General features: G+C 40.0%; 198 protein-coding genes, 20 tRNA genes, 1 pseudogene, 2 riboswitches and 5 other annotated features (1 of these 226 running past the window's edge). Of the genes and pseudogenes, 46 read left to right on the forward strand and 173 right to left on the reverse strand.

The window, feature by feature from the left end; all coding sequences use genetic code 11:
• From BMX30_RS04070 to BMX30_RS04110, 9 genes are all read right to left on the reverse strand, one after another.
• On the reverse strand, positions 1-274 hold the 5' portion of the coding sequence (locus BMX30_RS04070; RefSeq protein WP_090741450.1) for a hypothetical protein. The gene continues 38 nt to the left of window position 1, outside the view; only the first 274 of its 312 coding nucleotides appear in the window; it begins with the start codon at positions 272-274; its stop codon lies off the left edge, out of view.
• Positions 275-436: 162 nt separating this feature from the next.
• The gene (locus BMX30_RS04075) at positions 437-721 is read right to left on the reverse strand and encodes a hypothetical protein (protein WP_090741452.1); all 285 of its coding nucleotides are present in this window, start codon (positions 719-721) and stop codon (positions 437-439) included.
• Positions 722-1,073: 352 nt separating this feature from the next.
• A complete protein-coding gene (locus BMX30_RS04080; protein ID WP_090741454.1) occupies positions 1,074-1,763 on the reverse strand; it encodes an HNH endonuclease in 690 nt (229 codons plus the stop codon).
• A gap of 139 nt (positions 1,764-1,902) precedes the next feature.
• The gene (locus tag BMX30_RS04085) at positions 1,903-2,058 is read right to left on the reverse strand and encodes a helix-turn-helix domain-containing protein (RefSeq protein WP_090741456.1); all 156 of its coding nucleotides are present in this window, start codon (positions 2,056-2,058) and stop codon (positions 1,903-1,905) included.
• Between the two features lie 136 nt (positions 2,059-2,194).
• On the reverse strand, positions 2,195-2,662 hold the full coding sequence (locus BMX30_RS04090) for an acyl-CoA thioesterase (RefSeq protein ID WP_090741458.1): 468 nt from the start codon (positions 2,660-2,662) through the stop codon (positions 2,195-2,197).
• Between the two features lie 151 nt (positions 2,663-2,813).
• The gene (locus BMX30_RS04095; RefSeq protein WP_090741844.1) at positions 2,814-3,335 is read right to left on the reverse strand and encodes a class D sortase; all 522 of its coding nucleotides are present in this window, start codon (positions 3,333-3,335) and stop codon (positions 2,814-2,816) included.
• A gap of 348 nt (positions 3,336-3,683) precedes the next feature.
• A complete protein-coding gene (gene sdhB / locus BMX30_RS04100; protein ID WP_090741460.1) occupies positions 3,684-4,445 on the reverse strand; it encodes a succinate dehydrogenase iron-sulfur subunit in 762 nt (253 codons plus the stop codon).
• 6 nt (positions 4,446-4,451) lie between these two features.
• On the reverse strand, positions 4,452-6,212 hold the full coding sequence (gene sdhA, locus BMX30_RS04105) for a succinate dehydrogenase flavoprotein subunit (protein ID WP_090741462.1): 1,761 nt from the start codon (positions 6,210-6,212) through the stop codon (positions 4,452-4,454).
• Between the two features lie 61 nt (positions 6,213-6,273).
• A complete protein-coding gene (locus BMX30_RS04110) occupies positions 6,274-6,882 on the reverse strand; it encodes a succinate dehydrogenase cytochrome b558 subunit (RefSeq protein WP_090741464.1) in 609 nt (202 codons plus the stop codon).
• A 448-nt stretch (positions 6,883-7,330) separates the two neighbouring features.
• On the opposite strand from BMX30_RS04110, the gene BMX30_RS04115 reads away from it, so the two are divergent.
• Entirely contained in the window at positions 7,331-7,795 is a 465-nt protein-coding gene (locus BMX30_RS04115) for a YslB family protein (RefSeq protein WP_090741466.1), read from the forward strand.
• Positions 7,796-7,867: 72 nt separating this feature from the next.
• Here BMX30_RS04115 and BMX30_RS04120 read toward each other — a convergent pair whose 3' ends face one another.
• The 14 genes from BMX30_RS04120 to zapA form a co-directional block, all read right to left on the reverse strand.
• Positions 7,868-9,097: an aspartate kinase gene (locus BMX30_RS04120; RefSeq protein WP_090741467.1), complete on the reverse strand. Its 1,230-nt coding sequence runs from the start codon at positions 9,095-9,097 to the stop codon at positions 7,868-7,870.
• A 135-nt stretch (positions 9,098-9,232) separates the two neighbouring features.
• Positions 9,233-9,411: riboswitch (Lysine riboswitch) on the reverse strand.
• A 67-nt stretch (positions 9,412-9,478) separates the two neighbouring features.
• Positions 9,479-11,251, reverse strand: coding sequence for an excinuclease ABC subunit UvrC (gene uvrC / locus BMX30_RS04125; protein ID WP_090741469.1), 1,773 nt, complete (start codon positions 11,249-11,251; stop codon positions 9,479-9,481).
• Positions 11,248-11,517, reverse strand: coding sequence for a hypothetical protein (locus BMX30_RS24220; protein WP_090741470.1), 270 nt, complete (start codon positions 11,515-11,517; stop codon positions 11,248-11,250). The genes uvrC and BMX30_RS24220 overlap by 4 nt, the downstream gene beginning before the upstream one ends.
• Positions 11,518-11,719: 202 nt before the next feature.
• The gene (trxA, locus tag BMX30_RS04135; RefSeq protein WP_090741472.1) at positions 11,720-12,034 is read right to left on the reverse strand and encodes a thioredoxin; all 315 of its coding nucleotides are present in this window, start codon (positions 12,032-12,034) and stop codon (positions 11,720-11,722) included.
• 166 nt (positions 12,035-12,200) lie between these two features.
• Positions 12,201-13,178: an electron transfer flavoprotein subunit alpha/FixB family protein gene (locus BMX30_RS04140; RefSeq protein ID WP_090741473.1), complete on the reverse strand. Its 978-nt coding sequence runs from the start codon at positions 13,176-13,178 to the stop codon at positions 12,201-12,203.
• A gap of 61 nt (positions 13,179-13,239) precedes the next feature.
• Positions 13,240-14,013, reverse strand: a complete 774-nt coding sequence (locus BMX30_RS04145; RefSeq protein WP_090741475.1) for an electron transfer flavoprotein subunit beta/FixA family protein — start codon at positions 14,011-14,013, stop codon at positions 13,240-13,242.
• Between the two features lie 97 nt (positions 14,014-14,110).
• Complete coding sequence (locus BMX30_RS04150; RefSeq protein WP_090741477.1) at positions 14,111-14,881, reverse strand: enoyl-CoA hydratase; 771 nt, start codon at positions 14,879-14,881, stop codon at positions 14,111-14,113.
• Positions 14,882-14,945: 64 nt separating this feature from the next.
• Positions 14,946-15,542 (reverse strand): fatty acid metabolism transcriptional regulator FadR, encoded by a 597-nt coding sequence (locus BMX30_RS04155; protein WP_090741479.1) that lies wholly within the window; start codon positions 15,540-15,542, stop codon positions 14,946-14,948.
• Positions 15,543-15,748: 206 nt separating this feature from the next.
• Entirely contained in the window at positions 15,749-17,449 is a 1,701-nt protein-coding gene (locus BMX30_RS04160) for an AMP-binding protein (RefSeq protein ID WP_090741481.1), read from the reverse strand.
• Between the two features lie 343 nt (positions 17,450-17,792).
• Positions 17,793-18,197: a DUF350 domain-containing protein gene (locus tag BMX30_RS04165; protein WP_090741483.1), complete on the reverse strand. Its 405-nt coding sequence runs from the start codon at positions 18,195-18,197 to the stop codon at positions 17,793-17,795.
• 15 nt (positions 18,198-18,212) lie between these two features.
• Positions 18,213-20,564, reverse strand: a complete 2,352-nt coding sequence (locus tag BMX30_RS04170) for an endonuclease MutS2 (RefSeq protein WP_090741485.1) — start codon at positions 20,562-20,564, stop codon at positions 18,213-18,215.
• Positions 20,565-20,736: 172 nt separating this feature from the next.
• Positions 20,737-22,458, reverse strand: coding sequence for a DNA polymerase/3'-5' exonuclease PolX (gene polX / locus BMX30_RS04175; protein WP_090741487.1), 1,722 nt, complete (start codon positions 22,456-22,458; stop codon positions 20,737-20,739).
• Between the two features lie 126 nt (positions 22,459-22,584).
• The gene (locus BMX30_RS04180; protein ID WP_090741488.1) at positions 22,585-23,118 is read right to left on the reverse strand and encodes a CvpA family protein; all 534 of its coding nucleotides are present in this window, start codon (positions 23,116-23,118) and stop codon (positions 22,585-22,587) included.
• Positions 23,119-23,125: 7 nt separating this feature from the next.
• Positions 23,126-23,386 (reverse strand): cell division protein ZapA, encoded by a 261-nt coding sequence (zapA, locus tag BMX30_RS04185; protein WP_090741845.1) that lies wholly within the window; start codon positions 23,384-23,386, stop codon positions 23,126-23,128.
• Between the two features lie 153 nt (positions 23,387-23,539).
• Here zapA and rnhC point away from each other — a divergent pair, with 153 nt between their 5' ends.
• Positions 23,540-24,469, forward strand: a complete 930-nt coding sequence (gene rnhC, locus BMX30_RS04190) for a ribonuclease HIII (protein ID WP_090741489.1) — start codon at positions 23,540-23,542, stop codon at positions 24,467-24,469.
• A gap of 477 nt (positions 24,470-24,946) precedes the next feature.
• Here rnhC and pheT read toward each other — a convergent pair whose 3' ends face one another.
• The 3 genes from pheT to BMX30_RS04205 form a co-directional block, all read right to left on the reverse strand.
• Positions 24,947-27,361, reverse strand: a complete 2,415-nt coding sequence (gene pheT, locus BMX30_RS04195; RefSeq protein ID WP_090741490.1) for a phenylalanine--tRNA ligase subunit beta — start codon at positions 27,359-27,361, stop codon at positions 24,947-24,949.
• An 18-nt stretch (positions 27,362-27,379) separates the two neighbouring features.
• Positions 27,380-28,417, reverse strand: a complete 1,038-nt coding sequence (gene pheS / locus BMX30_RS04200) for a phenylalanine--tRNA ligase subunit alpha (protein WP_090741492.1) — start codon at positions 28,415-28,417, stop codon at positions 27,380-27,382.
• Positions 28,418-28,466: 49 nt separating this feature from the next.
• Positions 28,467-28,714 (reverse strand) — a binding site (T-box leader).
• A gap of 63 nt (positions 28,715-28,777) precedes the next feature.
• Positions 28,778-29,539: a TrmH family RNA methyltransferase gene (locus tag BMX30_RS04205; protein ID WP_090741494.1), complete on the reverse strand. Its 762-nt coding sequence runs from the start codon at positions 29,537-29,539 to the stop codon at positions 28,778-28,780.
• A 116-nt stretch (positions 29,540-29,655) separates the two neighbouring features.
• Here BMX30_RS04205 and sspI point away from each other — a divergent pair, with 116 nt between their 5' ends.
• Entirely contained in the window at positions 29,656-29,865 is a 210-nt protein-coding gene (gene sspI / locus BMX30_RS04210) for a small acid-soluble spore protein SspI (RefSeq protein WP_090741496.1), read from the forward strand.
• Positions 29,866-30,096: 231 nt separating this feature from the next.
• On the opposite strand, the gene BMX30_RS04215 is transcribed toward sspI, so the two are convergent.
• Both BMX30_RS04215 and BMX30_RS04220 read right to left on the reverse strand, forming a co-directional pair.
• Positions 30,097-31,176 carry a M42 family metallopeptidase gene (locus BMX30_RS04215; protein ID WP_090741498.1) on the reverse strand — a complete coding sequence of 360 codons (1,080 nt, stop codon included), beginning with the start codon at positions 31,174-31,176 and terminating at the stop codon, positions 30,097-30,099.
• Positions 31,177-31,250: 74 nt separating this feature from the next.
• Positions 31,251-31,742 (reverse strand): dUTP diphosphatase, encoded by a 492-nt coding sequence (locus tag BMX30_RS04220; RefSeq protein ID WP_090741499.1) that lies wholly within the window; start codon positions 31,740-31,742, stop codon positions 31,251-31,253.
• A 189-nt stretch (positions 31,743-31,931) separates the two neighbouring features.
• On the opposite strand from BMX30_RS04220, the gene BMX30_RS04225 reads away from it, so the two are divergent.
• Positions 31,932-32,327 (forward strand): sigma-w pathway protein ysdB, encoded by a 396-nt coding sequence (locus BMX30_RS04225; RefSeq protein WP_090741501.1) that lies wholly within the window; start codon positions 31,932-31,934, stop codon positions 32,325-32,327.
• Between the two features lie 48 nt (positions 32,328-32,375).
• Here the strand turns inward: BMX30_RS04225 and BMX30_RS04230 are convergent, their stop codons facing one another.
• The 23 genes and pseudogenes from BMX30_RS04230 to BMX30_RS04345 all read right to left on the reverse strand — a co-directional run bounded on the left by BMX30_RS04230 (position 32,376) and on the right by BMX30_RS04345 (position 57,475).
• Entirely contained in the window at positions 32,376-32,642 is a 267-nt protein-coding gene (locus tag BMX30_RS04230; RefSeq protein WP_090741503.1) for a DUF1294 domain-containing protein, read from the reverse strand.
• 68 nt (positions 32,643-32,710) lie between these two features.
• The gene (rplT, locus tag BMX30_RS04235) at positions 32,711-33,070 is read right to left on the reverse strand and encodes a 50S ribosomal protein L20 (protein WP_090741505.1); all 360 of its coding nucleotides are present in this window, start codon (positions 33,068-33,070) and stop codon (positions 32,711-32,713) included.
• A gap of 38 nt (positions 33,071-33,108) precedes the next feature.
• A complete protein-coding gene (rpmI, locus tag BMX30_RS04240) occupies positions 33,109-33,309 on the reverse strand; it encodes a 50S ribosomal protein L35 (protein ID WP_090741507.1) in 201 nt (66 codons plus the stop codon).
• A gap of 17 nt (positions 33,310-33,326) precedes the next feature.
• Positions 33,327-33,830 carry a translation initiation factor IF-3 gene (infC, locus tag BMX30_RS04245; protein ID WP_139195378.1) on the reverse strand — a complete coding sequence of 168 codons (504 nt, stop codon included), beginning with the start codon at positions 33,828-33,830 and terminating at the stop codon, positions 33,327-33,329.
• A 108-nt stretch (positions 33,831-33,938) separates the two neighbouring features.
• Positions 33,939-34,071 (reverse strand) — a sequence feature (ribosomal protein L20 leader region).
• Positions 34,072-34,197: 126 nt separating this feature from the next.
• Entirely contained in the window at positions 34,198-36,132 is a 1,935-nt protein-coding gene (gene thrS, locus BMX30_RS04250; protein ID WP_090741508.1) for a threonine--tRNA ligase, read from the reverse strand.
• Positions 36,133-36,183: 51 nt separating this feature from the next.
• Positions 36,184-36,420, reverse strand: a binding site (T-box leader).
• A gap of 55 nt (positions 36,421-36,475) precedes the next feature.
• The gene (ytxC, locus tag BMX30_RS04255; protein WP_090741510.1) at positions 36,476-37,342 is read right to left on the reverse strand and encodes a putative sporulation protein YtxC; all 867 of its coding nucleotides are present in this window, start codon (positions 37,340-37,342) and stop codon (positions 36,476-36,478) included.
• 406 nt (positions 37,343-37,748) lie between these two features.
• On the reverse strand, positions 37,749-38,681 hold the full coding sequence (gene dnaI / locus BMX30_RS04260; RefSeq protein WP_090741512.1) for a primosomal protein DnaI: 933 nt from the start codon (positions 38,679-38,681) through the stop codon (positions 37,749-37,751).
• 14 nt (positions 38,682-38,695) lie between these two features.
• Positions 38,696-40,096 carry a replication initiation and membrane attachment family protein gene (locus tag BMX30_RS04265; protein WP_090741514.1) on the reverse strand — a complete coding sequence of 467 codons (1,401 nt, stop codon included), beginning with the start codon at positions 40,094-40,096 and terminating at the stop codon, positions 38,696-38,698.
• Positions 40,097-40,606: 510 nt separating this feature from the next.
• Positions 40,607-41,069: pseudogene (gene nrdR, locus BMX30_RS04270) on the reverse strand (transcriptional regulator NrdR).
• Between the two features lie 174 nt (positions 41,070-41,243).
• Positions 41,244-42,275, reverse strand: a complete 1,032-nt coding sequence (locus BMX30_RS04275) for a glyceraldehyde-3-phosphate dehydrogenase (RefSeq protein ID WP_090741517.1) — start codon at positions 42,273-42,275, stop codon at positions 41,244-41,246.
• 168 nt (positions 42,276-42,443) lie between these two features.
• Positions 42,444-43,040: a dephospho-CoA kinase gene (gene coaE / locus BMX30_RS04280; protein WP_090741519.1), complete on the reverse strand. Its 597-nt coding sequence runs from the start codon at positions 43,038-43,040 to the stop codon at positions 42,444-42,446.
• 19 nt (positions 43,041-43,059) lie between these two features.
• Positions 43,060-43,695 (reverse strand): sporulation membrane protein YtaF, encoded by a 636-nt coding sequence (gene ytaF / locus BMX30_RS04285; RefSeq protein WP_090741521.1) that lies wholly within the window; start codon positions 43,693-43,695, stop codon positions 43,060-43,062.
• Positions 43,696-43,803: 108 nt separating this feature from the next.
• Positions 43,804-44,634 (reverse strand): DNA-formamidopyrimidine glycosylase, encoded by an 831-nt coding sequence (mutM, locus tag BMX30_RS04290; RefSeq protein ID WP_090741523.1) that lies wholly within the window; start codon positions 44,632-44,634, stop codon positions 43,804-43,806.
• Between the two features lie 17 nt (positions 44,635-44,651).
• A complete protein-coding gene (gene polA / locus BMX30_RS04295; RefSeq protein WP_090741525.1) occupies positions 44,652-47,282 on the reverse strand; it encodes a DNA polymerase I in 2,631 nt (876 codons plus the stop codon).
• Positions 47,283-47,644: 362 nt separating this feature from the next.
• Positions 47,645-48,583 carry a protease modulator HflC gene (gene hflC, locus BMX30_RS04305; RefSeq protein ID WP_090741530.1) on the reverse strand — a complete coding sequence of 313 codons (939 nt, stop codon included), beginning with the start codon at positions 48,581-48,583 and terminating at the stop codon, positions 47,645-47,647.
• Complete coding sequence (gene hflK, locus BMX30_RS04310) at positions 48,576-49,541, reverse strand: FtsH protease activity modulator HflK (RefSeq protein ID WP_090741532.1); 966 nt, start codon at positions 49,539-49,541, stop codon at positions 48,576-48,578. The genes hflC and hflK overlap by 8 nt, the downstream gene beginning before the upstream one ends.
• Before the next feature lie 72 nt (positions 49,542-49,613).
• Complete coding sequence (gene pnpS / locus BMX30_RS04315) at positions 49,614-51,380, reverse strand: two-component system histidine kinase PnpS (RefSeq protein ID WP_090741534.1); 1,767 nt, start codon at positions 51,378-51,380, stop codon at positions 49,614-49,616.
• The gene (locus BMX30_RS04320) at positions 51,377-52,087 is read right to left on the reverse strand and encodes a response regulator transcription factor (protein WP_090741536.1); all 711 of its coding nucleotides are present in this window, start codon (positions 52,085-52,087) and stop codon (positions 51,377-51,379) included. The genes pnpS and BMX30_RS04320 overlap by 4 nt, the downstream gene beginning before the upstream one ends.
• Positions 52,088-52,416: 329 nt before the next feature.
• Positions 52,417-52,893: a MaoC/PaaZ C-terminal domain-containing protein gene (locus tag BMX30_RS04325; RefSeq protein WP_090741538.1), complete on the reverse strand. Its 477-nt coding sequence runs from the start codon at positions 52,891-52,893 to the stop codon at positions 52,417-52,419.
• A 93-nt stretch (positions 52,894-52,986) separates the two neighbouring features.
• On the reverse strand, positions 52,987-53,925 hold the full coding sequence (gene mdh, locus BMX30_RS04330) for a malate dehydrogenase (protein ID WP_090741540.1): 939 nt from the start codon (positions 53,923-53,925) through the stop codon (positions 52,987-52,989).
• A gap of 162 nt (positions 53,926-54,087) precedes the next feature.
• Positions 54,088-55,359 carry an NADP-dependent isocitrate dehydrogenase gene (gene icd, locus BMX30_RS04335; RefSeq protein ID WP_090741542.1) on the reverse strand — a complete coding sequence of 424 codons (1,272 nt, stop codon included), beginning with the start codon at positions 55,357-55,359 and terminating at the stop codon, positions 54,088-54,090.
• 183 nt (positions 55,360-55,542) lie between these two features.
• The gene (gene citZ / locus BMX30_RS04340; protein ID WP_090741544.1) at positions 55,543-56,661 is read right to left on the reverse strand and encodes a citrate synthase; all 1,119 of its coding nucleotides are present in this window, start codon (positions 56,659-56,661) and stop codon (positions 55,543-55,545) included.
• Between the two features lie 355 nt (positions 56,662-57,016).
• Positions 57,017-57,475: a DUF441 domain-containing protein gene (locus tag BMX30_RS04345; RefSeq protein WP_090741546.1), complete on the reverse strand. Its 459-nt coding sequence runs from the start codon at positions 57,473-57,475 to the stop codon at positions 57,017-57,019.
• Positions 57,476-57,761: 286 nt separating this feature from the next.
• Here BMX30_RS04345 and ytvI point away from each other — a divergent pair, with 286 nt between their 5' ends.
• Positions 57,762-58,892 (forward strand): sporulation integral membrane protein YtvI, encoded by a 1,131-nt coding sequence (gene ytvI / locus BMX30_RS04350; protein WP_090741548.1) that lies wholly within the window; start codon positions 57,762-57,764, stop codon positions 58,890-58,892.
• A 162-nt stretch (positions 58,893-59,054) separates the two neighbouring features.
• On the opposite strand, the gene BMX30_RS04355 is transcribed toward ytvI, so the two are convergent.
• The 8 genes from BMX30_RS04355 to dnaE form a co-directional block, all read right to left on the reverse strand.
• Complete coding sequence (locus BMX30_RS04355) at positions 59,055-59,441, reverse strand: FxsA family protein (RefSeq protein WP_090741550.1); 387 nt, start codon at positions 59,439-59,441, stop codon at positions 59,055-59,057.
• A 615-nt stretch (positions 59,442-60,056) separates the two neighbouring features.
• The gene (pyk, locus tag BMX30_RS04360; RefSeq protein WP_090741552.1) at positions 60,057-61,817 is read right to left on the reverse strand and encodes a pyruvate kinase; all 1,761 of its coding nucleotides are present in this window, start codon (positions 61,815-61,817) and stop codon (positions 60,057-60,059) included.
• 32 nt (positions 61,818-61,849) lie between these two features.
• The gene (pfkA, locus tag BMX30_RS04365) at positions 61,850-62,809 is read right to left on the reverse strand and encodes a 6-phosphofructokinase (protein WP_090741554.1); all 960 of its coding nucleotides are present in this window, start codon (positions 62,807-62,809) and stop codon (positions 61,850-61,852) included.
• Positions 62,810-63,097: 288 nt separating this feature from the next.
• Positions 63,098-64,075 carry an acetyl-CoA carboxylase carboxyl transferase subunit alpha gene (accA, locus tag BMX30_RS04370; RefSeq protein WP_090741555.1) on the reverse strand — a complete coding sequence of 326 codons (978 nt, stop codon included), beginning with the start codon at positions 64,073-64,075 and terminating at the stop codon, positions 63,098-63,100.
• Positions 64,060-64,938 carry an acetyl-CoA carboxylase, carboxyltransferase subunit beta gene (gene accD / locus BMX30_RS04375; protein ID WP_090741557.1) on the reverse strand — a complete coding sequence of 293 codons (879 nt, stop codon included), beginning with the start codon at positions 64,936-64,938 and terminating at the stop codon, positions 64,060-64,062. Before accD ends, accA begins: the two co-directional genes overlap by 16 nt.
• Positions 64,939-65,285: 347 nt before the next feature.
• Positions 65,286-65,915, reverse strand: a complete 630-nt coding sequence (locus BMX30_RS04380; RefSeq protein ID WP_090741559.1) for a FadR/GntR family transcriptional regulator — start codon at positions 65,913-65,915, stop codon at positions 65,286-65,288.
• Between the two features lie 10 nt (positions 65,916-65,925).
• Positions 65,926-67,164, reverse strand: coding sequence for an NADP-dependent malic enzyme (ystJ, locus tag BMX30_RS04385; RefSeq protein ID WP_090741562.1), 1,239 nt, complete (start codon positions 67,162-67,164; stop codon positions 65,926-65,928).
• A gap of 116 nt (positions 67,165-67,280) precedes the next feature.
• A complete protein-coding gene (gene dnaE, locus BMX30_RS04390; RefSeq protein WP_090741564.1) occupies positions 67,281-70,631 on the reverse strand; it encodes a DNA polymerase III subunit alpha in 3,351 nt (1,116 codons plus the stop codon).
• A 154-nt stretch (positions 70,632-70,785) separates the two neighbouring features.
• Here dnaE and ytrH point away from each other — a divergent pair, with 154 nt between their 5' ends.
• Both ytrH and ytrI read left to right on the forward strand, forming a co-directional pair.
• Entirely contained in the window at positions 70,786-71,115 is a 330-nt protein-coding gene (gene ytrH, locus BMX30_RS04395; protein WP_090741566.1) for a sporulation membrane protein YtrH, read from the forward strand.
• The gene (gene ytrI / locus BMX30_RS04400; protein ID WP_090741568.1) at positions 71,116-71,619 is read left to right on the forward strand and encodes a sporulation membrane protein YtrI; all 504 of its coding nucleotides are present in this window, start codon (positions 71,116-71,118) and stop codon (positions 71,617-71,619) included. It begins immediately after the preceding gene.
• A 27-nt stretch (positions 71,620-71,646) separates the two neighbouring features.
• Here the strand turns inward: ytrI and BMX30_RS04405 are convergent, their stop codons facing one another.
• Positions 71,647-72,579 carry a DHH family phosphoesterase gene (locus tag BMX30_RS04405; protein WP_090741570.1) on the reverse strand — a complete coding sequence of 311 codons (933 nt, stop codon included), beginning with the start codon at positions 72,577-72,579 and terminating at the stop codon, positions 71,647-71,649.
• Positions 72,580-72,722: 143 nt separating this feature from the next.
• Between BMX30_RS04405 and BMX30_RS04410 the strand changes: the two genes are divergently transcribed.
• Complete coding sequence (locus BMX30_RS04410; RefSeq protein WP_090741572.1) at positions 72,723-73,028, forward strand: YtpI family protein; 306 nt, start codon at positions 72,723-72,725, stop codon at positions 73,026-73,028.
• Positions 73,029-73,081: 53 nt separating this feature from the next.
• On the opposite strand, the gene BMX30_RS04415 is transcribed toward BMX30_RS04410, so the two are convergent.
• The 3 genes from BMX30_RS04415 to BMX30_RS04425 all read right to left on the reverse strand — a co-directional run bounded on the left by BMX30_RS04415 (position 73,082) and on the right by BMX30_RS04425 (position 75,564).
• The gene (locus BMX30_RS04415) at positions 73,082-74,401 is read right to left on the reverse strand and encodes a DRTGG domain-containing protein (protein WP_090741574.1); all 1,320 of its coding nucleotides are present in this window, start codon (positions 74,399-74,401) and stop codon (positions 73,082-73,084) included.
• A 125-nt stretch (positions 74,402-74,526) separates the two neighbouring features.
• Positions 74,527-74,769 (reverse strand): hypothetical protein, encoded by a 243-nt coding sequence (locus tag BMX30_RS04420; protein WP_090741576.1) that lies wholly within the window; start codon positions 74,767-74,769, stop codon positions 74,527-74,529.
• Positions 74,770-74,883: 114 nt separating this feature from the next.
• Entirely contained in the window at positions 74,884-75,564 is a 681-nt protein-coding gene (locus BMX30_RS04425) for a metal-dependent hydrolase (RefSeq protein WP_090741578.1), read from the reverse strand.
• 161 nt (positions 75,565-75,725) lie between these two features.
• Here BMX30_RS04425 and BMX30_RS04430 point away from each other — a divergent pair, with 161 nt between their 5' ends.
• From BMX30_RS04430 to BMX30_RS04445, 4 genes are all read left to right on the forward strand, one after another.
• The gene (locus tag BMX30_RS04430; protein WP_090741580.1) at positions 75,726-76,823 is read left to right on the forward strand and encodes a M24 family metallopeptidase; all 1,098 of its coding nucleotides are present in this window, start codon (positions 75,726-75,728) and stop codon (positions 76,821-76,823) included.
• Between the two features lie 383 nt (positions 76,824-77,206).
• Complete coding sequence (gene deoC, locus BMX30_RS04435; protein WP_090741582.1) at positions 77,207-77,881, forward strand: deoxyribose-phosphate aldolase; 675 nt, start codon at positions 77,207-77,209, stop codon at positions 77,879-77,881.
• 190 nt (positions 77,882-78,071) lie between these two features.
• Complete coding sequence (locus BMX30_RS04440; RefSeq protein WP_090741584.1) at positions 78,072-78,755, forward strand: DsbA family protein; 684 nt, start codon at positions 78,072-78,074, stop codon at positions 78,753-78,755.
• Positions 78,752-79,174: a disulfide oxidoreductase gene (locus BMX30_RS04445; protein WP_090741585.1), complete on the forward strand. Its 423-nt coding sequence runs from the start codon at positions 78,752-78,754 to the stop codon at positions 79,172-79,174. The genes BMX30_RS04440 and BMX30_RS04445 overlap by 4 nt, the downstream gene beginning before the upstream one ends.
• A gap of 77 nt (positions 79,175-79,251) precedes the next feature.
• Here the strand turns inward: BMX30_RS04445 and BMX30_RS04450 are convergent, their stop codons facing one another.
• The 3 genes from BMX30_RS04450 to BMX30_RS23415 form a co-directional block, all read right to left on the reverse strand.
• Positions 79,252-80,187 carry a manganese-dependent inorganic pyrophosphatase gene (locus BMX30_RS04450; RefSeq protein ID WP_090741587.1) on the reverse strand — a complete coding sequence of 312 codons (936 nt, stop codon included), beginning with the start codon at positions 80,185-80,187 and terminating at the stop codon, positions 79,252-79,254.
• A gap of 169 nt (positions 80,188-80,356) precedes the next feature.
• Positions 80,357-81,478, reverse strand: a complete 1,122-nt coding sequence (ald, locus tag BMX30_RS04455; RefSeq protein WP_090741589.1) for an alanine dehydrogenase — start codon at positions 81,476-81,478, stop codon at positions 80,357-80,359.
• 211 nt (positions 81,479-81,689) lie between these two features.
• On the reverse strand, positions 81,690-81,848 hold the full coding sequence (locus tag BMX30_RS23415) for a hypothetical protein (protein ID WP_170843791.1): 159 nt from the start codon (positions 81,846-81,848) through the stop codon (positions 81,690-81,692).
• A gap of 98 nt (positions 81,849-81,946) precedes the next feature.
• Here BMX30_RS23415 and BMX30_RS04460 point away from each other — a divergent pair, with 98 nt between their 5' ends.
• Positions 81,947-82,402 carry a universal stress protein gene (locus BMX30_RS04460; protein ID WP_090741590.1) on the forward strand — a complete coding sequence of 152 codons (456 nt, stop codon included), beginning with the start codon at positions 81,947-81,949 and terminating at the stop codon, positions 82,400-82,402.
• Positions 82,403-82,471: 69 nt separating this feature from the next.
• Here the strand turns inward: BMX30_RS04460 and argH are convergent, their stop codons facing one another.
• Positions 82,472-83,851 (reverse strand): argininosuccinate lyase, encoded by a 1,380-nt coding sequence (gene argH / locus BMX30_RS04465; RefSeq protein ID WP_090741592.1) that lies wholly within the window; start codon positions 83,849-83,851, stop codon positions 82,472-82,474.
• Positions 83,848-85,056 carry an argininosuccinate synthase gene (locus BMX30_RS04470; protein ID WP_090741594.1) on the reverse strand — a complete coding sequence of 403 codons (1,209 nt, stop codon included), beginning with the start codon at positions 85,054-85,056 and terminating at the stop codon, positions 83,848-83,850. Before BMX30_RS04470 ends, argH begins: the two co-directional genes overlap by 4 nt.
• Before the next feature lie 220 nt (positions 85,057-85,276).
• On the opposite strand from BMX30_RS04470, the gene BMX30_RS04475 reads away from it, so the two are divergent.
• On the forward strand, positions 85,277-85,591 hold the full coding sequence (locus BMX30_RS04475; protein ID WP_090741596.1) for a hypothetical protein: 315 nt from the start codon (positions 85,277-85,279) through the stop codon (positions 85,589-85,591).
• A gap of 68 nt (positions 85,592-85,659) precedes the next feature.
• Here BMX30_RS04475 and BMX30_RS04480 read toward each other — a convergent pair whose 3' ends face one another.
• The 9 genes from BMX30_RS04480 to sppA form a co-directional block, all read right to left on the reverse strand.
• A complete protein-coding gene (locus BMX30_RS04480) occupies positions 85,660-86,172 on the reverse strand; it encodes a MogA/MoaB family molybdenum cofactor biosynthesis protein (protein WP_090741598.1) in 513 nt (170 codons plus the stop codon).
• A gap of 4 nt (positions 86,173-86,176) precedes the next feature.
• Positions 86,177-87,016 (reverse strand): EcsC family protein, encoded by an 840-nt coding sequence (locus BMX30_RS04485; RefSeq protein ID WP_090741600.1) that lies wholly within the window; start codon positions 87,014-87,016, stop codon positions 86,177-86,179.
• 575 nt (positions 87,017-87,591) lie between these two features.
• Positions 87,592-88,779 carry an acetate kinase gene (locus tag BMX30_RS04490; RefSeq protein WP_090741602.1) on the reverse strand — a complete coding sequence of 396 codons (1,188 nt, stop codon included), beginning with the start codon at positions 88,777-88,779 and terminating at the stop codon, positions 87,592-87,594.
• Positions 88,780-89,060: 281 nt separating this feature from the next.
• Entirely contained in the window at positions 89,061-90,047 is a 987-nt protein-coding gene (locus tag BMX30_RS04495) for a class I SAM-dependent methyltransferase (protein ID WP_090741604.1), read from the reverse strand.
• Between the two features lie 452 nt (positions 90,048-90,499).
• Positions 90,500-90,997, reverse strand: coding sequence for a thiol peroxidase (gene tpx / locus BMX30_RS04500; RefSeq protein ID WP_090741605.1), 498 nt, complete (start codon positions 90,995-90,997; stop codon positions 90,500-90,502).
• Between the two features lie 172 nt (positions 90,998-91,169).
• Positions 91,170-91,652, reverse strand: coding sequence for a GerW family sporulation protein (gene ytfJ, locus BMX30_RS04505; RefSeq protein WP_090741606.1), 483 nt, complete (start codon positions 91,650-91,652; stop codon positions 91,170-91,172).
• A gap of 17 nt (positions 91,653-91,669) precedes the next feature.
• Positions 91,670-92,197, reverse strand: coding sequence for a DUF2953 domain-containing protein (locus BMX30_RS04510; RefSeq protein WP_244532500.1), 528 nt, complete (start codon positions 92,195-92,197; stop codon positions 91,670-91,672).
• Between the two features lie 240 nt (positions 92,198-92,437).
• The gene (locus BMX30_RS04515; protein WP_090741611.1) at positions 92,438-92,956 is read right to left on the reverse strand and encodes an RDD family protein; all 519 of its coding nucleotides are present in this window, start codon (positions 92,954-92,956) and stop codon (positions 92,438-92,440) included.
• 18 nt (positions 92,957-92,974) lie between these two features.
• Entirely contained in the window at positions 92,975-93,982 is a 1,008-nt protein-coding gene (gene sppA, locus BMX30_RS04520) for a signal peptide peptidase SppA (RefSeq protein ID WP_090741613.1), read from the reverse strand.
• Between the two features lie 143 nt (positions 93,983-94,125).
• Here sppA and BMX30_RS04525 point away from each other — a divergent pair, with 143 nt between their 5' ends.
• Positions 94,126-94,926: an NAD kinase gene (locus BMX30_RS04525; RefSeq protein ID WP_090741615.1), complete on the forward strand. Its 801-nt coding sequence runs from the start codon at positions 94,126-94,128 to the stop codon at positions 94,924-94,926.
• 320 nt (positions 94,927-95,246) lie between these two features.
• Here the strand turns inward: BMX30_RS04525 and rarD are convergent, their stop codons facing one another.
• The 6 genes from rarD to ezrA all read right to left on the reverse strand — a co-directional run bounded on the left by rarD (position 95,247) and on the right by ezrA (position 102,671).
• Positions 95,247-96,179: an EamA family transporter RarD gene (gene rarD / locus BMX30_RS04535; RefSeq protein ID WP_090741619.1), complete on the reverse strand. Its 933-nt coding sequence runs from the start codon at positions 96,177-96,179 to the stop codon at positions 95,247-95,249.
• Between the two features lie 136 nt (positions 96,180-96,315).
• The gene (mbcS, locus tag BMX30_RS04540) at positions 96,316-97,887 is read right to left on the reverse strand and encodes an acyl-CoA synthetase MbcS (RefSeq protein ID WP_090741621.1); all 1,572 of its coding nucleotides are present in this window, start codon (positions 97,885-97,887) and stop codon (positions 96,316-96,318) included.
• Positions 97,888-98,098: 211 nt separating this feature from the next.
• Positions 98,099-98,308 (reverse strand): alpha/beta-type small acid-soluble spore protein, encoded by a 210-nt coding sequence (locus BMX30_RS04545; protein WP_090741623.1) that lies wholly within the window; start codon positions 98,306-98,308, stop codon positions 98,099-98,101.
• Positions 98,309-98,483: 175 nt separating this feature from the next.
• Positions 98,484-99,686 (reverse strand): tRNA uracil 4-sulfurtransferase ThiI, encoded by a 1,203-nt coding sequence (gene thiI / locus BMX30_RS04550; protein ID WP_090741625.1) that lies wholly within the window; start codon positions 99,684-99,686, stop codon positions 98,484-98,486.
• The gene (locus BMX30_RS04555) at positions 99,687-100,829 is read right to left on the reverse strand and encodes a cysteine desulfurase family protein (protein ID WP_090741627.1); all 1,143 of its coding nucleotides are present in this window, start codon (positions 100,827-100,829) and stop codon (positions 99,687-99,689) included.
• 147 nt (positions 100,830-100,976) lie between these two features.
• A complete protein-coding gene (gene ezrA, locus BMX30_RS04560) occupies positions 100,977-102,671 on the reverse strand; it encodes a septation ring formation regulator EzrA (RefSeq protein ID WP_090741629.1) in 1,695 nt (564 codons plus the stop codon).
• A gap of 192 nt (positions 102,672-102,863) precedes the next feature.
• Between ezrA and hisJ the strand changes: the two genes are divergently transcribed.
• Positions 102,864-103,661, forward strand: a complete 798-nt coding sequence (gene hisJ, locus BMX30_RS04565) for a histidinol-phosphatase HisJ (RefSeq protein WP_090741631.1) — start codon at positions 102,864-102,866, stop codon at positions 103,659-103,661.
• 337 nt (positions 103,662-103,998) lie between these two features.
• Here the strand turns inward: hisJ and refZ are convergent, their stop codons facing one another.
• Positions 103,999-104,637: a forespore capture DNA-binding protein RefZ gene (refZ, locus tag BMX30_RS04570; protein WP_090741633.1), complete on the reverse strand. Its 639-nt coding sequence runs from the start codon at positions 104,635-104,637 to the stop codon at positions 103,999-104,001.
• A 195-nt stretch (positions 104,638-104,832) separates the two neighbouring features.
• Here refZ and BMX30_RS04575 point away from each other — a divergent pair, with 195 nt between their 5' ends.
• On the forward strand, positions 104,833-105,318 hold the full coding sequence (locus BMX30_RS04575; protein ID WP_090741635.1) for a GAF domain-containing protein: 486 nt from the start codon (positions 104,833-104,835) through the stop codon (positions 105,316-105,318).
• A 40-nt stretch (positions 105,319-105,358) separates the two neighbouring features.
• Here the strand turns inward: BMX30_RS04575 and megL are convergent, their stop codons facing one another.
• Positions 105,359-106,522: a methionine gamma-lyase gene (gene megL, locus BMX30_RS04580; protein WP_090741637.1), complete on the reverse strand. Its 1,164-nt coding sequence runs from the start codon at positions 106,520-106,522 to the stop codon at positions 105,359-105,361.
• A gap of 304 nt (positions 106,523-106,826) precedes the next feature.
• Between megL and rpsD the strand changes: the two genes are divergently transcribed.
• On the forward strand, positions 106,827-107,429 hold the full coding sequence (gene rpsD / locus BMX30_RS04585) for a 30S ribosomal protein S4 (RefSeq protein WP_090741639.1): 603 nt from the start codon (positions 106,827-106,829) through the stop codon (positions 107,427-107,429).
• A gap of 542 nt (positions 107,430-107,971) precedes the next feature.
• Here the strand turns inward: rpsD and tyrS are convergent.
• A complete protein-coding gene (tyrS, locus tag BMX30_RS04590) occupies positions 107,972-109,231 on the reverse strand; it encodes a tyrosine--tRNA ligase (protein WP_090741641.1) in 1,260 nt (419 codons plus the stop codon).
• A 59-nt stretch (positions 109,232-109,290) separates the two neighbouring features.
• Positions 109,291-109,505, reverse strand: a binding site (T-box leader).
• A 141-nt stretch (positions 109,506-109,646) separates the two neighbouring features.
• Here tyrS and BMX30_RS04595 point away from each other — a divergent pair.
• Entirely contained in the window at positions 109,647-112,502 is a 2,856-nt protein-coding gene (locus BMX30_RS04595) for a transglycosylase domain-containing protein (RefSeq protein ID WP_090741643.1), read from the forward strand.
• Positions 112,503-112,578: 76 nt separating this feature from the next.
• Here the strand turns inward: BMX30_RS04595 and acsA are convergent, their stop codons facing one another.
• Positions 112,579-114,297: an acetate--CoA ligase gene (acsA, locus tag BMX30_RS04600; RefSeq protein ID WP_090741645.1), complete on the reverse strand. Its 1,719-nt coding sequence runs from the start codon at positions 114,295-114,297 to the stop codon at positions 112,579-112,581.
• 212 nt (positions 114,298-114,509) lie between these two features.
• Here acsA and BMX30_RS04605 point away from each other — a divergent pair, with 212 nt between their 5' ends.
• From BMX30_RS04605 to BMX30_RS04615, 3 genes are read left to right on the forward strand one after another with little or no spacing between them, the layout of a single operon-like run.
• Positions 114,510-115,142: a GNAT family N-acetyltransferase gene (locus BMX30_RS04605; RefSeq protein WP_090741647.1), complete on the forward strand. Its 633-nt coding sequence runs from the start codon at positions 114,510-114,512 to the stop codon at positions 115,140-115,142.
• 35 nt (positions 115,143-115,177) lie between these two features.
• On the forward strand, positions 115,178-115,825 hold the full coding sequence (locus BMX30_RS04610; RefSeq protein WP_090741649.1) for an acetoin utilization AcuB family protein: 648 nt from the start codon (positions 115,178-115,180) through the stop codon (positions 115,823-115,825).
• The gene (locus BMX30_RS04615) at positions 115,822-117,006 is read left to right on the forward strand and encodes an acetoin utilization protein AcuC (protein WP_090741651.1); all 1,185 of its coding nucleotides are present in this window, start codon (positions 115,822-115,824) and stop codon (positions 117,004-117,006) included. Before BMX30_RS04610 ends, BMX30_RS04615 begins: the two co-directional genes overlap by 4 nt.
• Positions 117,007-117,676: 670 nt before the next feature.
• Here the strand turns inward: BMX30_RS04615 and ccpA are convergent.
• From ccpA to BMX30_RS04640, 5 genes are all read right to left on the reverse strand, one after another.
• Positions 117,677-118,678 carry a catabolite control protein A gene (gene ccpA / locus BMX30_RS04620; RefSeq protein ID WP_090741653.1) on the reverse strand — a complete coding sequence of 334 codons (1,002 nt, stop codon included), beginning with the start codon at positions 118,676-118,678 and terminating at the stop codon, positions 117,677-117,679.
• Between the two features lie 460 nt (positions 118,679-119,138).
• Positions 119,139-120,215 carry a bifunctional 3-deoxy-7-phosphoheptulonate synthase/chorismate mutase gene (locus BMX30_RS04625; RefSeq protein ID WP_090741655.1) on the reverse strand — a complete coding sequence of 359 codons (1,077 nt, stop codon included), beginning with the start codon at positions 120,213-120,215 and terminating at the stop codon, positions 119,139-119,141.
• Positions 120,216-120,495: 280 nt separating this feature from the next.
• Positions 120,496-120,822: a bacillithiol system redox-active protein YtxJ gene (gene ytxJ / locus BMX30_RS04630; RefSeq protein ID WP_090741657.1), complete on the reverse strand. Its 327-nt coding sequence runs from the start codon at positions 120,820-120,822 to the stop codon at positions 120,496-120,498.
• An 89-nt stretch (positions 120,823-120,911) separates the two neighbouring features.
• The gene (locus BMX30_RS04635; RefSeq protein WP_170843792.1) at positions 120,912-121,367 is read right to left on the reverse strand and encodes a YtxH domain-containing protein; all 456 of its coding nucleotides are present in this window, start codon (positions 121,365-121,367) and stop codon (positions 120,912-120,914) included.
• 113 nt (positions 121,368-121,480) lie between these two features.
• Positions 121,481-121,960, reverse strand: a complete 480-nt coding sequence (locus tag BMX30_RS04640; protein ID WP_090741662.1) for a DUF948 domain-containing protein — start codon at positions 121,958-121,960, stop codon at positions 121,481-121,483.
• A 176-nt stretch (positions 121,961-122,136) separates the two neighbouring features.
• Here BMX30_RS04640 and BMX30_RS04645 point away from each other — a divergent pair, with 176 nt between their 5' ends.
• The gene (locus tag BMX30_RS04645; RefSeq protein WP_090741664.1) at positions 122,137-123,252 is read left to right on the forward strand and encodes an aminopeptidase; all 1,116 of its coding nucleotides are present in this window, start codon (positions 122,137-122,139) and stop codon (positions 123,250-123,252) included.
• A 55-nt stretch (positions 123,253-123,307) separates the two neighbouring features.
• Here BMX30_RS04645 and murC read toward each other — a convergent pair whose 3' ends face one another.
• From murC to BMX30_RS04685, 7 genes are all read right to left on the reverse strand, one after another.
• The gene (murC, locus tag BMX30_RS04650; protein WP_090741666.1) at positions 123,308-124,606 is read right to left on the reverse strand and encodes a UDP-N-acetylmuramate--L-alanine ligase; all 1,299 of its coding nucleotides are present in this window, start codon (positions 124,604-124,606) and stop codon (positions 123,308-123,310) included.
• A gap of 191 nt (positions 124,607-124,797) precedes the next feature.
• A complete protein-coding gene (locus BMX30_RS04655) occupies positions 124,798-127,593 on the reverse strand; it encodes a DNA translocase FtsK (RefSeq protein ID WP_280139936.1) in 2,796 nt (931 codons plus the stop codon).
• Positions 127,594-127,999: 406 nt separating this feature from the next.
• Positions 128,000-128,794: a DUF1444 domain-containing protein gene (locus BMX30_RS04665; protein WP_090741670.1), complete on the reverse strand. Its 795-nt coding sequence runs from the start codon at positions 128,792-128,794 to the stop codon at positions 128,000-128,002.
• Between the two features lies 1 nt (position 128,795).
• Positions 128,796-129,113, reverse strand: coding sequence for a thioredoxin family protein (locus tag BMX30_RS04670; RefSeq protein ID WP_090741672.1), 318 nt, complete (start codon positions 129,111-129,113; stop codon positions 128,796-128,798).
• A 206-nt stretch (positions 129,114-129,319) separates the two neighbouring features.
• The gene (locus tag BMX30_RS04675) at positions 129,320-129,823 is read right to left on the reverse strand and encodes a hypothetical protein (RefSeq protein WP_090741674.1); all 504 of its coding nucleotides are present in this window, start codon (positions 129,821-129,823) and stop codon (positions 129,320-129,322) included.
• 122 nt (positions 129,824-129,945) lie between these two features.
• Entirely contained in the window at positions 129,946-130,476 is a 531-nt protein-coding gene (locus BMX30_RS04680) for a DUF84 family protein (protein ID WP_090741675.1), read from the reverse strand.
• Positions 130,477-130,538: 62 nt separating this feature from the next.
• Entirely contained in the window at positions 130,539-131,612 is a 1,074-nt protein-coding gene (locus BMX30_RS04685; protein WP_090741677.1) for a M42 family metallopeptidase, read from the reverse strand.
• 193 nt (positions 131,613-131,805) lie between these two features.
• On the opposite strand from BMX30_RS04685, the gene BMX30_RS04690 reads away from it, so the two are divergent.
• On the forward strand, positions 131,806-132,120 hold the full coding sequence (locus BMX30_RS04690; protein WP_090741679.1) for a PepSY domain-containing protein: 315 nt from the start codon (positions 131,806-131,808) through the stop codon (positions 132,118-132,120).
• A gap of 29 nt (positions 132,121-132,149) precedes the next feature.
• On the opposite strand, the gene BMX30_RS04695 is transcribed toward BMX30_RS04690, so the two are convergent.
• Both BMX30_RS04695 and trmB read right to left on the reverse strand, forming a co-directional pair.
• Positions 132,150-132,989, reverse strand: coding sequence for a YtnP family quorum-quenching lactonase (locus BMX30_RS04695; RefSeq protein ID WP_090741681.1), 840 nt, complete (start codon positions 132,987-132,989; stop codon positions 132,150-132,152).
• Positions 132,990-133,094: 105 nt separating this feature from the next.
• Positions 133,095-133,736: a tRNA (guanosine(46)-N7)-methyltransferase TrmB gene (gene trmB, locus BMX30_RS04700; RefSeq protein ID WP_090741682.1), complete on the reverse strand. Its 642-nt coding sequence runs from the start codon at positions 133,734-133,736 to the stop codon at positions 133,095-133,097.
• Between the two features lie 167 nt (positions 133,737-133,903).
• On the opposite strand from trmB, the gene BMX30_RS04705 reads away from it, so the two are divergent.
• Positions 133,904-134,182, forward strand: coding sequence for a YtzH-like family protein (locus BMX30_RS04705; RefSeq protein ID WP_090741684.1), 279 nt, complete (start codon positions 133,904-133,906; stop codon positions 134,180-134,182).
• Here the strand turns inward: BMX30_RS04705 and BMX30_RS04710 are convergent, their stop codons facing one another.
• From BMX30_RS04710 to pepV, 6 genes are all read right to left on the reverse strand, one after another.
• The gene (locus BMX30_RS04710) at positions 134,183-134,956 is read right to left on the reverse strand and encodes a phosphotransferase family protein (protein ID WP_090741686.1); all 774 of its coding nucleotides are present in this window, start codon (positions 134,954-134,956) and stop codon (positions 134,183-134,185) included.
• Between the two features lie 206 nt (positions 134,957-135,162).
• Positions 135,163-137,304: a type I pullulanase gene (pulA, locus tag BMX30_RS04715; protein ID WP_090741688.1), complete on the reverse strand. Its 2,142-nt coding sequence runs from the start codon at positions 137,302-137,304 to the stop codon at positions 135,163-135,165.
• A 29-nt stretch (positions 137,305-137,333) separates the two neighbouring features.
• The gene (locus BMX30_RS04720; protein WP_090741690.1) at positions 137,334-138,251 is read right to left on the reverse strand and encodes a diacylglycerol/lipid kinase family protein; all 918 of its coding nucleotides are present in this window, start codon (positions 138,249-138,251) and stop codon (positions 137,334-137,336) included.
• Between the two features lie 231 nt (positions 138,252-138,482).
• Positions 138,483-139,055: an RNA 2',3'-cyclic phosphodiesterase gene (gene thpR, locus BMX30_RS04725; protein ID WP_090741692.1), complete on the reverse strand. Its 573-nt coding sequence runs from the start codon at positions 139,053-139,055 to the stop codon at positions 138,483-138,485.
• A 263-nt stretch (positions 139,056-139,318) separates the two neighbouring features.
• The gene (gene dat / locus BMX30_RS04730; protein WP_090741694.1) at positions 139,319-140,173 is read right to left on the reverse strand and encodes a D-amino-acid transaminase; all 855 of its coding nucleotides are present in this window, start codon (positions 140,171-140,173) and stop codon (positions 139,319-139,321) included.
• Between the two features lie 11 nt (positions 140,174-140,184).
• Positions 140,185-141,609: a dipeptidase PepV gene (gene pepV / locus BMX30_RS04735; RefSeq protein ID WP_090741852.1), complete on the reverse strand. Its 1,425-nt coding sequence runs from the start codon at positions 141,607-141,609 to the stop codon at positions 140,185-140,187.
• A 578-nt stretch (positions 141,610-142,187) separates the two neighbouring features.
• On the opposite strand from pepV, the gene BMX30_RS04740 reads away from it, so the two are divergent.
• A complete protein-coding gene (locus BMX30_RS04740) occupies positions 142,188-142,409 on the forward strand; it encodes a DeoR family transcriptional regulator (protein ID WP_090741696.1) in 222 nt (73 codons plus the stop codon).
• Positions 142,410-142,472: 63 nt separating this feature from the next.
• Here the strand turns inward: BMX30_RS04740 and BMX30_RS04745 are convergent, their stop codons facing one another.
• The gene (locus tag BMX30_RS04745) at positions 142,473-143,195 is read right to left on the reverse strand and encodes a pseudouridine synthase (protein ID WP_090741698.1); all 723 of its coding nucleotides are present in this window, start codon (positions 143,193-143,195) and stop codon (positions 142,473-142,475) included.
• A 102-nt stretch (positions 143,196-143,297) separates the two neighbouring features.
• Between BMX30_RS04745 and BMX30_RS23420 the strand changes: the two genes are divergently transcribed.
• Positions 143,298-143,564, forward strand: a complete 267-nt coding sequence (locus BMX30_RS23420; protein WP_170843793.1) for a hypothetical protein — start codon at positions 143,298-143,300, stop codon at positions 143,562-143,564.
• Between the two features lie 112 nt (positions 143,565-143,676).
• Here BMX30_RS23420 and BMX30_RS04755 read toward each other — a convergent pair whose 3' ends face one another.
• The gene (locus BMX30_RS04755; protein WP_090741700.1) at positions 143,677-145,299 is read right to left on the reverse strand and encodes a putative polysaccharide biosynthesis protein; all 1,623 of its coding nucleotides are present in this window, start codon (positions 145,297-145,299) and stop codon (positions 143,677-143,679) included.
• 262 nt (positions 145,300-145,561) lie between these two features.
• Between BMX30_RS04755 and BMX30_RS04760 the strand changes: the two genes are divergently transcribed.
• Positions 145,562-146,845 carry a BaiN/RdsA family NAD(P)/FAD-dependent oxidoreductase gene (locus tag BMX30_RS04760; RefSeq protein WP_090741702.1) on the forward strand — a complete coding sequence of 428 codons (1,284 nt, stop codon included), beginning with the start codon at positions 145,562-145,564 and terminating at the stop codon, positions 146,843-146,845.
• A 22-nt stretch (positions 146,846-146,867) separates the two neighbouring features.
• Here BMX30_RS04760 and BMX30_RS04765 read toward each other — a convergent pair whose 3' ends face one another.
• Positions 146,868-147,056 carry a sporulation protein Cse60 gene (locus BMX30_RS04765; RefSeq protein WP_090741704.1) on the reverse strand — a complete coding sequence of 63 codons (189 nt, stop codon included), beginning with the start codon at positions 147,054-147,056 and terminating at the stop codon, positions 146,868-146,870.
• A gap of 123 nt (positions 147,057-147,179) precedes the next feature.
• Here BMX30_RS04765 and BMX30_RS04770 point away from each other — a divergent pair, with 123 nt between their 5' ends.
• Positions 147,180-148,085 carry a nuclease-related domain-containing protein gene (locus tag BMX30_RS04770; protein WP_090741706.1) on the forward strand — a complete coding sequence of 302 codons (906 nt, stop codon included), beginning with the start codon at positions 147,180-147,182 and terminating at the stop codon, positions 148,083-148,085.
• A 475-nt stretch (positions 148,086-148,560) separates the two neighbouring features.
• Here the strand turns inward: BMX30_RS04770 and BMX30_RS04775 are convergent, their stop codons facing one another.
• Positions 148,561-149,259, reverse strand: coding sequence for a 3-oxoacid CoA-transferase subunit B (locus BMX30_RS04775; protein ID WP_090741708.1), 699 nt, complete (start codon positions 149,257-149,259; stop codon positions 148,561-148,563).
• Complete coding sequence (locus BMX30_RS04780) at positions 149,259-149,948, reverse strand: CoA transferase subunit A (protein WP_244532501.1); 690 nt, start codon at positions 149,946-149,948, stop codon at positions 149,259-149,261. Before BMX30_RS04780 ends, BMX30_RS04775 begins: the two co-directional genes overlap by 1 nt.
• A 462-nt stretch (positions 149,949-150,410) precedes the next feature.
• On the opposite strand from BMX30_RS04780, the gene BMX30_RS04785 reads away from it, so the two are divergent.
• On the forward strand, positions 150,411-151,187 hold the full coding sequence (locus BMX30_RS04785; protein WP_090741712.1) for an acetoacetate decarboxylase: 777 nt from the start codon (positions 150,411-150,413) through the stop codon (positions 151,185-151,187).
• Positions 151,188-151,286: 99 nt separating this feature from the next.
• Here BMX30_RS04785 and BMX30_RS04790 read toward each other — a convergent pair whose 3' ends face one another.
• Both BMX30_RS04790 and leuS read right to left on the reverse strand, forming a co-directional pair.
• On the reverse strand, positions 151,287-151,595 hold the full coding sequence (locus BMX30_RS04790) for a rhodanese-like domain-containing protein (protein WP_090741714.1): 309 nt from the start codon (positions 151,593-151,595) through the stop codon (positions 151,287-151,289).
• 188 nt (positions 151,596-151,783) lie between these two features.
• Entirely contained in the window at positions 151,784-154,201 is a 2,418-nt protein-coding gene (leuS, locus tag BMX30_RS04795) for a leucine--tRNA ligase (RefSeq protein WP_090741716.1), read from the reverse strand.
• 127 nt (positions 154,202-154,328) lie between these two features.
• Positions 154,329-154,554 (reverse strand) — a binding site (T-box leader).
• Between the two features lie 348 nt (positions 154,555-154,902).
• On the opposite strand from leuS, the gene BMX30_RS04800 reads away from it, so the two are divergent.
• Genes BMX30_RS04800 through BMX30_RS04810 form a run of 3 tightly spaced genes read left to right on the forward strand, consistent with a single transcriptional unit; the run spans position 154,903 to position 157,826 of the window.
• Positions 154,903-155,619, forward strand: coding sequence for a (Fe-S)-binding protein (locus BMX30_RS04800; RefSeq protein WP_090741718.1), 717 nt, complete (start codon positions 154,903-154,905; stop codon positions 155,617-155,619).
• Positions 155,620-155,679: 60 nt separating this feature from the next.
• On the forward strand, positions 155,680-157,110 hold the full coding sequence (locus BMX30_RS04805) for a LutB/LldF family L-lactate oxidation iron-sulfur protein (RefSeq protein ID WP_090741720.1): 1,431 nt from the start codon (positions 155,680-155,682) through the stop codon (positions 157,108-157,110).
• Positions 157,107-157,826, forward strand: a complete 720-nt coding sequence (locus BMX30_RS04810) for a LutC/YkgG family protein (protein WP_090741722.1) — start codon at positions 157,107-157,109, stop codon at positions 157,824-157,826. Before BMX30_RS04805 ends, BMX30_RS04810 begins: the two co-directional genes overlap by 4 nt.
• 128 nt (positions 157,827-157,954) lie before the next feature.
• Here BMX30_RS04810 and BMX30_RS04815 read toward each other — a convergent pair whose 3' ends face one another.
• The 16 genes from BMX30_RS04815 to BMX30_RS04890 all read right to left on the reverse strand — a co-directional run bounded on the left by BMX30_RS04815 (position 157,955) and on the right by BMX30_RS04890 (position 169,995).
• Positions 157,955-159,148 (reverse strand): MDR family MFS transporter, encoded by a 1,194-nt coding sequence (locus BMX30_RS04815; RefSeq protein ID WP_090741724.1) that lies wholly within the window; start codon positions 159,146-159,148, stop codon positions 157,955-157,957.
• A gap of 267 nt (positions 159,149-159,415) precedes the next feature.
• Positions 159,416-160,837 (reverse strand): ammonia-forming cytochrome c nitrite reductase subunit c552, encoded by a 1,422-nt coding sequence (locus BMX30_RS04820; RefSeq protein WP_090741726.1) that lies wholly within the window; start codon positions 160,835-160,837, stop codon positions 159,416-159,418.
• The gene (locus BMX30_RS04825) at positions 160,830-161,366 is read right to left on the reverse strand and encodes a cytochrome c3 family protein (RefSeq protein WP_244532502.1); all 537 of its coding nucleotides are present in this window, start codon (positions 161,364-161,366) and stop codon (positions 160,830-160,832) included. Before BMX30_RS04825 ends, BMX30_RS04820 begins: the two co-directional genes overlap by 8 nt.
• Before the next feature lie 63 nt (positions 161,367-161,429).
• Positions 161,430-161,936, reverse strand: a complete 507-nt coding sequence (locus BMX30_RS04830; protein WP_090741728.1) for a TlpA family protein disulfide reductase — start codon at positions 161,934-161,936, stop codon at positions 161,430-161,432.
• A 16-nt stretch (positions 161,937-161,952) separates the two neighbouring features.
• Positions 161,953-162,084 carry a CcmD family protein gene (locus tag BMX30_RS04835; protein ID WP_090741729.1) on the reverse strand — a complete coding sequence of 44 codons (132 nt, stop codon included), beginning with the start codon at positions 162,082-162,084 and terminating at the stop codon, positions 161,953-161,955.
• 295 nt (positions 162,085-162,379) lie between these two features.
• Positions 162,380-163,096 carry a cytochrome c biogenesis protein gene (locus BMX30_RS04840; protein WP_090741731.1) on the reverse strand — a complete coding sequence of 239 codons (717 nt, stop codon included), beginning with the start codon at positions 163,094-163,096 and terminating at the stop codon, positions 162,380-162,382.
• A complete protein-coding gene (locus tag BMX30_RS04845; protein WP_090741733.1) occupies positions 163,096-163,779 on the reverse strand; it encodes a heme exporter protein CcmB in 684 nt (227 codons plus the stop codon). The genes BMX30_RS04840 and BMX30_RS04845 overlap by 1 nt, the downstream gene beginning before the upstream one ends.
• On the reverse strand, positions 163,776-164,480 hold the full coding sequence (ccmA, locus tag BMX30_RS04850; RefSeq protein WP_170843794.1) for a heme ABC exporter ATP-binding protein CcmA: 705 nt from the start codon (positions 164,478-164,480) through the stop codon (positions 163,776-163,778). Before ccmA ends, BMX30_RS04845 begins: the two co-directional genes overlap by 4 nt.
• Before the next feature lie 14 nt (positions 164,481-164,494).
• Entirely contained in the window at positions 164,495-164,842 is a 348-nt protein-coding gene (locus tag BMX30_RS04855) for a hypothetical protein (protein ID WP_090741737.1), read from the reverse strand.
• Entirely contained in the window at positions 164,842-165,207 is a 366-nt protein-coding gene (locus tag BMX30_RS04860; RefSeq protein WP_090741738.1) for a hypothetical protein, read from the reverse strand. The genes BMX30_RS04855 and BMX30_RS04860 overlap by 1 nt, the downstream gene beginning before the upstream one ends.
• A gap of 49 nt (positions 165,208-165,256) precedes the next feature.
• A complete protein-coding gene (locus BMX30_RS04865) occupies positions 165,257-165,730 on the reverse strand; it encodes a cytochrome c-type biogenesis protein CcmH (RefSeq protein ID WP_090741740.1) in 474 nt (157 codons plus the stop codon).
• A 6-nt stretch (positions 165,731-165,736) separates the two neighbouring features.
• Positions 165,737-167,710, reverse strand: a complete 1,974-nt coding sequence (locus BMX30_RS04870; RefSeq protein ID WP_090741742.1) for a heme lyase CcmF/NrfE family subunit — start codon at positions 167,708-167,710, stop codon at positions 165,737-165,739.
• A 21-nt stretch (positions 167,711-167,731) separates the two neighbouring features.
• The gene (locus BMX30_RS04875) at positions 167,732-168,181 is read right to left on the reverse strand and encodes a cytochrome c maturation protein CcmE (RefSeq protein WP_090741745.1); all 450 of its coding nucleotides are present in this window, start codon (positions 168,179-168,181) and stop codon (positions 167,732-167,734) included.
• Positions 168,182-169,156, reverse strand: coding sequence for a hypothetical protein (locus BMX30_RS04880; RefSeq protein WP_090741746.1), 975 nt, complete (start codon positions 169,154-169,156; stop codon positions 168,182-168,184).
• Positions 169,157-169,538: 382 nt separating this feature from the next.
• Positions 169,539-169,718: a glycogen biosynthesis protein GlgD gene (locus BMX30_RS04885; RefSeq protein WP_090741748.1), complete on the reverse strand. Its 180-nt coding sequence runs from the start codon at positions 169,716-169,718 to the stop codon at positions 169,539-169,541.
• A 13-nt stretch (positions 169,719-169,731) separates the two neighbouring features.
• Complete coding sequence (locus tag BMX30_RS04890) at positions 169,732-169,995, reverse strand: YtzC family protein (protein WP_090741750.1); 264 nt, start codon at positions 169,993-169,995, stop codon at positions 169,732-169,734.
• Between the two features lie 253 nt (positions 169,996-170,248).
• Between BMX30_RS04890 and mnmL the strand changes: the two genes are divergently transcribed.
• Complete coding sequence (gene mnmL / locus BMX30_RS04895) at positions 170,249-171,217, forward strand: tRNA modification radical SAM protein MnmL/YtqA (protein WP_090741752.1); 969 nt, start codon at positions 170,249-170,251, stop codon at positions 171,215-171,217.
• Entirely contained in the window at positions 171,214-171,786 is a 573-nt protein-coding gene (gene mnmM / locus BMX30_RS04900) for a tRNA 5-(aminomethyl)-2-thiouridylate-methyltransferase MnmM (RefSeq protein WP_090741755.1), read from the forward strand. The genes mnmL and mnmM overlap by 4 nt, the downstream gene beginning before the upstream one ends.
• Positions 171,787-172,338: 552 nt before the next feature.
• Here mnmM and BMX30_RS04905 read toward each other — a convergent pair.
• Positions 172,339-173,445, reverse strand: a complete 1,107-nt coding sequence (locus BMX30_RS04905) for a tetraprenyl-beta-curcumene synthase family protein (RefSeq protein WP_244532503.1) — start codon at positions 173,443-173,445, stop codon at positions 172,339-172,341.
• A gap of 14 nt (positions 173,446-173,459) precedes the next feature.
• On the reverse strand, positions 173,460-174,251 hold the full coding sequence (locus tag BMX30_RS04910) for an alpha/beta fold hydrolase (protein ID WP_090741756.1): 792 nt from the start codon (positions 174,249-174,251) through the stop codon (positions 173,460-173,462).
• A gap of 132 nt (positions 174,252-174,383) precedes the next feature.
• Here BMX30_RS04910 and BMX30_RS04915 point away from each other — a divergent pair, with 132 nt between their 5' ends.
• A complete protein-coding gene (locus BMX30_RS04915) occupies positions 174,384-174,914 on the forward strand; it encodes a gamma carbonic anhydrase (RefSeq protein ID WP_090741758.1) in 531 nt (176 codons plus the stop codon).
• Between the two features lie 85 nt (positions 174,915-174,999).
• On the opposite strand, the gene asnB is transcribed toward BMX30_RS04915, so the two are convergent.
• Entirely contained in the window at positions 175,000-176,898 is a 1,899-nt protein-coding gene (asnB, locus tag BMX30_RS04920; protein WP_090741859.1) for an asparagine synthase (glutamine-hydrolyzing), read from the reverse strand.
• A 514-nt stretch (positions 176,899-177,412) separates the two neighbouring features.
• Positions 177,413-178,612, reverse strand: coding sequence for a methionine adenosyltransferase (metK, locus tag BMX30_RS04925; RefSeq protein ID WP_090741760.1), 1,200 nt, complete (start codon positions 178,610-178,612; stop codon positions 177,413-177,415).
• A gap of 180 nt (positions 178,613-178,792) precedes the next feature.
• A riboswitch (SAM riboswitch) is annotated at positions 178,793-178,920 on the reverse strand.
• 218 nt (positions 178,921-179,138) lie between these two features.
• On the opposite strand from metK, the gene pckA reads away from it, so the two are divergent.
• Complete coding sequence (pckA, locus tag BMX30_RS04930) at positions 179,139-180,725, forward strand: phosphoenolpyruvate carboxykinase (ATP) (RefSeq protein WP_090741762.1); 1,587 nt, start codon at positions 179,139-179,141, stop codon at positions 180,723-180,725.
• 641 nt (positions 180,726-181,366) lie between these two features.
• On the opposite strand, the gene BMX30_RS04935 is transcribed toward pckA, so the two are convergent.
• Both BMX30_RS04935 and BMX30_RS04940 read right to left on the reverse strand, forming a co-directional pair.
• Entirely contained in the window at positions 181,367-181,609 is a 243-nt protein-coding gene (locus BMX30_RS04935) for a DUF2584 domain-containing protein (RefSeq protein WP_090741763.1), read from the reverse strand.
• A 39-nt stretch (positions 181,610-181,648) separates the two neighbouring features.
• Positions 181,649-182,434, reverse strand: coding sequence for an alpha/beta hydrolase family protein (locus BMX30_RS04940; RefSeq protein ID WP_090741765.1), 786 nt, complete (start codon positions 182,432-182,434; stop codon positions 181,649-181,651).
• A 132-nt stretch (positions 182,435-182,566) separates the two neighbouring features.
• Here BMX30_RS04940 and BMX30_RS04945 point away from each other — a divergent pair, with 132 nt between their 5' ends.
• From BMX30_RS04945 to BMX30_RS04955, 3 genes are read left to right on the forward strand one after another with little or no spacing between them, the layout of a single operon-like run.
• Entirely contained in the window at positions 182,567-183,562 is a 996-nt protein-coding gene (locus BMX30_RS04945; protein WP_090741767.1) for an ABC transporter substrate-binding protein, read from the forward strand.
• Between the two features lie 16 nt (positions 183,563-183,578).
• The gene (locus BMX30_RS04950) at positions 183,579-184,349 is read left to right on the forward strand and encodes an ABC transporter ATP-binding protein (protein WP_090741769.1); all 771 of its coding nucleotides are present in this window, start codon (positions 183,579-183,581) and stop codon (positions 184,347-184,349) included.
• Complete coding sequence (locus BMX30_RS04955) at positions 184,336-185,136, forward strand: ABC transporter permease (RefSeq protein WP_090741771.1); 801 nt, start codon at positions 184,336-184,338, stop codon at positions 185,134-185,136. Before BMX30_RS04950 ends, BMX30_RS04955 begins: the two co-directional genes overlap by 14 nt.
• 15 nt (positions 185,137-185,151) lie before the next feature.
• Here the strand turns inward: BMX30_RS04955 and ytkD are convergent, their stop codons facing one another.
• Both ytkD and BMX30_RS04965 read right to left on the reverse strand, forming a co-directional pair.
• The gene (gene ytkD, locus BMX30_RS04960; RefSeq protein ID WP_090741773.1) at positions 185,152-185,622 is read right to left on the reverse strand and encodes an RNA deprotection pyrophosphohydrolase; all 471 of its coding nucleotides are present in this window, start codon (positions 185,620-185,622) and stop codon (positions 185,152-185,154) included.
• A 76-nt stretch (positions 185,623-185,698) separates the two neighbouring features.
• Positions 185,699-186,016 (reverse strand): hydrolase, encoded by a 318-nt coding sequence (locus BMX30_RS04965; protein WP_090741775.1) that lies wholly within the window; start codon positions 186,014-186,016, stop codon positions 185,699-185,701.
• A gap of 399 nt (positions 186,017-186,415) precedes the next feature.
• Between BMX30_RS04965 and BMX30_RS04970 the strand changes: the two genes are divergently transcribed.
• On the forward strand, positions 186,416-186,673 hold the full coding sequence (locus BMX30_RS04970) for a DUF6154 family protein (RefSeq protein ID WP_090741776.1): 258 nt from the start codon (positions 186,416-186,418) through the stop codon (positions 186,671-186,673).
• Positions 186,674-186,809: 136 nt separating this feature from the next.
• On the opposite strand, the gene BMX30_RS04975 is transcribed toward BMX30_RS04970, so the two are convergent.
• A complete protein-coding gene (locus BMX30_RS04975) occupies positions 186,810-187,247 on the reverse strand; it encodes a Dps family protein (protein ID WP_090741778.1) in 438 nt (145 codons plus the stop codon).
• Positions 187,248-187,370: 123 nt separating this feature from the next.
• Here BMX30_RS04975 and ytzI point away from each other — a divergent pair, with 123 nt between their 5' ends.
• Positions 187,371-187,526: a YtzI protein gene (ytzI, locus tag BMX30_RS04980; RefSeq protein ID WP_090741780.1), complete on the forward strand. Its 156-nt coding sequence runs from the start codon at positions 187,371-187,373 to the stop codon at positions 187,524-187,526.
• Positions 187,527-187,556: 30 nt separating this feature from the next.
• Here ytzI and BMX30_RS04985 read toward each other — a convergent pair whose 3' ends face one another.
• Entirely contained in the window at positions 187,557-188,030 is a 474-nt protein-coding gene (locus tag BMX30_RS04985; RefSeq protein WP_090741782.1) for an S-ribosylhomocysteine lyase, read from the reverse strand.
• Positions 188,031-188,358: 328 nt separating this feature from the next.
• Here BMX30_RS04985 and yidD point away from each other — a divergent pair, with 328 nt between their 5' ends.
• A complete protein-coding gene (gene yidD, locus BMX30_RS04990; protein WP_090741783.1) occupies positions 188,359-188,613 on the forward strand; it encodes a membrane protein insertion efficiency factor YidD in 255 nt (84 codons plus the stop codon).
• On the opposite strand, the gene BMX30_RS04995 is transcribed toward yidD, so the two are convergent.
• Complete coding sequence (locus tag BMX30_RS04995) at positions 188,594-189,157, reverse strand: beta-class carbonic anhydrase (RefSeq protein WP_090741785.1); 564 nt, start codon at positions 189,155-189,157, stop codon at positions 188,594-188,596. The genes yidD and BMX30_RS04995 overlap by 20 nt on opposite strands.
• Positions 189,158-189,338: 181 nt before the next feature.
• Here BMX30_RS04995 and BMX30_RS05000 point away from each other — a divergent pair, with 181 nt between their 5' ends.
• Both BMX30_RS05000 and BMX30_RS05005 read left to right on the forward strand, forming a co-directional pair.
• Positions 189,339-190,643: a metal ABC transporter solute-binding protein, Zn/Mn family gene (locus BMX30_RS05000; RefSeq protein ID WP_090741786.1), complete on the forward strand. Its 1,305-nt coding sequence runs from the start codon at positions 189,339-189,341 to the stop codon at positions 190,641-190,643.
• A 117-nt stretch (positions 190,644-190,760) separates the two neighbouring features.
• On the forward strand, positions 190,761-190,928 hold the full coding sequence (locus BMX30_RS05005; protein ID WP_090741788.1) for a DUF1540 domain-containing protein: 168 nt from the start codon (positions 190,761-190,763) through the stop codon (positions 190,926-190,928).
• Positions 190,929-191,148: 220 nt separating this feature from the next.
• Here the strand turns inward: BMX30_RS05005 and menC are convergent, their stop codons facing one another.
• The 6 genes from menC to BMX30_RS05035 all read right to left on the reverse strand — a co-directional run bounded on the left by menC (position 191,149) and on the right by BMX30_RS05035 (position 198,743).
• Entirely contained in the window at positions 191,149-192,255 is a 1,107-nt protein-coding gene (gene menC / locus BMX30_RS05010; protein WP_090741790.1) for an o-succinylbenzoate synthase, read from the reverse strand.
• Between the two features lie 2 nt (positions 192,256-192,257).
• Positions 192,258-193,745, reverse strand: a complete 1,488-nt coding sequence (locus BMX30_RS05015) for an o-succinylbenzoate--CoA ligase (RefSeq protein WP_090741794.1) — start codon at positions 193,743-193,745, stop codon at positions 192,258-192,260.
• Positions 193,746-193,908: 163 nt separating this feature from the next.
• Positions 193,909-194,727, reverse strand: coding sequence for a 1,4-dihydroxy-2-naphthoyl-CoA synthase (gene menB / locus BMX30_RS05020; RefSeq protein ID WP_090741797.1), 819 nt, complete (start codon positions 194,725-194,727; stop codon positions 193,909-193,911).
• 59 nt (positions 194,728-194,786) lie between these two features.
• Positions 194,787-195,593 (reverse strand): 2-succinyl-6-hydroxy-2,4-cyclohexadiene-1-carboxylate synthase, encoded by an 807-nt coding sequence (gene menH, locus BMX30_RS05025; protein WP_090741799.1) that lies wholly within the window; start codon positions 195,591-195,593, stop codon positions 194,787-194,789.
• Positions 195,583-197,340 (reverse strand): 2-succinyl-5-enolpyruvyl-6-hydroxy-3-cyclohexene-1-carboxylic-acid synthase, encoded by a 1,758-nt coding sequence (gene menD / locus BMX30_RS05030; RefSeq protein ID WP_090741801.1) that lies wholly within the window; start codon positions 197,338-197,340, stop codon positions 195,583-195,585. The genes menH and menD overlap by 11 nt, the downstream gene beginning before the upstream one ends.
• Complete coding sequence (locus tag BMX30_RS05035) at positions 197,337-198,743, reverse strand: isochorismate synthase (protein ID WP_090741802.1); 1,407 nt, start codon at positions 198,741-198,743, stop codon at positions 197,337-197,339. Before BMX30_RS05035 ends, menD begins: the two co-directional genes overlap by 4 nt.
• 347 nt (positions 198,744-199,090) lie before the next feature.
• On the opposite strand from BMX30_RS05035, the gene BMX30_RS05040 reads away from it, so the two are divergent.
• Entirely contained in the window at positions 199,091-200,020 is a 930-nt protein-coding gene (locus tag BMX30_RS05040; RefSeq protein WP_090741804.1) for a 1,4-dihydroxy-2-naphthoate polyprenyltransferase, read from the forward strand.
• A 362-nt stretch (positions 200,021-200,382) separates the two neighbouring features.
• Here the strand turns inward: BMX30_RS05040 and speD are convergent, their stop codons facing one another.
• The 26 genes from speD to BMX30_RS05170 form a co-directional block, all read right to left on the reverse strand.
• Positions 200,383-201,192 (reverse strand): adenosylmethionine decarboxylase, encoded by an 810-nt coding sequence (gene speD / locus BMX30_RS05045; protein ID WP_090741806.1) that lies wholly within the window; start codon positions 201,190-201,192, stop codon positions 200,383-200,385.
• Between the two features lie 142 nt (positions 201,193-201,334).
• Entirely contained in the window at positions 201,335-203,740 is a 2,406-nt protein-coding gene (locus BMX30_RS05050; protein WP_090741808.1) for a glycogen/starch/alpha-glucan phosphorylase, read from the reverse strand.
• Positions 203,715-205,178, reverse strand: coding sequence for a glycogen synthase GlgA (glgA, locus tag BMX30_RS05055; RefSeq protein WP_090741810.1), 1,464 nt, complete (start codon positions 205,176-205,178; stop codon positions 203,715-203,717). Before glgA ends, BMX30_RS05050 begins: the two co-directional genes overlap by 26 nt.
• Entirely contained in the window at positions 205,175-206,206 is a 1,032-nt protein-coding gene (locus tag BMX30_RS05060) for a GlgC family sugar phosphate nucleotidyltransferase (RefSeq protein WP_090741812.1), read from the reverse strand. The genes glgA and BMX30_RS05060 overlap by 4 nt, the downstream gene beginning before the upstream one ends.
• An 18-nt stretch (positions 206,207-206,224) precedes the next feature.
• On the reverse strand, positions 206,225-207,370 hold the full coding sequence (locus BMX30_RS05065; protein ID WP_090741814.1) for a glucose-1-phosphate adenylyltransferase: 1,146 nt from the start codon (positions 207,368-207,370) through the stop codon (positions 206,225-206,227).
• Positions 207,312-209,246 (reverse strand): 1,4-alpha-glucan branching protein GlgB, encoded by a 1,935-nt coding sequence (glgB, locus tag BMX30_RS05070; RefSeq protein ID WP_090741816.1) that lies wholly within the window; start codon positions 209,244-209,246, stop codon positions 207,312-207,314. Before glgB ends, BMX30_RS05065 begins: the two co-directional genes overlap by 59 nt.
• 851 nt (positions 209,247-210,097) lie before the next feature.
• Positions 210,098-210,169: transfer RNA gene (locus BMX30_RS05075), tRNA-Glu, on the reverse strand.
• Between the two features lie 3 nt (positions 210,170-210,172).
• A tRNA-Ser gene (locus BMX30_RS05080) sits at positions 210,173-210,263 on the reverse strand.
• 4 nt (positions 210,264-210,267) lie between these two features.
• Positions 210,268-210,342 (reverse strand) — tRNA-Asn (locus tag BMX30_RS05085).
• A 164-nt stretch (positions 210,343-210,506) separates the two neighbouring features.
• Positions 210,507-210,580 (reverse strand) — tRNA-Ile (locus BMX30_RS05090).
• 7 nt (positions 210,581-210,587) lie between these two features.
• A tRNA-Gly gene (locus BMX30_RS05095) sits at positions 210,588-210,661 on the reverse strand.
• Positions 210,662-210,674: 13 nt separating this feature from the next.
• Positions 210,675-210,750 (reverse strand) — tRNA-His (locus BMX30_RS05100).
• A gap of 36 nt (positions 210,751-210,786) precedes the next feature.
• Positions 210,787-210,862: transfer RNA gene (locus BMX30_RS05105), tRNA-Phe, on the reverse strand.
• A 159-nt stretch (positions 210,863-211,021) separates the two neighbouring features.
• A tRNA-Asp gene (locus BMX30_RS05110) sits at positions 211,022-211,098 on the reverse strand.
• A gap of 24 nt (positions 211,099-211,122) precedes the next feature.
• Positions 211,123-211,199: transfer RNA gene (locus BMX30_RS05115), tRNA-Met, on the reverse strand.
• A 162-nt stretch (positions 211,200-211,361) separates the two neighbouring features.
• A tRNA-Ser gene (locus BMX30_RS05120) sits at positions 211,362-211,454 on the reverse strand.
• A gap of 11 nt (positions 211,455-211,465) precedes the next feature.
• Positions 211,466-211,542, reverse strand: a tRNA-Ile gene (locus BMX30_RS05125).
• Positions 211,543-211,723: 181 nt separating this feature from the next.
• A tRNA-Met gene (locus tag BMX30_RS05130) sits at positions 211,724-211,800 on the reverse strand.
• Between the two features lie 21 nt (positions 211,801-211,821).
• Positions 211,822-211,897, reverse strand: a tRNA-Ala gene (locus tag BMX30_RS05135).
• A 9-nt stretch (positions 211,898-211,906) separates the two neighbouring features.
• A tRNA-Pro gene (locus BMX30_RS05140) sits at positions 211,907-211,983 on the reverse strand.
• Positions 211,984-211,992: 9 nt separating this feature from the next.
• Positions 211,993-212,069 (reverse strand) — tRNA-Arg (locus tag BMX30_RS05145).
• A gap of 64 nt (positions 212,070-212,133) precedes the next feature.
• Positions 212,134-212,222, reverse strand: a tRNA-Leu gene (locus tag BMX30_RS05150).
• A 12-nt stretch (positions 212,223-212,234) separates the two neighbouring features.
• Positions 212,235-212,309, reverse strand: a tRNA-Gly gene (locus BMX30_RS05155).
• Between the two features lie 33 nt (positions 212,310-212,342).
• Positions 212,343-212,427 (reverse strand) — tRNA-Leu (locus BMX30_RS05160).
• Between the two features lie 63 nt (positions 212,428-212,490).
• A tRNA-Lys gene (locus BMX30_RS05165) sits at positions 212,491-212,566 on the reverse strand.
• Between the two features lie 157 nt (positions 212,567-212,723).
• A tRNA-Thr gene (locus BMX30_RS05170) sits at positions 212,724-212,799 on the reverse strand.
• Position 212,800 lies beyond the last annotated feature (1 nt).

The following is a 212,800-nucleotide window of genomic DNA, read 5'->3' on the forward strand; positions in this document are numbered from 1 at the left end:
TGCTTGGACACGAGTATTTATTATAGATAGTAGATTCGAAGTAAGAGGCTGCCTCAGCATTCTCAGCACTCACATCTCTAAAGGTTTCATTATCTGATTCAATAATGGACACACAATGATTATAATCATAAACAACTAAAAACCCCTTATTCGGGCTTTCAACTACGCCTACTATTGCTTCATCAAATACTTGGTCTAAAAAGTAATCAGATTCTTCCCCATCTGTATGTTCCTTTATAAACTGCCTTGTGTACGTAGGATCAATTTTATCCAATTGTCTTCCCCCTTTACCTTCCTTCTTTTCAATAAAACTATCCACATATAAAAATATGCAGTGATTTTAAATTTCATCCTTGTCCTTAAAAGAATATAAGAACTTTTAAACGATGACAATTATTTTCTATGCCGCCGTCTAAAATGGTGGAATTAGTGAGGTTCAAACCTTTCCCTTTTTTTCTAGTTCAGCAGAGTATGCCTCTTTTGCAGGTCCTGATAACTGAGCCTCTGTAATTGCCTTTGTGTGGATGGCATCTTCAACATAAAATTTGATTTCAAATTCGTTTAATCCTTCTTCTCTCCACTCTGTTTTTAATGTTTCTAACATTTGCTGGAATTCAGGATCATTTTTATAAAACTCAACCAGTTTTAAACTTTTTTCATTATGGAGCTTCTTTTTACGAAGCAAACTTCTTTGTTCTGATTCTAAATTGATATCGGACACGATTCACCCTCCTAAAAACTTCTTTACTATATTTCAACAAACAAAGAAAAAAGTCCTGCTTATGAGGACTTTTGGATTATATAAACCGTTTATCACGGGAACAAAGAAAAAGGAGGGCTTACAAGAAACCCTCAAAACAACAACAAAAGAAAGGATGTTACTCTTTCGACCAAATCATAAATTCATTGGTCTGAGTATTCCACACATACATATCCCCAAAATCGTCTACAAAGCTGTCGTATAAAGGTAATAACTTTGGTTGCTCCTTATGCCATTCTCTTTTTCCTACCTACAATCACCCCTCTGATAATATTTTATGCTTGTTCGATTAGTGGTATGAATAAATAATTGGTTAGTGATTAATTTTATTTAATTTTGCTTTATCTCCTAATAATTCAATCGCTTTTTGATTATAAGCACGTGTTGCTGCTTCTTCATTTTTATATTTTCCTAGTCTATATGTAATTCCATCTACTACTAGGATCGAACGCCATTTTTTAGCTTCCTTTTCCCATGAAACTCCTCTGTATTTAGACGTTTTTTCCTTTTTGATTTTTGGTACAAATTCAGATTCATCCACATCATTCAGGTAAGCAAATTCACCATAGTGTATTTTTGCCCAATAGTTATACGCTTTAGCTGCTTCAATTTCTGAATCATATTGACCTAGAAAATATGTCTGTTTATTTTTATTTATATACGAATACCACTTCTGGTTACTGTTATTATAACAGACCCCCTTATATCCTATATTAGGTTGACGATTATAATTGTTTTGTAAATGAGTTGCATATCTTAAATTTTCTCTTCGATTATCTAATCTATTTCCATTAATATGATCTACAAATTTCCCACTTGGTGAATCTAATATGTATCTATGCATTCTCTTATTTTTATTTAATCCTTTTATGTATCCCCTTGCATACCCATTGTGATAATGCCAATTATGTTTCATTAACTCCTCAAAATCTTCAGGACTTACTTTAACAAAAAGACCTTCTCCTCTTTTCCCTTTTAGTGGGATTAACTTATAATTTTCCAAATTTATCACCTCCTAAAACTTTTCAAATCATAATCAACATATCCTTTTTGTCAATTAAATGTTTTGGAGGTTTAAAAAATAAGCACCTCCTAGAAGATGCTCATTAAAATACAGTACATATGTTTTTTATACCTTCTAATCATATTTCCTTAGAAATATGGTTTCTAACTGTTTTTTCACTAATAAACAGTTCGCCCGCTATTTCTCTTGTCGTTTTATCCTGTACTAACAGTTCGAACACTTCTCTTTCTCGTTTGGTGAGTAATGGCTTGTGAGTAAATTCATTCTCCTTCAAGTATATTAACCCTCCTTGCCTTCGACAGCTGTGAACTGCGGGGTGGGTATATTTTAGTCACCATATCTTATGTAAAGGAAAGAGACAGAGTGACTACAATTCCTAAAAGGAGTGTTATTTTAATAAATATGGGCTTTTATTTAAAAGCCAGCCTTTTATCTTCCAGAAATTGTGATCTTATATCATCAGTCCACGCTACACCTTTACCAGTTATCTTTGAAATTTGCACGATTGTACCCCTGCCAGCTATACAGATCTCTTCATTTGCCTTTTTCACCATGTAATGAAGGTCTACTGAAGAACTCCCAACTGAATTGGCTTTTACATAAATCTTTAACTCTTCATCAAAAAAGACTTGTTTTAGAAAATCACACTGCAAATCAGCAACAACCGGAATCAATTCACTTTCCGGACGGAGCCATTTTTGCATCAGTCCTTTGGTTTTTAAATATTCAACCCTTGCTAGTTCGTAGTAAACGAATGGGACGGTATTATTCAAATGACCAAACATATCAGTCTCAGAAAACCGCACCTTTACCGCATAATTAAAATCAAACTCTTCTTCCCATCGTACTATATCGTCAATATACTCTAATTTCCCCATGGGTGTTCCTCCTTTTTAACCAAAGCCACTTACCTATGTATCCTCGCAAGTGAATGAGTATTCATTCAATACCTCTTATTATAGTTATATTTGAAAAATTTTTCACCCAAAAGCATTAAAAAAACTAGGTGGACTAAATTCCACCCAGTTCTTATGAATCTATTCTTTTTGCGTAAATGATATATCGATCTGGAGCATCACCAATATAACTAAAAGGGTAACAGGTGGTTAGTATCAATTCCTCTTCCTTGTCTTGAAGTGTAATAATGCTCGTATCGTCTGCATCGACAATCTTTGTATGTGTGATTTCATATTGGTAATTTCCGTAAGGCATTTGAACCTCTAAAATATCGGAGAGTTTCAATTCACCTAGCTTTCTAAAGACGGTGTCGCGATGTCCAGATAAAACAATTTGGCCGTTTTCATCCGGGTAAAAGGAATCTTTGTAGTGCCCAACTCCTTTTTCTAGATCATCAGGATCGGTTCCTTCGACAATTGCTAGCTCCGCACTAATCTTAGGAATAACAAGCAATCCGGTCGTGTCCCCTTGTCCTGGTAGTAGACGTCCAGCCGGTTTTGCAATAGGTTCTTTTTCTGAATGGACGATGGCTTTCGCCTCAGTGAGGGATTGATTCGTTTGCACTTTCGTTTCAATAAATTGCTTCAGCCCCATGCCAATAAAAACAACACCGATTGCAATAATTATAATGGGAAGCACGTTTTTTTTCTTCAAAAGAAATCAACTCCGCTAGATTCAATTACAATATCTAGTATATCAGATAGGAGGTCTATAAAGAAGAAACTCCTAGCCTAAATTGGCAGGGAGTTTCTTCTGGTTTGCCAACTAGCTATCGGCTTCAATTCACTTTAGCTATGGAGCTCAACACTTAATATCTATGAATCTCAAAACAAGTGCAGCTGCTTATGTCTAGTGGCTTCCTAGGTTTTGGTTTTACCTTCCTAAACCCACCTTACCAATAAAAAGCCTCTTTCCCTTGTGAGAAAGAGGCCATACTATTTATTAGATTTGGTCACTTCCGAAGAAGTTCTTAAATGCTTGGAAACTTGTATCGCGGTTTAATGCTGCAATCGAAGTTGTCAATGGAATCCCTTTAGGACAAGACTGAACACAGTTTTGTGAGTTCCCGCAGTTGGAAAGACCTCCGTCTCCCATGATCGCTTCAAGACGTTCAGCTTTGTTCATTTCACCAGTTGGGTGAGCATTGAAAAGACGCACTTGTGAAAGTGGTGCAGGGCCAATGAATTCGGATTTGCTGTTTACATTTGGACATGCTTCTAGACAAACTCCACAAGTCATACATTTTGATAGTTCATATGCCCATTGACGCTTTCTTTCTGGCATTCTTGGTCCAGGTCCAAGGTCATACGTACCATCAATAGGAATCCATGCCTTTACACGCTTTAATGAATCAAACATTCTGCTTCTATCCACTTGAAGGTCACGAATCACTGGGAACGTCTTCATTGGTTCCAATCTGATCGGCTGTTCAAGCTTATCAACAAGCGCTGTACAAGACTGGCGCGGCTTTCCATTAATCACCATTGAACATGCTCCACAAACTTCTTCTAGACAGTTCATATCCCATGAAATTGGTGTTGTATTTTCCCCTTTAACATTTACCGGATTTCGGCGAATTTCCATTAAAGCTGAAATCACGTTCATTCCCGGACGATAGTCTAAGACAAATTCCTCATCATAAGGGGCTGATTCAGGTGTATCCTGACGGGCGATGATAAAACGAACTGTTTTGTTTTCAGCCATCCCTTCTTACTCCCCTTTCTTCTTCTTAGAATAGTCACGCTTACGAGGTTCGATTAAACCTGTATCAACCTCTTCATAATGGAAAGCTGGTGCAGAGTTTGCATCCACAAACTTCGCCATTGTTGTTTTTAGGAATTCCTCGTCATTACGCTCAGGGAATTCAGGCTTATAATGAGCACCACGGCTTTCATTACGGTTGTAAGCACCAATAGTAATAACACGTGCAAGCTGAAGCATGTTTTGAAGCTGACGAGTAAATGTCGCTCCTTGGTTGCTCCACTTAGCGGTATCATTGATATTGATATTTTTATAACGCTCAAGTAACTCAACAATCTTTTCATCTGTTTGTAGAAGCTTTTCATTGTAACGAACAACCGTTACATTGTCAGTCATCCACTCACCAAGCTCTTTATGAAGGACGTATGCATTTTCTTTTCCATCCATAGACATGATGCTGTTCCACTTCTCTTCTTCCTGTTGAACATGTCGTTCAAATACAGAAGAAGAAATAGCGTCTGCACTCTTTTCAAGTCCATCGATATAACGGACAGCGTTTGGTCCAGCAACCATCCCGCCATAGATAGCAGAAAGCAAGGAGTTCGCACCAAGACGGTTAGCTCCGTGCTGAGAATAATCACACTCACCAGCAGCGAATAATCCTGGAATATTGGTCATTTGATCATAATCCACCCATAATCCACCCATTGAATAGTGAACTGCAGGGAAAATCTTCATTGGGACTTTACGAGGGTCATCCCCAACAAATTTTTCATAAATTTCTATGATTCCACCAAGCTTAATATCTAGTTCTTTTGGATCCTTATGTGAAAGATCAAGGAATACCATGTTTTCGCCATTGATTCCAAGTTTCTGTGAAACGCACACATCAAAAATTTCACGAGTCGCAATATCACGTGGAACAAGGTTTCCATATGCCGGATATTTCTCTTCAAGGAAGTACCAAGGCTTTCCATCTTTATATGTCCAAACACGTCCACCTTCACCACGCGCTGATTCACTCATCAAGCGAAGTTTGTCATCTCCTGGGATTGCCGTTGGGTGAATTTGGATAAACTCACCATTTGAATAATAAGCTCCCTGTTGATAAACAATTGAAGCAGCCGATCCAGTGTTAATAATTGAGTTTGTTGATTTTCCGAAAATAATCCCAGGTCCACCGGTTGCCATGATTACGGCATCACCAGCGAAGGACTTAATTTCCATCGTCTTCAAGTCTTGGGCAACAACTCCGCGACAAACACCATCGTCATCGATAATTGTTCCTAGGAATTCCCAACCTTCATACTTCGTTACAAGCCCAGCTACCTCATGACGGCGAACCTGCTCGTCCAAAGCGTAAAGTAACTGCTGACCGGTTGTAGCACCGGCGAATGCAGTACGGTGATGCTGTGTTCCACCAAAGCGGCGGAAATCTAGTAAACCTTCAGGTGTACGATTAAACATAACACCCATACGGTCAAGAAGGTGAATAATTCCTGGTGCAGCATCAGCCATCGCCTTAACTGGCGGTTGGTTTGCGAGGAAATCTCCTCCGTAAACCGTGTCATCAAAGTGCTCCCAAGGAGAGTCCCCTTCACCTTTTGTATTTACTGCTCCATTGATGCCCCCCTGAGCACAAACGGAGTGGGAACGTTTTACTGGTACAAGTGAAAACAAATCCACCTGTTTTCCTGCTTCAGCAACCTTGATGGCTGCCATTAAGCCAGCCAGGCCGCCGCCTACTATGATAATTTTACCATTACTCATCGTGGCTCACTCCCTCAATCCTAAGTCGACTTCTAGTTCTGTAAGTAATAGATTCATATAATTAGATAAATGCTAAAATTGAACGCACACCGATAATTGAAAGGACAACAAATACACCAATTGTAAAATAAGTTGCAATCAACTGTGAACGAGGTGAAACTGTGAATCCCCAGCTAACAAGGAAAGACCATAATCCATTAGCAAAGTGGAAGATTGAAGAGATCACACCTACTAGATAGAATACTAACATGAATGGTGACGCTAAAATACTCTCCATCATTTGGAAGTTTACTTCAGCCCCAAATGCAGCGGCAACGCGGGTTTCCCAAACATGCCATGCAATGAACACCAAAGTGATCACACCCGTCCATCGCTGCAGTTTAAACATCCAGTTACGGAAATATCCGTATCTACTAGTATTGTTTTTCGCTGTAAAAGCAATGTAAATACCGTAAATTGCATGGAATAAAATAGGTAAAAAGATAATGAATGTTTCTAAAAAGATCCTGAACGGGAGACTCTCCATAAAATGTGCTGCATTATTAAATGCTTCTTCTCCCTGTGTGGCGAAATGATTGATAACTAAGTGCTGGATTAAGAAAACCCCAATTGGTATTACCCCTAGCAATGAATGAAGTCTTCGCCAGTAAAACTCTCGATTTTGTGCCATTATGTATACCCCCCTTTGATAATTAAAAGTGATGTCTAGGCTGAAAATCATAAAGTATATGGTTTTTAACCTCTCCATCGTGGAAAAATAAATAAACATTTCTTACAAAATTGTGACAAGTCCATTTTACTCTCATAAGATTGGACCGTCAAGAAAACGGATACAGAAATAATCCTTATATAAGAAAAATTATTTTCAAAATTTGATAATTATTACTATTGACATCAAAGGTGTTCCTTTCCAAAATCCGGTATCTCGGGATAATAATAACTTAACTGGAACGAATCTGTCTCTTTTAAATAAGAAAATCGGAATACGAAAACTGCCTGAAAGCTCATAATAAATCAAGCTCGAATATCCTAAAAAAGTTGAAAAAAATCAAAGAGAAACCATTCTTGAATACATATAAGTTCGTATATAATAGAAATATAGAAAGAGGGGAAAATACTTGAGTGAATTATTCGTTTCAAACAAATACACTACCGACCCACGTCCTTCTGTCTCTCTATTTGGATACGAATTAATTAGGGATGTTCTCCTTACAGAACTACTTGGCAAAGATGCTCCGGAAATCCTTTATTGGGCAGGTAAAAAACTGGCACGTAGATTTCCCCTATACAATATGGATGAAGTCATCGCTTTCTTCCACGAGGCTGATTGGGGCCTTCTAGTCGTCAAGGAGGAAAAGCGTAAAGAAGTCGGCCTTGAGCTTAGTGGAGAGTGGATTACCCATCGCTTGGAAAAAGATGTCCACTCCACTTTTCAACTAGAGGCAGGGTTCCTAGCCCAACAATTAGAGATGCAGAAAAAAGTCGTTGCTGAAGCCTTCGAACATCCACGAAAACGTTCAGGCAAAATTCTATTCACAATCAAGTGGGATATAAAAGATCCCATTAATGGAGAGCACAAATAAGGTCTAGACAAAAAGCTTTCAAGGGACCCCTTCGAAAGCTTTTGTCATTGTCATTATCTGTTTCCGTTCGTTTTAAGATTCGATGGCAACTTTTGCAAGATCAAATGAATCATGTAGTGCTTCAACTGCTTTTACCATCAGTTGCTCGGCAACGACGGTAGAAACTTTAATTTCTGAAGTACTAACCATTTTCACTTGAACACCTTCACTTGCAAGTACCTCAAACATTTTCGCGGCCACCCCAGGGTTCGAAATCATGCCGGCGCCAACAATTGATACTTTTGCTAACCCTGTTTCAGATTCAATTTCTTGATAATTCAATAGCTGTTTATTGCTTTCAAGAACTTCGAGTGTTTCTTTTAAATCGCTGCTTTTGATTGAAAAAGAAATATTGGCTTTGTCTGTTCCAGTACCGCTCTGAATAATAATATCCACATTGATGTGATGTTTAGCAAGGGTTGTAAAAATCGTCGGCAGACTACCAATTGAATTATCAAGCCCAATGACAGACACTCTCGTTATTTGATCTTCAAACGCAATTCCACGTACAACTAAGTTTTGTTCCATATCCATTTCCTCCTCAATAACCGTCCCACGTTCTTTTTCCATACTTGAACGTACTTCAAGTGTCACTCCAAAATTTTTAGCAAATTCTACTGCACGAGGGTGTAGAACACCAGCCCCTAAATTTGCAAGTTCCAACATCTCATCATAGGAAATACCTAGCAGCTTCCTAGCTCCTTTTACATAACGTGGATCCGTTGTATAAACTCCTGTTACATCGGTGTATATATCACATTTATCAGCACCGAGTGCAGCCGCAAGTGCCACAGCTGTTGTGTCAGACCCCCCACGACCTAATGTGGTAATTTCGCCGTCTTCGGTTATCCCTTGGAAGCCAGCAACGACGACAACTCTTCCTGCTGCAAGATCTGTTTTTATTTTATCGGTATCAATATCCATAATTCTTGCATTCCCATGGACTGGCTCTGTTAAAATCCCGGCCTGCCAGCCTGTGTAAGAAACAGCGTCAAGTCCCTTTTCCTTGAGGGCTATTGTAAGCAAAGAAATCGTAATTTGTTCCCCTGTTGTGAGCAGCATATCCATTTCACGTTTGCTAGGGGCAGCTGATAAGTCTTTTGCCATCTCGACAAGTTTATCAGTGGTTTTCCCCATAGCGGATACGACAACAACTACGTCGTTTCCGTTTGCTTTTTCTTCTGCCGCGCGGTTAGCAACATTTTGGATTTTTTCCACATCTGCTACCGATGTACCTCCGAATTTTTGCACAATCAGTCCCATAATAATCTCCTCTTCCTGTTGAATAATGGCTGTCATGCGTCTTTTTATGTAACATTCGCTTTTTCCCGGAAAACAGAAAAAAGCAATGAGATTATCTCATTGCTGTGATTACGTAAGTGAATTTATACGCTCGCACAGTGAGATAGCCCTCCAAGACACAAACATCTTGACAATCCTGCATTTATTCAATGCAAAACCAGCAAGGAAAGCTATGAGTCTTTCCTCACTTCGGCGGACAACCCTTTCAAAGCCCTTCAAAGAATCCCATTATTCTCCAGGCTCTTACTCTTGAGGTCCGCACCTCTATCTTCACTTTAACGCTTAAAAGTGAATTTATTGAATTTTTTCTATTGTAGCATATGCTTTTCAAAGCTGACAACACTATTCTTTAAACTTTTTGTGCAAATCCTCAGCAACCTTTGACGGAAGACCCGCAGACATAAGCTCTTCTAAGCTTGCTTCGCGCATCTTTTTTACCGACCCAAAATGTTTTAGAAGCATTTTTTTCCGTTTTTCTCCAATGCCAGGAATTTCATCTAGCAGTGATTGAAAAGCATTTTTCCCTCTTAGCTGGCGGTGGAATGTTATCGCGAAACGGTGGACCTCATCCTGAATGCGTTGCAATAAGTAGAACTCCTGACTATTGCGCGGAAGGTTAATAATTTCAAGTGGGTTTCCATAAAGTAACTGGCTAGTCCGATGTTTCTCGTCCTTTGCTAAACCAGCTATCGGGACGTCAAGTCCTAGTTCGTTTTCAAGCACATCTCTCGCTGCTTCAATATGACCTTTTCCACCATCGATGATAATCAAGTCGGCAAGTGGGAGACCTTCTTTAAGTACTCTTGTATACCGCCTTCTAACAACCTCTCGCATGGATTCGTAATCATCTGGCCCTTTCACCGTTTTGATTTTGTATTTGCGATATTCCCTTTTTTCTGGTTTACCGTCAATAAACACAATCATTGCGGAAACAGGGTCAGTTCCTTGAATATTCGAATTATCGTAGGCCTCAATCCGGTGGGGAGTGTAGATCCCCATATGGCTTCCAAGACTTTCAACCGCTTTAATCGAACGTTCTTCATCCCGCTCTATTAGAGAAAACTTTTCTTTCAATGCAATGCTTGCATTTTTGCCAGCGAGTTTTACGAGTTCCTTTTTTTGTCCGCGCTGTGGCTTTAACACTTTTACCTGTAATAATTGCTCCAGCATTTCGGCATCCACGGAATCGGGGATAAGAATTTCCTTAGGTTTAAAGTGTTCAGCAATCGAGTAGAATTGCCCTAAAAATGTAAGGATTTCTTCTTCCGGTTCGTTATAGATAGGGAACATTGAGACTTCGCGTTCAATTAGTTTCCCTTGCCGGATGAAAAATACTTGTACACACATCCAGCCCTTATCAACGGAGTAGCCGAATACATCACGATCCGTAAAATCGGTTGTCGTCATCTTCTGTTTCTCCATTGTTGCTTCAATATGAGCGATTTTATCACGAAATTCTTTGGCCCTTTCAAAATCGAGCTCCTCAGCAGCAACAGCCATTTTTTCAGCTAACTCTTTCTTTATCTCTTTAAAACCGCCATTTAAAAATCGCGAAATTTCATCTGTCATTTTTTTATATTCTGGTTCCTCTACTTCATTTACACAAGGCGCGAGACACTGGCCCAAATGATAATAGAGGCAAACTCGATCAGGTAGGGTAGCGCATTTGCGTAGAGGATAAATTCGGTCGAGGAGCTTTTTTGTTTCATTAGCAGCTTGTACATTTGGGTATGGACCAAAATATTTTCCACTGTCTTTTTTCACCTTACGAGTAATGATTAAACGCGGGTGGCGTTCAGATGTTAGCTTAATAAACGGATAACTTTTATCATCCTTAAGCATGACATTATACTTTGGGTTGTATTTCTTAATTAGATTGATTTCAAGGAGTAAGGCTTCCATGTTTGAGGAAGTTACAATGTATTCAAAGTCTTCAATTTCATTAACAAGTCGAAGCGTTTTCCCATCATGGGATCCGGTGAAATAGGACCTCACTCTGTTTTTTAGAATCTTTGCCTTCCCAACATAAATAATCGTTCCCTGCCTGTCCTTCATCAAATAGCATCCAGGCTGATCAGGCAACAAAGCTAGTTTATTCTTGATTGTTTGATTCATGGTTTGTCACCTCCGATAGAAAAGCAGATGCACCAGATAAAGGTGTAGCTGCCAGGTTTAAGTTCTTTGTACATAATGGTAATGTTTAAAATTTTTTTGTTATGCAGTGTTCGCAAACTTTGTTGCATTATAACAAGTAGGGGTTGATTTGCGCTCCATGCGCTTGCTTTCCGCGGGGCGTGCGGTGAGCCTCCTCGTCGCTTACGCTCCTGCGGGGTCTCACCTGTCCCGCTGCTCCCGCAGGAGTCAAGCGCCTTCCGCTCCAATCAACCGGTTTCGCACACAGTTTTCTTTCAAATAGACAATAGTAAACAGAAATCTCTTAGAAACATCCATTTTTATAATCGTTTTATGAGTTAGCTTTGATTGGAAGTACACTTGATTATCCCTCCAAATCACAAACCTATATTTAAAAACCGGCGGGATTCCTCCCACCGGCCTGTGTGTTACTCTTTATAACTAGACTTCTTAGACATGCTTAGTTAGAAGTTCTTCTAGTGCTTCTTTAGGCTGGTAACCAACCACTTTGTCGACTACTTCTCCTTCTTTTAAAACAAGAAGGGTTGGAATGCTCATGATTCCAAATTTAGCAGCTGTTTCTTGGTTTTCATCAACGTCAACCTTAACAATCTTAACTTTATCGCCCATATCTGAATCTAGCTCTTCAAGAACAGGTGCAATCATTTTGCAAGGTCCACACCAAGTCGCCCAAAAGTCAACTAAAACTGTGCCCGCTTCTGTCTCGGAAGTGAAATTTTGGTCTGTAGCATGTGTAATTGCCATATTAAATTCCTCCTAATACGATACTAACGTCAGTATATCACCGTTTCCAAAGTGATGCTATTTTTTTGTTTCCTTGCGTATTTTACCCTTTTCTCAAAGAATATAACCGTTTAAACAAAGGAAAGAGCGGGCCAAATAAATGACCCACTCTTTATGTGCTTAACTATTAAGCATTTACTTTTAATTTCTTGAACTCTTCAGTAAGCATTGGAACAACTTCAAATAAGTCTCCAACGATTCCGTAATCGGCTACTTTGAAAATATTTGCCTCTGGATCTTTGTTGATTGCTACGATAATTTTGGAGTTAGACATCCCAGCAAGGTGCTGGATAGCCCCAGAAATTCCGCATGCGATATAAAGGTCAGGAGTAACAACTTTTCCTGTTTGACCAATCTGTAAGGAATAGTCACAATACTCAGCGTCACACGCACCACGTGATGCACCGACTGCCCCACCAAGTACGTCCGCTAGTTCTTTTAATGGCTCGAAACCTTCTTCACTCTTAACACCACGTCCACCAGCGATGACGACTTTGGCTTCAGAAAGATCCACACCTTCAGTTGCCTTACGAACAACCTCTTTAATAACTGTACGAAGGTCTTTCACATCGACAGCTAGTGTAGAGACATCTCCTGAACGGCTTCCATCTTTTTCAAGTGGAGCAATATTATTTGGACGGACTGTTGCAAAAACGATTCCGTCTGTAACAACTTTCTTTTCGAATGCTTTACCGGAGTAGATTGGGCGTGTGAACACAAGGTTCCCGCCTGCTTCTTCAACTGAAGTTGCATCAGAAATTAATCCTGAACCTAGTTTACTTGCAATTTTAGGAGCCAGATCCTTACCAAGTGCTGTATGTCCCAAAATAAGTCCTTCAGGATTTTCCTGGCCAATTACAGCCATTAACGCTTGAGAATATCCATCTGTTGTATATTGTGCAAGTTTATCGCTATCAACAGCAACCACTCTGTCTGCACCATAGGCAACAAGTTCAGATCCAAGTGAACTAACGTTCTCGCCAAGTAATACTCCTACTACTTCTCCGCCTTCTGCTACCGTTTTAGCTGCAGCTACTGCTTCGAAAGATACATTTCTAAGTGAACCATCACGGACTTCGCCTAATACTAATACTTTTCTACCCATTTGATTTACCTCCTGCGTATATTCTCGTTAATCCATCGTTTATCCTGTCGTTTAGCCGAAATTAGACAACTTTGGCTTCAGAATGAAGCAGATTTACTAGTTCTTTTACTTGATCAGCTAGTTCGCCTTCAAGTACTCTTCCAGCTTCCTTCTGAGGCGGAAGGTAAATTTCAATTGTTTTTGTTTTTGCTTCAACATCATCTTCCTCAAGATCTAAATCATCAAGCTCAAGCTCCTCAAGGGGCTTTTTCTTCGCCTTCATGATTCCTGGAAGAGAAGGATAGCGTGGTTCGTTTAAACCTTGCTGAGCTGTTACTAGAAGTGGAAGGCTTGTTTCAATAACTTCAGAATCTCCTTCTACATCACGTGTAACAGTAGCCGTGCTACCATTGATTTCAAGGTTCGTAATCGTTGTTACATACGCCATGTCAAGAGCATCAGCAACACGTGGACCAACCTGTCCAGAACCACCGTCAATTGCAACGTTACCAGCAAGGATTAAATCAGCTTCCTTGTCTTTTAAGTATTCAGCAAGAATTTTTGCTGTTGTATATTGATCGCCATCTTCAACGTCGTCTTCAATATTGATTAGGACCGCTTTATCAGCACCCATAGCAAGTGCAGTACGAAGTTGCTTTTCGCCTTCTTCGTTTCCAACAGATATAACTGTCACTTCGCCGCCATTTGCATCACGGACTTGGATTGCTTCTTCAATCGCATATTCATCATAAGGGTTGATGATAAACTCAGCACCCTCTTCATTGATCTTTCCACCGGAAATAGCAATTTTTTCCTCAGTGTCAAATGTTCTTTTCATTAAAACGTAGATGTTCATTATTTCCCCTCCTAAGAATTCTAACATTCGTTTAGTTCTAAAGATTGAAAAAAATCAAGGTAAATTTTTTATATTATCTAAAAAAATCAACTCAACTTTACTTCCCCTTAAAGTCCGGTTTGCGCTTTTCTAGGAAAGCGGTAATCCCTTCCTTAGCGTCTTCAGAGACAAATACTTCTCCAAATAGCTGAGCTTCTTTTTTTACACCCTCGTAAAATTGCCCAGTTTTCGCATAGTTTAATAGATTCAGTGTCGCTTTTACAGAAACAGGGCTTTTATTGGCCATTTTCTTCGCCAGTATGTAGGCGTTTTCAAGAAGCTGTTCTTCAGGGTAAGCGTGATTTGCGAGACCACACTGTACAGCTTCAAGACCTGTAATCGGTTCACTTGTAATCATCATCTCAGCAGCTCTTGCCGTGCCCACATATCGTGGCAACCTTTGAGTTCCAGCGAAGCCGGGAATCAACCCTAATTGAAGTTCTGGTAAACCAAGCTTTGCGTTTTCAGTAACTAGACGGATGTGGCAAGCCATCGCAAGTTCAAGTCCTCCACCCAACGCTGCACCATGAATGGCTGCAATAATTGGCTTAGGAAATGATTCCATGCGCTCAAAGACATTTTGACCATTTTCGGATAGGTTTGTAAAACCTTCTCCTTTAATCGTCGTAAATTCTTTAATATCAGCTCCCGCTGAGAAGAACTTACCTTCGCCATGAATCAAGATTACTCTCACTTCATCATTTGTTTCAACTTGATCTAACACAGATGCAAGTTCCGAAATCAAACCTGATGAAAGAGCATTTGCAGGAGGACGGGTAATCGTGACTGTCGCTACCCTTCCTTCAGTAGACCATTTGAGATTCTCCATATTTCCCCTCCTTTTCGCAAGTCGCTTCCCTGCTTACTATAACATAAAAACAGAAGAAACGGTGTTACTCAACTGACGTTCGATAGCCGCATCCATTTACCAACATTTGATGCAACGGTTCTGATAGAGCGAGGAGATTGTACTTTGCGTCACTCATGACCCATGTCGTTACCGTTTCATCAATGGTACCGAAAATCATTTGCCTTGCAAGGCGCACGTCAAGATTACTTCGGAACTCGTTTCTCTCAATACCTTCTATAACAATCTTATCGATTAATTTCAGATATCCTTTGAGAACTTCATTGATCTTAAGTCTAAGTTCTTTATTTGACTGTCTTAACTCAAGCTGAGTTACGATTGCAAGATGACTATCCTCGGCGACCCATTCTAAATGTGCTTCTACCAACATTAATAACTTCTCTACCGCAGTTGATTTTCCTGCTATCTTACCTTCAATAATTTCAATAAAGTTCCCCATTTTTTCCTGGAAGAGAGAGATTAAGATATCTTCTTTATTCCTAAAATAAAGATATATGGTTCCATCAGCCACACCAGCCTGCTTTGCAATTTTTGAAACCTGTGCTTGATGATAGCCATTTTCAGCTATAACAATCACAGCCGCATCAATAATTTGTCGATATTTAGGCTTGTTCTTTTTCATATTCTCACCCCTCTCCTACCAGGAAAACTTAATTTCAGGCGGATATTATTTGGTCCGCTGAATGTTTTAGTTTTAGACAATAAATGAATGAATCATCATTCATATTTTTATAATATTATCAACAATTCATTCTGTCAAGATAATAATCTGACTTTCGCTAGGCTTATCCAAGTTTTTAATTCGAAAAGCCTTAAATGGCTTTTCTATTAGGCATGTTTCTCTTCATCATTATTCAATTTCGCCTTTTCTTCATCCACTAAAGATCTTCTTAATATTTTTCCTACCGCTGTTTTTGGTAGTTCTTCCCTGAAGTCATAATACCGTGGAACTTTGTAAGCAGCAAGATGTTTACGGCAAAATTCGTTCAACTCAGCTTCAGTTACATTAGACCCTTCCTTAACAACAATATACGCTTTTACAGTTTCTCCCCTGTAAGGATCAGGAATCCCGGCCACAGCAGCTTCTAGTATTGCCGGGTGCTCATATAATACCTCTTCCACTTCACGTGGATAAATATTAAAGCCACCTGCGATAATCATATCCTTTTTCCGATCGACTATATAAAAGTATCCTTTTTCATCCATATATCCGATATCGCCAGTCAACAACCATCCATCCCGAAGCACTTGCTCTGTTTCTTCTGGTCGATTCCAATACCCCTTCATTATCTGAGGTCCAATAACCGCTAGTTCTCCAATTTCCCCTGCTGGCAATGGCTCACTATTTTCTAAAGATAGGATGGCTGCGTCTGTTTCAGGATAAGGAACACCGATACTTCCAGAGACACTTTGTTTATCCCATAGGAAATTAGAATGTGTAACAGGAGAAGCTTCTGTTAACCCAAATCCCTCAACAAGCTTTCCACCAGTCACTTTTTCAAACTTTTGTTGGACCTCGACAGGAAGTGGTGCCGAACCGCTTATACAAGCCTCTATCGATGAAAGATCGTACTTTCCTAAATCAGGATGATTTAGTATTCCAATATACATTGTCGGTGCACCTGGAAAAAGTGTTGGGCGCTGTTTATCAATCGTCTTTAAAATTGTATCAACATCAAATTTTGGAATGAGCACCATCTTCTGGGCCTGCAGAACAGATAGAATCATTACCGTTGTCATTCCGTATACATGGAAAAACGGAAGTACTCCTAGTACCACTTCTTGCCCTGGTTTTGATTTATAAAGCCAGGCTACACACATGGTCGCATTTGATACAAGGTTTCGATGAGTAATCATAACCCCTTTTGGAAGTCCAGTCGTACCTCCGGTATATTGGAGCAAAGCGAGGTCTTCATTAAAATCGTATTCGTATTCCACTAATTTTTTCTGTGGTTGCTTTAAAATTTCTGGAAGTAAATGATTGCTAGCATCAGGTTTGACAGTAACAACGATTCCAGTCTGTTTCTTTTGTATAAAAGGATAAAGTAAATTTTTGGGAAACGGAAGGAAGTCTTTGATAGCGGTTACAATAATATGCTCTAAATTCGTTTTGGATTTAACTTTAGAAACTCGTGGGTACAAAATATCTAATGCAAGAATGGCCTTGGCCCCGGAGTCTTTCATTTGATGTTCTAGCTCTCGCTCTGTATAAAGTGGATTCGTCTGAACCACAACTCCTCCAGCCATTAACACACCAAAATACCCGATCACTGCAGACGGCATATTGGGGAGCATAATTGCAACGCGATCTCCCTTTACTATCCCAATTGACTGTAAATAAGCAGCAAATTTGATAGAAGATTCATACAAATGACGGTAGTTCATTTCTTTTCCCATAAAATGAATAGCTACTTTTTCGGGAAACTCCTCTGCTGTCCTCTTCAAATATTCTTGTACCGGTATTTCTTCAATCTCAAGTGTCTTTGGTATTTCTGCTGGATACTGATCTAACCAAGGCCTCTCTAACATGACAATCCCCCTTTTTAAACTTTTAGAATATTAACATATTTCTTTTTTTATTATAATATATAGGTATCATGTCCTACAATTGAAAATAATGAATTTTCCGATTATATCTTAAATAAAAAACAAGGCCAACCCATTAGGCGGCCTTGTTTTGTTAAACAAACATGTTGATTTACGTACCATTCAACGTAAAGGAAAATCAAAAACGTTCTTTACAGAGCTAATATTAAAATAGTTGTCTAGAATTTAAACGAAAAAAAGTAAATAAATGATACCCACTAGAATAAATACTCCTGATAACACCATTAAAACTTTTGCCAATCTCTCCAAAATATTCTCTCCTTAATTAAATACCTGCTCCAATGACATAACTTAATCCAACCGAAATAATCAGTGAGATGAGCCCAACTGCTCGATTATCTTCTCGAATTTCTTTATCTATATTAAACTTGGGAGTCATAAATTCAAAGATGAAATAGCCAATGATTAGCAGGATAAAGCCAAACACTCCCCAACTAATCATATTTAACAGGGAATCATGCTGGGCAATGGAGTGGCGAAAGATGTTTGCTACTCCAAAGATTTTCCCACCTGTTGCCATTGCCACTGATAAATTCCCTTTTTTGATTTCTTCCCAGTTACGATATCTTGTCACAAGTTCAAATAACGCTAGAAAGACAATGGTACAAAGAATGACGACACTATAATAGCCTGCCGTAACCACAAAATCATTTTCCCAAAATTGATCCATTGAACTCCCCGCCTATCATTTAAATTCGACGATGGTTACTCCTGTACCACCTTCACCTGCTTCACCAAAGCGGCTTTTCTTCACTGAGCGATGATTTTTCAAATACTCTTGAACGCCACGCATCAATGCTCCAGTACCTTTACCATGGATGATAGAAACCCTTGGATAACCAGCAAGCAAGGCATCGTCAATATACTTCTCTACTCTCATCAAGGCCGCTTCATAACGCTCTCCACGCAAATCGAGTTCAAGGCCAACTTGGGTATCTCTACCTTTAACCATTGCCACCTGTCGAACTTCTTTTTGTTTTGGAGTTTCGATGTATTCCATGTCGCTTTCTTTTACTTTCATTTTCAAAATACCAATTTGTACTTCCCATTCTTGATCCGAAGCCTGTCTAATTAAATGACCTTTTTGACCAAAGGTGGTTACCTTCACTTCATCACCTGGCTGGAAGTCATGCTTAGGCGCTTTCGCCTTAGTTGCTTTTTTGACAGTTCTTTCCGGAGCTGCTTCTGAGAGACGCTTTCTGGCATCAATCAGCTCATGTTCCTTGACTTCCGCACTCTTTTCAAGTCTCAACTTTCTTAAATCGCTAATAACCTCTTCAGCTTCTGATCGGGCTTTCTCAACGATTTCAGCCGCTTTTTCTTTTGCCTTTTCCACTAATTCATCTTTTCGATCATAGTAAGCAACCATCTGCTTTTGCAGATCCTTATGCAGTTTATCAGCCGCTTTTAAAAGTTCATTCGCTTCCTCAGCTTCTCGTTCAGCAATTCGCTTACTTGTTTCAAGTGATGCAATCATCGTCTCTACTTGATTACTATCCGCACTAATATATCCTTTGGCAGTGTCAATTACACTATCGCTTAGCCCTAAGCGTTTTGAGATTTCAAAGGCGTTGCTTCGTCCTGGCACCCCAATTAATAATTTATAGGTAGGGCTAAGTGACTCTACATCGAACTCAACGCTCGCATTAACGACTCCTTCTCGGTTGTAGCCGTATGCTTTTAATTCTGGATAATGAGTGGTTGCTATTACTCTTGCTCCACGCTTATATACCTCATCAAGAATCGAAATCGCAAGGGCTGCTCCCTCCTGAGGATCCGTGCCTGCTCCCAACTCATCAAATAAAACTAAGCTATTAAAATCTACTCGTTTAAGAATATCAACAATATTCACCATATGTGATGAAAAAGTACTTAAGCTTTGCTCAATGGATTGTTCATCTCCGATATCGGCATATACTGCATCAAATACCGCTATTTCTGAACCATCCAGCGCTGGAATTTGCAGGCCAGATTGGGCCATAAGCGTACACAACCCCAGTGTTTTAAGTGTAACCGTCTTCCCACCTGTATTCGGACCGGTTATCACAATTGTTGTGTAATCTTCTCCAAGCGTAATCGTATTTGGTACGACTTCCTCTTTTGCAATTAGTGGATGACGTGCCTGGGACAGTTTTACAATCCCATTGTTGTTCACGCTAGGTTTTGAAGCTTTTATTTTATGGGCATAACGAGCCTTAGCAAACATAAAATCAAGATCAGCGAGGATGCCCACGATGGTTAGTAGATCTTCTGAATTCTCGCCAACAATAAGTGAAAGCTCAAGTAAAATTCGTTCAATTTCCTGCTGTTCTTTAATACGGATTTCTTGAAGTTCATTATTCAGTTGTACGACGGTTTGCGGTTCAATAAATAACGTCTGCCCCGACGAGCTTTGGTCATGAATAATCCCGCCGTAATGGCCGCGGTACTCTTGTTTAACTGGAATAACGAAACGGTCATTCCGAATCGTAATAATGGCATCAGATAGCATCTTCTGGGCATTTGAAGAACGAATCATGCTTTCAAGGCGCTCTCTTACTCGCGCTTCTCGAGAACGTAGTTGATTCCGTAGTGTTCGAAGTGTGTCGCTCGCACTATCAAGTACCTCGCCTCCTTCATCAATTGCATGCTTTATTCCTTCTTCTAACTCAGCTAAAACAACGATTTCTTCCGCAAAACCAGACAATATTGGCAGTTCCGTTTCTTCTGCCATATCGGTGATAAATCGCTTCATCTGTCTGCTCGCATGAACGGTATTAGCCGTTTGAATTAGCTCTTGAGGACTCAACATACCGCCAATCACAGCTCGCTTAACATGTGGACGGATATCGTAAATCCCCCCAAGCGGGACATTCCCTTTCAAGCGTAGCACTTTTGCCGCTTCATCTGTTTCTTCCTGTAGCCTTAAGACTTCCTCAAAGTCAGTTGAGGGGAACAGGTTTCTGGCTTTTTCTTTCCCTAATGAAGACGAGACATGGTCGAGCAACTGGTCTCTAATTTTATCAAATTCAAGAGTTTTCAACACTCTTTGCTGCAATGGTATAGCCTCCTTTAAAAAGGCTCTTTTCTCAAACTTTGTTGCTTTCGAAACTTGCTTTTAGTTTTATGAGAAAAGAGCTTGCCAACTAGTTTAACCGCGCTAAATAGCTTTCTCTGCGTTAAAATCGGCTTTTGGTTATTATCAACAATCTTAACGAAAGGGCTTGGCCTTAATCGTTCCGGTGATGAAGAAAATCGAGTAATTCATTGATGTCCATTGCATTTAAAACGGAACTTTCCTTAATCCACCCTTTTCTTGCTGCCGAGACCCCTATTTCCATATGTTCAAGCGTTTCCATTTTATGGGCGTCTGTATTTATAACGATTTTCACACCCACTTCTTGCGCTTTGCGTAGATACTCAGAGGCAAGATCCAGACGATGTGGATTTGCATTCAATTCCAGTGCTGTGTTAGTTTCTTTTGCTAACTGAATGAGCATGTCGATATCTACATCATAGCCTTCTCGTCTTCCAATCAATCTTCCCGTTGGATGGGCAATGATATCCACATGAGCATTTGTTAATGCATTTTTCAACCGTTCCATAATTTTTTCTCTAGGTTGTGAGAAAGATGAATGAATTGAAGCAATGACTATATCTAATTCAGCTAAAAGCTCATCGTCAAAATCTAAGCTAGCATCTGGTAGGATGTCCATTTCTATCCCGGTCAAGATGGTAAAATCATCGTATTTAGCATTTAATTTTCGTACTTCGTCTATTTGTTTACGAATTCTTTCTGGATTTAGTCCGTTTGCGACCCTTAAGTACTGAGAGTGATCTGTCATCGCCATATATCGATATCCACGTGCTCGACAAGCTTCGGCCATTTCCTCGATGGAATGAGCACCATCGCTCCAAGCGGAGTGCATATGCAAATCCCCTTTTATTGCAGGTAGGGTGATTAACTTTAATTCCTCTTGATAATGGTCAACTTCACTGCCATCCTCACGTAACTCGGGTGGGATGAACGGGAGCTTAAAGTGGTGGTAGAACTCTTCCTCTGAGTCAAAGGTGAGCATTTCCCCTGTTTCCACATTCTCAACTCCATACTCACTAATCTTTTCTCCCTTTTCCTTTGCCAATTGTCTCATACGGACATTATGATCCTTTGAACCAGTAAAGTGATGAAGGGCAGTCGTAAACTCTTCTGGTTGGACTAGTCGGAAGTCTACGTTTACATCATAGTCTAGTTCAAACGTTAGCGAAACTTTTGTATCTCCAGCTGCAATGATTTCTTTCACCTTTGGAAGAGCCTCTAACTGTTTTTTCACAGCGCCAGCATCCGAAACCGCAATGATAAAATCAAGATCCTTTATCGTTTCCCGTTGCCGTCTGAGGCTACCCGCTCGAGAATACTTTACGATTCCTGTCATCTGCTTCAGGTGCGCTTCAATCTGCTCGGCAACCGGGAGCATATAAGCTAGCGGGAGCCGCTCCGGCCTTGTACCAACATTTTCGAGAGCAGCAAGTATCTTTTCCTCTGACTTTTTACCAAAGCCGGCAAGTTCACGGATTTTCCCATCATGACAGGCTTGCTTTAATCCCTCTGCGTCTTCAATCGCTAGTTCTTTATGAAGCTTGGCTATTTTCTTTCCTCCTAATCCAGGAACCTGAAGCAAAGCCACTAGACCCTGTGGTACCTCTTGCTGAAGTTCTTTTAAAACGGAAGAGCTTCCTTCCGTGATGTATTCCTCAATGACGGCAGCTGTACCCTTACCTATTCCTGACAAGGCGGTCAACTCACCCATTTCCGCTAAACTTCGGTCATCTATTTCCAAAGCAGCCGCGGCCTTCCTGAAAGCTGACACCTTGAAAGGATTTTCTCCTTTCAATTCCATATAGACTGCAATTGTTTCGAGCAGTCTTACTACGTCTTTTTTGTTAGCTGACATAGATTCGCACCTGCCTATATTAATGTTTTAGTTGTATCCGCTTATATTTTATAGAAATTTACCGATAAAAGAAATTCAAAGGCTCTTTTCTCAATTCAAAAGAAAAACTCCTCCGGATAAGAGAAGTTAAATTGAATCGAACCACCACTGTTTTATTTGATCAGAAAAGATTGGAGTGTGTTGGATGATCCCGTTGGCTAGGAATGAATCGCCGAGTAGAGACTGAATTCCCCCAATTGGCAATAATGCGGCGATGTATAATAGAATAAATAGAATAAGGTATACTTCCACGAATCCCAGGATTCCACCAGCCCAAACATTTAAACTCTTTAAAACTGGTAAATTGGCAACAAAATCAAACATCGACCCGATAATCTGGAGCAAAATTCTCACAGCAAAAAAAATCGCGACAAAGGCAATGGCGCGGTAGTAGGCATCCTCAATATTTGGGCTGTCAAATAACAGTTTGAGTTCTCCACCACCAAAAGTAGGGTATGGAATCCATAGGGTCAGTTTCGGGGCGATTTGGTCATAATAAATATAAGCAATGATGAAAGCAATAATAAAACCTGTCATATGAATGGTTTGAAGGATAAAGCCTCTTTTTAACCCGACGAAAAAACCTATAATTAAAATAAATAAAATAAAAAGATCTAGCATGATAGTTTCATTCCTTTAAACGTTGAATTTCTGATTCAAGTCGCTCGATGCGATCTTTCACCTTTAGATAATCATTAACTGCATTTACAGCTGTTAGCACAGCTAGTTTATTTGTATCAAGATTAGGATTCAACGAACTTATTTCCCGCATTTTATCATCGACTAAAGAGGCGACCAGCCTTACATGACTAGCGCTTTCTGGTCCAACTATCGTGTATTGCTGTCCATATATATCAACAGTTGTACGAGTTTTTTTTATGTCTGACAACATTCACGCCTCCATTCATAAGAATCCTAATCTATACTATAACACGAAGGAAATAACCAGGAAAGTCGGAAACTGTCATTTTAAGTTAAGATTTTTGTTATTATTTCATTATTGGTGGAAAATCTATTCTTTGCCTAAAGGAGTGCTCATACAATGGGGAATACCGTTATCAAAACTAGCTCTAGTGAAATGAATAAAATGAAAGAACATTACCGCCGCTATTTAAGTGAGAAGGTTCCACCAGGTGGCGTGTTTGCTGCGAAAACACCTTCCTGTTCCATTACTGCCTATAATTCAGGAAAGGTATTATTTCAAGGGAAAGACGGAGAAACAGAAGCGGCTAAATGGGGACAGCCGGCTGAGACTGGGAAAGCTGTTAAGAAAGCTAGTGCTCCTGCCAATTTGCCAGCAAATATTGGCTCGATGTCGGTTATCGGGTCCGATGAGGTTGGGACTGGTGATTTTTTCGGCCCGATTACCGTGGTAGCCGCTTATGTGAAAAAAGAGGATTTAGAGCTTCTTAAGGAGCTTGGCGTTCAGGATTCGAAGAATTTGAAAGACGATAAGATTATTGAAATCGCCAAACAACTAGTTAAATTTGTCCCCTACAGTTTACTAACCTTACATAACCCAAAATACAATAAAATGCAGGGCTCAGGCATGTCTCAAGGGAAATTAAAGGCATTGCTTCATAACCAGGCGATTCAACATGTGTTAGATAAAATCGCTCCCGAAAAGCCTGAGGCCATCCTTATTGACCAATTTGCAAAGGAAGAAGTCTATTATAATTATTTAAAAGGACAACGGGCGGTAGTACGCGACAAGGTCTTCTTTAGTACAAAGGGGGAGAGTGTCCATTTAGCCGTTGCAGCAGCTTCAATGATTGCTCGCTACGCTTTCGTTCAACATATGGATAAATTAGGTGGAAAAGCTGGATTTGTGTTACCAAAAGGAGCAGGAGCTCAAGTAGATGTTGCAGCAGCCCGGTTAATTAAGAGTAAGGGGGCAGAGTGTTTACCAGAGTTTGTGAAAATGCATTTTGCCAATACGGATAAGGCGATGAAGATTGCGAAGAAAGGATAGGATATACTTTTGGATAGGGAAGTTTGCGGACGCTGGGTAATGATGTCTGCTAACTTCTCTTTTTTGCGGGCATCTCTTTCGGGTAGCATTACTTGGCGTGACCATAAGAGTCACTATTGGTGACCTTTCTCCTCTCGGGCAACCCCACTTAGGGCACCAAGAGGCCTTATTGGTGACCTTTCTCCCCTCGGGCGACCCCACTTAGGGCACCAAGAGACCTTATTGGTGACCTTTCTTCTCTCGGGCGACCCACTTAGGGCACCAAGAGACCTATTGGTGACCTTTCTTCTCTTGGGCGACCCCACTTAAGGCACCAAAAAACCTTATTGGTGACATTTCTCCTCTCGGGCGATTCTACTTAGGGCATCAACAAGAAGGGAACTTATTGAAGAAATACCTATTCCCCTAACAATAATAAAAAAGAGGGAAACCCATGACAGCATCAAAACGACACTATCTAGGTTCCCCTCTACTCTATTACCCCCTCAAAACTGCTCCAGCTTGTTCTTCAACAGCTTTTAACACTTTATCATGAGTCTTTGTTACATCTTCATCTGTTAGTGTTCTTTCAGGATCAAAATACTTTAGTGAGAAGGCAATCGATTTCTTCCCTTCTTCCATACGATCTCCTTCATATAAATCAAACACGTAAACATCTTTCAACAGCTTACCGCCTGCTTCTACAATGATTCCTCGTAGCTCACCAGCTGTTTTACTTTTATCTACAACAAGAGCAATATCCCTTGTGATGGACGGGAATCGCGGAATTGCCGTGTATTGTAATGGTTCAGTACCCGCTTCTAAAACTGCCTTTAAGTTAAGCTCAAATACATAAGTTTCTTTTAAATCTAACTCTTTTTGTACGGTAGGGTGAACTTGGCCGATAAAGCCAATCACCTTTCCATCAAGGTAAACATGAGCCGTTCGTCCAGGGTGCAAACCATCTAGCTCAGCTGCTTTAACCGCAAACAATGAATCGAGCCCAAGCTTTGCAAATAAGCCCTCTAAAATCCCTTTCAGCACATAAAAATCAACCGGCTTCTTCTCGCCTTGCCATTGATGATTTTCCCAAAGCCCTGTGATGGCTGCAGCTAAATGCTCTTCCTCTTCAGGAAGCTCGGCAGCTTCATTTTTCAAGAACACTGCACCCGTTTCATAGACAGCAAGGCTATCAGCTTGACGAGCAAGATTGTATTTCAACACTTCAAGTAATTGAGGGACAATGCTTAGGCGTAGCAAACTTCTATCTTCACTCATTGGCATAGCTAACTCAACAGGATCACGGTTTTCCAATGCATATTGAGTAGCTTTGTCCTTGCTTGTTAAAGAGTAAGTAATCGCCTGATAAAGGCCTGCTCCCTCAAGATAACGACGAACAAGGCGGCGCTTAAGTTGATAATCTGTCAGATGCCCTGGAGTCGAAGCTCCCTTTGGCAAGGTCATTGGCACATTATCGTAACCATAAAGACGGGCTACTTCTTCAATCAGATCTTCTTCAATCGTAATATCTCCACGACGAGTCGGTACAGTAACTGTAATCTTGTCGTTATCAACAGCTGTTTCGAACTGCAAGCGACTAAAAATCGACTGTACTTCTTGCATGTTTAAGTCAGCACCGATGACGCGATTAATTTTTTCTAGCGTAACGGATACTACCGCAGGCTCCATTTCCAAGCTATCAGCTGTTGAAGAACCATCAAGAACCTCTCCACCCGCATATAAAGCCATTAATTCTGCTGCTCTCTCAGCTGCAGGACGTACGCGCGCAGGGTCAACACCTTTTTCGTAACGAGAGCTTGCTTCACTACGTAAGCCATGGTCCTTCGAAGCTTTACGAATGACTGGTCCAGTAAAATAGGCTGATTCAAGGAGAACCGTCGTTGTGTCAGCATTCACCTCTGAATTGGCTCCACCCATGACACCAGCCAGTGCAACTGGTTCAGTGCCATTTGTAATCACAAGATGGTCTTCTGTTAAAGTGCGCTCAGCATCATCAAGAGTTGTAATTTTTTCCCCTTGCTTAGCACGGCGAACAAGAATTTCTTTTGAACCAAGAAGGTCATAGTCAAAAGCATGAAGCGGCTGCCCATATTCAAGTAAGATATAGTTCGTAATATCAACAACATTATTATGTGGGCGAATGCCTGCTGCCATTAAGCGTGTTTGCATCCATAACGGTGATGGTCCAACCTTTACGTTCTTAATCACTTTTGCAACATAAAGAGGGTTGTCATCTTTCGCTTCCACATTAACCTTGATATAGTCCGTTGCTTTTTCAGATGCAGATGCCGTTTTTGGCTCAGGTAGTTTTACTTCCTTACCAAGAATAGCGGCAACCTCATAACCAACCCCCAACATACTCAAGCAGTCTGCACGGTTCGGTGTTAAGCCTAGCTCAAGGATTTGGTCATCTCTACCAAGTAAAGCTAAAGCATCTTGGCCAACTTCGGTGTCTTCAGGGAAATTGAAAATCCCTTCGGCAAATTCTTTTGCAACAAGCTTGCCTTCGATCCCTAATTCCTGCAGCGAACAGATCATTCCGTTGGATACTTCGCCGCGAAGCTTAGCCTTTTTGATTTTAAAATTGCCAGGAAGGATAGCTCCGACTGTTGCAACCGCTACTTTTTGTCCTTTTCCGACATTCGGTGCACCACAAATAATTTGAACGGGTTCTTCTGCCCCAATATCTACAAGGGTTTTGTTTAATTTCTCAGCATCTGGGTGCTTTTCACATTCTAGTACATGCCCAACGACAATCCCCTTTAGTCCTTCGTTTAACGTCTCGACGCCTTCAACTTCAATCCCACTCTTGGTGATTCTCTCTCCTAATTCCTCTGCGGAGACACCTGTTAAATCAACATAATCCTGTAACCATTTATATGAAACAAGCATTGTTATTCCTCCTAATCCCTATTCAGTCACTGAGAATTGCTTTAAGAAACGGATATCATTTGTGTAGAAGTGGCGAATGTCATCGACGCCGTATTTTAGCATCGCAATTCGTTCTGGTCCCATACCGAAAGCAAATCCTGTGTATTTTTTTGAATCGTAACCGGCCATTTCCAGTACATTTGGATGAACCATTCCCGCTCCAAGTATCTCTATCCAACCTGTTCCTTTACACGTACTACATCCTTTTCCACCACACATCTTACAAGAGATGTCCATTTCAACGGATGGCTCTGTGAATGGGAAGAAGCTAGGGCGAAGGCGAATTTCTCTGTCTTCTCCAAACATTTTTTTCGCAAACACATCAAGTGTCCCTTTAAGGTCACTTAAGCGAATGTTTTCATCGACAACGAGTCCTTCAATTTGTGTAAACTGATGGGAGTGCGTTGCATCATCATTATCGCGGCGATACACTTTCCCAGGGCAAATAATTTTAACAGGCCCTTTCCCATTGCGCGCTTCCATTGTTCTAGCCTGTACAGGTGAAGTATGAGTACGAAGCAAAATCTCTTCCGTGATATAGAACGAGTCCTGCATATCACGAGCCGGATGACCTTTTGGAAGATTAAGCGCTTCGAAGTTGTAGTAATCTTTCTCTACTTCTGGACCTTCTGCAACCGTATAGCCCATTCCGATAAAAAGATCTTCAATTTCTTCAACAATTCTTGTTAGTGCATGATGATTGCCTTCTCTAACAGGTCTTCCTGGTAAGGTCACATCAATGGTTTCAGCAGCAAGTTTTGCCTCAACAGCTGCTTTCTCAAGCTCATTCTGCTTTGCTTCTATTTGACCAGAGATCAAGTCCCGAACTTCGTTTGCTAGTGCGCCCATTTTTGGTCGTTCTTCAGCAGATAACTTTCCCATTCCTTTTAAAACTTCGGTAATCGGGCCTTTTTTCCCAAGATAGGAAACGCGAATATCGTTCAGTTCTTTCAAATCGGCAGCTTGTGCTACTTTTTCAAGTGCTTCTGCCTGCAATTCTTTTAAACGCTCCTGCATGTTTAAATCCTCCTCATTTTTTAAGCAAAATAAAAAGACTCCATCCCAATAAAGGGACGAAGTCTGGTTTCGCGGTACCACCCTTTTTAACAGGCAATACAGTTATGTATGGTCTGTTCGCTTCATTCGGATAACGGCTTATGCCGATGCAACTTTACATTCCTTTATGAGGAATGGTCCCGCTGCCAGCTCTGGAGGTGAATTCACTTGCCTGTTCCATAAAAATGCTTTCAGTCTAATGGCATTTTCTCCCTGAATGGTCATCTGACAGCTACTCTTCTCCGTCAACGCTTTTAGTCATTTTTGCGTTTATTATAGTATATTCTTTCCATTGTGGCAAACCCATTTACTAAAATCACTTTATTTTAACGTTTTTAAGTAATAAAGCAGGATTCCCGTCGCTACAGCCACATTCAATGATTCGCTTTTCCCGAGAATGGGGATGTACAGGTTCTGAGTGGTTTTCGCCAATAAGTCTGGGTTCACCCCACTGCCTTCATTCCCAACAAGAAGGGCAAACTGCTGCGCGCCTGTAGTCGTAAGTTCGTTATAAACCGTCGCATCTTCAAGGGCGGTTCCGTATACAGGAATGCTTCGTGTTGATAAGTTATCCATCCATTCATGAAGGTCACTGCTGACAACAGGAAGATGGAAATGGCTCCCTTGTGCTGAACGGAGAACTTTGGGATTGTAAATATCAACGCTTCCTTTTCCAACAATAACTGCATCGATTCCTGCTGCATCTGCTGTACGGATCATCGTTCCAAGATTCCCTGGGTCTTGAGCTGAGTCAATCAGCAAGTAAGTATTCCCTTCCTGACTTATTGCTGATGGCTGGTGGCAGACAGCGAATACACCTTGGGTTGTTTCGGTATCCGCTAGGGATTGAGCGATATCCTTGCTTACTTCAACAACGGGAACGTCACCATAATCTAAACTTGGCGGAAGATCGATTCCCTCACTCAAGATGATTGTTTCAATTTCGATATTACTTTTCAACGCCTCTTCAACGAGATGGAATCCCTCTATAATAAAAGTCTTCGTTTTATCTCGTTCCTTTTTAGTCAACAGTTTTTTCCACTGTTTAACCTGAGGATTTGTTGCAGATTGGATATATTTCAACCAAGACACTCCTCTTCTTCATTCAATTTTTTAATTATAGCGCAATTTTTTTACATAATAAAATCAAATTTGTCCATCCTATGTTTAGATTAAGGATTTGAAAGGGGTTTTTATACATGAACTTAAATCTACGCCATGCGATTATTCAAAATGTGACTGGTAATACACAAGATGAACTAAAAGATACAATTGTTGACGCGATTTCAAATGGTGAGGAAAAGATGTTACCTGGCCTTGGAGTGCTATTTGAAGTCATCTGGCAGAATGCTTCGCAGGAAGATCAGCAGGAAATGCTGGAAATGCTGGAAAGCGGTTTGAAAGGATAATGAGTTTCCTCCGGAATTGCTTCCGGAGGATTTTTTATTTAAACATGCTTGATAGGTGTTTTTACATTATTTGTCTTTCGGCAAGTAAATCGTACAAATTGGCAAGTAAACACAACAAACCGGCTAGTAAATAGTCAAAACCGGCTAAGTAAATCCACTCCCCGTAGATTTTCACCTTCAAAAGGCACCAAATATGTAAAAGGGAGCCCTCAAAAAGGCTCCCTTCCTCACTTATCCGAATGTAATTTTATCTACAGTTTCTTGATCGAGTCGTTTAATGACTTCAACAATCAATTTAACGGCATTTTCGTAGTCGTCACGATGCAACATCGCTGCATGTGAGTGAATGTAGCGAGTGGCGATGGTGATGGACAAGGACGGAACGCCTCTGTGAGTTGTGTGAATAGCCCCAGAATCAGTTCCCCCACCTGGAATCGCATCAAATTGATAAGGAATATTCAATTCATCTGCTACGTTTGTAACAAAATCACGCAAGCCCTTATGGGAGACCATGCTTGCATCATAAAGAATGATTTGTGGGCCCTCTCCCATTTTACTAGCTGCTTCTTTCTCAGAGATTCCTGGTGTGTCGCCAGCAATACCTACATCAACCCCAAAAGCGATATCTGGTTGAATCGCTTGTGCAGATGTACGTGCACCACGTAGACCAACTTCTTCTTGAATCGTTCCAACCCCATAAACGGTGTTTTGAACGTTTTCATCCTTCAACTGCTTCATCACATCGATTGCAATGGCACAGCCAATACGGTTATCCCATGCTTTGGCTAAAAGCATTTTTTCATTGTTCATGACAGTAAATTCAAAGTAAGGAACAACCATATCACCAGGCTTTACTCCCCACTCTTCTGCTTCTTCACGACTAGATGCGCCGATATCAATAAACATGTCTTTAATTTCTACTGGCTTTTTACGAGCTTCAGGAGGAAGAATATGCGGCGGCTTCGAGCCAATCACTCCTGTTACGTCTCCTTTGTTTGTCACGATGGTCACGCGTTGAGCAAGCATTACTTGAGACCACCATCCCCCTACCGTTTGGAAACGGAGGAAGCCTTTATCATCAATTTGAGTAATCATGAAGCCAACTTCATCAAGATGGCCAGCTACCATGATTTTAGGACCAATCTGACCCTTTTTAGCAATCAGGCTGCCCAGCCCGTCAACGGTCAATTCATCGGAATATGGAGCTATGTATTTAGACATGACCTCACGAACTTCGCGCTCGTTGCCGGGAATACCTCTGGCATCAGTTAACTCTTTCAGCATCGTTAATGTTTCATCTAATTTAGCCATTATTTCGACTCCCTTAATATGTAGTTTCAGATTTTATTATACAGAAACAGAAAGACAAAGTACAAAACAAGCCATCAATAACCTTTTTGCTGCCTATCATAATTTACTTCATTTTTTTGAATATATGCCTGCTCGATTTCTTTTTCGGTAAAACCTAACATTACCGCTAAATCTAAATAATCCCTGAACATCCTCGTGTAGACTGACATCGTCTTTGTCGAGCGAAATTCGTTAATGGACCCATAGACCTTTAGAAACTGTTCCGAAACCGAGTTAGCAGAGGCTTGTTCGACCATCTCCTCCTCTTTAAACTCAAATCCACACTCAATCCCGACAGATAAAATAAAATGGATTCCATCTACAAACTCTTCTAAAATAACCTTAGAGTCCGAAGCTGGCTTAACGCTCCAAAACTTAAAACATCTTGTCTCATTAGCCAATTCACCGAGTTCGACCAAAAGTGCGAGGATCTTCCGGTCAAATAAATCCTCTTCCACTAATCCATGTTTTTGCTCAATATGTTGATCAAGACCAAATTGCATTTTATAAAGTTTTTCAAGATTCATGCAAAACCTCCTCCTTTTAAATAATGATTACGTTAACCGCGGCTGTTGATTTTTTTCTCCAATCAACAATATGTAAATCTAACAATGTACTACGTCACAGCCAAAATTATAAAGGAAATTTATAATTAAATGAAACTATTCGGTAGGTAGATTCGTAAATAAGGAAAATAAGCAGTGGAGGAAACAGTGATGCTATGGATTTTTCGACTTCTACTTTTTGCCTCAATCATTTTCATTTTATATACGACCGTAAAATATCTCGTGAGCCCCAAAAGAAAATTAGAGCTTGCTCATGAGAAAAGACAGTTTTATTTCTTAGACGATCAGGAAAACGTGCGAAAAAACTTCCACCTAACCTATAAAGGGGTATTATTTGAGGGAGAGAAATATTTAGGGACAACAGAGTATGCCTTTGAGGTTGTTTCAATCTTTCTTTGGCCAAAAAATACGGCCGCGCTAAAGGGTTTAGCTTATGAAGATTTTATTTATATCGAGGACCAAATTCACGAGGTCTATCCTGGTGCAGCGATTAGTTGGAAAAGCCCCGTCAAAGAGTTTATGGAAAAAAAGCCTGATTTTGAATAGAATACTAGCATAAAACCCGTCTGGAATCCTCCAGACGGGTTTTTTAGATTACAAGCGAAAGTAAATGAACACAGCTATATGTAGCAGCACAACAAGGGGCAAGCCATATTTAAACTGTGCATGTTTTGTCTTATGCCGAAAAGAGTTCATTCCTACTGTCATTCCACTCGCTCCCCCTAAAAAGGCTATTGCCCAAAGGGTCCGTTCACTAATGCGGTACTTCTTCTCTTTTGCACGTCTTTTATCAGCACCCATTAGATAAAATCCTAATACATTCATAAATAAAAGATAAAAAACTACTAGTTCGGGATTCATGTAGGTATTCTTCCTCTCCAAAAGAAAAAACCATCCCCTAAATAGGAATGGCTTTACTTAACAATAACTTACTTTGCGTAAGCAGATTTTGCAACATCAGCTAATTGAGCAAATGCTTTTTCATCAGAAATAGCAAGCTCAGCTAACATTTTACGGTTAACTTCAACACCTGCAAGTTTCAAACCGTGCATTAAACGGCTGTAAGAAAGACCGTTCATGCGAGCTGCTGCGTTGATACGAGTGATCCAAAGTTTACGGAAGTCGCGCTTCTTCTGGCGACGATCGCGGTAAGCATATTGTAATGATTTCATTACCTGCTGATTAGCAACTTTGTATAATGTATGTTTTGAACCGTAATAACCTTTTGCTAATTTAATTACTTTTTTACGACGCTGACGCGTAACTGAACCGCCTTTAACACGTGGCATGTAATTTCCCTCCTATATAAATCGAGATGTTCCCGAGTTTACTTAATGTTGTCTAGTAGATGGCGAATACGTTTGAAATCACCTTTTGAAACAATTGCACCCTTGCGAAGCTTACGCTTTTGCTTTTGGGATTTGTTTGCGAACATATGGCTAGTAAAAGCGTGTGAACGCTTGAGTTTGCCTGATCCAGTTTTCTTGAAACGCTTTGCAGCGCCGCGGTGAGTTTTCATTTTTGGCATTAGGAACTTCCTCCTTGTTACTTTTCGTTTTTAGGGGCTAAAACCAGAAACATGCTGCGTCCGTCCATCTTTGGATGGGACTCGACTGTAGCAACATCCTTGCATGCTTGAGAGAAACGATCTAAAACACGCTGACCAATTTCTTTGTGAGTAATTGCACGACCTTTAAATCGAATCGAAGCTTTTACTTTATCGCCTTTTTCCAAGAATTTAATGGCATTACGTAACTTTGTGTTAAAGTCATGCTCATCAATCGTTGGGCTCAGACGCACTTCTTTAGTTGTAATGATTTTTTGATTTTTACGTGCTTCTTTCTCTTTCTTTTGTTGCTCGAATTTAAATTTACCATAGTCCATGATCCGGGCTACAGGTGGTTTCGCATTCGGTGCCACAAGGACAACATCAAGATTTACACGAGAAGCAATTTCAAGCGCTTCAATTTTTGTTTTAATTCCTAGCTGATCGCCATTTTGGTCAATAAGACGAAGTTCACGGGCACGGATACCCTCATTCAACAGCATATCTTTGCTAATAGTTAGCCACCTCCAGGTTTTATCAGAATACAGTGTTTGGGTAAAGAATATATCGCAGAAGCTTTTCTCAGTCGCCAACCGCTGATCGACTTTTTGCAAAATAAAAAAGTGCGGGCGAAACACCCACACTTTTACGAAATCACACGAAATGAACAGTCGTTAACGTAAATACCTGTCAACTGCTCTAATGCGTCGATCAGGTGAGAAGCGGGTGCTTCTTCTTTCCACAAACCGTATTCAATTTTACCTTTGTAACTATATCACAACGTTGATACTCTGTCAACGAATCGCTAGTTATTACTGCAACGATTTGTATTGTATCAAATTCTAAAGAAGTAAGCAATCTTTTTTTATACTAGAATTTTTTTGCTTCTTTACGGAACCCTTCAAGGAATGTTTCAAAACCAATTGTCTCAGACTTCTGTTCCCCGTATTTGCGGACATTCACGGCGTTTTCTTCGATTTCCTTGTCTCCTACAACTAACATATATGGAATTTTTTGCATTTGAGCTTCACGAATTTTATAACCGATTTTCTCTTCACGACTATCCAATTCCACACGGAAACCTTCTGACTTTAATTTTTCCTGTACCTGTTTCGCATAATCAAAGTGAACGTCAGGAGAAACAGGAATCACTTGTGCTTGAATCGGCGCAAGCCATGTCGGGAATGCCCCTTTGTATTCTTCAATTAAGAAGGCAACAAAGCGCTCCATTGTGGAGACAACGCCACGGTGAATAACAACTGGACGGTGGTGCTTGCCGTCTTCGCCGATATAAGTTAGGTCAAAGCGTTCTGGAAGTAAGAAATCTAGCTGGACAGTTGAAAGAGTCTCCTCTTTTCCAAGTGCTGTTTTTACCTGAACATCAAGCTTTGGACCGTAGAATGCAGCTTCACCTTCAGCTTCATAATAGTCATGACCCATCTCGTCCATTGCTTCTTTCAGCATGCTCTGTGCTTTTTCCCACATCTCATCATCATTGAAATATTTCTCTGTATCTTGTGGGTCACGGTAAGATAATCTGAAAGAATAGTCTTTAAGATCGAAATCTTTATAAACCGCAAGAATTAATTCCACAACGCGTTTGAACTCTTCCTTTATTTGGTCAGGACGGACAAATACATGGGCGTCATTTAATGTCATACCACGAACACGCTGTAGACCTGATAGCGCGCCTGACATTTCATAACGGTGCATTGTTCCTAACTCAGCAATTCGAATTGGCAATTCACGATAGCTGTGCATGCTGTTTTTATAAACCATCATATGGTGTGGACAGTTCATTGGTCTAAGAACCAATTGTTCATTATCCATATCCATTGTTGGGAACATATCCTCATGGTAGTGATCCCAGTGTCCAGAAGTTTTATATAATTCAACGTTTGCCATAATTGGTGTATACACATGGTCATAGCCAAGGCTTACTTCTTTATCGACAATATAACGTTCGATAATGCGGCGAATCGTTGCTCCTTTTGGAAGCCAAAGAGGTAGTCCTTGACCAACCTTTTGCGAGTTAGTAAAGAGACCAAGCTCTTTCCCAAGTTTACGATGATCACGTTCTTTTGCTTCTTCTAGCAAGCGTAAGTGCTCAGCTAAGTCTTCCTTCTTGAAGAAGGCTGTACCATAAATACGCTGAAGCATTTTATTATCGCTATCTCCACGCCAATAAGCGCCTGCAATGCTAAGAAGTTTGAATTCTTTCAGCTTACCAGTTGACGGAACATGCACGCCACGGCAAAGGTCAAAGAAATCACCCTGCTCATAAATAGTAACTGTTTCGTCTGCCGGAATAGCCTCAATCAACTCAAGCTTATATTCATCGCCAATTTCTGTGTAGCGCTGGATGGCTTCGTCGCGGCTAACCTCAGTGCGAACAATTTCAATGTTCTCATTGATGATTTTCTTCATTTCTTTTTCGATTAGTGGTAGGTCTTCAGGAGTCAGAGACTGCTCCATATCCATATCATAATAGAATCCGCCTTCAATCACAGGTCCTACTCCGAGCTTTACATTTTTATATAAACGCTTGATTGCTTGCGCCATTAAATGTGCTGTACTGTGGCGAAGTACTTCAAGTGCTTCTGGGCGGTCTGTTGTAATGATCTCAATTGCTCCGTCTGCTTCAATTGGACGACGCAAATCATACATCTCTCCATCAACTTTACCAGCAAGTGCTTTTTTCTTTAGTCCCGGACTAATGGAAGCTGCAACGTCTTCGATCGTCGTACCGGCAGAAAATTCCTTTACTGCTCCATCTGGAAATGTCAACTTAATCATGTCTGCCATAATGTATTTCCTCCAATTTCTTATAAAAATAAAAAAACTCGTCCCTATAAAAATAGGGACGAGTTTGATTTCGTGGTTCCACCCAGTTTCCCGTTATAAGCATAAATGCCCAAATAACGGCTTTGGCTTTAGATAACGGCTATAACCGTCAGCTACTACTTACCGAAGTGTTCGCAACTGAAGTTCAGAGGTGGTATGCCAAATCTCTCGTGTTAGGAAGGTTTCAGCCTTGCCTTCCCTCTCTGCAAACCGTAAAAGAATAGCCCTTGTCCTCATCAGTACTGTTTCTTGATTCATATTATGTAGGTAATTATAGTTTGTAAACTTTTGAAAATCAAGGGGACTATTGGACTTTTTCATTCGATAATTGTTTATTTTCATAAAATGACTTTACCGGAGCCGTTTTTACCCGCTCTTCAAAGATATTGCCAATTGTTCTGACTAACGGCTGTTCGGGCTGATTCGTATATAGGTAAATGGTCGACGGAGCCATCGATAGTAAGGGTGCAATTGTGACCGAATCTACGTAAATTGGATGATTCCCTAATAGCTTCCGATCAATCCCTTTCACCAGCTCACTCCGTTTCATTTCTCTATAATTCTCGTCATAAAAGATTGTTTCTTCATCAAGAATCAGATGGATACATTCATGCAGTGCAGGTCTCCCCGATAAGAAATCTCTTAAAGTCTGCACAAACATTTGATACTCCTGTTCAAGTTTGTATTCGTCGATTGCCACTTCAACATAGTTTCGCAACTTATTAAAAAATGGCTTTAAGCGGAACACCACGAAAGAATCGAAGGAAAAACTAATGTTTCCTTTAAAGAGCTCATCAATCGCATGAAAAACATACTTCTTTTCGTCCGAGCCATTTAAAAAAGGGGTTAGATCCTCCCTATTTCCTTCAACAACCGAATAAATAATTTCAAGAATCTGCTCTTGTTCATGTGGATCATTGTAAAAAAAACGTTCAGATAGAATCTCTCTGAACCAATCATCCCGCTTCTTTAAAACGATAAATTCATAGACGCTTTCCCTTATCGTATGAAAGGCCGCATTGGGCAAATTTTTTAAACATATTTTAATTTTATTTCGGGCTTCATCTAGTTGTATGGTACCATTCTCCAGTTGAACAGCAGAGAGCTGCCCAGCTATATGCCCAAACATATTATGGGCATCACGATCTTTTTGGAAGATGATTTCGATCAACCATATCCCCCCTTTTGTGTTAAAATCTCCTGATTTAATATATGGGGGACATGTTCATTTTAGAAGTACCTATCTTCACTGTTTGGATATTTCATTGGTTTCATTAGAATTAACGGACATCTAATTTAGTTTAAGCATGGAATCAAGGGGGACCTCTTTTTGTGCGCCATGAAGCTTTCATGGAGCATGAAATCATGGGATGGACCTCTTTTTGTGCGCCATGAAGATTTCATGAAGCACGAAATCAAGGGATGACCTCTTTTTGCGCGCCATGAAGCTTTCATGAGGCACGAATACATGAGTCGCACTTTTTTTGTGCACCGTTGCGACCGCACTGCTTTTAACGGCATGTTCCAGCTGCACAAAAAAAAGAAACCACAAAAAATATGGTTTCTCCCAAAAAACTCTATTCACGACGATTTTGCCCTTCCACTCTTACTGGTGCGGAAAGGTACCTAATTCTCTCGAGAATTCTTGCTGCCTTAAGTTGTTCTTCTTCTCCACGTTGACTATAGGTTAAATGATGGCCAAGACCATTAATATCAAAGTTTGAGGTAAAGAAAGTCGGCAAGTTTTCCACCATTCTAAATTGGAGGATAGGACCTAGTATTTCATCCCGGGCCCAACTGCTCATCGTCTCTGCCCCAATATCATCTAACATCAGAATAGGCGCTTTCTTAATAACATCTAGTTTTTCACTTACAGAATTATTGCCAATAGCATTTTTCATTTCTCGAAACAACTCTGGTACATAAACAAGCATAGAACTTATCTGACGTTTGGCCAGTTCGTTCGCGATTGCTCCAAGCAAATAGGATTTCCCCGTTCCAAAAGGACCGTGGAGATATAAGCCTTTTTGCTTTTCACCAGGAGTGTAATTTTTAATAAAATCTTTAGCCATTTTAATCGCCATTAGCCGCCCAGAATCATTCAGGTCAATATCGCCCAAAGAGGCTTTGAGGATTTCTCTAGGCACATAAAGGCTGCCAATTAGCTTTTCATTCTTTTGTTTCTCATCGTGCATAATTTTTTTCGAACAGCGGTCATATTTAACATCTATAAATTTCCCATTAAAAGCAAGGATAGGCTCGTACCCTTGCAGCATATTTTTACAGTTAGCAAGGCTGCTACACTCACTGCATCCTTTGCTCTGATTAATATATTCATGAAGCTTCATTAAACTTTTGTCAACCATATCTCTCGTGATTTCACCACGATGCTGATTTAAAAAGTCCGTTACTTGTGGGTCACTAAGCACTTCATCACGAAGGGCCTCGTATCGTTGTTGGAAGCTTTGATTGTTATTTAACTTCCTCAAGGCATCATTAATATTTTTCACCCTGTACACCTCCCCTATTTAAATTCCTTTAATTCTTCTTCAAGTAGCCTTTTTTCTTTTTCAAAGTCAAAGTCTTCTTGTTTTTGGTCTTGTTTCCCACTTATTTTACTATCCTTATTTTCACCAAACCAGTCTGGAAGAATTTCTTTACGAATTGTTTTCTTCTGTTGGGCTGGACGAGATTTTTTCTCTTCTGCCCATTCCATATATTGACGATGCTCTTTTTTCGCAAGATCCATCGCTTCCTTGACCGTCTTGATTTGCTTTCGCGCCCAATGTCCGGCAATTTTTTCGACATAACTTTTGTGTAGCTTCATATCCGTTCTGAGCATAACATATTCAATTAAAACATTCACAACTCCAGGCTGAAGCTTTTGGTTAAACATTATGTCTTCAATAATTTGTAAATCGGCCTTAGATGGAGAAGCCCCTTGAGAAAGTTGAATGAGCAGTTCTCTTGGAGAAGCCCTGTCCAAATAATGCATCAGTTTATCTTCTTGCGAAGTAGGGTTCGTTACAGTGGATTGATATTGAACGGGCTGTGTACGCTCGAGTAGCGCTGGCAGCTGATCTTGATGCTCAAACTGGTACCAATCTCTAGCTGCTTTACGTAGCTCATCAATATCTATTTCACTATCAGGGTTAAGGGCACTTAAGATAATGTTTTTCATTTGAATGGAATCAATTCCATAAAGAAAAGCCAGATTGCTAATTGCTTCTTTTACCCGTTTCGTTAATGCTTCCTTTGGAACAAGCGATTCATTTAACCCTGCGGATAAAAGATCAAAATCAAATGTCTCTGCGTCGACTTGAATTCCTGCTGGGTCCGTACGTCCGATAAAGGTCTGACCTTCTTCTGGTTCAAACTCCCCCACTGAATCACTATGATACCGTAGAGTGTCAGGTGAAGCGGAAACAAAGACCTCCTGGAATGCTCTTGTTACCTCCGCATACTTCTCCTGCTGACCTACCGTTTTATCGGTAAAGAAACGTTTTAATCTAAAAAACTGATTTTTACCCACTTTACGATATAAATAAATATTTAGCATCCCATCAAGAAAGAATTGCTCTGGAGTTAATGGTGGCTGTAACTCATAAATGAATGAACGTTCTTCATCATCGTTCTTCACGTAGGTCTTTAGCAATCCCATTCCTTCAAGTTTAAGGCGTGCTTGATAGATCTCTTTCAAGTTTAGGTCAAGAAGAGTCATTAAACTATGATGTGTAGTAGATTCAGACCATAGACGGCTTTCCTCAAGTTCTGTCCAAAGAGTCATATATAAACTGAGACAGACTGGTCCAATTAAAGGCTGATATAAGAATGTCAGCACTTTCCGGTCATATTCGTGTAACAGCCCATTTGATGCAACGACATATTGATCAATCGGCAATAATTCCTGCCAGTGCTGCGCCATATCTTTCCCCCCTTTAATAAAAATTCTTTTTTGTTAAAGACTGTTGTTAAAATCCCAAGGCCGTTTTTTACGTGCGAAGAACTATTTGGACGATAAAAAAATATAAGTTCGTTTAATTTAAAAAATCTCTTTTATATAAGGTAGGGTTTGCCATATCGAATATAATCTTAGACTTGTTGTATCAATTTATTTAAAAAAGAAGGCAAGCCCTTAATTTGAGTAACCAGCTATAGAAAATAAGGGGAAATTTTCCCGTTAAATGCAGATTAGAGCTCGTTTTCGGGTAAATAGAGGGATTTTTTCCCTCTATACAAAGCAAAATTACCCATTTTCAGGCTTCTCGATTCAAATAAGGGGAATCTCTCCCTCTATTTTAGCTAATTTCAGTGCCATTCACTAAATAAGGGGAATTTATTCCCTTATTTATCAGATCAAAGTGCTAACTTAAACAACAATGATTGAGCACAGGGCTTGATAAAAAAAGAGCCAAGGATTCCCCTTCAGCTCGGCTTATGATTGTTCCTTTTTAATGAGTTCCTTCAATTCATCTATAAAAACGTTTATATCTTTAAATTGTCGATAAACAGAAGCAAACCTGACATATGCGACCTCATCAACCTTCGCTAGCCTGTCCATGATCATTTCACCAATTGATTCACTTTTCACCTCTGAAATACCATTGTTTCGAAGTTCCTTTTCAACTTCTGAGACAATGTCTTCGAGTTGCTTTAAGGCCACAGGACGCTTTTCACAGGCTTTTATTAAACCCCTTAATAGTTTTTCCCTGTTAAACTCTTCCCTAGTTCCTTCTTTTTTTAACTACAATTAAAGGAATATCCTCTACCTTTTCAAAAGTAGTGAAGCGATAGGAACAAGCTTCACATTCCCTTCTTCGCCGAATCGATTTTCCCTCATCAACTGGACGGGAATCAAGCACACGGGTCGAACTATTGTGACAGGATGGACATTTCATGTATATCTCAACTCCGGAATTTCGATTATGTAACCTGTTATAAACTCATCACAACTGATTATCTAATTATATCTTATAAAAAAGTCAAAGTCTCTACAACTGTTTATCCTAACATATAAATAAATAAGCTTGCCATTCGTTCTGGCAAGCTTACAAATATTGAGTATTTTACCTTTAACGCACTTTAATCTTTGAGCACTGATGCAATTCTTTTGCCACGTATTTGGCAAGATCAACTACTCTGCAAGAGTAGCCCCATTCGTTATCGTACCAAGCAAGTACCTTCACTTTATTAGCACCAATTACCATGGTTGAAAGACCATCGATGATTGCTGAGTGATCATTTGTATTAAAATCAATAGATACGAGCGGTTCATCTGTAAAATCAAGGATCCCTTTTAAAGAGCCATTTGATGCCGTAACAAAAGCCTCGTTAATCTCATCCATTGTAACCTCTCGCTTCAAATCAACCACTAGGTCAACGAGTGATACATTTGGTGTTGGTACCCTTAAGGCCATCCCATGTAGCTTTCCCTTCAACTGCGGCAAAACGAGCGAGAGTGCTTTCGCGGCCCCAGTTGAGGTTGGAATGATGGATTGACCACATGAGCGTGCACGCCGTAAATCTTTATGAGGGTTATCAATATTTTTTTGATCATTTGTGTATGAGTGAATGGTAGTCATCAACCCATTTTCAATTCCAAACTGTTCATCTAAAACTTTAGCAACTGGAGCAAGGCAATTCGTTGTGCAGGATGCATTTGAAATGACATCATGCTTTTCAAGATTTAACTCGCTTTCATTAACACCCATCACAATGGTGATGTCTTCATTTTTTCCAGGTGCGGTTAAGATGACCTTCTTCGCTCCTGCATCTAGATGCAAACTCGCTTTATCCCGAGAATTGAATTTACCGGTTGCCTCTATGACAATATCAATCTCTAACTCTTTCCAAGGCAGTGATTCTGGGTTGCGATTATTTAGAATCCTAACTCGCTTCCCATTAACAATCAAAGCCTCTTCTTCAGCTCTTACATCTGCCTCGAATTTCCCATGGTTAGAATCATATTTGATTAAGTGTGCTAATGTTTCAGCTGGATAGCTGGCATTGATTGCCACAATTTCAAGATTATGATCAAGAATGGCTTTCCTAAAAACCATCCTTCCAATTCTTCCAAACCCATTAATTGCAATTTTAGCCTTCATGCTACGGCTCCTTCCACATTAATGTTATACTTTTGTTCCACTTATTTGCTAATAGTATAACATATTAATTTCTATTTGTGATAAATAAACGCATACATTTTAAAATATCAACAAAATTACAAAATTATGTTTCATTAAGCATAAAAAAAGGAAACCTATTAGGTTTCCTTAAATGCCCCAGCGCATTAAAATCTGCTTTAATTGCTGCTCAGTTTCCTCAATTGTGCCATTATTATCAATCACTTCATCAGCATATTCTACCTTATCCTTTAGAGGCATTTGCGAATTGATCCTTGCTTGTGCTTCTTTTTCACTTAAGGAATTCCGCTGCATTAATCTCTTAAGCTGTGTTTCTTCGTCAACAAACACTAGTAAGATTTTATCTGCCATATATTGTAGTTTACTCTCGATTAAAAGAGGGATATCTAAAATAATCGCCTTTTCCCCGCTTTGTTCAGCTTTTTCTTTTTTAGCATGCATTCTTCCTCGAACAGCCGGGTGGACGAAAGAATTTAAAGCCATTCGTTTGGCTTCATCATGAAAAACGATAGCCCCAAGCTTTTCTCGGTTAAGAGATCCATCCTCGTCAAGAACCTCTACCCCAAAATATCCAACTATGTCATTATAGGCTTTTTCTCCTTTTTCAACTGCAAGTCTTGCCTCAATATCTGCATCAATGACGGTCATTCCCATCTCGGTCAGCATCTTAGATACCGTGCTTTTTCCGCTTGCAATACCGCCAGTTAGTCCGATTGTTAACGACATATTTATAGTTCCTTTCTGCTTAGAGCTTGAAAATTCCAACAATAATCAACAGAAGTCCAGGAAGAAAACTAATCTTCTGAACCCAGCTATAGCCTGATAAAAAGATTCCCGCTTTCATTCCCGCGAATACAAATGTCGAGCTCATAATTGCTGCTGCTGCAGCAAGAGAAAGAGGGGAAAAACCTAACATTGCTGCCCCAATTCCGGCTCCAAACGCATCGAGTGAAAGAGCCATCCCGAGCATAAGCGCTTCAATACCGGTAATTGTTCCCGAACGGTCAAAGTCTGCTGACATTGGCTTTCTCAATATATTAATGACGATACCTAGCGATTGAATTTCAAAATTAATTAACGTCTTCTCGTCATGTTTTGCTGGCTCAGCATGATCTGGGCGAAAAAATTGATATAATATCCAAGCTCCCATTAGAATCAAAATCAAGCCTCCCAGTTTACCTGCCAAATATGCTGGAAGAACTTTCTCGAGAAATTCGCCAAGTGTCATTGCAACCATTAAGACCCCGGCTGAACAAATGGCAATGGTGAAAATTGACTTAAAAGGAATCTTTACATTTCTTAATCCATAAGTAAATCCTACACTAAAACTGTCAAGACTGACAGCGAAAGCAAGCAAAAGTAATGAGACAATCTGAACCATGGAAAAGCCTCCTCCTGTCAATCGCTACAATAGTATATGGAGTAAGCCTATCCATGGTTAAACGAAAACGTTAATGATGATCATATTGATCAAACTCTTACCTTTGTTCTACTCTTTTCGCTGACATTTTGGACAGAAGTGGGTCCCTCGTCCCCCGACCACTGTTTTTTCCATTTCGGTGCCACAATTCTTACAGGGTTCACCTTGGCGCCCATATGCATACAGTTGAAGTTGAAACATCCCAATCTGCCCTTGTGAATTGATATAAGAACGAATCGTGCTCCCGCCTAATTTAACAGCCTCCGACAGTGTATTCACAATTTCTTGATGTAAGAGTTCGATTTCTTCGTCCGTTAGTGTTGAGGCAATCCGTTCCGGGTGAATCTTTGAACGAAACAGTGCTTCATCAACATAAATGTTGCCTAAACCCACTAAAACCTTCTGGTCGAGCAGAGCGGGCTTTACCTTTCTACTCGTCTTCCTGAGATTTACTTTGAGCCCTTCAAGCGTAAATTCATCGGAAAATGGCTCAGGTCCAAGCCCAACAAGCGGAGCCTGCTTGAACTCTTCACCTTTTTTATATAAATGAAAAGTACCAAATTTACGAACATCCTTATAGCGCATTTCACTTCCATCGGTAAACTTGAAGATGGCATGTGTATGCTTGTCTACCGGCTCATCAGCTGAAAACACACCATATTTCCCTTCCATTCTTAAATGGGAAATCAGCGCATAATCTTCCGTATAAAAAATGAGGAACTTCCCTCTTCTACCGATATCTAAAATACGCTGACCTCGAAGTGCATCAGTAAATTGCTCAAGTTCCCCGGGATGCTTTACCATTTTGGGCCAATGAACAGCAACATCTTGAATTTCTTTTCCAATGACTAGTGCTTCTAATGTTTTTCTAACTGTCTCTACCTCTGGAAGTTCCGGCAAGTTATTTCCCTCCGTGATTACTTTGCATCAAACCAGGTCGGACCATATGCATAATCCACTTTTATTGGAACCTTTAAATCAACTGCATTTTCCATTACATCTGGTACGATGTGTTTAAGTTTCTCGATTTCCTCTTCAGGTGCTTCAAAAATTAGTTCATCGTGCACCTGCAATAAGAGCCTAGATTTGAGTTTTTCTTGTTTCATTCTCTCTGCCATATCTAGCATAGCCTTTTTAATGATATCCGCAGCACTCCCTTGAATAGGAGTGTTCATAGCGGTCCTCTCAGCAAAGCTTCTAATATTAAAATTCCGGCTTGTAATTTCAGGTAAATATCTCCTACGCTGAAGCAATGTTGAAACATACCCCTTTTCCTTAGCATCACGGACGATTTCATCCATATATTCCTTAACACCAGGATAGCTCTTTAAATAGCGATCGATAAACTGGGAAGCTTCCTTACGTGTAATATTTAAACTTTGTGACAACCCATAATCGCTTATCCCATAAACGATCCCAAAGTTAACTGCTTTAGCATGTCGTCGCATATTGTCGGTCACTTCGTCCGCTTCAACATGAAAAACCTCCATTGCGGTTCTCGTATGAATATCTAGTCCTTCTTGGAAAGCTTCTATCAGCTTTTCATCACCAGCAATATGAGCGAGTACCCTTAATTCGATTTGAGAGTAGTCAGCAGCAAATATCACCCAACCTTCTTCAGAAGGGACAAACGCTTGGCGAATTTTCCTCCCTTCCTCTAATCGAATTGGGATGTTTTGCAGATTTGGATCTGTCGAGCTTAATCGTCCAGTTTGTGTTAGAGCTTGGTTAAACCTTGTATGAACCTTGTCCGTATCAGGATTAACAACCTTTTGAAGCCCCTCTATATAGGTTGATTGCAACTTTCCAAGCTGACGATAGTGAAGTATTTCCTGAATCACCTCATGCTTAGAAGCCAATTGCTCTAAGACATCCGCACTTGTTGAATACCCCGTCTTTGTCTTTTTTATTGGTGGAAGTCCAAGCTTTTCAAACAGGATCACACCAAGCTGTTTCGGGGAGTTGATATTGAAAGCCTCTCCAGCATGTTGAAACACTTGTTTTTCGATACGGTCTAGCTGGGCACCAATTTCCATCTCCATCTTTCTAAGTCGTTCCGTATCCAGTTTAACCCCTTGATACTCCATATCAGCTAGAACGAGGGAAAGTGGCATTTCCAGTTCACTGAATAACTCATATTGCTCGTTTTTATGTAGCTCTTTGGCAAGCTGACCTTGTAATTCATAAATCGCGGCGGCTTTTCGGGATAAGTGTTCCGCCAGCTCGCTTTCTTCTGGAATCCCTCGTTTAGCTCCTTTACCATAGACACTCATATCGGGTTGAACATGCGGGTATCCGTGGAGTTTCGCAACAGCTGCAAAATCCTCTGGAGATTCTGATGGATTGAGAATATAAGAAGCTAGGAAGACATCAAAGTCTACTCCTACCAAATGAATGCCATGATGACGCAATGCAACCTCCGAGCGTTTTGCATCATATACATATTTCTTGCTACGCTCATCTTCCGACCACCGTTTGAAAACATCCGATTCAATCGCTTTTTTTGCAGGTAAATAAAAATTGCCCTTCTCATTCGCAATTGAAAACCCTACGATAGGAGCATAATGATAATTATCCTCTAGGATTTCAACATAAAATCCATTTTCCGCCGCAAATAGATCTTCCGTTATCTCGTCAGGGGTGGTATATTCAATTTCTTTAAGTTCGATGCTTTCACTAAGTTCGTCAGCGCCTATCTTTTCCAGTAAAGAATTAAATCCAAGTTCTTTGAAAAACTTCGCTAGTTCTTCTCGTTGATACCCTTCATATTCAAGCTCGGACAACTCAATCTGTACCGGAGCTTCTTTTGTGATCGTTGCTAATTGCTTACTCATCATTGCCTGGTCTTTAAACTCTTCAAGCTTTTCTTGGAGTTTTTTCCCACTCACCTTTTCAATTGATGAAAGTAAGTTTTCAACTGTCGAGAATTCTTTTAAAAGTTTGATGGCCGTCTTTTCACCGACTCCAGGAACACCTGGAATATTGTCTGATGGATCCCCCATCAATCCTTTCATATCCCTTATTTGGTCGGCTGAAAGCCCATATTTTTCTTTTATGTGATCAGGTGTATAATTCTCGATTTCAGTAATACCCTTTTTCGTAATACTAACGGTTGTCTTATCTGTGCTAAGCTGTGTAAGGTCCTTATCTCCTGAGATGATCTTCACTTCGAATCCATCCCGTTCTGCAACAGTAGACAATGTCCCAATTATGTCATCTGCCTCATAATTCTCAAGCTCGTATTGGGAAATCCCGTAAGCCTTTAGAAGCTCGCGGACAAAAGGAAATTGCTCAGATAATTCCGGTGGAGTCTTTTGCCTACCACCTTTATATTCTGTAAACGTGGCATGTCTAAACGTTGTTTTCCCCGCATCAAAGGCCACTAAAATATGAGATGGCTTCTCGTCCTCAAGAATTCTCATCAACATCATCGTGAAGCCATAAACTGCATTCGTATGTATACCTTTTTCATTATTTAGCAATGGAAGCGCAAAAAACGCTCGATAAGCAATACTGTTTCCATCAATTAGCACTAACTTTTTTTCCATTATTCTCCTCCTATTTTCTACATGAAAAAGCCGTTATTTTCTTTCTTTATTCTATCATGAGCTAGAATAGAAAGAAAAATAACGGCATTTTTCGTTACGCTAATTTTACGCCAATCGACTATTAACGGTTAACTTTAATTAATATGGCTCAGTTAAAGGACGATGTTTATTTTGCCAGTTGATTGTAGCGGAAGGTGCTTGACTCCTGCGGGAGCAGCGGGACAGGTGAGACCCCGCAGGAGCGAAGCGACGAGGAGGCTCACCGCACGCCCCGCGGAAAGCAAGCACCTGGAGCGGAAATCAACATACTTTTTAAAAGAACCATAAATGGAAACAACAATTTTTCAGAAAATAATACAGTTTTAATCTGTATACCCCGTTAAAATACGAGCATATGGTGAATCGGATGGCAGGATGATTACTGTATCATCACCGATGGTCTTCTTGTATGATTCTAATGTCCGATAAAGGGAATAGAACTCTGGGTCTTTTGAAAAGGCAGTATTATAAACTTTGGCTGCTTCTGCCTCTCCCTCACTTCGAATTTCCTCTGCATCGGCTTTTGCTGTCGCAAGCATTTCATTTACTTCCTTATCTGTCTCAGCCTCAATCCGATTTTTTCTGGCATCACCTTGTGACAAATAATCTTGAGCAGTTGAGTGACGCTCAGAGATCATCCGCGTAAATACAGACAGTTCATTCTCTTCAGGAAGGTCAGTACGCTTCATTCTGACATCTGTTACGCTTATTCCATAGTTGTCATTAGAAAGCAATTCATTTACTTTTTCCGTAATTCGGTCATTCAAGGAACCCCTTGATGACTTTTCGTCGTTAATAATCTCATCGTAGTCTAATTGTCCCAATTCCGTTCTGGTGACCGAGTAAATAAATTCTTCCATACGAGATTCTGCCGCCTGAACCGTCCGTGCATTGGCAATCATTTTTTTCGGGTCCTCAATTCTCCAGACCGCATAGTTATCAATCAAAATACGCTTTTTATCCATTGTGTTAATTTCAGCTTGAGAGACATCATACGTCATCTGATATTTGGGTAAAGTTGTTACACTTTGAATAAAAGGGATCTTATAGGATAATCCTGGTTCACTGTCAATTCTGACGACCTCACCAAACTGACGGATAACCTTATATTCTCCTTCTTTAACAACAAAAAGATTACTAAATATAAAGCCTAATAATACTAACAAAAGTAAAATAAACAACCCAAATTTTGTATACTTATTCCAACCAAAACTCATCTTATTTGCACGTTCATTCATATCGATAATGTTATCATCAGCCATTAGTATCATCGCTCCCTTCTACATTGGGCTTTGGCTGTTCTTTTTCAAGTGGCCGGATCGGGAAATACTTCATGGTATTCCCATCATCATTCATTATATAAATCTCAGCTCCAGGAAGAACCTGCTCAAGCGTCTCGATAACTAGTCGCTCACGAGTAATTTCTGGATTTCCTTTATACTCACCATATAAAGCGTTGAAAACGGCAACGTCCCCGCGGGCACGTTCAATCCTAGCAGCCTTTTCCCCTTGAGCCCTTGAGATGAGAGCATCCTTTTCGCCTTCCGCTTCATTGACTTTTTGGTTGCGATACTTATTAGCCTCATTTATTTTTGTATTCATTGTTTCCCGAGCATCTGTTACATCGGTAAATGCTTTTCGAACATCATCATTAGGTAATTCCACATCCTGAAGCTTTACCGCAAGAATGGAAACACCTATATCATATTTTTCTATTAGACTAGTCAGAAGATCACGAACTTCTGCTTCAATCTCTGCTTTTCCAGATGTAAGAGCATCGTCTATTTTAGAATTCCCAATGATACTTCTAACTGATGCAGACGTAGCATCATATAAGACTTCTTCAGGAGAATCGGAGTTAAATAAATATTTCTCTGGATCCGTGATTTTCCACTGAACGACTAGATCGGCCAGAACAATGTTTTCATCCCCAGTTATCATTTTCGTTTCGTCTGGAAAATCTTGAATTTCCCCATCTTTTTCCTCATAGCCAAATTGTAAGCTGAAGGTTTCCTTAGATAAGGTTTCAACTGATTGTATTGGCCAAGGCAATTTAAAGTGAAGTCCTGGTTCACTTATACCTTCTTCAACTTCCCCAAATGTTAAAATAACTGCCTGCTCTGATTCATCTACCGTGTACCAACTTGTTAATGCAACGAGCACTAACAAAGCTGCTAGTATGACAGCACCGGAGACTACATATAATTTCCTCAAGCTCACCCATCTCTCCCCCTTCTATTTATCTATTTGTAATACGGTTTGAACGCCTAATAAGTTTCAAAATTTTCTATCCTATTTTGTTGGTAAATTCTTTGAAAAAGTTAGAATAAAGGTTGTCCCAACACCAATTTCACTCTTTACATCAATTGTCCCTTTATGAACTTCCATAATATGTTTAACAATTGCAAGCCCCAGACCTGTCCCCCCGGAGTCCCTGCTTCTTGCCCGATCAATTCGATAAAAGCGTTCAAAAATTCTTGGGATTTCACTTTTTTTCATCCCAATCCCTGTATCTTTTATTTTGACGGTAACTGTCTCTTTTTGGTTTTCAACCTCTAAAGAAACAAGCCCACCACTAGGAGTATAGGTAATCGCATTCGTAATTAAATTTATGAACACTTGCTTTAATCGGTCCGGATCGCCTGTTATCAAACTGTTAGGTGTATTGGTTTTTAGAGTCAAATTTACATTTTTTTCAGTCGCCGCACCTTTCAGAATCTTTATTACATCGGAAACTTGTCCATTAATATCAACTTCCTCAAGGTTTAATGCGAAACCATGTTGTTCAATTCGAGTCAACTCGAGTAAGTCGTGAATAAGGGATTGGAGACGATTGCTTTCTTTTAAAATAATCGTTAGAAAGTCTTCTAATGCCTGTTTGTCATTCATAGCCCCATCAAGCAATGTCTCAGAAAAACCTTTAATCGAAGTGATTGGTGTTTTTAACTCATGCGAAACATTTGCCACAAAGTCTTTTCGGACCTGTTCTAATTTCTTTAACTCTGTTATGTCATGAAAAACTAATAATACCCCTTTCCAGACATTGTTAGAGCTAATAATTGGAACGCCATAAACCTCGAAATATCGCCTTTCTATCACTAACGGAAGAACCACTTGTTTCTTTAGCTTTTGTTCGGTCATGAAAATTTCTTCAATTAACGAACTAACTTCTTTATCCTTAATGACCTCATGATATAACTTGTACAGGTATTCACCAGGGTTGACATTAAATATTTCTTTATATGTTTTATTAATAAGATTAATATAGCCTCGGTTGTCAATTAGAATGAGGCCACTTCCCATGTTTTCAATCAGGGTTCTAAGCCTATCCTGTTGAATCTCTTGAGACTTCATCGCATCCTGTAAGTTTCGAGCAAGGATATTAATAGATGCACTTAACATACCGGTTTCATCAATATGATCTTCATAAGTCCTTGCCCGGTAGTTCCCTTTAGCTAATTCAATCGCTACATTTGTTGCTGATTCAATTGGCTTTGTATATCTTGAAGTGATTTTAGAGCCAAGCATAATAATTACCAGCAGTGCCATACCAAGACTTACACTTAGAATCCACCATAATTGACGATAGGCTTGTTTCAGTTCATCTACCTTTGTTGCAAGTAAGAGATATCCTTCAGTTTGTTGATTATGTTGAAGGGATTGCCAGTAATATTGCAATTGATTTCCATCCGAATATCTCCCTACTATATCCCCTTCACCCTTTTCAGCTAGTACTTTGCTGATTAGCTCCTCGTTCTTTGGGTTATTAGCTAAACCTGATTCGGTATCATACAAAATTTCACCTTCTGCTGCAACGATTGTGATGCTCGTATTCAGGATTTCGCTAAATTCATCCAATTCCTGCCTATTTAAAGAAGACAACCCGCCGCTTTTTGCAATGATTGCTGAAATCATTTGAGTTTCATTTTCCAAACGTTCATTGAAGTTTGTTAGATAATAATTTTTAAAAAGCTGCCCTAGCACAATTCCCAATCCGAGCAATACGGCAATAATCAAAGTTATTAAAGCAAACAGTAAACGTGTTCGGTATTTTGTCATTCTTTCTTCGGTTCCTCTAGCTTGTAACCTAGCCCGCGGATTGTTTTTATATAAACAGGTTTTTTTGAATTCTGTTCGATTTTATCTCGGAGGTGACTAATATGTACGTCCACTATCCGCGAATCTCCAGCAAAATCATACTTCCAAACCTTACTTAACAGTTGATCCCTAGTTAAAACGCGCCCCTTATTTTTTGCTAGGTAAACAAGAAGTTCAAATTCTTTTGGTGTAAGTTCAAGCAATTTCTCCAAAAAGTACGCTTCGTAATTGTCGGGTAGAATTTTCAAGTCACCAATGCGAATTTCTTCTGATTCTTCCTGCCCTTTTTCCACTTCAGGCGTAAACTGAGCACGACGAAGAATCGCCTTTACTCTTGCTACCACCTCCCGGGGACTAAAGGGTTTCGTCATATAGTCATCTGCACCTAGTTCCAGTCCGAGAATTTTATCGAATTCATCATCCTTTGCTGTCAACATAAGAATCGGTGTCATGACTTTTTGTTGGCGAAGACGTTTACAGACTTCAATGCCGTCTAGTTTCGGTAACATTAAATCAAGAATAACTAAATCAGGTTTTTCTACTAATGCCATCTGTTCTCCTAATTCACCATCCATTGCTGTAACTACTTCATAGCCCGACTGTTCAAGATTGTATTTCAACAAAGTTAAGATTGATTGTTCATCATCCACTACCAATACCTTGACCATTAATATCCTCCAATTTCAATATATATAACTTGGTTTTACTTTCCCTTCAATTATAAACCTTAAAGAAGATTCTCATAAAGTAAAACAACCAGATTATTGTTTTAATAAAGGCAGTTTATACGGCGGGGTAAATATAAAACTGGTAGGAAGCTGAGCCTCCTCAATCTCCCGCAGGACACTGAATGGCTTCCTCGAGTTTACCCACGCACGAGAAAATGTGCAGTTCATTTTCGAAGAGTCTTCGTGCCTTCCGCTCCAATCACCTGTTGAAACTCAATATTACCATTTAACCACAGCCTACATAAAAAAAAGATGCAGCTCTGCATCTTTTAAAAATTCTCCAGTGCATGCCCGTCATCCTTTTGGGGCAAGTAAGGTGGACAGACTAGTAATTTGCCTATTAATACATCCTCATCCTCTTCATTACTTGCACTGACAGTAATCTCAACTGAATGAGTGTCACGATGAACCTGTGTCACCTCAAATAAAAATTGAATAGTACCATAATGGTACACCGGTGTTAAAAATTCGATTTCTTGTTTTAAGATATAACTACCTGGTCCAGGTAGATATTTAGAGATGGCGGAAGTTATAATTCCAGTTAACATAATACTAGGTACAACTGGTCTTTTATGAGGGGTCTGAGAGGCGTAATCATGTTGAATATAAAGAGGATTTGAATCGTTTGTTAAACCTAGAAACAGCAAAAGATCCTTGTCTTCAATCTTTTCTGTCAAGGTTAGTTTCTCTCCTAATGAAATATCTTCAATCGTTCTCCCAAGCTTTCGTTTTTTCCCTAGTAACATAGCATGTCCTCCCCCAGAATAAAAAATGCCTTTCTACTATTATTTGCAAAAAAATCGGGGAACATTCCCCGATTTTTTAATATGCTAGAAATATTAAACTAAAACAGCCATTACATTGCGTACAGATTCAGCTGACTTGTCAAGTTCAGCCTTTTCATCAGCAGTTAGCTCAAGCTCAATGATTTGTTCAATTCCATTGGCACCAAGAATCGTTGGCACACCAAGATAAATACCGTCATAACCATATTCTCCCTCAAGAAAAGCAATGGAAGGAAGAACGCGACGCTGATCTTTTACAATCGCCTCAACCATTTCAACAAGCGATGCTGCAGGTGCGTAATAAGCGCTACCGTTACCTAGTAAATTAACGATTTCGCCACCACCTTTACGGGTACGCTCAACGATTGCATCCAAACGTTCCTTTGGAATTAACTTCTCAAGTGGAATTCCGCCAGCATAGGAGTAACGTACAAGTGGAACCATGTCATCGCCATGTCCACCTAAAACGAAACCTGTAATATCTTTAACAGAAAGGTTCAATTCTTGGGCAACGAATGTACGGAAACGTGCACTATCCAGAACTCCCGATTGACCGATTACGCGGTTCTTCGGGAACCCAGACTCTTTGAACACAGTGTAAGTCATTGCATCAACTGGATTCGTTAATACTACGATATGACAGTTCGGAGAGTATTTAACTATTTCCTTTGTTACACTCTTCATTACCTTTTGATTTGTTTGCACCAAGTCATCACGGCTCATACCAGGCTTACGTGCGATACCAGCAGTAATTACAACTACATCAGAATCCTTCGTATCTTCGTAATTAGATGTTCCGATAATATTCGCATCAAATCCTTGTACTGGACCCGCTTCAAGCATATCAAGAGCTTTCCCCTTGGTTGGATTTTCCGCTTGTGGGATATCGACTAAAACAACATCACTTAGTTCCTTTTGAGCAAGAATAAATGCTGTCGTCGCACCAGTAAAACCTGCTCCAATGACTGAAACCTTTTTTCGTTTTAAAGACATAAAACATCCTCCTAGAATGACTATTTCAAATCTTAAAACTTTCTACTCGGTTACTATTGGCTGTTTTCAAATTGATTGTAGTTAATTCCATGGAAGTCCGAGAAAAGCGCCTTATTTAATAAAGGGGGGCTCTCCATTAATGAAAGCCCCTCCACGTTCTCTTTATTCCATATTCTTGATTAGCTCGTCACCGAACTCAGAACATTTAACCTCAGTTGCTCCGTCCATTAGACGTGCAAAATCATAAGTAACAACTTTAGAAGCGATTGTGTTCTCCATTGATTTTAGGATCATGTTTGCCGCTTCTGTCCATCCTAAATGTTCAAGAAGCAATACTCCAGAAAGAATAACAGATGAAGGGTTAACCTTATCTAACCCAGCATACTTAGGAGCCGTACCATGTGTTGCTTCAAAGATTGCATGTCCTGTTTCATAGTTGATGTTCGCTCCAGGAGCAATACCAATTCCACCTACTTGAGCAGCAAGTGCATCGGAAATGTAGTCTCCATTAAGGTTCATCGTTGCAACTACATCAAATTCTTTTGGACGAGTAAGGATTTGTTGTAAGAAGATATCAGCAATCGCATCTTTAACAATAATCTTTCCAGCAGCTTCTGCATCAGATTGAGCCTTGTTCGCTGCATCTAAGCCTTGTTCATCTTTAATGCGATCATACTCTGACCAAGTGAATACCTTCTCTCCGTATTCTCTTTCAGCAAGCTCATAACCCCAGTTCTTAAATGCACCTTCAGTGTATTTCATGATATTTCCTTTATGTACCAATGTTACCGATTTACGACCTTCTTTAATTGCGTAATCGATAGCAGCACGGACTAAACGGCTTGTACCTTCCTCAGATACTGGCTTAATTCCTAGACCAGACGTTTCTGGGAAACGGATTTTGTTTACACCTAGTTCAGTTTGAAGGAATGAAATTAATTTCTTTACTTCATCAGAACCTTTTTGATATTCAATACCAGCATAAATATCTTCAGTGTTTTCACGGAAAATAACCATGTCTGTATCTTGCGGACGTTTAACTGGTGATGGTACCCCTTCGAACCAGCGAACCGGACGTAAACATACAAATAGATCTAATTCTTGACGTAATGCTACGTTTAAAGAACGAATTCCCCCACCAATTGGAGTAGTTAGTGGTCCTTTAATAGCAATTAGGTATTCGTTGATTGCTTCAAGAGTTTCAGCTGGTAGCCACTCTCCAGTTTGATTGAACGCTTTTTCCCCTGCAAGGACTTCTTTCCAAACAAGTTTGCGCTCACCTTTATAAGCCTTTTCAACAGCCGCATCTAATACTCTGCTTGATGCTGCCCAGATATCAGCACCTGTTCCATCGCCCTCAATAAAAGGAACAATTGGATTATTTGGTACGTTTAGTACTCCGTCTTTTGTTGTAATTTTTTCACCTTGTGTCATGTTATATCTCCCTCCATTATTCGCTAGAATAGAAGGTTAGGAAACCTAGCCCTCTATTCTATTTTAAGATTAAGCAACCTTTATAAAGCTAATATTTCTTAGAGCTTAGTATGAGTTGCTATCTTTCTCTACTTTATCTATTAGAACAATTTTTAGCAAATAAGTAAATGATTTACACCCAGATTATCCTCTAAGTTCAACCCCAACATACTTTTGCATTCCTGGACCAGTATATTCAGCACGTGGGCGAATTAAGCGGTTGTTTGAGAACTGTTCAAGAATATGTGCAAGCCAACCAGATACACGGCTTACAGCAAAAATCGGCGTGAATAAATCATGGTCAATTCCAAGACTATGATATACAGAAGCAGAATAGAAATCCACGTTTGGTGGTAATTTCTTCTCACCCGTAACAATCTCTTCAATCTTTGTCGACATTTGATACCAATGCGGCTCGCCAGTTAAGTCAGTAAGCTTTGCAGACATTGTACGGAGATGCTTTGCACGAGGATCTCCCTGTTGATATACACGGTGTCCAAAGCCCATGATTTTTTCCTTGTTTGCTAGTTTACCTCGAATATAAGGTTCAACATTTTCTAATGTACCGACTTCTTTCAACATTTTCATAACTGCTTCGTTTGCTCCACCGTGAAGTGGGCCTTTTAAAGCTCCAATGGCCGCAGTCACACCTGAATATACATCTGATAAAGTGGCGACACAAACACGTGCCGTGAAAGTCGATGCATTTAATTCATGGTCAGCATGTAATACTAACGCCTTATTAAAAGCCTCAACAGCAATTGGTTCTGGTTCTTTTCCAGTAAGCATATACAAGAAGTTTGCCGCAAAGTTCAAGTCATTACGAGGTGCGATAGGTTCTAGCCCTTTACGGATACGAGCGAATGCAGTGACAATCGCAGGCATTTTTGCCTGCAGGCGGATTGCCTTACGGTAATTGGCTTCCTCTTCCATCACGTCTGCCTCTTCATCATGCAAACCTAAAAGTGAAACGGCAGTTCTTAACGCAGCCATCGGATGAATCTTATCAATTGGGTACAATTTAAAGTGTTCTAATACCTCTTCAGGTAATGCCATATTTTGTGCCAACTGATTTTTCAATTCTTCTAGTTCGGAACGAACCGGAAGTCTTCCATGCCATAACAAGTAAATGACTTCCTCGAAGCTTGCATTCTCAGCAAGATCATCAATGTTATAGCCTACGTAAGTTAGCGTGTCATCAATGATTGAACTGATAGAAGATGTTGTTGCCACTACCCCTTCAAGACCACGTGTTACTGTCATACTGAATCTCTCCTTCTCTTGGAAAATTTTCCCCATTTCGTATTTGTCTCTAAAATTACCTACTGGAGTTATAGAAATACAGCTTTCAGAAACAAGAAATTTCTGACTCTTAAAAATCGCACAAGCCTTCCTTCCCTTCCATTTCTCCAGTATCCCTATAGACCGAGCGCTTGCTCAGAAATAGACCAAAAAAGAAAATGCTTACATTTCTATTTTAAAGAAAAACCCGGATTACGGGTTATAGAACTTATGAAAGGAAGAGCAAGTATAATTACAAGTCCTATTATAAACAATTCTCTGACTTTTGTGAACGAAAAGTACTTAAATCGTAAAAAAATTGTTATTGCAAAAAATACTATTTAAATACTTCAAAGAATTTCATCGCCGCATAGGCAATCCCTGCGCCGATTAAAGGTCCTACCGCAACCCCTTTGAATAGGGACACAGCAAGGATTGTTCCTAAAACAAGTGCGGTGGTAATATGCGGATCAGCGGCGAGCAAAATGACTCCCCCTTTTGCTAAAAGCGCAACAAGGATCCCAGATATTAGTGCAATCCAAGCATAGGGTGTTTTAAAAGCACCAGTTAAATCCTTAAAACCAATCTCGCCACTTGCAATAGGCGCAAGAACAGCAATCGTAATAATCGTTACTCCCCAATTAATTCCTTTTCCTTGGATATAGGAAAATGCTTTGGAATCGAAACCCAAAAGTTTTATTACTAAAAGCACTCCAACCGCAATAAGCAACGATTGGTTTTTGGCAACCAGGCCAATGGCTAGTAATAAGCCCAAAAAGAGAAATGGTTCAAACACTGAAGTTTTTCACCCTCTCTAGGTTGATACTATTGTAACATAGTTTATTTCGTTTTTTCAAAATATTCATGTGCACGCCTCCACCTCTAACTATTGGTGCGTTTTAACTAAGCTCTTTAAAGCTCTTTTCTCATAAACTAAATTTTTTTACATGGCTATAAAGTTCTATTTATAATCCGAAAGCAACAATGTTTGAGAAAAGAGCCTTAAAAAAGGAAGGGATTTCTGATGAATTGGCGAATCCTTTTTTTACAATCTTTTATCTTGTTCCAAGGGGGAACAGCAGTTGAATCCAATCTATGTAAATAGAACCTTAAGATTTGTATTTGTTGCTTTAATTATCATTGTTTCACTAGTGTCTTTTTATTATTTATCAAAAATTACATACCCCTTTCTCATTGGGTTGGTTATTGCCTTTTTTATAAATCCACTGGTTAATTTTCTTGAAAAAAAAACAAAGATTCCCCGAGGAATCGCTGTTTTAATATCACTGTTGCTCCTATTCTCTTTGTTTGCCGGTCTTATCACCCTATTGGTAGTAGAGATTGTTGCAGGAGCTGAGTATTTATCCGAAGTGGTCCCAGGACATATAGAAACACTGATTAGTTATATTGAACTTGTCTTCGCAGCCCAAGTAATTCCCCTTTATAACCAGTTATCAGGTTTATTTATGAATCTTGAGACGGGGCAACAGGATACCATTCTCGAAAATATTCAAAGTGTCGGTACTCAGGTTGGTACAACCATCGGTAATTTCATCCAAGCCTTCTTTGAGAAAATCCCTAATATTCTCGCTTGGTTTCCTAGTGCTGCAACAGTAGTCATTTTTTCATTATTAGGGACCTTTTTCATTAGCAAGGATTGGTATAGGTTATCAGCACTAGGGGGCCGCTTTTTGCCCGGAAAGGCAATGTCAAGTGGGAGAACCGTCTTCGCCGATTTAAAAAAAGCATTATTAGGTTTTATTACGGCTCAGGCTACGCTAGTCTCCATTACAACAATTACCATCCTAATTGGTTTATTAATTTTAAAAGTTGATTATGCAATTACAATCGCCCTCGTCACTGGATTGGTCGATATTATTCCTTATTTAGGCACTGGCGCTGTGTTCGTTCCCTGGATCATCTTTGAGGCAATAGCCGGTGAAATGCACATAGCTATTGGCTTAGGGGTTTTATACATCATTGTTTTGGTTCAAAGACAGTTAATCGAACCGAAAATTCTTTCGTCCAACATTGGTCTCGATCCACTAGCCACGATTGTATCGCTGTTTATCGGCTATAAACTAATCGGCTTTCTAGGTTTAATTGTCGGACCAGTTGTTCTTGTTATCATCAACACACTTCATCGAGCAAATGTATTCAGAGACCTATGGGACTTTATTAAGGGCAAGGATAGTACAGACATTAAAAGCTAATTGACTATTTCAAAGGCTCTTTTCTCGACTTTCTTGCGTTTTGAAATGAATTAAGCTTTGTTCATGCCGAAATCAGTATTTGAGAAAAGAGCCTGCAAACTTACTCTGGCGTAGTAAATAACTAATATAATTTAGAATCGGCTTTAGAATTTTAACAACAACCTACCGAATAATGGTGATTGTACCTCTATCAATCCGGTTCCTGAAAATTCTTACAAGCCAAGCTTTAAAGTAATTCCTTGTTGGTGGAGCTAACAACAAAAAGCCCACAAGATCTGTAACAAAACCAGGGGTGAGTAAAAGAGTTCCACCGATAAGGATGCATATTCCGTCAAGCAAGGCATCCCCAGGCATACTCCCCCTCTGCAAACGATCTTGTACATTTCGAATGGCTGCAAGTCCCTGCTGCTTCGCTAAATAAGCTCCTAGTATCCCTGTTGCGATAATAATTAAGAAGGTTAGTGGGACACCTATTGTTTGTCCGACTAGGAGCAATATCGCAATTTCAATGGCAGGAATCAGCACAATAGCTAAAAATAAATACCTCATATTTACACCTCGCATAACTTGTCAATTACCCTATTATATGCACAATAGTTGCACGAAACTCAATATAAACGAATTGATTCCTTTCGAGCCTAGAGATGGGCCCTCTTTAAATCTTCTAGATACATTAAACGCTAATGAATAAAGCGGAGCCAGGAGAAGAAATCAGCTTGGTTTGAAAAATAAGCGGAGAAATTCCTCTTAATTTGGAAATAGCACTGAAAATACCCTAAATAGACGGAGAAACTCCGACTATTAACTCCAAAATCGTAAAAATGGAGTGGTTTTATTTGCATAACCGGAAAATCTCCCCTTATATCCCCCGAAACGAGCTCCAATATGAAATTAACCGGAAATTCTCCGCTTATATTGATTAAAATTATTTATATGATAAATTGCATATCAAACTGAGAGTGGTACAACAGCCATTGTACCACTCAATATGGCATATTTATTTCCCTATATAAGTTTCTTCCACCCAAAATGACTTTACACCCATAAAAAAAATGAGTGTCAATTTCATATGCAAATTGACACTCATTTTGACTTACATTTCTAATATTTGTAATAGGAAACGGAACCTATTGAGCCCAAGGCCCGTCCCCTTTTTAGCAACTTTTATAGCACATTCGCACGGCCGTTATAAACGACGCCTCGTTGTGCATCAACAGTAATTTCCTGTCCTTCTTTAAAAAGATCCATGGCATTATCGACACCAACAATCACTGGAATGCCTAGATTTAAGCCCACTACAGCTGCATGGCTTGTAAGTCCGCCCTCTTGAGTGATCAAGGCAGAGCATTTTTCAATGGCAGGAACCATATCTCGATCAGAGCCAACTGTAACGAGAATATCACCTTCTGAAACCTTACTTAAGGCTTCTTGTGCATTACGGGCTAATACTACTTTCCCATATGCACTTTTACGTCCGATTCCTTGCGCCTTTACAACAACATCACCAACTACATGAATTTTCATGATGTTCGTCGTACCGGATTCACCTACAGGGACCCCTGCTGTGATGACAACCAAGTCACTATTTTTGACCAAACCGCTGTTCATGCTATCTTCAACAGCATTCGTCAGCATTTCGTCTGTTGTATCCGCTTTTTTCCCAAGCTGTGGATAGACACCCCATACTAAAGCTAGGCGGCGCTGTACAAAATCATTAGAAGTTACCGCAACGATTGGTGCTTGCGTACGATACTTGGAAATCATTCTTGCCGTATGACCACTCTCTGTCGGAGTAATGATTGCTTTTACATTAAGATTTAAAGCGGTATGCGCAACAGATTGCCCAATCGCATCTGTAATACTATGCTCAGTAGTCTTACTACGAAGTGACAGCAGGTTTTTATGGTTTAATGCAGTCTCCGCACGTGAGGCAATATTATGCATCGTTTGAACAGCTTCAACTGGATATTGTCCTGCAGCTGTTTCTCCAGATAGCATAATTGCATCTGTACCATCAAAAATAGCGTTAGCCACGTCACTTGCCTCTGCCCGAGTAGGTCTTGGGTTGCGCTGCATTGAATCCAGCATTTGTGTTGCAGTGATAACTGGCTTTCCTAATGTATTACATTTCCGAATTAAATCTTTTTGAACGAGAGGAACCTCTTCTGCGGGAATTTCTACCCCTAAGTCACCACGAGCGACCATTAAACCGTCTGAAACCTCTAGGATTTCATCAATATTATCAACACCCTCTTGGTTTTCAATCTTAGGAATGATGTTGATATATGTAGCATTGTTTTCTTTTAACAGTTCACGGATCTCAAGAACGTCAGAACCGCGACGAACAAATGAAGCGGCAATAAAATCAACCTTTTGTTCAATACCAAATAAAATGTCCTGAGCATCTTTTTCAGTAATACCAGGTAACTGAACGGAAACGCCTGGGACGTTTACCCCTTTTTTATTTTTCAAGGTTCCACTGTTTAAGATTTTTGTTCTAATTTCGTTATTCTCTTTATTAATCTCAAGAACTTCAAGACCGATTAAACCATCATCAAGTAAAATTTTGTCCCCTGGCTTGACATCATCAATGAGCTGCTCATACGTAATTGAGAATTTTTCAGTCGTGCCAAGAACCTCAGTCATCGAGACAATGATTTCTTGACCTGCTTGGAGTTCAATCGCACCGTCTGTCATGTTATTTGTTCGAATTTCTGGGCCTTTTGTGTCTAATAAGATAGCAACGTTTTTGCCAGTTTTGGCAGCTGCTTCACGAATATTGTTTATTCTTTGCCCATGTTCATTATGATCTCCATGAGAAAAGTTTAGTCTGGCAACATTCATCCCGGCTTCCATCAAACTAATAAGATTTTCTACACTTTCACTTGCTGGTCCAATCGTACATACAATTTTGGTTTTACGCATAAATATTGCGACCTCCTGATTTACTGTAGCTGTTATATAGATAATTCACTTGAAAGCTTATATAAATCTAAATCCACTTTATGAGGCATAGCTAGTGCCTCAATGATATCATAGTCAACCAGCTTGTTATTTTCGATTCCGACAGCACGTCCACCTTTATCTGCTAATAAAAGCTCAACTGCCCTTGCACCAAGCCTACTCGCTAGAACACGATCCGTTACAGTCGGTGACCCTCCTCGTTGGACATGTCCAAGTACAGTCACTCGAATATCCATATCGGCTACCTCTTGAATCTGTTTGCTTGCTTCATAACCGTTCATTACACCCTCAGCAACAATAATGATGCTGTGTTTTTTCCCACGATCTTGACCCTTTTTCAGCCTTTGAGCAATTTCTTGAATATCCTGCTCAGCTTCTGGAATCAGAATCGTTTCAGCTCCACCAGCCAATCCGGCCCACAGAGCAATATCACCTGCATTCCTTCCCATCACTTCAACGATAAAAGTTCGTTCATGTGAGGAAGCAGTATCACGGATTTTATCGATAGCATCAATGACAGTATTTACAGCTGTGTCAAAGCCAATCGTAAACTGTGTTCCAGGGATGTCATTATCAATCGTGCCTGGAACTCCTACACAAGGGAAACCCTGTTCTGTTAAGGCCTTTGCACCGCGATAAGAACCGTCACCACCAATGACAACTAAACCATCAATTCCATGTTTTCTTAATTGTGCAATCCCTCTTTGCTGTCCTTCTTTAGTTTTGAATTCTTCACTACGTGCCGACTGTAAAAAAGTACCACCACGGTGAATAATATCTCCTACAGAGCCTAATTCTAACTTCTCTATATTTCCACTCATCAATCCAGCATAGCCACCTATTACGCCGTACACTTCAATTTCATGGTAAATCGCTTTTCTGACTACTGCACGTACCGCTGCATTCATCCCTGGAGCATCTCCACCACTTGTCAAGACACCAATTCGTTTCATAGCCAATCACCTCGTTTTTTCCTATTATGTAATATCCTTTCCAATTACAGCCGAAACCTTCCCTTTTCATGTAATATATAGTGAAACTTCGATTTATGAGGGTTATCCTGCCCTGTCAAGCTGAAAAATTTCACATCAATATTTTTAAAATACCATGAAGAATAGCCTATCACAACATAAGACTTAAAATACACTTAAAGACGGAATAATAAGTATAATGCAAGCGTTTTATTCGTGAGTAAAATGCAAGAAAATTTTAACCAAGAAAAAAACGTGCATCGCACGTTTTTAATTTACCCCGATATACTCATTTAATGAAGGGTTCTCACCAATCAATTTATATTTCTTATATCGCTGATTGACGAGTTCTTCCTCAGATAATTTAGTTAGTTCTAGCAATGAAGTCTTTAATGTTTCCCTAATCGCTTCTGCCTGGTAAACGAGATCGCGATGCGCCCCTCCCCTGGTCTCAGGGATAATTTCATCAATTACACCAAGTTTCTTCAAATCTGGAGCAGTAATTTTCATTGTTTCTGCTGCTTTCTTTGCAAGTGCGGCATCTCGCCAAAGAATCGAGGCGGCCCCTTCAGGGGATATAACAGAATAGGTCGAGTTTTCGAGCATATGCAGATGGTTCCCTACCCCCAGGGCAAGCGCTCCACCACTGCCCCCTTCGCCAATGACTACACAAACGACTGGTACTCTTAATCCAGCCATTTCAAAAAGGTTTCTAGCAATGGCTTCACTTTGACCTCTTTCCTCTGCTGCCTTCCCGGGATAAGCACCCTTTGTATCAATAAAGCAAATAATAGGTCGTTTAAATTTGTCTGCTTGCTTCATCAGCCTTAAAGCTTTACGGTACCCTTCGGGGTGGGGCATACCAAAGTTTCTTCGGATATTTTCTTTCGTGTCTTTTCCACGCTGATGACCAATTACCGTGACAGGCAAGCCATGAAATTTAGCAATTCCACCAACAATTGCTTCGTCATCACCATATACTCTGTCACCGTGGCATTCAAAGAAATCAGTGAAGAGATGAGCGATATAATCTAGGGTCGTTGGCCGTTGAGGATGACGAGCAATTTGAACACGATCCCATGGTTTTATATTTTCATATATATCTTTCTCTAACTTTTCAAGTCTGATTTCCAACTTTTCTATTTCAGATGAAAAATCCATATCTGTATTCTTCGTATACTCCCGAAGCTCAGAAATCTTTTTCCTGAGTTCAGTAACTGGTTTTTCGAATTCTAGTTCCCCTGCCAATTGATACTCCCTCCCGGCTGATGGATTTCCAAAATGGATTTAATATTGTCCCTTAAATCATGCCTTACGATGACAGCATCTAGCTGACCATGTTTTAATAGAAATTCTGACGTCTGAAAATCTTCAGGAAGTTCTTCTCGAATTGTCTGTTCAATAATTCGTCTCCCTGCAAAACCAATTAATGCTCCTGGTTCGGCTAAATTATAATCACCGAGCGAGGCAAAACTAGCTGAGACTCCTCCAGTGGTCGGGTGTGTCATAACAGAAATAATCAGACCACCATTGTCACTATATCTCTTTAGGGCCACGCTTGTTTTCGCCATTTGCATTAAGCTCAATACGCCTTCCTGCATTCTCGCACCGCCAGAGGCCGTAAAAATAATAAATGGTATGTGAAGTTCATCAGCTTTCTCAATGGCTAGGGTGATTTTTTCGCCAACAACGGAACCCATACTACCCATTCGGAAGGAAGCATCCATTATCGCTATTACTACATCCATTCCATCAATTTGGGCAGTACCAGTCACAACCGCTTCTTTTAATTTGGTTTTTAAGATGTCCTTTTGTAGTTTTTCTTCATAATCGGGGAATTGTAGTGGATTGCCAGAAGCCATTTCCTTATTCAATTCCGCAAAGCTGCCTGCATCAACCAAACTATCGATTCTTTCTTTAGAATTCATCTGATGATGAAAGTCGCAATGGTAACAAACCTTTAAATTCTTTATTAATTCTTTTGTGTACATGATCTTCTTACAATTTGGACACTTCGTCATAATTCCTTCAGGGACGTCCTGTTTTGCTGTTTCAGAAGGTATGGTGGCATATTTTTTCTTTTTTGTTTTTGTAAATAAATCTTTTATCAAGGTGAAACCTCCCTAAATGATTTTAAAAGGCTGATTTCGTAAAGATTGTTGTTAAAATTGTAAAAATCTTAAAGCCAATTTTTACTACCTAAAGCCGATTTTACCGAAACATGAGCTTTACACACTTCTTTTCTCGCAATTTACGCTAGTTCGAAGTATTCACATAGCTCAACCAGTCATATATATCAGCTAAAGCAACAAAGTTTGAGAAAAGAGCCTTTCAAAAAGACTGACATTCTCAGAAATGTGGCCAGACCACTGATAAGTACCTAATCGTGCCCGATTTTCGTTTTATAAGCCTGTCCTTCACTATAAAACACCCGGGAGGTGAATTCTGTTGAATGTTGTCATATACCATCCGACAAATCTCGTAGCCTACGATACGATGCACGAACTAAATCAAAGTTCCCAGTTTCTAGGGCTTTAGCAAGATCAATATATTTCTCTTTAGTCGGTTGATCTTTATTGTTGTCCAAGGATCGATGGTAGTCTACTAGTATTTGCCAAATCCTATATATTAAATGATTGTCTGCTAATTCCGTTATTCTCGCAAAAAAATCTACATCCTCAACGGTATGTTCAATCGTCCAATTTTTTAAACGTTCTAATTCAGACTTACTACTTTTTAAAAGCACAAGCTGTAAGCAATCCAGTTCGATTAAATATTTTGTTTCAATAACATCCTTAATTGCTTTTTTATCTTGAAGGATAAATGAACTTAGAAGCTGGACAAGTTGATTACCACGGAAGTCCCTTATATAAGTCCCTTCTCCCCGCCTTGTCTCAATTAGCCCGAGCAACTCTAACGCTCTCAGCGCTTCCCGAACAGAGGAGCGTCCCGCATTGAGACGCTCCGACAACTCTCGCTCTGAAGGGATTTTGTCCCCAGCTTTTAACTTGTCTTTTTCAATTATTTCTCTTAACTGCCTTACAATTTCAATGTAAACCTTTGTTGAGCTCTCAGTTTGATTCCTCATAAGTTATATATCACTCACTTTTCTCAATGATAGAGAGCCTTTGTGTTCGTTCCTTAACTTCTTCTGGATCTACCTTTATCCTAGCTACGCCTGTCTCCATCGCAGCCTTAGCCACAGCAGCTGCCACTGCTGGAGCTACTCTTGGGTCGAATGGTCCAGGGATGACGTAATCACTTGATAACTCTTCTTCTTTTATAAGTCCAGCAATCGCTTCAACCGCAGCAACCTTCATTTTTTCATTAATATGAGTAGCGCGTGCATCTAATGCACCTCGAAAAATACCTGGGAAGGCAAGGACATTATTGACTTGATTTGGAAAATCCGAGCGTCCAGTACCAATTACTTTCACTCCAGCCGCCTTCGCTTCATCTGGCATAATTTCAGGATTTGGGTTCGCCATTGCAAACACAATTGGATCAGGATTCATCGTTTTAATCATCTCAGCTGTCAATGCTCCTGCTGCAGATACCCCGATGAAAACATCTGCATATACAATTGCATCGGCTAAGCTTCCCTCGATATTATTTCGGTTCGTATACTTGGCAACTTCAGCTTTAACATTATTCATTCCCTGAGTACGTCCTTCATAAATGGCACCTTTTGTATCACACATAATGATATCTCGAACTCCATAAGAATATAACAGCTTGATAATTGCAATTCCAGCTGCTCCGGCACCGTTTGCGACAACCTTAATTTCATTCATCTTCTTACCAGTAATTTTCAAAGCATTAACAAGGCCCGCAACTGTGACAATTGCCGTCCCATGCTGATCATCATGGAATACTGGGATATTCGTTTCTTTTTTCAGTCTCTCTTCAATTTCAAAACAATTTGGAGCAGCAATATCCTCCAAATTCACACCACCAAATGTGGGCTCAAGCAATTTTACTGTTTCAACAATTTTATCGATATCAGTGGTATTTAAGCAGATAGGAAATGCATCTACGCCAGCGAAACTCTTAAACAGGACTGCTTTTCCTTCCATAACAGGGAGGGCCGCCTCTGGTCCGATGTTTCCTAGCCCTAGTACAGCTGTTCCGTCTGAAACAATCGCTACCATATTGCCTTTCATTGTGTAATCATAAACGGTTTCAGGCTTATCATAAATTTCCTTGCACGGCTCAGCTACTCCAGGAGAGTATGCAAGGCTTAAATCTTTAGCAGTTTTAACAGGAACCTTCGATTTGGATTCCAATTTACCTCTGTTTTCTCTGTGCATATGCAATGCTTCATCTCTTAAGTTCAACTAAAGTCCACTCCCCTTTCGATTTAAGAAGGTCCTTATTATGGATGTCATTCTCGAGGTGGTCAGACCACGTTTTCTTTTTACCAATATAACACATTCAATATCGTTGTAAAGGTCTATTTTCTTAGGACGACATTTTTTTCCCCTAGAAACTGTTTAAGGCTATTTATACAGCTATCTGTACCATTAATTTTATAATCATCCCCTAATAATACCGTTTTTTCTAAATCGGCGTAGTGGAGGATCACCGGATTCAAGCCTTTGTATTCTTTTAGTATTTTTTTCAATTCATTTAATTTATTCGGATTTTGAGCATCCCGCTCAATCTTAAGAAATACAGTTGGCATCGATTTTATTTCTTTGTCTATATCAAGAACGGCTTGAACAATGAACTGCCTCTTCCCATCTCTCTCTTCAATCTTTCCTTCAAGCAATGCGATTTCTCCCTGGTTCAACTGCGGTCCTGACCGTTTATAAACAACTGGAAAGACAACAGCTTCCATTTCTCCGCTTGGGTCACTTAGTGTAAGGAAAGCCATTGGCTCACCTTTTTTTGTCCGTATCATCTTTGCCTCTGTAATATAGACCCCTACCCGCGTTTTTCCTCCTGGTCGTTGATCAGCTAGGTGTTGGGCACCCGCTTGTGCTATTTCCTTTCCCTTTACCGAAACGGGGTGGGTGGATAAATACATTCCTAGTACCTCTTTTTCAAAAGCAAGTTTATCTTCAACTTTCAACGGATCAACTTTTACATATTTGGGCTTAATTTCAAATTCGTTGTCACCAAATAATCCAAATTGATCAGAACCATCTGGTGCAATAAGCTGTGCGTGTTCAATTGCGACATCGAGTGTTGCTAGTAAAGTCGCACGGTCATGACCGAACTCATCAAAAGCACCTGAATGAACAAGAGCCTCTAGTGTTTTTCGATTTAAAGCTTTTTGAGGCACTCTAATACAGAAGTCAAATAAATCGGCGAACGGCTTTTGTTTTCTTGCTTGAAAAATTTCTTTCAAGGCTGAGGCACCTACACCCTTTATTGCAGTTAAACTAAATCGTACGCTGTCTCCCTCTACTTGGAATCCAAAACTGCTTTTGTTCACAGATGGAGGAAGCAACTTAAATTTCTTTTGTTTAAGTTCTCTTGCATATTGAGCAATTTTTGTTTCATTGCCAATTGATGATGTCATTAAGGTTGATAGGAAGAACAATGGATAGTTAGCCTTAAGAAAGGCCAGCTGATAGGCAATTAAACTATAGGCAACCGCATGGCTTCGATTGAATCCATAATTTGCGAATCGTACAATTAAATCATAAATTTGATTCGCCGTCTGTTCCTGGTACCCCTTCTTGATCGCACCACTGACAAAGTGAGCCCGTTCCTTATCTAATACTTCCTTTTTCTTTTTACTCACTGCACGACGGAGCAAGTCGGCTTCCCCTAATGAGAACCCTGCGAGTTTTGATGCGATTTGCATGATTTGCTCTTGATATACGATGACACCGTAGGTATTTTCTAGAATCCCCTTCAGATCAGGATGAGGGTATTCCACCGGTTCTTTTCCATGTTTCCTGTCGATGAATAATGGAATATTCTCCATTGGACCTGGTCGATATAAAGCGTTAACCGCAACGATGTCTTCAAACCTAGTGGGCTGAAGTTTTTGTAGTACCTTTCTCATTCCATCCGATTCAAGTTGGAATACCCCTGACGTATCACCCTCACTTAATAGTTGGAAGGTTTCCTCATCTTCTAAAGGAATCTTACGTATATCCACTTTCCTTCCTGTTTTCCAGTTAATACCCGAAAGAATACCTTCAATCAGCGATAAATTTCTAAGGCCAAGAAAATCCATTTTCAGTAACCCAGCTTCCTCCAGATGCTCCATAGAATATTGGGTTAAGAGTATCTTTCCGCCACCGGTTTGAATTGGAATTAAGTTGGTTAATGGCTGTTCACTAATAACTACTCCGGCTGCGTGTGTTGAGGTATGCCGGGGTAAACCTTCAAGCTTTATAGCCGTATGAAAGAGTTTTTCGTGTAGTTCAGTTTCTGAAACAAATCTTCTTAATGGCTCAGATTCTTTATATGCCTCTTGTAGGGTCACACCTAATCTCGAAGGGATACATCTTGACAGCCTGTCTAATTCCTTTGTGTTTAATCCAAACACTCTACCAACATCACGTACGGCTGCTTTTGCTGCTAATGTTCCAAATGTAAGGATTTGAGCAACATGTAATTCCCCATATTTATTTGCCACGTATTCTATCACTTGATCACGACGATGATCGGGAAAATCAATGTCAATATCCGGCATAGAAATTCGCTCAGGATTAAGGAATCTCTCAAACAATAACTCATGACCAATTGGGTCTACATCCGTTATGTAAAGTACAAAGGCCACGATTGAACCTGCAGCCGAACCACGGCCTGGCCCTGTTAAGATGCCATTATCTCTAGAGAACTTCATAAAATCCCAAACAATCAAGAAATAATCACTGAAGTTCATCTTTTTAATAACCGAAAGCTCGTATTTAAGTCTGGTGATTTGTTCGGTTGTTGGTTTTAGATATCTGTCGTTTAAACCAGAAAAGCATAGCTCCTCAAGTAATTCATCTGCTGTTTTTCCATTAGTAATAGGATATTTTGGAAGATGTCTTGTTGTTAGATCAATCATTACATTACAAGCTTCACTAATCTTTAAGGTGTTTTCTAAAGCATCAGGGTATTCCGTGAACAAATCTACCATTTCTTTAGGTTTTTTTAATGAGAACTGATTACTATTGAGCCTATCACGGTCATCATCTTGAAGCTTTTGTCCACTTTTTATTGCCAGCAAACATTCCTGGGCAAATGAATCCTCAGGCTCTAAATAATGAACACGATTCGTTACAGTGGTTTGAATCCCAGTTTCGTCTGCTAAGAGTACCATCTTCTTTACAAGTTCCTCTTGGCCCGCTATCCCCTGATTTTGCAGAGTTAAATAGAAATGATTTCTCCCAAATATCTCTGAGAACAACTCTATGGAATTCAAAGCCCTTTCACGGTCATCGTTTAACAATGCTTGTTCAATTTCCCCCTCCAAACCAGGAGTTAGCGCAATTAAACCTCTTGCGTAATGACGGAGCCATTTAATGGGGATCCCTTGAGGTGCCTTTGTTTGAATCGCACTTGAGATCTTAATTAGATTATGAAAGCCTTCATTATTTGCTGCAAGAAGGACAAGTGGATGGGCTTCCTCTCCATCCACATTGGCTGCTACATCTACAGTCATACCTATGATTGGTTTGATGGAGTTTTTTAAGCATTCTTTATAAAAAGCAATTGTTCCATGCATGACATTTCTGTCCGTTAGAGCAAGTGCTAGAAACCCCTTTTCTTTTGCATTGCGTACCAGCTCTTCTACTTTAATTGTGCTTGTCAAAAGACTATAGGAACTATAAATATGAAGGTGAATAAATGACAATTGAATCACACCCTTAAGGTTTGTCTTCTTTTATTATATGGGTTGAACAAAAAAAAGAAAATATGTTCTCCTTTTTTCGAAAGAGTTTAATCATAAAACCCGGTGGTTGTCCATAGAATTTAAAGAATAGATTCTTCCCAAAGGGGACCTTTATATGAACCAACCATTTATTTCTCATTTATTTGAGAGTTATTTTATTGCACTCGGTGTTTTGATAGGTGGCTCGATCATTGGTGGGCTTGCCTCGTTTCTAACGGGCCAACCATTATTAACACAAATATCTCGAATTTCAGAGTTAATTAGAATTTGGGCAATCATTGCTGCCATCGGTGGGACTTTTGATACGGTTTACAGCTTTGAACGGGGCTTGATGGATGGTGAAACAAAGGATATTTTCAAACAGTTTTTACTCATCTTGTCTGCTATGGGGGGAGCGCAGACAGGCGCAACAATTATTAAATGGTTAACAATGGAGCATATTTAAATGAGAATCCCTCCTTATTACCGTAACCCCTTTTGGCAACGTTTTTTTGCAGGCATGGTGATTGGGGCATGTCTTAGCTGGGGAATTTTCCTCTATATGCACGGAGTCATGATTGAAGATAAATCTACCGAAATAAGCAAACTTAAAGCCGAAGTTGAGAAGGAAAAGAAAAAAGTGAAAATTTGGCAGGACGATTATAAGGCACTCAACGAGGAAAACCTCCAAAAACTTACCATTCAAGAAATCGAAGTTAAAATTAAAAATGGAGAAAAGTATGACCTTGACACGCTTGCTGTCTTACAAGCAGAAGATGAGATTAAAGATGATTTAAATTACTTTCTAGCAAAGGATTTAGAATTTGTCTATAAAAGCAGAGATTTAATTTCTAAAGTGATCAAGAACAAGGTCATCCCCTTAAACGGAAAAAGGTACAGACTCAAAATTACTTCTCTAGTCGTTTACACGACCGTCAATCTGCAACTTGAACTTCACCTAGATGATTAGAAAGCCCTGCAACTGCAGGGCTTGTTTTTATTTGCATAACTCTATTAAATCTTTGACTACATTTTGAGCTTCATCCCATGAATAAACCGATGCTCCTGAAGCAAGTGGGTGCCCCCCGCCATTGTACTTTCGAGCTAGAACATTGATAATTGGCCCCTTTGACCGTAGTCTCACTCGAATCTGGTCTTCTTCCTCAATAAAAAATACCCATGCCTTAATTCCTTTTATTGACCCAAGCTCACTTACAAGGAGTGAAGCGTCTGAAGGTTTCACATCATACTCCGCTAACAGCTCCTTCTTCATAGTGACAGAAGCTGCACCATTTGCTAATAACTCGAAATTTTGCAGAATATATCCCTTCAATTTTACAACATTTATATCTAAATCATACATCTCATTGAAGAGTTCAGGCCGTGAAAAGTTATAATGAATTAATTCACCTGCATACGCGAATGTCTTATCCGTCGTGCTTGGGTAAATAAACCGACCCGTATCCCCGACAATCCCAGCAAAGAGTAGCCGTGCTGCTTCATCAGAAAGTACTAGACCACGATCTTTAAACGTTAGATAAAATTCATAGATCATTTCACTAGTAGAACTTGCACTCGTATCCACCCATACAATATCTCCGTAAGGGTCTTCATTCGGATGATGGTCAATTTTTATTAACTTTTCACCGGATCTGTATCTTCTATCACAAATTCTTTCTTCATTAGCAGTGTCACAGACGATAACAAGAGCATTTTCGTAAACCTCATCTGATATGTCATCAAGCCTTTTCATATAATTGAGTGAGGCTTCCTCTTGTCCGACAGCATAAACTCTTTTCTCGGGAAAAGATTCTTTAATAATCTCCACAAGCCCTCCTTGAGAGCCGTAAGCATCCGGATCTGGACGGACATGGCGATGAACAATAATTGTTTCGTACTTCTGTATTTCAGTAAAAATTTGAGCCTTCATAAGATTCTCCTTCAAATAAACAAAATAGTTAAATTTATTATAATCACAAAATTAGGAAATAAAAAGATAAAAACTGTTTTATAGCAATTTGGGACAAATACCGTTAAAATAAAATGGAGATTTTTTATTTTGGAGGATTAACTATGCCAATACTTGTCTTTTTAATTGTTATAGCTTTTGCCATGTATGTATTTTATAAAGTTAAATATGTTCGTAGCGCTCGTCCGATTGAGAAAAAGTGGATTTCTACTAAATCAAGCATTGCCTTAGGAACTTTCATTGCCCTCTTCGGAGTTAACCAGTTATTTCTATTTCAAACGACTCTGACCTTCATTATTGCTGGATTGTTTATTATCCTTGGGGCTTTTAGTGTTTATGAGGGATTTAAAGCATATAAACATTATCTACCATTTGCAATAAAAGAAGCAGAAGAATTCAGTAGCCATTAATGATGAAAGAAGCCAACCTTTGTGGAATGGCTTCTTTTTTATGTTTTACATAATTATTGTCGATCAATTAGTTGACAAACCATCATTGCCTTACCAACAAGAATGCCATCACTAAAAACTTCAACATCTACTTTCCCAAACTTTCTACCAACTTCTAGGATTTTTGGTTGAATCTCAAGAATACTATCGATTTGGACTGGCTTTAAAAAATAAATCGTCATATTTTCTACGACGAGATCCCCTTTTTTGTAACCCCGCAATAACCGATTAGCTGCCTCAGCCACGAGGGTTGTGAATACACCGTATGAGATGGTCCCGATGTGGTTGGTCATTTGTGGCGATACAGTGCAACGGAAGCTATCCTCGTCCTTTAATTTCCCTCTCGATACAATCAATTGGCTCGTTACGGTATCATCAAGAGTTTCTCCTACTTGGGGTTGCCTTTGAATCATTTGGAGTGCTTTGAGCACATCCTGTCTACTAATAATTCCAATCAGGCGATTCGAATCATCAACAACTGGGAGAACTTCAATCCCTTCCCAAACCATCATATGAGCTGAAGAGGCTACACTCGTTTTTCCACCAACGGTCATCGGTTGTTTGGTCATAATTTTTTCGATTGGAGTAGCAAGGTTATCCCCCATTATGTCCTTAGAAGTAACCATACCTACTACTTTCAAATTCCGGTCAACTACAGGGAAGCGACTATGCATGGTCTCCTCTTTTGCCTTATACCAGTCAGACACCGTTTGATCAGTCTTAAGATAAGCGATTTCGTCAATCGGCGTAAGGATATCTTCTACTAAAACAATTTCCTTTTTTATCAACTGATCATAAATTGCTCGATTAATCATTGTTGCAACAGTAAAAGTGTCATAGCTACTTGAGATAATAGGGAGTTGAAGTTCATCGGCCAGCTTCTTCACACTTTCTTCGGTGTCAAAGCCACCCGTAATTAACACAGCCGCCCCAGCTCTAAGAGCTTGTTCATGAGCTTTATCACGGTTCCCGACAATCAATAAATTCCCTGCCCCCGTGTACCGCATCATCGCTTCTAGCTTCATGGCACCAATAACGAACTTATTTAAAGTCTTATGTAAGCCTCCCCGGCCTCCAAGTACCTGACCATCTACGATATTTACGACCTCAGCAAAGGTGAGTTTTTCGATGTTCTCTTTCTTCTTTTTCTCAATTCGGATGGTCCCCACGCGTTCAATCGTGCTTACATACCCTTTATTTTCGGCATCCTTAATAGCCCTGTATGCGGTTCCCTCACTGACATTCATTGCCTTGGCGATTTGACGTACCGAAATTTTCTCCCCAATAGGAAGTTCATCAATATATTGTAAAATTTGCTCATGCTTGGTTGCCAAGACTTTCACCCTTTTTCTTAAAGTTCCGTTCGAAAATAAGTTTCCTTATTTTATTATAAGGTGAAAAAAGTCTTGATTCAATTGTATACTTAGCTGAATGATGCGGTTTTTACAAAAATATCAACTTAATTTGCGAAACTTCGTCTTTTTTTCGGCTCGCTTTCGACCTTTTTCCTTACCATTTTCTGTTTTTTAGGAGTATAAAGGAAAGCAGATAGGTTTCCAGCTATTACACAAAAGGCCAATAGTAACCAAGCACCTGCAAAAAGGCTTTCCGCTCCTAGTGTCTCAAAAGAAATTCGAGGGATTGCGTAATAGAGCATAAGGCCGCAAATTAATAAATACAGTAAATAACGATTTTTATTCATCTTTTCCTCCTGTATATATGGCTTGTTCTATATTTATGCGTTAGGAAATAAAAAAACACAAAAACTGTGTAAAAATAGAAAAACTGCTGCACGCAAAGCATGCAGCAGCTTTTTTTATAACTCGATTATTTCACCAGGTTGTAGTATCCTTCCCTTACCCTCGGGCAGTAACTCTATGAACTTCTGAGGGTCCTGCTTAATTGGTGGAAAAGTGTTGAAATGAATTGGGACAACCTGTTTGGCTTGGAGGAACTCTGCCGCAACGGCCGCATCCTCTGGTCCCATTGTAAAATTGTCACCTATCGGCAGGAAGGCTAATTCAATCGGGTGACGCTCACCTATCAGCTTCATATCGGAGAACAAACCAGTATCACCAGCATGGAAAATGGTTTTTCCTTCGGCGAATAACAACACACCTGCCGGCATTCCACCATAAATGATTTGTTGATCTTCAGTTGCATAACCAGAACCATGGAAAGCCTGAGTCATCTTCACTTTTCCAAAGTCGAATTCATACGCACCACCTATATTCATTCCATGTGTACGCACCCCTTGCCACCCTAAATATGTAGCCAAATCTGCATTCGTGATTACTAGAGCGTCGTTTCTTTTTGCCAGCTCAACCGTATCACCTACATGGTCATTGTGAGCGTGGGTCAAAACAATCACATCTACCTTCACTTCACTTGCTTTGAGATCAGTTAGCCCATTTCCTGTAATAAAAGGATCAAATAAAATCGTTTTTCCACCTGTCTCAATCCTCACAACAGAGTGGCCATGATAAGAAATTTTCAATTCACTCTCCCCTTTCAACTATTGTTCTTAAGTTAACTTCTACAAATTTTTATATAAACCCTTTTCCTTTATACCCAGTTTTTTTTGCTTCTAAAAGTTTTCTTTTCTCTTTTGATTTTGCTACGCTCTAAATAAAGAAGATAAAGGAGGGAATAATCAAAATGAATGAACGTTTGAGAAATTTATCAAACTGGTTAACAGAAGTGAATGCGGAGGTTGCCTTCCTCACATCACCTGATAATGTCTTTTATTTAAGTGGTTTTTTAAGCGACCCTCATGAAAGAATACTAGGGATTGCAGTGTTTCAAGAAGCTGAACCCTTTCTAATCTGTCCTGGTATGGAGAAAGAAGAGGCAAAGAGCGCTGGGTGGCCATACGAGGTTATAGGATATAGTGATACTGAAGACCCCTGGGAACTTGTTCAGCAAAAAATAACATCTCGAGTGGCGAATATACATAAAGTTGCAATTGAAAAAGAACATATGACGGTTGAAAGATACGAACATTTAAAAAAGATATTTAACGACGTACAAATTATTTCTGCCGAAAGCAAACTAAGACAACTCCGATTAAAAAAGGACCCAAATGAATTGAAAAGTATCCAAAAGGCCTGCGCACTTGCTGATTATGCCATTGAGGCTGGGATAGCGGAGATAAGAGAAGGAAAAACTGAAATGGAGGTTCTTGCTGCGATTGAATATGCCCTTAAGAAAAAAGGGGTATTAGAGATGTCCTTTTCGACGATGGTACTAACTGGAATCAATGCAGCGTCGCCACATGGTACACCTGGCAATACCAAAATTAAAAAAGGCGATCTTGTTCTATTTGACCTTGGTGTTGTCGTTGATGGCTATTGCTCTGACATCACAAGGACCGTTGCATATCACGATATTACCACTGAACAGGAAAAAATCTATCAGACGGTTCTTACAGCTCAAATGGAAGCATTAAAGGCCATTAAACCTGGCGTCTCTTGTTCGCAAATTGATTTAACTGCCCGTAACATTATTGCTTCCTCTGGTTATGGTGATTTCTTTCCACATAGACTAGGTCATGGGTTAGGGATTAGCGTCCATGAGTACCCTTCGGTTACAGAAACGAATCAGCTACCGCTTGAAGAAGGCATGGTCTTCACGGTAGAGCCCGGTATTTATGTTCCGAATGTAGCAGGTGTTCGTATCGAAGACGATGTAATCGTTACCAGTTCAGGAAGCGAAGTGCTTACAAAGTTTCCGAAGGAATTACAGGTTATTAAATAGGTTATGTTAAGCGGTTGGAGCGAAAATCAACATACCTGTTTAACAGATCCATTAAATAAAGGATGAGTTTAAAGTACATTGTTGATTTTACACTCTGTTGATTGGAGCGGAAGGCACTCGACTCCTGCGGGAGTACGGGGCAGGGGAGACCCCACAGGCGCTGAAAGCGCCGAGGAGGCTCTCCGGCACGCCCGCGGAAAGCGAGTGCCTGGAGCGGAAATCAACAGCCACGTTTAACACACAGCCTAAATAAAACACCTAGCCGGTTATCATTTGTTCATTTAACGATTTACATTTGTTCACTAAATTGATATATTGGTCAAGGATAGACCCCAATTTTATGCAAGTTATACTTTTTTAATAAATAGTAGGAGGCGTACTACATGACAACACAACTAGCACAAATGATCGACCATACTTTACTAAAAGCAAATGCAACAGAAGCTGAGATTGTAAAACTAGCTGAGGAAGCTAAAGAATACAAATTTGCTTCTGTATGTGTTAACCCTGCATGGGTAAAAACAGCAGCTGAAATTTTAAACGATGTTCCCGAAGTAAAAGTGTGCACAGTCATCGGCTTTCCACTCGGAGCTTCCACTTCCGCTGTGAAAGCTCTTGAAACAAAAGACGCAATTGAAAATGGTGCCGGGGAAGTCGACATGGTTATCAATATCGGAGCGTTAAAAGGGCAACAATACGATGTAGTTGAGACCGACATTAAAGCAGTCGTTGATGCGGCAAAAGGAAAGGCGCTAACAAAAGTGATCATCGAGACGTCTCTGCTTACAGATGAAGAAAAAGAAACAGCTTGTAAACTAGCTGTACAAGCTGGTGCTGACTTCGTTAAAACCTCGACTGGTTTCTCCACTGGTGGAGCAACAAAAGAAGATATTGCTTTGATGAGAAAAGTGGTCGGACCTTCAATTGGAGTGAAAGCTTCAGGAGGGGTTAGAAGCCTTGAAGATGCTCAAACGATGATTGAAGCAGGCGCTACAAGGATTGGAGCAAGCTCAGGTGTTGCCATCGTTAATGGACAAACATCTAATTCAAGTTATTAAATATCGGTTTTAATAATACCTAAGAATAAAAACAACCAGCTTGTATCAGGCTGGTTGTTTTTATTTGCTTTAAATGTCACTACTTATCCAATAATTGCTTACAATTATATTTCATCTATCTGATAAAATAAACTTGCAAAACTTTTTAGCAATTAACACAGTGATATTAGGGATAAAGGAGATTAACAGAATGGCCAAGAAAAATAACACTAGTTTCAAAATCATTGTGGTTATAACCATAATCATTTTTGCCATTGTAACTGCATTAGTAATGATTAATGCTCAGTCAGAACAAAAGACGGAGACTCCCCTCGAAACGCAAATCCCAATTGATGGCCAACCCATTTTGGGCGACCCCGATGCACCCGTAACGGTAGTTGAGTTTGGAGATTATAAATGTCCTGCATGTAAAGCATGGGGAGATCAATTTTTCCCGTTTTTAGTAGAAGAATATGTTGAAACTGGTAAAGTAAAGTTTGTTTATATTAATGTTCTATTCCACGGTGAGGAGTCAGAGTTAGGATCCTCAGCTGCGGAAGCTATTTATAAACAAAATCCCGAAAGTTATTGGGAGTTTCATAAAAAACTATTTAGTAAACAGCCACCATCAAATGACCATGACTCCGCATGGCTTACTACTGAAATAATCGAAGAAGTTGCCAACACTGTTGAAGGAATTGATATAGAAAAGCTACGTGAAGATATGAATAGCCAGTCAATCGCAGAGGAACTTAAAGTAGATTCGGAGTTAGTAGAAGAATTTAACGTTGAGTTAACACCAACAGTTATGGTTAATAATATTGAACTCGAAAACCCTTTTGAATATGAGTTGATTGTTTCGCTTATCGAACAAGAATTAGAGGCTAACGAATGAAAAGTCTCAACTCGAACCAACTCTATCTATACCTTGCATGGATTATATCTATAGTTGCTACTCTTGGAAGTCTATATTTTAGTGAAATATCCGGCTTCATCCCGTGTGAGCTCTGCTGGTACCAACGTATTTTGATGTACCCATTTGTAATTTTACTAGGAATCGCCACATTTCAAAATGACCTAAGCGTTAGAAAATATATTTTGCCAATGGCCATTATAGGTTGGCTCGTTTCACTTAATCATTATTTAGTCCAGAAAGTCCCAGGATTTGCAGAAATTAAGCCTTGTGTTAACGGTGTCCCTTGTAGCGCACAATACATTAACTGGCTCGGCTTCATTACAATCCCTTTTCTGGCAATCACTGCCTTCACTCTAATTATTATCTTAATGATTCTCTTAAACAATAAGAAAAAATAGGTCCTTGTTTACCAAAATACACCCTATTCTAACGAAAGAAAAATCCCCCGTCTTTTTATAAGACCGGGGATTTTTTATTATCCTCTAGCAACTAGTGTGTCTGTTAATACAGGTACAACCTGCTTTTTACGAGAAACTACACCCTTTAAAAGAGCTGTATTGTTTTCTAAGCTTACTTTAAAGGCTTCCTCAACAGCATCCGCTTTATCGCCTAGTGCTAGCGCCGCAGAATCGTTGGTTAATATATCCGTGATGACTAACAAGAATAAGTCTAATTCTTTTTCAGAAATGACCTTTCCCAGAGCATCTTCTAGCTCAGATTGACGTGCTAAAACCTCATTTACATCAACTGTGTTAACCTGGGCAATTTCAACCTTAGAGCTTCCCATTGAAAATTCCTTCGCGTCAAGTGAGATGAGTTCTTCGATTGTTTTACTGCTTAAATCAGCACCCGCCTTAAGCATTTCAAGACCGTATTCTTCCGCATTTACACCAGCAATTTCTGCTAGTTCCTTTGCTGCAGCAACATCCTGATCCGTGCAAGTAGGAGATTTAAACAAGAGAGAATCTGAAATAATCGCAGATAGCATTAACCCTGCTGTTTGTTTATCGATTTCTACTGAATTCTCTTTATACATTTTATTCAAAATCGTTGCTGTACATCCTACCGGTTCAACACGGAAATACAGAGGATCACTCGTTTCGAAATTAGCGACACGATGGTGATCAATTACTTCAAGGATTTTCAGTTTCTCAATATCATCTGCACTTTGTTGACGCTCATTGTGGTCAACTAAAATCACGTTTTGCGCTTCTTGAGCGACTTGCTGTACCAATCTTGGCTCCTCGGCTTTAAAATAATCTAGTGCATAAGCCGTTTCACCATTGATTTGGCCAAGACGAACGGCTTCCACCTTTTGACCAAGATTCTTTTTTAAATTCGCATAGGCAATTGCTGAACAAATTGAATCTGTATCAGGGTTTTTATGCCCAAAGATAAGTATGTTTTCCATCAAGACACTCCTCATTAAAAATTGTAAATGAGTCCGCAGTTTATGACTGAAGACGATGCATTTTCTTCCATTAACAATATACTACAAATGAGCATCAATTTACATCTTACATATTTCATTTTAAATAGAAAAAGATTCAGCTTTAACCGAATCTTTCTCCTATTAGATCTTATTCTTGTTCAAGCAAAACTCTTGCACTTGAATACACCAAGTCTTGTCCCTCAGCAACAGCCTTGTAAGTTACAAACCCGTTCAGAGTATTAATACCCTTCAAGATTGCCTCATTTTCTAAAGCAGCCTGTTTAAAACCTTTGTTTGCGATTTGAACAGCATAAGGAACGGTTACATTCGTTAATGCGATTGTTGACGTTCTTGGTACTGCTCCAGGCATGTTAGCAACTGCGTAGTGCACAACTCCATGTTTTTCATAAGTAGGTTGATCATGGGTCGTAATTCGGTCTGTCGTTTCGAATATTCCGCCTTGATCAATGGCAATATCTACAACAACGGAGCCTGGATTCATCGACTTAATCATTTCTTCCGTTACCAATCTCGGGGCTCTTGCACCAGGTATCAGTACTGCACCAATAACTAGGTCTGCTTCCTTAACAGCCCCGGCAATATTGTACGGATTCGACATTAGCGTTGTTATGTCGTTTCCAAACATATCATCAAGCTGACGCAGACGGTCAGGATTCAAGTCAATGATGGTCACTTCCGCCCCAAGTCCGACAGCCAACTTCGCTGCATTTGTCCCAGCTACTCCTCCACCGATGATGGTTACCTTCCCTCTTTGCACACCAGGAACACCAGAAAGAAGGATCCCCCTTCCACCGTGGACCTTCTCTAAAAATTGTGCTCCAATTTGCGGAGCCATTCTTCCAGCCACTTCACTCATAGGTGTTAAAAGTGGCAAGCTGCCATTTGGAAGTTGAATCGTCTCATAGGCAATTCCAACGACCTTCTTGTCCATTAAAGCACGTGTTAGTGCAGGTTCCGGAGCAAGATGTAAATATGTAAATAAAATCATACCTTCATGAAAATATGTAAACTCCTCAGCGAGCGGCTCTTTCACCTTCATAACCATCTCTGCACTCCAGGCTTCTTCTGCTGTTGGAACAATCTTAGCTCCAGCTTGCTTGAAGTCCTCGTCTGTAAAGCCAGATCCCAGACCAGCGTCTTGCTCGATCCATACCTCATGACCAAACTTAACTAGGTTTACAACCCCTGCTGGTGTCATCGCAATCCGGTTTTCATTGTTCTTAATTTCCTTTGGTACGCCGATACGCATGAAATACTCCTCCAAATATTAAAAATAGCACTCCAAATAATATTATACTCTACATGAAATGAATTTTAAAAATAGAAAATAATTTAAAGGCTGGTTTAGCGCATATTGTCGTTGAACAATTCTTACCTCGTCCTATTTTATATCGAAGCACAGGATTAGTAAAAGAACCAAATAAAAAAACAAGCTGACTTATTTCAGCTTGTCCAAGTTTTTATTCTTCTCCTCGGTCGGTAGCATTCCTCATACTCTCGGTGTCAACAACCCCACTATTATAAGAGTCCATAATTTGCCGGGAAACTTCCATTGTCCCAGCTTCATCATAAGTAAATGAAGAAAAATTATTTCTTTCTGCACGTTCACGTTTTTCCATCCTAACCCCTCCTTTCGAACTACCATTATTGTTCGCTAGTTTGTAACACTCATACTATAAAAATTATTGTATAATTTAGGTAAAGGAGGAGGATAACAATGGGACTAACGTATAAAAATATACTCGTTGCCGTTGATGGCTCCAAGGAATCTGCCTGGGCATTCAAAAAGTCAATTGAAATCGCGAAACGAAATAATGCAAAGTTGGTCATGACCCACGTCATCGATTTAAGGACATTCGCTACAGTAGAAGCGTATGACCAGACAATCTCTGCGAGGGCAAAGGAATTTGCCGAAGAACTCCTTGAAAACTACAAACAACAGGCATTAGAATCCGGCGTTAAGGAAGTTACGTATGAAATTGATTACGGTTCTCCAAAGGTAAAAATCGCTAAAGAGATCGCTAAAAAGTTTAATGTTGACCTTATTGTTTGTGGAGCAACAGGGATGAACGCCGTTGAACGCTTCTTTATTGGCAGTGTTTCCGAGAACATCGTCCGCTATGCTCCTTGTGATGTTATGATTATCCGAACCGAAAAAAACGAAGAAGCTTAACTAAGCTAGTGTAACTAATAAAAGCACGCAGCCATTGGCCGCGTGCTTCGTTTTTAATTGGTAAGGTTTCTATCCTTGCCCTAACAGAAGCTTGCCTTTCTTAATCTGAGCAGATACCTCTGAAAACCCTGTGCCTCCGGCAGAATTCCTTCGAACAACCGCATTATACGGATTTAACGCTTCATAGATGTCCTCTTTAAACAAAGAGCTTGCTTCCTTAAATTCATGGAACGGAAGGTCTGCTAAGTAACATCCCTTTTGAATGCAATGAAGTACTAGCTTTCCAACTACTTCATGCGCTTCGCGGAACGGCATTCCCTTTGCCGCGAGATAATCAGCCAATTCAGTAGCATTGGAGAAATCCTTCGTGACTGAATCCTTCATACTCTCTTCATTCACTGTCATTGTTTCAACCATACCAGCAAAGATTTTTAATGACCCTTTTACCGTTTTAACCGTGTCAAACATTCCTTCTTTATCTTCTTGCATGTCCTTATTATAGGCAAGTGGCAATCCCTTAAGTATGGTTAGGAGGCTCATTAATCCACCATATACTCTGCCTGTTTTCCCTCTAATCAACTCCGCCATATCAGGGTTTTTCTTTTGCGGCATGATGCTACTTCCCGTTGCAAATGTGTCATCAAGCTCAATAAAACGAAACTCCTGACTAGACCATAGGATTACCTCTTCCGCAAATCGTGACAAGTGCATCATCATGATGGAACTTGCTGACATAAACTCAAGAATAAAGTCACGATCACTAACAGCATCAAGGCTATTTTCATAGATTCCATTGAAGCCTAGAAGTTCTGCACTATACTTTCGGTCAATTGGAAAGGTCGTTCCCGCAAGAGCTCCAGCCCCTAATGGGCTAATGTTGATGCGCTCAAGGGCCCCTTTAAACCGCTGCTTATCTCGTTCAAGCATCCAAAAATAAGCCATTAAATGATGTCCAAATGAAATAGGCTGTGCTCTTTGAAGGTGAGTATATCCAGGCATGATTGTTTCTACATGCTTTTCAGCCTTCTCAACTAAACTAACCTGGAATTCATTAATGAGGTTTTCAATCTCTTTAACTTGTTCCCTTAGATATAAATGCATGTCAGTTGCCACTTGATCGTTACGGCTTCTGGCAGTATGAAGCTTGCCACCAACCGGTCCGACAAGCTCCGTCAATAGATGCTCAATATTTAAATGGATATCTTCATATTTAGTGGAATACTGAAGTTCTTTTTTCTCAGCCTTTTCCTTCAGTGTATTTAATCCAGCGATAATCGTTTCTGCTTCCTCTGCTGCTATAATTCCACACTTAGCTAACATGGTCGCATGAGCGATGCTTCCTTGGATATCCTCGAGTACTAGCTCTTGGTCAAAGGATATGGAAGCACCAAATTCATCGACCCATTCTTCAGCGGAAGCGGTAAATCGGCCGCCCCATAGCTTCTTCACACATTCACCTTCTTACCTTGCACCATACTTTGAACCTTTGTAGGAAGTCCCCAAAGATTGATGAAGCCAACAGCTGCGCTATGATCAAATTCATCATCTTTTGTATAGGTAGCTAATTTTTCATTATATAGAGAATAAGGAGATTTACGTCCCTCGATAATTGCGTGACCCTTAAACAGCTTAACTCGTACGGTACCTGTTACATGCTTTTGTGTTTCCTCTAAAAACGCTGTAAGAGCAGTACGTAATGGCGAGAACCAGAGACCCTCGTAAATAAGTTCTGTTAATTTCTTTTCAATTACTGGTTTAAAATGGGCTACTTCTTTTACTAGAGTAATATCTTCTAATTCTTTATGGGCTTTTATTAGTGTCATTGCTCCTGGTACTTCGTATACTTCCCGAGACTTAATGCCGACAAGACGATTTTCAACATGATCCACACGGCCGACACCATGCTTACCAGCAATGATATTTAGTTCTAGAATCAATTGCGCAAGGGAGAAAGACTTCCCATTTAATGCAACTGGGACACCTTTTTCGAACTCAATTTCAACCATTTCAGGAACATCTGGAGTGTCTTCAAGCTCGTTGGTAAGCTCATAAGCTTCCTTAGGAGGTGCAGCCCAAGGGTCTTCTAAAACTCCACACTCATTACTGCGTCCCCAAAGGTTTTGGTCGATAGAAAACGGGCTATTTAAGTTGACTGGAATAGGAATATCGTTTGCTATTGCATAATCAATCTCCTCTTCCCGTGACCATTTCCAATCACGCACAGGGGCTATTACTTCCAAATCAGGATTTAAAGCTTTGATTGAAACTTCAAATCGTACCTGGTCATTTCCCTTTCCAGTGCACCCATGAGCTACAGCAACTGCCCCTTCCTTTTCAGCAACCTCCACTAGCTTCTTAGAGATTAGCGGACGAGAAAGAGCCGACACGAGCGGATATTTCCCTTCATATAATGCATGTGCCTGTAGTGCAGCTAAAGCATACTCTTTCGCAAATTCTTCTTTAACGTCAAGAACGTATGATTTAACAGCACCAACCTTTAGTGCCTTTTCTTTAACGAAATCAAGATCTTTTCCTTCACCGACATCAAGACAGCACGCGATAACATCATATCCTTTTTCTTGAAGCCACTTAATTGCTACCGATGTATCAAGCCCACCAGAATATGCGAGCACTAATTTTTTTGATTCAGCCATTTTTGTAATCTCTCCCTTTGAATATTTATACAATGAGTTATATGTTTATTCATTATAATAAAACTTAACAGGTTTTGCTTCATATTTCAATCCTTAATGGTAAAATTTTTTGATAAATTTCATAAAGTGTGAGTTTTAACTATTAACACATAAATAAATGGAAGCCTTAGACCTGCTGATGTAAAATAGAGACAGGAATAGAACGGGGTGAAGCTTATATATGATGGAATACTTTAAATTTAATAAACGTCTGGGAATCTCACTACCTTCCATTGGGCAAGAATGGGACGACATTGCGAAAGAAACACAGGACGACATTCTTCTTCACTGGGAATTGATACGAGGCAGCATTCCTGACCGAATTGCTGATTTAGAAGCCTCAATCAATTCAAAGCAGGCCGAATTAAACAATGAATCCGACTTCATACGTTCCTGTAAATTAAACAGCGAAATTGCTGAACTTGCCTCAATTATTAATGACCTATGGCTTTGGTATCGAACCCATCAGGATGTTACAACCAAACTACACGCTTAACGATAGAGTCTTACTTTCTATAATAAAAAAATCCCTCCAAATGGTGACAACCACTTAGAGGGATTTTTTTATAAGTCTTTTTTTAATTCGCTAACAACATGACCTATCTCTGGAAGAATCAATTTATTCATCGCTAGTCTAACTGCCCCAGTTGATCCAGGAGTGGCAAATACAGCCTTATTCTTGACAACTCCTGCAGCTGCACGAGAAAGAAGCGCTGCTGAGCCAATATCCTCCTGATAGCTTAACATCCGAAAAAGCTCGCCAAAACCGGTTATCTCTTTGTCAAAGAGGTTTTGAAGGGTCTCAATCGTCACATCACGCATCGCAATCCCAGTTCCTCCGTTTGTCAGAACAACATCGATTTCTTGATTGCTACAGCCTTTCAAAACTTCACTTCGAATATGATCTGCCTCATCTTTGACAATGACATAATCAGAAATGATGTGTCCTGCGCTCTCTAGCATCTCCATCATTAACTTGCCACTTTTATCCGTATCCTTATTTCTGGTGTCACTGACCGTAATTACTTTACAATGAACTCGGTTTGGTGCAGCCTGTTTATGTTCTTGTGTACTCATTTGGTTACACTCCTCTATGTACAAAATAGCGCATTTGATAGTATTTATGAGCAAACTCAGTAACTTTTCTGGTTAGCTGGTAATTGGAAGTAGCACCTATCCCCATACTGATAATGGGAAGACCCTCTAACTTTTTCTTGCGGAACATCATAATCGCAATGCCTTTCATAATCTGATTGATGGGTTGTTCAATCCAAGTTACATCAGTGAGTTCTTCCTTCCCATCGTAAAAATAAAACTCATTTTCATCCGCTTGCTTTAAATCGTCCATAAGTTCATTCCAACCACTATACTGCATCCTTTTTGGCATCATAGATGCATGGAAAACTTTCAATGCTGTCATCATTTCAAAAGGAGTATTGATCTCATACCCATAGGCCATTGCAATTAACTGCACTGCTCTAAGGTTGATAACGGCCATCGCCGGAATGTCTGCCCCAAGCACGAGGTTTCCACCACTGCCTGAAATTCCCCCTTGAACAAAAGAGTAAAGACGATGCCTTGCAATTTGTTGATCAACAATATATTGAATTTGCTCTAAGTTTAAATTTTTCATTTCCCCGATTGATTCCATTTCAGGGTTAAACACCCGTCCAGCTGATAGGATTCTTTCTTTAGCATCTGCCTGTAGCTGTGAACCTTGGATAAGAGAATGAAGATGGAACAACCAATTATCAAAATTCGAAAAGAACTGTTTTTGCAGTTCTTCTGGAAGCAATGAAAATGTCCGCTCTAGATATTTGTCATATACCAGTTGTAGGTCATTTGGCACGTAATCAGAAAGGGCTAACTCCCATTCCTTCAGTTCATCTAGTACCTTCTGTTCCCTCTCCGTTAATGGCATTGTGAACCCTCCAGCAAAAAATTAGTATCCTAAGTATATCACAAATGGAAAGTTCCTCGCTTTCATGAAGAAGTAGAAAAGCTGAAGTGCTCTGTTCAGCGGCGTATGGCCTGGAACTCGAACTAAGATTAGGAAACACGAAGAGATGGCGTATTCGTACTTGACTTATCATAAGGGGAAATTCAGAGCTTTGTTGATATTTAAGCTGAATACTAAGTGTCTAGGTTATACCCAGAAAACAACCACCAATTATGAGAGAAGAGATCTAGGGTGGTTAGGGCACTTGGATTGGTTTGATAAATAACGGGAAAATTTCCCCTTAATTAGGAAATGGCACTGAGTATCTGTGAAATAGCGGGAGGGATTCCCCTTATTTGACTCGAAACACATCAAAATAGGTGATTTTGCTTTATATAAGGGGAAAAACTCCCCCTATTTACCCCTATACGGGCTCTAATCTGCATTTAACGGGAAAATTTCCGCTTATTTACTATAGCTGGGGGATACTTAATCTTTATTACAACAACCTTATCTTTAAAAAAAAGGCAAAAGCGACTGCTTTTGCCTTTTCCCACTTATTTCGCAAGTCTTTGAATATCTCTTGCAATCATAACTTCTTCGTTTGTCGGAATCACCATTACTTTTACAGGAGAATGAGGATAGCTGATGAATGCTTCTTCCCCACGTACTTTATTAAGGGCCGGATCCCAATACACTCCCATAAATTCTAGTCCTTTAAGAACACGCTCACGAATGGCTGAACTGTTTTCACCGATACCAGCTGTGAAAATAATCGCATCAACACCACTCATCCGTGAAGCATAAGAGCCAATATATTTATGGATTCGATTCCCGAAAACCTGTAGGGCAAGCTCAGCTCGCTCATTTCCTTTTTCAGCCTCATCCTCGATATCACGTAAATCGCTTGAAAAGCCGGAAACTCCAAGCATTCCACTTTCTTTATTTAAGACATCAAGTACTTCATCGGCCGTCTTATTTGTTTTTTCCATAATATATGGGATAAGAGCAGGGTCAATGTTCCCTGAACGCGTCCCCATGGTTACACCTGCTAATGGAGTAAAGCCCATTGAAGTATCAATTGATTTGCCGCCTTCGATCGCAGCAATACTTGCTCCGTTTCCAAGATGGCAAGATATCAAACGTAAATGTTCCACTGGCCGTCCTAGCATTTCTGCTGCACGCTCGGAAACATATTTATGTGAAGTGCCATGGAAGCCATACTTTCTAATGCCATACTCTTTATAATAGTTATACGGTAGGCTGTATAAATAGGAATTCTCTGGCATTGTCTGGTGAAACGCAGTATCAAATACGGCTACCGCTGGTACGTTTGGAAGTGCCTGTTGGAACGCACGGATTCCAGTTAGATTGGCTGGATTGTGAAGGGGAGCTAGCTCTGATAACCCTTCAATTTTCTTTAATACATCCTCTGTAATTACTACTGAATCATTAAATTCCTCTCCGCCATGAACGACTCGGTGACCTACCCCTTCAATTTCATTTAGGGACTGGATAATATTAAGTGAAATTAATTTATCCAGTAGCATTTTAACAGCCACTTCATGGTTGGGAATATCCAATATATCTTTTACTTTCTCATCATTAACGGTTATTTGAAAAATAGAATCATTCAGCCCGATTCTTTCTACAATTCCCTTTGTAATAACATCTTCACTTGGCATCTCAAACAACTGAAATTTCAGAGATGAACTACCGGCATTGATTGCAATCATTTTAGCCATATTTCTTTTTACGCTCCTTTATTTAACAACTTGTGCACTCTTACTTATTCTGCGCAACAAGCCCGATTTCTATCTCTCCAATCATTATTAAAGCACTGTCGATTTGACATTTCAATCGTGTTATCGCTTACACTATAAATGTGTTTTTATTCAGAAACTCTGAAAATTTCGGCAACAACTTTATCTGCAGGATAACCTTAAAAGCATAGTGGTAACAGGGGTTAAGTGGAGTAGCTAATCTATTGATGGGATAAAAAAAACCGATGTAGAGGCATCGGTTTTCATCTCTTATTCTCCTCAAACCAACGATCGATTCTTGTGAGAATGTTATTCATCGCTTGTCCATCGGAAAGTTTCGGCAAATCCACAAGCAATGCTTGCTTTGGCGGCTTAACTTCTGGAGCCTTTTTCTGTAAAATTAAAATACTTTTTGCTGCTGTTTTGTTTTTAAACATCGCTAACGGTAGTTGGACAATTCCTTGAATGTATACGTGCTCCTTAATAAACTCATGAAGGTGAACCGATTGTTCACTTTCAAACATTCCATTCGGAATAAGGAAGAATAGATATCCTCCGTCTTTTGTATGGTTTGTGCTCTGTTCAATAAATAAATGATGCGCATATGTATGGCCACTTTTGGCATGAATTTCATACCCAGCTGCTCTAATATCATTTGGGTAGTAACCCACTGGGAGATCACAAATGACCGCATCAACGGGATCGATGAACAAAGGTTCAAGTGTGTCTTGATTAAATAACTCAACCTCATGGGTCTGCAAGTTTGCATTTACATAGGCTAACTTAATTAGGATGTCGTCTATCTCACTTCCTAAAGAAACAATATTTTTATCTAATTGATGATTTAATACCGTTGATAATAAATTCCCTGTACCAACAGCGGGGTCTAACAAGCGATAGCTTTGTTGTTGAACGAATTTATTAACTAGATAACCTATAAACATTCCAACGGAGTCGGGAGTCATTTGATGATTGGGCTGAACATTTTCTTTCATCCCTTTTAATATTGCAAGTTGAAAGGCCTTACGTATCTCCTCTTTAGAGAATTCAGCAAGCTTAATTTCACTGTAAAGTTTTTCAAGCCGTTTGTAGGTCCACTCGCTAAGGTCGTCTTGAAGAATTTTGCCTTGAAACAAGTTTTCCCCAGTCTCCGCCAGTGCCTCTAAATATGTACAAGATAATTCATCTTTCATCATATCTGCTGTTTCATTAAAAGCAGTAAATAATTTCTCTACAGGTACGATACTCAATATTATTATTCCTCCTGAACCTCATTATTTCTTCATTTTAGCCTTGAATATTCTTTAGGACAAGTCTAACGGTTTTTAATGTATACTTTTGAGTTTTTACAAAAGGCTATTTTCGTAAACTTTGTTACTATTGAATAAGGAGAGGTTGATTTGCGCTCCAGGATGCTCGCTTTCCGCGGGGCGTGCGGTGAGCCTCCTCGCTCGTTCCTCGCTGTGGGGTCTCACCTGTCCCGCTGCTCCCGCAGGAGTCTCGCACCTTCCGCTCCAATCAACCGGTTTCATAAAAGGTTTTCATTCACACAAAGGCATGATAACCACAATTCTTTTAAAAAAGGCATTAACTTTGTATTAGCTCGAGGTATATCGTTCCCTTAGTTGAAGTCATACTTTAACAAGGTCCTAAAATAAAAACCGCAGAAATGATTCTGCGGCTGTCTAGATTAGTCGGTTTCCTATGCTTGCTTGGCTGCTTCTAGAGCAGCTTCGTAATTAGGATGATCTGTTGCTTCGCTGACATATTCAACGTAAGTTACTTTATCGTTAGCGTCTACAACGAATACGGCACGAGCTAAAAGGCGTAATTCCTTAATCGCTACTCCATATGCTTCACCGAAAGATAATTCACGGTGGTCAGATAGTGTTTGAACGTTTTCAATACCATTTGCTCCACACCAGCGCTTTTGTGCGAAAGGTAAATCAACACTAACGGTTAATACCTTAACATTACCTAAATTAGCTGCTTCTTCATTAAAACGACGTGTTTGGGCATCACAAACACCTGTATCAAGTGAAGGTACAACACTAATCAATCGTACAGACCCCTTTGAGTCTTGTAATCCCACCTGTGATAAATCGTTTGCAAGCACAGTAAAATCAGGAGCCTGATCCCCAACTTTTACTTCATTGCCAAGTAATGTAACTGAATTCCCCTTAAAAGTAACATTTGCCATCTATCTCATCTCCTTGTCCAAATTATGTACAGTGTAAATATATCTTTTATCAGAAAATTTTTCAATTATTTGATATGCATAAAAAAATGCCGAGTAGGTTAACGGGACGTATTCTATGAATGGCTACAAATAAAAAGTTAACTTTTCATAAAGAAAAGTTAACTCCAATTGGTTACAATTCTAGATCTTGTTTTGGTCCCTTATATTCGCTAGGATTAGTAGGTTGAAGATTATCACTATTATTATTGCTGCTCTGATTATTATTTTGATTCTTGTTGTCGCTACCCTTTGATAGCATTTGTTGAATTTTTTCTACAGCCTGAGGAGCAACATCCATGATTTTTTCAATCAGGTGCGTATTCTCATCGAGATGAAGCATTTTTACACCTTGAGAACTTACAATTAAAAATGCGATTGGGGTTATGGATACTCCACCACCACTACCTCCACCAAAAGGCTGTGATGATCCACTTTCACCATCGATAACAAACTCACTTCCACCCGCTGCAAAGCCAAAGCCTACCTTGGAGACTGTCATGATGACACTACCATCCGGGGTTTCAACAGGGTCACCGATGATTGTATTGACATCAATCATTTCCTTTAAATTTTCCATTGCAGTTGTCATAAGACCTTGAATTGGATGATCTGACATTTGTACTTCCTCCTTAATTAAACTGAGTTTGATTTATCATTAGAAAGAACCGAGAGAGGCTTCGTTTTGAAATTCGGCATCCCGCCCTTCCAATATTTAATCAGTTTCATTCCTGTCCATATAGCATGCCCGACACGAATTTGAAAGATACACTTCAATTGTATTTTTGTGGTGAATTGTTGAAAAAATGGGGTAACTGTTAAAACAGGTTTTACACGCAACTTCATCAAGTTACTTATTAAACCAACTAATGAACCTTTTGCAGCCCAAACTCCGCCACAAATGACACCGGTAGCGGCCGCATCCCCAATTCCAACCCCTGTATGCCATTCAAACTTCCTAACAATGACCTTGCTTAGTAGTTTCCGAATATGAGTATGTAAGCCTACAACATGGTCAATTAATTGTTTTGTATCATTAAGAGTATTAGCTAAATCTTCTTTTTCAAACTGCTTTTCCCCTTGTTGCTGTGTTTTTTCATCTGGGCCAGTTTTCGTTTTTTCCTTGATAACTATGGAGGGACTATCCTCATCTATCTTTATCATCGGTATTTCTTTCTTATACTTTATAATTCCCCCCCAAGCCTTCAAAGTAACCGTCAAATTATCATTTTGATTGCCGTGAAAAAAATCGATATGAATCTTTACCTTAGTAAAAATAACTAAAATTATAAATAGCAGGATAACCAGTAGTAACAGTAATAGCCACTTCAAATTTGCTCACTACCTTTCAGCCTCCCATTATAGGCAAGAGAAAAAAAAATAAACCTGCCTAATGGCAGGTTTTTATCTTTCATGAATAACAGAAGTATCTGCGAACAAATCATGTAGCCCTTGTTTCTTTGGTAGGAAAGCAACGACCACATAAGCAATAAGGATAGTCGTTGAAATAAAACGGCCAATCCATTCTCGGAATAAAATCGCTCCCCAGGTAAGGCTATCTCCTTTGAGATGTATGACTTTAATCCCAAACACCATTTTACCCAACGTCTGTCCCGTTAGCTTGGTCATTAGGACAAAATATAAATAATAAGTAAAAGCAGTTGCTATCGCTATCGGGGTGAACATACTAGTTTCAGCAATCGATAAATCTAAAGAGCGAAAAACTGGGTAAATCACCAAACGATTAACACTACCGATGACAACCAAATCCAATAAATATGCCCAAAATCTCATCCAAAATCCCGCATATCGAGGTGGATTAGAGGCTAGAGAGGGCTTTTCGTCTCCCTTACCTTTCACGGTCTCACTCTCACTTAAGTCTGTTTGGTCTAGCCCTTCGGTTTCATTTCCCTCATAGCTCATAACCTAAGTTCACTCTCCTTATTCAGCATATAAATACATCAACCTTGGAGAATTAGGTTGAGACAATAGCTTCATTAAAGTCGCCATTTCTAAATCTTCACCCATTAACTTTTGTGTTCCGACGCTGAAAAGAGAATCTAAACCAAAGTTTACTGAGTATTGAATCACTTGTGCTTTTGGAAGCTTCTCGTCCTCTTTCACAACTTCAATTACATCGTCTAGATGACCCAGACCATCAATTAGATTTAATTCTAAAGCTTGCCTACCATCGTAAATACGGCCATCCGCAATCTGTTTTACTTCGTCAACGCTCATATTCCGCCCTTCAGAAATGACCTTAACAAAACCCTCATAGGAATTATCAATCATTGACTGTAAAATTTCTCTTTCCTCCTCTGTCATCTCCCTTGAACCGCTCATAATATCCTTATACGGTCCACTCTTAATCGTAACAAATTCAACACCATATTTCTCAGCAAGACCTGCATAATTAACTCCCTGCATGATCACTCCTAAAGAACCTGTCAATGTTTCAGGGCTCGCGTAAATTTTATCTGCCGGTGCTGAGATATAATAACCTCCAGAAGCAGCCATAGATCCCATCGATACATAAACAGGCTTGTTTACTTCATTTTGAATTTCAATAATTTTATCGTGGATTTCCGCACTTTCAACCACTCCTCCTCCAGGAGAATTAACCCGCAGGATTATGGCTTTCACCGTATGGTCATCCTTAGCATAATCTAGCTGCTCAATAAACTTGCGATGATTATAACCCGTTGTTTCTAAAAAGGAACTTGAACTACCTGTATCCTGAATGGTTCCATTCACTGTAAGAACGACAATCTTGTTTAAAGCATCTCCTTCTTCTAAAACTTCCTCCATCACTGCATCTTCCGCTGCGAACATATCAGAAAAGGCTGTATCGAATCCTGAAAAAGCAAAGGATGACAGAAGATTTACAAATACCGAAACAACAAATAATACAGTTGCAATAGCAAGTGCCGCCCATCTTTTTCCGTTCATGTAATTCCTCCTTTTGTTCAAATTTTGTTAACTAGTTCGTTTTTACTTAGTGGTAAACTTTAATTAATCTCTCCTATTTTAGCAAAAAATGCGTAATAAGGGGTAATATAACAATGAGCAATTTAAAGTCTGGAGGAATCAGAATGCCAAATCGTCAAAAACTCTATTTTTACCATAAGCCGGATGCTGCAACTATGGAAGTTGTTGCTCCTCTTTATGATTTAGCGAAAAGGTATGATTTTATTTTAGAAAAGGATTACCGAAACGCAAACATAATCGTTAGCGTCGGTGATGATGACACGTTTCTACAAGCCGTGAGAAATACTCGCTTTAGAGATGATTGCCTATATGCAGGGATTTCAATGACTGGAAAACGAACTATCTATTGTGACTTCGAATCTGAGGACCAGTCTACAATCATAGAGGCAATGATGAATGATAATATTGAAGTGCGCCGTTATCCTACCATCGATGTGAATATAGATGGTGAGACAAGCTTTCAATGTTTAAATGAGTTCAGTGTACGTTCGTCGATTATCAAAACATTTGTCATGGATGTCTTTATTAATGATTTACATTTTGAAACTTACCGCGGCAATGGAATGCTTGTATCAACACCAACGGGGAGTACTGGTTACAATCGCTCACTTAATGGTTCAATCGTGGATCCTCTACTTCCATGTATTCAGGTAAGTGAAATTGCCTCACTTAATAATAATCAATATCGGACACTAGGATCTTCATTTATTTTAGGAGGAGACCGCAAACTAACCTTAAAAGTTGTCCAGGATGGAAATGACTACCCAATTATGGGAATGGATAACGAGGCCCTTAGTATCCAACATGTTGAAAAAATTGACGTTAAATTAAGTGAGAGGCAAATAAAAACCATTAAACTAAAAGATAATTCATTCTGGGAGAAAGTGAAAAGGAACTTTTTATAGTAAAAATAAAGAGCCCAATATTTGGGCTCTTAGTTGTGGATAATAGGGGGTTTAACTTCAGATTAGCCCGGACGCATTGTTAAGTAAATCTGTTGATTGGAGTGGAAGGCGCGCAGACTCCTGCGGGATCAGCTGGACAGGTGAGACCCCACAGGAGCAATAGCGACGAGGAGGCTCACCGCCAGCCCCGCGGAAAGCGAAGCGCCTGGAACGGAAATCAACAGCCCCTTTTCTCCTCAAACCATAATAAAAAAACTATAGACAATCTCGATTTATACAAGTTTGTCTACAGTCTAAGAGCCCAATATTTGGGCTCTTTGTTATATATGAGTACTTTTTTCTTTTCTCCATTTTAACTCTATACTTGAAACTAGTTTCGTCCTTGAAACGGAGTAAATGGTCAATGCGGCCCAAATAAAGGTAAAGGCCAGTAACTGTGACATAGAGAAATTTTCCTCGTAAATAAAAATTCCTAAGATTAGCATGATTGTAGGGGCAATATATTGTAAGAATCCAAGCATCGACAGTGGAATCTTTTGCGCACCTCTAGCAAAAAATAATAGTGGGACAGCCGTCGCGACACCCGAACCGATTAAGAGAAGGCCTGTTTCCCATCCACCAATTAGTAGCGAATGACTAGATTCAAAGAATAAGATCATATAAATCATGGCTATTGGAGTTACCACCATTGTTTCCAATGCTAATCCAACAGAGGATTCAATTTTAATCATCTTTTTCGCCATTCCATACAATCCAAATGATAGCGCGAGGGTAATCGCAATCCAAGGAAATTTTCCGTAGGACATGGTCATGATAACCACACCTATAGCTGCCAACAAAAAAGAAAAAATTTGGGCACGTGATAACTTTTCCTTGAAGAAGACGATCCCAAGCAGGACCGATACAAGTGGGTTTATATAATAGCCTAAACTGGTCTCGACCATTTGCTCACTGTTAACGGCCCAGATATAGACAAACCAATTTATGCTGATGAGAACGGAGGCAATGACTAGTGCAAGTAATTGCTTTTTATTTTTTGCAAAACCTTTCAAGGTCCCAACGAATAACGACCATTTTTTTGTCAGACCTAAAAGTACCAACATAAATAGAAAGGACCAAATCACTCGATTAGCTAGAATCTCTTCTGCTCCAACATGATCTAGCAACTTCCAATAGATTGGAAGGAACCCCCATAAAATATAAGCACCGGCAGCATAAAGAATCCCATTTTGTTGTTCTGTACGGTTCGCCATACCCACTCCCCAATTCTTTCTAGACTCGAAATAATTTCATTATATCGAGGTGGAAGATGACTGACAATCTTTTTTTATTTACAATTAATCAGAAAAAAATGCAGGAATGATTTCCTGCATTCGCTTTAGCTATAGACTACACTTCTAATTCATTTTTTCGAAGCTCAATACGGCGAATTTTTCCCGAGGTTGTCTTCGGTAGTTCCTTGATAAATTCAATCTTTCTTGGATACTTATATGGAGCTGTCAAATTTTTAACGTGTTCCTGTAACTCAAGAATCAGATCTTTACTTGGAGAGATTTGCTCTTTTAATACGATAAATGCCTTTACGATATGCCCGCGGACTTCATCAGGGGAAGCAACCACAGCGCACTCCTTAACTGCAGGATGTTTTACTAGAGCGTCCTCAACTTCAAAGGGGCCGATTGTGTAGCCGGAACTAATAATAATATCATCCCCGCGTCCCTCAAACCAAAAGTAACCAGCTTCGTCTTTTTTTGCTTTGTCCCCGGTAATATAATAATCACCACGGAATTGCATTGCAGTTCGTTCAGGGTCTTTGTAATAATTTTTAAATAACGCCGGAGTATCCATATGGACGGCGATATCCCCTACCTCACCAATCGCACAAGGTTCTCCATTATCATTAATAATTTCCACTTTGTTGCCCGGGGTCGGTTTCCCCATTGACCCCTCTTTCATTTCCATCCCTTTCGTTACTCCGACAAGCAAAGTGTTTTCAGTTTGCCCGTAGCCATCACGAACATCAATATTAAAATATTTCCTGAAGGTATTGATTACCTCACGATTTAACGGCTCTCCAGCAGATACAGCACTTCGTAATGAAGGTAGTTTATATTGACCTATTTGGTCAACTTTAGCCATTAAGCGATATTCCGTAGGCGTACAACATAAAACATTAATCTCGTAGGTTTGTAACAACTCGAGGTATTTGGTTGGTTCAAATTTTCCATTATAAACAAAGCCTGTCGCACCTGTACCTAAAACAGAGAGGAACGGACTCCATATCCATTTCTGCCATCCTGGTGCAGCTGTTGCCCATACCCTATCGCCTTCTTCAATGGCTAGCCAATGTTTGGCTGCCGTTTGAAGATGGGCATAGGCCCAACCATGGGTATGAACAACTCCCTTAGGATTGCCAGTCGTTCCTGATGTATAAGAGAGGAAAGCCATATCTTCTCTTTCTGTGTCGGCCAACTCAAGAACGGGTGAAGCATAGGTGCACTCGTTATCTAAGTCAATCCATCCATATTCCTGTTTACCTACAGAAAACCTCAATAAGTTTTCGGCCTCTGGAATACCAGAAAATTGGCTAACATATGGGTAATAACTAACAATCGCCTTAACATCACCATGTGTGATTCGATATTGTAAGTCCTTTGTTCTTAGCATCTCTGAACTTGGGATTACAACTAGACCTAATTTTAATGCTGCGATATACACTTGGTAAGCTTCAATCAATCGTGGGATAACAACTAGGACAACATCTCCCTTTGTTAATCCACTCGTCTTGAAAACATTACCAATTCTATTTGCATTGTTAATTAATTCTTTATAAGAAATGTTCTTAGCTTCGCCATTTTCATTTTGCCATTGTAGCGCAAGCTTCCCCTCTGTTTCAGCAAAACGCTCAAACTCTGAAATTAGATTATACTTCTCCGGTGCAATTAATTGATTTCTATTCATAAAGTCCCCTCCCCTTTTTAGTACCTAGTAATAGCACTTAATACCATTATACAGAATTCATTATTTTTTGTAATCAATTACTTTAGGGTGCGGACAAAACAATAGCACAGTGGGTAGAGGGCTAGAAATTGGAGAGTTTGATGGGGGGACGTCAACGTAAAAAGAAGCGGGATTGCTCCCGCTTCTTTGTAGCCATTTTATTTATTTTTTATTATCTAGAAAAACCGCTCATTTGCTGTTGAGCCATAGAAACCAAACGCTTAGTGATTTCTCCACCAACAGATCCGTTAGCACGAGAAGTTGTTTCAGCACCAAGGTTTACGCCAAATTCAGAAGCAATTTCAACCTTCATTTGGTTAAGAGCTTGTTCCACCCCAGGTACTAATAGGTTGTTTGAGTTGTTTGAGTTGTTGTTAGCCATGTGATGTTCACCTCCTTGTGAGTATAGAGTGTGTAGAATCACATGACTTAATACAATTCAACTGTTGGTAAATATTCACAACTTTGAAGGGAAACTGTACATAATTTATAAATAAAAGGGCGCTATTAGTGTTGTTTAAGAGCTATGACTTGTTGATTTCGGCTTCACCCTATGGTTAAAATAAATCTTCCTCGATTTGCTGTTCCATAATTGGTTTAACAACTATCGTTTCGGTTTCGTTAACGGCCTTCTCGATTAGAGGTTCAAAATCAAAAAAGCTTTCATAATGCTGGACTTTTTCAAGTTTTGGTTTCGTCTTCGGTGAAGACGGAACGAAGACAGTGCAACAATCTTCATATGGTAAATTAGAAATTTCAAGGGTATCGATTTTAGCTGCAATATCCATTATTTCCGTTTTATCTGTAGTAATAAGCGGCCTTAAAATAGGGGTATTTGTTACCTCGTTAATCGCATACATACTTTCGATTGTTTGGCTTGCAACTTGTCCAAGACTTTCACCTGTAATAATCGCGAGTCCACCATTCTTTTCACGAAGTCGGTCCGTTACTCTTAACATTAGCCTTCTAGTTGTTGTCATTGTATAATTCTCTGGTACTTGCTTGTGTATCATTTGTTGAATTTCAGTGAAAGGCACGACATGCAGAACCATTTGGCCACTTACTTCCGACAACTTCTTAGTCAAATCCACTACTTTTTGCTTTGCTCGTTCACTTGTAAACGGGGGGCTAGCAAAATGTACTCCCTCCACTTCAATGCCTCGTTTCATTGATAGATAACCTGCAACCGGGCTGTCAATCCCACCTGAAAGCATGAGCATAGCCTTGCCACTGGACCCAACCGGAAGTCCAGCTGCACCTCGAATTGTTTCTGCAGAAAGGTATGCAGCTTCTTCTCGAACTTCTATTTGTAGATTTATATCTGGGTTCTTAACATCAACCTTTAACCCCGGGATATTTGTTAACAAATGGCCGCCAAATTCATAATTGATTTCATTTGTATCGAGTTCAAATTTTTTATCAGATCTTTTTCCAGTGATCTTAAACGTTTTCCCATCACTATATAAACGTTTAAATAATTCCAATGCTGCCGCCTTCATTATAGTAATATCTTTCTCAACCTTAACAGCTGGGCTAAAAGATTGGATTCCAAAAACGTTTTTAAGTCTTTCACTTACTTTTATGCCGTCCTCCCCGTTTAATAGGACATACATCCGATCACGATCAGACTGGACACGAGCCTTGGGAAAGTCCTCAATCGCTTTTCTAACACTTCTTCTTAATTTATCAATAAATTTATTTCGGTTTCGTCCCTTCGTTGAGATTTCACCGTATCGAATCAAAATGCGGTCATACATCATCTATTTCATTACCTCTCTTAATCGTTTTACATTATCTATTACTGCCGTTAAAACCTTCTCCGCTTCCTGCTGATTGTTCTCATATGAAAGACTCATCCGAATTGAACTTGCTGCTTGGTCAGCAGGTACTCCCATGGCAACTAAAGTTTGGTTCGGCGCATTGCGTTTTGACGAGCAGGCACTCGTGGTTGAAACATAGATGTCTCTTTCCTCAAGAGCGTGGACCAAAACCTCTGCCTTGATTCCTTTTAATGAAAAGTTCAATATATGCGGAGCAGCGTTCTTCTCTGGAGTATGAATCGTAACCTCTGGAAGTTGCTTTAACCCGGATTTTATTGTACCCATAATTTGTTGTAAATGGTCAATTTTTTGTTCACGAAGTTCAAGAGACATCCTAAGAGCTTTTGCCATCGCAACCACACCCGCGACATTTTCGGTCCCGCTTCGTCTTCTTCCTTCCTGGCCACCACCTGATAAGAGCGGAGATATTTGCACCCCATCTCTCACAAACAGTGCTCCAGTTCCTTTTAGGCCATGGAACTTATGCCCTGATATCGTACATAAATCGATACCACAGTCATAAAAATCGAGCGGGACCTTTCCCACACCTTGAACATGATCAACATGAAAGTAGATTTTAGGAAATTGCTTTAGGACTTCACCAATTTCTTTGATGGGTTGCACCGTTCCAACCTCATTATTTATATGAATAACTGAAACAAGAATTGTATCAGGTCTAATCGCATTTTTGACTTCAGTCGGGTCCACACGTCCATGTTTATCTACTGGTATATACGACACTTCAAATCCAAGTTCAGCTAGCTGCTCCATAGAACTGCGAACAGAAGCATGTTCAATTTCAGTGGTAATAATGTGCTTTCCACGACCCTTATGCTCCATGGCCACACCTTTAATGGCAAGATTATTTCCTTCGGTCCCACCAGAAGTGAACACAACCTCGGACATCTTAACCCCGAGGAGTTTTGCCAATTGTGTATGAGCCTGAGCTAAGAGTTTCTCGGCTTGACCACCAATTTGATGTAGTGATGATGGATTTCCAAAATAACCGGTCGAAACCTTAATAAATGAGTCGAGAACTTCAGTAAATGGCTTGGTTGTTGCACTATTGTCAAAATAGATCATGACACACTCCTCCTTTGGTCCACCTAATCACAATAGCTAACAAAAAATTTTAACATACTATCTCATTTTTGAAAAACATTCAATGTTGAAGAACTTTCTTTTTGGTTTACGCAAGAAATAAGGCCTCCAGTATGTGGAGGCCTTTTATTATACATGTGTTTCAACGAATATTTCCTCAATTTTCTTTAACGCTCCTGGCTCTACTTCTTCAATTGCGGCAGCAGCTTCTTCAAGTGCTTGTCGATAGTCATAGTTTCTAAACGAATCTTCCGCTTTCTTTAACCCCTTAGAAACAGACGGGTATTTACTGCGATAGCGATTTCCATATTGAATCACTCGTTCAGCGAGCTTAACATTTTCTACTGTTTCCTTCGTTGTCGAAGCCAGCTTCCCAACCGTAAGTTCAGCAATTTCAAGATATTGTTGAACTGTTGGGATATTTAGAGGCTTTTGTTCAAGCTTATCCGCAACATTCTGTATACTTTCTTTTGCATCTTCTAAAAGATATTTATAGCCCTGGGCCAAACCAGGCAGGTTGCTTTGGGTTATTAGCTTTACCATTTCCGTAATCTGCTTTGAAAGCTCCCTGACTTTATCCCGAGCAGCCATTTCATCTTTTCTTAACGCGTTCAGCTTTTCCTTAAAGTCTTGTTGCTCGTGGTTACACTCTTCAAGGTCCTCATTCAATGCAGTCAACTCTTCTTTAAGGAAGCTATAAGCTACTTCCCCTTGAATCATTTTTGCTACTAGCACTTCGTATCTTTTGGATAACTGTTCTAGACGTTCTTCTGCAAGCAAGTGCGCATCTAGTTCTTTGTCTGCTAATTCGTAACTCTGCTGTACTGTTTGAATTTCTTCCTGAATAATGTCACTTTCATCAACAGTTGTTTTAAACAGATCCTTCAATTCCTTTTCACTCTTATGAATGAATTGTCTAGCAATCGCTTCGTTCTCAAGAAGGTCAAATAGCTGATCAAGTTTTCCCTTTAATTCCTCAATCCCGACCTTCATGTCATCAATTTCGGTTTCATCGATTAGGGCTTGAAACTCACTCAACTGTTTCTCCGCCTCTTCAATCACTTTTTCAATGCCGAGATGATCGAGGACGTAGCCTTGCTGAACCATTTCCCTACAGCCCTCTTTCAGTTCATTTATCTGGGCTGGAATTCCTAGTTGACAATCATGAATCAGCTGTGGAATCATTTCCATTTTTATTTCCATCTCATCAAGCCTATTTTTAATACTGAGAACAATTTCCCTTGCTTCAAGGTAGTTGCCATTTTCAGTCTTTTCGTCAAATTTCTCAAAATCACCCGAAATATCGTTTAGTTGATCTTCAAGCCCCTTTTCAGCTTTACCAAAGCTATGTCGATGAGCCAAAAGGTTCTTTCGACAATCACGATACTGCTCTTTTAATGAGTCAATTTCACTCCGGTTTTTTTCCTCACTACCAACAAGTTCGTTCAGCTCTTCAAGAATGCTACTGATTTTCTCCTCAATTCCTGTAAGTCTACTCTCGATAGAACCTAGTGACTCTTTGGCTTTCCCAAACCTAAGTTTATCGGTAAAATCTTCCGCATCGAGTAAGAATTCTTCAATATCAGGTAATTCAGAAGTGACGATATCGTCCCATTTCTTCCGCCATCTTTCGAAGAGCTCCTCTGTTTGCCCAGTCATATTGAGTTTTTTAACCTTTGACATCTCGTCAAGCACTGGACGGTTCATAATATCGATTTTCCACGCTTCATACCTGTCAACTTCATTAAAATACTTCCGCTTCATAAAATATCCTATAAGAAAAAGGCCAATTATGACGCCTAAACCAGCTATTATATACTCCATTCTAATCCCCCTGGGTTTTCATACAAAAAATCAGAATTGCAATTATCTATATAAAAAAGAAACTGTTTTTTTTATGTACTTATGATACCATGTAAACGACATTTTTTGACCAGTAATTTCAATTTTTTGTTTAATTTCTTATCGAATATCATCAGATTCTGTCAAGAACCTAATGAAATGGAGCTGTACTGTATGTTTAAAGATGGTCATGTACACACACGATTCTGTCCACATGGAACAAACGACCCCTTCGAAGCCTATGTTGAACGGGCATTAAAACTAGGGTATACAGAGATATCCTTCACAGAGCATGCCCCTCTTCCAGATAGCTTTATCGATCCTACACCATTGTCGGATAGTGCTATGAACAAAGACTACCTTGATGAATACTTTGCAGAGATTGCTGAACTAAAAGAGAGCTATGCGGGTAAAATCAAGATAAACGCCGGACTTGAAGTAGATTATATTGAAGGGTATGAATTAGAGATAGCTCAATTTTTAAATCAAGTAGGAGCAAAACTTGATGATGCAATTCTCTCTGTCCATTTTTTAAAAGATGCTCAGGGTGGTTTTTCTTGTTTAGATTACAGTCCTGAAAATTTTGCTACCATGATTGCGAATTACGGTTCAGCTGAAAAAGTTTATCAAAATTATTACCGAACTGTGTTGAAGTCCATCCAAGCCGAATTAGGTCCCTTTATGCCAAAACGAATTGGGCATATCACTCTCGTACATAAATTCCGTTTAAAATATCCTGTTCTAACCTCCTTTGATCAGGAAATCCTTGCAATTCTAGAAGCGATGAACGAGAAGGGGTATGAGTTAGACCATAATGGCGCTGGTACAGCTAAGCCTTTATGCAGAGAACCCTATCCCCCAGCAGCCATTGCTCAGAGAGCTAAATCGCTTGGGATTCCGCTTATATACGGTTCTGATGCCCATCAAGCAAAAGAACTTGGTCAGGGTATTGACATAATTAAAGCTCACTAACAAAAGCGCAAGCGCCTTGATCAGCCCCGTGAGTCTAGACGAGCCGTCAATAAGGTTGTTTTTTAACCTTCTTGACGGCTTGTACGAAAAGCGGAGGCGACTGCCCAGGGACGACAAGCATAAGACGCGCCCTGTAAGAAGGTGCTTTTTACCTTCTGAAAGGGAGTGGCTTATGTCTTCCGAGTCCCTAGGAGCCGCAGCTAGACAAGCTTATGACCCGAGGGGCTAGGCGATGGAGCTGGATACAGAGAACGAACACAATTATCCACACCCTTAAACTTTTATAAATTCCTTAACAATAACAAAACCGGCAGTTCCAATCTGCCGGTTTTGTTATTTATATTGAGACGATTCTTCGAGCCGGAATTGATTTTGGCTCACATAAGACGGAATCAATCCACGCAAAGACCTCACGGCTGTATTTCTCGATGAAGTATTTTTCATGGGGAAGAATATGCAGAACTTCATTCACATAATGAATATTTAAAAATGGAGTATTCAACAAGCTCTTGAACTGGAGGATAACATAAAGGACTGAATGGTTCCGAAATTCCTTTGTCCTCATTCCCTTTTCGAGGACTTTCTTCAAATAATAACGTTCCTTGACATGGTATGTTGACATCACTTCCCGCACCATTTGGGAATCAAGTGTCATTTCTCTTAAAATAAACCTTGTCAGTTGAATATTCTTACTTTGATAGTTCAACAGGTTCTCAACAATCTTTTTAAGCGCTAGTTCAGCGCCTTCTTCTTCTAATAACAAATAACCTTTTTCTAATTCACTTAAGTAGTTTTCAAAATAGGCTGTAAAACAGTACTCTAGCAGTCCTTTCTTATTTTGAAAATAATAGGCGATATTAGCCGGATTAACCCCTGCTTTGGCAGCAATATCACGAATCGAAGTTCCACTGAAGCCTTTCGTATTGAACAGAAACACTGCCGCTTCAACAATCGAATCTTTCGAATTTTTTCGCATTCTCCTTACCCGCCCCTTATTCATTGTTTTCCCTAGTCAGCCAGCAATGAAATAGACCTTCTCTCTTTTTCTATATTCTTATTACTTTCTTGAAAACAGACTGTTTTCCTTTAATATTTTATCGACAAATTTCCCATCTTCTTTGGTTTTCTGGTAAAATAAATCGTGCATTTTCGTAGAAAAGGGTGAAATAACATGTTTAAAGTCGAATCGTATAAGGATAATCGCGAAAACAACTATAATTTACTTATAAAGCAGTTAAGAGGGCTACTTGAGGGTGAAAAGAACATGATTGCCAATTTAAGTAATGCCTCCGCCCTTTTAAACCAGTTTCTAGATCGGGTGAATTGGGTTGGCTTTTATTTAATGGATGATGGGGAGCTAGTGCTTGGTCCTTTCCAAGGATTACCCGCTTGTGTAAGAATCCCTATTGGTAAAGGAGTATGTGGAACATCAGCTCTGAAGCTCGAAACAGTAAGAGTAGAGGATGTCCACCTTTTCCCTGGTCATATCGCCTGTGATGCGGCATCACAATCTGAAATTGTTATTCCGTTGGTGGACAACGGTCAACTAGTAGGCGTACTAGATATCGATTCACCTGAAAAGAATCGTTTCGATGAACTTGATCAACAAAAGCTTGAGGAGTTTTGTTCTACATTAATGGAATTGTATAAAGGCTAAAATAAAGCTGCGGACCTAGGTGTTCGCAGCTTTTTCTCTTCTACTCTAGTGCCTGCTTCATATCGGCCCAAATATCCTCCCAAGCCTCTAACCCAACAGAGAGTCGGAGCATATTATCAGAAATACCCATTTTTATTCTTGCATCTTCTGGGACAACAGCATGGGTCATTGTCGCTGGATGCTGAATTAAGGTTTCGGCATCACCGAGGCTGACAGCGATTTTTATTAGTTTTAATTGGTTTAGGAAGGCATGAGCCTCCTTTTTCCCGCCTTTTATCGTAAAAGAAATCAATCCACCCGGTTGCCGCATCTGCTTTTCAGCTATTTTATTATCAGTCCAAATAGGGTAGAATACATTCTCCACCATAGGATGGTCAGCTAGTGCTTTTGCAATTTGTTGAGCATTCTCACAATGTCGATCCATGCGAATAGGCAAAGTTTTAAGACCTCTTAACAACAGCCAAGCGTCAAACGGAGACATAATCCCACCGATATCCTTTTGAGTTGTGAGCGAAACTTTTTCCATGAACGTTTTCTCACCTGCAGCTAATCCGCCAATAACATCCCCATGTCCACAAATGTATTTCGTCGCACTATGGATAACCACATCACAACCGAGTTCAAGTGGCTTTTGCAAATAAGGGGAGCAGAACGTATTATCAACAACAACTGGAATTCCCTTTTCTTTAGCTACCTCGGCCACCATTTGTAAATCCACCAGCTGCATCGTGGGGTTGATTGGGGTTTCAACATAGATACAAGTTGTATTGGGGAAAATTGCCTTCCGAATGTTCTCTTTTGTATCCATTCGTGAAAATTCATGGTCAATTTGAAACTTTTCTTTCATTAATTGAAGGAGCCCGAAGGTACACCCGTACACTCCTTGCGAACAAAGGATGTGATCTCCACTTTTAACAAGTGAGAACAGGACTGCGGAAACAGCGGCCATCCCCGAGCTAAAGGCAAGGGCTTTCTCAGCTCCCTCTAAGATTGCCATTCTATCTTCAAGGATCTTCACTGTTGGATTTCCAAGGCGGGAATAAACAAACCCAGCTTCCTCCCCAGCAAACCTTCTTTCTCCCTGTTCAGCATTTGCAAATGTAAAAGTACTTGTTTGATACAACGGTGGTACTAGACTATCGTGATAGTTTTCAGTATGATAGCCCCCGTGGATAACTTCTGTTTCAAAGCGCTTTTTTGACATGGCCTTTCCCCCTTAAGTCATCTATAGTTATAGGATATGGCCATTTGCCTAAAATGTTTTTCAAACTTACCCTTGACTTTCCAGTCATAAAAATAATATAATACTCTTTGTGTAAAATATCGCAGCCTATGTGAACATTATTATGATTGTATTTTGTTCCTCGAAGCATGCAAAGAAGCTTAGATGGTGCATCTTGTAACCCGCTGCTGCTAGGGCGAAGGTGCATGAAAACAAAATATCCATAATAGAAGTCTCACAAACTGTTTTTATTTTACCAAAATAAAAACACGAGGAGGAGTCATTCATGGCTCGTTATACTGGCCCAAGCTGGAAATTATCTCGCCGTCTTGGAATCTCTCTAAGCGGTACAGGTAAAGAATTAGAAAAACGCCCTTACGCACCTGGACAACACGGTCCTAACCAGCGTAAAAAACTTTCCGAATACGGATTGCAATTACAAGAGAAGCAAAAGCTTCGTCATATGTACGGTGTTAATGAGCGCCAATTCCGCACTCTATTCAATAGAGCTGGAAAAATGCAAGGTGTACATGGTGAAAACTTCATGGCTCTACTTGAGTCACGTTTAGATAACGTTGTTTACCGCCTTGGTCTTGCTCGTACTCGTCGTCAAGCTCGTCAGTTAGTTAACCACGGTCACATCATGGTAGATGGCGCTCGCGTAGATATCCCATCTTACCGTGTAGCTGCTGGACAAACAATCACTTTACGTGAAAAATCACGTAATCTTGATATCGTTAAAGAAGCAGTTGAAGTAAACAACTTCGTACCTGATTTCTTAACTTTCGATGCTGACAAGTTAGAAGGAACATTCACTCGCTTACCAGAGCGTTCTGAACTTCCAGCTGAAATTAACGAAGCTCTTATCGTTGAATTCTATTCTCGTTAATAGTTTCACTGACAAACCCTTTGCCATTATTGGCAGAGGGTTTGTTTTTTGTTGAGCGGTCGTTTAAGGATAAAATACCCTCCCAAAAAGGTTTTTACTAGTAGAGTCATTAGGTTTTAAAGCCGTATATTTGGTTATTTAGGGTAAATTAGGAGCCGCATTAGATTAGGTTTTCTTGCGTATACGGTACGGTGTATGGTATTTATTCCCCGTACTAGGAATAAACTATCCCTAACAGGGAATAAAATGCTCCTAACCGGGAATAAAATGACCATTACGAGCAAAAAGGCCCGGAGTGGAGGGTATATAATCATTTAAATCGAGGTTTAGAGGTCGATTATGGGTAATAATACCCTGCCAAAAATGCTTTTACTAGTAAAGTCATTAGGTTTTTGAAGGAAAAGGCGTATATTTAGTTATTTAGCGCTAGCTAAGAGTCACATTATGTCTGTTTTATTTACATATACGATAAGGGGTATTACTCCTCCCCCCTGTACCGTGTTTCGTAAAAAAACACCCGAGCTTGTCGGGTGTTTTTTAAATTAGTATTTAATTAGGAAGTATTTTTTCTTCCCACGGCGAATAATGGTGAATTGGTCTTCAATTCGATCTACGGCACTTAAAACATAACTAGTATCCGTTACGCGTTCTCCATTTATAGAAACAGCACCATTGTTAACGTCTTCACGGGCTTGGCGTTTTGATGAAACAATTTTTGCTGAGACCAACAACTCAACAAGCGACAATTCTTCTTCACCAGTTACTGCATAGGATGGCACATCTTTAAAGCCTTCCTTAATTTCAGCAGCTGAAAGATTTTTCACCTCTCCACTGAAGAGCGCCTGTGAAATCTTGATTGCTTGTTGGAGTGCTTCTTCCCCATGAATCAAACGTGTCATTTCTTCTGCAAGGGCTTTTTGTGCTTTACGCAAATGTGCTTCTTCCTGAAGCGAGATTTCTAGCGCTTCAATTTCTTCCTTCGAAAGGAATGTAAAGAATTTCAAGTATTTAACGACATCTGCGTCGGCGGTATTAATCCAGAATTGGTAAAACTCGTATGGCGAAGTTTTTTCCGGATCTAACCAAATCGCGCCACCTTCCGTTTTACCAAATTTCGTACCATCTGCTTTTGTCACAAGCGGAATCGTTAAGCCATAGGCTTTAGATCCTTCATCTGCCATTTTGCGGATTAACTCCAAACCAGTGGTAATATTCCCCCATTGGTCACTACCGCCAATTTGCAATTTACACTGATGATTTTCATATAAGTGCAAGAAATCCATCGCTTGCAGAATCGTGTACGTAAATTCAGTAAAGGAAATACCCGTTTCTAATCGCGAGGAAATCGTATCTTTTGCTAGCATGTAATTGACACCGACGTGTTTCCCAAAATCACGTAAGAAGCTAACAACATCGAGCTTACTCGTCCAATCATAGTTGTTAACCATGATTGCGCCATTTTCCCCTTCAAAATTATAAATCTGTTGAAGTTGCTTTTGAATTCCTTGTACATTTCGATTAACATCTTCTAGCGTTTGCAGCTTTCTTTCTTCACTCTTCCCGCTTGGGTCACCTATTAGTCCAGTAGCACCACCGACTAACACAATTGGACGGTGCCCATGGTTTTGAAAGCGTCTTAAGGTAAGAAAGGGTAATAGATGACCAATGTGCATGCTATCTGCTGTTGGATCTACTCCACAGTACAGAGAAATGCTTTCCTTATTAAGTAACTCTAAAAGACCCTCTTCATCGGTCTGTTGGTAGACAACGCCACGCCATTTCAAATCCTGTAATAATTCCATGTTCGTTCCTCCAATATTCTTATTGCTTATCGCAAAATAAAAAGCGCCCCTGCAAATATTGCAGGGGCGCTATATGCGCGGTACCACCCAGCTTGAAAACAATTCATTGTTTTCCACTCAGAAATTTAACGGTTTGACCGTCCATTGCTACTATTAGTCTTCACAACGGCAGCTCCGGGAGGTAATTCATTCTTCTATGTGTACCGACTCACAGCAACCGTCGGCTTTCTGAAACAGGGATAGAAAAACTACTGATTCCCATCAAAGCAGTTTTTATATAGTTTATTAAAGCATTTTTACCATAATAAACCGTTTTTTGTCAAATTTCAAATGAAAAATTAGGAAAATGTCATCTCCTGTCATTCCACCATCATTGTTTATGCTATAATGTATGTGATTTTAGGGGGAATGATGAATGAACCAAGAAAAACAAGGATGGAAAAAGCGCTTATCCTCTTTGCTGTCATTTTTTACAAATAAGAAAACAGTAAAAAGTGCTAGAATCACTTATAATGTCGTTTGGAATCTTATTTTACTTTTAATTATTGTTATGGTCATTGGAGCTGGCTTTGCTGGTGGGGCCGCCGCAGGCTATTTTGCCTCACTTGTAAAAGACGAGCCCATTCGATCCTACGAACAAATGAAAAAGGATATCTACAATTATGAGGAAACATCCGATTTATACTTTGACAACGATGTTTACCTTGGGAAGCTTAGAACCGACCTTTATCGTGAAGAGGTTAAGCTAGAAGATGTTTCCCAATACCTCATTGATGCCGTTGTGGCAACAGAGGATGAATACTTTTATGAGCATGAGGGAGTTGTCCCAAAAGCAATTCTACGGGCAGTCTTCCAGGAAGTAACCAATTCTGCTACCCAAACGGGTGGAAGCACGTTAACCCAACAGCTTATAAAGAACCAGATACTAACAAATGAAGTCTCGTTTGAACGGAAGGCAAAGGAAATTCTGCTTGCTCTCCGCCTTGAGAAATTTTTCGATAAAGAAGAAATTCTCGAAGCCTATTTAAATGTTTCCACCTTTGGACGGAATGCTTCCGGTAACAATATTGCCGGTGTCCAAGCTGCTGCTGAGGGGATTTTTGGAACAGATGTAAAAGACTTGTCACTTCCACAAGCAGCCTTTATTGCCGGATTGCCACAAAGTCCTTTTGGATACACACCTTTTAGCAATGATAAAGGAAAACTTAAGGAAAATCTCGAGCCGGGCTTAACGAGAATGAAAACGGTACTTTCAAGAATGTACACTGGCGGTGTGATTACTAAGGCAGAATATGATGAAGCCGTTGCCTATGATATTACACAAGACTTCTTAAAGGAAGCGGAAAGTGGAAATACCATTGATGAGTACCCTTATCTAACTTTCGAAATTGAGAAGCGTGCCGTTGATATTCTAGCCTATATCTTGGCAGAACAAGATGGCTATGAAAAGAATGATTTGGATGCAGATGAAAATCTAAAGGGCGAATATTTGGCCTTAGCTGACCGCAACCTTCGTCAAAATGGCTACAGTGTCCATACAACAATCAATAAAGATATCTATGAAAAGATGCAAGATGTTACCGCTAATTTTGATCTCTATGGAAGGGATAAACCTGAAGAGGTAATCAATCCAGAAACAGGCGAAAAAGAAACCATCATGGAGCCTGTCGAATTAGGAGCAATCCTCATTGAGAATCAAACGGGTAAAATCATCAGCTTTGTCGGTGGACGTTATTTTGACCGGGAACAAATTAATCATGCTACTACTGCTAAACGACAAAATGGTTCAACAATGAAGCCGTTGCTTGTCTATGCGCCTGCCATGGAGTTAGGTACTCTACAACCTGGTTCAGTTTTACCTGATGTTGAAGCCTACTTAGATCCAAGTGCTCCAGGCAAAGTATGGCCTCATAACTACGATAGAAGTTACAGCGGTTTAACCTCTGCCCGCTATGCTTTAACAAGGTCATATAATGTACCAGCGATTATAGCCTATAAAAATATCCTCAATCAAAGACCAACGACTTTCCTAGAAAAGATGGGCTTTACCTCTCTTTCAGAAAGTGACCATGTGAACCCTTCCGCAGCGATTGGTTCAATCTCAGGTGTTACGGTCGAGGAAAACGTCAACGCCTATGGGACATTTGCAAATGGTGGGAAATTCGTTGATGCCTATATGATTGATAAAATTGTCGACAAGGAAGGCAACATTGTCTTTGAACACAAGGTAGAACCAGTTGATGTCTTTAGTCCACAAACGGCTTATTTAACGGTAGATATGATGAGGGATGTTATCAACAGAGGGACAGCGACCTCTCTTCATAACCGTTTAAAATTCAGCTCCGACTGGGCGGGAAAAACAGGTACTGGTCATAACTACTATGACTCTTGGTTCGTCGCCACCAACCCAAATGTCACTTTTGGTGTTTGGAATGGCTATGATACTCAAAAACCACTTGATCGAAATTATAAAGGCGTTAGCTACGGGGCAAGGAATATTTATCTCTGGGCGGACCTTATGAATGCCGCCTATGATGTGGACCCTAAGCTTGTAGACCCTGAGAAGCGATTTGAAATGCCAGGTGGAATCGTTAGAAGATCATATTGTGGCGCTTCAGGTTTGCTTCCTTCTCAAGCATGTTCTGATGCAGGTCTGGTTCAGGCAGATTATTACAATGCAAAGTTTGTTCCATCAAAGGTTGATGACAGCTTAGCATCCAGCCGTTATGTTGAAATTGGTGGTAAAAAATACTTTGCTTTGGATTCTACACCATCTGAATTCATTGAATCTGGTGGAGTAACGATTGACCCAAGTTATATGGAAAGTATTCTTGGACATAAAATTAAGAACCCAGCTCAACTGATCCCAAGTAGAGGAGCATGGTCCAACATTCTTGTAGCTGATTCAAAACTAGCGGAGAATGGACGTACTCCAGCGGCCCTTGGAATCTCTGTCTCAGACAAAAAAATTAGCTGGAAAGCTCATCCTGATAAAGATATTATCGGTTATCGAATCTATCAGGACGGTAAAAAGGTCGGTACTTTTAAAGGTGATTCGAATCTTACCTACAATGCCGGATACGGTAGTTTTTATGTAACGGCAATTGATATTGCAGGGAATGAATCAGCCCCTTCTAACGTCATTAAAATAGAAGAAGAAAAACCGAAGGAACCAGAGAAACCGAAAAATCCTGACAAACCTAAAGAAGATGATAAACCGAAAGAACCAGAAACGGACGAAACATCTTCAAATGACAACTCGGGAAACTAAAAGCTGAAATAATTAACAATGTAAAAAAAGAATCGTGCATTATACATCGCACGATTCCTTTTTTATATCTAAATACTTACTCTTCCATCGTTGACAAATCTCCTGTTGGCAAGTCAAGCTCCCATGCCTTTAAGACACGGCGCATAATCTTACCGCTTCGAGTTTTCGGTAATTTATCCCGGAAATCAATCTCACGAGGTGCTGCATGAGCAGCCAATCCTTGTTTAACAAACTGACGGATTTCCTCTTTTAGTTCATCGGACTGCTCATACCCATCTCTTAGTGCGATAAAAGCTTTAATAATTTCGCCGCGAACTGGATCTGGCTTACCAATGACACCCGCTTCAGCCACAGCTGGATGTTCAACCAGCTTGCTTTCTACCTCAAATGGTCCCACGCGCTCACCAGAAGTCATGATGACATCATCAATGCGTCCTTGGAACCAAAAGTATCCATCCTCATCCATGTAGGCAGAATCACCGGAAACATACCAGTCTCCTGGCATGAAATAAGATTCATATTTTTGCTGGTTATTCCAAATGGTATGCATCATTGATGGCCAACCTTTTTTAATAGCTAAATTTCCCATTCGATACGGCGGTAGTTCTTCCCCACGATCATCGACAATCGCCGCCTGCACACCAGGAATAGGCTTACCCATCGATCCAGGCTTAATTTCCATACATGGGTAATTACAGATTAGCTGACCACCTGTCTCAGTCATCCACCAAGTATCATGGATTCGAAGATTGAATACCTTCATTCCCCATCGAACAACCTCAGGATTCAGTGGTTCCCCTACACTTAGAATATGACGAAGGCTATCAAGATTAAATTCCTTAATTACCTCATCGCCAGCTCCCATCAACATCCTAAATGCTGTTGGTGCACTATACCAAACCGAAACCCCGTATTCTTCAATCATTTTATACCAAGCTTCCGGGCTAAAACGACCACCGATAACAACATTTGAGGTACCTGTGAGCCATGGACCAAAAATTCCATAAGAAGTTCCCGTTACCCAACCTGGGTCGGCCGTACACCAGTAAACGTCCTCTTCTTTTAAATCAAGGACCCATTTGGCTGTTTGGTAATGTTGAATCATTGCATTATGCACATGAAGAACACCCTTTGGCTTACCGGTTGAACCAGAAGTATAATGCAGAATTAATCCATCGGTCCGGTCTACCCACTCAACCTGAAGAGTTCTGCTTGCCTCTTCCATTTTCTTATTAAAGTCTAGTAATTTATCAGATTCTTCAATATCATTACCGATTAGGAAGATATGTTTCAATGCAGGCAGCTCATCGACTGGTACTCGGCTTAGTAACTCTGGAGTCGTAACAAGAACCTTAGCCTCACTATCCTGAAGGCGGTCCCGAACTGCTCCCTCCATAAATGCTTCGAACAGCGGGCCGACAATCGCACCAAGTTTAATTGCCCCTAAAACAGTAAAATATAACTCTGGAGATCGCGGCATAAAGATGAAGACTCTGTCCCCTTTTCCTACATCTCCAAAAGCTTTTAGCACATTTCCCGCCTTATTTGAGTATTCCTTCATTTCTTTAAAAGTGTATTTTTCTTTACGAGTTGTATCCTGGTAATACAGAGCTACTTTATTTTTTCTAAAACTTTCAGCATGGCGGTCAATTGCTTCATAGGCCATGTTGACCTTTCCCGTTGTATTCCACGAAAAGTTCTTTACTGTTTCCTGCCAATCAAATTGATTATATACTTCTTCGTAGTTTTCGAGGTTATGTTGACCTTGAATAACTGATAGCGCTTCCACTTTCATTAGAACATCTCCTTTACACGATACATTTAAAACATATTATAATATAGATTATATATTTTCACAATTTTTTAAATTGTTCTTTACCAGATTTTTAATAGTAATCTATTATTATCCTAATATAAATAAAGACTGAAAATTTTGTGAAAACGCTTTTGCGGTGCAGATTTCATGTATAATAGAGAGTATAATCTCTATGCTATGGTGGTGATTGAATGGAACATAAAAAAACGTATAATGCAAAAGAAATAAAGACTAAACACGGAAGCTTATTTATAGAAGGACCCGTTTCCCAAGAGACACTTGCAAAACTTGAATTTCATCATGATCTCGTAGCATTCCGCCCCCCTGCACAACAACATAAAGCTTTAGTCGAAATCGCAGCCCTGCCTGAGGGGCGAATTATTATTGCTAGGCATGGTGATATGGTTGTAGGATATGTTACTTATCTATACCCTGACCCACTCGAGCGCTGGTCTGAAGGTGGCATGGAGGACTTAATTGAGCTAGGAGCTATCGAGGTTATTCCCAAATTTCGTGGAGCCGCTGTAGGTAAAAATCTCCTAACTGTTTCAATGATGGATGATGCAATGGAAGATTATATTATCATTACAACTGAATATTATTGGCATTGGGACCTAAAAAACACAGGGTTAAACGTGTGGGAGTACCGAAAAATGATGGAAAAGATGATGAATGCTGGCGGCCTTACCTGGTACGCTACGGATGATCCAGAAATCAGCTCCCACCCGGCAAACTGCCTTATGGCAAGGATTGGTGACAGGATAGGCCCCGAATCGGTTGAGAAATTTGATCGTCTTAGATTTATGAATCGCTTCATGTATTAGTTAATCTAAAACTCGAACGAACGAGGGGGATCCACATGATTGTAGAAGAAATAATGAAAACAGAATTGATTACACTAAGCAAAGACCACACAATCGAGGATGCTTGTCGATTGATGGAGGAGAAGAGAATCAGGCATTTACCCATTACTGATGAAAATCAGTTATTGGTAGGGTTGGTTACTGACCGGGATATTCGGGATGCCATGCCCTCGAGGTATTTATGTGACTCAACCCCTGAAATACTTGAAAATTCGCTTGAAAGCCTAATGACAACCGATTTAATTACGTGCCATCCACTAGACTTCGTTGAAGAAATAGCCGCACTCTTTTACGAACATAGTATTGGATGCCTTCCAATCGTAAACGATCGGAAGCTAGTCGGTATTGTTACAGAAACGGATTTACTTCATACTCTTATTGCACTCACTGGAGCTCATCAACCTGGCTCCCAAATCGAAGTTAAGGTTGCCAATAAAGGCGGAATGCTCAATAGTGTCGCCTCAATTATTAGCGCGCGTAAAGCCAATATTTCTAGTGTCTTAGTGTATCCTTATCAAAAAGATGATCGTTATAAAATTCTTGTCTTTAGAGTCCAGACGATGAATCCCATTAATATAATTGAAGATCTAAAAAAAGCTGGTTTTCATGTTCTCTGGCCTAATATGCCAGGTGTTTCCTCATGAGTAAACGCTCTGTCTTTGTCTATTCCGAGGACTCTCTAAAATATAAATTTAGTAACGACCATCCCTTTAATCAAAGACGCTTAAAATTGACACTTGATTTACTGAAGAAGGCTAATGCTATTTCAGACAAGGATATCATTCCTCCTCGGCAGGCTACCGATGAGGAACTCTTCCTGGCCCACGATCCTAATTATGTTGAAGCCGTTCGCCTTGCAGGAGAAGGTCTTCTTCGAGAAGAAGCTGCAGAAGGGTATGGTCTTGGGACAGAGGACACACCTACCTTCCCAAATATGCATGAGGCCAGTTCCTTACTAGTTGGGGGAACTTTGACAGCAGTAGACCAGGTTATGTCTGGTAAGGCCGACCATGCACTTCATCTGGGCGGTGGATTACACCATGGCTTTCGTGGAAAGGCATCCGGTTTCTGTATTTATAATGACAGTTCTGTTGCCATAAAGTATCTTATAGAAAAATATAATGCCCGAGTTCTATATGTCGACACAGACGCTCATCATGGCGATGGCGTACAATGGTCCTTTTATGATGAACCGAATGTATGTACACTTTCAATTCATGAAACAGGGCGGTATTTGTTTCCTGGGACAGGAAATGTCAATGAACGGGGGCAGGGCAAAGGATATGGGTTCTCCTTTAATATCCCCGTTGATGCGTTTACAGAAGACGACTCTTGGTTGCACGCCTATACAAATGCACTAACAGAAGTGGCGGAGTTTTTTAAACCTGATGTGATTCTGACTCAAAACGGCGCCGACTCTCATTACCTTGATCCGCTCACTCACCTTTCAGCCACGATGAGAATATATAGAGAAATTCCAAAGCTAGCCCATAAGATTGCCCATAAGTACTGCAATGGTAAATGGATTGCCGTTGGTGGAGGAGGCTATGATATTTGGCGGGTTGTTCCAAGAGCTTGGGCGATGATTTGGATGGAAATGACGGAAAACTCAAACTGTTACGGCAGTTTACCGGATGATTGGATTCGTACTTGGCAGGATGAAAGTCCAGTTACCCTCCCACGTGAATGGGATGACCCGGATACATTATACCCACCCATCCCTAGAAAAGAAGAGATTACCGAGAAAAATAGGCAAACAGTTGAAAAAGCTCTATTTCCCATTCTTAATCATAAGAATAGGCAGGAAGGTCAAACCGGATCATAACAAAAAAACGCCCTAATGTAACGGGTTTCGTTTCCTGTCTCAAAACCTGAAAATGCAATCCAAAATGTAGCTCAATTTGTCCCCCGCCTTTTGTATCTGTTATTTTCACTAAAAATAAAATGGCCCAGTTCATTAACTGAGCCATTTTAAATATCCATGTTTAGTTGCCTGATTTACTCGATAATAGAGGGTGGTTTCGTGATTATCCGCTCTTTTTGATTGGGGACAGTTTTGTTTGATAAATAAGCGGAGAAATTCCGGCTATTTAGGAAATAGCACTAAAAATAGCTTAAATAGACGGAGATATTCCGACTATTTACTCAAACAACGTGAAAACAGGTAATTTTTCTTTACTTAAGCGGAAAAACTCCGCTTATTTACCCCATAATGTAGTTATTGCAAAATAACCGGAAAAACTCCGCTTATTTTTTGTAAGATAAATTATATATCAATTGCGGATGAAATTGTGGAGGTACAATAGCCCTTGTACACCCTACAATTTTAGGTGCAATTTCCTATACGAATTTTTTAGTGATTTCATCAAAAATGTCCTTTATACCTATAACAAATGAGTGTCAATTTCATATACAAATTGGCACTCATTTTAACTTACATTTTTATTGTTTGTGATAGGAAACGGAACCCGTTAGCCATAAAGGCGGTTTTTCCTTTAGTTCTTCGTCGAGTCGCGGTATTCAATCCTGTGGGGTAGAACCACTGTTTGATCTTCTACCTCTTCCTTATTCATTAACTTCGTTAAAAGCCTCATAGCGACCGCCCCAATGTCATATAGGGGCTGGACAATGGTTGTTAACTGAGGACGAACCATCATCGCTAGCCTTGTATTATCGGAACTAATAACCTCAAAGTCGCCTGGTACGCTATAACCACGGTCAACCGCTCCATGAACAACTCCAAGAGCCATTTCATCTGAACCAACAATGATAGCAGTAGGTTTGTCTTCAGATTCTAATAACTTTTCAATCGCTTCTAATCCAGAATCATACGTATAGTCGCCCTCAACCACTAATTCCTCATCATAGTCGTATCCGTTATGTTCCAACGCCTGCCTGTAGCCAGACAGCTTCTTTTCTTTATTAATTGGTTCTAATAGAGGGCCCACTACAAACGCAATGCGTTTATGGCCTTTGTCAATCATTAATTGAACAGCATCATTGATTGCCTGTTGATAATCGATATTTACTGATGGTACTGTCTCTGATTGCTCAACTGAGCCAGCAAGTACAATAGGCACTGGCGACTTTTTGAATTCTTCCACGTGATCCTCTGTTATGTTCCCACCCATGAACACAATACCATCCACTTGTTTTCCAAGCATGGTATTCAATAAATGGAGCTCTTTGTCTTTATTTTGATCTGAGCTACTAAGGATAATATTATATTTGTACATGGATGCGATATCTTCAATCCCTCTGGCAAGTTCAGCAAAGAAAATGCTCGAAATATCAGGAATTACAACACCAACCGTTGTTGTTTTCTTACTAGCAAGGCCTCGCGCAACTGCATTTGGCCGATAGCCTAGACGATCGATGACTTCCATTACCTTTTTTCTAGTAACAGGTTTAACATTAGGGTTTCCATTGACAACCCGCGAAACCGTTGCCATTGATACATTTGCTTCTCTTGCTACATCATATATTGTAATATTCATGACTTTCACTCCTTTAATCCGTAACCAAGCTTTCTTATATTTTACAGCATAATCAGCTAGTTTAATCATCAGCAAGATTGTGATTTTATATACAAGTACAATTATGTATCTAATCATACGCTATCCATTGCAATCTCGCAATGTGAACGTTAGACAATCTATCATATTTCTTTAAAAATAAGGCTTTGTTGTTTTTAATGAAGGGAAATATAAAACTGGTCCGTTCCATTGCGCTCCGGACACTTGCTTTCCGCGGGGAGGAAGCTGAGCCTCCTCGTCGCTTTGCTCCTGCGGGGTCTCAGCCTTTCCTCTATCTCCCGCAGGAGTCAAGTGTCCTCCGCTCCATTCCACTAATACATTACATCAAAAAACAGCCAAAAAGAACTAGCACTTTATCTTGCAGGACAAAGAAAGTGAAAAAACCTCCCCACTTTTGTGGGAAGGTTTAAAGATAAAGAATTTATATTTGCACAAACGCGGAAGACCGGAGTGATTGAACAAATTCGTCAAATTGCTTAAGGTCCATTTGCTGAGCATTATCAGACAACGCGACAGCCGGATCTGGATGAACTTCTGCCATAACACCGTCTGCGCCAATAGCTAAAGCTGCTTTTGCTGTTGGTAGAAGTAAATCTCTTCTCCCTGTAGAGTGAGTTACATCGACCATAACTGGCAAGTGAGTTTCCTGCTTCAGAATTGGTACAGCAGAAATATCTAAAGTATTTCTTGTGGCTTTTTCGTACGTTCGAATGCCTCGCTCACAAAGGATAATTTGTCCATTTCCTTGTGCCATAATGTACTCAGCTGCGTTAATGAATTCCTCAATTGTAGCTGAGAGACCTCTTTTTAGTAGAACTGGCTTGTTAACGGCACCTGCTGCTTTTAAAAGTTCAAAGTTCTGCATATTACGTGCACCAATTTGGATTACATCAATATAATCTACAGCCGTTTCAATATCATTTGGGTGAACGATTTCGCTAATAACCGCCATATCAAACTCATCGCCAACCCTTTTAAGGATTTTTAATCCTTCTAGGCCAAGCCCTTGGAAGTCATATGGAGAGGTTCTAGGCTTGTAGGCACCGCCACGAAGTAATTTGAAGCCTTTTTCCTTTACAGCTGCAGCAACGGTTGCTACTTGCTCATAGGATTCAACAGAACATGGACCGAAGACAAATTGTTGACTGCCATCACCAATTTTAACGCCTTTAACCTCAACAATCGTATTATCCGGCTTTTTCTTTCTTGAAACGAGCAATGCTTTACGATGATCGTTCTCTTGAAGTTCGAGACCCGCCTTAAAGATTTGCTTAAAAATATGTTCAACAGTGGAATTCTGAAATGGCCCACTATTATTCTCTTTAATTAGGTCAAGCATGTCACGCTCCCGCACCGGGTCATAGCGATGAACACCTTGAGTTTCTTTCGCTTTTCCAATTTCCTGTACTAGCAATGCTCTCTCGTTAATAAGTGAAAGCAGTTGTAGGTTTAATTCATCAACGCGCTCTCTTAGCTGATCTAGCTTAATATTGCTCATTATTTTCCCGCCCCTTCAAGTTATGTTTATTCAGAATGTACTGCATTTTCTATAATTAGGGTAATTATATCTGAATTCGTTTGTTTTGTCACGAACTTCTTTATTAATTAGACGCTTTTAAGCGCTAAAGCGTTATGTTTTAAACATTTATGTAGGTTTACGTGATGTTGATTTCGACTCCACGCACTAACTTTCAGTTCCAGTCAACCTATTTTAAAGTCAATACATGACCTTAAACAGAAAATTATTTGATAGTAAAAAACACCCATAAACATGGATGTTATTGGTTTTCTTCAAGAGCTGTCGCTAACGATTTTTTTGTAATTTTCCAATGGGATGCATGCCAAGCAACATTTGCTTTTGTAAATAAAATCGCTTGCGGAGATTCATGCTTTACATGAAATGTTTCTTCAATATGGCTAGAAAGCGGCCTTGCCTCTTGTACAGCAAGGTAATAACATGGGACCTCACTATTTCCTGCATATTTTTCAAACTCGTCAAACGCGGCTTGACTGACAGGGCAAGTTAAACTATGTTTCATAAAGAAAAATGGATTCTCCTCTTCAGTAAGCTTGTCAAACTCTTCAATGGAATCAATTTTGTTCATATTGTTTCACTCCTTAACTGGTTGAGTTTCCAAAATAAAAAACTAAATGATGAAGTAAGCTTATCACTTCACCATTTAGTTTGCCAACTTTAATGATTTAATTTCATTTCAGTTTCATCGAATGCTTTTTGTGTCTCTTCCAGTTTTCTTTGGATTTCCTCACTAGTACTAACGTATGACCGAGGCTGGCTCTCCTCTGCCGCTTGGGCCTCGATATCCGTTTCGTCAAATTGACGTTGTTCTTTAACCTTTTTTAATAACTCACTTGATTGTTGGGACATGGAATTCACAACCGTATTCGCCTTTTCTTTGGCCGCTAAAGCGAATTCATTACTCTTGCTAATCGCCTTACCTTTTATTTCATCAGTTCTATCTAGGATAGAGGAGGTTTGTCCATTAATCGTTGATCTCAAGTCTCTACCGGACTTCGGAGTTAACAGCAAGGCCGCTGCAGCACCTGCCAAAGCTCCCAAGAATGCTCCAACGATGAAATCGCGTGAATTCGTTTTTGTTTCCTCTTTCCCATTCAATTCTCTGCTTGACATCTGCATTCACCTCATATTATTAGGCTTTTTTTCGTAAAGATATTGTTTTACAATCCTAAAACCGTTTAAGCAATTTTGTGCGGAATAAAAGTTTTGAGAAAAGAGAGCTTCTATTAATGGTTTGCTCGTTCGCGTTGTCTCGCAAGAATCTGCTCACCTTCTAAGTGATGGTCGGAAGAGCTAGTTTTTCTTGCTTGCCACCTTTCCTTTAACTCCAAAAAGACATTGCTCCATTGCACAACTTGCGAAATTTTATCCTGATTTTTATCGACCTGCTGTTCTACTTTCGCAGTTATGTTTTGAATGGTGTGGTTAAAACGTTGGACAGAAGACCCAACATCCTTCACCGCAATGACGACTGAATTTAGATTTTCAGACTTTTGTTGGATATCTTCTGCTAGTGTGTTTGTTTTATGTAATAATTCAGTTGTCTCGCGTGTGACACCGTCGAGTTGTTTTTCTAGACCCGTGAGTGTATGAGCAACGCTATTTAGTGTTGCTTGGAGTGATTTTAATGTTTTCGCCAAATAAATGACAAGAATAAAAAAAGCTATTGCTGCTAATGCAGCACTTAAGTAAAGAATTAGTTCCACCTATTGCACCTCCGTTTGCATTAATAAACCATTACCCTAGTATAAAAGGTATAAAACTCTTAGCATTCATACTTCCCATTTCCCCCTCTCTTAATCATAAGGATATCAGGAAGCAAAATCCAGTCAAATCGGGTACAATTATACTATGTTTTCATATAAATGGGAGGTTACAGACGATGAAGGATCCACGAATTAATAAGCTAGCCAAAAACTTAATCAACTATTCAGTGAAATTGGAGAAAGGAGAAAAAGTACTTATCGAGAATTTTGGGCTTCAACGGGAACTTGTCACTGCTTTGGTTCAGGAAGCATACGCTGCCGGAGGCTATCCATTTGTTCTTTTAAAAGACCAGCAGGTTGATCGCTCCCTTTTACTTGGAGCACAGGATGAGCATTTCAATATGATCGCCGAGTTTGAAGCCAATGTTATGAGTAAAATGGATGCATACATTGGGCTTAGATCTGGTGACAACATTAATGAACACGCGGATGTACCTGATGAGAAAATGAAGATTCAAGGAAATACTATTGGTAAAAAAGTACATAGGGATATTAGAGTTCCTAAGACTAAATGGGTTGTTCTTCGGTACCCAACCAGTTCTATGGCCCAGCTTGCTAAGATGAGTACAGAAGGGTTCGAAGATTTCTATTTTAACGTTTGCAACCTTGATTATAGTAAAATGGACCAAGCAATGGATAGCCTCGTTGCATTAATGGATAAAACAGATAAAGTTAGAATTACTGGTCCGGGTACGGATTTAGCGTTTTCCATCAAGGATATCGCAGCAATTAAATGTGCTGGGGAAGCGAATATTCCCGATGGAGAAGTATTCACGGCCCCTGTTCGTGATTCAGTAAATGGGACAATAACCTATAATACACCGTCACCTTATCAAGGCTTTACTTTTGAAAACGTCCGCCTTACCTTCAAGGATGGAAAAATTGTTGAGGCAACGTCTAATGACAGTGAGCGTATAAATAACATCTTTGATACGGATGAAGGCGCTAGATACATAGGTGAATTTGCCATTGGTGTCAATCCTTATATTCAACACCCGATGCAGGACATCTTGTTCGACGAAAAGATCGATGGAAGTTTCCACTTCACTCCAGGTCAATGTTATGACGATGCCTCTAATGGGAACCACTCGAATATTCATTGGGATATGGTAAACATCCAAAGACCGGAGTATGGTGGTGGAGAGATTTATTTTGATGATGTCCTCATTCGGAAAGATGGCCGCTTTGTCTTACCTGAACTGGAAGCATTAAATCCAGAAAATCTTAAATGATACAAGCACATAATACGTAAAAAGAGGATGCGAAGTGAGCTCGCATCCTCTTTTTTTAATTCAATTGTTTTTCATAAGCTTCTTGGAATTTTTGAATATCTCCGGCACCCATAAAGATTATAACCCCATTCTCGTGTTTCTTGAGAATCGAAGTATCCTCTTCGGTGATGATTTCAGCACCTTCTATTTTCTCCTGCAAATTCTCAATAGTCAACTTCCCGTGGTTTTCTCTAGCTGACCCAAAAATCTCACATAAATAGACTTGATCTGCCTGACTAAGACTATCAGCGAATTCTTGAAGGAAAGTTTGTGTTCTTGAAAAGGTATGAGGCTGAAAAACCGCAACGATATCACGGTCCGGATATTTCTGATTAGCCGCTTCGATAGTGGCTTTTATTTCAGTAGGATGATGAGCATAATCATCGATAATAATTTGTCCGTCAATTTCTTTTTCTGAGAACCTTCGTTTAACGCCTTGAAAGGTTTGTAATTGCTCTTCGATGATTTTAGCATCAATTCCTTCATAATTGCAGAGGGCAATGACCCCAAGAGCATTTAGAACATTGTGGTCACCATAGGCTGGAATCGAAAACGTATGGTAAAAAGTATTCCGTACAAATACATCGAAGGTAGTCCCCTCTGTTGACTTCACTACATTCCTAGCCTGAAAGTCATTTTCCTCAGCAAACCCGTAAAAAACAACAGGAACTTTTGCCTGCACTTTTTGAAGCTGCTCGTCATCACCGCAGGCGATAATTCCCTTTTTAACTTGCCAAGCCATTTCTTGGAATGCAGAAAAAACATCTTCTAAATTGGCAAAGTAATCTGGGTGATCAAAATCAATATTAGTCATAATGGCATAGTCAGGAAAATAGGACAAAAAGTGTCTGCGATATTCACAGGCTTCAAATACAAAATACTCTGCTTCTTTATCACCTTTTCCGGTACCATCTCCAATGAGAAAGGCCGTGGGTTTTGCACCCTTAATCACATGCGAGAGGAGCCCGGTCGTCGAGGTCTTTCCATGAGCACCGGTAACTGCCACGCTCGTGAAGTTTTCCATAAAGTCACCTAAAAAGCGGTGATAACGAACTATAGGCAGGCCTAGCTCCATTGCTCGCTGAATTTCGTCATGTGTGTCTGGGAAAGCATTTCCTGCAATGATGGCCATTCCAGGCTGTATATTATCCTTATTGAACGGAAGGATCTTTATTCCGGATTGTTCAAGGGCAATCTGGGTAAAAAAATGCTTCTCGACATCAGAGCCCTGTACTTGATAGTCCATATCATGGAGAATCTGAGCAAGTGCGCTCATACCAGACCCCTTTATACCTACAAAATGGTAAATAGTCATATAAAGAACCTCCAACAAACGTCTGTATGTAACACAGTATATGACGATAATCGTAAATTGCTCATATAAAGCTTTTAGACAAAACGTTCCTTAATTACAATCTCGAATATTGAAACATTATATCATTTTTCAAACACAAAAACTATTTCTTTACCTAATATTCGTATTTTGGGTTAAGCGTATCCATGTATTTAAGTTAGCGATTGATGATCCTGAAAGGAGTCTAGTTCCTCTGTGGAAATGAGCACATCCCTTGGTTTACTGCCACGTCCTTCAGAAATAAACCCGTTATCCTCCATCATATCAATCAACCTTGCCGCTCGATTATAACCTATTTTAAAGCGCCGCTGAATGCTTGATGTTGAAGCTCCTCCCTGCTCAATTACGAATGAACAAGCTTCATAAAAGAGTTCATCTTCGTCTTCTGTCACTTGGGATTTTTTTATTAATTCATCCTGTTCAAACAAAAACTCAGGTTTTCTCTGGTTTCGGACAAAGGCAACTATTTCGTCGATTTCCCGGTCGGAAACAAAAGTTCCTTGTAAGCGAAATGGCTTCGAAGACCCATTTTCTAAAAATAGCATATCTCCACGTCCAAGAAGTTTTTCTGCTCCACTTATGTCTATAATCGTACGAGAGTCAACTTGAGAGGATACGGAAAAGGCCACTCTTGTTGGGACATTCGCCTTGATCAAGCCAGTGATAACATCGACAGACGGTCGTTGAGTAGCGATAATAAGGTGAATTCCACATGCCCTTGCCTTTTGAGCGATTCGACAGATAGCCTCTTCAACATCAGCTGGGGACATCATCATTAAATCAGCAAGCTCATCAATGACTATCACGATATACGGTAATTTTTCTGCATATCGTTTATGCTCAATCGCTAATTCATTAAACCGATTGATATCTCTCACACCTGTATGAGCGAAGAGTTCATAACGCCTCTCCATTTCCTCAACAGCCCACTTTAACGAAGCTGTCGCTGCTTTTACATCAGTTATAACAGGACTGACAAGATGAGGAATGTTGTTATACGGTGCCAGTTCAACCATCTTAGGATCAATTAAAAGTAGTTTCACATCGTCCGGATGCGCTTTGTATAACAGACTAACAAGCATTGTATTGATACAAACACTTTTTCCAGAACCAGTTGCCCCCGCAATTAGTCCATGCGGCATCTTCCTTAAATCTGTCACAACAGGGGTACCTGCAATGTCGAGACCTAGAGCAACAGCGAGAGCAGAGGGGTTTTCACTGAAACCATCTGTTCTTACAATCTCGCTTAGAAGAACTGGTCTGCTTGTTTCGTTTGGAACCTCGATTCCAATAGTATGCTTGCCAGGGATTGGCGCCTCAATCCGAATATCTTTAGCTGCAAGACTTAGCTTGATATCGTCAGAGAGATTCGTAATTTTATTTACTTTCACTCCGGGCTCAGGCTGGACCTCAAAACGGGTGACTGAAGGACCTTGAGCAACATTAACCACCCTTGCTCCGACATTGAAATTTTTCAATGTTTCGTTTAAAAGTTGCTCCTGATTAAATAACCAATCCTCGCTCGCCTCAACGATAACAGGCGGTTGGAGAAGATCTAGGGGAGGAAACTGATAAGTAGCTTGTTCCTTATCCTTTTCCTTTACACTCTCGGTTACCTGTTCATCACTATTCTTTATTTCACTCTGTTTAGGAGAATGAACTAGAGCTGAAGGCTTCTCTCTCTTTTGTCCTGACCATGTTTTTCGTTCCTCGAGTTTTCGCTTATCCTGTTTTAGCATCAATACATTAAAAGGCAACTGTTTCTTTTTAGGCTCAGCTATTGTAGGCTCTAATGCCGCCGCTACTGGTACATCAGGATAATGAGACGCCATTTCTTTTTCCCTTGATGCAGCATCTGATACTGTCAAGGGTTTTTCGTTAATTGCCTCATTTGTACTAAAGAACTCCTTCATTCCTGCTTCTCTTTCAGCTTTAATGGACGAGATTTCATCTGTTCCATGTTCGAAAAATAACTGTGGTCCTTCTGTCCTCTCTTCTTCCTTTATTGTTGCTACTGGAATATCAGAGGGCTCCTCTTCATGGGATTTGGCAATAGGCACTCCCACTATTTCTTCTTCGATTATTGCAGCGGGCTCCTCAGCTTTGAAGGCTGCTCCTTCATTTGTAGTATCCTCTACCGAGACAATGGGCTCCTCTTTTTCCTCTGCCTTAACCATGACAACGGATTCCTCTACTGTTTCTTCTTCAACAATACCTGCGAATTTCTCTAATTCTTCTTCCTGAATAGCCGGTGGTTGTTCAGATTTTGAAATAAGGTTAAACTCGGCATCTGAACCCATATTAGAATATCCTTCGAACGTTTCGTCGGCTATTACCAAACGTTCAGTATCCACTTCTTCGCTCGAGAACAGGGGAGGGTTTTGTTCTGGTTTCTCACCTGTGATCTCCACTTTCTTTTGTTCAGGTATATCTATCGACGATTTTACTTCGGAAACATCCTTGATAAACCCATTTAATTCGTATTCAATAGCATCGTCAGATTTTGGCCTATTAAAAGCAAAAATGGGTGAAGGTGTTTCTGTTCGGCGAAACGGCTGGCGATTGACATTAACCTTTGGTAGTGTGGGCGGATCGACCTTCGGTTTTAGCGGGACCGGTTCGTTATCAGGTTTCTTTTCATTCACAGGTGTTTCTTCATAACGCCAATCCGTTTTTTTCTCGTTTTTCATGTTTGTGTTTTTGTTTGTGTTTTTGTTTGTGTTTGTGTTTGTGTTTGTCTTAGTCTCGGTGCGTCTTTCCACTCTTTCATCAGGAATTAGCGGAAATTTAAATTGACCTTTAGGATATTTATACAGTACTCTCGCATCCACATCTTTTTTGACTTCAGACTGGTTTGGTTCTGGGTACGGGCGCTGTTTCCCCTCATTTATGTTCTTCCTAATGGAATTGGGTTCATTTCTTTCCCCCTCTTCCTCCCCAGTGAACATTTGCAAAAGCCTCTTAATCCAACTCAACATTATCACTCTTTCTATCCTTATATCCTCCCTATTTTAACAGTTATTGGCCGTCTTTGGAGACAAAGTTAACAGAATAGGTCATAACTCACATTTTTTAGGCCCACACGATAAATGAAAAAGCCCTATTTACAGGGCTTTTTTCGAATACTATGTTGTTTTTTATAGAAGATAAAAGATTAACAAGTCCGTTCCATTGCGCTCCAGACACTTGCTTTCCGCGGGGAGGAAGTCGAGCCTCCTCGGCTCCGCCTGTGGGGTCTCGACCTTTCCTCTTCATCCCGCAGGAGTCAAGTGTCTTCCGCTCCATTCCACTACTGCTACGAAAAGCTTTTATTTAAGAACAACAATCTTTGAGAAATAGGCCTTTAAAATTAAGTTATTGTTTTTTATTTTTTCCTAGGATAAAAATCGGCTCAAGTTCACCATCTTCGTATAGGAACGATAAGGCAGTGATTGGTACCCGTCCACTGGTAAAGAAGCTCATCGTCATTTGGGCAAGAATATCATACCCGGTGTTATTGCGAATATCAGCAATAATTAACACATCTTGATGGGGTACTGCAATGGCCAATGATCCTTCAACCTGGTCGGCCATGGTATTCAATAATCGTTCATTTAGGATTCTACTTGCATCATAACCATCATTTGAATTTAGAAAGTAAAAGAGGTTGCCAGCTACCTCATCCTTTTTAAAATCAGCAGAAAGGGATCTCAAATTAAATAATGCTGTTTCTCTTATCTGGCTTTCTTCCCATCCTTCCTTTGCGATAACCTTTTTATCAATCAAACGATACGTCTTTCCCATATCAAGTGCATAGTATATGCGAGTTTCGGCCGTATGGTTGTCAAAGAAAAACGGGACTCCTTCTTCGGCTTCATCCGGAAAAGAGGTTGAGCGAATAACCGGGAAGATATTACGTTCTTGTCCGGAGAATGTCGCTTCTCCCTTCATCGCGTTTAGCCCCTCTTCCACATAATAAACGGTTTCGTCAATCGCTTTTTCCTTCTGTTCATTCCATTTTGCGATAATCCCAGGTAGGGAAACGGTGATTCCACTGCCGGTTTGCTTATTCTCAATGCGCAGTTGATCCTTCTCTCGATCAAAAATAAAATTCCTGTCTGGATGTTTTAGCCTTTGTTCTAGTTCTTTTCTCATTTTCTTACTATCCATATTATTTATCTAGCCCTCCAATAAACTCTTCGATTTGTTCTTGTGTCTTTCGTTCCTTACTTACAAAACGCCCAAGTTCTTCTCCGTCCTTATATGCAAGGAAACTAGGGATTCCAAAAACATTTAATTCGACGCAAAGGTCAATATGCTCATCTCGATCAATATAAACAAAAGTAAATTCATTAAATTTCTGTTCTAGTTCAGGTAGAAACGGATCAATAAATCTGCAATCTGGGCACCAGTTAGCAGAGAATAAAAAGAGATGTTTTCCGTTATTTTTTATCGTATTGAATTGTTCAATGGATTCTAGTTTTTTCAAGGTAATGCCCCCATTCTAAAATATCCTGTCCATTCATTTTAAACCTGCTAGAATAAAAAAGAAAACAAACTGATTTTCTATCTCCTTGATGAGATTAGAATAACGGTCAAGTCCGTTCACCAAAAATCAGGCGTGAATTCGGATGAATTCACGCCTGACAACATTTTATTTACCTTCAACATTTGTAGCGCCACCTGAAATTGACGTTACTTTATGTTAACTGAATTAGCTATACTCATCATTGTAACAGCATCGGACTTTAGATTCTTAGACTCAGTTGTCAATTTGACGCCCCCGACTCCCGTTACAATCTGATAAACACCCTCTTCAAGTGTCTTCACTAACAAATAGCCAAACTCCCCATCTTTTTCAAAGGTTTCATTTGCGTCCCACTCTGCCTGTTGCTTAAGTGTCGATTCATAGACGACCCTGCTCCCACTATCCTCATGCTGGTTGTAAAATAAAATATAGGTCCTTGATCCATTTTTAAGCAATATATTATTGGGAGTTTCTTCTTCTATTTCAACACCAAAGGGCAAACGATAGTCTATATCTTCATTATCATTATTAACTTTATCTGGTTCTTCATTAAACTCTTGTTCTACAGCCTCATTCGTTTCCCCAATTACTTCCTCAAAAGGAGCCGAACATGCAGCTAGGAATAACACGGTAATGATAATGAATAAAGCCTTTGAGCCGAATAATCTCATAACGATTTCCTCCTTTATTCGGACCAGCAATCCTCATACTATAATACCGCTACGATAGAACTAGTGACAACCCCAATCCTTTAAAATATCCCTAAGATTGTTCATTTTTTCGAAAAACTGCCTTATTTAGGATTGTTCTCAAGTTGATTTCGTTGATATTCGTATTGTCCTAGAAGCAACTTTATAATATGAGCGAACATTTCTGAACGATCCACACGACCATTGGTAAAGACACCAACCGCTCCTTCTTTCTTGCGTATATTTTGCCTTTTGGTATATTCATCCATCACTGGACCAAGTTCTTCCCCCTCCAAGAGACGCTCAGCTATCTCGTCAGGCAAGCGGATTCTGGCTCCTCCAGCAATAATTGGTTCCAGTCCATTTGCCTTCAGTGCACCCCAATTACAAAGGAATAAACCAGCTTCGGATTTATGGACCCCTCCCTCGAGCCCAATTCCAATATCAGCATTAAACTCTTTGAAGGCCGCAACTGCACGGTTAACGGCTCCCTTTATCGTTTCATCGTCGGATAAGGGCTGAGCTCTAACACCTGAATCCGTATCTACTGACACGATATCATTGGAATAATCTTTAAATACTGCTTCGACTGCTGCAATTTTAGCTGGGTTCTTTGTTCCAACGGATATAATCATCACTTTCACCTCTGACATTCTTTTCAACAAAAAGAGACAGGTTAACTGCCTCTACTTGTTCACTAACTATTTTGTTTAATTGTATCAACTGTTGACTGATCGCATGCTTTTACGAGTTTAACCAGCAGCTCTTTGGCAGCAGCGTAATCATCCACATGAATCATGCTAGCGTGTGTATGGATATAACGGGAGCAGATTCCGATGACAGCACTTGGTACACCTTCATTCGAGATATGTACTCTTCCTGCGTCTGTTCCCCCTTGAGAAACAAAGTACTGATACGGAATAGAATGTGTTTCTGCGGTATCAAGGATAAACTCTCTCATCCCTCGATGGGTAACCATTGAACGGTCCAAAATGCGGAGAAGAGCTCCCTTTCCTAATTGGCCAAATTCATTTTTATCACCCGTCATATCATTAGCAGGGCTTGCATCAAGAGCAAAGAAAAGATCAGGATTAATCATGTTCGCTGCCGTTTGTGCACCCCTTAATCCGACTTCCTCCTGTACCGTAGCACCAGAATAAAGGATGTTCGGCAAGGTTTCTCCTTGTAACTCTTTTAAAAGCTCTACAGACAGCCCACAACCATAGCGGTTATCCCATGCTTTTGCGAGAATTTTTTTATCATTTGCCATTGGTGTAAATGGGCAGATTGGAACGATTTGTTGACCTGGCTTAATTCCGATGTTTAACGCATCTTCCTTATCATCGGCACCGATATCAATGAGCATATCCTTAATATCCATCGGCTTATTACGTTTGGCATCATCTAACAAATGCGGCGGTATTGATCCAATGACCCCAACTACCGGACCTTTATCCGTTATGATTTGGACTCGTTGGGCTAAAAGAACCTGACTCCACCAACCACCAAGAGTCTGGAAACGAATCATCCCATTCTTTGTGATTGAAGTAACCATAAAACCAACTTCATCCATATGGCCTGCGACCATAATCCTTGGACCAGCTGTGTTTCCCTTTTTCACTCCAAAGATACTACCTAAATTGTCTTGGATCATTTCATCGGCATAAGGCTCTATTTGTTCACGCATAAATTGCCGTACTGAATGTTCAAACCCAGGTGCCCCTGGCAATTCAGTAAGGTTTTTAAATAAATTTAATGTCTGTTCATTCATATTCGCAGCTCCTCATAGCGTATATTTAGACTCTCTAAAGAATTTATGTACATCTGTATTTTACAGAATTTCTAAATAGGATGCCAATATTATTCTGTTCTATCGACTTACATTTAAAGATATTATTTCTTTGAAGCCCTATTGTTTTTTGTTATGATATTTTAAATATCTAATTTATATTAGGAGGTCCGCAATGAACTGGAAATACTTTTTTCTAGGTGTAGGCACGGGAATAGCTAGTGCTTTGATTGTAAAAGAAACTGCTACACGGAGAGGAACGGTTTCCCCTGAAGAGGTTCTTGACCAGGTGAAGGCTGCTTTTAAAAAAGAGGGGCCCATAAGCGGGTCATGGATCAATATGACGGCTGAGCCTTTTTTGCGATCTCCCATTGAACATCAAGTCTATAAAGGTGGAATTACCCGAAACCTTGACGGTCGAGCTGAACTCTATGAATTCATCGCAGATGCTAAGACAGGTACAATTATTGAAACGAATTTAATTAGTTAAAGGCCTGCACCATGCGCAGGCCCCTTTTTTTACTTTTCTCTTTTTATCGCTGTAGTAATTGCCCCGTACTCATCTAACTTAATAGCCCGATAAACAGCATCATGGTAAAAAGTAAACCAGGCATTTCTTTCTTGAGCAAATTTCATCCACTTTTGCTTTCCAGCAATCGAATCCATTGGATAATCATCATAAGCCATCACCCAAAGTACATTCTGGTGGGCGTGCGTTGCCATTAGGTCAGCCATATGAACAACAGTCTCTCCTTCATCTTCAATAATGATGATGGAATGCCCGTCACTATGGCCGCCTGTATGAACCATTTTAAATGGTCCGTGATTCCATTCTTCTTTAAACGTGACAACCTGCTCTTGAATCGGTTCCCAATTTTCTTTCCAGTATGTAGCTTTTGAACGGATATTCGGGTTCCTCAATTCGTCCCATTCTACTTCAGAGCTGACAATGGTAGCATTGGGAAACACAGAGACAAACTCCCCGTTCTGCTCCTTAGTTAAGCCATTAGCATGATCATAATGCATATGGGTCATGAGAACATAGTCAATATCAAGAGGAGACAGTCCCATTGCCTCTAGTGATTGCTCTATTTCTGACTCCTCATCCACACCAAAGTTACGTTTTTGTTTGTCAGTTAACTTTCCATTACCAATCCCTGATTCAACTAAATAATTTTTCCCATTTGCCTGAATTAAAATGGGATCGGTTCGTAATTCAATTTGGTTTTTATCGTTTACGTCATACTTTCTAGACCACAATGGTTTTGGTACGACGCCAAACATCGCTCCACCATCAAGATGAGTTACACCACCCTTTAACCATGTAAACCGTATGTTGGTTAATTCCAGTTTCTCCATTCTCATCCCCCCTAAAGTATTTTCAGTTAATTCTAACATTTTTTCGAGTAACTTTAAAACAAACAAAAGACCTGCCGATGGTTCTAGCAGATCTTTTGTGGGTATTTAGTTTTTGTATTGCACTTCACACCGGTAAATACGATTGCCAAGCGAGGAAAATTTCTCCTCATATTCAGTCATAATATTGCCTTCAAAATCACTTTGATGTAGGTCAAGGCTAAGATACTTTAACAAGAGACCGTATTCGGAAAAGCTCTTTAATGAATATTCAAATAGTCCCTGGTTATCGGTTTTAAAGTGTATCTCCCCTTTTGGTACAAGAATTTCTTCATAAACGGAGAGAAAACTTTTAAAAGTAAGACGTCGCTTTTCATGTCGAGTTTTCGGCCAAGGATCAGAGAAGTTCAAATAGACACGGTCTACATCACCAGGAGCAAAGTATTTTGCCAACTCCGCAGCATCTACGTTCATTAATTTTAGATTTGATAATTCCTCTTCAATTATTCTGTCCAATGCAGATACAATGACACTTTCCTGCATCTCTATCCCAATATAGTTGATATGTGGATTTGCTTTAGCCATCCCTGTGATAAACCGACCCTTTCCGGTCCCTATCTCTATATGAAGAGGCTGTGGAGCATCAAAAACTTCATTCCATTTTCCGCGATTCTGTTCAGGGTTATGGACAACATACTGAGGGTATTCCAAAAGTTTATCCTTTGCCCAAGGTTTATTTCTTAATCTCATCAAGACACCTCTGTAAAATTCATATCGTTCAAAACATATCATGTCCTCATACTATTTTTCAAGTTAAATCAGGATTTAAGGAAGACTTCTGCATAAAGAAAAAAGGAATCCGCAAAATAGCTATGTGGATTCCTTTTTCCATTATTAAAAGTGAAAGGGTGAGCCTTATGCCGTTGAATTATCATGACCAAGTGAATCTTTTAACTGATATCCTGACAAATCAGCAAACTGACTGCTGTGGTTCTGTTGCCGAATGCGAACAGCTCGAACGACTGGTAAAATCTCTAATGGTCAATTCCAATCTTGATCAAAACGTAAAACCTGTTCTACAGGAAATTTACGATTATAGCCAGAATGGTAAATATACTTCGGATTTAGACGAACATATTTTAACAAACCAAGAAAATCTTTCGAGTTGGGTAAATAATATCGGAAGCTTCTCCTAACTACATTGCCTTATTTAGGAAGTCAATCCAATTATCCATTTCCTGAAATCTCTTTTGGTTTTTATGCCATTGAATCGACGTCAAGGCTTGGCCAATCACATACCATTTCATTCGGAGCCGTAAGTGCTCTGTCATCGGAAGCCCATATCGCTCTAACCAACTGTTCCAATTCTCTCTTGGAATATAAGAGTACAACAACAGACCTAGATCAATTGCAGGGTCACCAATGATCGCACCATCCCAATCAATCAAATACAACTGGTTGTTTTCCGTTAACAGCCAGTTGTTATGATTCACATCACAGTGACATACAACCTTTTCATGATAATCAATATTCGGTAGTTCTTTTGATAAAAACTCCATTGCTTCCACAACTATTGGTAGACTTGTAACCTCCTCATCAAGTTCTTCCATTAAAAGATGAAGAAGCGTCTCCGGCTGAATTGGTGTTTTCCCCAACCTAGTTAGCATATTCAGAAGTGGCTTGGAGCAGTGGATCTTTTTTAGTAGTTTGGCAACATGGTAATCGCTCATATCAACCGATTTTAGCTCTCGCCCGTTCATCCATTGCTGAGCAGTGATGACATCACCGTTTTCTAATCTTTTTGTCCAAATAAGCTTGGGGACGATTCCTTCAGCAGATAAGACTGCAAGAAAAGGAGAGGAGTTCCGTTTTAAAAACAAGCGTTGTCCCTTATGCTGGGCAAAATAGGCTGCACCAGTGGCACCACCTGCAGGAATAATCTCCCATTCTTGACCTAATAAATCTTCCAAAGTTGTTCACCTTCAATTTATGTCACTATCTCGGTAGTTGCTGAGATTACAATGATTAAGTATCGTACGAATAAAAAAGACAGCTATTGACTCGAAATTGGCACAATAGCTATCTTATTAAATTTTATCTCCTATTTGCTTTCCCCGTCAAGCCCAGCAAGCGTTATTCATTGGGAAATCTACCGTTATATTTTTCTAATTTCTGTTTATCTTACAGCAACTACGAGTGCACAAGGCTCTATATCAATAGTTTCACCCTCTATTTCACGAAATGGCAGATCCGATGCATACTCGTGATCAGCTAATATTTTCCACCCATTTTCTTCTTGAGGGAACTGATAGTTTTCCCTTTTTGTTGACGGATTGATCAGAACCAGTATGGAATTCCATTTTCCGAACCTTCCTACTTCTGAAAGAGTGTAACCGATAATAGGAGTAGGTATTGGTAAAAAATGGATGTGTTCACGGATTAACTTTGTGCTAGGAAGTCTGAATGCCTTGTGTGAACGTCTAATTTTTATGATTCCTTTAATATATTGAACGTTCTCTAGTTCAGCATCTCTCCGTTCCCAATCAATCCGGTTAATATCATCAGACGACTGATAACTATTACCAATGCCTTGCTTCGTTCTAAAAAACTCTTGGCCACTATGGATAAATGGAATCCCTTGGGCTAGGATGACTAAGGAAGTTGCTAACCGATGTCTCCTTTTCATATGGTCCTGTTGACACGCTTCTAGCTTATCCCAAAGGGTATGGTTATCGTGACACTCAACATAGTTGACGGTTTGTACGGGCTCTAGGAACAAACCATTCTTTCGCTTACCGATACCCACACTACCTGCTATAACCTGTTTGGCGGCTTCAGTAAGCCGTTCGTTACCTAATGCATATCCACGATCATAAAGATTAAATGTACTGCCTTTTATCGTGTCGCGGAACCAGTCATTAAACTGTCCGATGTTTGGGAGACTCGCTTGATTCCCAATGGTCGCTTTCTGGCTGTCTTTAATGGGTGTATTCAAGTCCCAGCCCTCTCCAATTATAATCGTAGATGGGTTGATATCATCGACCATTTTTCTTATGGCCTGCATCGTGTCGATATCAAGAATTCCCATTAAATCAAATCGAAATCCATCAAGACCATACTCCTCCAACCAGTATCGAACCGAGTCTAAAATAAACTTTCTCCCCATTAACCTCTCAGAGGCAAAATCATTGCCAACTCCCGTTCCATTTGACGGAAGTCCATCATCCCCATGACGAAAGAAGTAACCAGGCACGATTTGTTCGAAAGAAGAACTCTCACGAATATACACATGATTATAAACGACATCCATCACGACTCTAAGGCCCTCGGCATGAACCGCAGCAATCAGGCGCTTCAGCTCCGCTATTCTTGTATAAGGCTCTTCAGGGTTTGTTGAGTAACTTCCATCTGGCGCATTAAAATGGATCGGATTATATCCCCAATTGTAGTCCTTATCCGGGTTTCGTTCATCCACCCCTGCAAAGTCATTAAACGGAAGAAATTCAATATGGGTAACGCCTAGATCTTTAATATATGATAATCCGGTTGATGTTCCTGAAGGACTTTTGGTCCCAACTTCAGCGGCACCTAGAAATTTCCCTTTATGATGAACACCACTTGCGGGATGAATCGTAAGATCACGAATATGCGTCTCATAGATAATGACATCACATGGATCTTCCAGCTTTGGGAGGTCTGGTTGTTCTACTCTCGTTTTCTCTAAATCAACAACCACTCCCATCCTCCCATTAATGGTTACTGCGTTTGCATAGGGATCAACAGCCTCCCGCCACTCTCCATTGATACGAACATGATAACTATATCGATAACATTCTAGCCCTTCCTCAACAATGATAGACCAAACGCCTTTTTCTCCACGAGACATCCTTTTAAAAATAGGAGTACTATTATCATCTTGTGCTAACTTTAGCTGAACTTGAGAAGCTGTCGGTGCCCATACCTTAAACACAGTATGAGAAGACTGTAGCTTCGCTCCTAAATCATTTCCCGTATAATAAAATGTTTCATCAAATTCATTTGTCCGAATAACCGCCCCTATTTGGAGGTCTGTCTTCCCTCCATGCTCATCAATAATATTATACTCTTTTCCTATCTCTGGCTTCATGGGACTAGAACAAACGTATTTTAATGAATCGGTTAGATGGAAGGTCTCATTCACTCTAAGTTGAATTTTCTCGTTCCCATCTGTTAAATAAAACGCTGAAGAGTTTCCGCCGTGATAGGAATATGGAAGTAATACCGTAATCATCTGGACTTCATCTAAATAGGCGTTAAACACCCGATCATTGGCTATCATGTCTACTTCATCTCCTCAGCCATCCATTATTAGCCCGCTAAGACCCTTAATGAATTCTCACAAACTTGGACTTTCACTGGTGCTTTTCCGATTACTTCACCATCGGCATGAACAAGCACTTTTTCATCTGCATAAATGGAAATGGATTTGCCCGTGTATGTTTTAACTTCTCTAAAGTGAGTATGTCCACCCCAAAAAACGGTGATAAAAACAAATAACAGCTTCCACCTTGATAGATTTTGGACAACCGTAAGATCCAACAACCCATCGGTAACCGATGCCTCTGGAGAAATTCTCATTCCTCCACCGAAGTAAATCTGATTGGCAATGGTTATAAACCACACATTCTCAAACGACTGCTCGAGTCCATCTATATTCACTCTCATGTCTGAGCTTTTATAGGTAAATAGGAGCTTGATTAATACAATTGCATAGACCAGACTTCCAAGTGATAAACGGTTCAGTTTCGCTTTTAGCTTTGAATGATTCACTTCCTCACAGATTGTTGCATCAAAGCCGACTCCCATATTATTGATAAAATACGACTGTACTTTCCCGGTACATATCTTTCCTGTATCAACATCGATTGGAAATCGTCCCTCTAAGATTAAAGCAAGGGCATCTTTAGGATTTTTAGGAATTTGAAACCCTCTCGAAAAATCATTACCAGAACCACCTGGTATGAATCCTATGGAGATGTTTGAGTGATGAACTGCTCCGTTAACCACTTCATGAAGTGTCCCGTCTCCTCCTACAACCACAATAATAATAGAATCGCCGTTTGCCTCGTGGATAATCGAGGTACTGAGTTCTATAGCATGGCCCGAATATTCGGTGAAAAAAACCTTATAAGGGACAAGTAGCGCCTTGAGTTCGTCCTCAATTGTTCTCCAAACCCTTTGACATTGGCCATTCCTAGCTTGAAGATTCACAATGAAATAATACATCTGGTTTCCGCCTTAAAAAATCATATGGTTTTATAAAAGTATGTTTTTGTAAAGTTGGTTGTTAAAATCCTAAGCCGTTTTTAACTCACTATAACTTGCTTTAAAGCTCCTTGGTCTCCGAAAGCAACAACTTAGTTTCAGCTAAAAAAGCAACGAAGTTTGAGAAGAGAGCCTTATAAAATGTATGTTCATAGATGGGGAAAGAATCATCCGTTTTTAATAAACACTAGATTAATTACCTGAGAGTGGAAATCTTGCCAATGCTTCATACTTTGGTTCTTTTCCCAAATGAGTTTTGTACAAAACAACATTGTTTGCTTGGAAAACGAATTTCCGCTTATTAAAAGGGTTTTGTTTTTCAAGCATTTCAGTTTCAAATGGAAAGTCATTTGACCATTTCCTTGCTAAAGTAATATGTGGTTTAAAGGGTCTCGTTTCTAGCTTAAATCCTGAATCCAAGCAAGCGGAGTAAACTTCATCCCTTGCTTGATGCAATAACGGTGCGTGTTTGACTCCCGTCCAAAAGATTCTAGGTGAATCACTTTTTCCAAACACACCTAAATGATCAATAGTAAGTTCAAAAGACGGGCATTGTATCCGCGAATTCAGTTTCTCCATCGATATAGCAAGTTGCTCTTCGTTTGCATGACCTAAGAACGCCAAGGTGATATGGAGATCCTGATGATGAACCCAGCGTTTAAAAGGCAGCGCTTCTTGAAGGATTCCACAAGTCTTATCAAGCTCTGCTTTGAGTTCCTGTGGTAGTTCTAATGCATAAAAATAATGTTGGTTAGTCTGGGTCATTTCTAGACCGTCCTTTCTAGGTTCCAATTTCATTTTAACAATGAGATATCTATTTGGAGAAGCGTATTTTTTGATAGTTGTATTATTTCAATATTGTCCTACTTTATGATTCTTAAAAAGGCTCTGTTGCTCCAGGATGCAATCAACGGTTAGAAAAATCAACATTGTCCTTTAACAGAGCTTTTCACAAAAATAATGACAAACAACAATCATTAATAAAAATGGGAAGGGATTGCCCTAGTTAGCAATCCCTCCCCATTACCTTATAGTTTTCCACACTGAGATTCTATTTCTTGTTTAAAAAGCTCCTGTAGTTTCAAGGTTAACTCTCCAGGCTTTCCTCCGCCCACTGGTGTCCCCTCTAGCTCTACCACAGGCATCACCTCAACGGTTGTTCCGGTTAAAAATATTTCATCCGCTTTGGAAAGCTCTTCTAGTGTAAATGCTTGTTCGTTCACTTTAATGCCTTCTTTATGACAAATGGCAAGCATAAGCTGTCGAGAAATTCCATTTAAGATGAAATGATTTGCGGGATGTGTATAGACCTCTCCTTGTTTGACAATCGAGACATTTGAGTGACTACCTTCCGTTACTCTCCCGTCTCGATGTAAAACCGCTTCATCACAACCAGCCTCCGCCGCTTTTTGATTAGCAAGAAGATTACCTAATAGATTTAAGCTTTTTATATCACAACGTAGCCAACGGATATCGTCTGTGATCATTGCTTTTACACCTGATTGTAGTTTGCTTACTGGACGGTCTACTTCTCTTGTATAAGCAATAAAGGTTGGTACGACGTCATCTGTCGGGAACGGGTGCTTACGGGGGGAAATCCCACGAGTAAACTGTAAATAGACGGTTCCTAATACTAGTTGATTTTTTTGAATCAACTGTTGAAGCTGACTTTGTAACTCTTCCTTCGTATAGGGTATTTTAATCCCAATACTTGACGCACTTGACCACAATCGATCAATATGTTCACTCCCTGTGAACATTTTTCCGTTGTATACCCGAATCACCTCGTAAACTCCGTCCCCAAATTGATATCCACGGTCCTCAATATCAATGGCCGCTTCCGTTCTTTCAACTAAATCACCGTTTTTAATGACAAATGACATTTCTCACCCTCCTAGTCTATCTTACCTGCTAGCTCATAAATTGCCTGCGCATAAATGGCTGTCGCCTTTAACATGTCGTCAATGATGATGTACTCATCCTTTTGATGAGCCGCATCAGGCCTTCCTGGAAATAACGGTCCAAACGCAACTCCCGATTTTAATGACCGAGCATACGTTCCGCCACCAATGGATATCAGTTCTGCTTTTTCACCAGTTTGCTCTTCATATACTTTTTTTAGAGTTTGGACTAGAAAATCCTTCTCATCAACATGATGAGGATTCGAATTTGTAAAGTTCTCAATCCTAAATCCCTTTTCCTTAACTATTTGATCTAAAGCCGTTTTGACTCCTTCAAGTTGGGTCGTAACCGGATATCTCATATTTAAACCTAAACGACCACCAACCTCTTGCGAGTAACTCAGTGTCCCGACGTTAATCGTTAATTCACCTGTTATCTCGTCTGCATAGGCAACTCCTAATTCCTTCCCACGTGATTCTCGCCCAAAATACTTACAGACAAACTGGAAATAATTTTTAGCACCCTCATTCAGGTTAAACTCAACTAGGAAAGAAGCCATGCAAAGTCCGGCATTTTTTCCGTTGTCAGGCTCCATCCCGTGGGCAGAAACCCCTTCCATAGTCAAAACGAGCAAGCCGTTATCAACATGGCAATTGCCACCAAGACCATGCTTCTCCTTGTAATCCTCATATCTTTGAATCAACTCCGTGTGATTACCTGATACATCTAAGGAGGCGGTAGCAAAGTCTGGCACCATATTATATCTTCTGCCAGATGTAAAACGAATAACTTTCACTTCTTCGCTTCCTTCAACAGTTTCTATTCCGTCTGCTACAATATCAAAATCTGCGATCCCTTTTTCGGCATAAATAATGGGAAAATCAGCATCTGGAGCGAAACCCATCGCCGGCATTTCTTCATGTTGAAAATAATGATCGACACAGCGCCAATTGCTTTCCTCATCCGTTCCGACAATCATTCGAACGCGTCTTTTTAGAGGTAACCCAAGTTCTTTTACAATCTTCATCGCGTAAAAAGCAGCCATCGTTGGCCCCTTGTCGTCTATCGCACCTCGAGCAAAAATTTTGCCGTCACGAATGTCAGCAGCATATGGGTCGCTCGACCAGCCATCTCCCTCGGGAACCACATCAACATGACAAAGAATCCCTACGATTTCTTCGCCTTCACCAAACTCAAGGTGACCAGCCAAATTTCCGGTATTTTTAGTGAGAAAACCCTCCTTTTCGCCAATATTAAGCATAAAGTCTAATGCTTCCTTGATACCCTCTCCAAGCGGTGCAACAGCTGTAGCATTTTCCTCATCTAGCACACTTTTAATTTGTAATAACCCTTGAGTATTACGGATCAATTCTTCCTTCCGCTTTTCCACTTCTTCAAACCAACGAATGTTTTCCATCAATAGCCATGCCTCCATTATCTAAAAACTTTATGTACAATCTTAATTTTATGACTGTATGTATTTATCTAACATCTTTCTTATTTTACTATTTTACATCATCTTATCCTTCTACATCTCCTTTTCAAACTCTTTTTTAGGCCTGTATATTTCTAAATTTTCAATTTTTTATCATAAATCATCTACCTATTGCCATATGGTAAGTTAACATTAATTAAGGCTGTTTTCTAAAAGTTTGTTTTAAGTAATTGTAAACTTCGATATCAGTGGTCGAATGAAGCGAAACCATCCTTTATCAATAACAACAAAGTTTGCGAAAACAGTCTTATTTAGCAAGGGGGAATTTCCGAACAATTAACACCAAAATCAGCCTAGTTTTTTGTTAATTTAGACAATTTAGTAGAAATTTAGCTTAATAAAGGGTAAAATAGTTGAAAAGAGGCGTATGGCTTAACCTAATAGGCTTCGAAAAGGGGATGGATGGAAAAAAGAAAACTACATAAGGCGAAGATTCATCTTCAATGAGCTGTCGGTTGTAGAAAATGTCAAGGGTTTAATTTAGGATAGGGAGTGGTTGTTTGAAACCTTCAACTAACCGGATGATAAACCGTATCAAATCCATTTACATGTTCATTCGTCAGAATGGGACTGTAACAACCCAGGATCTTGTAGAAGAATTTGGCATTACCCCGAGAACCATACAGCGAGACTTAAATGTCCTCGCCTATAACGAGCTAGTAGAAAGTCCAAGCCGTGGAAAGTGGACAACAACGCAAAAAAAGGTGAAACTGACATCCTAGTATAAAGTAAAAATAGAACCGATTTTTTCGGTTCTATTTTTACGGAAGAGCCCCTAATTAAAATTACACTTCAACTTCGTACTTCATTAACGCCTCTAATTCTTCCTCTGTTAATTCTCGGTACTCTCCAAGTTCTAATGATTCATCTAGGGAAAGTGGCCCCATTGTTAACCGCTGAAGGTAAACAACTCGCTTACCAACCGATTGGAACATTCGCTTAACCTGATGAAACTTCCCTTCCGTAATTGTTAACTCAATATCAGACCTGATGCCTGACTTAAGAATATTTAATTTAGCTGGCTTCGTTTCGTACCCATCATCTAGGACGACTCCCTCTTTGAAAGCAAGTATATCCTCTTCTGTCACTTCACCCTCAATCACAGCAAAGTACGTCTTAGGAACATGTTTTTTCGGCGAAAGAAGCCTATGAGCTAATTGCCCATCATTTGTTATTAGAAGAAGCCCCTCTGTATCCTTATCAAGCCTTCCGACTGGAAAAGGTTCAAATATCGAATCATCAAGTTCAAGAAGGTCGATGACGGTTTCATCACGGTCATCCTCGGTAGCTGAAATAACACCTGGAGGTTTATTCATCATTAAATAAATAAACTCACGGTACTGAGCCTCTTCCCCATGAACAGTAATTGAATCCTTTTCGGTATCGACATGGTATCCAGGGTCCTTTACCACTTTTTCATTGACTTGTACAGCACCGTCTTTTAAAAGTTTTTTCACTTCCTTACGGCTACCGTGTCCGATATTGGACAGCATTTTATCAATTCGCATTATGTATCACTCCAATTTCTATAGGCAAGAGCCCACTCCTTTTTACTCTCTCCACATAGACTATTATCATGCTTTACTAGCTAAAACACAAAGGAGATGAGAATGATGATGGACTATAGACAACAAGGTCAAACTCAATTTTTCCCAGGATTCCCTGGCGGCGGTACCGGAGGCGGATTCCCTGGTGGTGGATTTCCAGGCGGTGGCTTTCCTGGTGGCGGATTCCCTGGTGGCGGATTCCCTGGCGGAGGAAATGTTGACCGTAGACTAGATCAACTTGAGCGCCAAATCCAAAGACTTGATCGTAGAGTAGACCGGATTGAACGCCGCTTAGGAATGAACCGCCCTGATTATGAAACATATTATTAAAAGTTAATGATAAGAAAATCCCTGCATATCGCAATGCAGGGATTTTCTTAATTATGGCTATGTAAAGCACATTGTTCAGATCCACTGCCTCGTTTTTAACATAGCCTTTATTTTAAATAGGAAGCCGTAGTTTCTGTTTAATTCGATCCACTTTACTGCCAAAGAGGAAATACAATAACCTTGAACGAAGTCCAAGATAAAAATAAACTCCAGCTCCAAATATTGCACACACGGCAATAATGATTAGCGAACTAAGTTTTGTAGTAGGCGCAATGATTTGCGTTAAGCCCGCATACAATCCATACGTTACCACACCCATTACAGCAGAAAAAATCAAAATCAATAAAATCCTTCTGGCCGCAAACTTAAATGGATAGTTAGCATATCTTTTAATGACAGTTAAATTAATTAAAATCGCAGCCACATACCCTAGGGTCGTAGCGATAACTGCTCCTTGTGTCTCGAACATTTGGATGAGTGGGATATTTAATACCAATTTGACTAAAAGCCCAGTAAGTAAGCTTAATACCGTAAAGCGCTGTTCATTGATCCCTTGTAAAATAGCCGCGGTAACGGAAAATAAAGCAAACAAAATGGCAACTGGTGCATACAGCCTTAAAACCTCTGTTCCCAGTTCTTTATTTTCATAGAAGACCGTAAAAGCTGGCTCAGCAAGGATGGACAACCCAACGGCTGCAGGGACTGTTAAGTACATCAACACTTGAAACGTTTGGTCTAGTTGGTGATTCAAGCTTTTCCGATCATTTTCCACAAACGCTTTCGTAATCGACGGAACGAGCGTTAACGAAAACGCTGTCGCTAGAGAGACTGGAATAATGACCAGCTTGTGTGTTTGAAAGTTTAGGATGGCAAAAGCAGCCGTTGCCTGTGCTCCTTCCCCAATCGCAGTCATTGCCCGCTCAAAAGTGATTTGATCAATGAATTGAAACAGCGGATTAGCAATCCCTACAAACACAAATGGAGCCGCATAAAGAAGGATTTCCTTGTAGATGTCTTTTAAGGAAATATCCAATGACCGTTTATCTTCTTTTAAAAGTTCATCAAGATACGGTTTCCGCTTATACCAATACCAGCCTAAAACTACAAGGCTTCCAATCGCTCCAATAAACGCAGCAAAAGTCGCGACACTAACAGCCGCTACCAAGCTCCCATTCATCACATTTAATACAACATAAGCCCCCACAAGCAAGAAGGCAATCCGAACAATTTGTTCCACGACCTGCGATACAGCGGAAGGCCCCATTGACTGATGACCTTGAAAGAAGCCACGAATTAAACTCATAAACGGGACGATAATCAGAGCAAAAGAAACGGCTCTAATGACGGTTGTCACATCTTCCTGACTTACCATCGGATTTTCTTCAGCAGAACTGAGTGACATTTCCGCTAGAATTGGGGCCGTAAAATACATGGCTAGAAATGAGATAAAGCCGCTCGCCAACATCACGATAATTCCAGATTTAAACAGCTTTCTCCCAACCGCATATTCGCCCATCGTATTGTATTTGGAAATGAATTTTGAAACCGCGAGCGGAACACCTGCGGTAGCGATACTAATAAAAATCGTATAAGGCACATAGGAGAATTGATATAGCGCCGTTCCTTGATCTTTTACGATTGAATAGAACGGTATAACATAAAACAATCCTAGTACTTTAGAAATGATGGTTCCGAGGGTTAAAATAAACGTCCCTCTTAGTAGCTTCGATGACATAGTATCCCTTCCTATATTGAAACGCGTAATTCATCCTCTACGCTTCCAGCAAAATAAAATTCGATATAATCGCGCTAAGTTCTCAATTTTTTATTTTATCATAACCATTCTGCTTAACTGTGACATTTTTTATAATTTAGGTGAAAGCATTTCTTTAGTTTACCTCTCTTTTAACTGCATCGCCACTTTATTCGTTTCATTTACCTAGATGTTGGACATGTTTTATAATGAGAGAATCTTGTTGTTGAATAGGAGATTATGAATGAAACATACAAATTATGATTCTGTTGTCATTGGTGGCGGACCTTCAGGGTTAATGGCGGCTATTGCAGCTGGCGAAAAAGGGGCACGGGTCCTCCTCGTCGATAAAGGGGATAAACTTGGGAGAAAACTCGCCATATCTGGTGGTGGCCGTTGCAATGTTACTAACAGGCTCCCTGTCGATGAAATTATCAAACATATTCCCGGGAATGGTCGGTTTTTACATAGTGCTTTTTCGATTTTTAGTAATGAAGATATTATCGCTTTCTTCGAGGAATTGGGGATTGAATTGAAGGAAGAGGATCACGGCCGAATGTTCCCTACTAGCAATAAAGCACAATCGGTGGTTGATGCCCTTTTAACCAAGCTCAAGGATTTGGATGTTGAAATCAAAGTGAACTCTCCGGTCCGCGATGTTCACTATGGTGAGGGCCGTGTCGCGTCTGTAGAGTTCGCTAATGGCGAGTCCGTTTCTACGGGAAGTGTTGTAATTGCGGTTGGAGGAAAGTCGGTACCACATACCGGCTCAACTGGGGATGGCTACGCCTGGGCGGAAAAAGCAGGACATACGATTACCGATTTATTTCCGACAGAGGTGCCATTATTATCTAATGAGCCTTTTATAAAGGAAAAGGTTTTACAGGGATTGTCGTTGCGTGGGGTTGCTTTAAGCGTCCTCAATCCAAAGGGAAAACCTTTAATTACCCATAAAATGGATATGATTTTCACGCATTTTGGTGTTAGCGGCCCCGCTGTTCTTCGTTGCAGTCAATTTGTTGTCAAGGCGATGAAAAAGTGGAACTTGTCTAAGGTAGTGTTGAATCTTGATGCTCTTCCTGATAAAAAAACAACGGAAGTGTTGTTCCAGGAAGTTAACGGATTATTTAAGGGTGAGCCGAAAAAAGCGGTTAAAAATGTTTTGAAAGGTTTGCTCCCAGAGAGGTATTTATTGTTTTTACTTGAGAAGAGTGAAATCGACCCTTCTGCCCAATGCGGTCAAATTTCCCAAGAGAAAATTAGAGGGTTTGTCGATCGTTGCAAGAACTTCCAATTTACGGTTAACGGGACGCAGCCACTCGAAAAAGCCTTTGTCACAGGCGGCGGCGTTTCCATCAAAGAAATCGAACCGCAAACGATGGCCTCTAAACTGATGGGCGGATTGTATTTCTGTGGCGAGATTCTTGATATCCATGGGTATACTGGTGGCTATAATATTACCTCCGCTCTGGTAACTGGTCGGTTGGCTGGGATGAATGCGGCGGGGTTTGTGTTGGAAAGTTCATAAAAAGTGGCCTGACAAAAATTTGTCAGGCCTTATATATGACCATTGCGCTAAAACAATAAATCTGTTCCTCGTCTTCTTCCTCTTCTTGGATGGCAGCCACATTGTATTTTATATCAATCAGGTTATTCTCATCTAGCTGTTTGAGGAAACGATTCATATCCTTCTCGAGATCTTTTTCATGCTCATGATCAAATACCCTAACTTGAATCATTTTACTCCTCTCCCTTCCCTTTTTTATCATTATCGCCATTTATCTGAATGTTCAATCATTCGTAATTGTGTTGTTCGGTAGATTTTTTTTCCTTAAAATAGGGATTAGAAAGGATGTGGGAATTTGATAGTAAAACCGCGTACAAAATCACGTTTATTGGAAATTTTAGAGATACTTAATTTTCGAATGGAACTAGCAGAAGATGAAAAGCAATATTATCTGGCACTGGAAAAAGGTTATCGAGGTGAACTGCTCAACGACCTTTGGGTAGAAAAATTAAAGGAGGAAATGCTGGTCTTACATGACTTACTATTTGAGATCAAAAATACTCAATTTCAGATAGATACATTAATTATTGCTCAGGATAGAGTGTATCTGCTTGACGTAAAATACCACGAAGGGGATTACATTTATAAAAACGATGGCTTCTATACTCTTTCTGGTAAAGAAACCAAAAATCACTTGCATCAACTAAGAAGATGCGAAACCTTGCTCCGACAATTGCTTCAAACTCTTAGTTTTAACTTCCCTATTGAAAGCTACCTCATTTTTAACAATCCTGAATTCTTCTTATACAATGTCCCACCAGAACTCCAAATCATTTTTCCAACACAACTAAAACGCTTCTATAACAATTTAAATAAAAGACCATCTAAATTGAGTGAAAAACATAAAGTTTTAGCTAATAAGCTATTAGATGAGAATATAGGGGAGTCTTGTTATTCGAAACTACCAGTCTATAAATATGAGCAACTTAAGAAGGGATTCACTTGTGAGTGTTGTAATTCTTTGTTAACAAATGTGGATAAAAGAAAAGTCTGTTGTACAAAATGTGGACATATCGAACATATTGAATCAGCAGTGTTGCGAAATGTCGAGGAGTACAAGCTACTTTTTCCAGAGAGGAAGGTTACAACTATTGGGATAGTTGAGTGGTGTGGAGGAGTTTTGTCAATTAAAGCAATTCGTACCATTCTTAATAAGAACTATAAAATAATGGGGTTAGGAAGATTTAGTTATTTTAAATAAACACAACATTAATTGGTGTATCTTTTAGGTTTACCTCTTCAATGTTACCGGGTTCCATGATTTCACTTGCATTTGTGTAACTTTGGGCCCTTCAATGTTACCGTTTCTATGGATCTCATTTGCGTTTTGGTCACATTGAGCCCTTCAATGTTACCGTTTCTCTGACCTCATTTACTTTTTGGTCACATTGAGCTCTTCAATGTTACCGTTTCTATGATTTCAATAACTTTTTGGTCACATTGAGCTCTTCAATGTTACCGTTTCTATGATTTCAATAACTTTTTGGTCACATTGAGCTCTTCAATGTTACCGTTTCTCGAACCTCATTTACTTTTTGGTCACATTGATCTTCAATGTGACCGTTTCTATGATTTCATTTGCGTTTTGGTCACATTGAGCTCTTCAATGTGACCGTTTCTCTCAACTTATTACAGAATAAATAAGCAGGTGTACCAGCCACCCTCAATACCCTAAATCAAACCAACACCGCTTCGCCTTCTACCTCACGCTTTACTACTTTAAAATCCTCAGCTACTTCATAATGTGCTGGTGTCATTTCTTTTAGCTGCTCTAAGGTCAACTCGTCGACCATTTCCACTAAATACATACGGCCCTCACGGAATTTGAAAACAGCATATTCGGTTACGATTGTATCTACTCTATTTTTAGCAGTTAATGGATAATTACATTCTGGTAAAATCTTGGGTTCCCCTTTTGGAGATAAATGGGACAACGCGGCAATGACTCTTTTTGCTCCGATTACGAGGTCCATCGCGCCACCGACTCCAAGGACAGCTTTTCCTGGAACTGCCCAGCTTGCCAGATCACCAGTTTCAGATACTTGTAATGCCCCAATCACCGTTGCATCGAGATGACCTCCACGCATAATCGTAAAAGATAGGGAACTATCAAAATACGAAGCATGTGGAAGTGCGGTGATTGGTTGTACACCAGAAGCGTTAACTAGATCGATGGTTTCAGGATCGACCACAAACTCATTTGGATCTGGCTCTGGTCCAACACCCAATATTCCATTCTCTGAGTGAAGTGTCACTTTTCCCTTTGGTAAGTAATCAGCTACTAACGTCGGAATCCCAATCCCTAGGTTTACTACCCCTGAGGTTAGTTCCTGCGCACAACGTTTCGCAATATATTGTTTAATATCTACGCCCATTATACTTCCTCCCTTTTTACAACAATGTCAACAAAGATAAATGGTGTTCCGATTGAATCCGGATCAAGTTCGCCAACTTCGACGATTTCATCGACTTCTACAATAGTCAGCTTAGCTGCTGTGGCCATAGCTGGATTAAAGTTTTGAGCCGTTTTTTTATAAACAAGATTTCCTGCTTTATCAGCCTTATGCGCTCGAATGATGGCGACGTCTGCGGTCAATGACTGTTCAAGGACATGCTCGCGACCATTGATGATTCTGGTTTCTTTCCCTTCAGCCAAAACCGTGCCTGCAGCTGTTGGTGTAAAAAATGCCGGAATCCCAGCTCCACCTAAGCGAATCGCTTCTGTAAACGTACCTTGTGGCAACAGGTCAATTTCTACTTTGCCTTCTTGATAGGCTACCACTAACTCCTTATTTGTTGAAAAGAAACTACCAATTACTTTTTTTATACGATTTTGCTCAAAAAGGGCATTAAGAGTTGATACACTCCCAAGGCTATTCATAATCAATGTGAGTTGATCTAGTTCCGTTCTTCTTACTAACGCCTTAGACAAGTGCCGAGGCATGCCTGGGAAACCGAACCCCCCTACCATGATCGATGCTCCTTCAGGTATTCTTTGAATTGCCTTGTCAGCATTTAGGAATTCTACCCCTGTTTGGATCTGGTCAATCGTGCCATTCATCATCCATTCCCCCTGAGAATAATTGTCTTTATACTAACTGGTTGGTATGTAACTGCATAATAAAATAATATACCCACGAATAATTTTCTGTCAATTCAAACTTCCAGTTTTTTCTACACATTTTTCAACCAGCAAACTCCCTATAAAATGCCTATTCAAGAGAAATTAGGTATAAAGACCAGAATTTCTAGGATAAAGCAGAATTTCCTATAGGGATAATTACCTCCTGAAAACCTTTATTTTATAGTGTTTCGAACAGGTTAATAAAAGTAAAAACCTAAAAAAAAATCAATCGGAAGCATTCGGCTAATCTCAAAATAGTCTGAAGATTTTGTTGACAAAATGTTCCATGCATGTAGAATAAAGACTGTGAACACCATTATCCGACATCTCTTGTTTTACATAAAATATTATCGAAGAATAATTTTTACTCTATTTAAAACAAAGGAAAGGATGAACTAACTAATGAAACTAGAAGATGTATCCAAGCAAATTTCAACTCCATTAGATGCACCAGCATTCCCAAGAGGGCCGTACAGATTTAATAATCGCGAATTTTTAAATATCTATTACCGCACAGACCTGGAAGCGCTAAGAAAGATTGTTCCAGAACCATTAGAAGTTGATGAACCGATTGTAAAATTTGAAGTGATCAATATGCCAGACGTAAGTGGGCTAGGTTCTTATGTAGAGGTTGGGCAAGTGATTCCTGTAACCTACAACGGAGAAAAAGGGGACTATATTCACTGCATGTATCTCGATAACTTCGGGGCGATTGCTTCTGGACGTGAGGTTGGTGCCTACCCTAAAAAGTTTGGAAAAGGAAATTTATACATAGATTCCGACACGCTTGTTGGAACACTAGACTATGGTTCTCTACGGGTAGCGACTGCAACGATGGGATATAAACATGCTCCGCTAGATGCTGAGGAGGCTCGTGAGGAAATTTGCAAGCCATATTTTATGCTAAAACACCTTCGTGGTCAAAATGGGCAATCACGTATTTGTGAGCTTGTTCGTGGGGAAATCAAGGACGTTACCATTAAAGGATCCTGGAAGTCACCAGCCCGCCTGCAATTGTTTGCTCATGTTCTTGCACCACTTGCTGATTTACCAGTCCATGAAGTAGTTTATGCATCTCATATCTTGACTGATTTAAGCCTCCCACGTACAGAAGTAGTCTATGACTATCTTGCAACAGAGCAACCTGTCAAAGAGAAGGAATTAGTTAGTCAAAAATAAACATACAATCTCACCCATTGACTTCATGGTGATTAGTTGTTTGATTTAAAAATCATAAAAAAAGGCTGACATCCAATATTGGTATCAGCCTAGTTTGCTTTATGCCTCTGTTTCGCCCTTCCAATCCAACATTCCGCCAACCATATTCCGCACTTTATAACCTTGCTCTTGCAGATACTGACAAACATGACCGCTGCGGTTACCTGAACGGCAAATAAAGATGTATTCTTTGTCTTTATCAAAGTAATCTAAGGTGTCTGGGATTGTTCCCATGCGGATATGCTTGGCACCTGGAATCATTCCTGCTGCTACCTCTTCGTCTTCTCGAACATCGACAAGCTCTAATTTTTCTCCCGCCTCAAGTTTTGCTTGAAGTTCATCCGTTGTAATTTTTTCAATATGATCCAACACAATCAGCCCCTTCATTCTTGTCCATAAAATTCATTAAAAAAAATCTCCATTTCATTATACAAAAACAAAAGCGGGTTAGACAAAATCTCCGTCTTCCCCGCCGTTCTGTATCACTTTCAAAGAACCGAGGGTTTTCTATGTAACAATGGAGAGCCATTCAAGCTCTCCATCTTCAAAGATAAAACTTAGTTCGCAACGATATTGACTAGCTTCCCTGGAACAGCAATGACTTTTCTAACGGTTTTCCCGTCGATCTGTTCTTTTACAGAATCATCACCCATCGCAATTTGCTCAAGGGTTTCTCTGTTTGCATCTGCAGGTACCTTCAACTTCGCCTTAATCTTACCATTCACTTGAATAACGATTTCGATTTCATCGTCAACTAGTTTTGCCTCATCGTAGGCAGGCCATGCTGCATAGCTGATTGTTTCATCATGGACTAACTTCTGCCATAATTCTTCCGCGATATGAGGGCAAATCGGTGCTAATAGCTTCACGAAGCCTTCTACAAAGCTCTTAGGTATTACCGGTGCCTTGTATGCTTCGTTAATGAATACCATTAGTTGAGAAATAGCGGTATTAAAACGTAGGCCCTCGAAGTCTTCGGTTACCTTTTTAACTGTTTGATGGTAAACCTTCTCTAAAGAACCGGCTTCAGCGACATCCTGAATTTTCTCGCTAAGCCCACCATTTTCCTCAACCAACAAGCGCCAAATTCGATCAAGGAAGCGACGTGAACCATCAAGACCATTTGTTGACCAGGCAATAGATGCATCTAAAGGTCCCATGAACATTTCATACAAACGCAAAGTGTCTGCCCCGTGACTATCAACAACAGAGTCTGGGTTTACAACATTTCCTTTTGATTTACTCATTTTTTCATTATTTTCACCAAGAATCATCCCTTGGTTGAAAAGCTTCTCGAATGGTTCTTTCGTAGGAACCACGCCGATATCATAAAGGAATTTATGCCAGAAACGTGAGTACAGCAAATGTAAGACCGCATGCTCTGCTCCTCCGATATAGATATCAACTGGAAGCCATTCTTTTAACTTCTCTGCATCGGCCAATGCCTCTTCGTTTTTAGGGTCGATATAGCGTAAGAAGTACCAGCAGCTGCCTGCCCATTGTGGCATTGTATTTGTTTCACGACGACCTTTTTTACCGGTTTCAGGATCAACAACATTCACCCAATCCGCAATATTCGCAAGTGGGGACTCCCCTGTACCTGAAGGCTTGATTTCTGTTGTTTTAGGAAGAACAAGCGGAAGTTCAACATCCGGAACAGCTGACATCGTACCATCTTCCCAATGAATGATTGGAATCGGTTCGCCCCAGTAACGTTGACGACTGAACAACCAATCACGTAAACGGTAAGTGACCTTCTTCGTTCCGATGCCCTTTTCCTCAAGCCAAGCAATCATTTTACTAATCGCTTCGTCTTTATTAAGTCCATTCAAGAACTCAGAGTTTACATGTTCACCATCGCCAGGGTACGCTTCTGCCGAAATATCGCCACCAGCGACTACTTCTTTAATCTCTAAGCCAAAGTTTTGGGCAAATTCGTAGTCACGCTCATCATGCGCTGGAACCGCCATGATTGCGCCTGTACCGTAGCTCATCAAGACATAATCTGCAATCCAGATAGGCATTTTCTCCCCATTGGCAGGATTAATCGCATAAGCTCCAGTGAAGACTCCTGTTTTATCTTTTGCAAGGTCGGTCCGTTCTAGATCACTTTTACTCTTAATTTGCTCTATATAGGCATCAACCGCTGCATGCTGTTCCTGAGATGTGATCTCTGATACAAGCGGATGTTCTGGAGCCAACACAGCATAAGTTGCACCAAACAATGTATCTGGACGTGTTGTAAATACCGTGAATGTTCCGTTATGACCTTCAATATCAAACGTCACTTCGGCACCTTCTGAACGTCCAATCCAATGTCTTTGCATGTCTTTAATGCTTTCAGGCCAATCAAGCTCCTCTAGGTCGTCAAGCAAACGATCGGCATAAGCTGTAATCTTTAACATCCATTGTCTCATCGGGCGGCGTTCGACAGGGTGTCCACCACGTTCACTTTTTCCATCAATGACTTCTTCGTTAGCCAACACAGTTCCTAGTGCAGGACACCAGTTAACAGCTACTTCATCAATATAGGCTAGGCCTTTTTCATACAATTTTAAAAAGATCCATTGTGTCCATTTATAATAGGAAGGATCTGTTGTATTGATTTCGCGATCCCAATCGTAAGAAAACCCAAGTGCCTTAATTTGGCGACGGAAAGTTTCGATATTATGCTTCGTAAATTCCGCTGGGTCATTACCTGTATCAAGGGCATATTGTTCTGCCGGAAGACCGAATGCATCCCAGCCCATTGGGTGAAGAACATTGTAGCCTTGCATCCTCTTCATTCTCGAAAGAATATCGGTTGCTGTATATCCTTCCGGGTGACCTACATGTAGACCTGCGCCTGAGGGATATGGAAACATATCAAGGGCATAGAACTTTCTTTTCCCTTCGTCCTCGGTAGTTGTAAACGATTTGTTTTCTTCCCAATATTTCTGCCATTTCTTTTCAATTTCTTGATGGCTAAAGCTCATTTTATTTACCTCCTGATCTCAACCGTTAAAATATACTGCTATACATTGAGCTTTTATATAAGGGCCCTGTTAAAGCGATTATGTTGATTTAACATAGCCTATAAAATAAAAAAACTCCCGTCCCTAAAAAAGGGACGAGAGATTATGTATGTTCTCCCGCGGTACCACCCACATTAGTGACAATATGTCACTCGCTTCATTCATCCTTAACGCGGAAAACGGCTAGCCTTACTATTAGTTCACGCCAGCAACTAAAAGGCGAGTTCATGATGGGCCAGACTGACTTGCACCTACCGTCAGCTCTCTTCATATCAGGCTTCACATCACTACTACTCCTTCATCAATGTCTATCAGTATGAAAGTATATATATTGTATACAATTTATAGCTTTGATGCAAGAGTGGCCTGAATTGGGATGCTTCGCCACCCCTTACACCCTTTAAAATATTCATTATCCTATGATGTCTTTCGAAAATGGGTGATTATTTTTATACATTATAGCCAATACGTCAAAAGAATAAAACTTTATGAAGAGGATCATTTTTTTATTTATGAAGCTTTTTAGAATTTTACTGAAATCCCTTTCAATGTAGGTTTATAATATAGTAGTATTACTTTAACTAAAAATTCAGAAAAACTAATCAACTACTAGTTCTCTGGAAATGGATTATTATCCTTTTGATATGGGGAGAGATTGAGAGATGAAGGTAACCCTTTTTGCAACTTGCTTGGTCGATATGTTTCAAAGCGATGTCGGCAAGGCAACGGTTGAAGTGCTTGAACGTTTAGGATGTGAAATAGATTTTCCAGAGTCACAGGTGTGCTGTGGACAACCGGCTTACAATAGTGGGTACGTAAAAGAGTCCAAGGAAGCAATGAAAAAGATGATTGATACATTTGCAGATGCAGAGTATGTTGTTTCTCCATCAGGTTCATGTGCGTATATGTTTCATGAATACCAACACGTTTTTAAAGGCGACCCGATTTGGGAGCCAAAGGCGAGAAAACTTGCAGAAAAGACCTACGAACTTACCCAATTCATTGTGGATGTCCTTAAAATTGAGGATGTAGGTGCCCGTCTTGAGGGTAAAGCTACATATCATACCTCCTGTCACATGACTAGATTACTAGGTGTGCAAAAAGCACCTATGATTCTACTAAATCATGTAAAAGGACTTGACTTTACCGAGCTGCCAGGGAAAGAACAATGTTGTGGCTTTGGTGGAACATTTTCTGTCAAGATGGCGCAGATTTCTGAACAGATGGTTGATGAGAAGGTACAACATGTAGAAGAAACCGAGGCCCAGTATTTAATTGGCGCAGATGCAGGCTGTTTAATGAATATTGGTGGACGGATTAATCGACAAGGCAAGCCGATCAAAGTCATGCATATTGCGGAAATATTAAATAGCCGTTGATCTGAATCTGACTAGATTCAATTTCATACAATCTTCTAAAAGAAATGGGGGCGATCTTAGGTGGCAATGAAAATCGGGAATGAAAACTTCAGTGACCGCGTTGGCAAAGGAATCAATAACTCTTTCATGCGCGGGGCTGTATCGGGGGCACAAGATAGCATTGGTGCACGCCGTTTAAATGCGGTCGAAGAACTCGGGAATTGGGAAGAATGGCGTTCCCATGGTGAAGAAATCCGTCAGCATGTGCTTGAAAACCTTGATTATTACTTAGAGCAACTAAGTGACAATATCGCCAAACGTGGTGGGCATGTTTTCTTTGCTGCAACTCCAGAAGAAGCTAATGACTATATTCGTGGCGTAATTAAAAAGAAAGATGCGAAAAAGGTCGTAAAGTCAAAATCGATGGTCACAGAGGAAATCAACTTAAATGCTAGCCTGGAGGAAATCGGCTGTGAAGTCATTGAAACAGACCTTGGAGAATACATTCTCCAAGTGGATGACCATGATCCACCTTCCCATCTTGTGGCCCCTGCTTTACATAAAAACAGAGAGCAAGTCCGTGAAGTTTTTACAGAAAAGCTAGGATATAAGAAATCCTCTGATCCAACAGAGCTAGCTCAACATGCGCGAGAAATGCTCCGCCAAGACTATTTGACGGCAGATGTCGGGATTACTGGCTGTAACTTTGCCGTTGCCGAAACAGGGTCTTTTGCTTTGGTAACGAATGAAGGGAATGCTGACCTTGTCACCTCACTCCCACAAACGCAGATCACTGTTATGGGGATGGAACGTCTTGTTCCAACGTTCGAAGAGTTGGAAGTACTCGTAAGTATGCTCACCCGAAGTGCTGTTGGCCAAAAACTACCGAGTTATGTCACTGTTCTCACCGGACCAAGAGAAGAACTAGATGTAGACGGACCTGAAGAATTTCACCTCGTCGTCATCGATAATGGACGTTCGAGAATTCTTGGTACCGAGTTCCAGTCTGTACTCCAGTGTATTCGCTGTGCAGCTTGTCTAAATGCTTGTCCTGTTTATCGCCATGTCGGGGGGCATTCTTACGGTTCGATTTATTCAGGGCCGATTGGTGCGGTGTTGTCACCACTTCTTGGTGGATATGATGAATACAAAGAATTACCCTATGCATCTACCCTTTGTGGAGCCTGTTCAGAAGTGTGCCCAGTAAAAATTCCTTTGCATGATTTATTGCATAAACATCGTCAAGTCATTGTTGAGAAGGAAGGAAAAGCCCCTGTATCCGAAAAGCTTCTCATGAAAGCATTCGGGCTAGGTGCTGCTTCACCTAAACTGTATAAATGGGGTTCAAAACTTGCCCCTTCAGCCATGAATCCCTTCACTAGTGATGATAAGATTTCTAAAGGACCTGGTCCATTAAAGGCTTGGACGGATATTCGTGATTTCCCTGCACCTAGTAAAGAAAGATTTAGAGATTGGTATAAAAACAGGGACAAAGGGGGAAATCAATCATGACCGGAACCATCAAGAATCGGGATGCATTTTTAAACAACATCGCTCAAAATCTTGGAAGGAACCGCTTGAGTGATCCTGTTAAAAGGCCACAGTGGAAATTCAATCCACAAGCGAAAGTTTTATCAGAAGCAACAGAGGACGAACTGGTAGAAGTACTGAAAGCCCATTGCGAGAAAATAAATACAACCGTAGTCACCACCACAAAGGCAGGACTTACGGTAGCCCTGAACGAAGCAGTAACCAACTACGGTGGTGGTCCGGTAGTGACCTGGAAAGATGAAAGGTTTTCTAAATGGGGGCTTACTGACCTTTTTAAAAATGAATGGCCGAATCAGGGTCTTGACTACCATGAGTGGGATCATTCAGCCGGGGATAAAAATATCCAGTTCGCTGAACAAGCCAATGTCGGTATCACGATTAGTGAATATACGCTTGCCGAGTCTGCAACGGTTGTACTATTAAGTAACAAAGACCGGGGACGCACGGTTAGCTTTTTACCAAAGACCTATATTGCGTTAGTTCCTAAGAGTAGCATTGTGCCCCGCATGACTCAAGCGGCTCAGAAAATGCGCGAACTGCATTTAGATGGGAAAAACGTACCGGCATGCATTAATTTCATTTCGGGTCCTAGTAATTCAGCAGATATCGAACTGCAACTCGTGGTCGGCGTTCACGGCCCCTTTAAAGCAACGTACATCATTATTGAAGATTTATAATGTAAGAATTAATCAAGAAAAAGAGCTGATTGGATTAATGCCAAATCAGCTCTTTTTTCACATTTTCAAAACATTGTCGCTTTTATTTTAACAACGATGCTTACGAAACAGCCTTATTTTATAAATGACTAAACTTCTGTTCCCAACGGTGAGATTCCAGCTTGTTTTTTTAACTGCCGATCGTAAAGAGCGGTTGTAAAAATTGCCACAATGAATAAAGCAATTAAGACTGTAAACAGAGCTGGCATCCCAAAGGTGTCAACTAAAATCCCGCCAAGTAGGGGTCCAATCATTCTCCCCCCGGTTGCTGTACTGTTGACAATTCCTTGATAAAATCCTTCTCTCCCTTTTGGTGCAAGGGAATCAGCCAACGTAGGGATTGCCGGCCAGACAAACATTTCACCAATGGTAAGAATAATCATCGCTGTTAGAAACGCGGAAAATTCCTGTGCCCCTGATAACACGATAAACGAGCCAATAAAGATAACCAAACCAATTTGAATTTGTAGTTTAAGATTCTTTTCAAATCTTTTTACGACTCTATTTAAAATCGGCTGCCCCAACACAATTAACGCTCCATTGACCGTCCATAAGAAACTATACTGAGTTAACGGAATACCTAGTTGAACCGTATAAGCAGAAATCGTCGAAGCCCATTGGGAGTATCCAACCCAACAAAGCATAAACCCTATACATAATGTGAGGAGGGCAATCAATTTACTTCTATTTTTGATTGGGCCCTGTTCTTGAAGAACCGATGACTGCGAACGTGAAACAGACTGAATCCCACGATACCCAAAAATAGCAATTAGTAGAAATACAGTATAGAGAAGGGCATTCGCTAGAAAGATGTGTAGGAAGGAGTAAGAAGCTACTAGTCCACCAAGTGCTGAACCAATCGCGACCCCTAAATTCTGGGCCACATAAATGGCATTAAACGCTTTTCTCCCGCCTTCTTTCCAAACATTACCCGCCATTGCAAAAACTGAAGGAAAGACGATGCCAGAACCAAACCCAACAATCACTAACAGAATGATATATTGTGGCCAACCATTCCAAATCGTCAAACCAAATAAGGCTGTAATTGTAATACCAATTCCAATTAAAATAGATTTGTAGCCGCCTAACCTATCAAATAAGTGGCCACCTATTAAATTACCTACTACTGTTGCTGCTGAATTTAACATCAGGACAAATCCTGCAACTGTCAATGATTTCCCAAGATGTTCATGGATATAAATTGTATTTAAAGGCCATAAAAAAGAGGCACCTGTTGCATTTACTGCCATGCCAATTACTAGCAGCCATAAGGCTCTAGGCATTTTTCATTACTCCCATCTAAATAAAGTTTCGATAACCAAAGTAATTTTAGATGGTTTGAGGGGAACTTGCAATATAAATAACCACCATCTTTAATAATAAAAATTTTCGATTAAAAGAATTACTCTTACAATTGGTAACATACCATTCTAACAAGCTTGTTATTATACTTGACACCTTTGAAACTCCATTTTAAACTAAAGAAAACACCGTACAAATTACTATTTGCACAGTGTTTTCATTTTTTAACTAGTTTATGTTTTTTCTATTTATTTTGGCTGTTGTGCAGGGAAATAGTCGTTGATCGCCAAATCCTTCTTTTTGAAGTTGTCTGTTTCCTCGTACACAGCCTTTTTCACTTTTTCAATCTCTTCGTCTAATTCTTCAATACTTACACCTTTTTTCACTAACTCTTCAGTAGCAATTTTAATTGCTGCAAATGATTCTTCTGATGAAACTTTCAAAGAATCCATTGCCCCCTGTGGGTTGTGGAATCCTGCAGCACTTTCAGCAGCAACCATATCCCAGAACCATTGTCCTTTACGAACATGTTCTTGTGCTTCTTTAATCTTTGCTTCACTAACACCAGATGTAATCATCTTGTTGATGTAATAATGAGAAGTAATCGAAATATCTTCTGCTTTGTGTAATGCTTCCATATGAGCATCCTGAATCTTAATAACTCGCTCTTCTAGATCTTCCACATCTCTGTTGCTATGGCAAGTCATACAAGACTCTTCCATTGTTTTAAGTGGTGACGTCCATTGGTGAGAACTGATTTTCTTTTTACCATCAGCACGCTCATAAGGCATATGACAGTCAGAGCATGTCACGCCTGCTTCACCATGTGGGCCCTCAATATGTGTTTCAAAGTCTGGGTGCTGAGCTTTCACAATTGGTGTACCGGAAACATTGTGAATCCAGTCTTGATTGAATCCTTCTTCTTTAGCCGTTGTTTCGTAGTATTCATACATTTCTTCTGGCTTAAAACCGTTATCCCAAGGATAGGTGACTTCACCATTGTCTGCATCAAAGTAGTACTCGACGTGACACTGTCCACATACATAGTTACGCATATCATTTTTGGTTGGGTTGGACATATCAATTCCTTGAGCTTCCATTCCCTTAATGAAGCTTGGACGTGTTACGCGTAGATCCATTGTTTCTGGATCATGACAGTCAGAGCAACCGATTGGGGAATGGCCCATTGATTCGGCTTTTGGCCAAATTTCTTCATTGAAATTACCGCCCCAGTAATCGTCACCCATTTCCTCAATCATGTGGGGAACAGCTGTAGATTTACAAGTTAAGCAAGAACCGATTGACTTATCGGTAATACGAGCAATATCTCGAACATCCTCGTTTGCATAAATATGACCGCGGTCCTCATTATACTCGGTCGCAAAACCATATCCATTGAACAAGATTGGCAAATATGGTTCCTTATCATGATCATATTTACTTCGTTTTACTGAACCACTGTATTTTGTATCTTCCATTTCTGCATTCTTCTGGTAGCTGTCATATTGAAGCGGGAATAAATCCTTAAATGCTTCGTTGCTGATTTCATCAGCGCTTAGACCGGTTTTTGCTTCAGTAGCGGCAGTCTCTTTATCTTCTGAACCGCATCCGGTTGTAATAAGCATGACAGCGACTAGGAGCAAAAATGCCCATTTAAAATTCCTAGCCATTATTCATCGTACCTCCCTTATTTTCTAAAAGCTCTCCTGGTTTTGCTGGTTTAAAGTAATCTTCTGTTTTGAAATCATCCCCATGCGGAACTGCCTGGTGGCAGCTTGAGCAACTGTCTTTCGCATCATGTGACACATTATTTACTGTACTCTGATGGCAATCAATACAGTTGTCATTGATGATTTCATAGGAACTCTCTTTCGCATGTAATACATGTGGTATTTTAGATTCGCCAAGTGTATTGTAATATACATGACTTACACCGGCTTTTGCTTTGTTAACATATTTATTCACCACAGTATCATGCGGTAGATGACAGTCACTACAAGCTAATTCAGCATGTGTAGAACTAGCAAATGAGTCATGGACGTTGTTCATGATATGACAACTACCGCAGAACTCTGGTGAATCTGTGTATGCAAGCCCTTTGACAGTAACCACCGACAAGATAATTCCAGTAAAAACTCCAATGAATAGCAGCATTCTTTTATCCATCGCTAAAAACTTTTTGATTGATCTTTTAAACATCCCTTTCACCTCCCCTGGTAAAAAATAAATCTATTTAAAACACTAAAGGTGTTTTAACCATGGTTAAGATGAAGCTTTTTCCTCAATTAATTCAATCAGACGGTCTTTGGTCGTCGGGCCTGTAAACCTCTCGACTACAATTCCATCCTTATTGATGATAATCGTGTCAGGCTGACCTACGACGCTATACTCATTCGATGTTTCTTCTTTTGTATCTAAAAGATAGAGAAGTTTAGAATTACTTTCGCTAATGTATTTCTCCATCCTTTTCTTCGATTCACCTTTGGCAATGATGATTAGTTTTGCATCTTCGTACTCTTTTCCAAAGGCTTCAAGCTCAGGTGCTTCGTCGATACACGGCTGACACCATGTGGCGAAAAAGTTCAATACAACGGTTTGGCCCTTAAAATCTGACAATTTATATGTTTCGCCGTGGATATCCTTTAGTTCAAAATCAATTGCCACGTCCCCAGGGTTAGCGGAAACTTTTTCACTAAGGCCATTCATGAGAAAGCCGATAACCCCGATAGCAGCAATAATGACGAAAATCGGTACAAGCTTCTTCCCCATCCTCTTCACCTGCTTTTTAAATTTCTGAATTCCATTCCTCTAACTGCTTGATTTCCTTTTCAATCTGCTTTTGACGTTTGCCAAGAATCACCATGTATACCGCAAGTAAAGTAAAAATAGCTGAATAGCCCATTAATAGATATGTCATTTGTAGTTCCTCCTAAGTTTTCGTCATTGTTTTTGTCTAGCTCCGCTTTTCTTTGTCCAGCTCTGCCTCCTATCTCCTCGGGGCATAAGCCACTCCCAGGATGAAGGCAAAGGACGCCTTCTTCCTGGGCGCGTCTTAGGCCTGGGGAGATGGACAGTCGGCTCCGCTTTTCTTGTCCAGCTGCGCCTCCTATCTCCCCGGGGCATAAGCCACTCCCAGGGTGAAGGCAAAAGACGCCTTCTTCCTGGGCGCGTCTTAGGCCTGGGGAGATGAACAGTCGGCTCCGCTTTTCTACTTAACTAGCAATTTTATTGATTACGTTATTTTTTGCCTTTTTAATCACTTCACGCATTTTTTCAATTTGTGCTCCTTTGCGCAATAAAAATACGTAAAGGATGGTGATTGTAAAGAGGCTGAAGAACATGGTGGCTAGCATTTCCGGTTCCATTCCACCACCTGTTTGGTCTTTCCCTTCTCCAAAGACAACTGGATGAAGCTTTGTATTCCACCAACGGGTAGCCATGAAAACGATTGGTACATTTATCACGCCGATAATTCCAAACACAGAAGATAATTTTGCAATTTTCTCCCATGACCCATCCATTTTTCGAACAAAGAGATAAGCCACGTAAATGAACCAAAGGATTAATGTGGTGATTAATCTAGGCTCCCATGTCCACCATGTATTCCAACTCGCTCTTCCCCAAACCATCCCAGTCGTGAGAGCTAGTGTCGTAAATAAAACACCAATCTCTGCTGATATACCCGCATAAATAAAACGTTCCATTTTAGGCTTGATCAAGGTCAGCACGCTAAAAACACCTACAACGAAGAATGCTAAGAATGCAACCCACGCTGTGCCAACATGAAAGTAAAAGATTTTTTGAACCTCACCCATCATTCTCTCAACAGGTGACCAGATAAAAATGAGATATAAATTAATGAACATTGCTGGAACCAGGATATAAAACAGGATCCGGTCTATTGGCCCAGAATTTTTAATTTTAATCATCATGACCCCTCCATAATAAACTCAAATAATAGTAGACAAGCTGCAAAAAACAGTAGATCATAAGCGGACATCAGTTGAAGCCAAGCAATTGCATTTTCTATGTTTTCGTTTTCAAGTGCAATTCTAGTTGCCTGAACTGCCGCAATCATAAGCGGACTTAGTAACGGGAGCAACAAAACTGGAAGCAGCATTTCACTATTCTTTGCATTTGCCGAAAGAGCAGATAGAAACGTTCCCACGATGATGAACCCAAGCGTTCCAGCTAGTATAATAAGTACGAACCATAACAACGATCCGGTAAACCTGTAATTAAACAACACGAACAAAACTGGAATACTGATTAGCTGAACGATGGTCACAATCGTAAAGTTGGCTAATACCTTCCCAAGGTAGATGCTAGCTGCGTCAATCGGTCCAGATCTTAAGCCAGTTAAGCAATCATTTTCCTGTTCTGATGTAAATGATCGATTTAAGCCGAGTATCCCTGCGAATACCGTTATTACCCATACTAGCCCTGGGATAACCGCCTTTACTGCATTATTGGTTGGATCGAATGCAAAGCTGAAGACAAGAATCACAAGGGCTGCGAAAATCGCCATCATGCTGATTGTTTGTTTCGTCTTGAACTCACTTCTTAAATCTTTCCCGGCAATGGTAAGTGCATCTGATAAAACCGTCATCATGCGCCCATCACCACTTTCTCATACCAGTCCTTCATTTCAGCTAGGCCCATTTCTCCGTTAAGTTGGACTGTATCGACAATCTTCCCTTTTTTTAGAATCGCCACTCGGTCCGCTAGGGTATGAACCTGTTCAAAATCATGGGAAATAATGAGAATAGAAGTTCCAGTTTTCTGCTTTTCTTTTATGATTCGGTTTAAAAGTGCTACCGCTTCTTGGTCAAGACCTGTATGTGGTTCATCTAGCATAAGGATTTTAGGTTCGGCCAGTAGCACCCGAGCAATCGCTAGCCTCTGCATCATCCCTCTAGAAAAAGAACGAATAGGAACATCTCGAAACAGATATAAACCTACTTCTTTTAAGAGCTCTGTTGATTTGCGGTCAATATCCTTTACTTTGTAAAGCTTCCCATAAAACCTTAAGTTTTCCAGTGGAGTCAAGTTGTTGTAAAGAAATGATTCATGGCCGAGAAAACCTATTTTTTGCTTGATGGCTGCTGATTTTTTTTTAACGACCTCTCCATCAAGAATGATCTCTCCACCAGTAGGCTGTAGTAATCCCACAGTACATTTGAAAAATGTACTTTTCCCTGCACCATTTGGCCCAACAACTGCGAGGGTTTCTCCCTCTTTTAAAGAAAGCGTTATATTCCGAAGAATCAACTTATCGCCAAGCATTTTAGTAATCTTTTTTAGTTCGAGCATGGTCTCCAACTCTTTCATAAGGTAAATTGGTGTAACTCTTCCTTTGTTTGTTCGAGATGTTTTTGAAATACTTTTAACTTCTCTTCATATTGCTCCTCAGGTATGTTATTCTGCGCACGACGTAGTTCGAGTTCGGCCATTTGTTTTTCAATCACATTCTTTTTCGTCAACAAATGTTTAAAACGGTCTTCCTCTACATCTGGCTGAGGTACGACAACTTGTTTTCTCTTAAAATAGATGACTCCTAATAGAATGATAGCTAGGAAAAACAAGGTATAATGCGGATTAAGTTCCCGTACTCCTGGTGTTCCGTACCAGAAACTGATTAACCATTCTGGATGGTATGCGGGAAGGCCACCCATTATATTCTTCCTTTCTGCTTTCTCAGCTTTTGAAGTTCACGAAGTAGCTCGAGCTCAGCTTCCTCTGTGTGCGAAGCAGGATTTACTTTGCCTTTTGGTTTGCTCTCATGCTTCATTAATTCGGCTGCAAGCAATTGATACTGTTCTTTTAATTGAAGAAAGTCTTTTTCTTTTATCTTTTTCATTAAATAATCCATTTCAAGTTCATTTACAGCTCCATATACCGAATCAAGGGTAAGCGTTCCATCCCATTGTTCAAATCCGGAATCTGTTCCCCTATTTGTTGAAAAGAATGGGGCAACGATAAAATAAAAACATGTGAGAATAATCGCAGAACCTGCTAGTAAATAAACAATTTCCATCATCCCAACAACTCCTTTTAACCTTCATGCTGAAGGAGATTTAAGCCATTCCTTAAAAATGCTTCCTTCGTTCTTCCTCAAACATCTGCTCAGCAATCTCTTTTTCAGCTTCCGATTCCCATTTGACTTGAGGAGAATTTTGATTATTTGTTCCCTTGCCTTTAACTTTTTTCAACCAAGCAGCCACGATTGCAATCCCACCGGCTAAACCTGCAAACGGCATTCCCCAAGCAATCCAACCACTTTTATCGGTAGCTGGAGTTCTCAAGGCAGCCTGACCATATTCATCAATATACGATTGAAGTACTTCTTTTTCTGACATGCCACTGTTAAGCATTTCTAAGACTTCTTCGTAATACAATTGTTTCACGCTACAGCTTGATAGTTCATCTTCAGCATGCCCCTGCATATCTAGCTGTTTAATGACATTTTGAAACTCCTCTGAGTTCTCTGTGAACGCAGCCGACGATGCATTCGGAAGCACGAATAAGAGGATCAGAGCTGCTAGTACTATCCTTTTGCTCATGTATTATCACCTTCCTTGCCTTAAAGGATCGGTCACACGAGTAGATGTTGGTTTACCGCCAATCAGTGCAAAAGCGGTTCCGATTACCATAATGATTCCGCCAATCCAAATCCAGGTGACAAATGGATTTACCTTAACTTGAAGTGTCACTTTGTCCCTGTTTTCCCAAGAACTAAGAACCACGTAAAGGTCCTCTGTAAAGTTGGTTTTAATCGCCACTTCTGTTGAAGGTTCTTCCCAATTTGCATAAAATATCTTCTCTGGATGAATGGACCCAGCATCTTTCCCTTTATAAACAATTTCGAGATCTGCGGCCACGATGCCATTCCCGTTTTTCGTTACTTCAGTTAACCCGTTAAAGGTAAGATCATAGTTTCCTATTTTAATATTTTCACCAGTCTCTACTGTTTTTAGTACTTCCTCGGAATATGCGTGGGAAGCAATTACTCCAATTGCAATGATGGCAATCCCGATATGGACAATGTATCCCCCATATCTTCTTTGGTTTTTTCTAGTTAACTTGTAAACTGCCTTTAGTACATTTTCCTTCGTAGCTTTCATCCGAGCACGAGTACCTTGGACAAATTCCTGAACATGGGTAGCAAACATGAAAACAGTGGACGCTAAACCAATAATGGCAAAGGCTCCTTTCACTCCCATTAAAATTAGAATAATCGCTGATACAATCCCTGCTATTAACGGCCAGATCGCATTTTTCATAAACCTTTCTACTGTTGCTTTTTGCCAAGCTATTAATGGACAAACCGCCATTAAAAGAATTAATAACAGCAAAATTGGCGCCATTACGGAATTAAAATATGGTGGACCAACATTGATTTTTGTTCCTGTTACAGCTTCAGAGATAAGTGGATACATTGACCCCCAAAACACAGCAAACGCACCCGTAACAAGAATCAAGTTATTTAATAGAAACGAACTTTCTTTTGAAAAATAAGTTTCAATTGGGATGCTGTCTTTTTTTATTAACTGATATCTAGTCGTTACAATATAGATGGACAACAACATCATGAAAGCCATGAAGATCAGGAAGTACGTGCCTAATGGACCACTTCCAAATGCGTGTACACTTGTTAAAACTCCGCTTCGGACAAGGAAAGTCCCGAATAGTGTTAGGATATAAGAAAGGATGATTAAACTAATGTTCCAAGTTTTCAGCATTCCTTTTCGCTCTTGAATCATAACTGAATGGAGGAAAGCTGAAGCAGTCAACCATGGAAGGAAACTTGCGTTTTCAACAGGATCCCATGCCCAGTAGCCGCCCCATCCAAGTTCAAGATATGCCCACCAACCGCCAATGATATTGCCTAGAGTTAGGAATAACCAAGCAGTGATTGTCCAGCGTCTTGTTAGCTTTATCCACTCGGCATCCACTCTTTTTAAAATCAATGCTCCGATTGCAAAAGCAAATGGTACAGCCAACCCTACATAACCTAGATACAAAGTAATTGGATGAAGTACCATCCCAGGGTGCTGCAACATCGGATTTAAGCCTTTACCATCTGCTGGGACGACTTCTGTCATCGCAAATGGGTTGCCACCGATTACCATTACGGTGAAAAAGAATAAAATATTTAGCAAGAGTATAATTGAAACATAGGGCATCAATGGGTTTCTTTTTTCTTTTGAATACACCAAGATCCCGGCATAGATACAAAGTAATACAGTCCACAACAGCAAGGAGCCAGCATTACCAGCCCAGAAAGCCGTAAGCTTATACACCATAGGGAGATTCAGACTAGTGTAGGCTGCCACATATTCAAACTGAAATTGACTTGATCCTAGGAGATAAAGAAGTAAGAAGGAAGCTAGTAACGAGACGAAGACAAGTGATAGCACTCCACCTCTGGCACTTTCAATCCATTTATTGTTTTGTTTCTTTATTCCAATTATGTTTGCAATAATTGCGTACGCTGCAATCGCAATTCCTAAATATAGTGTTATGTTCCCAATCAAATACATTCGGATAACCACCCATCTGTTTTATTCCTGCGAGTCATTGAAGATTTCCTTATGCATTTCACCATCATAATTCTCCATATCTTCCCCTTCATATTTTGAAGGACATTTCGTCAGTACTGTTTCAGCTTCAAAAACACCATTCTCACCAATAAAACCTTCAACGATAACAATGACATCATCTGTGAAATTATCTGGTTGTACTCCTTTGTAGAAGATTGGTAAGGCTAGTTCATTTTCGTCCATGATCTCAAAGCGAAGTTCAATCTTATCCGCATCCCATTGGACGGATTCTTTATTTAACAAACCTTCAGTCATAATGTAATCACCCTCAAATTTATCAGAGCCATTCACAACTTCAGAAATCGTAATTTCTTTACTTCCTGCACTTGGCATCGAGGAAAAGGCCATGATGAAAATCGCGACTGCCATAAGGGAAAGAGCAGTAATAATTTTTTTATTTTTTGATGACATTTATTTTTTCCCTCCTACACTTTTTAGTAATTGGTTGTACTCTTCTTCTGAGATGCTTCCATCAAGTAGCATCGTCCGGAGTTTTGCTTTTTTTATGTCGGTCGTAGATTCCTTTGTCGCCGTTTTTCTTTTCTCCACCCTGTTTGTTGATTTTTTCCTGAGGAAGAACATCAGGAAACCTGCAGCTAATACGCTCACGCCTCCGATTACTGACACAATCATCCATACCGGTATTTTTTCTTCGTTGTTTGTAGAGGTTCCTTGCTTTGCCGTCCCCCCTGCCATTTCGTCCATAATTTCACCAGTTGTTCTTTCCTCAGCTCTGTCATATTCGAGTGTAATCGTTTTTTCTTCTCCCGGTTTCATTCCTTGTGACATATAGATGAACATATTCATGTTATAACTGTTTTTTTGGTGAGACTCCGCTTCGGGTTCTAGTTTAAACTTTTCCGTTTTGAGGGGTTCTACAAAGATTAGGTTCATCAACCCGATATCAGCAAAACTTTCGAAATGATACTCAAGTGTATTGCTTTCTTTTCCTTCTTTGATGCCGTCTGTGTAATATTCAACAACAAATCGGTAGAGCTCTTGTGGCTGTATTTCTTCACTCGTAGTCCAAGAAATCGTACCTGTCTTTTTATCGAGTTCATACTCAATCTCATTCATTTCAGATAAATCTCTGGAATAATCAGCAACGAAACCAAGCTTAAAGCCTTCCTCCTCTACTGGGAGTGGGATTTCAATTTGACCTTTTTGTGGCTGGTCACTATTGTTGATCAATGCGCCGTGATAACCAACAAGCAATGGTGGGTTATCCTGTTTTTTATCATCTGGGTGATAGGCGAATTCCGGCATCACTTGAATAGTTAATTCCTCCATTTGAAGTGGGTTACTTGTACTTTCGGCTTTTGCTATCGCTGGCATGAAAGTCAAAAGGGTGAATATAATCGGCCAAATTAGCGCCTTATTTCTCATTTTGAACATCCTTTCGATCGTTTTTTACTTTGTGTCTAACTCGTGAACTCTTTCACAAGCGTAGTTGTCTTGAGCCGAAATGGTTCCTTAACCAATGGAGGGTGCCTATTCTAGCTCTAACCTAACTATTGTAAAACTTTTAACCCTCATAATTACCGTAACAATGATAAAGGTTTAAGAAGAAATTCTATACTCTATTTAAACCATTTCCAAGATACCGCCAGCTGTGACGAAAATCACGAAATAATTCTCAGATTTAACCGTTTTGTGAACAGGGGTAGTCTAGAACGAAACGTTAAAACTTTGTCACATTTTAGAAAAAAAAACCTCATTTCAAAAAGAAATGAGGTTTTCCAAATTACTGGAAGGTGCCACCAAACTTTTACCTGGATTGTTCTGGTTCGGGGTGAAATTTTGATTTGACTGGTTGTCCGCCGGTTTTCTCATATTTGCGTTTTGCTTCTTTTACTGGATCATGATCGGTCCCTAATTCGATATCCTGATTGTTGATTCCATTGCGCGTTTTTTGCTCAGGGTTGTTTTGTTTGGAACGTTTTTTCATGATATCTCCTCCTTTAATGATCAAGCAGAATCATATTACTTTGCACTTGTTGGAGCTGGAGTCGCATCCGGTGTAATTGTTCACGCTGCTGTCCATTGCAACTTAACGCAAGCTTGGAGATATCATTATAAGCTTGTTCTAATTGTTGTAAGCTCATATCAAATGAAGCATCTTCGTAGTGCTCTTGTTTGCTTGCCTTAATATACTCCTCGTGGGCATTTCTGATTGCATCTTCACATTGTTGGATATGTTCCTCAACTGATTGACGCGTTGCCAATGAAAAGCCCTCCTTTAATTTTAAGATGGAATTTTCTTTGCCCTACCTGACCTCACAAGATTCCACTTGCATTACAGTGAAGCACAATTGCTTCACTATTATTTTGTTCATCTTTGCTCTTCCTATCACGATTCGAGGTTGTATAATGCTTCCATACTCATGATTGTCGTTGGATAAGGTCAACCTTCGTGTTACAATGCCTTTGATAACTAATTAACTTTACAATATTGGAATTTTTAATGGAGGTACTACTTTGATACAATCCAATCCATTCTTATATGCAAGTGATAACAAACGTTACCATACGTGGAACTATCACTTGCGCCAACACTTTGGTCATAAAGTGTTTAAGGTAGCACTTGACGGCGGTTTTGACTGTCCGAACCGTGATGGTACGGTTGCCCATGGTGGCTGTACATTTTGTAGTGCAGCTGGTTCTGGTGACTTTGCTGGAAGTCGGGCAGAAGACCTTGAATCACAATTTTTAACTATTAGGGAAAAAATGCATACAAAATGGAAAGATGGTAAGTATATGGCTTACTTCCAAGCTTTCACAAATACTCATGCCCCGGTAGACGTCCTGAGAGAAAAGTACGAGACCGTTCTGAAGCAGGATGGTGTTGTTGGCCTTTCCATTGCAACAAGGCCGGATTGCCTCCCTGATGAAGTCGTTGAATACCTTGCAGAATTAAATAAAAGGACGTATTTGTGGGTCGAACTTGGCTTGCAGACCGTACATCAACGAACAGCAGATTTAATTAATCGCGCTCATGATTATCAATCTTATGTTGAGGGTGTTAAAAAGCTGCGTAAACATAATATTCGCATTTGTACCCACATTATCAATGGTCTGCCACTTGAAACTCCCGAAATGATGATGGAAACGGTGAAAGAAGTGACGAAACTGGATGTTCAAGGCATTAAAATCCACCTGTTGCATTTGCTAAAAGGCACTCCGATGGTGAAACAGTATGAGAAGGGAATGCTTGAATTCCTGTCTTTTGAGGAGTATGTAAAATTAGTCTGTGATCAGTTGGAAGTATTGCCACCTGAAATGATTATCCATCGTATTACTGGTGACGGACCTATTGAGTTGATGGTTGGTCCAATGTGGAGTGTCAATAAGTGGGAAGTTCTGAATGCAATTGATGCCGAGCTAAAGCGGAGAGATAGCTGGCAAGGTAAATACTATGTTAAGGAACTGTCAGGAGCTCTGGAATGAAGCTTGAAAGAATACTCCCATTTGCTAGAACTCTTCTCGAAAAGGCAGTAAAGCCAGGAGATATTGCTGTTGACGCTACCGTTGGCAATGGTCACGACACATTGTTCCTATCTGAGCTTGTCGGGATTGGTGGGAAAGTATTTGGATTTGATATTCAATACGAAGCCATTGAATCATGTAAAAATAAATTAAATGACCGAAATCTTCACGAGCGTGTTACCTTGTTTCAACAAGGACACGAAAATGTGAAAGAATGCCTACCAGCCAATCTTCATGGAAAAGTGACGGCAGCTATTTTTAATTTAGGCTACCTTCCAGGTGGCGACAAAAGCATTGTTACTACTCCAGAGACAACCATTGAGGCAGTAAATCAACTGCTTGAAATCATGGCTCCTGAAGGCATCATTGTCATCGTTATTTATCATGGCCATCCAGAAGGACAAACAGAAAGAGACCATCTGCTCGAATACATCGAAACCTTAGATCAAAATGAAGCCCATGTTTTGAAGTACCAATTTCTTAATCAACGGAATAACGCACCTTTTATTGTTGCTATAGAGAAAAGATAAGCTTTGCTAACTCCTTTAAATAGCAAGGGGACATTCCCTTGCTATATCGCTTTTAGGAAGTTAAAAATCATTTCCGCCTTCTTCGTAGCGTTTTTTTGTAGGTATGAATCTAATAGGCGGAGAATTTCCGGTTAATGTATATAGAGGAAGCTAAAAAGCGAAAATAAGCGGAGAATTTCCGGTTAACTGCTCTAAATAAGCTATAATTCAAAGATTTGGATAATATAAGCGGAAAAACTCCCCTTAATTCAAGGGAAATATGGGTATTTCCCGATTTAGCCGGAAATCTTCCGTTTATTTTCATCCCCTGTCAAATCACCACCAAAATACAGCAGAGCCTAACCTTAATTTTTTCTGTATATCATCCCTAATTTACCCCCACATTTTAATATAAAAAACCCTCCAAAATTATGAAAAAAACCCTTTATATAAACAAAAACAGACCTCCAAATCACTTACATTTTGAAGGTCATTTTGTATTACATTTTTAATGTTTGCGATAATTAACGGAACCCGTTACAAAAAACTGGTCCTTTTCCATTGGCTTTCCTCTTATTTAACGAAAGCTTTAGCCAAACCGACTCTAGGCATCCACTTTTGCAAAGTCCGGTAAGCTCTCCCATTTAAATAAAAGAAAAAGCTGATGGGTCCCGCGCTTTTGATCATATCTTTTGCTAGTTTTTTTACACCTTGTTGACTGCGAATCTTTTCATCCGATAGATACACCCCGAGTAACCCCCTATTAATTAGTTTGTGGAAGTTTCTATGAGGAAGTTTGGCCGTATAGTGATCGGCATTCGCAATAAAATGTTTCATCCGTTTGAAAAGAGCTTCTTCATTTTCATAATAAAAGCAAAAGTTTAGATCTCCCTCTTTTCGATCCTCTTCTTGGTCAATAAAATAATCCAATAAGATATGTAGCCCCTGGATGTACGGAAAATATCCATTTCGAATGATTTCGGCAAATTCTGGTTTAAAGTCATCTCTAAGCGCGTACGAAACGAGACAAAAAATTCCAAGAGTCGAACCAGTACAGGCAGAAAATTCATACCATTGCATGTCGGTATCAGGTAATTCATTACGATGATGGTTAAACCAGTTCTGTAGCCTAGGTACTCTTTCACTCAATTCGACATGCTTATGAATCTGTAAATCACAATAATATCTACACAGTTCCAATAAATGTCCAGCAATATCTTCGTAATTCTCTAGTTGGTGTAGCTCTTCTCTGCAGGTGAGCACTAGCTCAATTAGATAACCTCCGTCCTCTTTATCTGGCCGCTCACGATAATAATCCCGAAGCTCTCCCTTAATAGATAACGCATCCTCCATGGCCTCATGTAAGGCAGAAAAGTCACTTGCATCCAGCGAAGTACTGCGATCACATAAATTGTCTAGGTAATCACTAATGGTTTGATAGGCCACAATAAAACGAGTTGCCCGTTGATAATTTCCCAACGCAACAAGACTCATGATTGAACCCCCTTCACAATGGAAGGTTTTATCGTCAATACTAGCCAATGCTTGTTTTCTTAATTCCTCATTCGGTATCGACTCCGCTTTCTTCTTCCAATAAAGGAGCTCTCGATGGACTTGTGGCAATACTTTACGGTAAACGCGGTACATTAAACTAACAGGCATTTGGGGAATCGACGTCATTAAATTCTCCTCTCTTAGTAAACATATCCAATAGCTTTTAATTGGCTTATCGCAAAGTCTAAAGCGTATTCGAACACTTCGTTTCGCTCCGGTTCATTAAAAATTTCATGGTAATACTTAGACCATTCCTTATAACGTTTTTCTGAAGATGGAACGTGGTTAAACCATTCTTTCACTTTCTTCTTATCAACAATCTTATCTTCACCACCCTGCATGAGCAGCAGCGGGATATCTTGGGTGTTTTCAATTTTATCAAAGGAATCAGAGATCGCTCCGATTAGTTCACGATACCATCTTACGGATACCTTTGTCACAAATAAAGAGTCCTTTGAGTCAGCCTCGATGACGTCTAAATTCTGTGTGGCTTGATTGACTGATATGCCTGGATCTATTTTATAAGTTGGCAAAACCTTACTAAATAGCGCAACTTTCTTTGAGGGCTGGTGAATTAGCCCTAAGCTTGGAGAGGATAGAATGACCCCTGCTAGGTCTAGGCGTTCTTCCTGTAGGAGCCTAATTGCAATGAGACCTCCCATGCTGTGTCCTAAAAGAAAGACAGGAAGATTGAAGTCATATGCTGCGTGTATCCACTCTCTTACCTCTTCAAGGTATTCATTAAAAGAATCGATATGACCTCTGTTATGTCTTGAAGTCATTCCTTGTCCAGGAAGATCGTCCATAATAACATGAAAGCCTGCAGACTGCCATTTTTCAATTAGCCAGCCATACCGGCGATGATGTTCAAGTTCACCATGAATCATCACCACTACTGCTTTTGCCTCTCCTTCCGCTTCCCACTTCCACATGATTCTTCCCCCTATTTTGTACACTATATTGAGAACTATAATATATAATGAACAAAAAAGGGAAGATTATTAATTTGCTTCGACTAATATGCCAGCCCCTTTATGATTAAAATTAATGAGGAGAGTGTACAGATGATCTATCCATTCAACGGAAAAACACCTAAAATAGCGGCTTCTGCCTTTATTGCTGACTATGTAACAATAACCGGAGATGTTGAAATCGGCGAAGAATCAGGAGTATGGTTTAACAGTTCCATTCGTGGAGATGTGGCACCAACAATTATCGGCAATAAGGTCAATATCCAAGACAATTCTGTTTTGCACCAAAGCCCTGGAAACCCTCTCATTCTTGAAGATGAGGTAACCGTCGGACATCAGGTCATATTACATAGCTGTATCATTCGTAAAAAAGCACTAATTGGGATGGGTTCGGTCATCCTTGATCAAGCAGAAATAGGCGAAGGGGCTTTTATAGGAGCCGGAAGCCTTGTTCCACAAGGCAAAAAAATCCCTCCTAACACATTAGCTTTTGGCAGGCCCGCAAAAGTCGTCCGGGAGCTAAATGAGGAAGATATAAAGGACATGGAGCGTATCACAAGAGAATACGCCGAAAAAGGTCAGTATTATAAATCCCTTCAAATGGATGATCGGGCAGCGAAGTAAGTAGGTTAAGGAAAAATAAAAGAAGGCAGAAACGTTATTATTGATAACGTTTCTGCCTTTTTCATTTTCCTCATGCATTCTACGATTAATTCGTCTGTAAAGACTTCTTACGCAATAACTCTTCGTCGAAAGAGTATTTTTTTTCAACATAGACGTCATGCCAAAGCATGAACATTAGGACGGTCCATATCTTTCTACTGTTATCGGCTTTATTTTGACAGTGGTCCTCCAACAGGGTTAGTACGTATGATTTATTAATCAAGTGGTCTGTATTGCTTTCTTTAATTAACGTCTTCGCCCAATCATTCATTTCATTTTTAAGCCAATGACGAATTGGCACTGGGAAGCCAAGTTTCTTACGAGTTAGAACATGGTCAGGTACGACACCCTCTGCCGCTTTGCGTAAAATGTACTTGGTTGTACCATTTGCTGTTTTCAGGCTTGTTGGTATCTTAGAAGCGACATCAAAAACAGCCTTATCTAAAAACGGTACACGCAGTTCTAAGGAGTGCGCCATAGTCATTTTATCTGCTTTCAAAAGGATATCTCCGCGCATCCAAGTATGAATATCAATGTACTGCATACGGTCAACCGGGTCATACCCTTTACTTTCTGTATAAAGAGGTTTGGTCACATCCGTGTAATGCAGTCCTTGTTGATAAACATTCAGTAACTTGCGTTTTTCATCTTCAAGGAACATCTTCGCATTCCCAATATAACGTTCTTCCATCGGTGTTACACCACGTTCAATGAAGCTCTTCCCTTTCATTCCTTCTGGCATAATTCTCGAAAGAACTTTTAAGAGTGATTTTAAAATCGAAGGAATCTTATTAAAAATTTCAAGGTCCTGTGGTTCACGGTAGATATTATAGCCACCGAATAACTCATCTGCCCCTTCTCCTGAAAGGACAACCGTTACATGCTTACGGGCTTCACGGGCAACAAAATAGAGCGGTACACATGCTGGATCAGCAAGTGGATCATCCATATGCCACATAATCTTTGGCAACTCCGCGATATATTCTTCTGGCGAGATCACATAGCTAATATTTTCTAAGCCAAGTTTATCAGCCGTTTCTTTGGCCACATCAATCTCACTGAACCCGTTATTTTCAAATCCAACAGAGAATGTTTTAATCCCCGGATGATATTCTTTAGCAATCGAAGCAATGATAGATGAATCAATCCCACCTGAAAGGAACGAGCCAACCGGAACATCACTGCGCATATGAATTTTCACAGAATCATATAACACATCTCTAATTTCTTTTGTAAACTCATCTTCAGACTTATTAACTGGTTGAAAATGAGCTTTCCAATAACGGCTAACCTGCATTGGGCTACCAATTTTTTTAGTAAAATAATGACCTGGCTCAAGCTTTTGAATACCTTTTGACATCGTGTTTGGCTCAGGTACAAATTGATAAGTTAAATAATGTTGAAGTGATTCGTAATCTAGTACATCATTCTCTAATGCAAGGAGGATGCTCTTCTTTTCTGAAGCGAAAAATGTTTTTTCGCCATCATCAAAATAAAAGAACGGTTTAATTCCAAACTGATCCCGTGCACCGTAAAGAATCTGCTCTTGTTTGTCCCAGATAACGAACGCGAACATGCCTCTCAACTTCTCTACTGCCTTTTCCTTAAGGTGGCTATAAAGAGCGATAATGACTTCTGTATCAGAGTGTGTTGCAAACTCTAAGCCTTGGTTGATCAACTCTTCTCGGAGCTCTAAATAATTATATATTTCTCCGTTAAAAATAATCCAGTAACGCTCATTTTCATAGGTCAATGGTTGTGAACCACATTCAATGTCAATGATGCTCAAACGGCGGAAGCCGAATTGGATATTTGAATCATAGTAATACCCTTCGTCATCAGGTCCTCTATGAGTAATAAGACTATTCATATTTTTAAACAGCTGCTTTTGTTCACTGCTGTAATTTTGTGCATTTTCATGTACACAACCGATAAAGCCACACATTATGTACGTCACCTTCTCCATAATAATTAATATTTCATAGTATCCTTCGATGAGGACTGTTTTCACTAATTTTATTCCACTAGATAAAGCGGCGGTTGCTTTCCGCTCCTGGCGCTCAGCGAACAGCGGGGCGTGCGGTGAGCCTCCTCGTCGCTTCCGCTCCTGTGGGGTCTCACCTGTCCCGCTGCTCCCGCAGGACACTGAATGGCTCCCTCGATTATGCCCACGCACGAGAAAATGCGTACTTCATTTTCGAGGAGTCAAGCGCCATCCGCTCCAACCAACCGGTTTTATCCAAAGTTTATAATGAAAAACCTCATTAACTTAGAAAACAGCTTTCACCAAAGACTTTAAAACATATTTTCTATACTATCATAAATCTTTCATTTTGCATGTTTGGCAAAAAAAATAGTTTTTTTACATATGTTTTACATTTTTAACAAGACACAAACGTTTATAAAGGGTGAAATCAAAACAGGAGTTACATTAAAATGTAACTCCTGTTTTGATTTGATTAAACTTGTGCCTGTTCACGAAGTGCGTCGGCTTTGTCCGTGAATTCCCAAGGCAGTTCAACATCCGTACGTCCAAAGTGTCCGTAGGCAGCTGTCTTCTTATATATTGGCCTACGAAGATTAAGCATATTGATAATTCCTGCAGGGCGAAGATCGAAGTTTTTAGAAACAAGATCTATCAACACATCTTCACTTACTTTTCCGGTACCAAATGTATCAACAGAAATTGAAACAGGCTTGGCCACACCAATCGCATAGGCAAGTTGAACTTCTACTTTATCAGCAAGACCAGCTGCAACAAGGTTCTTCGCTACATAGCGAGCAGCATAGGCAGCGGAACGGTCTACTTTTGTAGGATCCTTACCGGAGAATGCTCCTCCACCATGGCGTGCATAACCCCCATAGGTGTCCACGATGATTTTTCTACCTGTTAGACCGGCATCCCCTTGAGGTCCACCAATAACAAATCGACCAGTTGGATTAATAAAGTATTTCGTATTTTCATCAATTAGTTCATTTGGCACCACTGGATTGATGACATGTTCTTTAAGATTACGCTGGATTTGCTCAAGAGTAACCTCTGGGTGATGCTGGGTTGAGATAACAATCGTATCAATTCTAACTGGCTTGTCATTCTCGTCATATTCAACCGTAACCTGAGTTTTTCCATCTGGACGAAGATAAGGAAGGATTTCGTCTTTACGTACTTTCGTTAAGCGGCGGGAAAGCTTATGCGCCAATGAAATGGGTAAAGGCATCAATTCCTTTGTTTCATTACAAGCGAACCCAAACATTAACCCTTGGTCTCCTGCTCCAATTGCTTCAATCTCTTCATCCGACATTAGCCCTTCACGTGCCTCTAGAGCTTGGTCAACTCCCATGGCAATGTCCGCAGATTGTTCATCAATTGCAGTTAAAACAGCACATGTTTCAGAGTCAAATCCATACTTCGCACGAGTGTAACCAATTCCCTTAATCGTTTCACGAACGATTTTGGGAATATCGACATAAGTAGAAGTAGTGATTTCTCCTGCAACCAGTACGAGTCCGGTCGTAACAGATGTTTCAGCTGCTACACGGGCATTGGCATCCTTAGCTAAAATTGCATCCAGAATTGCATCTGAAATCTGGTCACAAATTTTATCAGGATGTCCTTCTGTAACTGATTCAGAAGTAAACAAACGGCGTCTTGTTGACATCTGATTTCCTCCTAATAATTCTAAAATAACGTGAGCCTCATTTAGGAGCTCTCGGATTGATACGGTACTCATTCCCTATGTAGTATGAAATAAATACTGAGCTTTTATGAGAAAAATACGCAAAATAAAAACCTTTCCTACTTAGAGGGAAAGGTTTAAGAAGTAAATTAGCGCCTTTCGCTCTTATCGATCAAGGATCAATTTCCTTGCGTCAGGTTAGCACCTTGTTAACGAGCATCTCAAAAATCCTCAAATAACAGGTTGCTGGGCTTCATTGGGCCTGTCCCTCCACCAGCTCAGGATAAGAGTATCCGTTCAAAACCCAATCATACGCAACGCGAATTTTATTGTCAATGGATAAATCGGTAAAAATAAAGTTTTCCTAGAAAGAGCCCATTTAGTGTCAAGGAAAGTTAATTTTTATAATAATTAGAATAGACTAATACAACAAATGTGTTATACTATTTATAAAAGATGCGTATGCTTTCACACCATTAAAACCTATAAAAAGGAAGGTATTCATCAAATGAACGATGTGAGGATTAAAAACGAAGTGTCTCAACTGCTACAGGGAAATAATATTAAAACTCAACTATCTGTACCACAGCTGGTTGAAAAGGTTCTCGCCAGAAACGAAGGATTGTTAACTGCAACCGGAGCTATTTGTGCGACAACTGGTAAATACACGGGAAGGTCACCAAAGGATAAATTCATCGTTAACGAGCCTTCCGTGGCGGATAAAATCGATTGGGGAACCGTGAACGAGCCAATAGCGGAGGAAGTGTTCACGAATCTGTACACAAAGGTTCTTCAATATTTAAAAGAAAAAGATGAAGTCTATGTGTTTAAAGGGTTTGCCGGAGCTGATAAAAAGCAGCAGCTGCCAATTCAGGTCATCAATGAATTCGCTTGGCACAATTTATTCGTCCATCAATTGTTTATTCGCCCTAATGAAGAAGAACTTGCGAATCATGAAGCAGATTTCACTGTGATATCCGCCCCAGGGTTTAAAGCTGATCCTGAAGTCGATGGAACGAAGTCTGAAACATTCATTATCATCTCCTTTGAGCAACGTGTAATCCTCATCGGTGGTACTGAATATGCAGGAGAAATGAAGAAGTCTATCTTTTCTGTTATGAATTACTTGCTCCCTGAGAATGGAATCCTTCCAATGCACTGTTCAGCTAATGTCGGACGTGAAGGTGATGTTGCCTTGTTCTTTGGATTATCAGGTACTGGTAAAACGACCCTTTCTGCTGATGCAAATAGGCGCTTAATAGGCGATGATGAACATGGCTGGTCCACTAATGGGGTTTTTAATATAGAGGGTGGCTGTTACGCGAAGTGTATTAATCTATCAAAAGAAAAAGAACCACAAATTTATGATGCCATCCGTTTTGGCTCTGTTCTTGAAAATGTCATTTTACACGAAGAAAGTCGCATACCTGACTATGATGATGGCTCATTAACTGAAAATACGCGTGCAGCGTATTCTATACAAGCGATTGAAAATATTGTGGACCCGAGCATAGCTGGACATCCAAACACAATCGTATTTTTAACTGCTGATGCCTTTGGGGTCTTGCCACCAATCTCAAAATTGACAAAAGAACAAGCGATGTACCATTTCCTTAGTGGGTACACGTCAAAATTGGCTGGGACAGAACGAGGAATCACTTCACCAGAAGCAACATTCTCAACTTGCTTTGGCTCTCCATTCCTGCCTTTACCAGCAACCACGTATGCCAAAATGCTGGGTGACAAGATTGACGAATACGGTTCAAGAGTGTATCTAGTTAATACCGGTTGGACCGGCGGAGAGTATGGTACAGGGAAAAGGATGAATCTTGCTTATACACGTGCAATGATTCAAGCAGCCCTTGAAGGGGAGTTAAATCACGTAGAAACGGTTAAGGATGAAATCTTTGGTCTTGATATTCCATTGCATGTTCCGGGTGTTCCTGATGAAGTTCTTCAGCCAATTAAAACTTGGTCGGATGAAGAGGCTTACTTGACTAAAGCCCGTGAGCTTGCTGAACAATTCCGTGAGAATTTCAACAAGTTTAACAATCTACAAACAGATATTGCAGCAAAAGGCGGTCCTATTGTCTAATGCTTTAATTGTGAAAGGAAGAGGTCATTTCTGAAATGATACCTCTTCCTTTTTGTCATACATACATCTTCGGTCCTAATCTATAAAAAAGACATGCTCCGTTGGACATTTTTGGTTTACGAACTAATGATTGGAGCGGAAGGAGCTTGATTCTTTTAAAATGATCTGCACACGTTCTGGTACGAAGAAGAAGTTATTCTTTGTGTTGCGGGAGAGGTTAACAGGTGATACCCTGGTCAAATCATACAGACTAGGAATGATTGTCTCCCCTGGAGCACCAAGACGCTTTATTGGTGAGCTTTTCCAGCCTTTTCGTTCAACTTAGGGTACCAAGTCGCCTTATTGGTGACCTTTCTCCCGCTTTTTCTTCCAAGTTAGGGCACCAAGTCGCCTTATTGGTGACCTTTCTCCCGCTTTTTCTTCCAACTTAGGGCACCAAGTCGCCTTATTGGTGACCTTTCTCCCACTTTTTCTTCCAACTTAGGGCACCAAGTCACCTTATTGATGACCTTTCTCCGTCTTTTTAACCTACTTAGAGGACCAATGAAAAGCGGAAGCCACCCCTTAGATGATTTCTCATCGTTTCTTGCCTTACTTGATTGAAAGAGCAAAAAAAATAAAAGATGCCCGCAGGCACCTTGTTAATTTGTAGAATTTAGAGATAATAGCTGATAAATGATAACCGTTTTAGTTCCGCTCCATTCGAGTTTTTTGATGATTGCAGTTCCACTTGATTCTCCTTCAATCATCTTTTTCACTTCAAGAGGAATATCAATCGGGTACAGCCTATAGCCATCTTTTTGTAAGCGAAATAAGTTTTCCTCAAGCCTTTCTTCACGGCCCTTTGTGACAATCATTGTGTTAAGCTCTAATGGCATCCCCATATGAAATGCACTCCTTCCAGGATTCTCACCTTAATCTTATCACTTTTGACGAATCATTTTCATCCAATTTGTTAAATCTTTTACAACTTGCCTATTCACCTTTGGAGGAAAATAATGTGTATATTGTGCAAAATACCAGCTTGTTACCGACTTGTCCAATTCCTTTAGCCGTTTTTCCAGACGATAAGAATGTTCAACTGACACATTGCGATCTTGCTCACCATGGATAATTAAAACAGGTGCTTGAATCTGATTTATCTGATACAGCGGAGTCCGATGACGATATCGACTTGGAAACTTCATCGGGGTCCCCCCAATAACTCTTTTCATCATTTTTCTTAGGTCTTTTCTTTCCAAGTATGTTAAGGACATATCACTTACGCCCCCCCAGGTGACAACAGATGCTGCTTCAGGATATTCGATTGCTGTTAACAAAGCCATTACCCCACCCCTAGAAAAGCCAAAAATATGAACTTGTTTCACTTGGGGTAACGCTTTAAGTAGCTCATAACCTGCAAAAGCATCATGTCGATCTTCACCAGCAAAATCCTCGTTTCCTTCTCCCCCTCGGTTGCCGCGATAAAAAGGAGCAAATACGATAAACCCCTCTGAGGCAAACTGAGCAATTCTCGCTGGTCTCACTTGCCCAACATTCTTAATTCCTCCGCGCAAGTATAAGAATCCGTCATGTGTATTTTCACTAACTGGTGTTGCAAGCATTCCCTTAACTTTTAAGCCATTAGAGTAATAAGTAATGATATGTAAATTCACATTGGGGTTCGGGGAAGGAAATTTGTATTTTTCGACCACTTTACCGTTATTCAATATGACACCTCCGTTATCGTGATAAACACCAATCTAAAAACTTTGCTCTTCCAAATCTGGGCACACATTTTCACCAGCATCATACGATATCGTAAAACGAAAAAGCCCAAATTTAAGAGGAGGTTATTTTAAATGAAAAAGTGGATGAAACCTGGTGTTTTACTATTTATTTCCCTGGTTCTTATTATCCCTTTAGCCGCTTGCGGTAAGGAGAAAACAGAAACGATTCGGGTAGCTGAAGTGACGCGCTCCATTTTTTATGCACCATTGTATGCAGCACTCACCGAAGGATTTTTCGAAGAGGAAGGCTTAACTATTGACCTTAAAACCGTTTGGGGTGGCGACAAGGTCATGACCTCCCTAATTTCTGACGGTGCCGACATTGGTCTTGTTGGTTCAGAAACATCCATTTACGTCTACGCTGCTGGTACTAGCGACCCCGTCATAAATTTTGGTCAGCTAACGCAAACAGATGGAACCTTTCTCGTTTCTCGAAATGAAGTTGAAGATTTCACATGGGATCATCTAAAAGGCTCTACCTTTTTAGGACAGCGTAAAGGTGGAATGCCACAAATGGTTGGCGAATTTGTTCTAAAAAAACACGGAATTGATCCACATGCTGATTTGAACTTGATCCAAAATGTTGATTTTGCCAATATCACTAGTGCTTTTGCTAGTGGAACGGGCGATTATGTTCAATTATTTGAACCTCAAGCTAGCATTTTCGAAAAAGAAGGAAGAGGACATATTGTAGCTTCTTTCGGAACAGAATCTGGCCATGTTCCATATACAACCTTTATGGCTAAACAAAGCTATATGGATGCAAATGAAGAATCAATTGAAAAGTTCACTAAAGCATTATACAAGGCCCAGCAATGGGTAGATTCAACCAACTCAAAAGAAATCGCTGAAGCCGTTCAACCATTTTTTGAGGATACAGATATTGAAATTCTCGAAATGGCTGTAGATCGATATAAAAGTCAAGGTTCCTTTGCAACCGACCCAATTCTTGACGAAGCGGAATGGAACAATCTCCAAGATATTATGGATGAAGCAGGAGAACTTCCAAAAGAAGTTCGTCATGATGAGCTAGTCAATACAAAGATTGCAGAAGAAGTAATAAAGTAAAGGAGGACGCAGCCTAATGGAATTCCTATCAATTAAAGAACTACACCATACGTATTTTACGAGGTCGTCTGCGACTACAGCTCTCAGTGATATTACCTTAGATGTCAAGGAAGGGGAGTTCATCTCCTTTCTTGGCCCTAGTGGCTGCGGTAAAACAACTCTTCTCTCAATTATAGCAGGACTAATCGAGCCAACTAGCGGGAACGTGCTCCTTGAAAACAAACCAGTAAAAACTTCTCAAAATGACATTGGATACATGCTTCAGCAGGATTATCTTTTCCCGTGGAAGACCATTGAAGAGAATATCCAACTTGGGCATAAAATTAATGGAAACCTGACAAAGGAGACCAAAAGAACGACAGTCTCCCTCCTCGAGCAGATGGGACTGAACGACGTTGAGTCATTTTACCCTAAACAATTATCCGGCGGGATGCGTCAAAGGGTTGCCCTTGTACGTACACTTGCAACCGAACCAAAACTCTTAATGCTCGATGAACCATTTTCAGCACTTGATTTTCAAACAAAGTTAAAACTAGAGGACCTCGTCTCAAATACACTTAAAAATTTTAATAAAACGGCCATCCTTGTCACCCATGATATTGGTGAAGCTATTGCAATGAGCGATCGAATCGTCCTGTTCTCTCCAAGTCCTGGTAGAGTTCATAAAACCTTTTTGGTACCTGAAGACCTAAAAGCATTACCGCCATTTAAAGCCAGAAATCACCAATCTTATACTGAACTTTTCCAGACTATATGGAAGGAGCTGGAATCACTTGACAAAGAATGAAATTAAAAGTCTTCACGAACAGTATTTGAGTGGGTTAAAACGAGAAAAAAGATTTGTCCGATTTTTTCAAGGGCTTATTTTCATCTTGTTTTTTGTGGCATGGGAATCAGCAAGTAGACTTCACTGGATTGATCCGCTAATTTTTAGCTCTCCATCAAAAGTTTGGGATCTATTTATTAAAAAGTCCCTTGATGGTTCGCTTGTCGCAAACCTTGGAATTACAGTGACCGAAACAATTCTCGGCTTTCTGGCAGGTACCCTGCTTGGAACATTACTAGCTGCTATTCTATGGTGGTCCCCAATCTTATCTAAAATACTGGACCCTTTTCTGGTCATATTAAATGCAATGCCTAAGGTCGCTTTAGGCCCCATTTTAATTGTCGCGCTTGGTGCAAATATGACATCGATTGTTGCAATGGGGACCCTTGTATCGGTTATTATCACCACGATTGTCGTTTTCACAGCATTTAAAGAGGTAGATCCAAATTATGTAAAAGTATTACAAATATTTGGTGCCACTCGGTTTCAAAGTTTTAAGGAAGCAATCTTGCCAGCGTCTTTCCCCACCATCATTTCAACCTTGAAAGTAAACGTCGGATTATCATGGGTAGGGGTTATCGTAGGTGAATTTCTAACTTCCTCGCGGGGACTTGGTTATATGATTATTTATGGTTTCCAAGTATTTGATTTCACACTTGTCTTTTTGTCACTACTAGTTATTGCTGTATTTGCCACTCTTATGTACCAACTTGTTGAGTTGCTTGAAAAGAAACTTATTAAAGATTAGGCAAAACGGCCGGCATTAGTTCCCGGCCGTTTCTATGCGCTGTAGGCTAAGCTTAACAACTTCGTCCTTCATAATAAAGCTATAGTGGGCTTCAAATCTTTCCGTCAGTAAATCACCACTCACCAAAACTGGACCGTTTGTTTCGAGGTAATCATGTTTTTCTACAAACTCGTTGATTTCTGCCAGGTAGATTCGTTTAATAAACGAAGATTGCAATCCTTTCACTTCGTATTCACCTAAGAATTGCAAGCTAGCCAGAATCCCTCCTGTTTCTTCAAAAACTTCACGGTTTGCCGCTTGCTCCAATGTCTCTCCTGCTTCCCGTTTCCCTCCAGGGAATTCCCAGCCTCTAGTTCTATGATCCGTCATTACCCAATTACCGTTATATTTGCTAATAACCAGTACATGGTCTGGTTCACGGTCAAAACCGTTTTCCTTAAACACGAATGTTACTTTTGAACCATTTGTATCACGAAAATGAATCATTTAATCCTCCATTACATGCATATTCTTCTTTGTATGATTATACAATGAATGGAGAAAGGAGGGGAAATCTGCTAAATCATTTAGGTAGGATGCCCATGCTTTCAATATGCATTTTGGTTTCATCATCACCAAGTTGGTGAATCATTTCGTAGATTCTGACTAAACTTCGGTCCTGAGTATGGTTCTGCTTGTCATTATGGTACTCAACAAAAGGGATATGAGCCCTCAAAAAATTCTCGACGCCTTCCGAATAGTTATAATCAAATTCTTCTCTTAACTGAGTGATTTCTTCATCGTTCGCTTCTATTTTAAAACTCCACGTGGAGGCAGTAGAACTTTGAGAAATTTCACCGCTTCCAATATCAATGTAATACGTTTTTTTTCTTTCCTCCATTGAAACTCACTCCTTTGCTTATGAGTTTCCCCAGCTTTATCGTTTAATAAACGAGGCTGTTTTTCGTAAAAATTATTGTTAAAATCCTAAAGCCGATTTTAACGCAAGCTAAGCTAGTTTGTGTGTTAAAGACAGTTTTCAGACTCTTTTCACAAATAACAAAAGCTATATTTGAGTGAAACAACGCGTAATTCCTCTGTATTTATTTCTAAACGTAACAAAGTTTGAGAAAAGAGCCATAAACGAAGTTAAACCTTAAGTCTGCTTCCGTTTCATGTTAAAATTAAAGTAGTGATACGATTAAGGAATAAACCAGTCTCGTGGAGGGTATCTACTAATAAATAAACACAAAGAAATGATGCGTCATGCTGAAAAAAACAAAGAAAAGGGGTGGAAAAATTGAAATTGGTCGATGAGCTATTTGAATTGTATCGAGATAAGCTAACAGGGGATGATGAGGATATTGATATGCTTGCCTTTGCTTTTCTTGAGGAAATGAACCGAGATGATTTAATCCACATCATCAAAGAGCTAGATACTCAAGAGCTATATGATCTTATCGGGCTTTACTTAATCGAGAGTTTAAAGGGGAAGTTTGCACAAGAGGAATATGGACAAAGACGAGCCCCATTATTTCAATCACGTAATATTCATTAAAACCTTCACTACATAAATAGATAAGGCTCTTTTCTTAAACATTGTTGCTCTTAAATCTAAATGGACTTTTTAGCTACAAAAACACCTATAAATAAAAAGCCTGCAGAACGATTTTGTCGTTTGCAGGCTTTTTTTATTATCCCAGATACGCTTTGAACATCCATAGATGCTTTCTTACACTTTTCTTTACACCTAAGAGCATGTCCGCGGTTCCTTCATCGTCCGCCTTCTCAGCAAGGTCAATACCGGCTTGTAGTTCATCCGCAATTTTAGATAAATCACCACTTAATGTTCTAACCATCTCTTCCTCATTTTCAGTGCCTGTTGCTTCTTCTATAAATGAAATTTCTAAGCACTCTTTTAGAGTCCCTACTGGCTTCCCTTCAAGCGCTAAAATTCTTTCTGCAAATTCGTCAATTACTACTGCTGCCTCATTATAAAGTTCCTCGAACTTTGCATGTAAAGTAAAGAAATGCGGGCCTTTTACATACCAATGATAATTATGCAACTTTGTGTACAAAACAGTCCAAGTTGCGACATGCTTGTTTACTGATTGAATAAGTTCTGTTGACATTATATATCATCCTCCTATTATTTTGTATTCCCCCATATGGACAAGCTAAACATTTTAAGCTCTTTCCTAGGTTGAATGAAAAAAAACATGCTAAAATCATTTTGAGGCAAAGGAGGGATTTTTATGCTCACCGTTCTTATTATTTCTATGATTATCATCTTTGTCGTACTTCTTCTTGCTGTTTTAACGACATCTAAAGCCTATAAATACGAGCACAAAGTAGATTCACTTGAAGACAATCCCCATCTCCAGGAAGACGAACACAACCAAAAAAAATAACGAAGCCAGTTGTACTGGCTTCGTTATTTTTTATGCAAATACCTGCTTTAGTTCTTCTTTACTCTGTGTTAGCCAGAAGTTCATTAAACGCTTTGCGCCATCAAGATCATGAAGTTTAGCTTGGCCACATTGTTTCTCATTTGCTGCAGGAATCTCTGTGATTTCAACAGCTGCTTTCATTGTATCCTCTAGTAGATCAATAACCTCTTCTAGCGATGGAGTCCCACTTACTACTAGATAATATCCGGTCTGGCACCCCATTGGCGAGATATCAATAATTTCAAAATGGCTGTGTTTTTCAGCATGTTCACGGAGGTTAAAAGCGAGCAAATGCTCCAGAGTATGTATTGTATCTGGCTTCATGGCCTGTTTATTAGGCTGGCAGAATCGAATATCATATTTATTTACTACTCCGTCGCTTCCTACCTTATGAACACCACAGTGTCTTACATAAGGGGCTTTTACGGCGTTATGATCAAGATCAAAGCTTTCAACTGAAGGCATATCTATTCACTCCTTAACATTTCTAGTTGGCTCTTTTCTAAAACATTGTTGCTTCTTAAGCTGAATATTAAAGTTCTGGGCTATCTCTATACAGAAAACAGCCTTCTTTTTTATCATACATGAAATAATATTATTCCACTAGTCTGTTTTTTTTGAATTTATTTTTATTCATAAAATTAGTTGTTGGTTTGCTATTCCAAACAACTTATGTTTAATAAAGTTTTAGAAGTAATGAAACAGCCTGTCACTACAAGGCAGCGATTTAATTTCCTAATAGATAGAATTATGATATGGTATTTACAATTAAAACAGGTTGGAGTGATAAAAGGTGTTAAAGAAACTTATGCTTGCTGTCATTCGTTTTTACCAAGTCGTTATCTCCCCAATAAAGCCACCGACTTGCCGTTTTTATCCTACCTGCTCTCATTATGGATTAGAGGCAGTGAAAAAGTTCGGCCCATTTAAGGGAGGATGGTTAACTTTAGTTAGGATAATGAAATGTCATCCTTTTAACCCAGGTGGATTTGATTATGTCCCTGATGAGTGGTCGAAACGAAAAAAGATTAAACCTCATAACCACTAGTTACTAAATCGAGTTTTCCTGTTTTGGGGTCAATAACCAATCCATGAACCGGAATATCTTTCGCCATTAATGGATGATTTCGAATAACATCTACACTGTGAGCCACGCTCTCATTTACATTTTCAAAACCATGTAACCAATCGTTTACCTTAATACCCGAGTAAGTCAGTGTTTCAAAAACCTCCTCTTGTATGCCGCGCTTTCTCATTTCCTCCATTATTCCAGCCGGCTTCATTCCACTCATACCACAATCATGGTGCCCAATGACGAGTACTTCTTTTGCCTGTAGCTGGTAAACCGCCACTAGGAGGCTTCGCATTATACTTCCAAAAGGGTGTGAAACAAGTGCTCCAGCATTTTTAACAATTTTCACATCCCCATTTTTAACATTTAAGGCATTAGGTAATAACTCTAGTAGTCTCGTATCCATACAGGTCAAAATAACCATTTTTTTAATTGGAAATTTACCTGTCTCAAACTGCTCATACTTTTTCTCAGCCACAAATGATGTATTAAAACTTAATATATCTTCAAGCAACCTCATAGTATCACCCTACCTTCATTAAACTAATCATATAAATAGAATACAGCAAATTTTACCCAATTTAAATTAATCTTGCTTTTATACTGATTTTTAGGTAAGATACATAAAGTAAATCGTAATCATTACGGATTAGAACAAACAACTATTTTATTTTCCTTATATTTTGAACTGGGGGCTTATGATGAAAAAATCTATCTTATTCGGGGGCTTTATACTAATCATTAGTATTTTTCTGTCAGGTTGTTCAGAACAACCAACTGAGACAAAGAATCCTGATTTATTAAATGTGTACACAACTGTATATCCGTTAGAGTATTTCACCGAAAGAATTGGTGGTACTTATGTCGAGGTGGAATCTATTTACCCACCTGGTGCTGATGAGCATACTTTTGAACCTTCTCAAAAGGATATGATTAAACTTGCTGAATCCGACTTGTTTATTTTTATTGGTCTTGGTCTTGAAGGCTTTGTCGAGAAAGCTAAGGGCACTTTAAAAACCGAAGATGTTACGATGCTCGCAGCCGGTGAGAGAATTCATTTCGAGGACTCTATAGATCATGAGGATGAGAACCATGGGGAATCAAGTCATGGAGACGAAAATCACGAAGCTGATGCTCATGATGACGGTAGCCACGAGGAAGCAGGGCATGAAGACCAAAATCATGGAGCTGATGCTCATGGTGACGGTAGCCATGAGGAGGCAGGACATGAAGACGAAAATCATGAAGCTGACGCTCATGGTGACGGTAGCCATGAGGAGGCAGGACATGAAGACGAAAATCATGAAGCTGACGCTCATGGTGACGGTAGCCATGAGGAGGCAGGACATGAAGACGAAAATCATGAAGCTGACGCTCATGGTGACGGTAGCCATGAGGAGGCAGGACATGAAGGCGAAAATCACGAAGCTGACGCTCATGGTGAAACGGAACATGAAGGAGAACATAACCATAACCACGGGGATATTGACCCTCATGTTTGGATTGATCCTGTATATGCCAAAGATCTAGCAGCAGCGATAAAAGATCAGCTAATTTTGGAACTACCATCTCATGAAGAAACTTTCAATGAGAATTATCAGGCTCTAATTAAAGATTTAGATAAATTAAATTCCCAATTTAACGAAATGGTCACCTCCGCTAAACACCATGAAATAATCGTCTCCCACTCAGCCTTTGGGTATTGGGAAGAGCGTTATGGGATAGAACAAATTAGTATTTCTGGAATGTCTACAACAAGTGAACCTTCCCAAAAGGAACTACAAAATCTAATTGATCATGGCAAAAAAGCAGAACTGAAATATGTACTCTTCGAACAAAATTTCCAATCAAGGCTTGGAGAAGCAGTGCAAAAGGAGCTTGGAGCAAAATCTCTTACCTTACACAATTTATCTGTATTAACGGAAGAAGATCTTAACAACGGTGAGACCTATTTTAGTTTAATGGAAAAGAATTTGGAGACGCTGAAAAAAGCATTAAATGATTAATGAAAACCACCTTTCGATAGAGAGGTGGCTTTCTGCCTAATATTGTTAAGGTTATTCTACTTCAATAAGCAGAAAATAATCTTGTATCATGCCAACCATATAAGAGGAGTGATACAAATGGCAAAAGATGTACTTTGTGAAGTGAATAACTGTCAATTCTGGGCTCAGGGAAATCTTTGTAGTGCAGACAGTATTTATGTGGTAAGCCATACAGGAGAGACTGCTGAAAATAGCAGAGGAACTGATTGTAAGACATTTGAGCCAATTGAAGAAACATTAAGCTAACTCAAGAAGTAAACAGGTGGCCCTTGGCTGCCTGTTGTTTATGATTGGCACTGTTCTTTTCTTACGAGAACAGCCTGTTTATTACTCTGCCAAGTTCCCATCGGGCCGAATAATTCAGAGTCGATCTGGATACAGAGAACGAACACAATTATCCACACCCTTAAACTTTTACCAATTCCTTAGCAATAAAAAAACAGCCCCGTCAATCAAGGACTGCTACTCAAAACAAGAAAATTTCTTCATGTATCGTAACTTTTTTCATTCTTTCTTTATTTATCTGAAAACCAATACCTGATTCCTTTGGAATACTAATATAACCGTTTTTAACTTTAACTTCCGGATCAATAATATCTTCATCCCAATATCGATTAGAACCAGAGATATCACCTGGAATTGTAAATCCCGGTAAGGACGCCAGTGCGATATTATGTGCTCTGGAAATACCGAACTCAATCATCCCACCACACCAAACAGGAATCCCTTTTTCTTTACAGAAATCATGTATTCTCTTGGCTGTTGCAAGGCCGCCAACCCTACCAATTTTTATATTTATCACCTTACAACTCCCTAGTTGTACAGCCTTTCGGGCATCATCAAAGGTAACAATACTTTCATCTAAACAAATCGGAGTGGTTAATTCCCTTTGAACAACGGAATGGTCTACGATATCGTCAAAAGCTAATGGCTGCTCAATCATTAACAGATTATATTCATCAAGTGCTTTTAATCTATCTATATCTTCCAAAGAGTAAGCTGAGTTAGCATCAGCCATTAGTACCAGAGAAGGAAACCTCTTCCGTAGTTCAGGTACATAAACAAGATCATTCTCTGGTGAAATCTTTATTTTCACCCGTGTATATCCTTCCGCTAAGTAGTTTTCTGTTTGTTTAATAGCCTCAGGCAATGAAGATGTTGCAACTACCACGCCGGCAGGTATTTCACTCGCATTACTGCCCAACAAATTCGAAAGGGTGACGTTCTGTCTCTTTGCATGTAAGTCCCATAGAGCAGTTTCTAGAGCAGCTTTCGCCATATGATTTCGACGAAAGACACTAAATCGATCTATTACTTCTAGCGGATGTTGAGCAGGAGATTGCTTTAGTAATGGGATAAGATAATCCTTCAGCATGTGATAGGAGGTATTGACCGTTTCTTCCGTATACCAAGGGGAAGAAAAAGCCACCCCTTCCCCATATCCTTGAAATCCATCTTTCCCAGTCACTTCAACTATAATCGCCTCACGTTCTGTGACCGTTTCTAGATGACTACTAAACGGGGCTTTTAGAGGCATACTTATGATTGACAACTTGATTGAATGAATATTCATTCTTAAGAATGCTCCTTTTTTACCATTTCACGGAGATTTTTCCTCAGTAACTTTTTTGAAGCGTTACGTGGCAATTCCTCCACAAATCTAAAGACCTTAGGAACTTTATACTTTGCAAGCAATTTGGTACAAAACTCGATAAGCTCTCCCTCTGATAGATTCGTGTTTCCCTTTGCTACAATGAATGCGCCTGGAACTTGACCCCATTTAGAATCTGTAAAACCGATAACTCCAGCATCCGCTATATCCGGGTGCGACATCAGCACGCCCTCTATCTCAGCTGGATATATATTTTCTCCTCCAGATATAATTAAGTCGGAGCGGCGGTCTAGTACATATAAAAACCCTTCAGCGTCTAAATAGCCGATATCCCCTGTATGAAACCAACCATTTTTAATACTTTCACTGGTTTCCAAAACACGATTTAAGTAACCAATTGTTACATTTGGCCCTTTTACCACAATTTCTCCCTCAGAATGATTGGACACTTCTTCCCCATTTTTCCCAATAATTTTTATTTGGTTTGGAAATAATGCTTTTCCAGCCGATCCAAGCTTTGAAAGACTATATTCTGGGGCCAAAGTCGCAAATTGGGAAGCTGTTTCGGTCATCCCATACGATTGGTAGACAGGTATTCCTTTTTCTTTACAATCTTCTAGCAAGGAGAGCGGAGCGGGACCACCTCCTAGTAACATGCAACGAAAGTGTCCTGGTAGTTGATTGACCTCTAGGCGCTCATTTATCCTAAGAAGCATCGTACTAACCACAGACATGGTTGTTACCCGATATTTTAAAATATCTTCAATAGCAGCTTTTTCATTAAAGGTTTGATGGAGTACAACAGTCATTCCATAGATTACACTTTTCATTAGAATTGAATAACCGCTAATATGAAAAATGGGAACCGCACAAAGCCAGCGATCCTCATCGCTTAGCCCGATATTTAGAGCAGAGGCAGTCGCACTCCACCAATGGTTTCCGAAGGTTTGCAAAACTCCTTTCGGATGACCAGTCGTCCCCGAAGTGTACATAATCGTTGTCACATCGTCTAAGTCGAATTCATTTTCAATAAAAGCTTCAGCCACTTCCAACTGAAATAGCTCTTCTTTCTCAATTACAGCACGAGGAAAAGTCTTTTTGATCTCAGTTATTTTATTCGCAAACGCATTTTCATATAAAAGCACGTCCACTTCTGAATCCTCGAGCTGCCATAGGAGTTCTTCTGAAGTCAGTCGGTTATTTAAGATGACTGCTCTAACGCCTAGCATCTGCAATGCATATAAAATCATAACTGAGTCTTTGTGGTTGGATAATAATACCCCAGCCGTGCTTTCTTTCTTTAAGCCAATTGAACAAAGTTGACCCGCTATTTCCCTGGAATATTCAAAAAGCTGTCTAAATGTATAATTCGTTTCTTCAAAAATCAATGCTACCCGATCGGGGGTTAAATCCGCACGTTTCTTGAGAAAGTTAGGGACAAGCTGTTTCATAGAATAAAAAACACTCCAATTTTAGAAAAGCACAAAAGCCTAGGTTCACAAGCCAACAGTTTTTGTGCTAAACGTTTCTTAAAATCAAACTTTTTACACTTTTATAGTAGAAAAGAGCTTGATGGAAATCCACCAAGCTGCTTTTATACGATTATTTAGCTTATTAAGGGAAACGAGGGAACTGACCAAAATCAGGTTTCCGTTTTTCCTTAAAGGCATTTCGCCCTTCTTTTGCTTCTTCCGTTGTATAGTAGAGCAAAGTAGCATCACCAGCAAATTGTTGAATACCTGCTAGTCCATCTGTATCAGCATTCATAGCAGCCTTTAAGAAACGAATTGCTGTTGGGCTTTTTTCAAGAATTTCTTCACACCACTTAATGGTTTCATCTTCAACCTGGTCAAGTGGAACAACTGTATTAACAAGACCCATATCAAGAGCTTCTTGTGCATTGTATTGACGGCATAGGTACCAGATTTCGCGAGCCTTTTTATGGCCAATAATTCTAGCTAGGTAACCTGAACCATAACCAGCATCAAAGCTACCAACCTTTGGTCCTGTTTGACCAAAAATTGCATTATCAGCTGCAATTGTTAAGTCACACACAACATGAAGAACGTGTCCGCCTCCAATTGCATAACCTCTTACCATAGCAATAACCGGCTTTGGAATAACACGGATTAAGCGCTGCAAGTCTAGGACATTAAGCCGTGGAATCTGGTCTTCACCTACATAACCACCATGTCCACGTACACTTTGGTCTCCACCTGAACAAAACGCCATGTCTCCTGCACCAGTTAAAATGATGACACCAACATTTGAATCATCACGGGCATAAGCAAATGCGTCAATCAGTTCCATTACTGTCTTTGGACGAAAGGCATTGCGTACTTCTGGACGGTTAATCGTAATTTTAGCGATACCATTATATGTTTCATATAAAATATCTTCGTAAGTACGTTCTGAAACCCACTCAACTGCCAATTCATATTCCTCCTTTTATGTAATTGAAAATGAACCTTTGTCACACATCGTATTTTTCCTTACTTCGACAAAAACTCACTTACTATTGTACCAAATTTTTCAGGTTCTTCCACATGAATCGCATGACCAGCGTTCCTAACAGACATTTTTTTTACACGAGGCAGCAAATTAGCCATCTCATCACTTATTTTGCAAAACTTCTCATCCCGTTCTCCTGCTAAAAGCAATGTATCAAACTCAAATGTAGAAAGAGAATTCCACCAAGATGGCTGTGCTCCTGTCCCCATCCCAAGTAAGCTATTAGCTAACCCTATAGGAGAATTCTGAAGGCGCTGTGTTCTTATTGCTTCCCTTGTTTCGGCGGGAAGATTCTTTTGAGTCTGAAATAAAGGAATACCCTCCCAATAATTGACAAACTCTTCTATCCCATTTGAAAGAATGATTGAAGCCAGCTTTGTGTCCTGCTTTTTGCGGGATTCTCGTTCTTCTGCTGTGCGTAGTCCTGGAGTCGTGCTTTCTAGCACTATCTTTCGAACCATTTCGGGATAGTTTGCCGCAAATGTGATCGCCAGCCTACCACCCATCGAGTAGCCTAGTAGGTCAGTCTTCTCAATCCCCAACTTATCCAACAAAAGCTTCATATCATCAGCAACCTTAAGGATATCGTACCTCTCATGATTTGGTGGTGATTGAGACCTGCCGTGCCCAATTAAGTCTACCATAATCATTCTAGACGTTAATCCTATCGAAGCAGAAAACGGTGTCCAGGTCGATGACTTTCCTGTGAATCCATGGAACATGAGGAGCGGAAATCCCGTTCCTGCTTGTTCAACATGGTAGTGAACTTCATTGAGTTTATTCTCCATAATCCGCACTCTTTATGACCTGGCTTATTTCCCGGGAAACAGATTTCCACAAATCTCGATGTTCTCTTAAATTCCTGTCCCTATCTGTCGATATTTCCAACACTTTAATCCCTTGCTGATCAATTATTTGCCGGAAAACTTCTTGGAAATGATCCCAATCCTGTACTTTCACAAAAGAACCACCAAACATGTCAACAGCATGGTGGAAATCAAGATCGAGTGGAGTACCAAACAGCTTTTCAAAATGCTTTGGATGGTCCGCTTGTGGTAAAAAGGAGAATATTCCGCCCCCATTGTTATTGATAACAATAATCGTAACATCTAGCTTAAAAAGCTTTGCTGCAAGTAATCCATTTAAGTCATGAAAAAATGTCAGATCTCCTAGAACTAAGTAAAGCGGTTGTGAAACCGTCGCAGCACCCAATGCTGTCGAGACAATTCCATCTATACCATTTGCCCCGCGGTTCCCCATAATCCTAATTTCCTTTTCATTCATAAAAAAGAAGCTGTCTAGATCACGTATTGGCATGCTATTGCCAACAAACAAGGTGGATCCTTTAGGCAAAAGGTCTGCAAGCATATGGAAAAGCTTCCCCTCACTAAGTTCTTGGTTATCTCGAATAGCTGAGAGTGTCCCTTTTGTATGATGGTTTATAGTTTGCCATTTGTCTAAATATGCTGAGTCATTACTCGGTTCGACGAGCTGTGTTACCGTCTTACTAAACAAACTTTCATCACAATAAATCATCTCGGTCGCAGACGTCAGTGGGTCCCGCCATCCACTACCTCCATCGACTACAATTTGTCTCACCATACGATTTTCTTTCATAAAAATCGATAGAGCCTTTGAAACCGGCATCGCACCAAATCTGATAATCACATCCGGTGTTAAAGTCTTTTTCACATCTTCATAACGCAAAAATGTATCATAAGCATCAATGATAAGCTCTCCAGAATGCTTCCCACTACGCAATTGGGACAGTGGATCCGCCAATACCGGAAACTGAAGTCTTTTGGCTAATTCAATAACAGCTTCTGCAAAGTTCTCGTCCTCAATCGGTCCACATACAATCATCCCTCTTCGCTTAGCGGAGAGACTATTCACAATTGCACGTGTGGTTCCCTCTGATAGAGAAAGCTTACCTTCATGAATCTCCACATAGCCTTCGCTTCGTTCTGGAAGTTCAAATAACTTCTCGTGGAGATTTGGAATCAAAGGTTCCCTTAAAGGGAAGTTCAAATGAACAGGTCCTGCAGGATAACGAATGGCTGTAGCTGCCGCTCGAGCACAAACCATACGTGAGTAGCGGATCATGTCCTCACGATGATCTGGAGGGGACATTTCTACAAACCATTTAACATTTTGTCCATAGAGGTGAATTTGGTCGATTGCTTGCGGTGCCCCCACATCTCGTAATTCATGAGGACGATCAGCCGTAAGAACCATTAATGGCACTCTTGATATTTTCGCTTCAATAATAGCAGGGTAATAATTAGCCGCTGCCGTTCCTGATGTACATAAAATAGCTACAGGTTTCTTTGATGCTTTTGCAATACCCAGAGCAAAATACGCTGCAGAACGCTCATCAACATGTATATGAAGATTCAAATCAGGATGCTCTGCCATTACTAGGGCAATAGGTGTTGACCGTGATCCAGGACTAATAACGATATCCTTTACTCCAGAATGGGCTAGCTCTGCGACAAATGCTGCTAAATAGGCTGTCAAACCTTCTTGATGACTCATCTTTTATTTCCTCCAAGCGCAGTCAGCATCGGCCGAAACTTGATACTGGTTTCAATATATTCGCTTTCCGCATCAGAATCAGCGACTACCCCACAACCAGCAAAAAGGGAAGCTTCCATTCCTTGAATTAAGGCTGAACGGATAGCAACAGCAAATTCACCATTCCCATGGTAATCAAGCCAACCTATCGGTGCAGCATAGAACCCTCGATCTAGTTCTTCGACCTCTCTAATTCTCTGTACAGCTGCTTCTTGAGGAAGCCCTCCTAGTGCCGGTGTAGGATGGAGTCTGTCCACGATATCTAGTAAAGATGTCGTTTGCTTACATTTCCCGATGACTGGAGTATATAAATGCTGGATATATTTTGTCTTCATCAATTCCGGCCGATTAGGGATTGTGATGTATTCACAAGTTTCATTCATTGCCTCTTTAATCATTTCAACTACATACTCGTGCTCCACTAGATTCTTTTGATCTTTTAGAAGGCTTTCTCCAAGTAAACGGTCCTCAGTAGGGGTACTTCCTCTTGCGATAGAACCAGCAAGACAAGTCGAAAAGACCTTTTCCCCCTCTCTTTTAACAAGTCGTTCAGGAGAGGCCCCCAAAAAGCAATCCCCGTTTACTTCAAATGCAAATACATAGCTCTCTGGTTGTTCAGCCAACAAATGTTTCAAAGCTCGTTCAACCTTAACATGATCATTAAAACGTAATCTTAATTCCCTCGCCAAGACCACCTTTTTCAAGTCACTACCCTCAAAGGAATCCACAAGCTCGGTGACGGACTTTTTCCATTCATCTGGTCTAATTTCATCAATGTGCTCGATGGACGCAATAGAAAACTCTAGTTTACGAGCAGCGGCCCCTAAAACAGCTTGCCGTTCTGCGTTGACTTTCTCAACTAGACGATGGTCATCGTGCTGTGTACAGACGACATTTGTTGTAAGATACGCCTGTTCATTTACGATTGAAAGCATATAGCTTGGAATATGAAATAAGGAGTCGGAAAACTTCGACCACAATTTTGTCTTTTTCTTCACTGGATCAAAAGTGAACCCTCCGAATAGACTGGGACCAGTTCCAGACTCTTTTTGTTCACCAATAATAATAGCTGATTCAATAATATTGCTCCACTTGCTTTCAACATCCATAAATCGGTTTACTACTTGATTTGACTGAATCTGCTTAGCAATTCCCATTCCAACCAGAGTATGAGTTCCATTCGGGTCCTTCCAAAAAAACCTTTCGCCTAAAAAGCGGTTGCGACCAGCCGCAAAAAAATTGGAAGGGTTAATCCCTTCAACTTTTTGGACCTCGCTTACCAATATAGGTTGAGTTAATTGTTTTGCCCTATCGATTGCAAGAAGTATTCCCTGACTCAATTCAGTATCTTGGATGGTAACCAAAATTAATCCCCCCAATAACAGCCTCTCTTCTGTTATTACACGTTTTCAAACTTATTTTAAGATACACTTCCTATATGACAATGTCAATCATTCCAGTACGAGTTAGACTAGTTTATTCCTTATTATATGATACTCTATCACAGCGATTATTAAGCGTTTTCTAATTAGGGAAAAGCATCCAATCTACCTTTAAATGGTATTTGACAGCATCACTGCTTGAACTTACACTTTATATTGTAGAGAAGATTTAACTAAGTATTGGGTGATTTTTTGACAGAATTAAGACTTTTTGATACTATAATATAGTTTGGCATATATATTACTTTTAAGGGAGAGGATTGGTACCTATGCAAACACCACTTCAGCCTAGTCCTTCCCCAATAGCAAAAGATCATGGTTTTCAGAAATGGTGGCAGCTTGCCCGCCCTCATACTTTGACTGCCGCTTTTGCACCGGTCCTACTCGGAACGGCGCTTGCTATTGAGGTGACAAAAATTGATCTGTTGCTTTTTTTAGCGACGCTAATTGCATGCCTATTAATTCAGGCAGCAACCAATATGTTTAACGAGTACTATGATTTCAAGCGAGGTCTCGACACTGAAGAATCCATAGGAATCGGTGGTGCGATTGTCAGGAATGGAATCAAACCTGCTACTGTACTGGGTTTAGCTCTTGGATTATACGGAATCTCCATTTTAATTGGTATATATATTTGTATGAACACTAGCTGGTGGCTAGCAGCCGTTGGCCTTGTTGGAATGCTTATTGGTTATCTTTATACTGGAGGCCCACTACCTATTGCATACACTCCATTCGGTGAAGTGTTCGCAGGATTTTTCATGGGAATTCTTATTATCCTAATTGCCTTCTTTATTCAAACAGGCACAGTTACAACAACTAGTATCCTTGTTTCAATCCCTAGTTTTATTCTTGTAGGTGCCATTCTTTTGTCAAATAATATTCGTGATTTTGACGGCGATAAAGATTTTGGACGGAAGACTCTAGCGATATTGATTGGGAAAAAAGGAGCAGTTACCCTTCTGGCAGGAATGTTTATTGTTTCATACCTCTGGATTTTGGGATTAATTTTAACAGGAGCCATGACTCCTTGGCTTGCTGTTGTACTATTAAGCCTACCGAAAGCCATAAAATCTGTAAAAGGTTTTAAAACTGGAACGAATCCTCTTGAAATGGCACCAGCAATGGTGGCAACGGCTCAAACAAATACAATCTTTGCACTGTTATTATCCGTTGGCCTTTTCATCAGTTATATTTAAATTTTCACATCTAGCCACTGCTTAGCAGTGGCTTTTTTGTTTGGGTGGATTTTTTTAGGTTTTAAAATTTGATCATTGTAATTAGCTTGAAGTTTTCATTAAATGAAATGATCTCAAAAAAGTCCTTTGTAACAATTTAGACACCATTTTTTCAATAACTTTCGATAATCAATCCATAACTTCTAATAATCGATGCATAACCTCCAATAATCAATCGATATCTCGCAGGAATGGATGCATAACTCCCCAACCGGCAACAATTTTATGTATAAAACTCACCAAGCCCCAGGTTTTTCGCTATTCTAGGTCATTTTTTTGATGCTAAAAAGGGCCTGGAACACATTGTTCCAAGCCTAAAAAAATCAATTCAGTATATTTTTCCCATAAAAAATTTCATCCATCTCAAGTGTAAGGCTTTCCGTTATGTCGTCTCTTTCCTGTTCACTTAGTTTATCCTTCGTATATCCGAAGAGATAATTATTCAAATCAAATTCTTTTAGTTTACATTTCGTGTGAAAGATATTCTCTTGGTATACATTGACATCAAACATATGAAATTGATCCTTAATATCATCTGGTATATAGTTTTGAATCGAACTAATATCATGATCAATGAATAGTTTATGCCCATTTTTATCGCGCGTAAATCCACGGACACGGAAATCAATCGTCATTATATCGGTATCAAAAGAACGAATTAAATAGTTTAGTGCTTTTAATGGAGAAATTTCCCCGCATGTTGAAACATCGATATCGGCTCGGAAAGTACTGATTCCTTCATTTGGGTGGTACTCTGGGTATGTATGAACAGTGATATGACTTTTGTCTAGTTGGAGAACCACATTATCAGGTAGTGGACCTGGAGATTCTGCGAAAGATTCTTTTGGAACTTCAACAACAGGTCCTTCTGATACTAGTACTGTCACACTTGCCCCTTGTGGTTCGTAATCCTGTTTCGCAACATTTAGTACGTGAGCACCGATGATGTCTGATACATTGGTGAGAATATGGGTTAGCCTGTCTGCATTGTACTGTTCGTCAATATACTCAATATAAGCTTCCCGCTCTTCCTTCGTCTTTGTATAACATATATCATACATATTGAAACTTAGTGATTTGGTTAGATTGTTAAACCCATGCAATTCAATTCTTTGCTGGTCCGTCAATTTCATCTTTTGTTTCCCCCTTTTCCAATTTTGCAAATCCGTTAAATCGAGGCATTCTTTAAATATTTTTATGATACCCAAATGCTGTAATAAAAAACGCACAAAAAAAAGAACCGGCAGTTACGCCAGTTCGTTAGTTCAATAGTTATCAATTATTAACCTTAAAAGGTTTAATATTCCATATTTGGTTGGCGTACTCATTAATTGTTCGGTCGCTTGAGAAGAATCCAGATTTAGCAATGTTAATTAGACTTTTTTCTAACCACATCGATTGATCCTGATATGCCATATTCACTTTCTCTTGAATGGCGACATATGAAGCGAAGTCACGTAAGACAAAGTATTGATCATTATGATCAAGCAAAGAGTCGTAAATAGCGGTGAATTCGCCATCAGTATCAGGGAAAAACCCATTTACGAGTTGTTCCGTCACTTCACGAATACGCTGGTCATAATGATAATATTCCCGGGAGTTATATCCGCCGTTTTTCTGAAAGTTTAAGACCTCTTGAGCACGCAATCCAAAAAGAAAAATGTTTTCCTCTCCTACTAGCTCGTTGATCTCCACATTGGCCCCGTCAAGCGTCCCTAAGGTCAAAGCCCCATTCATCATAAACTTCATATTGCCAGTACCTGAGGCTTCCTTGCTTGCCGTTGAAATCTGTTCGCTAATATCTGCAGCTGGAAAAATATCCTCAGCCAAGGAAACCCGATAATTTTCTAGGAATACGACCTTCATTTTATCGTTTACGTGGGAATCATGATTTACTTTGTCAGCAACGGTATTGATTAATTTAATTACTTTTTTTGCAAAATAATAACCAGGAGATGCTTTTGCCCCAAAGATAAAGGTCCTCGGATAAGGCTGAAAACTTGAATCGGACTTCATGCGATTATATAAATACATAATATGTAATACATTCAAAAGCTGACGTTTATAGGCGTGTAACCTTTTCACCTGCACATCAAAAATCGAGCTTGTATCGACAGAAACCCCAGCTTTCTCATATATTATTTTCGCGAGTTTTTCTTTATTGGCTTTCTTAATATCGCCAAGCCTCTCTAAGAAGACCGAATCTTTTTTAAAGTGAAGCAGCTTTTCAAACTGAGTTGTATCGTTTATCCACTCTGGACCGATTGAATCAGTAATCAGGTTTGCAAGATTGGGGTTCGCTTTTAAAAGCCACCGGCGATGGGTAATTCCATTTGTTTTATTATTAAATCTGTCAGGAAACACCTGATAATAATCATTCATTTCCCTTTCCATTAAGATTTCCGTATGTAGCCTTGCGACTCCATTTACGCTATGACTCCCTACAATCGCAAGTGGCGCCATCCTGACCTCCCCATGGGCAATCAGAGCCATCCTCTCAATTCTCCCCCAGTCCCCCGGGAATTTTTCCCATAGTTCTTGGCAAAAACGTTCATTGATTTCTTCAATAATCATAAAAATTCTCGGAAGAAGCGGCTGAAAAATTCTAACTGGCCATTTTTCAAGAGCTTCAGATAGGGTTGTATGGTTTGTGTATGAAAGGGTGTTTACAGTGATTGACCATGCTTCCTGCCATCCTAACCCTTCTTCGTCCATTAAAATTCTCATTAGTTCCGGTACAGCAATGGCTGGATGGGTGTCATTAATATGGATCCCTACATGCTCATGGAGATGAATTAAACTCCGATTTTGTTTTTTATAAGAACGAACAATTGATTGCAGACTTGCAGCGACAAGCAGGTACTGCTGCTTTAATCTGAGAATTTTCCCCTCATCATGTGTATCATCCGGATATAGAAGCTCTGAGATCGATTCTGTTTCCTTTTTATACTTTAAAATATCGATATTCGCTGGAAACCTTGAAGGTTCGGCGCTCCAAAGACGAAGGGTATTTACCGTGCTAGTGTTGTAACCGATGACAGGAAGGTCGTACGGAATAGCTGTAACTGTTTCCGCATGCAGATGGCGAAAGACCAGCTTGCCATTTTCCTGATAACTTTCAACTTTTCCCCAAAACGGCACTTCTACAGAATCATCCGTTTTCCGGACCTCCCAGACATGGCCATGCCTTAGCCATTGCTCAGGAAGTTCAACTTGATACCCATCAACAATTTTCTGCTCAAACAACCCATGCTTATAGCGGATTCCACATCCATGTCCAGGTAAATTCATTGATGCGAGAGAATCTAGGAAGCATGCTGCTAATCTTCCTAATCCTCCGTTCCCAAGTGCTGCGTCGGCCTCTATTTCCTCAAGGTCGCCCAAATCAATTCCGAGTTCCTGTAAACCTTCAGTAACGACAGACTCAATCCCGAGGTTCATTAAATTATGACGAAGCAGTCTACCTAGTAAAAATTCGATGGATAAATAATAAACTTGTTTTCCACCAACTGTGCGATACTGTTCATTTGTCCTAATCCACTCTGAACTCACATACTCCCTAATCATCGCCCCAAGTGTTTGAAACTGCTCACGTTTCGTACTTTCATCAAAACTCGTGCCGAAAGTCATTTCTAGTTTTTTTAGGTAGGCTATCTTAAACTCCTTGGTGTTCGAAAACATGCAATTCCTCCTTAACCAGGTCAGCGTACAATTGCTGATAGATTTTCGCAGACTGAGCCCAGCTAAAGTCCATCCTCATAACCCGTTCAACCAATGAATCCCATTCTTTGGTATTCTCATAATAACTTAGAGCTCTTTCAATCGTTGAAAGCATGGCATGGGCATTAAAGTTTTTAAAAGTAAAACCATTCCCTTCACTAGTTTCCCCGTTATAAGATTTAACCGTATCATTTAAACCACCTGTTTCCCGAACGATTGGGATTGAGCCATATCGGAGAGCGATAAGCTGACTCAGACCGCAGGGTTCAAACTTGGAGGGCATTAGAAATAAGTCAGAACCGGCATAGACCCGGTGGGCTAACTCTTCATTGAAACCGATAAACACTCGGCATTGATCGTAATATTGGGTGGCCATTTGATTGAAAAAGTATTCAAATTCTCGCTCACCTGTCCCAAGAACAATCAATTGAGCACCAGTGGCCATCATTTCATGAAATACCCCTCTGACGAGTTCAAGCCCTTTTTGCTTGGTGAGCCTTGTAACCATTGCAATAAGAGGCCTTTCCTCATCCTCAGGCAAACCGAACTGTCGTTGGAGATCTAGTTTGCCTATTTTCCTGGCTTGATGGTTTTCCGGTCCAAACGGCGAAAACAAGGCCTTATCAATCTTTGGATTATAGAGTTCAGTATCAATCCCATTTATGATTCCTATTAAATCTGAACTACGGTCCCGAAGGACACCATCCAAACTTTCTCCAAAATAGGCAGTTTGTATTTCATCCCGGTAAGTCGGGCTAACGGTCGTTATTTTATCAGCTGACACAAGGGCTGCCTTCATAAAGGAAACATTTCCATAGAATTCGAGTTCTTCTGATTGGTAGTACCGATCTTCAAGCCCAAGTAAATCTCCGATAATCTCTCGCGGAAAGATCCCCTGAAATTGAAGATTATGAATAGTAAACACTGACTTTATAGATTCATAACCCTCTAGTGTTCGATATTGTTCATTCAATAAAAACGGCACCATCCCTGTATGCCAATCATGGCAGTGAATGACATCCGGATAAAAGTTAATTTCCTTCATACACTCAAGGATTGCTCGATTAAAGTAAGCATACTGCTCCCCTTCATCAAAGTCCCCGTACATTTGACTACGTTTGAAATAGAATTCATTGTCAACGAAATAATAAGTGACCCCATCTAATTCTAATTCTTCAATTCCACAATACTGATTCCTCCAGCCAACAGGCACAGTAAACTCAGCTATCTTTTTCATTTGTTTTTTATATTCATCAGGTATGAGTTGATATTTTGGCAGGATGACTCGAATATCTACTCCGAGTCTACTCAATTCCTTTGGGAGAGCTCCTGCGACATCTGCAAGTCCACCGGATTTTATAAATGGTACACACTCTGAAACAGCAAACAATACTTTCACGAATTCACACACGCTCCCTTTATGATAGAACCCTTTTGCAAAATTTTTGGAGCATCCTTTGTTCCAATAAGCGTGATTCCGGATTCAACCTTAACATCCTTATCGACAATTACATGATCTAGAATGCTGTTTTCGCCTATTTGAGTTTTTTGCATGATGATGCTGTTTCTTACAATAGCCCCTTTGGCTATTTTTACCCCTCTTGCTATGATACTATTTTCAACAATCCCTTCGATGCTTGCACCATTGGCTATCATTGAGTTATGGACAGAAGCCGACTTTGAATAATGGGTAGGGGGTTCATCCTTTACCTTGGTCAGAATCGCCCGCTCCTTTAAAAACAACTGTCCCCAAATAGTAGGTTTTAAGATTTCCATGCTAGCAAAATAGTATTGATCAATGGAATCGACCGTTACAGCAAAACCTTCGTATGGATAATAGCAAACCTGGTAAGGACTATCGATATCTGTCACCACATCTCGCATACAGTAATTTCCCGTTTTATCTCGAGAATCAATTAACTCTAGGAGAAGCGAGGTTTTTACTAGAAAGATATTAAGAGGCGCACCATCTCTTCTCACTTCGCTAATATCACATCCCTGTTCCATATGCCATTCAAGCAGCGGGTTAAAATCCATATTAAAGATTGTATTCGCATCAGAGATTAGACAATACTCTTGTGTGCTTCTGTTCAGGAAATCAATATTCGCTGCAAAATGCTCGAACGAATTCATTCCAAAATTAGGTTTATCGTCCGATGAAAACGGGAAAAAGAATAATCCATCGCGCTTTCGGTTTAAATCCCAATTTTTCCCTGAACCTAAATGGTCCATTAACGAGCGGAATGGGTATTTTGGAAAGATTCCAACGCTCTCAATCCCTGAATTCACCATATTTGAGAGAATAAAATCGATGAGGCGATAACGCCCCCCAAAAGGAATAGCGGCGACAGAGCGATGTAGGGTCAAATCCTTTAGATCTTCAGCATAGGTAGTGGCATCAATGACACCTAATAAACGTTTTTTCAAACTAACACTCCTCCTGAATTAATGGATGGCCATTTCTTCTAACGTTTCTTTAGATACGAGAAGAATTTCACCATTGTTTTTTGGACGGATTACTAACCCATCTGGAACTTTTATCCCAGATGAAATAATTGCTTTCTCAATAATACAGCCCTTGCCAATTACGGCATCCGGCATAATGACGGATTCTGTGACCACTGATTCTCTTTCAATCGAGACTCCTTGAAATACAACTGTTCTTGTAACCGTGCCCTCGATGGTACAACCTTCATTGACGAGTGAATCAGTCAAGGTTGCATCCTTACTAATATACTGTGGTGGTTGATTCGGATTAACCGAATAAATTCGCCAACTTTGGTCAAGTAAATTCAGCTCACTACTACTATCCAACAAATCCATATTTGCTTCCCACAAACTTTGAACCGTACCGACATCCTTCCAGTACCCTTTAAATGGATAAGCAAATAGATTTTTTTGGTCTTTTAGCATCAACGGCAAAATATCTTTTCCAAAGTCATGGCTTGAGCCTGAGTTGTCATTATCTACTTCTAAATATTCCTCCAGCACCTTCCAGTTGAATATATAGATTCCCATGGAAGCTAGATTACTCTTTGGCTCCTTCGGCTTTTCATCAAATTCAATCACTCTTAACTCTTCATCGGTATTCAAGATTCCAAATCGATTCGCTTCCTCCCAAGGAACTGGGATTACCGAAATGGTCACATCGGCACCTTTTTCAATATGGTGATCAAGCATTAACTCATAATTCATTTTATAAATGTGATCCCCTGATAAAATCAGTACATATTCAGGATTATATTGATGTAGATAATTTAAATTTTGATAAATGGCACTTGCGGTTCCGGTATACCATTTCATCTCTGTCGAGGCGGCGTAAGGTGGGAGCACTGTAACCCCACCGTCCTTTCTGTCCAGGTCCCAAGCGCTACCGATGCCAATGTATGAATTAAGGATAAGGGGTTGGTATTGTGTTAATACACCGACAGTGTTAATTCCAGAGTTCGTGCAGTTGCTTAATGGAAAATCGATAATCCTATACTTACCGCCAAACGGAACTGCAGGTTTGGCGAGATCTTTCGTCAAAGAGTTAAGACGGCTCCCCTGACCTCCGGCTAACAGCATTGCTACTATTTTTTTCTTTTGCATCAATAACTTTCCCCTTTCTTTTTTTAACAGGCCTCAATATGGATATCCCGAATGGGGAAATATTCATTTCAATGGAAAAAGGCCGTCCATGAAATCCAATTTGCTCTGCTTTTATCGTCTTTTTATTTATGAACCCTGAACCTCCAAATGCTGTATCATCACTATTTAGAATTTCACGGTATGTTTTATTTTCAGGCACACCTATTCTATATCCAGAATACGTTTCGGGAGTAAAATTGCAGACAATGATGAGGGAATCCTCTGCTTTCTCCCCTCTCCTTATAAAAGAGAACACCGATTGCTGATGATTATCAGCATCAATCCACTCAAAACCTTCGTGAGAATCATCTAATTCATATAATGGTTTATTTCGCTTATAAATTTTTAGTACTTCTTTTGCAAAGTAATTGAGTTTCTCATGCATCTCATATTCAAGTAAATGCCAATCTAATTGTTCTTTATCTTTCCATTCAGAAAACTGTCCAAGTTCTGTTCCCATGAATGTAAGCTTTTTACCAGGGTGAGTAGTCATATATCCTAACAGCAACCTTAATTGAGCAAATTTACTCCAATAGTCACCAGGCATTTTATCAAGGAGTGATTTTTTCCCATGAACGACTTCATCATGTGAAAAAGGCAGGATGAATGATTCTGTAAATGCATACAACAATGAGAAGGTTACTTTGTTATGATGTTGGCTTCTTTCAGAAGGTTCCTTTTCCATATAGCTCAACATGTCATTCATCCAACCCATATTCCATTTATACGTGAAACCCAAACCTCCATCTTCGACCGGGGATGTCACCTTTGGCCAATCAGTTGAATCCTCTGCAATCATTAAAGCAGCAGGGTAGTGAGAATGAACGGCACCATTTAGTTTTTTTAGAAACTCGACACCATAGGGATTCACTTCCTGGTGAGAATTTGGCCAATAAATAATGTTTGCGACAGCATCGACACGAAAGCCATCAATATGGTACTTTTCCAACCAGAAGAGTGCATTCGAAATAAGGAAGCTCTGAACTTCTGTTTTGCCAAGGTCAAAATTGGCTGTTCCCCAAACCAGATTTTCTCTGTCTTTAGGGTTTTGGTAGTCAAACACATAACTGCCATCAAAGCAATAGAGTCCATGGGCATCCTTACAGAAGTGACCAGGAACCCAATCCATAATCACACCAATTCCATTTTGGTGGCACTGATCAACAAAATACATGAAGTCATGAGGAGTTCCAAATCGACTTGTAACTGAGTAATAGCCCGTTCCCTGATAGCCCCAGGAAATGTCGAGCGGGTGCTCAGTTAGAGGCAATACTTCAATATGGGTGTATCCATGGGAAAGGACGTAGGTGATAAGATCATTAGCAAGTTGTTTGTAGGTTAATAAAGTACCATCTTCAGCCAATCTCCAAGAACCTAGATGGACTTCATATATCGCAAGAGGTTGTGTTAAAGAATTTTGTTTTTCCCTTTTTCTCATCCAGTGTTGGTCATTCCATTGATATCCTTCTAAGGGATACACAATCGAAGCCGTATTAGGGCGTAATTCAGAATAAAATGCAAATGGATCGGCCTTTAAAGATATTTGTCCAGATGAATCGGTTAGTTCAAATTTGTATAGGCTCCCAGTTAAATCACCTTCTGCCACCAAAATCCAAACGCCTTCACCATTCACCTTTTCAAATTCATATCCATTCCCATTCCAGTTGTTCATATCGCCAACCAATCTTACAGCCAGTGCAGTTGGCGCCCAAACACAAAACCGTGTATATATCGCTGATTCACAGTTAATTATATGCGCTCCAAATAATTCGTAGCTCTCAAATAACGAGCCTTCATGGAATAAATGCAGCTGATAATCTGAAGGATGTGTTAACATCCGTTCACCTGCCTTCCTAAGTAACCTTTTTCATTACTATTCTAGATTCCTCTTAAAATACCTTGTAAACTAAAAGTAAATTGTTCGTGTAAATTCGACAGTATTTGGAGTAAGCGTATACATTCGCTTGTGCTTTAACCTTTGGGTTTGATTGGTAATTTTCTATAGGGAATTTGTATTGAATTCTTATGGTGTAGCGGGTTCAAAATATGAATTTTTGAAATCCTATAAAGTATTTACAAATGGGAGTTTGTATGAAGGGGGCAGCTACTGTGGAGCGCTATCAATGGCTAGTTCATTAGGAAGTGCTAAATGGAATTTTGTTGGAACACAAAGTTGACGGCTTTCCCTCTAAGAGTGTGCTGTTCCATTTTCGAGCACGTTAGGCTCATTATCGTTACCGTTTTTGGCGTGCTCTTCTGTTTTCGGGCACGTTAAACTCTTTCTCGTTACCGTTTTTGGTGTACTCTTCTGTTTTCGGGCACATTAGACTCTTTTTCGTTACCGTTTTTGGCGTGCTCTTCTGTTTTCGGGCACATTAAACTCCTTTTCGTTACCGTTTTTGGTGTACTCTTCTGTTTATCGGGCACATTAAACTCTTTTCGTTACCGTTTTTATAGTACTCTTCTGTTTTGGGCATGTTAATTTATGTAATGAAAAATATTCATAGAGTACGTTTTAAAGGAAAAAACGTTTAGTTTGTGTTCCTTGAAAAGTTAGTTAATAACAATAAAGAGTGATATCTAACAAAGATCGACTATATATAAATTCTATTTTATGATCAACTAACTTTTATAAAAACGAAAATCACACAAAAAAGCTGCAGACATAATGTCTGCAGCTTTTTTGTATGACCCCTACGGGATTCGAACCCGTGTTACCGCCGTGAAAGGGCGGTGTCTTAACCGCTTGACCAAGGGGCCTTATGGCGGAGAAGGAGGGATTTGAACCCTCGCGCCGGTTGCCCGACCTACACCCTTAGCAGGGGCGCCTCTTCAGCCACTTGAGTACTTCCCCATATTGGCTCCGCAGGTAGGATTCGAACCTACGACCGTTCGGTTAACAGCCGAATGCTCTACCACTGAGCTACTGCGGAATAATAGTATTTTTTCCTATAATAGTTCATTTTGGCCGAATGTCCTCATCTCAGAATGATTATTCAAGATGCGGCTCGATGAGTACAACTCGCAGGTTACTCAAGTAGCCTCGCTTGTTGCTCTACCACTGAGCTACTGCGGAATAATAATTAAAAAAACAAAATGGGCCTAAATGGACTCGAACCATCGACCTCACGCTTATCAGGCGTGCGCTCTAACCAGCTGAGCTATAGGCCCCTATTAATGGAGCGGGTGAAGGGAATCGAACCCTCATCATCAGCTTGGAAGGCTGAGGTTTTACCACTAAACTACACCCGCTTACTAAAATATATGGGGCGACTGATGGGAATCGAACCCACGAATGTCGGAACCACAATCCGATGCGTTAACCACTTCGCCACAACCGCCATATCCTTACTTCTTAGCACAAAGGGGCTAAAAAATGGTGGCTCAGGACGGAATCGAACCGCCGACACATGGATTTTCAGTCCATTGCTCTACCGACTGAGCTACTGAGCCTAAATTAAAAATTACTTCGCTTAATAGTTGATGCTTGTCCATTGCTCGAAAGACCTCCGGTCTTCCTCGCAAGTTGCCGCAGGAGCTGAATCAAGGAAGGTAGCAACTTGCTCTACCGACTGAGCTACTGAGCCTTACTATCTTTTACAAAATTTAAAATGGCGGTCCGGACGGGACTCGAACCCGCGACCTCCTGCGTGACAGGCAGGCATTCTAACCAACTGAACTACCGGACCAATAATATTTTACCTTTAAAAAATTGGTTGCGGGGGCAGGATTTGAACCTGCGACCTTCGGGTTATGAGCCCGACGAGCTACCGGACTGCTCCACCCCGCGACAATATTATTTACATAGTTTTGTTTATGCTCTATGTTAGCATTAACTGTCCCGATTTCAGGATGCCTATTCAAGATGCGGCTCAATCGGTACAACTCGCAGATTATTCATAGGAGAAACGCTTGTTGCTCCACCCCGCGACAATATTATTTATGATAAAAATGGAGGAGGAAAGGGGATTCGAACCCCTGCGCGGTTTGACCCGCCTGTCGGTTTTCAAGACCGATCCCTTCAGCCGGACTTGGGTATTCCTCCGTGAAAGTATATGGTGGACCTTGTAGGACTCGAACCTACGACCGGACGGTTATGAGCCGTCTGCTCTAACCAGCTGAGCTAAAGGTCCAAGAGTTTAGAATTAACAAACAGATATATTATTGAAATATTATCTGTCCCCATCTCAGAAAGCAAATTCAAGTAGCAGCTCGATGGGTACAACTCGTAGCATTATCAAGGAAGCTTTGCTCGTTGCTCTAACCAGCTGAGCTAAAGGTCCAAGAAAAACTAGTACAAAAGTTAAAGTAATATGGTAGCGGCGGAGGGAGTCGAACCCACGACCTTTCGGGTATGAACCGAATGCTCTAGCCAGCTGAGCTACACCGCCATATCTTCATTATTTATTAATTGGTGGAGCCTAGCGGGATCGAACCGCTGACCTCCTGCGTGCAAGGCAGGCGCTCTCCCAGCTGAGCTAAGGCCCCTTTTTTGAATGGTCGGGAAGACAGGATTCGAACCTGCGACCCCTTGGTCCCAAACCAAGTGCTCTACCAAGCTGAGCTACTTCCCGTAAATATAATGGCGCGCCCTGAGAGATTCGAACTCCCGACCTTTTGATTCGTAGTCAAACACTCTATCCAGCTGAGCTAAGGGCGCATATATTGCTAGTTATTAATTTATCGATTAAATGACAGTTATTTTCACTACCGCGAAAAAACGTTGGTGCCGAGGACCGGAATCGAACCGGTACGGTAGTCACCTACCGCAGGATTTTAAGTCCTGTGCGTCTGCCAGTTCCGCCACCCCGGCACTTTTAATATATGGAGCGGAAGACGGGATTCGAACCCGCGACCCCAACCTTGGCAAGGTTGTATTCTACCACTGAACTACTTCCGCATATTTAAGTGTACTACTGATCATTGATATTATTGGTGCGGGTGAAGGGAGTCGAACCCCCACGCCTTGCGGCGCTAGATCCTAAGTCTAGTGCGTCTGCCAATTCCGCCACACCCGCATATATATAGTTATCTTGCTAGTGCAAAAAACTATGGTTATTTTCGCTACCGCGAAAAAAATTTGGTGAGCCATGAAGGATTCGAACCTTCGACCCTCTGATTAAAAGTCAGATGCTCTACCAACTGAGCTAATGGCTCCAATGAAAAATTGTTACATACTACGATCTAAAAGTTTTGTTGATATCGCACCAACGATGCTCGAAAGACCTAACGGTCTTCCTCGCAAGTTTCCTAAGAAGTCTATTCAACGAAGTGAGAAACTTGCTCTACCAACTGAGCTAATGGCTCGTACAAGTGGTGCCGGCCAGAGGACTTGAACCCCCAACCTACTGATTACAAGTCAGTTGCTCTACCAATTGAGCTAGGCCGGCA

It is taken from the genome of Mesobacillus persicus (assembly GCF_900109925.1).
GTDB classification, from domain to species: Bacteria; Bacillota; Bacilli; order Bacillales; family Cytobacillaceae; genus Mesobacillus_B; species Mesobacillus_B persicus.

Excerpts from the sequence above, each read along its gene's own strand:
- glgB (WP_090741816.1), bottom strand. The coding sequence starts at position 209,246 with ATGTTAACACATCCTTCAGATTATCAGCTGCATTTATTCCATGAAGGC.
- BMX30_RS04215 (WP_090741498.1), bottom strand. The coding sequence starts at position 31,176 with ATGGCTAAATTAGATGAAACATTAACGATGCTGAAAGAGTTAACTGAT.
- BMX30_RS04935 (WP_090741763.1), bottom strand. The coding sequence starts at position 181,609 with ATGGGGATGCCATTAGAGCTTAACACAATGATTGTCACAAAGGGCCGT.
- metK (WP_090741760.1), bottom strand. The coding sequence starts at position 178,612 with ATGTCAACAAGACGCCGTTTGTTTACTTCTGAATCAGTTACAGAAGGA.
- pepV (WP_090741852.1), bottom strand. The coding sequence starts at position 141,609 with ATGGAAAACATTCGTTGGTTTGAAGAAGTGGAAAAGCGGAAGGAAGAA.
- BMX30_RS04180 (WP_090741488.1), bottom strand. The coding sequence starts at position 23,118 with ATGCTAGATCTTTTTATTTTATTTATTTTAATTATAGGTTTTTTCGTC.
- BMX30_RS04160 (WP_090741481.1), bottom strand. The coding sequence starts at position 17,449 with ATGTTAGAGAGGCCTTGGTTAGATCAGTATCCAGCAGAAATACCAAAG.
- BMX30_RS05050 (WP_090741808.1), bottom strand. The coding sequence starts at position 203,740 with ATGTTTTCGAACACCAAGGAGTTTAAGATAGCCTACCTAAAAAAACTA.
- BMX30_RS04515 (WP_090741611.1), bottom strand. The coding sequence starts at position 92,956 with ATGAGCTATGAGGGAAATGAAACCGAAGGGCTAGACCAAACAGACTTA.
- BMX30_RS04830 (WP_090741728.1), bottom strand. The coding sequence starts at position 161,936 with ATGGGGAAGAAGCTTGTACCGATTTTCGTCATTATTGCTGCTATCGGG.
- BMX30_RS04545 (WP_090741623.1), bottom strand. The coding sequence starts at position 98,308 with ATGGCTAACAACAACTCAAACAACTCAAACAACCTATTAGTACCTGGG.
- BMX30_RS04950 (WP_090741769.1), top strand. The coding sequence starts at position 183,579 with ATGGAATTCCTATCAATTAAAGAACTACACCATACGTATTTTACGAGG.
- pnpS (WP_090741534.1), bottom strand. The coding sequence starts at position 51,380 with ATGACAAAATACCGAACACGTTTACTGTTTGCTTTAATAACTTTGATT.
- polA (WP_090741525.1), bottom strand. The coding sequence starts at position 47,282 with ATGGAAAAAAAGTTAGTGCTAATTGATGGAAACAGTATTGCTTATCGA.
- BMX30_RS04885 (WP_090741748.1), bottom strand. The coding sequence starts at position 169,718 with ATGAAAAAACGTTCCAAACAAAACAACCCTGAGCAAAAAACGCGCAAT.
- BMX30_RS04785 (WP_090741712.1), top strand. The coding sequence starts at position 150,411 with ATGAAACTAGAAGATGTATCCAAGCAAATTTCAACTCCATTAGATGCA.
- BMX30_RS04945 (WP_090741767.1), top strand. The coding sequence starts at position 182,567 with ATGAAAAAGTGGATGAAACCTGGTGTTTTACTATTTATTTCCCTGGTT.
- rpsD (WP_090741639.1), top strand. The coding sequence starts at position 106,827 with ATGGCTCGTTATACTGGCCCAAGCTGGAAATTATCTCGCCGTCTTGGA.
- BMX30_RS04720 (WP_090741690.1), bottom strand. The coding sequence starts at position 138,251 with ATGTATTATTTCATTGTGAATCTTCAAGCTAGGAATGGCCAATGTCAA.
- mnmM (WP_090741755.1), top strand. The coding sequence starts at position 171,214 with ATGAAGCTTGAAAGAATACTCCCATTTGCTAGAACTCTTCTCGAAAAG.
- BMX30_RS04120 (WP_090741467.1), bottom strand. The coding sequence starts at position 9,097 with ATGGGACTGATTGTGCAAAAATTCGGAGGTACATCGGTAGCAGATGTG.
- BMX30_RS04780 (WP_244532501.1), bottom strand. The coding sequence starts at position 149,948 with ATGATGAATGGCACGATTGACCAGATCCAAACAGGGGTAGAATTCCTA.
- murC (WP_090741666.1), bottom strand. The coding sequence starts at position 124,606 with ATGACTATTTACCATTTTGTAGGTATAAAGGGGTCTGGTATGAGCGCA.
- ytkD (WP_090741773.1), bottom strand. The coding sequence starts at position 185,622 with ATGATTCATTTTCGTGATACAAATGGTTCAAAAGTAACATTCGTGTTT.
- BMX30_RS04575 (WP_090741635.1), top strand. The coding sequence starts at position 104,833 with ATGTTTAAAGTCGAATCGTATAAGGATAATCGCGAAAACAACTATAAT.
- ezrA (WP_090741629.1), bottom strand. The coding sequence starts at position 102,671 with ATGGAGTATATAATAGCTGGTTTAGGCGTCATAATTGGCCTTTTTCTT.
- BMX30_RS04150 (WP_090741477.1), bottom strand. The coding sequence starts at position 14,881 with ATGGAGAATCTCAAATGGTCTACTGAAGGAAGGGTAGCGACAGTCACG.
- BMX30_RS04810 (WP_090741722.1), top strand. The coding sequence starts at position 157,107 with ATGACCGGAACCATCAAGAATCGGGATGCATTTTTAAACAACATCGCT.
- BMX30_RS04090 (WP_090741458.1), bottom strand. The coding sequence starts at position 2,662 with ATGGGGAAATTAGAGTATATTGACGATATAGTACGATGGGAAGAAGAG.
- BMX30_RS04145 (WP_090741475.1), bottom strand. The coding sequence starts at position 14,013 with ATGAACATCTACGTTTTAATGAAAAGAACATTTGACACTGAGGAAAAA.
- BMX30_RS04755 (WP_090741700.1), bottom strand. The coding sequence starts at position 145,299 with ATGTCATCGAAGCTACTAAGAGGGACGTTTATTTTAACCCTCGGAACC.
- tyrS (WP_090741641.1), bottom strand. The coding sequence starts at position 109,231 with ATGGAATTATTACAGGATTTGAAATGGCGTGGCGTTGTCTACCAACAG.
- pckA (WP_090741762.1), top strand. The coding sequence starts at position 179,139 with ATGAACGATGTGAGGATTAAAAACGAAGTGTCTCAACTGCTACAGGGA.
- BMX30_RS04875 (WP_090741745.1), bottom strand. The coding sequence starts at position 168,181 with ATGTCATCAAAAAATAAAAAAATTATTACTGCTCTTTCCCTTATGGCA.
- BMX30_RS05000 (WP_090741786.1), top strand. The coding sequence starts at position 189,339 with ATGAAAAAATCTATCTTATTCGGGGGCTTTATACTAATCATTAGTATT.
- deoC (WP_090741582.1), top strand. The coding sequence starts at position 77,207 with ATGACAACACAACTAGCACAAATGATCGACCATACTTTACTAAAAGCA.
- BMX30_RS04475 (WP_090741596.1), top strand. The coding sequence starts at position 85,277 with ATGATGGAATACTTTAAATTTAATAAACGTCTGGGAATCTCACTACCT.
- menH (WP_090741799.1), bottom strand. The coding sequence starts at position 195,593 with ATGGAGAATAAACTCAATGAAGTTCACTACCATGTTGAACAAGCAGGA.
- BMX30_RS04605 (WP_090741647.1), top strand. The coding sequence starts at position 114,510 with ATGGAACATAAAAAAACGTATAATGCAAAAGAAATAAAGACTAAACAC.
- ytrI (WP_090741568.1), top strand. The coding sequence starts at position 71,116 with ATGAGAATCCCTCCTTATTACCGTAACCCCTTTTGGCAACGTTTTTTT.
- BMX30_RS04835 (WP_090741729.1), bottom strand. The coding sequence starts at position 162,084 with ATGACATATCTATTAATGGGCTATTCAGCTATTTTTACTTTACTTGCG.
- tpx (WP_090741605.1), bottom strand. The coding sequence starts at position 90,997 with ATGGCAAATGTTACTTTTAAGGGGAATTCAGTTACATTACTTGGCAAT.
- sppA (WP_090741613.1), bottom strand. The coding sequence starts at position 93,982 with ATGAACGGAAAAAGATGGGCGGCACTTGCTATTGCAACTGTATTATTT.
- BMX30_RS04975 (WP_090741778.1), bottom strand. The coding sequence starts at position 187,247 with ATGTCAACAGAACTTATTCAATCAGTAAACAAGCATGTCGCAACTTGG.
- leuS (WP_090741716.1), bottom strand. The coding sequence starts at position 154,201 with ATGAGCTTTAGCCATCAAGAAATTGAAAAGAAATGGCAGAAATATTGG.
- BMX30_RS04705 (WP_090741684.1), top strand. The coding sequence starts at position 133,904 with ATGCCGTTGAATTATCATGACCAAGTGAATCTTTTAACTGATATCCTG.
- BMX30_RS04095 (WP_090741844.1), bottom strand. The coding sequence starts at position 3,335 with ATGGGGCTGAAGCAATTTATTGAAACGAAAGTGCAAACGAATCAATCC.
- infC (WP_139195378.1), bottom strand. The coding sequence starts at position 33,830 with ATGCTGTTGAATGAGGGTATCCGTGCCCGTGAACTTCGTCTTATTGAC.
- ytaF (WP_090741521.1), bottom strand. The coding sequence starts at position 43,695 with ATGGTTCAGATTGTCTCATTACTTTTGCTTGCTTTCGCTGTCAGTCTT.
- BMX30_RS04760 (WP_090741702.1), top strand. The coding sequence starts at position 145,562 with ATGAAACATACAAATTATGATTCTGTTGTCATTGGTGGCGGACCTTCA.
- rpmI (WP_090741507.1), bottom strand. The coding sequence starts at position 33,309 with ATGCCAAAAATGAAAACTCACCGCGGCGCTGCAAAGCGTTTCAAGAAA.
- BMX30_RS04320 (WP_090741536.1), bottom strand. The coding sequence starts at position 52,087 with ATGGTCAAGGTATTGGTAGTGGATGATGAACAATCAATCTTAACTTTG.
- BMX30_RS04110 (WP_090741464.1), bottom strand. The coding sequence starts at position 6,882 with ATGGCACAAAATCGAGAGTTTTACTGGCGAAGACTTCATTCATTGCTA.
- BMX30_RS04665 (WP_090741670.1), bottom strand. The coding sequence starts at position 128,794 with ATGGATAGTAAGAAAATGAGAAAAGAACTAGAACAAAGGCTAAAACAT.
- hisJ (WP_090741631.1), top strand. The coding sequence starts at position 102,864 with ATGTTTAAAGATGGTCATGTACACACACGATTCTGTCCACATGGAACA.
- BMX30_RS05040 (WP_090741804.1), top strand. The coding sequence starts at position 199,091 with ATGCAAACACCACTTCAGCCTAGTCCTTCCCCAATAGCAAAAGATCAT.
- ccmA (WP_170843794.1), bottom strand. The coding sequence starts at position 164,480 with ATGCTCGAACTAAAAAAGATTACTAAAATGCTTGGCGATAAGTTGATT.
- icd (WP_090741542.1), bottom strand. The coding sequence starts at position 55,359 with ATGACACAAGGTGAAAAAATTACAACAAAAGACGGAGTACTAAACGTA.
- ytrH (WP_090741566.1), top strand. The coding sequence starts at position 70,786 with ATGAACCAACCATTTATTTCTCATTTATTTGAGAGTTATTTTATTGCA.
- BMX30_RS04695 (WP_090741681.1), bottom strand. The coding sequence starts at position 132,989 with ATGGAGAAACTGGAATTAACCAACATACGGTTTACATGGTTAAAGGGT.
- BMX30_RS04685 (WP_090741677.1), bottom strand. The coding sequence starts at position 131,612 with ATGAATGAACAGACATTAAATTTATTTAAAAACCTTACTGAATTGCCA.
- BMX30_RS04690 (WP_090741679.1), top strand. The coding sequence starts at position 131,806 with ATGAACTGGAAATACTTTTTTCTAGGTGTAGGCACGGGAATAGCTAGT.
- pheS (WP_090741492.1), bottom strand. The coding sequence starts at position 28,417 with ATGCAGGAGCGTTTAAAAGAATTGCAGGCAGAAGCACTTGAAAAAGTA.
- BMX30_RS23415 (WP_170843791.1), bottom strand. The coding sequence starts at position 81,848 with ATGGAAAAACGTGAACGTGCAGAAAGAAATAATTTTTCTTCATTTACT.
- BMX30_RS04490 (WP_090741602.1), bottom strand. The coding sequence starts at position 88,779 with ATGGCTAAAATGATTGCAATCAATGCCGGTAGTTCATCTCTGAAATTT.
- BMX30_RS04225 (WP_090741501.1), top strand. The coding sequence starts at position 31,932 with ATGCTATGGATTTTTCGACTTCTACTTTTTGCCTCAATCATTTTCATT.
- dat (WP_090741694.1), bottom strand. The coding sequence starts at position 140,173 with ATGTCATTTGTCATTAAAAACGGTGATTTAGTTGAAAGAACGGAAGCG.
- ccpA (WP_090741653.1), bottom strand. The coding sequence starts at position 118,678 with ATGAATATTACAATATATGATGTAGCAAGAGAAGCAAATGTATCAATG.
- BMX30_RS04615 (WP_090741651.1), top strand. The coding sequence starts at position 115,822 with ATGAGTAAACGCTCTGTCTTTGTCTATTCCGAGGACTCTCTAAAATAT.
- BMX30_RS05065 (WP_090741814.1), bottom strand. The coding sequence starts at position 207,370 with ATGCAAAAGAAAAAAATAGTAGCAATGCTGTTAGCCGGAGGTCAGGGG.
- BMX30_RS04910 (WP_090741756.1), bottom strand. The coding sequence starts at position 174,251 with ATGTGGAAGTGGGAAGCGGAAGGAGAGGCAAAAGCAGTAGTGGTGATG.
- BMX30_RS04880 (WP_090741746.1), bottom strand. The coding sequence starts at position 169,156 with ATGAGAAATAAGGCGCTAATTTGGCCGATTATATTCACCCTTTTGACT.
- asnB (WP_090741859.1), bottom strand. The coding sequence starts at position 176,898 with ATGTGTGGCTTTATCGGTTGTGTACATGAAAATGCACAAAATTACAGC.
- coaE (WP_090741519.1), bottom strand. The coding sequence starts at position 43,040 with ATGTCGTTAACAATCGGACTAACTGGCGGTATTGCAAGCGGAAAAAGC.
- BMX30_RS04140 (WP_090741473.1), bottom strand. The coding sequence starts at position 13,178 with ATGGGTAGAAAAGTATTAGTATTAGGCGAAGTCCGTGATGGTTCACTT.
- acsA (WP_090741645.1), bottom strand. The coding sequence starts at position 114,297 with ATGAAAGTGGAAGCGCTATCAGTTATTCAAGGTCAACATAACCTCGAA.
- ytxJ (WP_090741657.1), bottom strand. The coding sequence starts at position 120,822 with ATGAACAAAATTGATTCCATTGAAGAGTTTGACAAGCTTACTGAAGAG.
- BMX30_RS04915 (WP_090741758.1), top strand. The coding sequence starts at position 174,384 with ATGATCTATCCATTCAACGGAAAAACACCTAAAATAGCGGCTTCTGCC.
- BMX30_RS23420 (WP_170843793.1), top strand. The coding sequence starts at position 143,298 with ATGATGATGGACTATAGACAACAAGGTCAAACTCAATTTTTCCCAGGA.
- uvrC (WP_090741469.1), bottom strand. The coding sequence starts at position 11,251 with ATGAATCAAACAATCAAGAATAAACTAGCTTTGTTGCCTGATCAGCCT.
- menD (WP_090741801.1), bottom strand. The coding sequence starts at position 197,340 with ATGAGTCATCAAGAAGGTTTGACAGCCTATTTAGCAGCATTTGTCGCA.
- citZ (WP_090741544.1), bottom strand. The coding sequence starts at position 56,661 with ATGACAGTAACACGTGGTCTTGAAGGGGTAGTGGCAACAACATCTTCT.
- mdh (WP_090741540.1), bottom strand. The coding sequence starts at position 53,925 with ATGTCTTTAAAACGAAAAAAGGTTTCAGTCATTGGAGCAGGTTTTACT.
- BMX30_RS04775 (WP_090741708.1), bottom strand. The coding sequence starts at position 149,259 with ATGGGCGTAGATATTAAACAATATATTGCGAAACGTTGTGCGCAGGAA.
- BMX30_RS04645 (WP_090741664.1), top strand. The coding sequence starts at position 122,137 with ATGAAGGATCCACGAATTAATAAGCTAGCCAAAAACTTAATCAACTAT.
- sdhA (WP_090741462.1), bottom strand. The coding sequence starts at position 6,212 with ATGAGTAATGGTAAAATTATCATAGTAGGCGGCGGCCTGGCTGGCTTA.
- BMX30_RS04275 (WP_090741517.1), bottom strand. The coding sequence starts at position 42,275 with ATGAAGGCTAAAATTGCAATTAATGGGTTTGGAAGAATTGGAAGGATG.
- BMX30_RS04420 (WP_090741576.1), bottom strand. The coding sequence starts at position 74,769 with ATGAATAAAAATCGTTATTTACTGTATTTATTAATTTGCGGCCTTATG.
- polX (WP_090741487.1), bottom strand. The coding sequence starts at position 22,458 with ATGTCAGCTAACAAAAAAGACGTAGTAAGACTGCTCGAAACAATTGCA.
- BMX30_RS05005 (WP_090741788.1), top strand. The coding sequence starts at position 190,761 with ATGGCAAAAGATGTACTTTGTGAAGTGAATAACTGTCAATTCTGGGCT.
- trmB (WP_090741682.1), bottom strand. The coding sequence starts at position 133,736 with ATGAGATTAAGAAATAAACCTTGGGCAAAGGATAAACTTTTGGAATAC.
- BMX30_RS04745 (WP_090741698.1), bottom strand. The coding sequence starts at position 143,195 with ATGCGAATTGATAAAATGCTGTCCAATATCGGACACGGTAGCCGTAAG.
- BMX30_RS04595 (WP_090741643.1), top strand. The coding sequence starts at position 109,647 with ATGAACCAAGAAAAACAAGGATGGAAAAAGCGCTTATCCTCTTTGCTG.
- sspI (WP_090741496.1), top strand. The coding sequence starts at position 29,656 with ATGAACTTAAATCTACGCCATGCGATTATTCAAAATGTGACTGGTAAT.
- BMX30_RS04655 (WP_280139936.1), bottom strand. The coding sequence starts at position 127,593 with ATGTTCACTGGGGAGGAAGAGGGGGAAAGAAATGAACCCAATTCCATT.
- rplT (WP_090741505.1), bottom strand. The coding sequence starts at position 33,070 with ATGCCACGTGTTAAAGGCGGTTCAGTTACGCGTCAGCGTCGTAAAAAA.
- BMX30_RS04325 (WP_090741538.1), bottom strand. The coding sequence starts at position 52,893 with ATGTTACTAGGGAAAAAACGAAAGCTTGGGAGAACGATTGAAGATATT.
- BMX30_RS04995 (WP_090741785.1), bottom strand. The coding sequence starts at position 189,157 with ATGAGGTTGCTTGAAGATATATTAAGTTTTAATACATCATTTGTGGCT.
- BMX30_RS04610 (WP_090741649.1), top strand. The coding sequence starts at position 115,178 with ATGATTGTAGAAGAAATAATGAAAACAGAATTGATTACACTAAGCAAA.
- BMX30_RS04165 (WP_090741483.1), bottom strand. The coding sequence starts at position 18,197 with ATGGATCAATTTTGGGAAAATGATTTTGTGGTTACGGCAGGCTATTAT.
- BMX30_RS04220 (WP_090741499.1), bottom strand. The coding sequence starts at position 31,742 with ATGAATCTTGAAAAACTTTATAAAATGCAATTTGGTCTTGATCAACAT.
- thpR (WP_090741692.1), bottom strand. The coding sequence starts at position 139,055 with ATGACCCAGACTAACCAACATTATTTTTATGCATTAGAACTACCACAG.
- BMX30_RS04525 (WP_090741615.1), top strand. The coding sequence starts at position 94,126 with ATGCCAAATCGTCAAAAACTCTATTTTTACCATAAGCCGGATGCTGCA.
- BMX30_RS04510 (WP_244532500.1), bottom strand. The coding sequence starts at position 92,197 with ATGATAAAGATAGATGAGGATAGTCCCTCCATAGTTATCAAGGAAAAA.
- BMX30_RS04410 (WP_090741572.1), top strand. The coding sequence starts at position 72,723 with ATGCCAATACTTGTCTTTTTAATTGTTATAGCTTTTGCCATGTATGTA.
- BMX30_RS04765 (WP_090741704.1), bottom strand. The coding sequence starts at position 147,056 with ATGATTCAAGTTAGGGTATTTGATCATGAGCATGAAAAAGATCTCGAG.
- thrS (WP_090741508.1), bottom strand. The coding sequence starts at position 36,132 with ATGGCAGACATGATTAAGTTGACATTTCCAGATGGAGCAGTAAAGGAA.
- BMX30_RS04800 (WP_090741718.1), top strand. The coding sequence starts at position 154,903 with ATGAAGGTAACCCTTTTTGCAACTTGCTTGGTCGATATGTTTCAAAGC.
- ald (WP_090741589.1), bottom strand. The coding sequence starts at position 81,478 with ATGCGTATCGGCGTACCAAAGGAAATTAAGAACAATGAAAACCGGATT.
- BMX30_RS04840 (WP_090741731.1), bottom strand. The coding sequence starts at position 163,096 with ATGATTAAAATTAAAAATTCTGGGCCAATAGACCGGATCCTGTTTTAT.
- BMX30_RS04825 (WP_244532502.1), bottom strand. The coding sequence starts at position 161,366 with ATGTTTAAAAGATCAATCAAAAAGTTTTTAGCGATGGATAAAAGAATG.
- BMX30_RS04440 (WP_090741584.1), top strand. The coding sequence starts at position 78,072 with ATGGCCAAGAAAAATAACACTAGTTTCAAAATCATTGTGGTTATAACC.
- pulA (WP_090741688.1), bottom strand. The coding sequence starts at position 137,304 with ATGATAGCCAATGATCGGGTGTTTAACGCCTATTTAGATGAAGTCCAG.
- BMX30_RS04230 (WP_090741503.1), bottom strand. The coding sequence starts at position 32,642 with ATGAATCCCGAACTAGTAGTTTTTTATCTTTTATTTATGAATGTATTA.
- BMX30_RS04430 (WP_090741580.1), top strand. The coding sequence starts at position 75,726 with ATGAATGAACGTTTGAGAAATTTATCAAACTGGTTAACAGAAGTGAAT.
- BMX30_RS05015 (WP_090741794.1), bottom strand. The coding sequence starts at position 193,745 with ATGAAACAGCTTGTCCCTAACTTTCTCAAGAAACGTGCGGATTTAACC.
- trxA (WP_090741472.1), bottom strand. The coding sequence starts at position 12,034 with ATGGCAATTACACATGCTACAGACCAAAATTTCACTTCCGAGACAGAA.
- BMX30_RS04855 (WP_090741737.1), bottom strand. The coding sequence starts at position 164,842 with ATGGGTGGCCTTCCCGCATACCATCCAGAATGGTTAATCAGTTTCTGG.
- BMX30_RS04265 (WP_090741514.1), bottom strand. The coding sequence starts at position 40,096 with ATGGCGCAGCACTGGCAGGAATTATTGCCGATTGATCAATATGTCGTT.
- pheT (WP_090741490.1), bottom strand. The coding sequence starts at position 27,361 with ATGCTTGTTTCATATAAATGGTTACAGGATTATGTTGATTTAACAGGT.
- pyk (WP_090741552.1), bottom strand. The coding sequence starts at position 61,817 with ATGCGTAAAACCAAAATTGTATGTACGATTGGACCAGCAAGTGAAAGT.
- sdhB (WP_090741460.1), bottom strand. The coding sequence starts at position 4,445 with ATGGCTGAAAACAAAACAGTTCGTTTTATCATCGCCCGTCAGGATACA.
- BMX30_RS04405 (WP_090741570.1), bottom strand. The coding sequence starts at position 72,579 with ATGAAGGCTCAAATTTTTACTGAAATACAGAAGTACGAAACAATTATT.
- mbcS (WP_090741621.1), bottom strand. The coding sequence starts at position 97,887 with ATGAATAGAAATCAATTAATTGCACCGGAGAAGTATAATCTAATTTCA.
- BMX30_RS04480 (WP_090741598.1), bottom strand. The coding sequence starts at position 86,172 with ATGAGTACACAAGAACATAAACAGGCTGCACCAAACCGAGTTCATTGT.
- ytfJ (WP_090741606.1), bottom strand. The coding sequence starts at position 91,652 with ATGTCAGATCATCCAATTCAAGGTCTTATGACAACTGCAATGGAAAAT.
- BMX30_RS04845 (WP_090741733.1), bottom strand. The coding sequence starts at position 163,779 with ATGATGACGGTTTTATCAGATGCACTTACCATTGCCGGGAAAGATTTA.
- BMX30_RS04965 (WP_090741775.1), bottom strand. The coding sequence starts at position 186,016 with ATGGAGGAAAGAAAAAAAACGTATTACATTGATATTGGAAGCGGTGAA.
- refZ (WP_090741633.1), bottom strand. The coding sequence starts at position 104,637 with ATGCGAAAAAATTCGAAAGATTCGATTGTTGAAGCGGCAGTGTTTCTG.
- BMX30_RS04675 (WP_090741674.1), bottom strand. The coding sequence starts at position 129,823 with ATGAGATTATTCGGCTCAAAGGCTTTATTCATTATCATTACCGTGTTA.
- pfkA (WP_090741554.1), bottom strand. The coding sequence starts at position 62,809 with ATGAAACGAATTGGTGTCTTGACAAGTGGTGGAGATGCTCCAGGGATG.
- speD (WP_090741806.1), bottom strand. The coding sequence starts at position 201,192 with ATGAAATTGACGGACCAGCAAAGAATTGAATTGCATGGGTTTAACAAT.
- BMX30_RS04860 (WP_090741738.1), bottom strand. The coding sequence starts at position 165,207 with ATGATGGAAATTGTTTATTTACTAGCAGGTTCTGCGATTATTCTCACA.
- BMX30_RS04865 (WP_090741740.1), bottom strand. The coding sequence starts at position 165,730 with ATGAGCAAAAGGATAGTACTAGCAGCTCTGATCCTCTTATTCGTGCTT.
- BMX30_RS04905 (WP_244532503.1), bottom strand. The coding sequence starts at position 173,445 with ATGACGTCGATTCCCCAAATGCCTGTTAGTTTAATGTACCGCGTTTAC.
- BMX30_RS04355 (WP_090741550.1), bottom strand. The coding sequence starts at position 59,441 with ATGAGGTATTTATTTTTAGCTATTGTGCTGATTCCTGCCATTGAAATT.
- hflC (WP_090741530.1), bottom strand. The coding sequence starts at position 48,583 with ATGGCTGATGATAACATTATCGATATGAATGAACGTGCAAATAAGATG.
- BMX30_RS04635 (WP_170843792.1), bottom strand. The coding sequence starts at position 121,367 with ATGTCAAGCAGAGAATTGAATGGGAAAGAGGAAACAAAAACGAATTCA.
- menC (WP_090741790.1), bottom strand. The coding sequence starts at position 192,255 with ATGAATATTCATTCAATCAAGTTGTCAATCATAAGTATGCCTCTAAAA.
- BMX30_RS04485 (WP_090741600.1), bottom strand. The coding sequence starts at position 87,016 with ATGCCATTAACGGAGAGGGAACAGAAGGTACTAGATGAACTGAAGGAA.
- BMX30_RS04445 (WP_090741585.1), top strand. The coding sequence starts at position 78,752 with ATGAAAAGTCTCAACTCGAACCAACTCTATCTATACCTTGCATGGATT.
- BMX30_RS04820 (WP_090741726.1), bottom strand. The coding sequence starts at position 160,837 with ATGGCTAGGAATTTTAAATGGGCATTTTTGCTCCTAGTCGCTGTCATG.
- BMX30_RS04450 (WP_090741587.1), bottom strand. The coding sequence starts at position 80,187 with ATGGAAAACATACTTATCTTTGGGCATAAAAACCCTGATACAGATTCA.
- thiI (WP_090741625.1), bottom strand. The coding sequence starts at position 99,686 with ATGATGTATGACCGCATTTTGATTCGATACGGTGAAATCTCAACGAAG.
- rarD (WP_090741619.1), bottom strand. The coding sequence starts at position 96,179 with ATGGCGAACCGTACAGAACAACAAAATGGGATTCTTTATGCTGCCGGT.
- megL (WP_090741637.1), bottom strand. The coding sequence starts at position 106,522 with ATGTCAAAAAAGCGCTTTGAAACAGAAGTTATCCACGGGGGCTATCAT.
- BMX30_RS04625 (WP_090741655.1), bottom strand. The coding sequence starts at position 120,215 with ATGAGCAATATTAAGCTAGATCAGCTAAGAGAGCGCGTTGATGAATTA.
- BMX30_RS04380 (WP_090741559.1), bottom strand. The coding sequence starts at position 65,915 with ATGAGGAATCAAACTGAGAGCTCAACAAAGGTTTACATTGAAATTGTA.
- rnhC (WP_090741489.1), top strand. The coding sequence starts at position 23,540 with ATGGGGAATACCGTTATCAAAACTAGCTCTAGTGAAATGAATAAAATG.
- BMX30_RS04155 (WP_090741479.1), bottom strand. The coding sequence starts at position 15,542 with ATGAAAAAGAACAAGCCTAAATATCGACAAATTATTGATGCGGCTGTG.
- ytzI (WP_090741780.1), top strand. The coding sequence starts at position 187,371 with ATGCTCACCGTTCTTATTATTTCTATGATTATCATCTTTGTCGTACTT.
- BMX30_RS04815 (WP_090741724.1), bottom strand. The coding sequence starts at position 159,148 with ATGCCTAGAGCCTTATGGCTGCTAGTAATTGGCATGGCAGTAAATGCA.
- BMX30_RS04460 (WP_090741590.1), top strand. The coding sequence starts at position 81,947 with ATGGGACTAACGTATAAAAATATACTCGTTGCCGTTGATGGCTCCAAG.
- BMX30_RS04870 (WP_090741742.1), bottom strand. The coding sequence starts at position 167,710 with ATGTATTTGATTGGGAACATAACACTATATTTAGGAATTGCGATTGCA.
- BMX30_RS04555 (WP_090741627.1), bottom strand. The coding sequence starts at position 100,829 with ATGATCTATTTTGACAATAGTGCAACAACCAAGCCATTTACTGAAGTT.
- BMX30_RS04985 (WP_090741782.1), bottom strand. The coding sequence starts at position 188,030 with ATGCCTTCAGTTGAAAGCTTTGATCTTGATCATAACGCCGTAAAAGCC.
- BMX30_RS04470 (WP_090741594.1), bottom strand. The coding sequence starts at position 85,056 with ATGGCTGAATCAAAAAAATTAGTGCTCGCATATTCTGGTGGGCTTGAT.
- BMX30_RS04680 (WP_090741675.1), bottom strand. The coding sequence starts at position 130,476 with ATGATTATATCCGTTGGAACAAAGAACCCAGCTAAAATTGCAGCAGTC.